Consider the following 226,843-nt stretch of genomic DNA (forward strand, 5'->3'; position numbering starts at 1 on the left):
TCGTGACCTGGATCACGCGCACCGAAGTGTTCTCGCCTGAGCTTTATTATCTGAGCCGTCTGCCCGCCGATATGGACGTGGGAGAGACGATGTCGATCATGGTGATGGCGATCATTCTTTCCTTCCTCGCGACGCTCTATCCGGCCTGGCGCGCCGCCAAGCTCGATCCTGTTGAGGCATTGCGCTACGAATGAGCGACACGGCAGACATCCCCGCGCTCAGCCTTGAGAAGGTCGTGCGCGTCTATCAGAGCGGCAGCGGAGACCTCCCGATCCTGCAAGGGGCGGATCTCACCCTTTTTCCGGGTGAGCTCGTGGCGCTCGTCGCCCCCTCGGGCGCCGGCAAGTCGACGCTTCTGCATATGGCCGGACTTCTCGAAAAGCCGGATGACGGGCAGGTCTGGGTGGCCGGGGAGGCGACGGTTGGCCTCGATGACGGCGAGCGCACGGCTTTGCGACGGCGCACCATCGGCTTTGTCTACCAGTTCCACCATCTTCTGCCGGAATTCTCCGCGCTCGAGAACTGCGTCATCCCGCAAATGATCGCGGGCCTGTCCCGTCAGGAAGCGATGGAACGGGCGCGCCAGCTGCTTGCCTATTTGCGCGTCGATCATCGCGCGGATCATCGACCTGCCGAGCTTTCCGGCGGCGAACAGCAGCGGGTGGCGATCGCCCGGGCCTTCGCCAATGCGCCGCGCCTCCTTCTCGCCGACGAACCGACCGGCAATCTCGATCCGAAGACGTCGGACCATGTCTTTGATGCCTTAACCCGGCTCGTGCGTGAGACGCGCCTCGCCGGGCTGGTTGCGACCCACAATCTCGCTCTGGCAAAGCGCATGGATCGCACCGTCACGCTGAGAGACGGCAAGATCGTGCCTTACGAGGGCGCCTGAGGCGGCCGGCCATCGCAAGGCGCATGGCTGAACGACATCGTGCCGTTTCGGCAGCACGTCTTGCCGACGACCTCAAATCCAAACGATTCTCTCCGGACATCGCCGGTTGAGCGCGCACGCCACTGGGCTTTTGCGCCCTTGGCGCGCCAGCAGCCCGCACACGCTCTCCTCGGCCGGCTTCTGTCACAATAGGCGCCGTACATCTGTGCGTTCAGTCCAAACGTGGGTCTGAGGGGCCGCGACGCCTCCGCTGACAGGCGTCTTTGCCAGAGCGCTGCCTTTTCATCTGCGGAAGTCCTGCGGCTGCGAGCCTTCCGAAAGAGCAGAAGCGCACGCCGTGAAAAGCCCAACAGGCACCGGGGTTGACAGAAATCAAAAAGCAGAACAGGATGAGAACAAAGAGGGAGTATACGATGAATATGTTCGCTTCTGAGCTTCTGTCTTTCGCTGCGACCGTGGTGCTGACGGCCTCTTTATACGTCCTGAGCCTTGGGTTGTTCGCGCCCCTTTGAGGCCTTTTCCGCGCGAATGGCGGCGCCGGTTCGTCGGCTGCGATTTCGCAGGGACGTGCGGTTGTTGGTGAGCAACCGGTGGCTGCTTGGCCGTCTCATGGTGTTGCTCTCGGGTTGGTTGCGAGGCGTCCGGGCAGGACGTGATGGCCGCGTCGAGCAGGGGCAATCAATCCGCGGTGCCGGATTTTCGCTGCGACACGGGGAGACCACCTGACGGCTCTGTGTCCGGAATGGCGTTCGGCGCCGTGAAGGTGAAGAGCAGGAATTGTGTGACCTGGCCAAGCGGGTTGAAATTGTCGTCTGAGGCAAGGACGAGCGAAGGCTGGCCGTCGATCATCGGGCCAAAGCTCGCAGCCTCGATGTTATCGAGATCGAGGCCGAAGGTTCCTTCATCGAGGACGAGCCAGGGCGTCTTTCGCACCGCGCGGACATCGCGATCCGCAATGCTTTCGAGACCAGAAATGTCGTCCGCATCGTCGAGGTCGACGACATAGAGGGCGATGTGGTTGCCGACGCCTGCCGCATAAGAGCGTTCGATGACGAGGAGACGACCGTCGGCGAGCGCGAGAGCTTCTGAAACGCCATTGTCGGCGCCGCCGAGCGGAAATGCGGGGGCGCGAAAAATGGGATCGGACTCGTAGACATACTCTGCGGCGACGTTGCCGGAGGCGAGGTCGAAGACGATGATGCGCGACGGGCTTCCGGCGTAGAGCGTCGCCTGGCTGCCGTCCTGAATGAGCGCATTTTCGGTGATCGCGTAAAGGCGTGTGTTGTCCGGGGAGAGGGTGATCGCCTCAAAGCCGAGATTGTCGCGCACGCCCTGGGTCCCATTGGGGCGGTTACCTTCGGGGCGGGTGCCATCGTGGTGGGTGCCAGTGGGATTGGGCAGATAGGCGTCAGGCAAAGAGAGCTGGCCACTCGCGCGGCCGTCGAGGTCGGAAATGAAGATCTCCGGAGTGCTGTTCTCGTCGCCTTCGCTCGACCAGTAGAAATGCGTGCCGGCGGCGGAGAGCCTCAAAGCCTCTGGATCGATTTCGCCTGCAGAGAACTGACCGCCACCCGGCGGCCTGAGAACATGCATCGACGTGATGTCTATGCCGTGGATGCCGTCGGCGTCGAGGGTCAGGTGGAGCGTGTAATATCGTGCCGGTCCGCGCTGCGCGCGGTCGTCCGAGAGTGCGTAAAACGTGTCGTTCGCTGCATCGTAGTCGAGGCCGGAGATTCCCCCGAAAGGCGTTCCTTCGACCTCGAGGTTTTTCGGCAATATCAGGGCCCCGTGGAAGACGGGTGGGGGCAGGCTGCCGGCTTCTTCGGCCTCTCCCGGGCTCGACGCCGCGATGGTTCCGAGAATGACGAGGAGGAGGGAGAGGGGGGAGACAGAGGGCACGGTAGGTCTTCGGGCGATTCGTACTTTTCTTAGGAAGCGCAACTTGGCGACGGATCCATGACGGGACCATCGCGGGTTGGCTGACGTGGCGTCGCAGCCGGGGCGGGGCGCAACGGCGGGGCTGAGAGAGATGGGTGGGGACGAGGGGCGCTCGTGCCTGTCGTTCGGTCGCCAGCGGCGATACAAGAGGCGTGAAGGAGTCCACTCTTGGCACCGCATTTTATCCATCTCAATTGTCATTCAGCCTTTTCGCTGCTGGAGGGTGCGCTCCCGGTCGCAAAGCTCATCAAGCTCGCCAAGAGCGCAGGCATGCCCGCTGTGGGCGTGACCGATTCGGCGAATCTTTTTGGCGCGCTCGAATTCTCTCAAAAAGCCTCCGGCGCCGGCATCCAGCCGCTCATCGGCTGCAAATTGCCCGTGGCTTTGTCGGAGAACGTGGAGCGCCGCGCCGAGCCGCACTTCCGGGCCGCGGGGCGTGAACATCTCTTCCTGCTCTGCGCCAACGAAACTGGCTGGCAGAACCTCGTTCACCTCGTCACCGCCTATTATCTCGGCGAAGATTCCGCCGGGCTGCCGCTGACGGCGCCACTCTTGCAGGCGTATGGCGACGGGCTTCTGGCGATGACGGGCGGCCATGATGGCGTGCTTTATCCCTCGATCTTCGCCAATCGCCCGGAGGATGCCGCCGGGCGGCTGAGGGCGCTTCAGACGATTTTTCAGGACCGGCTTTATGTGGCGATCGAGCGCCATGGAATGCAGATCGAGACGGCTGCCGAAGCGGGTGTTCTGGACCTTGCCTATGCGCGCGACGTGCCGATCGTTGCGACGAATGAACCCTTCTTCGCAAGCGAGGACGATTACGAATCGCATGATGCACTGCTGGCGGTCGCGGAAGGCCGCGTCGTCTCCGAAGACGATCGCCGGCAGCTTACCCGCCAGCACGGCTTCTTGTCGGCCGAGGCGATGGCAGAGAAATTTACCGATCTCCCCGAGGCGATAGAAAACACCGTCGAAATCGCCGTGCGCTGCCAGATGCGGCCGAAGACGCGCCGTCCGATCCTGCCGCGTTTCGTCGGCGGGGCGGCTGCCGATGCCGAGACGGCGGAGGCGCACGAGGCGGCCGAGCTGCGCGAGCAGGCCGAAGCGGGCCTGAAGGCGCGTCTCGCCAAGCATGGCTGCGCGCCGGGCCTCAGCGTGGAGGATTACGAGAAACGTTTGAGTTTCGAGCTCGGTATCATCGAGAAGATGAAGTTCCCGGGCTACTTCCTGATCGTTTCCGACTTCATCAAATGGGCGAAGGAACACGGCATTCCGGTGGGGCCAGGCCGTGGCTCGGGCGCCGGTTCGGTGGTCGCGTGGTCCTTGACGATCACCGACCTCGATCCCTTGCGTTTCAATCTCCTCTTCGAGCGCTTCCTCAATCCGGAGCGTGTATCGATGCCGGACTTCGACGTCGATTTCTGTCAGGAGCGGCGCGACGAGGTCATCACCTATGTCCAGGAGCGCTACGGCAAGGCGCAGGTGGCCCAGATCATCACCTTCGGAACGCTGCAGGCGCGCGCTGCGCTGCGCGATGTCGGCCGTGTGCTCGAAATGCCGTACGGCCAGGTCGATCGGCTCTGCAAACTGGTGCCGGCCGATCCGTCGAACCCGGTCACTCTGGCCCAGGCCGTCGCCGACGAACCGCGCTTTCAGGAAGAGATCGAGCGCGAGCCGGTGGTCGGTCGTCTGATCGACATCGCCACGCGGCTCGAAGGGCTTTATCGCCACGCCTCGACGCATGCCGCAGGTATCGTGATCGGTGACCGCCGGCTCGAGGAGCTGGTACCGCTTTACCGCGACCCGCGCTCCAACCTCCCCGTCACCCAGTTCAACATGAAATGGGTGGAACAGGCCGGTCTCGTCAAATTCGACTTCCTCGGCCTCAAGACGCTGACCGTGCTCGACAAGGCGGTGCGTCTTCTGCGCAAACGCAAGATCGATTGCGATCTCGCGGCTTTGCCCCTCGACGATCCGACGACTTTCGCCATGCTCGCCCGCGGCGAAACGGTTGGCGTGTTCCAGCTGGAAAGTCAGGGCATGCGCCGCGCGCTCGTCGGTATGCGCGCCGACCGTTTCGAGGACATCATCGCTCTCGTCGCGCTCTACCGGCCGGGACCGATGGACAACATCCCGACCTACAACCGGCGCAAGCACGGCGAGGAAGAGCCGGATTACCTCCTGCCCGAACTCGAGCCGACGCTGAAGGAGACCTACGGCGTCATCATCTACCAGGAGCAGGTGATGCAGATCGCCCAGCTCCTTTCGGGCTATTCGCTCGGTGAAGCCGATCTTCTTCGTCGTGCCATGGGCAAGAAGATCAAGGCGGAGATGGACGCCCAGCGCGAGCGCTTCGTCGAAGGCGCCAAGGCGCATGGCGTGAAGGCCGCCGATGCTGCCATGGTCTTCGACCTCGTGGCGAAATTCGCAAGCTACGGCTTCAACAAATCCCACGCCGCAGCTTATGCCCTCGTTGCCTATCAGACGGCCTATCTGAAGGCCAATCACCCTGCAGAATTTCTGGCGGCGTCGATGACGCTCGACATGGGCAACACCGACAAGCTCAACGAATTTCGGCTCGAAGCGAAGCGCCTCGACATCCAGGTGCTTCCGCCGGACATCGACCGCCCACGCACGTTCTTCGACGTGGAGGAGGGCGCCATCATCTATGCGCTGTCGGCATTGAAGGGCGTCGGCCAGCATGCGGTCGAGCATATCGTCGAAGCTCGACGCGACGGGCCCTTCGCCGATCTCGCCGACTTCGTGGCGCGCACGGATCCGAGGGTGATCGGTCGGCGCGCGATGGAATGCCTGGTCCAGGCGGGTGCATTCGATTCGCTCGGCCTCGATCGTGCGACCGTCTTTGCCAATGTCGGGCGGCTTCTGCGGTCGGGTACCGAGCATCATGCGCGCCAGGAGGCGGGCGTGGTCGATCTCTTTGCTGCGCCGAGCGATGCTCCCGAACTCAACCTTCTGCCAGCTGATCCGTGGATGCAGTCGGAAAAGCTCATGCGCGAGCTTGCCGCCGTCGGAGCCTATCTGTCCGGACATCCGCTCGACGCCTATTCCGACATCGTCAGGAAGAAGGGGGGCAGCTCATGGAAGGATTTTGCCGACAAGGTGAGGCGGCTCGGCGCGGAGGCCGGCCTCGTCGCCTCGACTGTCGTGCGCAAACAGGAAAAGCGGACGCGCTCCGGCGGACGCATCGGCATTCTGACTTTGTCTGATCCCTCGGGACAGTTCGAGGCGGTGCTGTATCAGGAGCAGCTTTTCGAATGGCGCGACAAGCTCGAGCCGGGCCGCTCTTATCTTTTCCGCCTGACCGCTGAGATGGAAGACGAGACGGACGATCTCAGGGTGCGCATCGTCGGCGTGGAGCCGCTCGAGGAGATGGCCGCGCAGCTCAGCATGGCGCTGACGGTCTATTTGAACGACAGCGATCCCGTCGAGCGTCTGGCAAGCCGGTTGAACGGGCCTGGCCAGTCACAGGTGTCACTGGTGCTGCTGCGGCGAGACGAAAATCGGGAGATCGAGATCCGATTGCCCGGGCGCTATCAGGTCACCCCGCAAGTCGCGAGCGCAATCAAGGCAGTGCCGGGCGTCGTTCACGTCGACCTTCAATGATGTGAGAGCGTGCGGGAGAGGCCGGTGCGGCCTCTCCCCACCGCACGCGGTGCGTTTTTTGGCGTGTCGTCAGCAATCGCGCGACGCTGCTGGACCCTCTTCAACTTGCGAAGCGCGTCTCGCATGCCCATTTGGGCGTTGCAAAAAAGCCGCCCGCCCCTTATAGGGCCGGCCATCACACACGCAGGGTATTTGCTTTAGAGGCATCCGGTGGCGGTCTGCCGTCCGTCCCTGCGGAGGTACAACCGGAGACGAAAAATGGCGCTTCCTGATATTTCTATGCGCCAGCTGCTCGAGGCTGGCGTTCATTTCGGTCATCAATCTCACCGCTGGAACCCGAAGATGGCTCCGTACATCTTTGGTGAGCGCAACAATATCCACATCATCGATCTCGCCCAGACGGTGCCGATGTTCTATCGTGCGCTGCAGGCTGTGAGCGATGTGGTCGCGCAGGGCGGTCGCGTGCTGTTCGTTGGCACGAAGCGGCAGGCGTCTGAGGTCGTGGCCGATTCGGCACGGCGTTGCGCCCAGTATTACGTCAACTCCCGTTGGCTCGGCGGTATGCTCACCAACTGGAAGACGATCTCCAATTCCATTCAGCGGCTGAAGACGCTGGAAGGGATGCTCGAGGAAGGCGTCCAGGGCCTCACCAAGAAAGAGCGTCTGTCGCTCACGCGCGAACGCGACAAGCTTGAGCGCGCGCTTGGCGGCATCAAAGACATGGGCGGTATTCCGGATCTCCTTTTCGTCATCGACACGAACAAGGAATCGATTGCCGTCGCTGAAGCGCGCCGCCTCAACATTCCGGTCGCTGCCGTCGTCGACAGCAACAGCGACCCCCAAGGCATTTCCTACCCGATCCCGGGCAACGACGACGCCGGTCGCGCGCTCGCACTGTATTGCGATCTCGTCACGCGGGCGGTGCTCGACGGCATTTCGCGCGGCCAGGGCGACATGGGTGTCGACATCGGTGCCTCTGAAGAGGTGAGCGAGGCCGCGCTCGAGGATGCAAGCTTCGGCGGCGAGGCGCCCGAGGCTGCCAATCCGGAAGCGAATGCGCAGGCCGACAACGCTGCGTCGTCGGACAAGGCCGGGGACGTCGAGCCGTTGTTTGCGCGTCCGGAAGGCGACGCTGACGATCTGAAGAAGATCAACGGTATCGGCCCCGTTTTGGAGCAGAAGCTGAACCAGCTCGGTGTGACCCGTTACTCCCAGATCGCCGGTCTCGATCAGGCGGACACGGAACGTCTCGACGCGGCGCTCGGATCCGCTGGCCGTGTTGAGCGCGAGAACTGGATCGCGCAGGCGACCGCGCTGGTGAAAGAACAGGAAGCCGCAGCCTAAGGCTGCGCACACGCAAGAGAGGACATGATCGATGGCTGTAACGGCCCAGATGGTCAAGGAGCTGCGCGACAAGACCGGCGCCGGCATGATGGACTGCAAGACGGCACTGCAGGAGGCGGATGGCGACATGGATGCCGCCGTCGACTGGCTGCGTGCGAAAGGTCTCGCGAAGGCTGCCAAGAAGGCGGGCCGCGTTGCCGCTGAAGGCCTCATCGGCATCGCCGAGGCGGACGGCAAGGCCGCCATCGTCGAGGTGAACTCCGAGACCGACTTCGTTGCCCGCAACGATCAATTCCAGGCGCTCGTGTTGAAGGTCGCGGAAGCGGCCCTCTCCACGGACGGCTCTGTCGCCGCGGTCAAGGCCGCCGACATGGCAGGTGCCGGCAAGAGCGTTGAAGGCGCTCTGACGGATGCCGTCGCCACGATCGGCGAGAACATGGTGCTGCGTCGCTCGGCGGTGCTTGAGGCCAATCCGGGTGTTGTTGCCACCTACGTGCACGCAGCTTCCGCGCCGGGCCTTGGCAAGATCGGTGTCCTGGTCGCGCTGCAGTCGAACGGCGACAAGGAAAAGCTTGCGGCTCTCGGCCGCCAGATCGCGATGCATATCGCGGCCGCGAGCCCGCTTTCCGTCGATGTCGATGGGCTTGATGCGGACGTGGTTGCGCGTGAACGCGCGGTCTTTGCCGAGCAGGCACGTGAATCCGGCAAGCCGGCCAACATCATCGAGAAGATGGTCGATGGCCGGATGCGCAAGTTCTACGAGGAATCGGTGCTTTTGAAGCAGGCTTTCGTCATCGACCCGGACAAGTCGGTCGAGCAGGCGATTGCCGATGCCGAGAAAGACGCTGGCGCTGCGATTGCTCTGACCAACTTCGTTTGCTTCCGCCTGGGTGAGGGCGTAGAGCGCGAAGAAGAAGACTTCGCCGCCGAAGTTGCCGCTGCTGCCGGCAGCCGCTGAATAGACCCGCGCACTCTTCGCGCGGCGCAAAGAGACAGGGGCGCGAACGTGTCGGGCCGCAAACCGAGTAAGGAATGCAGGCATTTATGAGCGAACGTCCGCGCCCCAAAAGAATTCTTCTCAAGCTTTCCGGCGAAGCCCTGATGGGCAATCAGCCCTTCGGGATCGACGACAACGTCGTCCGCGCCTTCGCAACGGAAATCGTTGCCGTCCACAACGCTGGCACTGAGCTTGCGATCGTCATCGGCGGCGGCAACATCTTCCGCGGAGTGGCGATTGCCGCACGCGGCGGAGACCGCGTCACGGGCGACCATATGGGCATGCTCGCGACGGTGATGAATGCGCTCGCCGTCGAAGCGGCAATCGAGCGCTTGGGCGTGTCGGCCCGCGCCATGTCGGCGATCGAAATGCCTTCCGTCTGCGAGACCTACGTGCATCGGCGTGCCGCGTGGCACATGGACGAGCGGCGCGTGGTCGTGCTTGCGGGCGGCACAGGCAATCCCTTCTTTACGACGGATTCCGGTGCGGCGCTGAGAGCACTTGAACTGGAGTGCGATGCGCTTCTCAAGGGAACCCAGGTCGACGGTGTCTATTCGGCTGATCCGCGTCTGGATCCGACCGCGACCCTCTACGAGACGGTCAGCTATCAAGAGGTCATCGCCAAGGATCTCCAGATCATGGACACGGCGGCTTTCTCGCTTGCTCGCGACAATAGCTTGCCGATAATTGTATTCAACATTCACCAGCCGGGGGCGCTCGCCCGCATCGTCGCTGGGGAGGCCGTCGGAACCCTCATTTCCGGCGACCGCAAAAACGAAATCCGGGGAAAACCATGAGTGAAGGCGTCGATTTCAAGGACATCAAAAGACGGATGGACGGAGCCGTCTCCGTGTTGCGCACCGAGCTTGCGGGTCTGCGCACCGGCCGGGCTTCTCCGAACCTTCTCGATCCGATCACGGTGAGTGCTTACGGCTCGCAGATGCCGATTTCGCAGGTCGGCACGGTGAGCGTCCCTGAATCGCGCATGCTTTCGGTGCAGGTCTGGGACCAATCGCTTGTCGGCGCAGTCGACAGAGCGATTCGGGATTCCAATCTCGGCCTCAACCCGATCATGGAAGGCACTCTTCTGCGAATCCCGATCCCCGAGCTCAACGCCGAGCGTCGGCAGGAGATGGTGAAGGTGGCCCACAAATATGCCGAGAACGCGCGTGTGGCCGTCCGCCATGTGCGCCGTGACGGCATGGAGGCACTGAAGAAGTCCGAAAAGGACGGAGAGATCAGCCAGGACGAGAGCCGGGGTCATTCTGACCGGATCCAGTCCCTTACGGACGAGCATATTGCCGCAATTGACGACATGCTCGGCCATAAGGAAAAGGAGATTATGCAGGTCTAAAGACGGTTGCGCCTTCGCGCTGGCCACCGGACCTCTGGTTGCGTTAGCCTCTCGCGATAGCACTCGTTCAGCCGGTAGGGGCACTGGCTTTACGTTTTCCGCTTATGATTGGCGCAACTGGAGCGCGAGCACGCAGGCGGCACAGAGGCATGGGCACACTAGCGCAGATCGATCCGGTGCCGCGCGCGCGGTCCGGCGGGGAAATTCCCGCGCACGTTGCCATCATCATGGATGGCAACGGCCGTTGGGCAAGCGCCCGTGGCCTGCCCCGAATCGAAGGTCATCGCCGCGGGGTCGAATCCGTTCGCCGGACAGTGCGCCACGCGGGCGATCGCGGTGTACGGGTCCTGACCCTCTTCACATTCTCCTCTGAAAACTGGTCGCGACCGCGCAGCGAGATCAACGACCTTTTCAATCTTCTGCGCTTCTTCATTCGTAACGATCTTGCCGAGCTGAAAAAGAACGGTGTGCGCATCCGCGTCATCGGCCGCCGTGAGGGGGTGCCGAAGGATATTGCCGCTCTCGTCGAGAAGGCCGAAACGGAGACCCGTGGCAATGAGGGTCTCGTGCTGCAGGTCGCCTTCAATTATGGCGGTCGCGACGAACTGGTGCGCGCCATGCGGCGGATCGGCGAGAAAATGGTTCGTGGCGAGATCGATCCGGCGGACTTCTCAGAACGCGTTTTTGCCGAACATCTCGATACGGCCGGCATCTCAGATCCGGATCTTCTGATCCGCACATCCGGCGAAGCGCGGATCAGCAATTTTCTTCTCTGGCAGCTCGCTTACACGGAATTCGTCTTTCTTCCTGTCTATTGGCCGGATTTCGACGAGAACGAATTCGACGCTGCAATCGCTGAGTTTCACAGTCGCGATCGCCGTTTTGGAGGGCTGACAGGTGTCTGAGGGCAGGGGCATTTTTTCATTCGACAAGAGCGATCTTCCGACGCGCGTGGTTTCCGCGGCGATCCTGCTGCCGCTCGCGATCCTGCCGACCTGGTTCGGCGGCATTGCCTTTCTTCTTCTCGTTCTCGTTCTGGCGCTCCTCGTTTTCTACGAATGGACGCGCATGAGCGAATGCGAGCAGCCTCAGGCCTGGCGGATCGGTGAGGGGCTGCTTCTGGCCTTCGCGCTGCTCGTGACCTTCGGTGGCTTGCCGGGGGGTGGGATCCTGCTTCTGTTGCTGCCGCTCGTGGCGGTCCCGCTCGTCGCTTCGGGGACGGTTCTGTTCGATCAAGGCGTGGCGAGCGGCCAAAGCGCCGACGCGCGCGACCGGCGGCCGTTTTGGCTCGCGCTTGGCGTTCTCTATGCCGGCATTCCGAGCGTGGCTCTCTTGGCTCTGCGCGCTGATGCCGAGACGGGCCGCCTCGTGCTCTTCTTCTTACTGTTCGTCGTCTGGGTCACGGATATCGCGGCTTATTTTGGTGGGCGCGCGATCGGCGGGAAGAAGCTCTGGCCGCGCGTCTCGCCGTCGAAAACCTGGTCGGGCGCTGCGACCGGCGCGGCCGGCGCGTTAGTCGTGGGAATTTTGTTCGCGGTCTTCACGGAATCTCGATGGGCGTCCGCGATCGGCGCCGCATTGATCCTGTCGGTCGCGGCGCAGCTTGGAGACCTCGGGGAATCGGCGATGAAACGTCGGTTCGGCGCCAAGGATTCCGGCCGTCTTATCCCGGGGCACGGTGGTCTGATGGACCGGATCGATGGGCTTTATGCGGCGGCCGTCGTCGCCGTCCTTCTGGCGCTCAGCGGTTTTGCCGCCCCCATCCCTGATTGGACACAGTAAAATGGCACGTACTGTCACCATTCTCGGCGCCACAGGTTCCATCGGAAAGAGCACTGTGGACCTCATGGAGCGCGATCTCGCGCGCGAGGGCGGCCCGGCGTTCAAGGTGCGTGCGGTGACCGCGGGGACGAAGGTCGACGAGCTTGCGGATGTCGCCCGTCGCGTCAAAGCCGAAAGCGCCGTCATCCGCGACAAGAGCCGTTATGGCCGCTTGAAAGAAGCGCTGGACGGGTCGGGAATCAGGGTGTCGGCCGGTGATGACGCCGTCTGCGAGGCGGCGGCCGAGCCTGCCGATCGGGTCCTGTCCGCGATTGTCGGTGCGGCTGGTGTCGCGCCCACGGCGGCGGCGATTCGCGCCGGCAACGACATTGCCCTCGCCAACAAGGAATGCCTCATCTGCGCCGGCTCGTCGTTCATGGCGCTGGCGCGCGAAAAGGGTGTGCGCATCCTGCCGGTCGATTCGGAACACAACGCCATTTTTCAGTTGCTGGTCGACGTCGATCCGGCGTCGGTCGATCGGCTCGTCCTGACCGCTTCGGGCGGGCCGTTCCGTGCCAAGAGCGCCGACGAGCTCGCCAAGGTGACCGTCGACGAAGCTCTGCATCATCCGACCTGGTCGATGGGGCCGAAAATCACCGTCGATTCGGCGACCTTGATGAACAAGGGGCTGGAATTGATCGAGGCGCGGCATCTCTTCGGCTTCCCGCCGGAGCAGCTCGGCGTGCTCATTCATCCGCAATCGAAGGTTCACGCCTTCGTCGTCTTCCGCGACGGTTCGTGGCACGGAGAGCTTGGCGCGCCCGACATGCGCCGCCCGATCGACTACTGTCTCAACTGGCCGGACAGGGCAGAGCGGGCGACAAGCCATCTCGATCTCGCCGAGGTCGGGACGCTCTCCTTTGAAAAGCCCGATTCGGAGCGCTTTCCCGCACTGAGGATCGCCCGCGAGGCCATGGTCGCAGGCCGCGGCGCGCCCACTGTGTTGAATGCGGCCAACGAAATTGCCGTTGCGGCCTTTCTCGATCGGCGCATTGGGTTCATGACGATCCCGCAGCTCGTCGAGCGCGTGCTGGAAGAGGCCGACAAGGCGGGGTTGCTACACGAGCCCGCGACGGTCGAGGCGGCACTCGTTCTCGACGGCCAGGCCCGCGATCTCGCGGCCGGGCGTCTGCTGGCGGCCTGAGCCCGCAACGAACGGCGCGTCAGACGAGGCGAATGCCGATCAACGACACGGATAAGGAGGAAGCACACACATGCTAGAAACCCTGAGTTCGGCTGGTGAGGTCGCTTTCTTCTACGTCGTGCCGGCGCTCGTCGTGCTGACGGTTGTCGTGTTCATCCATGAGCTCGGGCATTTTCTCGTCGCGCGCTGGTGCGGGGTAGAAATCTCCACATTCTCCATCGGCTTCGGGCGCGAGCTCTTCGGCTTCGATGATCGACACGGCACACGCTGGCGGGTGAGCGCGATTCCCTTGGGCGGCTATGTGAAGTTCGTCGGTGACGAGAACGACGCGAGCTTCCCGGATCCTGAGGTCTTGGCTGCGACGACGCCCGAAGAACGCGCGGGTCTCTTCCATTTCAAGCCGGTCTGGCAGCGGGCGGCCGTCGTGTTTGCCGGGCCATTTGCGAATTTCATTCTCGCCGTCGTTCTCTTCGCGGCCGTTTTCGGCACGATCGGCAAGCCGGTGACGACGCCTCTGGTGGAGATCGTCAATCCTGGCAGCGCCGCGGAAGAGGCAGGCTTTGAGCCCGGCGACACGATTGTTGCGATTGACGGAAGCCATGTTGAGACCTTCACGGACGTTCAGCGGGTTGTCGCGCTCGCCTCGGGCGAGACGCTTCATTTCACGGTCGAGCGCGATGGGCGTGAGATCGAACTGACCGCCACTCCGCAGCGTCAGGAAATTCCCGACGGGCTCGGTGGGACGCAACGCATCGGCGTTTTGGGCGTCTCCCGGGCGGCCGATGTGAAGCTGGAGCGGTTTGGCCCGATCGGGGCGATCGGCGAGGGTATGCGGGAAACCTATGTCGTCGTCGAACGCACGCTGACCTACGTGGGTCGCATCTTCAGGGGGCGTGAAAACGCCGACCAGCTGAGCGGTCCGCTGCGCGTGGCGCAGGTCTCTGGCGTGGTGGCCGAATCGGGCGGTGTCCCGGGGCTCGTTCATCTCGCCGCGATTCTCTCCGTCTCGATCGGTCTGTTGAACCTTTTCCCCGTTCCGATGCTCGATGGTGGGCATCTCGTGTTCTACCTGATCGAGGCGATACGCGGTCGGCCGCTCGGGCCACGAGCCCAGGAGATGGGTTTCCGCATCGGCTTCGCGCTCGTCATCATGCTTTTCGTCTTCGTCACCTTTAACGATATCGTAAGGATGACCGGGATTTGAGCGCCGTTGCCGAATGGCCACTTGACCATCAAAAACGGCCGTATCGCTTGGGTTGCCAGTTGCTTCGCGCCGGTATCCCTGCGATACGAACGGCACAATCCGCGGCCCTTCACGCGTATCTGGGCGGCTCCGCAGACAAGAGACCGGGCAAAACGGCACATGAAACATAGATCCTTAGCGGGCTTCATCCGCGGCGCAGTTTTCGCCGCACTGACGATCATGGCGACGGGGCTTGTCTCCGGTCCCGGCTTCGTCTCTCAGGCTGAAGCTGCTGTCGTCAGCTCTGTTGCAGTGAATGGAAATCAGCGTGTCGATGCTGACACCATTCGCGCCTACCTTCTCGTCAAGCCAGGTCGCAGCTTCTCGGCGGAAGACGTCGACGAATCGCTGAAGGCGCTGTTCGAGACGGGGCTGTTCTCCGATGTTCAGATCAATCAGCGCGGCAGCACCCTGGTGGTGAGCGTTGAAGAGAATCCGATCATCAACCGCATCAATTTCGAGGGTAACAAGAAGTTCAAGGACGACCAGCTGAAGGGCGTCGTGAGCTCCCAGCCGCGCGGCGTGTTCACGCGCGCCAAGGTGCAGAACGATGTTCAGCGCATCCTTGAGCTCTATCGCCGGTCTGGTCGTTTCCAGGGCTCCGTGACGCCGAAGGTCATCGACCTGCCGGAGAATCGCGTCAACCTCGTCTATGAGGTTTCGGAAGGCCCGAAGACGGGCGTGTCCCGCATCACCTTCATCGGCAATCAGCATTACAGCGACGGGCGTCTGCGCAACGTCGTTCAGACGCGCGAGAGTGGTCTTCTCAGCTTCCTGCGCTCTGGCGACACGTATGATCCCGATCGTCTGTCTTCGGATGAGGAGCGGCTGCGCCGCTTCTACCTCAACCGTGGCTTCGCCGATTATCAGCTCGTATCGTCCGTCGCCGATCTCGACCGCGAGCGGAATGCTTTCTTCGTGACCTTCACGATGGATGAGGGCCCCGAATACCGGTTCGGCCAGATCCAGGTCGACAGCATCATCCCGGGTATCGATCCGCAGTCTCTTATGCGTCTGGTTTCCACCGACGAGGGCGATGTCTATTCGAGCGAGAAGGTCGAGAAGTCGATGGAGGCGATCACCATCGAACTCGCCAGCTCGGGCTATGCGTTTGCCCAGGTGCGGCCGCGTGTCGATCGCGATCCGGTCAACCATACGATCGGCATCACCTATATCGTCGACGAGGGGCCCCGCGCTTATATCGAGCGCATCGAAATCTCTGGGAACGACCGCACCCGCGATTACGTCATCCGCCGCGAGTTCGATATCTCCGAGGGCGACGCCTACAACCGCGTTCTCATTGACCGGGCCGAGCGTCGCCTGCGCAACCTCAACTACTTCGACAAGGTTTCTGTCGGTGCACAGCCGGGCAGCGCGCCTGACCGGGTCATCGTGACGGTCGAGGTCCAGGAAAAGGCCACCGGCGAGCTCTCCTTCGGTGCCGGCTATTCGACGAGCGACGGCATCCTTGGCGACATTTCGCTGACCGAACGCAACTTCCTGGGTCGCGGCTATTTCGTCCGTGCGGCGGTCGGCGCTGGCGAGTCTTCCAAGACCTACGAATTCGCGTTCACCGATCCGTACTTCCTCGGACGGCGTGTCTCCGCGGGCTTCAACGTCTATCGCAAGGACTACGAGGACAACGACTACCGCTCGTACGACTACACCACGACGGGTGGCGGCATCACCTTCGGCTTCCCGATCACCGAGGACTTCACCGTCCAGCTTGGCTACAAGATCGAGCAGCAGGAGATCGACGTTCCGAACTTCGATATCGACACGGATCCGATTTCCGAGTGCACGAGTTCCTCGAAGGCCGTGTGTCTGGCCGAGGGCGACACGCTGGTGTCCTCCGCGGTGTGGAGCATGATCTACGACACGCTCGACAACCGCCTCGATCCGCGTGACGGCATGTATGGCAAGCTGACCCAGGAAATCGCCGGCGTCGGTGGCGATGTGAGCTTCGTGCGCACGACCGCTTCAGCCTCTCTCTATCGCGAGCTTCTGGTCGACCAGGAAGTCATCGGTATGCTGCGCGTTCAGGGTGGCAACATCACGGGCCTCGGCGAGGACGTGCGGTTGCTCGACGCCTTCTATAAGGGCGGCGAGACCATCCGCGGCTTCGAATCCTCCGGTATCGGTCCTCGCGATATCGCCTCTGATGATCACGATGCTCTCGGTGCGAAGTACTTCGCAGCGGCCACCGCTGAAGTCGTCTTCCCGTTCCCGGCTCTGCCGCGTGAACTTGGGCTGCGGGCGGCTCTCTTTGCCGATGCAGGCACGGCCTGGGGCACCGACATCAGCGAAGCCGACGTTCCGGGTATCGATGTCGTCGATGAAAATGGCATCCGCTCATCGGTCGGCGCCTCGCTTCTCTGGGCCTCTCCGCTTGGTCCGATCCGCGCCGACTTCGCTTATGTGCTGAGCAAGGAAGACTACGACGAGACGCAGTTCTTCCGCATCGGCGGCGGCACCAAATTCTGATCCCAAGGCCGGCCTCGTGCCGGCCTAACCTTTTTTGACCATGACAGATCGCACGCGCTTCTTTCCGCCCTTCGGGCCGCTCCGCCTCGGTGACGTGGCAGAGCTTTCCGGCGCCACGCTGTTGCGTGGCGATCCGGAGTCAGAGATCACCGGTTTTGCACCAATCGAGATGGCCGGGAGAGGGGACCTGACCTTTCTCGACAATCCGAAATATGTGCGCCATCTGGACGGGACGCATGCGACCGCCTGCCTCTGCGCGCCGCGCTATTCCAGCAAGGTGCCCGAAGGTGTCGCGGTCCTCGAAACCGGTGAGCCTTACCGCGCTTATGCGCGCATTCTGGCCGCCGCTTTTCCCGAGGCGGTCGCGCCCAAAAATTTCGCCAGCACATCCGATGAGCCGCTTATTGCCGGCACCGTTCATCCCACTGCACGTCTTGAAGAAGGCGTGCGGGTGGAAGTCGGTGCGATTGTCGGCCCCAACGTCGAAGTCGGCAGTGGCACCGTCATCGGGGCGGGTTCCGTCCTGGCTCATGATGTGGCCATCGGACGCGACTGCATCATCGGTCCGAACGCGACGGTGCAGCATGCGCTTCTCGGCAATCGCGTGCGTCTCTATCCGGGCGTCCAGGTCGGCCAGGATGGCTTCGGTTTCGCCATGGGCGCCGGTGGCCATATGAAGGTTGCGCAGATCGGGCGTGTGATCATCCAGGATGACGTCGAGATCGGCGCGGCGACCACCATAGACCGTGGCGCGAACCGCGACACGGTGATCGGCGAAGGCACCAAGATCGATAATCAGGTTCAGATCGGCCACAATGTCGAAATCGGGCGGCACTGCGTCATTGTCGCCCAGGTCGGGATTTCCGGCTCTGCCCGGATTGGAGACTTTGTTGCGATCGGCGGAAAAACCGGCATAAACGGCCATGTCACGATCGGCGATGGGGCGCAGATCGCCTCCGTGAGCGTCGTCCATGGCGACGTTCCTCCGGGCGCGCGTTTTGGGGGTGTTCCTGCGCAACCGGTCAAAGACTGGTTCCGCGAGGTGACCATTCTGCGCCGCATCGCTCGGCGTGAATTGGGGCTGGACAAAGACTAACGGTGCCGGACAGAGGGTGCCGTAATCGGAGAAGATAATGAACGAGATGCCGACGCAGTTGGAGGCGACAGACATCCACGGGATTCTGCAGGCCTTGCCGCATCGCTACCCGTTTCTCATGGTCGATCGAATTCGCGACATTCGTGGCGATGAATCGGGTGTCGGCATCAAGAACGTTACGATGAACGAGCCGCATTTCCAGGGGCATTTCCCCGGATATCCGATCATGCCGGGCGTGCTCCTGATCGAAGGCATGGCGCAGACCGCGGCAGCCCTTTGTGTTCTCTCTTCAGAGACGAAGGCGCCGAAGCGCGTCTTCTTCATGACCATCGACAAAGCGAAGTTCCGCCACCCTGTCACGCCGGGCGACACGGTCGAGTATCACGTCAACAAGCTGAAGCGCCGCGGTACGATCTGGAAATACGCGGCCGTTGCGGAAGTGGCGGGCAAGAAAGTGGCCGAGGCGCAAGTGAGCGCCATGGTCCTGGACGAGTAGCGCGTGGCTTCCATCCATCCAAGCGCGATCGTCGCCGACGGCGCGAAGCTCGCCGAAGACGTCGAAGTCGGTCCGTTCTGCGTGGTCGGGGCCGGGGTCGAACTCCGTTCCGGTGTCGCGCTGCGCTCGCATGTCGTCGTCGACGGCGCGACGACGATCGGCGAATGCACCACAATCTTTCCCTTTGCGTCGGTCGGCATGCCGCCGCAGGACAAGAAATTCCAGGGTGAAGAAAGCCGGCTAGAGATCGGTGCGCATTGCGTTATTCGCGAGCACGTGACGATCAATCCCGGGACGGAGGGTGGGGGGCTCGTCACGCGCATCGGCGATCGCTGCCTGCTTCTCGTCGGAGCGCATGTCGCCCATGATTGCATCATCGGCAACGACGTAATCCTGGTGAACAATGTGCTCCTAGGCGGGCATATCTCGATTGCTGATTTCGCCATCATTGGTGGCGGCGCCGCTCTGCACCAGTTCGTGCGTGTCGGCGAGCATGCCTTTGTCGGAGGAATGTCGGCAGTCGAGAACGACGTGATCCCCTTCGGCTCCGCCATCGGCAATCGCGCCAATCTCGGCGGGCTGAATATCGTCGGTCTGAAGCGGCGCGGCTACGAGCGTGAGGCCATTCATTCCTTGCGGCGGGCCTACCGGCTCCTGTTCGCGCAGGAAGGTACGCTGCACGAGCGCCTGCGTGATGTGGCGCAGGAATTCGCCGGCGATGCCAATGTCCAGAAGATCGTCTCGTTCATCGAAGAGGGCGGAAGCCGCGCCATCTGCACGCCGCGCGGAGGCCGCGAGGTCTGAACGTGGTGGACATGTCCAAGGGCGGCCCGCTTGGTATCCTCGCCGGCGGCGGGGGACTTCCCAACTTGGTGGCGCAGGCGGCCGCGCGCGCAGGGCGTCAGCCGCTGATCTTTGCCCTTGCCGGAGATGCTGAAGAGCGCAAGACGACCGGCTTCCCGGTTTTCCGCATCCGGTGGGGCGAGATTGGCCGGCTGGAGCGGTTGCTGAAGGAGCACGATTGCAAAGAGGTGGTGATGGTCGGTGCTGTGAAGCGGCCGGAGATCAAGGACATCCGTCCAGACTTCGGCGCTTTGCGGCTGATGCCGCGCATCATAAGTGCCATTCGCTCCGGCGATGACAGCGCGCTCAAATCTGCAGCCGGCATTTTCGAGGAGTACGGCGTAGAGCTTCTCGATCCCCTTTCAGTTGCACCTGAACTTGCCTGCCCGCCCGGACTTCTTGTCGAGGGAAGGGTGGCGCTCGATACCGATGAGCTTGCCAAGGCTGCAGAGGCCGCGCGCATGATCGGCGATCTCGATATCGGGCAGGCGGCGGTCGCATGCGGGCGCCGCGTGGTGGCGCTCGAAGGTGCGGAAGGCACCAATGGCCTCTTGTCACGCGTGCGGGAGATGCGCCTGACGAAGCGCATCCCGAGGCATGGTGGGATTCTGGTGAAATGCATGAAGCCGAGCCAGGACCCGAGACTCGATATCCCGACCATAGGCCCGGAGACAGTGGAAATGGCTCGTGAGGCGGGCCTTGACGGAATCGCATGCGAGGCGGGCCGCACCATGCTCGTTGGCCGCGATGAGACGTTCGCGGCCTTTCGTGCAGCCAGGCTCTTTCTCTACGGCATTCGCCGACGCCCATGACCGCGCGTCCGCTTCGCATCGCCCTCGTCGTCGGTGAAGCTTCGGGCGATCATCTCGGCGCCGCTCTTCTGAAAGAGATCCGCTCCCGGCATCCCGAGACGGTGTTTTTCGGGGTCGCGGGCGAGCGCATGACGGAGGCTGGCGTCGAGAGCCTGTTCCCGCTCGATGATGTGGCCGTGATGGGCTTTGCCGCGGTCGTTGCACGCCTCCCGCGCATCATCGGGCGTATCCGCGAAACCGCCGCTCATATCGTGGCGGAGCGGCCGGACGTCCTCGTCATCATCGACAGCCCCGGTTTTACGCAAAGCGTCGCAAAGCGTGTTGCGCGGCAGCTGCCCGATCTTCCGATCGTCAATTACGTATCACCCTCCGTCTGGGCCTGGCGGAAGGGGCGGGCGCGCAAGATGGCGCGTTACATCGATCACGTGATGGCCCTGCTGCCGTTCGAGCCGGAGGTCCATAAACGTTTGGGCGGGCCACCTTGCACCTATGTCGGCCACCCGTTGATCGAGAACCGTGAGAAACTTCGCCCGGCGTCTGGAGAAAGGGCCGGCCTCGATGCCGAACCGCACGTTCTCATTCTGCCGGGCAGCCGTCTCAGCGAAGTGAAGCGGCTGATGGAGCCGTTCGGTGAAACGGCGCGCCTGATCGCGCAGTCAAAGCCCGATGTGCGTTTCGTGTTACCGGCCGTCACCCATTTGCGGCCGGAGATCGAAAGGCGCGTGGCGGATTGGCCTGTGAAGGTGGACCTGGTCGTCGGCGAAGAGGCAAAGCTCGCGGCCTTCCGACAGGCGAGCGCCGCGCTCGCGGCGTCTGGAACTGTGACACTCGAGCTTGCGCTCGCCAAAGTGCCGATGGTTGTCGCCTACCGTGTGGAATGGCTGGCGCGCAGCCTCAAATGGCTTTTGAACGTGCACTCGATCGTGCTCGCCAATCTCGTGCTCGGCGACAATACGGTGCCTGAGTTCCTGGACGACGCCGGGTCTCCCGAGGTGCTCGCCCGAGAGATTCTTGCGCTGTTGGAAGAGGGGCCGGCACGCGAGGCGCAGATGTCCGGTTTCGCGCGCCTCGATGCGCTGATGGAAACGCCGGATGGCCAGACGCCGAGCGAGCGAGCGGCGGACATCGTTCTCGACTATGCGCAAAAAGGAAAGGCGGCCAGTGGCCGCCCTTCCAGCATTTCGCAGTGAGGCGAGGAGGCCTCAGGCTGTCCGGTCGGACAGATTGACGTAATCGCGCTTGGGCGAGCCCGTGTAGAGCTGACGCGGACGGCCGATGCGCTGGCTCGGATCCTCGATCATTTCCTTCCACTGGGCGATCCAGCCGACGGTGCGAGCGACGGCAAAAAGGACCGTGAACATCGTCGTCGGGAAGCCGAGCGCCTTCAGCGTGATGCCCGAATAGAAGTCGATGTTCGGGTAGAGCTTCTTTTCCAGGAAATACTCGTCGGTCAGTGCGACGCGTTCGAGCTCCATGGCCACATTCAGAAGCGGATCGTCCTTGACGCCGATTTCTTCGAGAACCTCGTGGCAGGTGCGCTGCATGATACGCGCGCGCGGGTCGTAGTTTTTGTAAACCCGGTGCCCGAAGCCCATGAGCCGGAACGGGTCGTTCTTGTCCTTCGCACGCCCCACGAACTCCGGAATCCGCTCCGGCGTGCCGATCTCCTGCAGCATGTTGAGGGCGGCCTCATTGGCGCCGCCATGCGCCGGGCCCCAAAGGCAGGCAATGCCCGCAGCGATGCAGGCGAACGGATTGGCGCCCGAGGAGCCGGCAAGGCGTACCGTCGAGGTGGATGCGTTCTGCTCGTGATCGGCGTGGAGGATGAAGATCCGGTCCATGGCGCGCGACAGGATCGGGTCGACCTCGTATTCCTGGCAGGGAACCGCGAAGCACATCCGGAGGAAGTTCGACGCGTAATCGAGGTCGTTCTTCGGATAAACGAACGGCTGGCCGATATGATATTTGTAGGCCATCGCCGCGATGGTCGGCACCTTGGCGATCATCCGCAACGACGCGACCATGCGCTGATACGGATCGGCGATATCGGTAGAGTCGTGATAGAAGGCCGACATTGCACCGACCATGGCCACCATGATCGCCATCGGATGTGCGTCGCGGCGGAAACCCTGGAAGGCGCGCGACATCTGCTCATGCACCATCGTGTGGTGCGTGACCCGGTAGTCGAAGTCCGCTTTCTGCTCCTTCGTCGGCAATTCACCGTACAGAAGCAGGTAGCAGGTTTCGAGAAAATCGCCGTGTTCGGCAAGCTGCTCGATCGGGTAGCCGCGGTAAAGAAGGGTGCCTTCGTCACCGTCGATGTAGGTGATTTCAGATTCGCAGGCGGCCGTTGAGGTAAAACCAGGATCGTAGGTGAACCGCCCAGTTTCTCGATACAACGAAGAGATGTCGACGACCGATGGCCCGATTACTCCCTCGCGAACCGGGAAGTCCCAGTTCTCATTACCGATGCTCAAGGTCGCCTTGGAGTCGCTCATACACTTCACCCCTTTGTGGATCGACACGAGACTCCAGCACGCGCAACTTGGGCTGCGCCTCCCCCCGGAAGAGTCCGCGTCGTGGATGTTTAGCTGTCCGAGTGCTATCGGCTTTTGCGCTGCACCGCAAGATGAGAGCGGGCGCTGCGCTTACGTGAAGGGCAGGGCGTTGCCTGACACGGCAGCGCCCCACCGGAAGCTTACGCAGCGCTCGCCTGATCGCCGATGCGGGCGAGCGTCTCGTCGCGTCCGAGGGCAAGCATCACGTCGAAAATCCCCGGCGAGGACGTCGAACCTGTCAGTGCGGCGCGCAGCGGCTGTGCGAGCTTGCCAAGCTTGACGCCCTCCGATTCTGCGAGAGTGCGGACCGCTTCTTCCAGGGGCTCGGTTTCCCATGCGCAATGGCCGAGGGCATCGCGCAGAAGACCGAGGCGACGGCGAGCATCGTCGTCGAGAAGGCCTTCTGCTTTGGTGTCGAGCGTCAATGGCCGCGCCGCAAACAGGAAGGCCGCGTTGTTGGCCAGTTCGACGAGCGTCTTCGCACGCTCTTTTAGACCCGGCATGAGTTGCATGAGCTGCGAACGCTGCGCCGCACTCATCTCTGCAGGAAATGCCGGCGGCGTCTCGATCTCGGGGAGGATTTTGAGCATATCGGCGACGAGCCGCTCGTCGTCCGCCTGGCGGATATAATGCCCGTTCAGATTTTGCAGTTTGACGAAGTCGAAGCGCGCCGCGCCCTTGCCGATCGCGTCGAGATCGAACCATTCCGTCGCCTGCTCGGAGGAGAAGATCTCCTCGTCGCCATGGCCCCAGCCGAGGCGTGCGAGATAGTTGCGGAGCGCCTCAGGCAGGTAGCCCATCGCCCGATACGCTTCGACGCCGAGCGCCCCATGACGTTTGGAGAGCTTGGCGCCGTCCGGACCGTGAATGAGCGGGATATGCGCCCATTGCGGCACCTGCCATCCGAGCGCTTCGTAGATGATGCCCTGTCTGGCGGCATTGGTGAGATGATCGTCGCCGCGAATGACGTGCGTGACGCCCATATCGTGATCGTCGACGACGACGGCCAGCATGTAGGTGGGCGTTCCGTCCGAGCGCAGGATGATGAAATCGTCGAGGTCGCGGTTCGGGAACGTGACGCGGCCCTGAACGTGATCCTCGATGACCGTCTCTCCGTCCTGCGGAGCCTTGATGCGGATGACCGGCTTGATGCCTTCCGGCGCTTCGGACGGATCGCGGTCGCGCCAGCGCGCGTCATAACGGGGCGGGCGACCCTCGGCGCGTGCCGTCTCGCGCATCTCCGCCAGCTCTTCCTGGGAGGCATAGCAGCGATAGGCATGGCCGCTCTCAACGAGCTGCCAGGCCACCTCTGCATGGCGGTCCATGCGGGCGAATTGTGAGATCGGTTCACCGTCCCAATCGAGGCCGAGCCAGGAGAGCCCGTCCAGGATGGCCGCAATGGCAGCATCGGTCGAGCGCTGGCGATCGGTGTCCTCGATCCTGAGCAGCATTTTACCGCCGCGGCCCCGCGCATAGAGCCAATTGAAGAGCGCCGTGCGTGCGCCGCCAATGTGTAAAAAGCCGGTTGGCGAGGGAGCAAAGCGGGTAATCGGATGAGATGACATGGTGGTTTTGGCTGGCAAAAGGGCGGGGCGATTGGTGGATGCCCGGCCCGCGTGTAAGATGGGCTCGGTCTAGCCACAGCGCCGGGTGCTTGCAAGCATGGAACCGAGCGGCGGACAGTCAAGCGCGGCGGATGGGGAGCGGCCTTCGCACGACGATCGCCGTATCGAAGGCTTCTTGCCGCCTGGCCGGCTCAGGCGCTTCGGCTACGGCGTGGCGTCTCGCACCGCGCATCTCAGAGCACAGGCTACCCGCGATTTCGAGGAGCGGCGCGGCTTTCTCTTCCTGGCTGTCGGCTTTTCTTGTGGCGCCGCCGCCTATTTCATTTTGCCGCGCGAGCCGTTGCTTTCCGCGCTTCTGCCCGCAGCCTTGGCTGCGGCGGGTGCCGCGTGCCTCGCGTGGTGGCGCGGTGGCGGCGCCTATCCGTTGGTGCTCCTCGCCTGTTTTCTGGCCGGGATGTCGGCAGGCAAGCTTCGCGTTGAAAGCCTTCGCGCGCCGGTGCTCGAACATCCGCTGAGCAGTGAAGTGACCGGCCGGGTGGTGGCTGTCGAAACCCGCGCTGAACGAACGCCGCGGGTGGTCCTCGACCAGGTGCGCATTGAGCGTCTTTCTGCCGAAGAGACGCCGCACAGGGTCCGGCTTACCTTGCGCACCGATCTGCCGCCGATTGGCGCAACCGTGAAAGGGGCGGCGCGGCTCGCACCGCTGCCGGGCCCGGCGATCCCTGGGGGCTACGATCCTGCTCGGGCGGCGTTTTTCGATGGGATCGGCGCATCCGGTTTTGTCTTCGGCACTCTGACGGTCGTCGAACCACCGAGCGGCGTCCATGTGTTCCTGGCGATTGCGGCCATCCGCCGAGCGATCGCAGAGCGGATCACCGACGCGGTGGCAGGTCCGCCCGCCGCAATCGCGGCAGCGCTTCTCGTCGGCGATCGCGGCAAGATCGCGGATGCGGACGTCGACGCTCTGCGGATCGCGGGGCTTGCGCATATTCTTGCGATTTCGGGCCTGCATATGATGCTGATCGCCGGCACGGCCTTCTGGCTCGTGCGGGCGGTGCTGGCGTTGTCGGAACATATGGCGCTCGTTCTCCCGATCCGAAAGATCGCAGCGGCCGTCGCGCTCGCCGTCGGCGCCTTCTATTTGTCGATCTCCGGCGGCAACGTGGCGACGATCCGCGCCTTCGTGATGCTTGCGGTCATGCTGACGGCCGTCTTTCTGGATCGTCCTGCTCTCTCGCTGCGCAACCTCGCGATTGCAGCTTTCGTGGTCGTCGCGCTCCAGCCTGAGAGTGTGCTCGAACCGGGCTTCCAGATGTCCTTTCTGGCCGTCGCCGCCTTGGTGGCGGCCTGGGAAGCCTGGCGCGACCGTCCGCGCCAGGATCTTGCTGAACCCGCCCGCGGGCTCTCGCGACTTCTCCGCAGGCCTGTCGTGGCGATCGGTGCGGTCGGCTTGACCACGCTCGTCGCCGGTCTCGCCACATCGCCGTTCGCGGCTTTCCATTTCGGACGGCTCGCGTCCTACTCGCTCCTCGGCAATCTCATTGCGATGCCGCTCGTCTCGCTCATCGTGATGCCGGCGGGGCTCATCAGCCTGATTGCGATGCCGTTCGGTCTGGAAACCGTGCCGTTGACCGTCATGGCCTGGGGCATCGATCTCGTCCTCGCTTCGGCGCATTTCGTGGCGTCATTGTCGGGCGCCACCGTTATCGTCCCGCCGTTTCCCGCGATCGCGCTCATTCTGATGTGCGGCGGGCTTCTGTGGCTCAGCCTCTGGCGATCGCAGCTGCGCCTCTACGGCGTCGCGCCACTCTTGCTGGGGGCGCTGCTTGCATGGCTTCTTGGCGCCAGGCCCGACCTTCTGGTGGATGAGGCGGGGAGGGCGGTTGCTGCCCGTGACGTCGCCGGACACCTCCAAATCGTTGGCGCGCGGCAAGGCTCTTTCCTTGACGATGTCTGGCGCGAGGGCGAGCCGGAGGCGGAAGCCGCGGGAACGTCAGGCTTTCGTTGCGACGCCGAAGCCTGCGTTCTGGAGATGCCCGAAGGACTGACCCTCTCGCGCGTCACCGATCCGGTGGCTTTTTCGGAAGATTGCCGCCGCGCCGAGATTATCGTCACGCAACTGCGCGCGCCGAGAGATTGCGCGGCGCGCATCGTCATCGACCGCTCCGCGCTCGCCACCCATGGAGCGCACGCGCTTTTTATGGAGAGCAAACACCCGGACGGTGTAGCTCCGCACCTTGAACTTCGCACATCACGCCCATCCATCCGGCGACCGTGGCAGGGGTCGCCGGCACTCAGATGACGTCGAGGCCAGAAAGGCTGAGAAGCGCTCAGTAGCGGCGCAAAAGCCCCACGAGGCGACCCTGGATGCGGACCCTGTCCGGACCGAAGATGCGGGTCTCGTAGGCGGGATTGGCAGCCTCGAGCGCAATCGATGCACCTTTGCGGCGCAGACGCTTCAAGGTCGCCTCTTCGTCGTCGATCAGCGCCACCACCACATCTCCGCTGTCGGCACTGTCCTGACGACGGATGACCACGGTGTCCCCGTCGAGAATGCCGGCCTCGATCATGGAATCGCCGCGCACCTCGAGCGCGAAATGCTCGCCCTTCGAAAGGAGGTCCGGCGGCACGATGATGGAATGGCTCTGGTTCTGAATGGCGGAGATCGGAACGCCGGCTGCAATCCGCCCCATGACCGGGACGCTCGCGCCTCGCTCACTCTCTTCGAACGCTTCTTCCTCAACGGGTTGTGGCGCCTTGCCGAGCCGGCCTTCGATCACGCTCGGCGTGAAGCCACGCTGCTGCGGTCGCCCGAAACTCGGATTGACCGCGTCGGGAAGGCGCAGAACTTCCAGCGCGCGTGCCCGATTCGGCAGCCGCTTGATGAAGCCACGCTCCTCCAGGGCGGTGATGAGGCGATGAATTCCGGATTTCGACTTCAGATCGAGCGCGTCCTTCATCTCGTCGAACGAGGGCGGCACGCCCGATTCCTTCAGTCTTTCATTGATGAAGAGCAGAAGCTCGAGCTGCTTCTTTGTCAGCATTGCCGTCCCCTCGCGATGCGAGTCGCGTCTCGTGTACAAATCACGAACGCACACTACCTGTTCATGGCGTGTTCCACAAGCCTTGGGGGCCGCGCGCGGGTTTACGAGAGGGCTTGCGCGAGATCGATGACGGCAACCACATCGCCCGTCCGGGCCGCCGGAGCAAAGGGAGGGCGAATGATGAGGGCGTCCGAACGGGCAAGCGTCGCAAGAAGAGACGAATCCTGCTCGTCAGCGACCGTGACGGCTGTCCGCCCCTGCCATTCGACGAAGCGCGCCCGCAGATATTGCTGGCGGTTGCCGACCTCGGGCAACGCTGCTGCAAGCGGCAACAGGCGCGTTGGCTCGTTGCCTTCGGCGCCCTGCATCGCCCCGATAAGAGGCTTCAGAAAGACGAGTGCGCAAATGAGGGCGGAGACGGGGTTTCCGGGCAGGCCGAGCACCCGGGTGCGCCCGAGCGTACCGAACATGACCGGTTTGCCCGGCCGCATGGCGACGCGCCAGAAATCGACCTTGAGACCTTGTTCGGCGAGCGCCGGTTGGACGAGATCGTGGTCGCCGACCGAGGCGCCGCCGATCACCACCAGGATATCGGCATCCGCCGCGCCTGCTGCAGCATTGGCAATCGCTTGTTTGTCGTCGACGGCGACGCCGAGATCCCGCGCGAGACCGCCGCAGGCGGAAACCATTGAGGCAATCGCCACGCCGTTCGAGGAGACGATCTGATCCGGTCCGGGTTCCTCTCCGGGTTCGACGAGTTCGTCTCCTGTCGAAAGGATGGCCACGATTGGCCTCTGGCGTACCGGAACGATTGCATGGTTCATCGCTGCGGCAAGCGCCGTTTCGCGCGTTCCGATCCGGCGTCCGGCATGAAGAAGCGTCTCGCCCTCCCGGAAGTCGAAGGCCGCGGCGCGTATGTGTCGGCCTGACGCCACCGGCTCCAGAACCTCGATGCGGTCGCCGTCGGCGCGGGCGTTTTCCTGAATGAGGATGGCATCGGCCCCGTCGGGGACAGGCGCTCCCGTGAAAATGCGAACCGTCTCGCCCGTCCCGAGCGTCCCGGCAAAATGGGAGCCCGCGCGTGCTTCGCCGATCTGGCGCAGCCATGCGCCTGAGGGCGTATCGTCAGCGCGTACGGCATAGCCATCCATCGCAGACGCACGGAACGGCGGTTGGTTACGTCTCGCTGCAAGATCGCGCGCAAGCACCCGGCCGCGTGCTTCCGTCAGGGGGACACTCTCTTCCCCGAGGCGCGTGACGCCTTTGAGCATACGGGCAACGGCATCCTCGACGGAAATCAGGCTCATGTGTCGAAACGCCAATCGCCGGAAGCGCCGCCGCTCTTCTCCTCCAGGCGAATATCGCCAATCGTCATGGCCCGGTCGACGGCCTTCGCCATGTCGTAGATGGTGAGACAGGCGACGGAAACCGCTGTGAGCGCTTCCATTTCGACCCCCGTCTTGGCATCCACACGTGCCATCGCCCGAACGCGGAGCCCGGGAAGCTTCTCGTCGGGCAGAATATCGACGGCGATCTTCGACAAAGCCAGAGGATGACAGAGCGGGATGAGATCGGAAGTGCGCTTGGCCGCCATCACGCCGGCAATACGCGCGGTCGCGATGACGTCGCCCTTCTTCATGTCCCCATCGCGAATGAGGCGCAGTGTCTCCGGCGCCATGCGAACGCTTCCGCTCGCGACGGCGATGCGCGTCGTCAGCGCCTTGTCTCCGACATCGACCATTTCCGCGCGCCCATCGTCGGAAAGATGGGTGAGGTGATCTTTCATCCGGTGGCCTGCGGAGCCGGTGAGGCGAGGAGCCGACGGGTTGCCTCGGTCACGTCCTCGGAGCGCATCAGGCTTTCGCCGACGAGGAAGGCGTGGATGCGGCAGGCTTTCAGGCGAGCGATATCCGCAGGCGAAAAAATACCGCTTTCTCCGACAATTAGCCGATCTTCCGGAATCAGTTTCGCAAGCCGTTCGGAGGTCGCCAGATCGGTGTGAAAACTGCGCAGATCCCGGTTGTTGATCCCGATCATCGGCGAAGCGAGGGTGAGCGCGCGCTCGAGCTCCGGCTCGTTATGGACTTCGACAAGCACATCCATGCCATATTCGAAGGCGCTGTCTTCGAGGGCTTTTGCTTCATCGTCGGAGACCGCAGCCATGATGATCAAGATGCAGTCGGCCCCCCAGGCGCGTGCCTCAGCCACCTGATAGGGCGTGAACATGAAGTCCTTGCGCAATGCCGGCAGGGAGACGGCCGCGCGTGCTGAGGTCAGGAATTCTGGCGCCCCCTGGAAGGACGGGGCATCGGTCAGAACGGAAAGACAGGCGGCGCCGCCGTCCTGATAGGCTTGTGCAAGCTCAGGCGGATTGAAATCCGGCCTGATCAATCCCTTTGACGGACTTGCTTTTTTGATCTCGGCAATGAGGCCGGGCCGGTCCGCCTCTGCCTTGCGACGCAGAGCTGCCAGAAAACCGCGCGGCGCTTCCTGATCGGCGAGGCGGGCTTTGAGCTCCTGAAGCGGGATGGCAGCCTCGGCGGCTTCGATCTCCTGCCGCTTGTAGGCTTCGATTTTCTTGAGGATGTCGTTCACGAGGCTGGCGCCGCTTCGTTGGAGACACGCAGGAGCGCTTCGAGCGCGGCTTTTGCCTTGCCGGAATCGATCGATTCCTCGGCCATGTCGGCGGCTTCCTCGACGAGCTCGGACTTGCCAGCGACGATCAAAGCGGCTGCGGCATTGGCAACGACCACATCGCGGTAAGGACCGAGCTCACCGTCGAGAAGATCGCGGAGGGCGGCCGCGTTTTCCTCCGCCGTGCCGCCTTTCAGATCCTCCGGCAGCGCTTCTTTGACATCGAAATCCTGCGGATGGACCTCGAAGGTGCGGACATGCCCTTCCTTGAGCTCCGCGACATAGGTGCGTCCGGTGGTCGACACCTCGTCGATGCCGCCGGCATCGCCGTAGGTGCCGTGCACCACCCATGCCGTTTCCGCACCGAGGTTTTTTAGCGCGTTGGCAATGGGTTCGACCCATTCCTTGGAGTAAACCCCGAGCATATAGCGCTTCACCTTGGCCGGATTTGCGAGTGGGCCGAGGATGTTGAAGATCGTCCGAGTGCCGATTTCGACACGAGAGGGGCCGACATGGCGCATGGCGGCATGATGGTTCGGCGCGAACATGAAGCCGATGCCGGCCTCGCGGATACAGCGTGCGATCCCCTCGGGCTTGAGATCGACATTGACGCCGAGTGCCGTGAGGCAGTCGGCGGCACCCGAGCGGGAGGAAAGGGCGCGGTTGCCATGCTTGGCGACCGGGACGCCCGCACCCGCAACGACGAGCGCTGCACCCGTCGAGATGTTGTACGTGCCGGAGGCATCGCCGCCCGTGCCGACGATATCGATGGCGCCTTCGGGAGCCTCGACCGGCGTCATGCGAGAGCGCATCGATGTGACGGCGCCGGCGATCTCCTCGATCGTTTCACCGCGCACTCTGAGGCCCATCAAGACGGCACCGATCTGCGTCGGCGTCGCTTCGCCCGACATCATCACGTCGAAGGCCTGCTGCGCTTCGGCTTCGGTCAGGCTTTCACGATTGGCCAGCTTGGCAATCAGCGGCTTGAGATCGCTCATGAGAGCACCTTGGGGCTGGCGTCTGCCGCGCCCGTCGTCTGACGGAAGCTTGCGGCGAGCTTCAGGAAATTGTCCAGGATGCGATGACCGTGTTCAGAGGCGATGCTCTCGGGGTGAAACTGCACCCCGTAGACCGGATGAGACCGGTGCTGCACGCCCATGATCACGCCATCGGCCGTATGCGCCGTCACCTCGAGGCTCTCCGGCATACTCTCCGGCAAGATGGTGAGAGAGTGATAGCGGGTCGCCTGGAACGGTCCGTTGATGCCGTGAAAGACGCCCGCGCCCTCATGTTCGATGAGGGACAGCTTGCCATGCATGAGAGACGGTGCGCGCACCACTTCGCCGCCATAGGCCTGACCAATCGCCTGATGGCCGAGGCACACGCCGAAGATCGGCATCTGGCCGTTCGCCTTTTTGATCAAGTCCAGCGAAATGCCGGCTTCGTTCGGGGTGCATGGGCCGGGGGACAGAATGATGCCTTCGGGCTTTGCCGCGAGCACATCTTCCGTCGACCATTCGTCATTGCGCAGAACCTTTGTCTCGGCGCCGAGTTCGCCAAGGTAATGCACGAGATTCCAGGTGAAAGAATCGTAGTTGTCGATGACGATGAGCATGGGCGGCCCGCGTTTGTCTGTCATCTGCACGGATTAGGCGGGGAGGGCGCGGCGGTCAAGAAACGCCGCGCCGCACGGATGCAAGTGGCCTCTCAGATGTCGGAGACGCGCTATTGTCCGCGGCCGGCCTGGTTGGCGAAGCGGCGCGCCTCTTCGGCCGCCCGAAAAAGCGCTTTCGCCTTGTTCACGCATTCCGCCTGTTCTGAATCCGGGTCGGAATCGGCGACGATCCCGGCCCCGGCCTGAACATAGATGGTGTCGTCTTTGACGACCGCGGTTCTCAAGACGATGCAGGTATCCATGTCGCCATCGGCCGTGAAATAGCCGACGCAGCCGGCGTAAGGACCGCGCTTCGATTCTTCCAATTCGTCGATGATCTGCATCGCCCGAATCTTTGGTGCTCCCGAAACGGTGCCGGCCGGAAACCCGCCCGCGAGGGCATCGATCGCGTCGCAATCCTTGCGCAGATCGCCTTCCACGTTGGAGACGATGTGCATCACCTGGCTGTAATGCTCGAGGAAAAATTTGTCGGTCACGTGCACCGAACCAATCTCGGCGACCCGTCCGACATCGTTGCGCCCGAGATCGAGGAGCATGAGATGCTCCGCGAGTTCTTTCGGGTCTGCCAGAAGCTCTTCGCCGAGGCGCTTATCCTCCGCCGAAGTGGCGCCGCGCGGCCTCGTGCCTGCGATCGGCCGGATGGTGACCTTGCCGGCGCGCGCCCGCACCAGGATCTCAGGGCTCGAGCCGACGATGGAGAAGCCGCCAAAATCGAGAAAATACAGAAACGGTGCCGGATTGACCCGCCGCAGAGCGCGGTAGAGTGAAAAGGCGGGAAGCGGGAAGGGCGTTTCGAAACGCTGCGACAGCACCACCTGAAAGATGTCTCCGGCGGCGATATATTCCTTCGCGCGGCGAACCTTCTCTTTGTAGGCTTCCGGAGTGGTGTTCGAAGTGGTGTCCGAAGCGAGCGGCACGTCGGCCGTTTCGACGCCGCGCTCCAGCGGTCGATCGAGCGCGTCGACGATTTCCGTGAGGAGATTGACGGCCGTTTCATACGCCGCCCGCGCCGCGACGCCGGGTGTCGGCCTGACGGGCGTGACGACGGTGAGCTCATCCTTGACGGCATCGAAGACGACAACGGCCTGCGGACGCATCAAGACGGCATCAGGCAGGTTGAGGCTGTCCGGCGGAACGTTCGGCAAACGCTCCATCTGACGCACCATGTCGTAGCCCAGATAGCCGAAGACACCGGCGCCCATCGAAGGCAGACCCTCCGGCACATCGACCCGGCTTTCTGCAAGGAGGGTGCGCAGAGCCTGCAGCGGCGGTTCGTCGAGCGGGATAAAATCGTCAAGATCGGGCGCGCGGGCGATTGCGGCCTGGCTTCCCTCCGCCCGGAAGATGAGATCAGGCTGAAGCCCGATCATCGAATAGCGCCCTCGCACGGCACCGCCTTCGACCGATTCCAGGAGGAAGGAATTGGCGCGCCCGGCGGCGAGCTTCAGAAAGGCGGAGACGGGTGTCTCGAGATCGGCAACGAGGCGGGTATAAAGCAGTTGCGCTTTGCCCTCGCTGTAAAGCTGCTCGAAGGCGCCGAAGGCTGGCTCGACTTGCATGTTATTGCTGGCTTTCTCCAACGATCTGCCCGTAGATCGCCTGATTGACGGAGATCGATCGCTCGTTGATCAGATGGGCATTGTAGGCCTGCAAGAGGTCGCCGGCGATGGCTTCCCCGAGGCTGTCCCGCAATTGCGTGGCGCCTGCCGCTTCCTCGAAATACGCGGGCACGGTGACGCTGTCGACGTGCAGGAGGATCCGGTTCTGCGGATCTTTTCCTTCCGCGTTGGCCACGTGATTCTGCGGTCCGGCAAAGGCTTGCGCGACGGCATTCGGGCTGAGCGGGCTGTCGGGCTGCTGCGAGGCCGTGCGCGTCACACCTTCCGCCGTCTCGACGTCTTTGCCGATTTCGGACGCGATCTCGGATAGCGGTGTCCCGCTCTTGAGACGGTCGAACAGGGCATTGGCGCGGTCGCGGATACGTGTGGCGCGCTGATCGGCCTGCCATGCGGCGACGACGTCCGGCTTGACCTCATCGAGCGCGCGGTCGCGAGCGGGTGTGGTCTCGGTCACGTCGTAGAAATAGAACGTGTTCGTGCCGACGTGGATCGGGTCGTTCTCGAGCCCGACATCGCTTTGAAAGGCGTCGGCGATCAGATCCCGGCCACCTGGGACGGAGATCTCGTTTCCGTCCGGCCCGGTCCCGTCCGCGGCAACAGCATCGATCTTCTGGTAGGGAAGGTTGAGCTTCTGCGCGACTTCCTGGAGCGTTGCGCCACCGGCGCGTTCGTCCTCGATCTGGTCGTAAAGCGCAAGAACCTCGTTGGAGCTTTGGCGCTCGGCCATCTCCTTGCGCAGTTCGGGCTCGACCGCGGAGAACGGTTGGGTGGAGCCTTCTTCGACATTCACCACCTTGATGATTGCCGGCCCGAGACGGGCGTCCAGGACCGGAACCGTTGCCCCTTCATCGGCGGCAAAGGCGGCATCGGCGACGCTCTGGTCGACGATTTCGGCCTTTGATTTCAGGCCGAGGTCAACGGCTGTGAGATTTCTCTCGCTTGCAACCTCTTCAAGCGCCTTGCCGGAGGAGATTTCGTCGGCAGCCTTCTTGGCATCTTCAGGATCGTTGAGCCGCAGCTGGAGAACGCGCCGCCGCTCGGGCGTCGAAAAGCGTTGAGACTGGCTGTCGTATTCTTTCCTGACATCTTCCTCGGAAATGGAGGCAGGATCGGCGATGGCGGAAGGCTCGAGCGCGATGATGCCGAGGGAGCGGTATTCCGGTGCCCGAAATTGCGACTGATTGTCCTCAAAGAAGGCCTGAAGGGTTGCGTCGTCCGGCTCGCCCACCGGCTCGATCGCGCTGGTATCGACGGTCACGTACGAGATTGTCCGCGCCTCGTTCTGATAGCGGTAGAAGGCATCGAGCATCGGCTTCGGCGCGCTGACGTCACCGGCTATGGCGGAGGCGATCTGCCGGCGCACCATGCGCTCGCGCATATCGGCGATATAGTCTTCTTCGCGCAGTCCCGCATTGGCGAGGAGGGTCCGGAAGCGCTGCCGGTCGAAGCGGCCACCAACCCCCTGGAACGTCGGATCGGAGGCGATCTCCTGAGCGAGCTTATCGTCGGAGACGCCGAGATTGTACTGCGAGGCCTGGTCGTCGAGGGCGGCTTCTGAGACGAGCTGCGAGAGAACCTGTTGAGGCAGGCCGATGTTGCGGGCCTGCTCCATCGTCATCACCTGGTTCATCTGCTGCGAGAACTGCTGCATGCGCTGGCGCAGCGCGCGGTCGAACTGGACCGCCGTCACCTCTTCGTCACCGACAGAGGCAAGCGTGCCCCGGCCATAGCCGCTGAACTGGTTCGCCACGCCCCAGATACCGAAGCTGACTACCAGCAGCCCCAGGAGCAGCTTGGCCATCCAGCCGCTTGTCGCTTGACGCATTCGATCGAGCATGGAACACCCTCGGCCCAACAAAAACGCCGGGCAAGAGCGCCCGGCCCGCGCATCATAGGCATCGGTCGGTGCCCTGCCAAGCACAGCGCCGCCGCCACTTCAACCCACAGGGACGACGCATCATGAAATGGGTGATCGGCAATTGGAAAATGAACGGCCTTTCGGAGAGCCTTCATGAGGCCCGTTCGATCGGAGACGGCGTCGGCGGATGGACCGGCAAAGTCGTTTCCATGGTCTGCCCGCCCACGACTTTGATTGCACGCATGGCCATGCATTGCGCTGGCACGCCTCTCGAATTCGGTGGCCAGGACTGCCATGCGAAAGCCTCAGGCGCGCATACTGGGGATATCGCCGCCGAGATGCTGCACGACGCGGGGGCGCGCGCAGTGATTCTCGGACATTCGGAACGCCGCACGGATCATGGCGAGACCAACGAACAGGTGCGCGCGAAGGTCGATGCTGCATGGCGCGCTGCCCTGACGCCGATCGTCTGCGTCGGCGAAGTCGAAGCGGAGCGGGATGCGGGCCGTGCCGAGGCCGTGGTGGAAGAACAACTCGCCGCCTCCCTGCCGGATGCTCTGCCCACCCAGGAGAATGAAGACCTGATCGTCGCCTATGAGCCGGTCTGGGCGATCGGCACCGGCCGTGTGCCGACGGAGGCCGATATCGGCGCCATGCACGGCCAGATTCGCGCGCATCTGGTGAAGCGCTACGGCGAGGCGGGCCACCGTGTTCCGATCCTGTACGGCGGCTCGATGAAGCCGGACAACGCCAAGGCGATCATGTCCATCGCCGACGTTGATGGCGGTCTTGTCGGCGGCGCGAGCCTCAAGGCTGAGAGCTTCCTGGCGATCGCCGAAGCGGCTGCGGCAGCAGAAGCGGCCTAACCGCCTTTAAGTCGACACCGGCCTCGTGTAGAAGGCCGACCAAATTCCAAAAACGGCAATTGATCTGATGACTACTGTTGTGATCGTCATCCACCTGATGGTGGTTTTGGCCATGATCGCCCTTGTACTCCTGCAGCGCTCGGAAGGCGGTGCGCTCGGCATCGGCGGGGGCGGCGGCATGATGAGCGGCCGCAGCGCCGGCAATCTTCTGACGCGCTCGACCGCAATTCTGGCTGCGGCGTTCTTCGCGACTTCGATCGGGCTGACGGTCCTGGCGAGGCTCGATACCGGGCCGAGCGACATCTTCGAACGCTTGCAGAACCGTCCTGTCGCACCCGCGACGACCACCGAGCCGAATGCGCCTGCAGCGCCTGCAGACACGTCCGGCGGTCAGCCCGTGACGCCTCCGAGCGCGCCGAGCGGAGCGCAGGACGGACCGGGTGTCCTCGACGCTCTGAAGAGCTTGTCGAACTCTCCGCAGCCGATGCAGCCATCGTCGCCCGCGACGTCCGGCCCGCAGACACCTCCGGCTGAAACGCCCTCCGAGGCTCCTGCCGAAACGGCCCCGAACGCAACGGCGCCCGAGCAGACGTCTCCTGAACAGACATCCCCTGAGCAGACGGCGCCTTCGGATGCTTCGTCGGACGCATCATCGGCGGACGACAGCGCGGATAGCCCGGCGACGGAGGCGACGCCTTCGGGCGAGGCTGCGCCCTCCGGCGCAGAAACTCCGGCGAGCGAAGACGCCCAGTCGGGCACCGACAATTCGGCTGGTTCGGAGAATCCGGCTCAGCCGCTCGGAGGCTCGGCCCAATAATGCTGTTTGTTTCCTGGGCACCCGCCGCGTCCACCGCGGCGGTGGTGCCTTTGCGTCACAGCCGTGCCCTTCTGCACGGCTGTTTCATTTTCGACTCCACGAATCGTTCCAGCTTAGGTAAGCGTTGAGGCCCATGGCGCGGTACATCTTCATCACCGGCGGCGTGGTCTCCTCCCTCGGCAAAGGTCTCGCATCCGCAGCGCTCGGCGCGCTGCTGCAGGCTCGTGGCTATAAGGTCCGCCTCCGCAAACTCGACCCGTATCTGAATGTGGATCCGGGTACGATGAGCCCCTATCAGCACGGCGAGGTCTTCGTGACCGACGACGGCGCTGAGACCGATCTCGATCTTGGCCATTACGAGCGTTTCACCGGTCGCTCGGCCAATCAGCAGGACAACATCACGACCGGGCGGATTTATCAGGAAATCATCGCCAAGGAGCGGCGCGGCGACTATCTCGGCGCCACCGTTCAGGTGATCCCGCACGTGACGGATGCCATCAAGGAATTCGTCCTCGACGGAAACGAAGATTACGATTTCGTCCTGTGCGAGATCGGCGGCACGGTCGGCGATATCGAAGGCCTGCCGTTCTTCGAGGCGATTCGGCAGCTCGGCAACGAGCTGCCGCGCGGACAGGCGATCTTCATCCATTTGACGCTGATGCCGTTCATTCCGGCGGCCGGCGAATTGAAGACGAAGCCGACGCAGCATTCCGTGAAGGAGCTGCGTTCGATCGGCATTCAGCCCGATATTCTCCTGGTGCGGTGCGATAGACCGATCCCGGCCGCAGAGCGGCGCAAGCTCGCGCTTTTCTGCAATGTGCGCGAGAGCGCGGTGATCACGGCGGAAGACGTCGGCTCGATTTACGATGTGCCGCTCGTCTACCATCGCGAAGGGCTGGACGCCGAGGTGCTGGCCGCCTTCGGCATCGACTACGCCCGCGGCATGGAGATCACGCGCTGGCAGGACATCTCCGACACCATCCACAATCCGGAAGGTGAGGTGACCATCGCCATCGTCGGCAAATACACGGGGTTGAAGGACGCCTACAAATCGCTGAGCGAGGCGTTGTCCCACGGCGGCATCGCCAACAAGGTGAAGGTCAATCTCGAATGGATCGAGAGCGAGATCTTCGAGAAGGAAGATCCCGCCCCCTGGCTCGAACGCGTCAACGGCATTCTCGTCCCCGGCGGGTTCGGTGAGCGCGGGGCGGAAGGCAAGATCGCTGCGGCGACCTTCGCCCGCACGCGCAAGGTGCCTTATTTCGGCATCTGCTTCGGCATGCAGATGGCGGTGATCGAAGCGGCCAGAAACATGGCCGGCATTGAGAACGCCAATTCGTCGGAGTTCGGGGCGACCGACGAACCGGTCGTCGGCCTGATGACGGAATGGCTGAAGGGCAATCAGCTCGAGAAGCGGGCCGAGCAGGGCGATCTCGGCGGCACGATGCGACTTGGCGCCTATCCGGCCTCTCTGTCTGAGGGAAGCCGCATCGCGTCGATCTATGGTCGCAGAAACATCTCCGAGCGCCATCGCCACCGCTACGAGGTGAACATCGAATACCGAAAGCGGCTGGAAGAGGCGGGTCTCACCTTCGCCGGAATGTCGCCCGACGGGCTGTTGCCGGAAACGGTGGAGCTCGCCGCGCATCCCTGGTTCATCGGCGTGCAGTACCATCCGGAGCTGAAATCGCGTCCGTTCGAGCCGCATCCGCTCTTTGCGTCCTTCATCGCCGCGGCCGTGGAGCAGAGCCGGCTGGTGTGATCTCGCAGGCGCGGGCCGTTCGGGTGCCGCGCTTGTCCGAGCGTTTGCCGGCGCCTATGCCTGCGGTCCTGAAATGATTGCCGAAAGACCACCATGCGCCCGATCGATCACCTCGTCTTGCCGGTTGCTGCGCTCGCTACGGCGCGAGAGCGCCTGACCGAGCTCGGCTTCCAGGTCTCGCCGGAGGCGCGGCATCCTTTCGGCACGGGCAATGCGCGTGTGTTCTTCAAGAACCGCACCTATCTGGAACCGATCGCGACGCTCGATCAGGCCGTGGTCGACAAGGGGATCGCCGAAGGGCTCGTCTTCCTCGACAGGATCGCGAAGGCGAGCGCGCGTGCCCCGGAAGGCTTCGCGATGCTGGCCTTGAAGGGCGACGACGCGGAGGAAGCTCTGGACCTCTACCGGCAGAAAGGCTTTGGCGTCGGCGATCTCTTTTCGTTCGTCGGCAAGGCGCGCAACGATGCTGGCGACGAAACCGAGTATGGGGTGCGCCTTGCTTTCGCGGCCGACCCGAAAGCGCCGGAGGCTGCGATCTTCGTCTGTCAGCCCGTCGGCATGAGTGTGAATACCGGCACGCGCTATTGCGACCATCCGAACGGAGCGGACGGTGTCGTCGCCGTCGCAGCCGTTGCAAAGAACCCGGCCGACTTCCACGTCTTCCTGTCGGCGGCGACCGGACAGCGTGAGCTGCGCGCGACGTCGTTTCTCGTCGAGGCGGAGCTTGGTTCGCAGAGGCTGCTTCTCATGACGCCGGCGGGCTTTGAAAACCGTTACGGCGTCACAGCTCCCGATCCAGGCGACGGCTTCGTCTTCGCGGCCTTCGAGGTCCTGGTCGACAATCTCGACAAGACGCGCGAGTTTGCGTTGGACGGGATGCGCACTGCAGAGCGGCTTGTCGTGCCATCTGCCCCAGGCCTCGGAACCGTCCTTGCCTTCGTGGAAAACCGATGAATGACACCGTGCAGCCTCTAGTCCCCAATGCGGTTGTTGAAGCCGGCAGCGTTAGCTTCGGCAATCACCTGCCGTTTTCGCTCATCGCGGGACCCTGTCAGATGGAGAGCCGCGATCACGCCTTCGATATGGCGGGCGCGCTCAAAGAGATGACGCAACGGCTCGGGATCGGCCTCGTCTACAAGACGAGCTTCGACAAGGCGAACCGCACGAGCCTCTCCGGGCGCCGGGGCGTCGGGCTGGAGGCGGCGTTGCCGGTTTTCGCCGACATCCGCAAGGAGCTCGACCTGCCGGTTCTGACCGACGTGCATGAGCGCGGGCAATGCGCCGAAGTCGCCGAGGTCGTCGACATTCTGCAGATCCCGGCCTTCCTGTGCCGGCAGACGGATCTCCTCATCGCCGCCGCGGAGACCGGCCGGGTGGTGAACGTCAAGAAGGGCCAGTTTCTGGCGCCCTGGGACATGAAGAACGTTGTCGCCAAGCTCATGGCGAGTGGCAATCCAAACGTCCTTCTGACCGAGCGCGGCGTTTCCTTCGGTTACAATACCCTGGTGTCCGACATGCGCGCGCTGCCGCAAATGGCGGAGACCGGAGCACCGATCATTTTCGATGCAACGCATTCGGTGCAGCAGCCGGGCGGGCAGGGCGGCTCCTCAGGGGGCGATCGCCGCTTCGTGCCGGTACTTGCGCGCGCGGCAATCGCGGTGGGCGTTGCCGGGCTCTTTGTCGAGACGCACCAGGATCCCGACAACGCGCCCTCTGATGGGCCGAACATGGTGCCGCTTTCTGACATGGAAGCGATGCTTGAACGGCTGATGGCGCTCGATGCTGTGGTGAAAGCCTCGCCGGGCGGCCGGTAAGGTCACGTCACGGCCGCGGCGAAAACGTGGCCGTGCCTTTTCCATGCCGAGATGCCGGAACGCTGGTCCGGGCCGCGCCGTATTGCCTCCAAACCTTTGACGAGATCGGGCCAAACGCTGCACGTTGCGGCTAAATGCGGCCGTTTGCCGACAGGCTTTTATTATCTTTTTTTCATTCGTGCGGATTCGCCATCTCCCTTAGCGTGGGGCCGCGAATGGTTGGGTGAGATCAACTCCAGCCAAGATCGACACGAAAATGGGTTGGTATTGATGCGCGTGCTTCTCGTTCCGGTCGCTCTCGCGATTTCCCTTGTGTCCGCGGCCTTCCTGATGGGGCGGCAGGCCGATGTGCAGACGACACCGGCAATCGATGCTCCCCGCCACGAGATTCGGATGGCCACCGGGCAAAGTCCGCATTTTTGGGTCGATTGGCCGTCTGAAGGCTGTGCGGCCTCCAAACGTGTCGTCGTCACCTATCGAGGTGAGACGTCGTTCTTCTGCGCTGACGATCTCGGACGGTCGAGCTAAAAGGTCCGCGATACGCGCACCGAAGGGCGTGAGCTGCGCGGCAGCTCTGCCGCCAGGGGGCTTTTGTTGCGCGCTCACATCGAATAGGAAAACGCCCTGAAGGGGGATCCCATATGACTGCGATCATAGACATTATCGGCCGCGAAATTCTCGACAGCCGTGGCAACCCGACCGTAGAGGTCGACGTGCTTCTCGAGGACGGTTCGACGGGACGCGCTGCGGTGCCGTCCGGAGCCTCGACCGGCGTACACGAGGCCCATGAGCTGCGCGACGGCGACAAGTCACGTTACGGCGGCAAAGGCGTTTTGAAGGCCGTCGAGGCGGTCAACAGCGAGATTTTTCAGGCGATCGGCGGCCGCGAGGCCGAGGAGCAGATCGCCATCGACCGCGCCATGATCGAGCTCGACGGCACGGAGAACAAGGGCCGGCTCGGCGCCAACGCCATTTTGGGCGTGTCGCTTGCCGTCGCCAAGGCGGCTGCGGCTGCCCGTGGCCTGCCGCTTTACCGCTATGTGGGCGGCGTCGCGGCGCGCACCTTGCCGGTGCCGATGATGAACATCGTCAATGGTGGTGCGCACGCCGACAACCCGATCGATTTCCAGGAATTCATGATCATGCCGGTCGGCGCCGACACGTTTGCCGACGCGCTGCGCATGGGCTCCGAGATCTTTCATCGCCTGAAGGCGTCCCTTCACGATGCCGGACACAACACCAATGTCGGTGATGAAGGCGGTTTCGCGCCGGGGCTCGCCTCGACCGACGAAGCGCTCGGTTTTGTCGTGAAGGCGATCGAGGCAGCCGGCTACAAGCCGGGCGAAGATGTCTACCTCGCGCTCGATCCGGCATCATCCGAGTTCTTCAAGGACGGAAAATACGTGCTGGAAGGCGAGGGACGGACGCTCTCGCCGGCCGAGATGGTCGACTATTATGCCGATCTCGTCGCTCGCTATCCGATCGTCTCGATCGAAGACGGAATGGCCGAGGACGACTGGGACGGCTGGAAGATCATGACGGACAAGCTGGGCGACAAATGCCAGCTGGTCGGTGACGACCTCTTCGTGACCAACGTCAAGCGCCTGAAGCGCGGCATCGACGATGGCATCGCCAATTCGATCCTCGTCAAAGTCAACCAGATCGGCTCGCTGACGGAGACGATGGAAACGGTCGAGATGGCGCATTTTGCCGGCTACACCGCCGTCATGTCGCACCGTTCCGGCGAGACGGAAGACGCGACGATCGCTGACCTGGCCGTCGGCACCAATTGCGGACGCATCAAGACGGGTTCGCTGGCGCGCGCCGATCGGACCTCGAAATACAATCAGCTTCTGAGGATCGAGCAGGATCTCGGCGCTTCCGCGCATTATGCCGGCCGCGCAGTTCTGAAGAAGTGATCTTCCGAAGGCCCGCTGCGTGTGACGTGGCGGGCCTTCGAAACTCAGGCCGCGAGAACCTCGAAAACGGCCGTATCGATCGTAAATGAGCCGTCGTCCTCGATGGCGAAGTGGCGGGCGACATGGCCGCTCGCCGACTTTTGCAGGAGACGAATCGCGGACGAGAATTCCGGTTCGGTTCCGATGCGCTCCACCCAAGACGCAAAGTCGAGCCGCAGTCGAGCGCCCATGCTGCGGCGAAGCGAGAAGCCCGCGCTCTGCAGTTCCCGCAGCCATTCTGAGATTGAATAGTCGCGCACATGCGACGGGTCCCGCAAAAGCTCCACCGCCTGCAAATGCGTGTCGAGGAGCGGCGTGCCCGGAGAGACGACATCCATGAAAATGGCCGTCGAGCCTTCCTTCAGTATACGACGCGCCTCCCGCAGAGCACCTGGAAGATCGGTCCAGTGATGGGCGCTGAAGCGGCTTGCGACGAAGTCCGCCTCGCCATCGGCGAAGGGCAGGGCGTGGATGTCGCAAACTTGCGTCTCGATATTGGGAAGTCCGCGATTTCGTGCCGTCTCCGCCACGGCAGAGAGCATCTCCTGGGAGAGATCGCAGGCGACGACGCGGCGCGCGAATCCCGCCATCGTGTAGCTGACATGCCCGCCGCCAGCACCAAGATCGATGGCCGTTTCCGGGTTAAGCTCGGCGATGCGTTCGGACAGATAGGCAAGATCGGAGCCACTCGCATGCACGGCGCTTGCCACATATGACGCGGCGCGAATGCCGAACTGGCGGTCGATGAGTACGTTCTGTGACATGCTCGAGGCCATGGGAGGTCCCTCTCAATCGGGCTTTTTGGGCACGCATGCGTCATATGCCGTCAGATGCGGCCGCGAATCCAGTCTCCTTGTTCCTCCTTTCTGAACGCATGATGACGGAGGAGGTCGCCACGCTCATGGCGGCTCCGGCTGAAAGGCGTTGAAGAAGGCGCCGGAAATGCGGGCGATTGTGGGGATGAAGCGAGACGAAAGGGTGCCGGGCACCCGCGCCATCGGCGTCGATGTCTTAACGTGACGGCAAGAAAGGCGCCCCGATTTGGGACACTCCAATACCGGCTGTCACACCGTTTCTTTACCCTGGGTCTCTAGTGTCCAACTCGTGGGGACGGAAGGGTTCTGCGTACGTCCCCGCCGATCACCTCCAGTCTGAGTGAGCGTTGGGGTAGAGCGGCCGATGGCAACCCGGCAGCGTAAACAGTCGAAGCTTAAGCCGCTTGCCCTTCCGTTGGGCTGCCTCCTTGTGCTCGCCTATTTTTCCTATCATGCCGTTGAAGGGCATTACGGATTGGAGGCGCTGGAGACGCTCGAAGCGCGCAAGGTCGATCTCAACAAAGAGCTCGATGAGCTGCTTGCGAAGCGCGCCAAGCTCGAGCGCCGGGTCGCTCTTCTGCGTCCAGACAGCCTCGACCGCGATATGCTCGACGAGCGCGCACGTCAGGCCCTCAATCTCGTTCATCCCACAGATATTGTGATTTACGACGCTGCCGACGGCAGCTGAGCATCGGCTTTTGTCGAGGCGCTTTTTCCTCTTCCTCCGGTCCGTGGGACGGCATGCAACCCTGCCTGTCTTGCGAAACGGGTTTCCCCGCCCATTTTCCCGTAATAGTGTGCGGCAGAAATTTCAGGAGGACTGGAATGGCGGCAGCCAAGACCCCGTCACAGACGGGGACCGGCCAGCGTAGGTCACGCTCGCGCTCGCAAAACTCTTCCGCGAAGACCCGCGGGAAGGCGAATGAGAACGGAAATCTCCCGGTAGGTGCGACGGCCGAGCGGCCGAACACCGAGACCGCTGAGAAGTCGGCGTTCGATCCGATCGTCTTTTCCAAGGACGAGGATCTGAAAGCCTATCGCGAGATGCTTCTCGTGCGGCGATTCGAGGAGAAGGCAGGCCAGCTTTACGGCATGGGCCTGATCGGCGGATTCTGCCATCTCTATATCGGCCAGGAGGCCGTCGTCGTCGGCATGCAAATGGCGTTGAAGGAGGGGGATCAGGTCACCACCACCTATCGCGACCATGGGCACATGCTTGCGACAGGTATGGACCCAAAAGGCGTCATGGCGGAGCTGACGGGTCGTCGCAGCGGCTATTCGCACGGCAAGGGCGGCTCCATGCATATGTTCTCGCGGGAGAAGAACTTCTTCGGCGGACATGGCATCGTCGGCGCCTCTGTGCCGATCGGGACAGGCCTCGCCTTCGCGAATCGCTATCGCGAGAACGATTGCGTCTCGATCACCTATTTCGGCGATGGCGCAGCCAATCAGGGACAGGTCTACGAGAGCTTCAATATGGCGAAGCTCTGGAGCCTTCCCGTCATCTACGTGATCGAGAACAATCAGTACGGCATGGGCACATCGGTGGCGCGCGCTTCGGCTACAACTGAATTGTGCAAGCGGGGCGAATCCTTCGATATCCCGGGCCACCAGGTGGACGGGATGGATGTGCGTGCCGTGAAGGCCGCCGGTGATTTTGCCGCCGAGCATGCCCGCTCCGGCAAAGGCCCGATGATCCTCGAGATGCTCACCTACCGCTATCGCGGCCATTCGATGTCGGATCCGGCCAAATATCGCTCGAAGGAGGAGGTGCAGAAGATGCGCACCGAACACGATGCGATCGAGCAGGTGAAGAAGCGGCTGATGGAAAGCCACGGCATGAGCGAAGATGACGTGAAGGCCGTCGACAAGGAAATTCGCGGCGTCGTCAACGAAGCGGCGGAATTCGCCCAGAACGATCCCGAGCCCGATCCGTCCGAATTGTGGACGGACGTGTACGTAGAAGCGTGAGGCCCTGCTGAATGCCGACCGAGATTTTGATGCCGGCCCTGTCGCCGACCATGGAGGAGGGAAAACTCTCCAAATGGACGGTGAAGGAGGGCGACGAGGTCGCCGCCGGAGATGTGATCGCCGAGATCGAAACCGATAAGGCGACGATGGAGGTGGAAGCCGTCGACGAGGGCAAGATTGCCAAAATTCTCGTCGAAGAGGGCACCGACGCCGTCAAGGTCAATACGCCGATCGCGCTGTTGCTCGGCGAGGACGAAAACGAAAGCGATCTCGAAAAAGCCCCCTCTGGAGACAAGGGAGGCAAGGCCAATGGCGGCTCCGCTCCCGCGGCACCGGAGCCGGAGGCTAAGGGGAAGGAACCTCAAAAGGAGGACGAAAAGCTCGGCCGCAAGGACGGACCCGTCTCCGTGCTCGTGGCGATGGACAAAGCCGAGCCGCCAGAAGATCCGGACGTGCCCGAAGGCACCGAGTTCGAAGAACAGACTGTGCGTGAGGCGCTGCGCGACGCCATGGCCGAGGAGATGCGCCGCGATGGCGATGTCTTCGTCATGGGCGAGGAAGTGGCCGAATATCAGGGTGCCTACAAAGTCACCCAGGGGCTCCTCGACGAGTTCGGAGCTCGCCGCGTCATCGATACGCCGATCACCGAGCATGGCTTTGCCGGCCTCGGGGTGGGCGCCGCGTTTGCCGGCCTGAAGCCGATCGTGGAATTCATGACCTTCAACTTCGCCATGCAGGCGATGGATCAGATCATCAATTCGGCCGCGAAGACGCTTTATATGGCAGGCGGTCAGATGGGCTGCCCGATGGTCTTCCGTGGTCCGAACGGTGCCGCGGCTCGCGTTGCTGCGCAGCACAGCCAGGATTACGCGGCCTGGTATTCGCAGATCCCGGGCCTCAAAGTCATCCAGCCGCATACGGCGGCCGACGCGAAGGGTCTTCTGAAGGCGGCGATCCGTGATCCAAATCCCGTGATCTTCCTGGAAAACGAGATCCTTTACGGCCAGTCGTTCCCGGTTCCGAAGCTCGATGATTTCGTCCTGCCGATCGGCAAGGCGAAAATCGCGCGCAAAGGCTCGGATGCGACGATCGTCTCCTTCGGCATCGGCATGACCCACGCCTTGAAGGCGGCGGAGCAACTGGCCGAACAGGGCATCGATTGCGAAGTGATCGACCTCAGAACGTTGCGGCCACTCGATATCGAGACGGTCATCCGTTCCGTGAAGAAGACCAATCGCTGTGTGACGGTGGAAGAAGGCTGGCCGCAGAACTCGATCGGCTCCTGGATCGCCTCGCAGCTGATGGTGAAGGCCTTCGATCATCTGGACGCGCCGGTCTTGTCGGTGACCGGCAAGGATGTGCCGATGCCGTATGCCGCCAACCTTGAGAAGCTCGCTCTGCCGAGCGCCAAGGAGGTGGTCGAAGCCGTGAAAGCGGTGAGCTATGCCGACTAGGCTGGCATTCGGAGTGTTGGGCGGGGCTCTCTTGGCTGGCCCCGCTCTGGCTGATCCTCCCCGTTTCGACGTCGAGGCTTATTGCCGAGAGGTCGCAAATTTTGGCGGTTCTTTCAGCCAAACGACACTCCAGGGTTGCTACCAGATGGAGCAGACTGCCTACGACGCGCTGAAACGCCAATGGAACGAGCTCGATGATGGTATGAGGGATTATTGCATTGACGTCGCGAAATTCGGCGGAAAGGGCTCCTATTCCACTCTCCAGGGCTGCGTTCAGATGGAACAACAGGCCGAGGGTGAGAACCAGGGCTTTAAGTTTCGGTATTGAGTGGGAAAGTCGAGATGTCGGCGTATTGTCGGGAGCTGAAAACGAGCGATGGCTAAGCCCGCGGAAAGACAGGCGACCTACGCCGATCTTCAGGCGGTCCCGTCGCATCTCGTCGCCGAGATCATCGACGGGACGCTCGTCACGCATCCAAGGCCGACACCTCGGCACGCTGCTGCGGCGAATCTTCTATCGTACGAGGTCACCGGCCCGTTCCAAAAAGGCCGGGGCGGTCCCGGCGGCTGGATCTTCCTCGTTGAACCTGAGCTGCATTTGGGGCGGGACGTTGTCGTGCCGGATATCGCCGGGTGGCGCCGCGAGCGCCTGTCGGTGCTGCCTGAGACGGCATATCTGGAGACGGCGCCGGACTGGGTTTGCGAGGTGATCTCGGCCTCGACCGAAACCTATGACCGGGTGTCGAAGCGCAGGATTTATGCCGGTGCCGGTGTCTCGCATCTCTGGCTGCTCGACCCGCGCTCCAAGGTTCTGGAGGTCTTCGCACTCGCCGGCGACAGCTGGCTGCTCGTCGGCACCTTCCGCGACGGGGACGATGTCGCTGCGCCCCCGTTTGACGTCATGACGTTTCCGCTGAGCGCGCTCTGGCCGCTCGATGTCGAGGGCGAAGTCTCGCCCAACGCGCAATAAAGAATTTCCGGAGAACCGGTTTATGTCGATCAATATCCTGATGCCCGCCCTGTCGCCCACCATGGAGAAGGGCAATCTCGCCAAATGGCACGTCAAGGAGGGCGATGCGGTCGCTCCGGGCGATGTCATTGCCGAGATCGAGACTGACAAGGCGACCATGGAAGTGGAAGCCATCGATGAGGGCACGGTCGCCAAGATCCTGGTCAGCGAGGGAACCGAGGACGTCGCGGTCAACGATGTGATCGCCATTCTCGCCGAAGAGGGCGAGGACGCAGATGCCGTGGAAGCTCCGGCAGAGGAAGCCTCGGCCTCCGCAAACGGCAAGGGGGCTGATGCTTCGCCTCCGGAACCGAAAGAGACTGAGGGCGGTGAAGCCGTCCCGCGCGAGGGGCTGCATGACGCCGACGCTGCGGACAAACCGAAGCCATCTCACGAGACGGAGAAGTCGAACGGCAAGTCGTCCGGTCGAATTTTTGCCTCGCCGCTGGCAAAGCGCCTCGCGAAGGAGAAGGGCCTGGATCTGTCGGCGCTGTCGGGTTCCGGCCCTCACGGGCGTATCGTCAAACACGACATCGAGGAAGCGGTCGAAAAGGGGGAAGGCCAGGCCGCTGCCCCGGCTGCCGCAGAAACGACACCCGCATCCGCGCCGAAGACGCCGGCACCGGCCGGTATGGGCGACGAGCAGATCCGCAAAATGTTCGCCGAGGGCAGCTACGAAGTCGTGCCGCACGATTCCATGCGGCGCACCATCGCCCGCCGCCTGGTCGAAGCGAAGACCACGATCCCGCATTTCTATCTGACAAGCGATTGCGAGATCGATGCGCTCCTGAAGCTGCGTTCCGAGATTAATGCGGCCGCACCCGTTATCGACGACAAGCCGGCCTATAAGCTGTCTGTGAACGACTTCGTCATCAAAGCGATGGCCATGGCGCTGCAGGCCGTGCCGGAGGCGAACGTCACCTGGACGCAAGAAGCAATGCTGAAGCACAAGGGATCCGATGTCGGCGTCGCCGTCTCGATCCCGGGCGGCCTGATCACGCCGGTCATCCGCGATGCGGAGAAGAAGACCCTCTCTGTCATCTCCAACGAAATGAAGGATATGGCGGGCCGCGCGCGGCAGCGGAAGTTGAAGCCTGAGGAATATCAGGGTGGAACGACTGCCGTCTCCAATCTCGGCATGTACGGGATCCGTGATTTCGCGGCCGTGATCAATCCGCCTCACGCGACCATCCTGGCCGTCGGCGCCGGCGAAAAACGCGCCGTCGTGCGCGACGACAGGGTCACGGTCGCCTCGATCATGACGGTGACATTGTCGACCGACCATCGCGCCGTGGACGGTGCGCTGGGAGCTGAGATGCTTGCCGCTTTCAAGCGTTATATCGAGAACTCCATGACGTTGCTGATCTGAGCGGCACGGAGTTGATGCGTGTCATAAGTGACCGCCCGCAATTGCGGGCGGGACTGGCGGTTGCAGGCATCCTTGCCCTGACGGCCGCCATCCTCCTCGCCATGGGGCGAATCCCGATTTGCGAATGTGGCCGTGTCGATCTCTGGTACGGCGACCCGAACGGGCCGGGGAACTCCCAGCACCTGACAGACTGGTATACGCCCTCACATATCATCCACGGCTTCTTGTTTTACGGTGCGCTGTGGCTCCTGGCCCGGAACTGGTCGGCGGTTAGACCGATCGGAGTGCGTTTGGTCCTGGCGACTCTGGTCGAAGCGGCCTGGGAGATTGTCGAAAACTCGCCCTGGATCATCGATCGCTACCGCGAGGTGACGATCGCTGCCGGCTACAATGGCGACAGCGTCCTCAATTCTCTGTCGGATATCGTGGCGATGATGGCGGGATTCTGGTTCGCCCGCATATTGCCCGTATGGACGACCGTGTTGATTGCCGTCGCCATGGAGATCCTGGTCGGATGGCTGATCCGCGACAATCTCACTTTGAATGTGTTGATGCTGTTGTGGCCGCTCGATGCGGTGCGCGAGTGGCAGGCGGGCGCGGTACCTCTTTGAAAGCTCGGCGGAAGCTATCTGGAGGGGCGGATCGAGCCGGTGATAATGGTGTCGTCGCGCTCCTCCCTTGCCGCCACAAGCGCTCCGGCATCCATCCTCTGCATCGCCAGTTCCGTCGCGAGTTGGTCGAGGCTATAGCTTGTGAGCTTGACACCGGCCACCGAGACGACGGCGATCAGCGCTGCAATCAGCGCATATTCGCTCGTGCTGTTGCCGGCGTCGTCGCGCCAAAATCGTCTTGTGGAATCGCGCATGCCCATCCCCCTGGGTTCTCCACAAGATAGAGAAGAAGCCTTGCACGATGGTAAACCGCGCGTTGCCGGAAACGATGAAAATGCGCGGAAGATTGGTGCGGCAGCTTTTGTCGCGCCCAGAACGTTGCATGCAGCAGGCTGAGATAGCGTGTTGCTGTATGAGAGGTCCCGAATGTTTCTTTCGGTTTTCGATATTTTCAAAATTGGCATTGGTCCGTCATCGTCGCACACGATGGGGCCGATGGTGGCGGCGGGACGCTTTCTCAACCTCATCCGCGACGGCGATTGGCCGCGTCCTGCCGGCGTCGAGCCAGCGCGGCTCGCCGTCAGCCTGCACGGCTCGCTCGCGTTCACAGGCAAAGGCCACGGCAGCGACCGCGCGATCCTTCTTGGCCTGATGGGCGAGAGCCCTCGAGACATCGATCCATTCCGCATCGATGAGATCATTGCAGGGGTTCACGAAACCGGGATGGTGACCCCGCCGGGGCACCCGGCCTACCAGTTCAATCCCGGAAAAGACCTCGTCTTCGACTTCGACACGCCGCTCCCTGGCCACGCGAACGGCATGCGGTTTTCGGCCTTTGCCGCCGATGGGCGCCGACTCGTACAGCAGATCTATTATTCTGTCGGTGGCGGCTTCGTTGTCACCGACGAGGAATTGGCGCGCACCTCCGCGGACGATTCGCCGGTCACCGACACGTCTCCGGTGCCCTATCCCTTCGCAAGCGCCAGGGAGATGCTGGCGATGGGCGAGAGCTCGGGGCTCAGTATCGCAGAGATGAAAGAGGCAAACGAACTCGCGCGCGGGCAGGAGAGCCGGGCTCTTGTCTCGGGCTTGGAGCGCATCTGGGACGAGATGCGCGCCTCGGTGGAGCGCGGGCTTTCGGGCGAGGGCGATTTGCCCGGTGGCCTTGGCGTCAAGCGCAGAGCGCGCGAACTCCATGATCGTCTGCAGCATGAGAGCGGTGCCAACGCGCTGCAGCCGCACCGCGTGATGGACTGGCTGAGCGTCTATGCCATGGCGGTCAACGAGGAGAACGCCGCCGGCGGCAAGATCGTCACCGCCCCGACGAACGGGGCGGCGGGGGTCGTGCCGGCGGTCGTCCACTATTACCTCGACCATTGTATCGGAGCATCGCGGGAAGGTGTGCGCACCTTCATTCTGACGGCGGCCGCGATCGGCGGCATCATCAAGCACAACGCGTCGATCTCAGGCGCTGAGGTCGGCTGTCAGGGGGAGGTGGGCTCGGCCTCGGCGATGGCCGCTGCGGGGCTTGCTGCGGCTCTCGGCGCGACGAATGCGCAGATCGAGAACGCCGCCGAGATCGCGCTTGAACATCATCTCGGCATGACCTGCGATCCGATTGCGGGGCTCGTTCAGGTCCCCTGCATCGAGCGCAATGCGCTTGGGGCAGTGAAAGCCGTCACCGCCGCGTCTCTCGCCATGCGCGGCACCGGGGACCATTTCGTCCCCCTCGATAAATGTATCGAGACGATGCGTCAGACCGGCCGCGACATGCACGAGAAGTACAAGGAAACCTCGAAGGGCGGTCTCGCGGTCAACGTCATCGAGTGCTGACGCCTCGGCTCTGTGTGCCCATGCGGGTCGTGGCTTGGTGCATCGCCCCGATCGTACGATTCTAGCCTGAAGCGACTGTTGAAGCTGGGGAGGGTGCCGGCTTTCCCCTTCACGGACGACGCCGTCGGGACTAAATCGAAGGGATGGCGCTGCATCTTCTGAAGCTCTGTGTGGGCGCGGAATTAATCGACGACCTGAAGGACTGGATCGAACGGCGACTCGCTGAGCGCGAGCGCGCTGGCGAGCCGGCCGAGCATGCTCATGTGACGCGCATGGTGCCGCGTCGCCGCGACGAACTTCTGGCCGGCGGCTCCCTCTACTGGGTCATCAAAGGCAATGTGCAGGTGCGTCAGCGCCTCTCGGATATCCGCGTCTTTCAGGACAGCGAAGGCGTTCAGCGTTGCCGTCTCGTGCTCGATCCGGAGTTGGTGCCGACGGCCTGGCAGCCCCGGCGTGCCTTCCAGGGATGGCGCTATCTGAAGCCTGAAGATGCTCCTGCCGATCTCGGCGGCGATGTCGACGGCTTCGGGGAGCTTCCCGCGGAGCTGCGTGGCGAGCTGGCGGCGCTCGGCCTGCTGTAAGCGCTTTAGACCGCGATATTGTCGATGAGACGCGTGCCCCCCAGCCAGGCGGCTGCGAGGAGGCGTGCCGGACCGTCCGAGAGCTCTGCGAGCGGCTGCAATGTCTCGCTGTGTCGGAGCGAAATATAGTCGACGCGAAAACCCGCCTCACTCAGTCGCTCTTGGACGTCATTGACAGTGCTGGCGGCCGGGGCACCTGCACGCAGAGCGTCTGCTGCCCCTTGCAGCGAGGAATAGATCAGCGGTGCCCTCCGGCGTTCTTCAGCGCTCAGATAGGCGTTGCGCGAGGACAGGGCGAGCCCGTCGGCCTCACGTGCGGTCGGCGCCGCAACGATGCGCGTGGGCAGCCTCAGATCGCTCACCAGCCGCCGGACGACGAGGAGCTGCTGATAGTCCTTTTCACCGAACACCGCCTCGTCGGGAAAGCACGAGATCAGAAGCTTTGAGACAACGGTGGCGACACCCTCGAAGAAATATGGGCGGAAATCGCTTTCCAGCCCTTCGCTCGGTCCGGCCACTTTGACCGTCGTGGCGTAGCCTGCGGGATACATTTCCTCGGCACTCGGCGCGAAAACCAACGGCACGCCGACCCTTCCAAGCGCTTCCAGGTCTGCTTCCGGGCGCCGTGGATAGCGAGAGAAATCCTCTTCGGGTCCAAACTGCGTCGGATTGACGAAGATGCTCACCACCACCCGGTCGCAGCGTTCTGCCGCAAGCTCCACGAGTTGGAGATGACCGGAATGCAAGGCGCCCATCGTGGGCACCAGCGCGATCGTTTCGTCAGCGGCACGCCAGCTGTCGATCCGGTCCCTGAGATTGGCGATACTCGTCGCGATATCGGGATGCACGTCGATCCTCGGATATGTGAAAGCTGCCGAAGCGGTAATCGGCCATGCTGACTTGCGCAAGGTGCCGCGCAGACCACATCCTGCGAAAAGGAGATGCGCAAGGCGATGACCAAGGGCAAAGACATCACGACCCCCGGACGGGATCTTCCGTCTGAGAAAAGCCGCTCGAGCCGCGGCGAAATCGACGCATTTTTGAAACAGGCGAACAGCCTTGCACCGGTGAGCGGCGATGCGCGCGGCCGCCTGGTCTTTGCGCTCGATGCCACGATGAGCCGTCAGCCCACCTGGGATCTCGCCTGCGGCCTGCAGGCCGAAATGTTCAAGGCCGCGGCCGATGTCGGCGGACTGACCGTGCAGCTTGTCTTTTTCCGCGGCTTCGGCGAATGCCGGGCCTCCCGCTGGGTTGCCGACCCCGCGGCCTTGCGGGACTTGATGGTCGGGATCGGCTGCCGTGGCGGCAAGACACAGATCAAGAAAGTGCTCGCGCACACCCGTCGCGAGACCGAGAAGAGGCCGATTGCCGCTCTCGTTTATGTGGGCGATGCGATGGAAGAGGAGGTCGATGAATTGTCGAATATCGCGGGTGAACTCGGTCTCCTCGGCGTGCGCGCGTTCATGTTTCACGAAGGGCGGGACCCACGTGCCGAAGCGGCCTTCCGCGAGATCGCGCGCCTGACGCGCGGCGCCTATCTGCCGTTCAATTCAGCCTCTGCGTCAGAGCTCAAAGATCTGCTGGGGGCGGTCGCGACTTATGCGGCAGGTGGCCTCAAAGCCCTGGAAGCATCGGGCTCGTCTGCGGCCCGTCGGCTGCTGCCATCGCTGAAGTGAGCCCACGATGATCAGAGGCCTTTTCATCCTGATCGCGGCTGTCGCCGCGATCTATCTGCTCTTTCGCGTCTTCTTGACGGCGTCTCCGGCAAGGCTTGCGGGGACGTTGCGTCTGGGGGCGGGGATCGCTCTAGGGCTCGTTGCCCTCGGCCTTTTGATTGTCGGCCAGTTCGCGTTCGCCCTGCCGGTCGCGATCTTTGCGTTCTCGCTTTTGCGCAAGAGCTGGTCGCGGCGGGGAGGGGCAGGAGGCCACCGGTCTACTGTGCGTTCCGCCGGGCTCGAAATGACACTCGATCATGCAACCGGCGAGTTGGATGGCACGGTTCTCGCCGGGCGCTTTGAGGGGCGGCTGTTGTCGGAACTTACGTTTGAGGAACTGACCGTGGTCGCCCGCGATATGAAGGGCGACCCGGAGTCACTCAGGCTTCTGGAAAGTTATCTCGACCGGGCGCATCCCCGATGGCGAGACGACATGCAGGCTGATGCCGACATGGGGGCAGGCACGACGAGCAGCGCGAGCGGAATGAGCACGCAGGAAGCCTATGATATTCTGGGGCTTCAGGCGGGCGCCGGCGAGGCGGAAATCCGCCAGGCCCATCGCCGGCTGATGAAGCAGGTCCATCCCGACCGCGGCGGCTCCGCCGCTTTGGCTGCCAGAATCAACCAAGCCAAAGAGAGGCTTTTGAGAGAACACCGCTGAACTCCGTTTACGCAACGAACACTCCAGAGGACGGGGTCAGTTCGGCAGGGCGAGACAGGAGAAGGATTTGCGCTTCAAGCTTGCGCAGGCCGCGCGGGCTTCGTTCTTTCCGGAAAAGCCGGCGAAGCGGGCGCGGTAGAGCGTCTCACCGCTCTTTTCGACCGGCTGCGTGAACGGGGTCGCCGACGCGAGCACCGTTCCGCCATTGCGCTTGGCCTTGTCCAGGAGGGTGCGTGCACCTTCTTCGCTCGGCGTTGCGCCGATCTGGATGTGCCATCCGCCAGGCGCAAGACGCGGTTCCGAATAGCCCCTGCGCGTCCGGACCGAAACGAGCGGCTCCTCGTCTGCCGCACCTTCAGCGGCATGCAAGGCGGGTTCCCCAAGAGCCGCGGCGCGACGGTCTGCCATCCGCGTGAGGGCGGCAATCGGATCTTCGCCGGCAGCGTCGGATGCATAGGCGAGGCGGGCGACCTCGGTCGCTTCCTCGATGCGTGCGGCGATCGGGTCGTAGCCGCTTGCGAGCTGCCGCGGCGCTGCGGGCCTGTTGGCAGGGGCGGAGACGGCGAGGATCGCTGCCTGCGCTGAGTCGCCGCTGCTGATGCCCGAAGCGGCCGAAGCGAAGGCCATCGTAGGTGCCAGCGTCGGACGCGCATGCGGAAGCCGCGACGGCTCCTGAACGTGGGCCACGATCATCGGCGCGGTCCTGAGGCCAGGCTTCGCATCGTCGAGGTAACGATGGATGAGGTCGACCATATGGGAGTTGCGGGAGGCGCCGCTGCGTCCGCCCATCACCACGGCGATGATATGGCGACCGTCGCGCTCAACCGACGTGACGAGGTTGAAGCCCGAGGCGCGCGTGTAACCGGTCTTGATACCGTTCATGCCGTTCACCTTGCCGAGAAGATGATTGGTGTTGCGGTATGTGCGGCCCTTCCAGGTGAAGGTGCGAGTGCCGAAATATTTGAAATAGCGGGGGAAGCGATCGTGGAGCGCGAGGCCGAGGCGGGCCATGTCATGCGCCGTGGTCATCTGCTCCGAATTGGGCAGGCCGTTTGCCGTGCGGAAGGTGGTGGAGATCATTCCGAGGCTGTGCGCTTTGGACGTCATCTTGCGGGCGAAAGCCGCCTCGGAGCCCGAAATGTTTTCAGCCACGACCACTGCGACGTCGTTCGCCGATTTCACGCAGAGAGCCTTGATGGCGTCTTCAACCCGGATCGTCTGGCCCGGGCGCAAGCCGAGCTTGGAAGGCGGACGGCTTGCGGCCTCCTTGGAGACTTTGAGCTGGCTGTCGAGACTGAGACGGCCGCTGTCGAGCTCCTCGAAGAGGAGATAGAGGGTCATCATCTTCGTCAGGGACGCAGGATAACGCAGCTCATCGGCGCGATCCTCGTAGAGGATACGCCCCGTCTTCGCATCCATCACGAGACCAGCGTATTTCTCATTGGCCGAGGCGCTGCCTGCGAAAGCAACAAGGAAAACCGCCACGGCAATGGTTACCCATGTGCCCGTGCGCAAGATTCCTTCGACCGGATTTAGACGACCCTGTCTCAATTTTGACCCCACTGACGTCAGCCGCACGGTAACCTATGACGCCGTTACCCCTTGACCCTCCGTGCTTATGCTTGCCCCAAGCTAGGAGGAGCGTCGTTACCGGACGGTAAACAAACGCCTTTTTGATTGCACTGAATTGCGTGCGAATGGCAACCGCGTGGAAGCCATTTTTATGCTGCGTTGCAACATATGACTTGCGAAATTTGTGCAACGCACATATATCTGATGACACGCATCAGCGGGGCCGGACGAAGGGCCCGTGTAGCGCCACTTACTTGGGGGTTTGTGATGACCAACGCATTTGAAGATTTGCAGAAAATGAGCACGCTCGGCATGGACAAAGCAATGCAGAGCTTCGGCCTGGTGTCGAAGCGGATGCAGGCCATTGCCGCGGAAACGGCGGACTATTCCAAGAAGTCGTTCGAGGATACGGCGGCTCACGTGGAAAGCCTGATGGGCGTCAATTCGCTCGACAAAGCGATCGAAGCCCAGACGCAATATGCGCGGTCGAGCTACGAGGGTGCTGTTGCTCAGGCGACCCGCATCGGCGAGCTCTACGTCGACCTCGCCCGCGACATGATCAAGCCGTTCGAGGACTTCGCTGCAAAGCGCGCCTGAGGGCGATCGATCAAAGTCTCATCCTTTCAGGATGTTTAGAGCCCGGCCGCTGGCCGGGCTTTTTTTTGTGTGGAATTGCGGTTCACGACTGGCCTACGGGTTTCGGTCTCCTCCAAGGCGTGGGGCCATGACGAGACCGTTGAGGTCGGTGAGCACATGGCCGACGATCCGGACGGCAATGTCACGCAGCCAGAGACAGACGCCAATACCCCAGAAAGCCCATGCGCTAGCGCGAAGGCGAGAAGCGAGATGGCGGCCGCAGCGAGCGGACTTTCACCGCCCCGTGGGATCGTGGCGACGCTGGCAAGGAGGAGGAGTGGGAGAAATTTTCCGCGATGAGAATTTGCCTTGGCGGCTGATCCGTCGGGCAAGGCTGCGATTGCGGTCGGGCCGATCGATGCGAGGGCAAAGGCCGCGTCAGAGATCCTCGACTACATCCCGTTCGAGCATCGTTTCGCCCTTCGCTCAACCGGCGTTTCAGCCATCCGCTCTTCGAGCTTTTTGAAATTCTGTGGCCGGCTGCCCCTACACAGCGCCTACGAACGGCTCTAGCATTCCACCCGAGCCTACCTAAATTACGGTTTGGCAGGAGGGATAGATAAGGGGAGACCGAGGCGTTTCATGGCCAAAGACGACCGCGACGATTCCGGCAACAAAAATGGCACCGGGACGGTTGTCGTCACAAAGACGAAGCCGAAAACCCAGCGTCCGAACCTCTACCGCGTCCTTCTCCTGAACGACGATTACACGCCGATGGAGTTCGTCGTGCACGTCTTGATGCGTTTCTTCCAGAAGAACCAGGAAGCGGCGACGCAGATCATGCTTCACGTGCACAACAACGGCGTCGGTGAGTGCGGCGTGTTCACTTACGAGGTGGCAGAGACAAAAGTGACTCAGGTGATGGACTTTGCACGCCAGCACCAGCATCCTCTGCAATGCGTAATGGAAAAGAAGTAGCGAACGGAGTCGATCGGAAGGGCTATAACGTGCCATCATTTTCCCGCTCACTGGAGCTGGCGCTGCACAGAGCGCTCGCTTCGGCAAACGAACGTAGTCAGGAATACGCAACGCTTGAGCATCTGCTCTTGGCGCTCGTCGATGACAAAGACGCCGCCGCCGTCATGCGCGCTTGCGGTGTCGATCTGGACCGGTTGAAAGCTGATCTGACGGAATACGTCGATACAGAGCTTGCCAACCTCGTGAGCCAGACGGAGGACGATTCAAAGCCGACAGCCGGCTTCCAACGCGTCATCCAGCGTGCCGTCATCCACGTTCAATCCTCCGGCCGTGAAGAAGTGACGGGGGCCAATGTGCTCGTTGCGATCTTCGCGGAGCGCGAGAGCCATGCGGCCTATTTCCTGCAAGAGCAGGATATGACGCGCTACGACGCGGTGAATTACATCTCGCACGGCATTGCGAAGCGCCCGGGCCTGTCGGAGCCGAGGCCCTCCAAGGGTGCTCCCGAGACCCCGGGCAAGGCCGCGCCGGACGAGGAGGGCGAGGCTTCCGCCGGCAATGCGCTCGACGCCTGGTGCGTCAACCTCAACGAAAAGGCCATCCGCGGGAAAATCGATCCCCTGATTGGCCGTGAAGGCGAGGTGCGGCGTACGATCCAGGTTCTGTGCCGTCGCTCGAAGAACAACCCGCTCTATGTCGGCGATCCCGGCGTCGGCAAGACGGCCATTGCCGAGGGGCTGGCCAAGCGCATTGTGGAAGGCAATGTGCCGGACGTTCTCAAGGACGCCACGATCTTTGCCCTCGACATGGGCGCTCTTCTTGCTGGCACGCGGTATCGCGGCGACTTCGAGGAGCGTCTGAAGCAGGTCATCAAGGAGATCGAGGCGTTTCCGGGCGCGGTGATGTTCATCGACGAGATCCACACTGTGATCGGTGCGGGTGCCACGTCGGGCGGCGCGATGGACGCGTCGAACCTCTTGAAGCCGGCTCTGGCTTCCGGTTCGATCCGCTGCATCGGCTCCACCACCTACAAGGAATATCGCCAGTTCTTCGAAAAGGACCGGGCGCTTGTCCGGCGCTTCCAGAAGATCGACGTGAACGAGCCTTCGATCCCGGACACCGTCGACATCCTCAAAGGCCTCAAGCCGTACTTCGAGGAGCATCACGAGGTTCGCTACACCAACGATGCCATCCGCACGGCGGTGGAGCTCTCGGCCCGCTATATCAACGACCGCAAGCTCCCCGATAAAGCGATCGATGTCATCGACGAGAGCGGTGCCTCGCAGAAGCTGATGCCTGAGAGCCGGCGGAAGAAGCTGATCGGCGTGAAGGAGATCGAATCCACGATCGCGACCATGGCACGGATTCCGCCGAAGTCGGTTTCGAAGGACGACGCGGAGGTGCTCCAGCATCTGGAGACCAACCTGAAGCGCGTCGTGTTCGGGCAGGAGCAGGCGATCGAAGCGCTTTCCTCGGCGATCAAGCTCGCACGTGCGGGCCTGCGCGAACCGGAGAAGCCGATCGGCAACTACCTCTTCTCCGGCCCGACCGGCGTCGGCAAGACGGAAGTGGCGCGTCAGCTCGCAGATCTGCTCGGTGTGCATCTCCTGCGTTTCGACATGTCGGAATATATGGAGCGGCACACCGTCTCGCGGCTGATCGGTGCGCCTCCAGGTTATGTCGGCTTCGATCAGGGCGGCATCCTGACGGATGGCATCGACCAGCACCCGCATTGCGTGCTCCTGCTCGACGAGATCGAGAAGGCGCACCCGGATATCTTCAATATCCTTCTGCAGGTGATGGATCACGGCAAGCTGACCGATCATAACGGCAAGCAGGTCGACTTCCGCAACGTCATCCTCATCATGACGACCAATGCGGGAGCCGCCGATCTCGCCAAGCCGGCGATCGGCTTTGCATCGAGCAAGCGCACCGGCGACGACGAGGAGGCGATCAACCGCCTGTTCACGCCGGAATTCCGCAACCGTCTTGACGCCACGATCGCGTTCGGCTCGCTGCCGCCGGCGGTGGTCAACATGATCGTGCAGAAGTTTATTCTGCAGCTTGAGGCACAGCTTGCCGATCGCGGCGTCACCTTCGAGCTCGACGAGGCGGCAACGACCTGGCTTGCCGAAAACGGCTACGACGAGCGTATGGGTGCTCGCCCGCTTGGCCGCCTCATCCAGGAGGTGATCAAGAAGCCTCTGGCCGAAGAGGTGCTGTTCGGACGCTTGCAGAAGGGCGGCATCGTCAAGGTGACGGTTGAGGAGAAGGAAGACGGGACCACGGGCCTGAAGCTCGAATCGATCCCGGACGAAAATGCCCGGCCGAAGCCGAAGCCCGCGTTGAAGAGCAAGAGTTCGACCAAGCGTACCAAGGCCGAAAGCAAGAAACCGCCGAAGAAGGGCGGAGGCTCGGTGCCGAGCGTGCCATTGAAAGTGGAGTAAGACCCTCAAAGAGGACGGTGGGCGGCAGGCCCATCGTCCTCTTCTCCAAAGCGGGCCGGTTCGCCTTCTGGCGCGCCGGCTTTTCCATGCAGCGCCCGGCGATCTTCCGTCTCGGGACGTTCGCGACCCTCCCGCCATCTCCCGAAGAATGCAGGAGCCAATGCGCGACGAAGATACAGGACTGCGCTGGTTCCTGCGCGGAGTGGGCGGCATCGTCTCGGTGCCAGCCTTTATTCTGATGGCGTCTTTCATCGGTTTCGGGGTCTTGTGCCGGGAATCGGGGATCACGCTCGGGCAGGCCGTCTTCATGACAGGCTTCGTCTGGGCTTTGCCGAGCCAGCTCGTGCTCGTGGGCGCCATGGCGGCTGGAACATCTGTCGTCGTTGCAGGCGTTGCCGTTGCGCTCTCCGCCATCCGTCTGATGCCGATGACGGCGGCATGGGTGCCACTTGTGCGTGGCCCGAAGACCCGCAAATGGCAGCTCATCCTCATGTCTCACTGCGTTGCCGTGACGGCCTGGGTGTGGAGCGTGATGCGCCTGCGTGACACGCCGCCGGACAAGCGTGCGGCCTATTTCGCCGGGTTTGGTGCGACCCTCATCTCCGTGAATGTCTGCATCACTGCGATCAGCTACGTGAGCGCGGCTTCTCTGCCGCCGCTGTTGGCGGCTGGCCTCTTCTTCCTCACGCCGATGTATTTTTTGACGGCTCTGACGGCCTCTGCGCGCCTTGCCGCCGAGCGTCTCGCGCTGGTCTTCGGTCTTGTGTTGGGGCCTGTCTTGCGGGCGTCAGGGATTGGCCTCGATCTCCTTTGGGCCGGAGTGATCGGCGGAACTCTGGCCTTCGGAGCCCACAAGCTTCTGCGCGCCAAGAAGACCGGCGCATGACGCAAAGCGATTTCGCCCCGTATCTCTTCATTCTGATCGCCGGCACATGTGCGACGGATATCTGGCGCTGGCTCGGTGTCCTCGTCGGCGCGCGCCTCAAGGAAGAATCGGACCTTCTCTTATGGGTGCGGGCCGTCGCGACGGCTCTTGTCGCTGGCGTTATCGGCAATCTGATCGTCTCGCCGAGCGGGGCTCTGTCTGACGTGCCGCTTTTGATCCGACTGGGGGCGGGCGCTTTCGGCTATGTGGCTTTCTGGTTCGGCCGGAAGAGCGTTCTTGTCGGAGTGCTCGCCGCAGAGGCGGCGCTGCTCGGCGCCGCCTGGGTTTTCAGCGCTCTGTGATCAAGCTCCACCAAGGGCGGCTTTGATCTTCATCGCCTGCTCCTGAAGGACGGCCTGATCGGCCATGTCGCCGCTATGCGGCTTCAACTCGACACCCTCGAAGCGCGGCAGCACGTGGAAGTGCGTGTGGAAAATCACCTGACCGCCGGCCGGCTCGGAAAACTGGCTGATCGTCAGGCCATCCGCTTCAAAGGCTTTGACCACGGCGCGGCCGAGCCTTTGCACGGTGGCCATCAGGTTCTGCAGATCGTTCAGGTCGATATCGAGAATGTTGCGCGACGGCGCTTTCGGAATGACCAGGCAGTGACCGTCGCCACGGGGCATGATGTCCATGATGGCGAGCGTGTGGTCGTTCTCGAAGAGCTTGATCGCCGGGATCTCGCCGCGGAGGATTTTGGCGAAGACATTGTCGTTGTCGTAGGGCTGGCTCATTGCGCGCTCCTTGAATATGCCGCTGGGCTCGCCTCAGGCCTCTCCCTTTCGGAACGGCGTGTGCTCGGCGAGGATGCGATTTTCCAATTCCACGTGTCGCCGCTCGCTTGCAAGGTAATCCGCCACGGCGCGACGAAATCTCGGTTCGGCGATGAGGTGAGCCGAGTAGGTGGTGACCGGCACGTAGCCTCGGGCGAGCTTGTGGGGTCCCTGAGCGCCCGCTTCGACACGCGTGAGCCCATGCGCGAGGGCATAATCGATCGCCTGATAATAGCAGAGCTCGAAGTGCAGGCAGGGATGTTCTTCGATGCATCCCCAATAGCGTCCGTAAAGCGTATCGCTGCCGATGAAGTTGAGCGCGCCCGCGACGTAGCGACCGGCGCGTCTGGCGAGGATCAAGACGATCTGGTCGGCCATGCGTTCGCCGATCAGCGAGAAGAACCTGCGATTGAGATAGGGGCGGCCCCACTTGCGGGCGCCGGTGTCCATATAAAACTCGAAGAAGGCGTCCCAATGCGCCTCGGTGAGGTCGGCGCCTGAAACCCATTCCACCTCCACGCCGTCTTCCAGGGCGTCGCGGCGTTCCTTCCGGATGCCCTTGCGCTTGCGCGAGGAGAGGTCGCCCAGAAAATCCTCGAACGTCTCATAGCCGTTGTTCGTCCAGTGAAACTGCTGATCCGTACGGACGAGGAAGCCGACATCTTCCAGTTCTGACGCCTCCGCCTCCGGCAGAAAGGTGACATGGGCCGAGGAGGCATCGTGCAGCCGGGTGACTTCGGCAATGCCGGCCGCAAGAATTTGACGCCGCGCCTCGGCTTCGGGGCCTGGCGCCACGAGAAGACGGCGGCCGGTGACCGGAGTGAAGGGGACGGACACCTGGATCTTGGGATAGTAGCGACCGCCCGCCCGCTCGAACGCATCGGCCCAGCCGTAGTCGAAGACGTATTCGCCCTGCGAGTGGCTTTTCAGATAGCACGGGACAACGCCCCAGACCTCGCTGCTCTCACCGCCTGCAACGAGGTGACGAGGCGCCCATCCGGTGCGGGCCGTGGCGCAGCCGGCCCGCTCCAGTGCCTCCAGAAAGTCCCAGGACAGGAACGGGTTCACGTCGGTGCCGGGTGGATTGGCGCAGCGATCCCACGCCAGGCGGTCGATCTCGCGCAAGCCGGAGATCACACGCAGATTGATGGAAGAGGAGCCGTTCTCCATGCGGGCAATGGTAATGCGAAAGACGCCTGCCGCAATGGCGGCGAGAGAAGAATTGGATGAAGCTTCTCAGGCCATAAAACCCTCGAACGTGATCTGATCGCTCCACCTTTCGGCTGTCTCCCGCTGCTTCCCGTTTCGAACGGTCCAGCAGATGAGCGGGTTGTCGGGCGCCGCTTCACGGAAAAGCGGTGCGAAATGAGGAAGGTCGGCGACCCGGCACGAGGCGAAATCGAGACCCAGTCGCTGGATCGCCGCGATATGGCAATGGCAGGCCGTGACATTGCCTTCGAGGGTCAGCCCGAGCGGACGGGCGCGCGTCACCCGCTGCATATCGTGGAGCAAAAAAGGATCGAACGACATGATGGCAAGCGGCCCGTCGTAATCGGCGATGGTTTTTCCGATCACTTCCGCAAATCCTGCGTCCCGCGAGGGGATGCTCTTCAGCTCGAGGACGATGGGCACGCGGCCCCCGACGTGCGAGAAAAGGTCGGAAAGCCTAGGGATGGTCTCTTTGGTACCCGAAAGCCGAAGGGGCACCAGATCCTCCGCCTTCCGGTCGCGAAACGCGCCTTCGGCTCCCGTCATGCGCGCCAGCTCGTCGTCATGAAAGACCATTGCAACGCCGTCGGCAGAGGGATGCGCATCACATTCGATTCCGTAGCCGTGCTCGATCGCGGCTTCGAAAGCCGCGAGCGAGTTTTCAGGCCGGCCCTTCGAGGCGTCGTGCAGTCCGCGATGGGCGAGGGGACGCGATGCGATGAACGAGAGGGAGCCGAAACGCGACATAGCTTTAGCCGATCGCCACGATGGCTTCGATCTCGACCGCTGCGTCGAGCGGCAGCGCGGGCACGCCGACCGCCGAACGGGAATGCATCCCGCGTTCACCGAGCACCTCGGCGAGGAGATCGGAGGCGCCGTTGATCACGAGATGCTGCTCGGCGAACGAGGGATCGCTCGCCACAAATCCAGTGATTTTCACGAGAGCGCCGAGCCTATCCCAATCGCCATCAAGGGCGGCGTTGATCTGTGCCAGAATATTGATGGCGCAGAGACGGGCTGCCTTTTGGCCATCGGCCACGGCGAGCGCGCCGCCGAGCTTGCCTGTCACGGCGAGCTGGCCCGCCTCGATCGGCAGCTGGCCGGAAATGAACAGGAGGTCGCCATGGCGGCTATAACTCTTGTAATTGGCCGCCGGTGCCGCTGCCTTCGGCAGTGTGATACCCAGGGATGCCAGCTTGTCCGTGACGCTCATCTCATATCTCCCGCGCATTGCGCGCTGCAGTCTAATCGGTTGATTTTCTGCCAGTCGCGTTCATTCTGACGGCTGAAGCGAAAGCCGTCTCGCTTTCGCCGCACTCCTGGTCTTGAAGCCGCCCATGCAGACGATCCGTCCTGTTCATCTTGCCGTCTCGATGCTCGCCGTGGGTTTTCTGACCGCGGCGACGCCTCTGCCAGCCCCTCAGCCGGTGACCGCTCCGGTGCCGCATCGCGCCGTCTACGCTATCACGTTGGCGAAGTCGACGGATGCGTCAGGCATCACCGATGCTCGCGGGCGCATGGTTTTCGAGGTCTCCGGCAACGCCTGCGAAGGCTATACGATGACGCAGCGTCTCGTCGTCAATCTGGTCGGCGGAGAGGGGGGAGATCGCCTCCTCGATTTCCGCGTGTCGACGTTCGAAGACGGGCAGGGCGGCCTCTACCGCTTTTCCTCGGACACCTATCTCAATGATCAGGTGGTCGAGCAGATCGAGGGCGTGGCGCACCGACAGAACGGCAAAGTGGTCGTCGACCTGACGACGCCAAAGGACAAGACGGTCGAGCTCGGCGCAGCCCCGCTTTTTCCGGGCCAGCATCTCAACGCGCTGCTTGCTGCCGCCCGAACCGATCAACGGTTCTTGTCTAGCGTGATCTATGAAGGTTCGGGCTCGGGTGAAACGGCGGACACGGCGACCGCAGTCATCGGTCTGCCGGACAAACTGACGGCCGATGGCACTCCTTCTGGTCTGCCGGACAGTCCGCTCGTCAAGTGCCGGCACTGGCCGGTATCGGTCGCCTACTTCAAGGATGGCGAGGAAGCGAAGCCGGAAAGCGGTGAAGAAATGCCGGCTTATCAGATGAGCTTCACGCTCTACGAGAACGGTGTCACGCGCAATCTGGTGATGGATTATGGCGACTATGTTCTCAACGGGGAGCTCCAGCGGATTGAGCCGCTCGCCAGCAAGCCCTGCAAGAGCCAGTAGCGCAGCTCGCACAAATCAGACGTTCAGAGGCGCGTGTCGCCTTCTCGCTTCTTGGGCTTTCCCGCCTCGAAGGTGAGCCCGAAATCGACACCGTGCGCGCCGAATTTTGCGCGGATCCGGTCGATCGCTTCTTCCACCTGAGCGCGGCGGCCGGCTTCCGGATCGAGAAGATCGAGCGGGTCGGCCCGCGCAGCATCCTGAAGTTCGCTGACGCCGATGCCGAGAAGCCGGTAGGAAGAGCCGCCGAGCTCTTTCAGAAGAAGTTCGCGCCCGTTGCGAAAGATCTTGTCGGCGAGCGACGTCGGATCGCTCAAGGCGCGACTGCGGGTCAGCGTGCGGAAATCCGACGTTTTGAGCTTGAGCACGACGGTCTGGCCGGCAAGCGTCTTTTCCTTGAGGCGGGCCGAAACCTTTTCGGAGAGGCGCCGCAGGACGGGCATCAATTCGCTCTCGAGAGCGAGGTCGGTTTCGAATGTGGTTTCGGCCGAAATGCTCTTCGCCTCCCGCTCGGACTTGACGGGCCGTGCGTCGTGACCCTGCGAAAGCTGGGCGAGCCGCAATCCCATGGCGCCATAGCGGCGCGCCAGAACGCTTTCCTCCATGCCTTGAATCTGGCCGATCGTGGCGATGCCGTCTTTCTCCAGCCGACGCTGCATGGCGGCCCCGACGCCCCAGATGACCGTCACTTTTTGGCGGGCGAGGAAATCCATCGTCTCGTTTCGGCCGAGAACGGAAAAGCCGCGTGGCTTGTCGAGATCGGACGCGATCTTGGCGAGGAACTTGTTGTGGCTGAGGCCGACGGAGACGCTGATGCCGATCTCTTTCTCCACCCGCTGCGCAAAGGCGGCGAGAACCGCCGCCGGCGGGGCATGATGCAGCCTTTCCGTCCCGGAGAGGTCGAGGAAGGCTTCGTCGATCGAGAGCGGTTCGACGGCCGGCGTCAATTCCAGCATCATCGCTCGAACGTCGCGGCCGACAGCGGCGTACTTTGCCATATTAGGGCGGATGACGATGGCTTCGGGGCAGAGCTGGCGCGCCTTGAACATCGGCATCGCCGAGCGCACGCCTTTGATTCGGGCGATATAGCAGCAGGTTGCGACGACGCCCCGTTTGCCCCCGCCGATGATGACGGCATGATCGGCGAGGCTGGGATCGTCGCGCTTCTCGATCGCCGCATAGAAGGCGTCGCAATCGATATGCGCGATCGCGAGTTCAAAGAGTTCGCCATGCTGGACGACCCGTGGGCTGCCACAGGCCCGGCAGCGTGACAAGGGCACGTCGTAGCGGGCGAGGCAGTCGCGGCACAGCGTCTTTGAGGAAGCCCCACGCACGGTCCCGCTCATCCCACCTGCGGCAGCTCTTTGGCCCCCAATTGGCGCGCCGCTTCGACCACTTCCTCCGGGTGCAGCTCCGCGGCTTCGGCGAAATCGAAGAGGTCCGGCTCATGTGCCAACAGAAAGGTCAAAGTGCCGGCGAGGAAACCCGGCTCGCTCGCGGCTTGTCGAAGGCCGTCGGGCCGCAGACCCGTCAGGTCGAGATAACGTCCGAGCAGATCTGGCCTGGAGGCGATATGGCCGAGGGCCATGACCGCGATTTCCTCGGCACGGTCTCTGGATATTCGGCGGGCTCTGATCATGTTGTGTTTGCCTTTCCTTAAAAGGCTTATGTCAAATTATGCGCGGTTTCGGCGGATCCTCAACCGCTTCGACCCGTCGTCCAAAGAGGCGTATTCATGCCGAAGACAGTCATGATCGTTGAAGACAATGAGCTCAATATGAAGCTCTTCAACGATCTTTTGAGGGCCAAGGGCTACGGGACGCTCCCCATGCGCAACGGGTACGAAGCGCTGGAGACACTGAAGACCGAACGGCCCGATCTCATCATCATGGACATCCAGCTTCCGGAGATTTCGGGGCTGGAGGTCACGCGCCTCATCAAACAAGACGATGAGCTGAAGCACATTCCCGTTATCGCTGTAACAGCTTTCGCCATGAAGGGCGACGAGGAGCGCATACGGCAGGGGGGATGCGAAGGCTATTTGTCGAAGCCGATCTCCGTCGCCTCCTTCATCGAGAATGTTCGCAATTACATCGGCGACGCATGAGGGTTGAAACGTGACAGCGCGTATCCTGGTCGTCGATGATGTTGCCGCGAATGTGAGGTTGCTCGAAGCGCGGCTTCAGTTGGACTATTTCGACGTCCGGACCGCGCTCTCCGGCGAGGAGGCTCTCGAGATCGCCTCGCGCGAGCGTCTCGATCTCATTCTCCTGGATGTGATGATGCCGGGGCTGACCGGTTTCGATGTCTGCAAGGCGCTCAAGAACCAGGCGGAAACGGCCGATATTCCGGTCATCATGGTGACCGCTCTCGATTCTGCGGAAGACAAGGTCAAAGGGCTCCGCTGTGGGGCCGACGATTTCCTGACCAAGCCCGTGAGCGAGATCGAACTCCTTACGCGCGTGCGCAGTCTCGTACGGCTGAAGAGCGTGACCGACGAGCTCAATCTGCGCGCCGCCGCCATGCAGTCTGTCGGAGTCGATTCGCGAGCCATCTTCACGAGCCCGCAGCTCAAAGGGTCGCGGATTCTGGTTGTCGATGACCGGGAAAGTTCCACCCGCCATCTGCGCAAGGCGCTTGGTCGCGACGTCGATGCCGATTTCGTCACCACGGCTCCGGAGGCTCTCGCCGCCGTCGAGACCTCGGTCTACGACCTTCTCATCGTTAGCCTCTCGTTGTCAGGTCAGGACGGGCTGCGCTTATGCTCGCAGATCAAATCGATCGATCATCTGCGCTACGTTCCGATCCTCATCGTGACCGATCCCGACGAAAGCGCGAAGCTGCGTCGCGCACTCGATTTCGGAATAAACGATTATATCGTCCGTCCGCTCGACGAAGCAGAACTCCGCGCGCGCGTGACGACCCAGCTGCGGCGCAAACGTTATTCGGATCGGCTGCGCTCGATGGTCACCAACGCCGTCGAGCTGGCCATCACCGATCCCCTGACCGGATTGCACAACCGCCGTTATCTCGACAGCCATCTCGTGTCGCTGCTCAGCCGTTCGGTCGAGCACGGTAAGCCGGTCTCCATCCTTCTTTTCGATATCGACTTCTTCAAAAGCATCAACGACCGTTACGGCCATGATGCCGGCGATGACGTGTTGCGGGAGTTTTCCACGCGCCTGCGGAAAGGCGTGCGGGGCATCGATCTCATCGTCCGATTCGGCGGAGAAGAGTTTCTCGTCGTCATGCCGGAGACGGCCATCGAGCAGGCTGTGCTGATTGCCGAGCGTCTGCGGGGCGATGTCGAGGCGGAGCCGTTCACCACTCGGGAAGGGCAAAAGCTCCCCGTGACGGTGAGCATCGGTTTGTCGCGCCTGGAAGGGCCCGAGGACACACCCCGGGCAAACTCATCAAACGCGCCGACAAGGCGCTCTACGAGGCGAAAGCCGCCGGCCGTAATCGCGTGGCCCAAGCCGCCTGAGCGAGGCGCCGCGAGACCCGACGTCATCGGTTGGCGACCTGTCTGTCTGACCATTTCGCTCGCAGGAGCTCTGTGCGCAGTTGTCCCCAACTTTTAGGGATGGCGTAAGCCGATATAAAATAAGTGCTTTTCTGGAGCGGGAGAGAGCCTGTTCCATTTTGGTACAATTGTGCACGTTAGAATTTACCAATTGTTTACCGCAGGCTGGATTCGCGCCGTTCCTTGCGCTCAATTGCACATTGAGCCCACCGATCGGGTTTAGGGTTTTGCGAGATACCCCATGGACTTGCTCAGGTCCGCCGCATCTCCTGGGCGCCGTGGGGTCGGCCGGTCCGGCCGCGACACGTGGCCTCCTCGATTGTCGCGACCGGCCGGCCACTTTTTTTCCCAGTCAGAGCAATCCGAACGCACAAAAAGAAAGGCGCCCCGCAGGGCGCCTTTCTTGAATCCGCTGATGCAGCGAAGCTACTTGATCTTCGCTTCCTTGAAGAGGACGTGCTTCTTGAGCTTCGGATCATATTTCCGCTTCGTCATCTTCTCGGTCATCGTGCGCGCATTCTTCTTGGTGACGTAGAAGGTGCCTGTACCTTCCTCGCTCACCAGACGAATCTTAATGGTCGCGGCCTTGGCCATCGCTTCAGTCCTTGCTCAATGGCGGGAATTTGAGGGTGACATGACCCCTCTGGCTTCGGAAGTCAAGGCGTCTCGGCGCGCGAACGCACCAGGCGTGCCGCGGCGATGATGCAATAGGCGCCGAAGGCGGCCCCGATCGCGATCGGGAAACCGGTCGTAGGCATGCGATTCATCGCGTCGCCCACCATGACCGGGCCGATCAGCATCCCGAGAGCATAGCAAAAGACGAACGCGGAATTGGCAGAGGCGAGATCACCGCCTGAGAATCGCGCCGCAAGATGCGCCAGTCCGACTGTGTAGAGACCCGCCGATGCGCCGCCCCAAAGAAACAGGACGGCGGCAAGCACAAGCCAGTTCGCCGTCGCCGCACTCGCGATCACCATGCCGAGGCAGCCGACCAGTCCGCAGACGAGCAGGATCAGGCGCTTGTCGATCTTGTCGGCGACGAGACCGAGTGGGATCTGGAAGACGACATTGCCGAGCGTCATCGCCGAGGCGAGCAGCGGAAAAATGGCCGGCGCATATCCAAGATGCTGACCCCAGAGTGGGAGGAAGGCAAAGCCGGACGATTCGGCCATGGCGAAGACCAGCACGCCGAACGTTGCGATCGGCACCGCGAAAATAAAGGAGAAGAAAGAACCTGAGGGTTTCTCGGAGAAATCGGGAGACACATCGCGCGCCATCCATGTCGGCATGACGGCAATCACGAACAGGGCCGAGCCCAGGAAGAAGGGAAGGGGGCTGGAGAGCCCCGTGATCGAGATCAGCATCGGCCCGAAGGCGAATCCGATCGACAGGCAAGTGGCGTAGATGCCCATGACGATGCCGCGTCTGTGATGCGGCGTCACGGCGTTGATCCAGAATTCCGACAGCGCAAAGCAGATCGACACGCACATGCCGTAGACGAACAAGAGCACGAACAGGATGGGCAGCGCCGTCACGTACCATGCGAAGGGAATGAGGCACGCCGCTGCCGGCAGAAGATACGAGATGGTTCTCGCGGTTCCGAAGCGGTGCGCGATCCGTGGGGCATACGGCGTCGAAAACAGAGCCGAAAGCGCAAGGGTCGCCACAAGAAAGCCGATCGTGCGCTCCGACACGCCGCGGCCGGACAAGGTCAAGGCAACGAGAGGAGACAACAGGCTGATCGCCGTGCCGACGGCAATCATGGTGGAAATTGCCGCGATCGCGCCCCTGGTCAGCCCCAGTGCAGCGAGGCGTCCACCGAGCGCGGTGCTCAAGCTCACCTCAAACTCCTAGAGAATCTCGCTCTGTCTGCGACCGTAATGCATAAAATGGAAGGGAACGCCAGCTCCTGGCTGCAGGTCGGGATCCTCGTCCAGACGCGCTGCAAGATCCGCCAGGACGCGCCGGGTGATATTTGCGAGTCCGGTTTCGTAGGCCTCTTCGAATGTCAGCCAGCGCGGTTCCAACAGCTCTTTGTCGAGGCTCTCCTGACGGCCGACGACCGAATCTTCGAACACCGCAAAGAACCGTGCGTCGAAGCGCCGTGTCCGACCCGGCGGCGTGATGGCCCGGGCGATCAGACGCATTGGAGAAAGTGAGGGAAGGGCACCGGCATTCGTGAAGGCCCGCCACGCCGGATTGGATGGCCGAGCCGCATCGGCTGCCGCTTCGGCTTTCTCGCCCACCAGATATCCGGTTTCTTCGAAGGTCTCCCGGATCGCAGCAAGCGCGAGTGCGCGCGCCTGGCGGTGTGTCGCGCATCCGGCTCGCCCCGCTTTCAGTTTGGCCGCCACCACCGGGTCGAGATCGCTCGCCATCGCTGCGGAATAATCGCTACGCTCGACGCGTCCTCCGGGAAAGACGTACTTGCCGGGCATGAAGGCGTGGTGTTCGGAGCGCTTGCCCATGAGGACGCGCCATTTTCCTCTCTCGCCGCTCAGAATGATCAAGGTGGCCGCGGGTTTCGGGCGCAGCCGAGGCGGTTTTTCCGACGCCTGTTGCGGCTGCTCGAGCTCCTGCGGAGTGCTCATTGCCAGGCCGTATCGACGTTCTTGTCGGCGGCATCGGCGTTTTCCGGATCGAAGCCGTGCATCCGAAGTGCCCATTGCAGGCCGATCACACCACCTTTGACCGGACGCAGAAGGGCAAGCGAGAGAAGCGTGGCGAGCGGCACCCACAGCGCCATGTGCACCCAGATCGGAGGTTGAAACATCAGCTCCACGGCAAGCGCCATCGCCACAATCACATGCCCCACGATGAGAATGATGAAATAGGGTGGGGCATCGTCGGCGCGATGGTGATGCAGCTCTTCGCCGCAGACCGAGCAGGCGTCGGGCACCTTCAGGAAGCCATGGAAGAGAGAACCTTTTCCGCATTGCGGACACCGGCCGGCAATCCCCCGGAGAATGGAGCCGATCACTGGGCGTGGTCGCTTCATACGCGTCCTTTCCGCTATTTGCGTTTTCGGGAAGGGGCTCCCCTTTTGGGGCTTCGGGGTCCCCGTGGCCTCGTGGTGCCAGGGCGTTTGCGCCCGGCATTGTTATGCCCCGAGGGCCTTCCGCCGGGCTTGCCGCGTGTGCCCTCGCTCAACATCTCGAGCCTCAGATCCCCGGCATAGGGGGTCGCCTCGGCAAGGCGCACTTCCACACGATCGCCGAGCTGGTATGTGGCGCCGCTATCGGCGCCGTAGAGCCTGTGCAGCGTCTCGTCGTAGATGAAGAACTCACTGCCGAGCGTGGAGATCGGCACGAATCCGTCCGCACCGCTTTCTTCCAGTTCGACGAAGAGACCGGCTCGGGTCACGCCGCGGATTCGGCCGAAGAAGCGCGCGCCCACCCGTTCTGAAAGCCAGGAGGCTACGAGACGATCGAGCGTGTCTCGCTCGGCCGTCATCGCGCGACGCTCGGCGAGCGAAATCTCCGCGGCAATTTTCTCCATCGCCGCCTCGTCCATATTGCCGAGGCCGCCTTCGCCGGCGCCGAGAGCGGAAATCAGGGCGCGATGCACCAGGAGGTCGGCATAGCGTCGGATCGGCGAGGTGAAATGCGCGTAGCGGCGCAGGTTGAGACCGAAATGGCCGATGTTCTGGGTCGAGTACTGTGCCTGGCTCTGTGAGCGCAGGACCACTTCGTTGACCAAAATCGAATGCGCCGTGTCGGCGACGTTCTTCAGGATGGTGTTGAATTCGGACGGGCGCAGATTGCCCTTTTTCGGAAGGCTCATGTCGAGCGACCCGAGAAAATCTCGCAGCCCTTCCAGCTTGTCGAAGGATGGCTCGTCGTGAATCCGGTAGACGAGCGGAGAATTGCGGCCTTCCAGCTCTTCGGCCGCTGCCACATTCGCCTGGATCATGAATTCTTCGATGAGCTTGTGTGCGTCCAGACGCGGCGGCACATAGACGCGCTGAATGGCGCCGCTCTCGTCGAGCTGGACCTTGCGTTCCGGCACATCGAGTTCGAGTGGCTCGCGCGAATCTCGCCCTGCCTTCAGCACCTCGTAGGCATCCCACAACGGCTTCAGGACGTTGTCCAAAAGCGGCTGCGTGCGCTCGTTGGGACGTCCATCGATCGCCGCCTGGCTCTCTTCGTAGGAGAGCGCCGCGGCCGAGCGCATCATGATGCGGCTGAAGCGGTGCGAGGTCTTGCGGCCGTTCTTGTCGAAGACCATACGCACGGCGAGCGCCGGCCGGTCTTCTCCTTCGCGCAGCGAGCACAAATCGTTGGAGATGCGCTCCGGCAGCATCGGCACGACCCGTCCCGGAAAATAGACGGAATTGCCGCGCTTCACGGCTTCCTTGTCCATGGCCGAGCCGGGGCGCACGTAATAGGCCACATCGGCGATCGCCACGGTGACGATATGGCCGCCCTCGTTGTCGGGATCGGGCTTCGCATACACCGCATCGTCGTGGTCGCGGGCATCGGCCGGATCGATGGTGATGAGAGGAAGATCGCGCCAGTCGTTCCGGTGCTCCATCCCGGCCGGCTTTGCGGCCTCCGCCTCGTCGATCACCCGCTGAGGGAAGACGTAGGGGATGTTGTTTTCCTCGAGCGCGATCAGGCTGATCGCCTTCTCGGAAGAGACATCGCCGATGCGCTCCGACACCCGCGCCGACGGCAGCCCGAGACGCTTCTTCGACAGCGGCTCGACGGCAACGAGCTCACCATCCACCGCGCCGGCAGCTTCGCTGGGCGGCACGATGTATTCCTTCGCGCGCCGGTTCGTGGGCACGATGCGTCCGCCGCCCTGTTCGCCGGGGTCTGCTTTGAAGATGCCGACAATCCGGTCGGGCACGCGCTCCAAAAGCTTCATGATCCGGCCGCGATATGGGCCGTCGTGTCCGCTTCGCTCGATGCGGGTCAGAACGCGGTCGCCGACACCTGCCGTGGGCTTGCCGCGTCGCTTGCCGGCCGGGGGCAACGGCAATCTCACACGTGGAGGTTTGCCTTCCGCCTCATCCCATTGCTCAGGCGTCCCGACCAGATCGCCATCGTCGTCGACGTCGATCACGCGCAAGACGGTGACGGAGGGCAGGGTGCCGGATGCCCTGATCGCCTTACGCGGCGAGGCGATCAGGCCTTCGTCCGCCATCTGCTTGAGGGTGCGCTTGAGCGCCACGCGGTCGGGGCCGGTGATCCCAAAAGCACGCGCAATCTCCCGCTTGCCCACCTTGCCCTCGGAGTCTTGGACAAAGTTCAGGATATCCTGCTCGCTTGGCAGGCGCGGACGTGTGCTTTTGGGTTTCTTCGGCAAGCTCAGCCTTCTGCCTTGGCTTTCGCCTTGGTGCTTTTGGTTTTCGATGCAGCCGGCTTTTTCGCGGCGCTTTTCTTGGCTGGCGTCTTGCGAGCGGTGGCCTTCTTCGTCTTGCCCCCCTTCGCCGCCTTGGCCTCGATCAGCTCGAGCGCTTCTTCCAGCGTGATCGTCTGCGGATCCTTGTCCTTCGGCAGTGTCGCGTTGATCTTACCGTGATTGACGTAGGGGCCATAGCGGCCCTCCATCACGGCGACCGCGCCGCCATCGGGATGCTCGCCAAGCGCCTTCAGCTCTTTGGCGCCGGAACGCCCGCGCCCTTTCTTCTCGGCGAGGAGAGAGATGGCTCGGTTTGCGCCCACGGTGAACACGTCTTCGATGCTCTCCAGATTGGCGTATTTGCCATCATGCGAGACGAACGGGCCGTAGCGCCCGAGACCCGCCGTGATCGGCTTGCCGGTTTCCGGATGGCTGCCGATCTCGCGGGGCAGCGAGAGCAGTTGAAGGGCTTTTTCGAGCGTCATCTCGTCGGCCTGCCAGCCGCGCGGCAGGCTCGAGCGCTTCGGTTTTTCTTCGCCTTTCGCGGGATCGGGACCGAGCTGAACATAGGGGCCGAATCGGCCGGAGCGCAAAATCACCGATTCTCCGGTCTCCGGATCCTCGCCGAGCTGCATGCCTTCCGCGGTCATCGCCTGTTGCGCGACCTCACCCTCCGCATCGGGCTCAGTGATCTGGCGCGTGTACCGGCACTCGGGATAGTTGGAGCAGCCGATGAAGGCGCCGAAACGCCCGAGCTTCAACGACAGCTTGCCGTCGCCGCAGCTGGGGCAGCTGCGCGGGTCGCTGCCATCCTCGCGGGGCGGGAAGACGAAGTCGCCCAGCATTTCGTTGAGTGCTTCGAGAACCTCCGAGACGCGGATGTCCTTGATGTCGTCCAGATTGCCCTGAAAGTCGCGCCAGAAGTCGCGCAGCACCGCCTGCCAGGAGAGTTCGCCGGCGGACACCTTGTCGAGCTTCTCTTCAAGATCGGCGGTGAAGTCGTACTCCACATAGCGCCGGAAAAAGCTCTCCAGGAAGGCCGTCACGAGCCGACCCTTGTCCTCGGGCATGAGGCGCCGCTTGTCCATCCGCACATAGCCGCGATCGCGCAGAACGGTCATCGTCTGCGCGTAAGTGGACGGGCGGCCGATGCCGAGCTCTTCCATCTTCTTGATGAGGGAGGCTTCCGTGTAGCGGGGAGGTGGCTCGGTAAAGTGCTGATCGGCACTGACGGATTTCGCGTCGAGACCATCGCCGGCGGTGACGGCCGGCAGACGCCCGTCCTCCTCCTCGTCGGGGTCGTCGCGACCCTCCTGGTAAAGGGTCAGAAAGCCGTCGAAGCGCACCACCGAACCCGTCGCGCGAAGGCCGAGGCGATGCTCGCCGTTCTTCGCATCGACTTCGATTGTCGTGCGCTCCATCTCCGCAGAGCTCATTTGGCTGGCGACGGTGCGCTTCCAGATGAGCTCGTAGAGCCTGGCCTGATCGCGATCGAGCTGACGTTCGACATGGGCGGGCAAGCGCGCCGGATCTGTCGGCCGGATCGCTTCGTGCGCCTCCTGCGCGTTCTTCGCCTTGACGAAATAGCGCCGCGGCTGGTCGGGCAGATAGCGCTTGCCGAAATCGCCACTGATCAGATCGCGCACGGCCGCGACCGCTTCCGGTGCCATGTCGACGCCGTCGGTTCGCATATAAGTGATGAGGCCGATCGTCTCGCCGCCGATATCCACGCCCTCATAGAGGCGCTGGGCGACCTGCATCGTGCGACTCGCATCGAAGCCGAGCTTGCGTTGCGCTTCCTGTTGCAAGGTCGAGGTGGTGAAAGGCGGCTGCGGATTGCGCGAATGCGGTTTCGATTCGACGCTTGCGACGGAAAAGTCTGCCCCTTCGAGAAGGGTCTTCAGACTTTTCGCCTGCGCCTCGTCACCAATGGAGAGCTTGGTCAGCTTCTTGCCGTCTGCAGCGACGAGACGGGCGACAAAGGTATCCTTGGCCGGTGTCGCGAGATTGGCCGCCAGCGACCAATATTCCTGCGGCCGAAACCGTTCGATTTCCGATTCGCGCTCGCATACGAGACGCAGCGCCACCGATTGCACGCGTCCGGCGGAACGCGCGCCCGGCAGCTTGCGCCATAGGACCGGCGACAGGGAAAAGCCGACGAGATAATCGAGTGCGCGGCGGGCGAGGTAAGCCTCTACCAGCGCATCGTCGATCATGCGCGGATGCGCCATCGCCTCTTCCACTGCGCGCTTCGTGATGGCGTTGAAGACGACGCGGGCCACGGGCTTGTCCTTCAAGCCTTTGCGGGAGCGCAGCACCTCGAGCACGTGCCAGGATATGGCTTCGCCTTCGCGATCGGGGTCAGTGGCGAGCAGGATGCGGTCGGCCGACTTGGCCGCTTCCGCGATGTCGCTCAAACGCTTCTTGGCCTTGTCCGCGACTTCCCACGACATGGCGAAGTCCTCGTCGGGCCGCACCGAGCCGTCCTTGGAAGGCAAATCTCTCACATGCCCATAGGAGGCGAGCACCCGATAATCGGGTCCGAGATACTTATTGATCGTCTTCGCCTTAGCGGGCGATTCGACAATCACGAGGTCCATACGGGTACTCCATTGGGCGGGGAAACAGGCGGCACGCGCACGGCCTCACTTGGATTGGGAAACAGGCGCGGTCAAGGCCACGGGACGACAAGGTGGGTCGGCGGCGCACTTTCGCCCCCTGTTCTCTTAGCTTAAAATCAACTAAAGCGTGTACATTGATTTACGAATCGTGCCGAAGATGCACCGCGCCTTGCAGACATTGAATGAACAGGAACGGCGGGATTTAGCCGAGGATATCGCTGTCGAGGCAAGCCAATGGCGCCGCCGCGCCGATGAGGCGAATCTGCCATTTCTCGCTTATCTCATCGAGATGGTCGTCCTTGAGGCCTGGCGGGAAGCCACGGAAGAAAATGTGAATGATATCAATCCTCAAAACTGAACGCAGAGGGTGGGTGGCGACCCTGCTTCAGTAGATGAGCGAGATCCGGCCACCCGGATGTCGCTCCAGGCGCCCGGCAAGCTCGAGTTCCAAGAGGACGACAGCCACGAGGCGGGCAGGCAGCCTTGTATGCGCGATCAACTCGTCGACATGCACCGGCGTCGGCCCGAGCGCCTCGAGGATGCGACTGCGATCATCATTTGCTGGTTCAATCAGAGGTTGCTTTTCGGGCTCCTCAGGCGGGAGTTCGAAACCCTCTCGCGTGGGCGGTGCGAGGACTTGCGGCAAGGCCTCGATGACGTCGGCAGCCTCCGTGATCAGATGGGCCCCCTGTTTTAGGAGGCGATTGGTGCCGGCCGCACGAGGGTCGAGGGGCGATCCGGGGACGGCCATGACCTCGCGGTTTTGTTCGAGCGCGAGGCGTGCGGTGATGAGTGAGCCCGACCTTTCTGCGGCTTCCACGACGACGGTCGCAAGGCTCATGCCTGCGATAATTCGGTTGCGCCGCGGAAAGTCGCGTGCCCGCGGCTGCCAGCTCATCGCCATTTCGCTGATTGCGGCGCCCCGCTGCGCGAGGATCTTGTCGAGAAGGGGACGATGTTCCTCCGGATAGACGACGTCGACGCCGCCGGCAAAGACGGCGACGGTCCCCGTCGCAAGAGCGGCCTGGTGCGCACTCTGATCGATGCCGCGGGCAAGGCCGGAAACGATCGAGAAACCGGCCTCTCCAAGCCCGGATGCGAGACGCTGCGCCATCCTTTGCCCGGCGAGGGAGGCATTGCGGGCGCCGACGATGGCAATGGCCGGGCGGGCCAGAACCTCGGATGCACCCCGCATGCAAAGAAGAGGCGGTGGCTGGTCGGCATGACGCAGCCACGGCGGGTAGTCCGGTTCGCCCATGCCGATGAAGCGTGCGCCGGCACGCTCTGCCGCGGCGAGCTCGCGGTCGATATCGTCCTCGCTGGCGATCCGGATGTTGCGTCTCGCGCCGCCCCGGCGGGAGAGATCAGGAAGCGCTTCGAGGGCCGCAGAGGCTGAGCCGAAATGATTGATAAGAGAACGAAATGTCTGCGGACCGACATTTTCGCTCCGGATGAGACGCAGCCAGGCCCGTCGCTGCTCTGCCGTCAGGCGAACGCCTTCCGGGGGCGGCGTGCTCACTTCTGCCCGATCTTCGATTCGGTGCCGTTGAGGAGACGCCGAAGGTTCTCCCGATGCCGGAACCACAAGATGAAAGTGACCGCGAGGAAGAGCTCGGCCAGGAGCGTCTGGCCGCTGACGAACAGGATGACAGGCGTCAATGCACTCGTCAGCAGCGCCGCAAGGGACGAATAGCGCGTGAACCAGGCGGTCCCGATCCAGATCGCCGCCGCGGCAATCAGCGTTGGCCAGGAGAGCGGCAGAAGAATGCCGAAGAAGGTGGCGACGCCTTTGCCGCCCCTGAAGCCGAGCCAGACCGGAAAGCAATGCCCGAGAAAGGCGCCGAAGGCCGCGGCCAGCGCTGGCTCAAAGCCCCATTGCCAGGCAATGAGAATGGGGATCGTACCCTTGAGCGCATCCGCCAGAAGCGTCGCGGCCGCGAGCTTCTTGTTGCCGGTCCGCAAAACGTTGGTGGCTCCGATATTGCCGGAGCCGATCTTGCGAATGTCGCCGAACCCGGCCAGCCGCGAGAGGATCAGGCCGGAGGGGATGGACCCGAAGAGGTAGCCGAGAACAAGGCCGCCGATCAGGGTTGGCAGGAGAAGTGTCCAATTGCTCGCATCGGCGGTCACAGCTTCTGCCCCCGTTTCTGTGGCCTAATTCCGTTGCCCTTCTCCATAAGGATAGACGGTTTTGCCGGCAACCAGTGTGCGAACCACCCGGCCAGTCAGTCGCGCCCCTTCGAAGCAGGTGTTCTTCGAGCGGGAATGCAGGCTTTCTTCCTTCACGACCCATGGCTTGTCGAGATCGACGATCGCGAGATCCGCCGGCGCGCCAGGGCGAAGTGTCCCAACCGGCAGACCGAGAAGGCGGGCGGGCGTCGTCGCCATCGCTTCGATGAGACGTATGAGAGGGACCTCTCCGCTATGGACGAGACGCAAGCCGACCGAGAGGAGGGTTTCCAGGCCCACAGCTCCGTCCGCTGCCTCCGCGAATGGCTGCCGCTTTCCTTCCACGTCCTGCGGATCGTGCCCGGAGACGATGACGTCGAGCGTGCCGTCGGCGAGCGCTGCCACCATCGCCTGCCGGTCATCCTCGCTTCTGAGCGGAGGCGACATTTTGAAGAACGTTCGGTACGACCCGATATCGCCCTCGTTCAAAGCGAGATGCGCGATCGCTGCTCCCGCTGTCACGCCCACACCATTCTCTTTTGCCTGGCGCAGCACGGCGATGGAGTCCGCGCAGGAGAGCTGGGCGGCGTGGTAGCGCCCGCGGGTGAGTTTCGCCAGCCGCAGGTCGCGGTCGAGCATGATCGTTTCCGCTTCCCGCGGAATCCCCGGAAGCCCGAGCCGCGTCGCAACTTCGCCGGCATTCATGACCCCCGCACGGGCGAGGTCGGCATCCTGGGTGTGATGGACGATGAGCGCGTCGAAATCGCGGGCATAGGTGAGGGCATTGCGCATCACCTGGGCGGAACGAAGGGATTTTCGCCCCTCGGAAAAGGCGACCGCGCCGGCGTCCTTGAGGAGACCGAACTCGGAGAGTTCATCTCCCTTGAGGCCCTTGCTGATCGCCGCCATCGGATGAACGTGCACGAGCGCGTTGTGCGTGGCGCGGCGCAGGACGAAATCGACGAGGGCGGGATCGTCGATCACCGGATCCGTGTCCGGCATGGTGACGATTGTGGTGACGCCGCCGGCCGCCGCCGCACGGCTTGCGGTTTCCAGCGTTTCCAGATGTTCGGCGCCGGGTTCGCCCACGAAGACCCGCATATCGACCAGGCCCGGGATGATCGTCTTGCCGGTGCAGTCGACCACCTCCCAGCCTTCGGGAACACCGTGGTTATGAGCTTCGGGACCCGCGGCGACGATGCGCCCGTCGGAGACGACGACGGCGCCTGGGCTGTCGAGACCGCGTGCGGGATCGACGATGCGGGCATTGGTGAGAAGAATTGGACGGGCCATTGGATCAGTGATTGGGCAGGTGTTGGGCGAGGGCTTCGAGGACGGCCATTCGCACGGCCACGCCCATCTCCACTTGTTCGCGGATCACGCTTTGCGGGCCATCGGCGACGAGTGGATCGATCTCAACGCCGCGATTCATCGGGCCTGGATGCATGACCAGCGCATCCGGGCGGGCGAGGGCGAGCTTTTCCTCGTCGAGCCCGTAATAGCGGAAATACTCTCGGATGCTCGGGACGTAAGCGGCGGTCATGCGCTCCCGCTGGAGGCGCAGCATCATGACGACGTCGGCGTCCTTGAGGCCGGTGCGCATGTCGTTGAAGACGTCCGCGCCGTAGCATTCGATGTTGGACGGCAACAATGTCGACGGCGCGATCAGCCGGATCCGTGCGCCCATCACCATGAGCAGCAGGATGTTGGAGCGTGCGACGCGCGAATGACGAATGTCGCCGCAGATCGCGACGGTGAGCCCGTCGAGGCGGCCTTTGTGGCGGCGGATCGTGAGAGCGTCGAGGAGAGCTTGCGTGGGATGCTCATGGGCACCGTCGCCAGCGTTGATCACCGAACATTCGACCTTCTGCGCAAGAAGCTCGACGGCGCCCGCCGCATGATGGCGGACCACCAGAATGTCCGGTCGCATGGCGTTCAGGGTCATCGCCGTGTCGATCAGGGTCTCGCCCTTCTTCACGGAGGAAGACGAGACGGCCATGTTCATGACATCGGCGCCGAGCCGTTTGCCGGCGAGCTCGAAACTCGATTGCGTTCGTGTCGACGCCTCGAAGAACAGATTGATCTGCGTGCGTCCGCGCAGGGTCTGCTTCTTCTTTTCAATCTGGCGAGAGACGGCGATTTGCTCCTCAGCGAGATCTAAAAGCGAACCGATCTCGAGCGGAGACAGCCCTTCAATACCGAGAAGGTGCTGATGGGGGAAAGAGGATACTGGGGTCATTAAAGGGGTGCCTATAGGCACAATCGTCCAAGACGGCAACATGGGAGCCGCCCGCCGCGGCGTTTTTCCCCTACGTTTGCACCCCCGACACGGGACTGTGAGCGCCGCTTAAAGCGCTGCGGAAAAAGCTTTAATATTATGCAGATTCGTGCAGGCTCACCCTATGACAGAGACAATGAATCCGGGCCGGGATGCCACGCATGCGGTGTTCAATCAGACGCCGCCGCGCATCAATCTTGACCTGTTTCAAACGGACCCGCTCCTCGATCTGATGTGCGCCGGGTTCGCCGATCCGATCCGCGAGAATCTGCAGCAGAACGGCCGCTTCTGGGGGAGCGGCGAGGCCCGCGAATTCGCTCGCCTCGCCAACAGCGATCTGCCGGAATTGAAGCGTTACGATGCCTGGGGCCGGCGCATCAACGAGGTCGAATTCCATCCGGCCTATCACGCCTTGATGCGTCGCTCGGTCGCTTCGGGCCTGCATTGCTCGGTCTGGGAGCGTGGCGGCGAGGAAGAACCCGTCCGCCACCGGGCCCGTGCCGCTCGGCTCTATATGACTGCGCAGGCCGAGTGCGGGCATATTTGTCCGATGACGATGACGAATGCGTCGATCGCCAGCTTGCGCCACAGCCCGGATCTCTTGAGCGAATGGGGACCGCGGCTCCTGTCGCGCACCTACGACCGTGCCTCGCGCAATCCTGCCGAAAAGCAGGGCGTGACGATCGGCATGGGCATGACGGAAAAGCAGGGCGGCACGGATGTGCGCCAGAACCGCACCCATGCAGAGCCGACGAACCAGGGCTTCCACCGTTTGACGGGCCACAAATGGTTCATGTCGGCCCCGATGTCGGATGCCTTCCTCGTCCTTGCACAGACCGAAAACGGTCTGAGCTGCTTCCTGATGCCGCGCTTCTTGCCGGACGGAACGGCGAACACCATCCGCTTCGAGCGCTTGAAGGACAAGCTCGGCAATCGCTCCAACGCCTCGTCGGAGGCGGAATTCGATGGCGCTCATGCCTGGATGGTGGGCGAAGAAGGCAAGGGCGTGCGAACCATCATCGAAATGGTGACCTATACGCGCCTCGATTGCGCCGTCGCCTCGACCGGGCTCATGCGCGCCGGGCTTGCCGAAGCCGTCCACCATTGTCGCCATCGCCATGTTTTTGGTTCAGAACTTCTCGATAAGCCTCTGATGCAGAGGGTCTTGTGCGATCTGACGCTGGATCTTGCCGCGGCAGTCGCTTTGTCCTTCCGTCTTGCAGAAGCTTTCGATCTTGCCGCCGACAGACCCGAGGAAGAAGCCTTCGCGCGGTTGATGACGCCGGTCGCAAAATACTGGATCTGCAAATCGGCGCAGCCCTTCCTGGCCGAGACGATGGAGTGCCTCGGCGGCAATGGCTATGTCGAGGAAAGCATCATGCCACGTCTGGTGCGCGAGGCGCCGGTCAACGCCATATGGGAAGGCTCCGGCAACGTCATGGCGCTCGACGTCTTGCGCGTACTGGGCCGCGATCCTCAGATCCTGGCGATGGTTCTTGAAAGCTTCCGCCAGGAACTCGGCCACAATGGCCGTGCGGCTGTCGATGTTCTCGCGGCGGCGGCCGAGGTCGCCATGGAGGACGAGGGAAGCGCGCGTGTGCTGACCGAGCAATTGGCGCTGACGGCGGCTGCGGCCGCTCTGCGGCGCGATTTCCCGCCCGTCTTCGCCGATGCCTTCATCGAGACGCGGCTCGGGCGGCCCTGGCGCTCGACCTATGGAATGCTGGACCGGCGCTTCAACATGCGGGCGCTCCTGGATTATGCATTTCCGGAGCCTTGATCCTCAGACGCGCTGGCGCCGCAATGTCGCCAGCCGGTCGAGTGCACCTTGCAGAATATAGGCGGCCGCCGCGGCATCGACCCGCTCGGCACGTTTGCGCCGTGACAGGTCGGCCTCGATCATCGCCCTTTCGACCGCCATCGTGGACAGGCGCTCGTCCCACAAGGTGATCGGCAAGTCCGTGAGCGTCTTCAGATTGCGGACGAAGGCACGCGTCGCCTGACAGCGCGGGCCCTCGCTGCCATCCATGTTGACGGGCAGGCCGAGGACGAGACCTCCGATTCTCTCCGTCGTGCACAGTGACAGGAGGCTCGCCGCATCCTGTCCGAACTTGACGCGCCGGATGGTCGTCACGGGGCTCGCGACGTTCTGTCCTGGATCCGAAACGGCGATCCCGATGGTCTTTGTCCCGAGGTCGAGACCCGCAAGCCGCGTTCCCATGGGGGCGGCGGTGGAAAACTCTTCGATTGTGAGGTCAGCAGCCATTCGATTCGCCTAGCACGGCCCGCGTGCATTGTCGCGGCTTCAAGAATTCGCCACATAGGGCGCCATGGGCAAGGAACTGATTCCGCCTCCAGGCGGAGGCGAGGGCGACGAGAACATCGTCCCCATCAATCTGCGTGAAGCGCTTGAAGAGCGCTATCTCGCCTATGCGCTGTCGACGATCATGAATCGGGCGCTGCCGGATGTGCGTGACGGGCTGAAGCCCGTCCATCGGCGCATCCTGCACGCCATGCGGCTGATGCGGCTTCTGCCGGGCTCGGGCTTCAAAAAGTCGGCGAAGGTCGTCGGCGAAGTGATGGGTAATTTTCACCCACACGGCGACCAGGCGATCTACGACGCCATGGTCCGCCTCGCGCAGAGCTTTGCGGTCCGCTATCCGCTCGTCGACGGGCAGGGCAATTTCGGCAATGTCGACGGCGATAATGCCGCTGCCATGCGCTACACCGAAGCGCGGCTGACCGAGGTTGCGAACCTTCTGCTTGAAGGCATCGACGAGAACGCCGTCGATTTTCGCGCCACCTATGATGGCGAGGACGAGGAGCCCGTCGTCCTTCCGGGAGCGTTTCCGAACCTTCTGGCGAACGGCGCATCCGGCATCGCCGTCGGCATGGCGACCAACATTCCTCCGCACAACGCGGCCGAATTGTGCGACGCGGCTCTCCACCTCATCAAGCACCCGAATGCGAGTGCGGAGAAGCTGCTCGAATTCGTCCCGGGTCCGGATTTCCCGACCGGTGGCGTCATCGTCTCTCCCGCCTCCGATCGGCTGGAAGCCTATTCGACCGGGCGCGGCATGATGCGCGTGCGTGCGCGCTGGGAGAAAGAAGAAGGCAGCCGCGGCGCCTGGTCCGCGATCATCACCGAAATCCCCTATCAGGTGCAGAAGGGGAGGCTGATCGAGCAGATCGCGAGCCAGATCGAGGCCCGCAAATTGCCCCTCGTCGGCGATGTTCGGGACGAGAGCGCGGAGGACGTGCGCATCGTCATCGAGCCGAAGAGCCGCACGGTCGATCCGGACCTGATGATGGAATCGCTTTTCAAGCGTGCCGATCTCGAAGTGCGCTTCTCGCTCAACATGAACGTCATCTCGCAAGGCCGCGTGCCGAAGGTGATGTCCTTGCGAGATGTCTTGAACGAATGGTTGCACCACCGGCGCGACGTGCTTCTGCGCCGCACCCGCCATCGTTTGGATAAGATCGCCCACCGTCTGGAAATTCTGGGCGGCTATCTCATTGCCTATCTCAACCTCGACGAGGTGATCCGCATCATCCGCGAAAGCGACGAGCCCAAGCCGGAGCTGATGCAGGCCTTCGATCTGACCGACGTCCAGGCGGAGGCGATCCTCAATATGCGCCTGCGCGCTTTGAGGAAGCTCGAAGAGATCGAGATCCGCAAGGAGCACGAGGCTCTGACCGCCGAGCAGACGGATCTGACGGGCCTCCTTGAATCGGAAGAGCGTCAGTGGAAATGCGTCTCTTTCGAAATCTCTTCGGTGAAGAAGAAGTTCGGTCCGGACACCGAGATCGGTCGCCGGCGCACGACGTTTGCCGATGCCCCGGAGATCGACGTCGAGGAGATTCAGCAGGCGATGATCGAGCGCGAGCCGATCACGGTCATCCTGTCTGAAAAGGGCTGGCTGCGCACCATGCGCGGCCATATGACCGATTTCTCGTCGCTGAGCTTCAAGGAAGGCGACCGTCTCAAGATCGCGTTCCCGGCGCACACGACCGACAAGATCCTGTTCTTTTCCACCGGCGGTAAGGCATTCACCCTCGAGGCCGCCCGGCTGCCCGGTGGCCGCGGCCAGGGAGAGCCGGTCCGGCTCATGGTGGAGATGGACAAGGACAGCGACGTCCTTGCCGCCTTCGTGCACGACCCGCAGGTAAAACGCCTCGTCGCATCATCCGTCGGAAATGGCTTCATTATCGCCGAAAGCGATATGGTAGCAAACACTCGTAAGGGTCGGCAGATATTGAATGTATCGGGGTCGGATGAGGCCCGGATTTGCGTTCCGGCCGCCGGCGACCATGTCGCCGTCATTGGAGAGAATCGCAAGCTTCTGATTTTCCCGAGGGAGCAGCTGCCGGAAATGACCCGCGGCAAGGGCGTCAGGCTGCAGCGCTACAAGGATGGCGGCATTTCGGACGTGCGCGTCTTCGAAGGCGAACAGGGACTCTCCTGGAGCGATTCTGCCGGCCGTACGCATGCGCGCTCTTATGGCGATCTGTCTGAGTGGCTCGGCGAACGCGCACAGGCGGGACGGATGGCACCGCAGGGTTTTCCGAAATCGAACCGCTTCAGCCCCGCGTCCTGAGGGCGATCAGTCGACAAGTTTGAGGTCGGCGATCACCGGGTAATGGTCGGAGCCGAGATAGGGGCCCCGTCTCACATCGGTTTTGCGGATGGCTTTTCCGATGAAGATATGATCGAGCGGCATGAAGGGGCCGAAGGCGCGAACCGAGTGACGGCCGCGAAAGACGGCCTTTTCGCTCGGCCAGGTCGGCATAGCGCGCGTGATACGGTGCAACGGGATCGCCGCTCCGAATCTCTGCAAGGCAAAGGACCACGGCGTTGAATTGAAGTCGCCCGCGAGGATCGTGTTGGGTCCGGCATTCTGCAGATCCTTCCTCATGGCCTCAAACTGCATCGTCTGGCCGCGCGCCGGTACCGGCCAGTCGAGATGCGTGCCCCAGACGGTGACGGGAATGCCGTCCTTCTCAAACGTGACGCTCATGAGCGAGACGTTGTTTTCCCGCGGCTCGCCGGCAGGAGGATCCCACACATAGGTCTTGGTGAACGGATGGCGGGTAAGGATCGCGACGTCGCAGAAATGCGCCGAGAAGCAATCGAGCCGATAGGGCAGAAAAGGCTTCAGCTCCGCCAAAACATGCGCCGTATTGGGCCAGGCCTCGATCAAGACGAGGACGTCCGGGCGCTCCCGCTCGACCATCCGGGCGAGCCCCGCAGCGTCGACGCGTTTGTCGAGCATGTTGAAGCTGATCACTTTCAGAGGAACGCCAGCGGTCTCGGCTGCGATGCTTCCGAAATGCGCTTCGGGCAAAATCTCCGCGATCAGGAACCAGCCTTGGGCGAGCGCGAGGAAGACACCGAGTGCAAACGCCAGCCTCAAGCGGGCAAAGAGGGCGAGTGCCGCGACAAGCGCGAACCCAGCAAAGAGAAAGGGCCGGAAGTGATTGATGCTGTCGAGCGACGGCCACCAATAGCCGCCAAAGCTGATCAGGCTCGCCAGCATCACACCGACGAGCCCCACCCACACGAGAAATCTCAGCAAAAGCGTTCCCAGCCTCGCATGGTCAGCCGTTCCTGCGGTCGGAAACGCGATTTGTACGCCATCTTTCGGGAACCCTCGACCCAATAGCCGAGATAGACATAGGGCTTTCCGAGCCGCTTGGCGCGCTCGATGTGATCGAGGATGATGAAGGTGCCGAGGGAGCGGTCTTTCGCCTCCGGGTCGAAGAACGAATAGACCATCGAGAGCCCGTCGGCGAGCACGTCGGTCAGAGCGCAGGCGATGAGTTCGCCGTCGCCCCGCCGTCCGGTGGCGCTGTCGGCGGTGCGGCGCCGGTATTCGACGAGCTTCGTCTCGACATGGCTGTCTTCGACCATGAGCGAATAATCGAGAACCGTCATCTGCAGCATGCCGCCACCGGAATGGCGCTCTTCGAGATATCGGTAGAAGAGAGAATACTGATCGGTGGTTGCGATGTTGTCGCGCCAGTCGGAGACGAGATCGCGATTGCGCTGCGTGATTCGACGCATCGAGCGCGTCGGAGAAAAAAGGTCGGCGCAGACCCGAACCGACACGCAGGCCGCGCAGCGGTCACAGGCCGGGCGATAGGCGATCGTCTGACTGCGCCGGAAGCCGCCCTGGCTCAAAATGTCGTTCAAAGGCGCCGAATGCGGTCCCGCGAGCTGGGTGAAGACTTTGCGTTCCTGCCGACCGGGAAGATAGGGGCAGGGGCCGGGGGCCGTGAGATAGAATTGCTGAGCTTCTGCAATCGGCCGCGTCATATGAACCTCACTCAGATGCCATAATACCACGGCGCGAACAGTGAAAACACAAGCCATGAAATGATGGTGAGCGGTCCGCCCGCCAAGAGGAAATCGACGAAACGATAATTTCCCGGGCCCATGACGAGGAGATTCGTCTGGTACCCGATCGGTGTCGCAAACGATGCGTTGGCGGCGAAGATCACGGCCATGACGAAGGGCAGGGCCGGAGCCCCGATGGCCGCGGCCGCTGAGACCGCGATTGGCGTGAAAAGCACGGCTGTCGCATTGTTCGACAAGACGTTGGTGAGGATCGCGATCAACGCGAAGAGCGCCGAGAGCAGCAGACGCGGCCCTCCATGTTCCGTGATCGCGACGAGGTGCTCCGCCAGGAATTGCGCGCCGCCCGTCCGCTCCAGCGCGGTCGCCAGGGCGATCGAGGCGCCAATCAACATGAAAATGCGGCTGTCGAAGGCCCGCCGCGCCTGGCGAATGTTGAGGCAGCCGAAGACGAGCATCAGGAGGGCCGCACCAAGCGCTGCGATCGCGATGGGAACGAGCCCGGTCGCGGCGAGAACGACAAGACCTGTGAAGATGAGGATCGAGCGAAGCGAATCGCGTCGGGCCGGCAGAGGTGCGAACGATTTTTCGAGGAGAAGCAGATCGCGGCTGCCCCGCAGCCGATCGAACGATGCGTCAGTCCCCGAGAGCAGCAGCACATCGCCTTCTTCCAGGCGAACTTCCGAGAACGCCTGACGGGACATGCGGCCGCGGCGTTCGACGGCGACGACATTGATGCCGCTCGTCTGCTCGATACCCGTCTCGGCCGGCGAACGGCCGATGATGCGGCCTCCGGGCGCCACGATCGCCTCGCCGACGGAATGCGTGCCGCCGCCGGCGGTATCGGCTCCGCGTTCGCCACGCGCCGGTTTGATGATGCCGTGACGGGCCAGATCCTCGCGCACACCGCTGAACACGGCGAGGTCGCCCGGCTGCAGCTCGAGATCTTCGAAAGGAGGCAGGTGGATGGCGGTGCCGCGCCGCACCAGGCGGACGGTGACGTCGCGAAGCCCTGGGAACAATCCGGCGACCGAGCGCATGCCGACGAGCGGATGCCCCTCCGGCAGAACGATTTCGGTGATGAACTGCTTGCCGCTCGCGAACTTGACCGCTTCCTGGGGACGTTTCCCGAAGAACCGGGGAATGACGAACAGGATGTAGGGAACTGCCACAGCGGCGATTGCAAGTCCGGGCGCCGTGAGATCGAAGAGCCGGAGATTGATGCCGGCTTCGTGATGCGCCACCTGCGCGACCAGAAGATTGGTCGACGAGCCGATCAATGTCGTCGAGCCGCCGATGATGGTCGCAAAATTCATCGCCATGAGAAGCTTCGCCGGTGAGATCCGCTGCTCACGGGCGAGCGACATCAGCACCGGGATCATCATCACCACGACGGGCGTGTTGTTGAGGAAGGCCGAAAGTGCGCCCGCAAAGACGATGAGGAGTATGAAGACCGCAGATGGCGGCAGGCGGGTGTTGCGCGCAAGGTGCCGGCTCGGAGCGTCGAGCGCGCCGGTCTGAAACAGACCTTGCCCCACCACGATGAGGCTGAGCACCGCCACGAGGGCGGGGTTGGCGAAGCCCTGCAGCAGATCTTCAAACGACAACGGGGAGGACAGGCCGAAGGCCCCGGGAGCAACGACGAAGACGAGCGTCAGCAGAACCAGCGAGGCGAGCGCGGTCGTCTCGACCGCCACGCGCTCGAGCGAAAAGCCAACGATGGTCAGTGCGATCACCCCGAAGGTGAGCCACATCTGCAAAGCGGAAAAAGTCATGCCCGGCTCCGTCGGCAAAGTACCGGCGGAGTCAAGACCCTACAATCCCAGATTGTCGCGGCGATCGGCGAGGGACGGACGCTTGGCGCGCCTCAAAGCCGGCCGTCATCCCTGCGGATGACCGTCGTTCCAAGAACGATGTCGTGGAGAAGCCTTTTGCGCGGAGAGAACAGGGAAACAAGCAGAACAAAGGGCGTCAGCACCGTCACCGAGAACCAGAAGAGGACAGCATGAACGAAGGCGAGGAGGCTGTACATGCGCCCGCCGTCGAACGTGCGCATCTCGATCCCCATGGCGCGCATCCCGGGCGTGGCCGATTCGGAGCTGCCCAGGGTGAACATCGTGTAGAGGATCGGGACGACGGGCCAGATCAGCCCGAAGAGAAGCCAGCCGAGGCCGAGTGTGAAGAGGCCAAGGAAGGTGATGGCGACGAACGATACGGTCATCAGCACGACCATGATGACGGCATCGACCAGAAAGGCCGAAATACGGCGCGTTCTGACATTGTCGTAGAGCTCGGGATGCTGTGTCGGATCAAGCATCCGAGTCTCGTCCAGGTCGATCACGTCGTGGATTGCAGTCATGGGCCTCTCCTTCGATCCTGAGGAAGTGGGGAGGCCCATGCTCGGCTTCAAGTTCTGCCAGGCGCAGCTTTCAGAGGCTGGCGCGTAGGATCTCTGCGGCGCGTGGCGCGAAATAAGTGAGGATGGAATCGGCACCCGCCCGCTTGAACGCGACCAGCTGCTCCATCATCGCCCGCTCGCCGTCGAGCCAGCCATTCGCGGCGGCTGCCTGGATCATCGAATACTCGCCAGACGTATTGTAGGCGACGGTCGGCATGCCGAACGTATCTTTCAGGCGTCGGATGATATCGAGATAGGGAAGCCCTGGCTTCACCATGATCATGTCGGCGCCCTCGGCGATGTCGAGTTCGGCCTCGCGCAAAGCCTCGTCCGAATTGGCGGGATCCATCTGATAGGTCTTCTTGTCGCCCGACAGCATGGTTCCGGAGCCGACGGCGTCGCGGAACGGCCCATAGAAGGCCGAGGCGTATTTCGCGGTGTACGCGACGATCTGCACATGACCGTAGCCGGCGGCGTCCAGCGTTTCGCGGATGGCGCCGACGCGCCCGTCCATCATGTCGGACGGCGCGACGATGTCGCAGCCGGCCTGCGCCTGCACCAATGCCTGACGGGCAAGCACCGACACGCTTTCGTCGTTGACGATCTGACCTTCGCGTAGAAGGCCGTCATGGCCGTGGCTCGTATAGGGATCGAGCGCGACGTCGGTCAAAAGGCCGACTTCGGGGACCGCTTTCTTGATCTCCCGGCATGCGCGGCAGATGAGGTTGGAATCGTTGAGCGCCTCGCTGCCTTGATCGTCACGCTTTTCCGGATGCGTATTCGGGAAGAGCGCGAGTACCGGAATGCCGAGATCTCTCGCACGCTCTGCGGCTTTGACTGCGAGATCGACCGAAAAGCGCTCCACGCCCGGCATCGAAGGGACGGATTCGCATGTGTTCTCGCCTTCGATGACGAAGATCGGCCAGATCAGATCGTCGAGCGAGAGACGGTTTTCGCGAATAAGACGCCGCGACCAGTCGGTGCGGCGATTGCGGCGCATGCGCCGCCGCCCGGTGATCCGGTCGACATCGGGCAGCGCGTCACTGTGAAAGGACAAGTTCATGGAAACCCCCGGTTTCGTCGCGCGGACCATAGACCCGCGTAAAGGCCGCGCCAAGGGAATGGCTCCTTTGCAAAACCGCGGCGTCATTGACGCTCGATCGGGTGCTGCATAAAGCTCCGGCATGGAATTTGACCTTTGCGGCGATCCGCTTCCGCTCATGGCGGGCGTGCAGAGCATCGAGCGCGACAAAATGGCGCTGCCTGCGGAGCTGCTCACCGAAGCGCCTCCGTCGCTTTCGCCCACGATGAAGAACGGATGCCAGATGAAATGGCCGCTGAGATGCTGAAAGCCGAAGACGACGTCCGTATCGAGAAGCGTGGCCGGCTGGGTCTCATCAGCCTCAACCGCGGCCGCGCCTTGAATGCACTCAACCTTGATATGGTCCAGGCCCTGCTGCGGGCGCTGAACGCATGGCGCGACGACGACGAGGTCGCGCATGTGGCGATCCGCTCGCTCGACGAGAAAGCCTTTTCAGCGGGCGGCGATCTGCACCGCCTTTGGGAGGCTGGATTCTGGGCGAAGGCGGAAGGTGGACCGCTTCCTCTGACCTTCTTTCAAGAGGAATACCGCCTCAACCACCTCATCAAGACCTATCCCAAACCCTACATCGCCTTGCTCGACGGCATCGTCATGGGCGGAGGTTTTGGCATTTCGGTTCATGGAAGCGTGCGTCTTGCCGGCGAACGGATCAGCTTCGCCATGCCTGAGGTCGGCATCGGTTTCTTCCCCGATGTCGGCGCGACGCATTTTCTTCCCCGGCTGCCATGTTCCATCGGGACCTTTCTCGCTTTGACTGGAAGCCGCATTGGTCGTGATGACTGCCTCTGGAGCGGTATCGCCACGCATGCCGTGCCAGGGCGAAGTTTCGACGCGCTGATCGACGAACTCGCACGCGAGGACGATCACTGGCAGGTCATCGAGAGATATGCGCAGGCCCCAGGGGAAGTCCGATCTGGCCTGGCCGGTGATGCCGAGCGGATCGACAGCGTCTTTTCAGCGACTTCGATTGCGGAGATTCGGAGCCGTCTTGCCGACCGGCCGGAATGGGAACGTGGCCAGAAGGCATTGCAGGCGATCGGCCGGATGTCGCCGACAAGCCTGGCGATCGCGCTGTGCCAGATGCGGCTCGGCCTTCAAATGGATTTTGCCGAGGCGATGCGTTTGGAATACCGCATCGTCAATCGCATCCTTGCCGGAGAGGATTTTTACGAAGGGGTGAGGGCGCAGCTGATCGACAAAGACCATGCTCCGCGCTGGCATCCTGCCGACCTTGCCGATGTGCAAGAGACCGAGATCAACGCCTATTTCGCATCGCTCGAAGAAGAGCTCGCTTTATCGGGAGATCGGGGATGAGTGACGCTGTCGATCTCCTTGACTACGACCCCAATCGCGGTCGCCTGACACGCTATTATCTGCGGGTCGTCGCGTTGCTTCTGCTTTCTGCGGGACTCGTGAGGGCGGCGCAGATCATGGGTGTCGGCTTTGATGCCGGTCACTTCCTGACCTTCGAGCGACCCTGGCAGGCCGCGATGGTCGTCCTTTGCATTCTCGACCTCCTCGCGGCCGTCGGCCTGTGGATCAGCGCCGTGTGGGGGCCGGTGATCTGGGCCGTGGCCGCGATCACCGAGATCGCAATGTACACGCTGTTCCGGGATATCTACGGACACCACCAGGAGAGAATTCTCGCGCACGCAACCTTGATGGGCCTCTACGTCGCGGTTCTCCTGGGCGACCGCCGTCGCCGTCGGGACGAGTAGCAAGGCTGTGACGCCCGCTCGTGGCGGTTGACGAGACGCGAGAGATGACGGCGTTTTGTCTCGTGTCGACAGACGAGTGGGCCCCCAAAAGGTGCCGGATGTCGGCGTTCAGAGCCTCTTGCCGTGAGGCAGCAGAAAATTTACCCTTTTTCGAGCAAGATTTCATTCATGCTGACGCTTAAATCTCCATTTAAATTGGCTCTCTATCCTGCACAAGTAACGGGGAGAAGGCTGAAGAAAAATGACGGAGAGGCGTAATGTTGCTAGCAGAGCGGACAGCGCTCGCCTACGAGAGGGGCGAGTCTGAGCCAGAGGACCTCAAGACACTCTATCTTGATGCTCTGACCTTGGTGGAGCGGCTGCATCGGCGGCTGCTTGATGTCATCAAAGATGAATTTGATCGGATGGGCCGCTCCGACGTGAACAGCGTCCAGGCGCTGCTTCTTTTCAATATTGGAGATGCGGAACTGACAGCCGGCGAGTTGCGGACACGCGGCTATTATCTCGGTTCCAACGTTTCCTATAACCTGAAGAAGCTCGTCGACGCCGGCTACATCTATCACGAGCGCTCGCGTGTCGACCGTCGGTCGGTGCGTGTCTCGCTGACGGAGAAGGGCAAGGAGGTCGCCGATGTCGTCGACCGCCTCTATGAGCGCCATATCGGTTCGATCGAAAAGGTCGGAGGCGTTTCGGAGGACGATTTCAAGCGCCTCAACAAGACCCTGCATCGGTTGGAGCGGTTCTGGACTGATCAGATTCTCTATCGTCTCTGACAGACCCACATTGACATCTTTGCAACAGGGCCCGGCATGACCGGGCCCTTTTGTTTTCGATCACGGATTGGCCATAAATCCATGAAAGGTGGGCATTTGAGCGCTTCGAATGATTCACAGTGTTGATCGCTGGGTGCGATGCATTTGTGGAGACCGGGTCCTTGATGGTAATCCCGTTCTCAAAGGGTGCGTTCGGGGGCGCATTCACCGGCATTTGTCTGACGAGAGGCACACCATTCCTATGACCGCTTTTTCGCTTCTGCGATCCTCCCTTTGCGCCGCGGCGCTTCTGTTTCCGCTGGCCGCACAGGCGCAGAACATGATGCCCGTCAATCAGTCGGAATGGAGCGAATCCTTTGATACGGGGCCCCGGACCGCTGCGCCGGTCACTTCGACCGTACCGATTCTGTCGCCTTACACGGTTCCTGCCATGGATCAGGCGATCGAATGGTACCAGGGCCTGGTCGATTCGGGCGGCTGGAATTCCGTGCCCTCCGAGCCGACGCTCAAAATCGGCATACGCCATCCGAATGTCGTGGCCCTGCGTCAGCGTCTCATCGCGTCCGGTGATTTGCGGCAGACGACAGGCTCCGATGCCTTCGATTCTTATGTGCAGTCGGCCGTCATGCGCTTTCAGGAGCGCCACGGCATTCCGGCCGACGGCGTCGTCGGTGCAGGCACCTTCAAGGCGCTCAACGTTCCGGCCGAGGTTCGCCTCAATCAATTGCGGGTCAATCGCGAGCGCATCGCCGCGATGAAGGATCCTGCCAGCCGGTATGTGATGGTCAACGTCCCGGGTGCCCAGATCGAGGTGGTCGAGGACGGACAGGTCGTCTCCAGGCACACTGCGGTGGTCGGCAAGGTCGACCGGCAGACGCCGCTTTTGTCCAGCAAGATCCATGAGATCAACTTCAACCCGTACTGGACGGTGCCGAACTCCATCATCCGCAAGGATCTGATCCCGAAGATGCAGAAGGATCCGGAGTATCTGACGCGCAACCGTATTCGTATCTTCACCCAGAAGGGCGAAGAGCTGCAGCCGAGCCAGGTGAACTGGCATTCCGACGAAGCGACCAATTACATGTTCAAGCAGGACCCAGGCGATCAGAACTCGCTCGGTTCGGTGCGCATGAACTTCTACAATCCGTATTCGGTCTTTCTGCACGACACGCCGTCGAAGGGCCTCTTCGGCTCGGACTATCGCTTCGAATCGTCGGGCTGTGTGCGTGTGATGAATGTGCGCGAGCTCGTTGCCTGGATTTTGCGGGATAACGGGTATACGCGCGCCACGGTCGATCAGACGATCCGCTCCGGCGAGCGTCTCGATGTGGATGTGGCCAACCCGCCGGCCCTCTACACGGTCTATTTCACGGCCTGGACGACAGGTGATGGCGTCGTTCATTTCCGCGACGACATCTACAATTTCGACGCTCCGGGCGAGGTAGCGCTCAATCAGCCGTCAGAACTGATCGGCTCGCCGCTGCCGCAATAAGCCTCGGCTCTATCGGATTTCCGACCCCGCGAGCCCGCCTCGCGGGGTTTTTTGTATGCTGAAACGTGGCGGTCGCGTGGGAGGTACCCTTGCGTTGCGAGGGCCGGCGTGCGTTGACCTGCCGCAGGGGTTCCCTTTACGTGTTCCTGAACGAACCAGGGACGTGATGACGGTACGAACCTCGCGGAAGCAGCCGGCTACCGCCGACAATCTCACCGCGGCGGCGGCCGTCATCTTGATGACGGACCTCGCATTGTCGCTCGGCGATGCGCTCATCAAGCTGACGAGCGGGACGATCGCCGTCTGGCAGCTCTTCCTTCTCCGCTCGCTGATGGCTTTGCCGCTGCTCGTTCCGGCGGTCCTGGCAAGCTCGGGCGCGACGCTTCGGCCACGGGCCCTGGCGTGGACGACGCTGCGCAGTCTGATGCTGGTTTTGATGTGGCTCGCCTATTATGCGGCGCTTCCCCATCTTCAGCTGTCTGTGGCCGCCGTCTCTTATTATACGCTGCCGGTCTTCATCACCTTGTTTTCCGCTCTGTTCGTCGGCGAACGTGTCGGGCCGATCGGTTGGATGGCGGTCGCATTGGGCCTTGCCGGCGTCCTCCTGATTCTGCGGCCGGACGCGGTGGCGTTCAACGCTTATGCCCTGCTGCCGCTTCTCTCGGCGGTCCTCTACGCCTTGGCGATGATTCTGACGCGTACGAAATGCCGCGACGAACATCCTCTGACATTGTCCCTCGCACTCAATCTCGCATTCGTGGTGGTGGGGCTCGGCGGTGTTGGTGTCTTCCAGGAGAGAAGTGACGAGGGAGGCTACCTCACCACCGGCTGGTTGCCGCTCGGTGCCGCCGAGATCGGTACGCTCGTCCTCCTGTCCGCGGCGATGATCATCGGCAGTCTGGGTGCAGCTTTTTCCTATCAGCGCGCGCCGTCGAACGTGATTGGCACGCTCGATTTCTCCTATGTCGGTTTCGCCGCCATTTGGGGTCTCCTGCTGTTTCAGGAGATTCCCTCGCTCATCACCCTTGGTGGCATGGCGCTCATCGTTGGGGCCGGCATTCTCGCCCTTCGACGGTGATTACTCTGATCGAGCTTTCGGAGCTCCTAGGGAGAGGGCGAAGAGCCGATCACCTTTCCATGTCGCCAGGCCCCGCCGTTGGGCAGCCGCCGGAACGCAGAGGCACTCCGGGCCTCCGCGCTTTCCGTCCCCGGGCGATTGTGTTATCGCCGCGTTGCCGGCCTGCCGCGCATTCGTGGCGCATAACGGCCGATGCCAGCCAACGGATTTTCGCCCATGCAAGATGTCGCCCGGCCTGTGAGCGCCACGCCCTCTGATTTCTTTTCTGCCTCTCTGCGCGATTCCGATCCGGATATCGCCGCAGCCGTCAAGGCCGAGCTCGGTCGCCAGCAACACGAGATCGAGCTGATTGCGTCTGAAAACATCGTCTCGCGCGCCGTCCTGGAAGCGCAGGGCTCGGTTCTGACCAACAAATACGCCGAAGGTTATCCGGGCCGTCGCTATTACGGCGGCTGCCAGCATGTCGACGTGGTCGAAAACCTGGCGATCGAGCGCGTGACGAAGCTTTTCGGGTGCAACTTCGCCAACGTGCAGCCGAATTCCGGCAGCCAGGCCAATCAGGCGGTTCTTCTCGCGCTCGCAAGCCCGGGGGATACCGTCATGGGGCTGAGCCTCGATGCCGGCGGGCATCTGACCCACGGCGCCAAGCCGAACCTTTCCGGCAAATGGTTCAACGCCGTGCAGTACGGCGTCCGCAAACAGGATGGGCGCATCGACGAAGACGTCGTGGCCGAGCTTGCGCAGGAACATCAGCCGAAGATCATCATCGCCGGCGGCTCTGCTTACAGCCGCGAGATCGATTTCAAGAAGTTCCGCGAGATCGCCGACAAGGTCGGTGCATATTTCATGGTCGACATGGCCCACTTCGCTGGCCTCGTCGCAGGCGGCGTCCATCCGAGCCCGTTCCCGCACGCGCATGTCGTGACATCGACGACGCATAAGACGCTGCGCGGCCCGCGCGGCGGTCTCGTTCTGACCAATGACGAGACGATCGCCAAGAAGATCAATTCGGCGGTTTTCCCCGGCCTGCAGGGCGGCCCACTCATGCATGTGATCGCGGCGAAGGCTGTCGCGTTCGGCGAGGCACTTCACCCGCAGTTCAAGGAATATGCGAAGCACGTCGTTGAGAACGCGAAAATGCTTGCAGAAACGCTTCAGCGCGGTGGATGCGACATTGTCTCCGGCGGCACGGATACGCACCTTCTCCTGGTCGATCTGCGCCCCAAAGGCCTGACCGGAAAGGTGGTCGAGACGGCCCTCGGTCGCGCCAATATCACCTGCAACAAGAATGGCGTTCCCTTCGATCCGGAGAAGCCGACGGTCACTTCCGGCATTCGCCTCGGTACGCCGGCCGCGACCTCGCGGGGCTTCGGCACGGCGGAATTCCAAGAGGTGGGTGAGCTGATCGTGGAAGTGCTCGACGGACTTGCCGCCAACGGCGAAGATGGCAACGAGGCTGTTGAAGCGTCCGTGCGCGAGCGCGTTGCCGCTCTGACCGATCGTTTCCCGATCTACAACGACTGAGCGAGGCGCCATGCGCTGTCCCTATTGCGGGGCCGACAATTCGCAGGTGAAGGATTCCCGCCCGACCGAGGACGGGAATGCGATCCGCCGGCGGCGTGTCTGCGGCGATTGCGGTGGCCGCTTCACGACTTTCGAGCGGGTGCAATTGCGCGAGCTCACCGTCGTGAAAAAGTCCGGTCGTCGCGTACCCTTCGATCGCGACAAGCTGATGCGGTCGGTTCAGGTTGCGGTACGAAAACGCGACGTCGACCCGGATCGCGTCGAACGCATGGTGTCGGGGATTGTCCGACAGCTCGAATCGCGCGGTGAATCGGAAATTCCTTCAAGCGACATCGGCATCCTCCTCATGGAGGGGCTGCGTCGTCTCGATGACGTGGCCTATGTGCGTTTTGCCTCGGTCTATCGCGATTTCCGCGAAGCCAAAGACTTCGAGGAACTGCTGACGGAAATCAGCGGCGGGCGCCACGACGACCTCAATCGCGACATCAAGGAGCGTCTGGAGCTTCCTGAGCGTCCGTTCGACGACGATGTCTGAGGCGCAGCCTCTGGATCTCGACAGCCGCTTTCTCGCCGCAGCCATCCGACTCGGTCGGTTGTCGCTCGGAGAGGCAGCACCAAACCCGGCCGTGGGCGCCATCGTTGTGAAGGATGGCGCCGTCGTCGGGCGAGGGCGCACCGCGATCGGTGGTCGACCGCACGCCGAGACGGCGGCTCTTGCCGAAGCCGGCGACCAGGCGCGGGGAGGGACGTTGTATGTCTCTCTGGAACCCTGCGCCCACCATGGCCGGACGCCGCCTTGCGCAGATGCGATCGTCGACGCGGGCATTGCCCGCGTGGTGATGCCGGTCCGCGATCCCGATCCGCGGGTCGACGGCAAAGGCGTCGCGAAGCTTCAAGCGGCCGGCGTCGAGGTGCGGGAAGGTCTGCTGGCTGACGCCGCCAAAGATGCGCACCAAGGATATCTGACGCGCACCACGAAAGGCCGACCTTACGTTCTCCTGAAGCTCGCCGTCTCAGCGGACGAAGGCATCGGCCTCAACGGGAGCGGACAGATCGCCATCACCGGACCTCTCGCCCGACGCCACGTGCAGGCGCTGCGGAGCCGCGTCGATGCCATTCTCGTCGGCGCTGGAACCTTGCGGGCGGACGATCCGCTTCTGACATGCCGGCTGCCTGGCCTGTTGGCGCGTTCGCCGGTTCGCGCGGTCTTGAGCGGTTCAGGCGTTTTGCCGGAGCATGCCAAAATGTTTGTCGCGGGCCCTGACACCTGGTTCTTGAGCCCGAAATCTCCATCTCTTGTCATGCAGGAGCTGATAGATGCGCGAGATGGAGCTCTGCGCTGGCTTCAGCTCCCGGCCAACGGCGATGCGCCCGCAGAAGCGCTCGCCCAGCTCGCGGCGTGCGGGGTCAACACGTTGCTTCTCGAAGGTGGGGCGCACACGGCCTCGGCGTTCCTTCAGGCGGGCCTCGTCGATGAGCTCCTGCTTTTCCGCAGCCCGATTCTGTTGGGCGAGGAGCGCATTGCCGCTTTTCCCAACGGCGCAGTTTCCGATATGATGACACCGTTTCGGGCCGTTGAGCGGCGGCGTTTCGGACCCGATGATTTCACCCGCTACAAGCGAGCAGCCTAAAATGTTCACAGGCATCATCACCGATGTCGGCGAAGTCCTGACCACATCCGACCTTGCGGCCGGACGTCGCTTCGAGATCGCCACCGCCTATGATCCTGAAACGATCGCGATCGGTGCATCGATCGCCTGCGCCGGCACCTGCCTGACAGTGATCGAGCTCGGCACGACCCAAGGCGGTGGCTGGTTCGCCGTCGAGGCCTCGACCGAGACGTTGGAGCGGACCGCCCTCGGCAGCTGGGAGACCGGAACGCGGATCAATCTCGAGCGCGCATTGCGCGCCTCCGACGAACTCGGCGGCCACATCGTGACCGGGCATATCGACGGAGTGGCCGAAATCATCGGACGCGCCGACGAGGGCGACATGGCGAAGTTCACCTTCGCCGTTCCCGACGACCTCGCCCGTTTCATCGCCGAAAAAGGCTCCGTCGCCCTGGATGGCACGTCGCTCACCGTCAACACGGTGGAAGGCGCAACGTTTACCATCATGCTCATTCCTCACACGCTCCAGGTCACCACCTGGGGCGAAAAGAAAGTCGGCGATCACGTCAACCTTGAGATCGATCTCATGGCGCGCTACCTCGCCCGTCTTCAAAGCGCATAAGGCTTCGGCAAAACTCAGATGAGTCATTTCCTTTTGATTGAGGCGCGGTTCTACCGCGACCTCTCAGACGAACTCGCTCGCGGCGCGATCGCGGAGCTGGAACGTCGTGGCGCGACGTACGATCGTATCGCCGTCCCGGGCGTCCTCGAAATCCCGGGCGCCCTTTCTATGGCCTTGATTGCGGCTGAAGAGGGAAACATAAGCTCTTATGACGGTTTCGTTCTCCTAGGCTGCGTGATCCGAGGAGAGACGTCGCACTACGATATCGTGGCCGTGGAATCGGCGCGCGCCGTGATGGATCTGGTATCTGCTTATGGCCTTGCGCTCGGAAACGGTGTCTTGACGGTCGAAAACGGCGATCAGGCATGGGCCCGCGCCGGCGTTGAAGGAAAGAACAAGGGTGCGGCTGCGGCTGCGGCGGCCTGTGACATGGCCGAGTTGCGCGAAAGGTGGGGCCTTGCCTGAGAGTGAGCCAGCCATAGCGGCCCGAGGGGCCAACCAACGCGGCGCCGCGCGACTCGCGGCCGTGCAGGCCCTCTATCAGATGGATGTCGGGCGGGTGAGCCTGCCCCGTGTCGTGGCGGAGTTCGAAGCCTTCCGCCTCGGCCAGGAGATGGAAGGCGAGACGCTGCGCAGCGCCGATGCCGCATTTTTCCGTCTGCTCGTCGCAGGCGTCGTGGAGGAGCAGGAGGTCATCGATCCCCTCATTCACGCGACGTTGCCGCCTTCCTGGCCTTTGGCGCGTCTCGATGTGACGCTTCGCTCGCTGTTGCGCTGCGGCGTGTATGAGCTGAAGTCGCGTCGCGACGTCCCGGCCCGCGTCGTCATCAGCGAATATCTCGACGTGGCCCATGCCTTCTTCGAAAAGGAAGAGCCCGGGCTTGTGAACGCGGTGCTCGACAAGGTCGCACGGGATGTCAGGCCGGACGAATTCGGCAAAGCGGGTGCCGGCTAAATCTTCATGGATGAGCTGGAACTGATTGATCGCTTTTTCCGTCCGCTCGCCGGAGAAGGTGCGCTCGGGCTTCTCGATGACGCGGGAGTCGTGAGCCCGTCTTCGGACCGGGATCTCGTCGTCACCAAAGACATGATCGCCGAGGGAGTGCATTTCCTTCCGGGCGATCCTCCGGAAACGGTGGCCCGCAAAGCATTGCGGGTCAATCTGTCGGACTTGGCGGCGAAAGGGGCAAAGCCTCGCGGCTATCTTCTCGCCCTTGCCCAGGCGCCCCATTGCGACGAGGCCTGGCTCAGAGCTTTCTGCGAGGGTCTTGCCGGCGATCAAGAACGCTATCGTATCGCGTTGATCGGTGGCGACACGATCGCATCCCCAGATCGGATCACGGTCTCGATCACGGCGATCGGCACGCTGCCGACCGGCACCATGGTGCATCGCTCCGGAGCGAAACCTGGCGACATTCTGTATCTCTCGGGGACGATCGGCGGATCGGGCGCCGGTCTGGCGGTCCTTCAGGACCGTGCAGAGGCCGAACTCGCCGCAGACGACAGGGATCGTCTCGTCCTCCGCTACCGCGAGCCAGAGCCGCGCACAGGGCTTGCAGAGGCCGTCCGGCTTCATGCGAGTGCGGCCCTCGACATCTCTGACGGGCTCGCCGGCGACGCGGACAAGCTCGCCTCGGCAAGCGGCATCCGCGCCGTGATCGAGGTGCTGAACGTTCCTCTCGACCCGGCTTTGAGCCAGCTCTTCGGCTACGGTTTCTCACTGGAGGAGGCGCTGACCGGCGGCGACGATTATGAAATCCTCGCAGCGATTCCACCGGGCGAGGAGGGGGCTTTCAAGGAGGCCGCGGCGCGCGCCGACATCCCCGTGACGGCCATCGGACATGTCGAGGCGGGCGGCGACCGGGCCGTGATTCTCAAAGATGGGAAGGAAATGGCTTTTTCCCGTCGATCCTTCGTCCACGGCAGCCATTGATGGACGATTCCCGCGACGTGACCATGCATCCACCGGTGGACGACCGAGTCGCCCGTCGCAATGTGGTGGTGCTCGCCACTGCTCAGGCGATTGCGGGCGCCGGAGCGCCGATCAACTTTTCCATCTCTTCGCTTGCGGCTCACATGCTGTTGGGGCCGGACAAGTCCTGGGCGACCTTGCCACTCAGCGCCTTCGTCGTCGGCACCGCGATCGGCACCATGCCGGCCGCGCTTCTGCAGCGGCGAATCGGGCGTCGTTTCGGGCTCATCTGCGGAATGCTGATCGGCGCGATGGGCGCACTCATGGAAGCGGTGGCCGTGACGGTCTTCTCGTTTCCAATCCTCTGCCTCGGCGCCTTCATGATGGGTTTTACGGCCGCCTTCGTGCAGCAGTTTCGTTTTGCAGCGGCCGATACGGCCAGTCCGTCCTTCCGGCCGAAGGCGATGTCATATGTGCTGATTGGCGGCGTGATGGCGGCCATTATCGGTCCTCAGACTGTCATCCACACGCGCACAGCCTTCCCGATTGAATTTGTCGGGGCTTATGTCGGCGCTGCCGGACTGATGGTGCTGGCGGCGATTGTTCTTGCGTTCTTGCATGCTCCGGCCGTGACGGCCGTCCACACCCATGCAGGACGTCCGTTGCGGAAGATTGCAGCGCAGCCGCGCTTTATCGTGGCCGTCGCCTGCGCCGTGACCGCCTATGCCCTCATGAATCTGATGATGACGGCGGCCCCGCTGGCGATGGTTGGCTGCGGCTTTCCGACCGATGCGGCCGTTCTCGGCATCCAGTGGCATGTCATCGCAATGTTCGCTCCAAGCTTCTTCACAGGGTCATTGATCCTGCGCTTTGGAGCAGAGCGTGTGGTTGCGGCCGGACTTGTGCTTCTCATCCTGTGCGGCTTCATCGCTCTTCAAGGCATAGACCTGATCAATTTCTGGGGCGCTCTCGTTGTTTTGGGCGTTGGCTGGAATTTTGGATTTCTGGGCGCGACGGCACTTGTTGCAACCACTTATGAGCCGGTTGAGAAGGAGAAGGTGCAAGGCCTCAACGACCTGCTCGTCTTTGCCACGGTGGCGCTGGCCTCGTTTTCTTCGGGTCAAATCCTGTCTATCGGCGGCTGGTCTGCAGTGGCGTTGACCGTGATACCGATCGCCGTCGTCGCTCTTCTTGGGCTTGCATTGCTTCTTTTGCGGCGTGGTCGCCAGGAGGCGTCCCGCTAAACCAAGCGGGCAGCGCGATTTTGCAGCCCTTGACGGGGCTTGTTCTTTCGTCAATACCCCGCCGCGATACAGGAAGCCGCCCCCGGCTCTGTCGGAGGGACCGGCCTCCATTCCCGGTCGGCAATCCGCCGGCCATCTTCCGGGGGAAATCAATGATTTTGCTTTATTTCGTTATAGCATGCGGTGTCTTGTCCATCGTCTATGCCATCTGGGCGATCCAGTCCGTCATGGCAGCCGATGCGGGCAATGCACGCATGCAGGAGATCGCCGGGGCGATCCGTGAGGGTGCGCTCGCATACCTCACACGCCAGTACACGACCATCGCCATCGTCGGTGTCGTCGTTTTCATCCTGGCTTGGTGGCTTCTGTCTGCAGAGGCTGCGATCGGCTTCCTGATCGGTGCGGTGCTCTCCGGAGCTGCCGGCTTCATCGGCATGCTGGTCTCGGTGCGTGCGAACGTACGGACGGCCCAGGCCGCGTCCATCTCGCTCGGCGGCGGTCTTGAGATTGCCTTCAAGTCGGGTGCCATCACGGGTCTTCTCGTGGCCGGTCTCGCGCTTCTCGGCGTCTCGGGCTACTTCACCATCCTGACCCAGTTCATCGGCTATGGCCCGACTGAACGCGTCGTGATCGATGCTCTCGTGGCCCTCGGCTTCGGCGCTTCGCTCATCTCGATCTTCGCCCGTCTCGGCGGCGGCATCTTCACCAAAGGTGCAGACGTCGGCGGCGACCTTGTCGGTAAGGTCGAGGCCGGTATTCCGGAAGACGATCCCCGCAACCCGGCCACGATCGCCGACAACGTCGGTGACAATGTCGGCGACTGCGCGGGCATGGCGGCCGACCTTTTCGAGACCTACGCGGTGACGATCGTCGCCACGATGGTTCTGGCCTCGATCTTCTTCACGGGCGAGCAGGCGACGACGCTGATGCTCTTCCCGCTGTTGATCGGTGCGACCTGCGTCATCACTTCGATCGCCGGCACCTTCTTCGTGAAGCTCGGTGCCAACAATTCCATCATGGGTGCGCTCTATAAGGGCTTCATTGCCACCGCCGGTCTGTCGGCCGTGGCTCTGGCTCTGATCGTGCTCTTCTTCACCGGCTGGGGCACCGAGTTCACGAGCCCCGTCGGCCCGTCCTTCTCGGGTGGCAGCCTGTTCTTCTGCGGCATCGTCGGTCTCGCCGTGACGGGCCTCATCATCTGGATCACCGAGTACTACACCGGCACGAACTACCGCCCGGTGCGCTCCGTCGCTGATGCCTCCGTCACCGGACATGGCACCAACGTCATTCAGGGCCTCGCGATCTCGATGGAATCGACGGCTCTGCCGGCGATCGTCATCATCGCGGGCATTCTGGCCTCTTATGGTCTTGCCGGCCTTTTCGGCATCGCCATTGCAGTGACGACGATGCTGGCGCTTGCCGGTATGGTCGTGGCGCTCGACGCCTTCGGACCTGTGACCGACAATGCCGGCGGCATTGCCGAGATGGCAGATCTGCCTGCTGAAGTGCGCAACACCACCGACGCCCTCGATGCCGTCGGCAACACGACGAAGGCGGTCACCAAGGGCTATGCGATCGGCTCGGCCGGTCTTGGCGCTCTGGTGCTCTTTGCCGCCTACACCTCGGACCTCCACTTCTTTGCCGAAGAAGCGGCGCCGGGCACCTTCTTTGACGGTGTTAGCGTCGACTTCTCGCTGTCGAACCCATACGTCGTTGTCGGCCTGCTGTTCGGCGGTCTGCTGCCTTATCTCTTCGGCGGCATCGCGATGACGGCCGTCGGTCGCGCAGGCGGCGCGGTCGTGGAGGAAGTGCGTCGGCAGTTCCGTGAGAAGCCCGGCATCATGCAGGGGACGGAACGTCCGGATTATAAGCGCGCGGTCGACATGCTGACCAAGGCTGCGATCCGCGAAATGATCGTGCCGTCGCTCCTGCCGGTCCTGTCGCCGATCGTCTGCTTCTTCGTGATCTACCTGATCGCGGGCAAGTCGAACGGTTTTGCGTCGCTCGGTGCCATGCTCCTCGGCGTGATCGTGACCGGCCTTTTCGTCGCCCTCTCCATGACGGCCGGCGGCGGTGCCTGGGACAACGCCAAGAAGTACATCGAGGATGGACATCACGGCGGCAAGGGCTCCGATGCCCACAAGGCTGCGGTGACCGGCGATACGGTGGGTGATCCTTACAAGGACACGGCCGGACCGGCGGTGAACCCGATGATCAAGATCACCAACATCGTCGCGCTTCTGCTTCTGGCCGTCCTGGCCCACTAAGCAGATCGCTCGAAACAAAAACGAGGCCCCGCGTTACGCCGCGGGGCCTTTTTTGTGTCTGCAGCCCCAGCGCTTGGGTCGTGGTCAGACGAGGCACGCTATCCCCGTATCCCCACCTAGAATCAGGCTTTCAGGGCGGGATCGTCGTTGTAGATCGCCATCGCACTTGCGGCTCGTCGCCCCTTGGCCCGGCACGCCTGTCGCATCAATGCGCATCATCACCCCCAGAGCCAACACGTTTTGGCCAACGCTCCGGGCACGGCGTGAGGGGCATCAGGTTGCGGGGGCCAAGTCGTCGTCCCGAAGGATTTTGCTCGATCCGCAGCTGCTCATTTGAAGCACAACGCCGCGCTTTCGCGCTCAGGCGTCGTCGAATCGTCGAGCCAATCATCCACCGACGTTTTGTCGAGGCTTGCGAGCTCGTTGGCATAAGCGTGGATGAGGTCGGAGAGCACGGCATATTCGGTCCGATGGACCATGTATTCCTGCTCGTTGACCTCCGATTTCCCGTTCTCTTCGTGGCGCATATAGAGCGTCGTATAATAAATAAAGACACGCGGTCTCGAGAGATTGGAGAAATCGATCGTCGATTGCGAAAACAGATTGCGCCATTGCTCCGACTTGTTTTCACCGAACACTGATTTCGCCATGTCGGTGATATCCTCTTTGATCTTCTCCTGGTCTCCGGCGCTGACCGAATCGTAAAGGCTGACGACTTGATCGATCAGCTTGTTGTAGTCCTTCGAATAGAAGGTCTGTTTAACGTAATCGTGCTTCTCAAGATGAAAGAAAGGCGTGTCGTCGACCTCGGTGATGTAATCATTGTATCTCTCATAGAGATCCTCTGGTGGACTGCTGGCCGGGTGAAAGTTTGAGCGCTTCTGCGCATGGTTCATGATGCTCGATATCGCGGTCGGGAGATTTTCCGGCTCGGAGTAGATCTCAGTGTCATTGGCCTGGGGATCGGAATTGTCATCCCCAAGAGTTGAGCCGCGTGCGGTCGCGGCCGCGGCATCATCACTGAGCCGGGTTGCCGTCCGAGAGAGGCGAGGAACGATGTGGATCCATTCGCCGACGATTTGCGGGATCTTTGCGTTGGCCATAACCTTAACCTCCATGGCAAGATATGACGGGATGTGTCTTGTCTTTATGTATTAAGAAAACACCGAAATGTGAGAAGCGCTGTATCGCGGGAAAGTCATCACATATCGGATCTAAGACAGAAATAGAGCGACAGAAATAGTATGGAAGGGTGTATTGCAGGAAAATACAAAAGGTATATTTATCGTAGGAAATATTATAGACTTAGATATCGAAATATATATATAATTATAAGGTGTATTGAGTGTTTGGCAGCTGAGGACGTAACGCAATCCTCCGAGAGCTAAGAGCGGGAGATGTCGCGGGCGCGAGCCAACTACGGACAGCCGCCCATCGGCTCGGACACTAAAAAGGCGGCCGGATAGGGCCGCCTTTTGTCGATCCTGCGTCAAGCAGCGTTCGATCAAAGCGCTTCTACGCAGGAGCTTTGATCGGCTGAAGCCGGCCGATGAATGGCCAAGCGTGTCTAGAAGGCGACCCGTCCAGCGGCCGACAGAAGCTGCGACACGAACGAGAAGTCCTTGCCCGCCGTCGGAGTGGTGCGAGAGACGAAATCGAAGACCTTGCCGTCCTTCAGACCGTAATTGGCGACGCGCGTGACCGTCTGATCCTTGTCGAAATAGACAGCCAGAACGCGCTGGTCGACGATATGCGGGTTCAAGAAGGCGACCGGGCGCGAAGCCGTCTGCGAGATGTAATAGAACACCTCGCCGCCGAAATCGGCGGTCGTGGAGGGCGTGCCGAGCACGATCAACACCTGGTCGCGGCTCGATCCTTCTGGAATCTGTTCCAGGGCGAGCTCGTTGGCGATATAGCCGCGGTGCTGGGTTTCCCCGATGCAGCCCCCCAGGGCGCCGGCTGCGGCGACCGAAACGAGAAGGGCGAGAACGTGAGTTTTTTTGGTCATTGGCGGTCCCGTTGAACTCCGCTTGCTAGCGGGGTGAATGCGGCATTGCAATGGCCTTCGCGGGGCTCTGCCGCATTGTCTTGAAGGCGTAGAAGGGCATAGATGGCACGATGGGTTGGTTTCAAAGCCGCAAACGGCAGGAGCGCGAGCGCGCAGCGGCACTTTATGGCGCGGCGGCGGCTGCTGCGCGTCATCCGCAACTCTATGAAGAATATGGTGTCGATGACACGGTCGACGGTCGCTTCGAGATGCTCTCGCTGCATCTTTTTGCCGTCGTCCATCGGCTGACGTTTGGGCCCGACCCAGATCCCGAGTTGGCGCGGCTGACCACCGAAGCCTTCGTCGTCGATATGGATGCCACGTATCGAGACATCGGTGTCAGCGATCGACGCATCCCAAAGCGGATGAAAACGCTGTTTTCCTCATACGGCGGCAGACTCGGAGCTTACGGATCGGCACTGTCTGCAGGCGGCGATGCGCTTGAAGGTGCGATTGCGCGCAATATCTTTGGAGAGGAAAGCGATTCGAATGCGTCGCGACGGCTCGCGGACTATCTGCGTGCGTTGCTCGCCTGGCTGGACAATGTTCCCAGCGCCGCCCTGAAAGAGGGACGCATCGTGTTCCCGGATCCCATCAGCCTCGCTGCGGAGAACAGTTGAAATGAACACCGCGTCTTTCGCCAAGCCGTTGCGCCTGGTCGAGATACCCGCCTCGGGACGCAGACTGCATTTGGAGGCAAACCCGGCGGAACGGGAAAAAATGGCGGACCAACTCGGCATCCCCTCCGTCGACGACCTCTCGGCCGACATCGACGTGACACCCATGGCTGGCGATCACTACCGGGTCGAGGCGAAGATCTCCGGCCATGTCACGCGGCGTTGTGTCGTGACGCTGGCCCCCGTCGAGGAAGAGGTTTCGGAAGATGTGAGCCTTGTCCTGCGGCCACCGAAACCCGGCGAATCCCGGGATGGAGGCGGAGAGGCGAGCGGCGATCGCTCCAACGATCCTTTCGACGTGGAAGTCGACGGGGCGGAAGACACCGAGCCCTATTTCGGCGACAGGGTCGACCTCGGCGCCTTGCTCGTCGAATATGTGGCGCTTGGTCTCGACCCCTATCCGAGGGTTGCGGGCGCTGAATTTAAGGAACATGTGGAGGATGATACGGTGGAGGCGTCGCCATTTGCCGTATTGGAGCGTCTGAAGCAGCAACGTAACTGACGCACCTTACCAGCCTTTTTCTCCAAACGGCTTGTCATGACCGGGCGAGTGGGTATTGTCCCGCGGCCGGCGACCCGACCAGAAGAAAGCGATGCCGTCACCTCTCACCATCTCTCTTGACGCCATGGGCGGCGATGCCGGTCCCGAAATGGTGATCCCGGGCGCAGCCGTGGCGTTGAAGCGTCGGCCGGATCTGCGTTTCATTCTTTATGGCCAATCCGAAGCGGTCGAGCCGTTGCTCGCCCGCTATCCCGATCTCGTCGCCGCCTCGCGCTTCGTGCATTGCGAGATTTCCGTGCGCATGGACGACAAGCCGAGCCAGGCACTCCGCCTCGGCCGCTGGAAGTCGTCGATGTGGCGGTGCGTCCAGGCGGTGCGGGACGGGGAGGCGGACGTTGCCGTCTCCGCCGGAAACACCGGCGCCCTCATGGCGATGTCGAAATTCTGCCTCCGCACGCTTCCCGATATCGATCGGCCGGCGATCGCGGCCATGTGGCCGACGCTGCGCGGCGAAAGCATCGTCCTCGACGTCGGCGCCACGATCGGCTCGGATGCGAAGATGCTCGTCCATTTCGCCGTCATGGGCGCAGCCATGGCCCGTGCTCTCTTCGGGCTGGAGCGGCCGACGGTCGGTCTCCTCAACATCGGCGCTGAAGAGGTGAAGGGTGTCGAGGAGGTGCGCGAGGCGGGCCACATTCTGCGCGCCATCGACCACCCCAATTTCGAATATTATGGCTTCGTCGAGGGCGACGATCTCGGCAAAGGCACCGTCGACGTCGTGGTCACGGAAGGCTTTTCAGGCAATATCGCGCTGAAGACCGCCGAGGGGACCGCACGGCAGCTCGCCGAGTATCTCCGTTCGGCGATGACGCGGACCCTGTCTGCCAAGATCGGCTATTTCTTCGCGCGCTCAGCCTTCGCCCGACTCAGGGAAAAAATGGACCCGCGCAAGGTCAACGGCGGCCTTTTCCTCGGCCTCAATGGCCTCGTCGTGAAAAGCCATGGCGGCACGGATTCGGAAGGCTTTGCCGCCGCCATCGAGCTCGGCCGTGACATGGTGCTCGGAAGTCTCACCAGCAAGATCGCCAACGATTTGGAATACACCCTCGGATCGATGCGCAAGCAGTTCGCCGAGCAAACGGCCGCGCAGGCACAGACCGCATGAAACGCTCCTTGATCGCCGGCATTGGCAGCGCCCTGCCGGAGAAAGTCCTTACCAACCGCGATCTCGAAAGCATCGTCGACACATCGGACGAATGGATCGTACAGCGCACCGGCATTTCAGAGCGCCACGTCGCTGCCGAAGGCGAAACGACCTCGGATCTTGCGCTGGCCGCGGCTGAGAAAGCGCTTGCGGACGCCGGCCTGACCTCTGCCGACATAGATCTCATCGTCCTGGCGACCGCCACGCCGGATCAGACGTTTCCGGCGACCGCCTGCACGGTGCAGGATCGGCTCGGCATGCATCACGGATACGCGTTCGATGTTCAGGCCGTGTGCTCGGGCTTTTTGTTCGCGCTCACCACCGCCGATGCGCATTTGAAGGCCGGATCGGCAAAGCGTGCGCTCGTCATCGGAGCCGAAACATTTTCGCGCATTCTCGATTGGAGCGACCGCGGCACCTGCGTCTTGTTCGGCGACGGGGCTGGTGCGGTCGTTCTGGAAGCCCACGAGGCAGGCGAGGAGACGGCTCCGCGGGGTCTTCTTACCGCGCATTTGCGTTCAGATGGGCATTTCCGTGACAAACTGTTCGTCGACGGTGGCCCGAGCTCGACGAGGACCGTCGGACACTTGCGCATGGAAGGCCGTGAGGTTTTCAAGCATGCGGTCGCGACCATCACCGATGTCATCACCGACGCATTCGAAGCGACCGGCGAATCGGCGGAAACGATCGACTGGTTCGTTCCCCATCAGGCCAACAGACGCATCATCGATGCCAGCGCCAAGCGGCTCGGCATCGCCGAAGAAAAGGTCGTGGTGACGGTTCAGCATCACGGCAACACGTCGGCGGCCTCTATCCCGCTGGCGCTTGATGTCGCAGTGCGCGACGGGCGCATCAAAAAAGGCGATCTGGTGCTGCTTGAGGCGATGGGCGGCGGCTTCACTTGGGGCTCAGCTCTGATACGCTGGTAGCGGGCGATACGCATCGGGGGGTGCGTGTTGACCTCATTTCGACAGGCGAATACGTTGCTTAAGGACGTGCAGGAGGCGTGTTGCGTGGAGGCAAATGAACTACGCCCAGAGGGGCGCACCGTCACGCGAGCCGATCTCGCAGAGGCGGTTTATCGGGAGCTTGGCCTTTCCAGAACGGAATCGGCCGCCATGGTGGAAATGGTGCTCGCGGAGATTTCAGACACGATCATATCGGGGGAAACGGTCAAGCTTTCCTCGTTCGGTTCTTTCGTCGTGCGCAGTAAGGGGCAGCGCGTCGGCCGCAATCCGAAAACGGGCAAGGAAGTGCCGATTCCGCCGCGCCGCGTGACCGTCTTCAAGCCAAGCAACATCATGAAGCAGCGCATCAACGAGTGCCTCGCCCCGGAAGAAGAGACGGGCGGCGCCGCGGTCAGCACGGGCGCCGACGCCGGCAATGCGCGGCGTCTCAAGGCTGCTGAAGCAGACGTCGCAACGACGTGAGCGTGAAATCACCGGACGCGTTCAGGACGATCAGTGAAGTTGCGGAGGACCTCGATCTTCCGCAACACGTCCTGCGTTTCTGGGAAACGCGCTTCACTCAGATCAAGCCGCTGAAGCGCGGCGGCGGCAGGCGCTATTATCGCCCTGAGGACGTCGACCTTCTCAAGGGCATTCGCCTGCTTCTTTACGGCGAAGGCTTCACCATCAAGGGCGTGCAGCGTCTTCTCAAAGAGAAGGGCGTGCGCTTCGTCATTGCCGTTGGGCAAAGCGGCAATGTGGAGACGGTGGCGCCGGCCGAGGCTGATTTTGACACCGAGCGGCCGAGCGATGAGGCCCCGGCGAGGGCAGAGCCGATTCGCGAGGAAGCTCGGGACGAGGACGACGAACTGCAACCGTCCTTGCTGCGCGACGAGGCGGAAGAGCCCGTGTCTCGCCGCGTCGACCCCCATGGTCGCGAACGTCTTCAAGCCGTGCTCAGCGATCTGCTCGAGGCGCGCCGGATTCTGCACGACGCCATCTCCGGCTGACCGGATACCCCGGCCGCGCATAGACCGCGCGACATACCGCCTTGGCGGCGTGATTTCATTTCAAAATAGTGGGGAATGGTCGGAGCGGCGGGATTCGAACCCACGACCTCTTGCGCCCCATGCAAGTGCGCTACCAGGCTGCGCTACGCTCCGACGCGCGCGGACTATAGAGAGCACATAGGCTCGGCGCAATGCTCATAAGGCGCAGTTTTCGGGGATTCTTTCGCCGTCTTCTCGCAGCTCCATATGGGCCGAGGACGAGCATCGATATGCCACGGAATCAGCAAATCTTAAGGCTTTCCCGCCTAACTCGCGCGCATAGAACGTCTCCGCGCGAGAACCCGGCTTCCATGCAGCCAGACGCCGACCGTCCACGTCTTTATCCGACCTCCGTGAGGAACTTCGTTTTCTTTCTGGCGGTGCTGGCGATGAACTATACGCTGTCGCGGCCGTCGCCCGTCGACTTTCTGTTCATGCTCTCGCTCGCATTGTCGATCATGGTGCTGCAGAAGGTCCGGCTGACCTTCTTCATATTCTTTACGCTCTTGCTCCTGTGGACGCTTTCGTTCTGGTACGCCTCGGTCCCGTTCTTCGGCGATCCTGACGTACGCCAGGAGGCCTTCAAGAAAACCTTCGTCGTGGTTCTCGGCATAACGGCCTGCTACGTCTCCATGGATTGGGGTCCGCGGCAGTTGCATACCTTCATGCGGGTCTACGTCGTCTCCTGCGTGACGGCCGCGATTCTCGGAATTGTGGGCTTTGCGCTCGGAATCGAGGCCCTGCTTTGGGACGGCCGCTCGAAAGCCTTCATCGACGACCCGAACATGTATGCGTCGTTCCTCGTGCCGGGCGTGGTGATGGCGATCTACCTGGTCCAGCAGCGGTTGTGGCCGCGGGCCGCACTTCTTCCGATCATCGGGATCCTCTGCCTCGGCGTGCTGCTGTCATTCTCCCGGGCGGCGACCGTGTCGCTCATCCTGTGCTGCTCCGGCTATATGGTCTTCATCTATCGGCAGCACCTCCTGAGGCTTTTCGCCTACGCCGCTGCCATGGCGGTCTTCGGCGGCATCATTCTCGGAACCACGATCGTCGTCTCTCCGACCTTCACGAAGAAATTCGAGCAGCGCGCCACGCTGGAGGAATCTTACGATGCAGGGCGCGAAGGCCGATACGGCCGCTATGCACGTTCGATCCCGATGATCCTCAGCAATCCCGTCGGTATCGGGATCAATCAGCAGAACCTGATCTTTCTGGAGCCCATCCATAACATCTGGCTGAGCTCTTTCATGAATTACGGCTGGCTCGCAGGCTTTTCATGGCTCGCGCTGATGTTCCTGTCGGTCCTTTTTGGCCTTGGGAACTACCGTATGACGGCGCATCCGGCAGCCGTCGCCGTTCTGGTCGCCTTCATGGCGCCGCTCATGTGCGCCTCGCTGCATGAAGGCGAGCACTGGCGCCATCTCTGGCTCCTTCTCGGCATCCTCTGGGGCTTCAATCCCGCACGCTTCCATAAGACGACGGAGGCGACCCCGAATGTTCGTGGGAGCGGTGCCGTGGAAGCGATGAAACACGCCATCGCCCGCAACAAACACCGCGCCCAGAACGGCCGCTCTATCGTCTCGTCATAGCGTATTGAAGGAACAAAGCCCCCGTACGGGGGAGGGCGTCTTCGTCTGCCCCATCCAAGGGACCGTCGGCGTTCGAATGCGTTGCGCCGCAGTCTTCCGTGCGCATCCTTCGATCGAGCGAGTTTGGTGCAAGGCAAGCCGGAGAGCGAGCCCAAAGAAAGCCTTTCGGGACTCTACGAGGTGGGTGAGCCTCATCCCCGCACAGCTCTCAATAGGCATTCTCGCCGGTGACGAGCCGAATCGGTGTCAAAAGCAGGATGTAGAGATCGAAAAGGACCGACCAGTTTTCGATATAGAACTGGTCGTGCTCGACGCGCCGCTCGAGTTTTTCCTGGGTGTCGGTTTCTCCGCGCCAGCCGTTGACCTGGGCCCAGCCGGTGATGCCCGGCTTGACGCGATGGCGGGCGAAGTAGCCGTCGACCACCTGTTCGTAAAGCTGGTTGGCCGCCTTGGCCTGCAAGGCGTGAGGGCGAGGGCCGACGAGGGAGAGATTGCCTTTCAGGACGTTGAACAATTGCGGCAGCTCATCGAGACTCGTTTTGCGGATGAAGCGGCCGACGCGCGTCACCCGCGGATCGTCCCGGCTGACGAGCTTTGCTGCGTTGAGGTCCACCTGATCGACATACATCGAGCGGAACTTGAAGACCTTGATCAGCTCGTTGTTGAAGCCGTAGCGGTCCTGACGAAAGAGAACAGGGCCCCGGCTGTCGAGTTTGATCGCGGCTGCCACCGCCAGCATCACCGGCGACAGTCCGATGAGGGCGAGACTGGCAAAGACGATGTCGAACATCCGCTTGACGACGGAATCCCAACCCGCGATTGGCCGATCGAACAGATCCAAAAACGGCACCGAGCCGATGAAGGAATAGGAACGGGGGCGGAACCGCAGGCGCGTCGTATGCGCTGCCATGCGGATGTCGACCGGTAGCACCCAGAGCTGCTTGAGCATTTCGAGAAGCCGGTTCTCGGCCGTCAGCGGCAGGGCGATGATCAAGAGGTCGATCTGCGCCTGGCGACCGAATTCCACGAGTTCGTCGATTCGCCCGAGCAGCGGGTAGCCTTCCTGAATTGCCGGCGCACGATCACCGCCGCGGTCGTCGAAAATCCCGCAAATACGGATGTCATTCTCGGGTTCGGCGTCGAGGGCGCGGATCAGAGACACCGCTTCCGGGCCGGCCCCGACGAGAACCGCGCGACGCTCCAGGAGACCGACGCGGGTCCAGACGCGCACGAGGCGTGCGAGCAGAACACGCGCCGCCGCAAGCGCCACAAAGCCCATAAAGAACCAGGCGCCGAGCCACAGACGGGAGAAATCGTCGCCGATTTTCAGAAAGAACGCGACGAGGGTGAAGCAGGCAAACACCACCGCCCAAAGCCCGGCGGCACGACCAATGTGTTTCAGCGGATGCCTGTAGGCCGGCAGCGTGTAGCCCTTGAACGTACCGATAAGCGAGATCGTGAACACCGGCAGCAGGATCAGCGGCAGGAGATAGCGCGGAGGCAATTCACCTTCGCTGGACGCGACCCAGAAATGGTAGATCAGTGTGCCGAGGCCGACGAGCGCCGTGAAGTCTGCCAGACGCAGAAGGGCGGCGAGAAAGCCCGCAGAGACGGGCCGGTATTTGAGGTTCGCGGCAACGCGGGCCGCGGCGAGATTGAGGGCCGAGCGACCTGCTCCGGGCCGCTTTGTGCCTGGCTCATTGTCCGCCGGTGCATTGCTCGATGTCACTGTGTAAAATCCCGCTTCGGCCTCGCCGGTAGCTGTCTGTCTTGCGCGATTTTATTCAATCTGTTCCGCCTGCTAGAGTTAATCAACTCGGATCAGAACAGGCGTTCTCCGACATAGACGGTATCGCCGGCACGAATCGGCTGCGTCACGGCAAGGCGGCCTTCGTAAAGGACGCCGTTCAGCTGGCGGCTCAGTCGCACCACCCGTTCGTTCGCACGGGGCGTAAAGCCTCCAGCGACCGCGACGGCATTCTCAACCGTCATGCCCGGCACATAGGGATACTGGCCAGGACTGCTCACTTCGCCCAGAATGAAGAAGGGGCGATACGAGGCGACCTCGACGGTCACGTCGGGATTACGCACGAAGCGGGTCGAAAGAGCGCTCTGGATGCGTCCCTCGAGCTCGTCGGTGCTAGCGCCGCGCGCCGCGATCTCGCCGACGAGAGGCATCGTGACGTAGCCGGCCTGATCGACCTTGTAGACGTTGGTGAGCTCGCTCTGGTCGAAGACGACGATGCGGAGTTCATCGCCGGTATCCAGTCGATAGGGCCCTTTGACTGTCGGTGAACCAGTCGCCAACGGTGCCCGCTCGCCCATGCAAGACGCGAGAAGACAAACAAGTGTGATTATAATGGCGACACGAACCGCGTTCATTGCGAGCACCCAACCTGTGACCGGCCGAAATATGCCGCGCCATAGTTAATGCCGCGCTAAAATTGCCTGAAGCTGGAGGTATGGCGGTCGTTAACCGCCTCCTAACCGTAATCGACGCATCTTGCCGTCAGCCAGCAAGGAGTCGCCACGCTATGGCCGAGCCGCGTCCTATGGAAATGGACATTTCTGCAATTGCCGCCGCGCTGTGGCGTCGCGCCTGGCTTTTTGGCCTGGTGGCGATCCTGGTGGGGGCAGGAACCTATTTCGGTCTCTCGCTCGTCGACCCGCTTTATACTGGCGACGCACGCATTTTGATCGAGGCGCGGGAATCGCCGCTGACACGGCCTCGCGACTCGGGCGCAGAAAACCTGACGGTGCAGCTGGACGAATCGGCGATTGCGAGCCAGGTCGAGGTTCTGCGTTCGCGCGACATCGCCAATACCATCATCGACAAGTTCGACCTGACGCATCGTCCGGACTTTGATCCGGCTCTCTCACCGTCTCTGATTGATACAGTCCTGATCGCCTCCGGCCTCAAAAAGGGTCCGGCGGAGAACACGATTCGGCAGCGCGTCCTGGAAACGTATTACAACCGCCTGTCCGTCTATTCTGTCGTCAAATCACGGGTGATCGCGGTCGAGTTCAATGCGCATGATCCCGAGCTCGCGGCGCAAATCGCGAATGCCGTGGCGGAAGCATTCGTGAACCTGCAAAGCGAAGCCAAGAGGCAGTCGACGTCAGCCGCGACCGCATGGCTGCAGACCGAGATCGACCGCTTGCGCGAACGGGTCGAGGAGGCGGAAGGCGCGGTCGCTGCCTACCGCTCCGAGAACAACCTGTTCGACGTCAATACGTCGAGCCAGCCGGAAACGACCCTGCAGAAGCAGGAGCTGAGCGAGCTCAATGCAGAGCTCGGTCGTGCCAAGGCCGCGCAATCGGAAGCTCAGTCGCGGGCCGAACTGCTGCGCTCGCTGCTGCGCGAGGGGAGTTCCTTCGATTCCGCCGAAGAGGTTCTGAATTCACAGCTGATCCAGCGGCTCCGCGAGCGCCAGGTCGCCTTGCGCGCCCAGATCGCAGAACTGTCGACGAGCCTTCTGCCGCAGCATCCGCGTCTGCAGGCCCTGCGCAGCCAGCTGGCAGATCTCGATGGGCAGGTTCGCACAGAAGTCCGCAAGATCCTGCAATCTCTGGAGACCGCCGCGCGCGTCGCGAGCGCCCGCGTGACTTCGCTCGAAGCGAGGCTGAATGAGGCGAAAGCCGCGGTCGCTCGCTCCAACGAGGAAAGCATCGAACTTCGCGCGCTGGAGCGCGAAGCTGCCGCGCAACGCGATCTCCTGGAGACCTTCCTGGCGCGCTACAGGGAAGCGGCCGCGCGCACCGATTCCAATTATCTGCCGGCCGACGCACGGATCATTTCACGGGCGATCCCGCCGCGGCGTCCCTCCTGGCCGAAGAAAGGGCTGCTGACGGCCGCAGCCGTCCTCGGTTCCCTGTTCCTCGCCATGGCCATCGTCATCGTGCGCGAATTCGCTTCTGGTCGTGCGTTTCGTCCACTGGATGACATCGAGGTGCCGCCGGCCGGAGAGGTTCCGGCAGAGCCTCTCCTTGTCCTGGGCGCGATTCCCCCGGGCGGAACGCCGAGCCTTGATGCGGCGAAGGAAATCCCAGGCCTGGCTGAGCTCGCCGATCTCATTGCGACGGAAGGACTGAAAACGGTCCTGTTTGCCGGAGACGGTGGCCCAACTGCTGGCGATGCGGCCTTGGGTGCATGTCGGCTTGCGGTCCGTACGGCCTCGTTGCGCATCATTCTGCTCGATATCGGGGTCGAACCGGCATCGGCGCTCGACCGCGACGGAGGCCCCGGCCTGGGCGACCTGTTGAGCGGGGATGCGCCGTTCGGCGACGCCATCCGGCTCGACGGCGACAGCCGCGTCCATTTCATCCCTCTCGGCTCGATGGCCGAGGATCCGCCCTTGCAGCGCCTCAGCCTCGTCATCGGAGCCTTGAGCAACACGTATGACCGTGTGGTTCTCCTGGCCGACCGTTTCGAGGATTGGCCGAGCGACTACGTGCGGCCGGATCTCGCTGTCCTCGTCTGTGACGAAGACATGGGCGCGGAGGCACGCCGCAGACTTCACCGGCAGGCGATGGAGGCGGGTGCGCGCAACGCCATTCTTCTGCAGCGCTCGAGTGAAGAAGGTGCAGAGCCGCAGGCGGCGGAAGAGGCGGCCTGAAAGGCCGTCGCAGCACGTACCGAAAGCAGGGGCATGAGGTGAGCCGACGTCACCAGGCGATTCACGCGGCGCTGAAAACTCTTGCCGCCAGCAAGGCGACGCGATGGTTGCCGGCGGACCCCAAGAGCAGCGGGCTCGTTCTCACTCTTCACGAAGTGAAGCCGGGACTTCCCGCTGCGTTCGCGCCCAATGCCGGGCTCGTAATCGCGCCCGATTTCCTGGATGCGCTTCTGAGGCTCCTAAAGCGGGCGGATCGGCGGATCCTGCCTCTTGGCGAAATGGTGGCCAACCAGATCGCGGGACGTGCGTCGCCGAATGATGTGGCGATCACGCTCGATGACGGCTTCCGTAACAATCTCGAAGAGGCGCTTCCTGTCTTCCAGCGGCATCAGGCGCCGTTCACCGCCTTCATCTGCGCAGGCTTTTGCGATCGTAGCGCTGCACCCTGGTGGGTCGCTCTGGAACGCATGATCGCAGTGCATTCGGAATTCGGTCTGAAAGGCGAGGGGCCGGGGCCGATGCCGACCTCAACGACAGAAGAGAAGTACGCTGCCTTTGCCGCATGGCGGCATGCGCTCCTGTTCGAGCTGGACGGCCTGCGACACCGCCAGGTCATGGCGCGCCTTTACGAAGCTCATGAGTTCGATGAACGAGCGCTGACGGAGGAATTGGTTCTGGATTGGGACGGGGTGCGGCGGCTTGCAGAAGATCCGCTCGCGACGATCGGTGCCCACACCATGACCCATCCGGCCCTTGCCAGGTTGCCTGCCGATGGCGCGCTTGCAGAAATCCGGGAAAGTGCCGACCGCATTGAACAGGAGACGGGAAGAAGGCCCGACCTTCTGGCCTATCCCTACGGATTTGCCGGTGCTGTCGGAGAGCGTGAGGCCGAGCTCGCCGCACAGACGGGAATGACGGCCGCCTTCCTGACGAGGCCCGGCACGCTTCGGCCGTCTTCCGATCCGCTCTTCCTGCCGCGGGTTTCGGTGAACGGCTATTACCAGGATGTCGATCTGCAGGAGGTTTTGCTCGCCCCGGGGCTGTGGCGGATCGCGGAGCCGCTCTTGGGGGCAAAAAATGCGCTCAGGCGCGGTCGGGACGTGCCATCCACCAGATGATAGCCCCGGCCGGGATCACCCAGGCGATCCCGGCGACCGCATAATAGGCAAGCTGCACGAGCCCGCTGGTGCCGGGAAGCTTCGCGGCTCCGATCGTCATCGCGGTGAGGCTGTAGAAGATCACCCACACGACAAGAAAAACGGTGCCGATCGGTTTGCGGTATTTCTGGCGCATAGAGGCAGCTAGCCGCAATGGACGGGGTTTTCAATCTCTTGTGCCGGGCCGCGGTGTCGCGTAGGCGAGAAGTGGCCCACAGGCATATCAGACGGGACGACGCCGATGTCCTTTGACGACAGTATTTTGCCCTTTGCGCAGAGTTCCTTTGGGCCGCGTTCCGAAAAACTTGGCTCGTCGTGGATGCGGCTGCGCGGCGTCAGGCTTTGGCTGGCGATCCTGACCTTTCTGGTCTTCGTCATGGTGCTTGTGGGGGGCATGACGCGGCTGACCGATTCCGGTCTTTCGATCACAGAATGGAAGCCGGTCGTGGGCGCCGTGCCGCCGATGTCGGACCAGGCCTGGAGCGAGGAGTTCGATCGTTACCGGGCGACCTCCCAATACGAGCTGATGAACCGGGGCATGAGTCTTGGCGAGTTCAAACGGATTTTCTGGTGGGAGTGGACGCATCGGCAGCTGGGTCGGTTCATCGGTGCGGTCTATCTCGTCGGCCTTGTCGGCCTCGCCATCGCCGGGAAACTGACGCTCCGGCTCGGCCTGTGGCTTTTCGCCGGCGGGCTCCTTCTCGGGCTTCAAGGCCTGGTCGGCTGGATCATGGTCGCGTCGGGTCTGAAACCGGGAATGATCGCAGTCGCCCCCGTCAAACTGTCGTTGCATCTGACGCTCGCGAGCCTGTTCTTTGCCTTCTTGATTGGCACGCATGCGCGCCTCGGTGGGGCCGAAGCTGTGCGGCGCGCAACCGCCGGCACTGTTGCGGCCTGGCTGATCGCTGTCGCGGCGCTCGTTCAGATCGCCCTCGGCGGCCTCGTCGCAGGCCACGATGCCGGCCTGACCTACAACACCTGGCCGCTGATGGACGGACGCTTCGTACCCGCCGGCCTTCTTGCGATGCAGCCGCTTTGGCATAATTTCACCGACAACATCACGACCGTTCAGTTTGATCACCGCATCGGTGGCTACGTGCTGGCCACACTCGTGATCGGATACGGTCTCTTGCGCCTCGCACTCCGCCGATGGTCCTCGGATCTCGCGCTGATCATGGCCGTCGTCATCGGTCAGGTGGCTCTCGGAATTCTGGCGCTCGTTCTCGTCGTTCCCTGGCCGATCGCACTCGCCCACCAGGCGATGGCGCTGATCCTGTTCGGTCTGCTCGTGCGGCATGCGGCAAGACCCGCCTCCAGCTGAACGCCTTGACCTGCCGGAACTGGTAAGCGACTGTCGTCGCTTGGAGATTTCGAATGAATGACATGACGCCGGTGACAACCGGCCATTCCGCCTGCCCGCACGACTGCCCTTCGACCTGTGCACTTGACGTGGAAATTCTGCCTGATGGGCGCGTCGGCAGGCTCAGGGGCAATTCCGAGAACGATTACACGGCTGGCGTGATCTGCGCCAAGGTTGCGCGCTATGCGGAGCGGCTGCACCACCGGGACAGACTCACCAAGGCCCTGAAGCGCAAGGGCGCCAAAGGGGATGGCACGTGGCAGGAAATCTCCGTCGAGGAAGCGCTCGACGAGATTGCCGAGGCTTTCGTCAAGGCCGAGGCGAGGCACGGGTCCGAAGCCGTCTGGCCCTATTATTATGCTGGGACGATGGGATTGGTGCAGCGCGACGGGCTCGACCGCCTTCGCCACGTCAAGCGCTATTCCGGAGAGTTCGGGTCGATCTGCACAAACATGGCTTGGACGGGCTATGTGGCCGGGACCGGAAGCCTGACCGGACCCGACCCGCGCGAGATCGCAAAAGCCGATCTCGTCGTCATCTGGGGCACCAACGCGGTCGCGACGCAGGTCAATGTGATGACCCATGCGACGACAGCACGGAAGACCCGGGGAGCGAAGCTCGTTGTCGTCGACGTCTATGAAAACGCCACGATGCGGCAGGCGGACCTTGCTCTGTGTCTGAGACCCGGCACCGACGCGGCGCTTGCCTGCGCCGTCATGCATATTCTCTTCCGTGACGGTCATGCCGACTGGGACTATCTCAATCGCTTCAGCGATCGTCCTCGGGATTTTGCCCGCCACCTTGAGGACAAGACGCCGGAATGGGCATCTGCCATCACCGGTCTCACCGTCGAGGACATCGAGACGTTCGCCGCCTGGATCGGCAAGACGCCCAAAACCTTCCTGCGCCTCGGTTACGGCTTTACGCGCAGCCGCAACGGCGCCGTCGCCATGCATGCTGCCTCCTGCATCGCCACTGTCACAGGCGCCTGGCGCCATGAGGGGGGCGGGGCCTTTCACAACAACGGCGGGATTTATCATCTCGACGAGACGATGATCGCCGGTCTCGATCGCCTGGATCCCTCCGTGCGCATGCTTGACCAGTCGCGCATCGGTCCGATCCTTTGCGGCAACGACGCCGATCTGAAGGGCGGTCCTCCCGTCGGCGCCATGCTCATTCAAAACACCAACCCGATGAACGTGGCGCCTGACCAGGAACAGGTGCGGCGAGGCTTCCTGCGCGACGATCTCTTCGTCGCCGTGCATGAGCAGTTCATGACGGACACCGCAGAAATGGCCGACATCGTCCTGCCGGCGACGATGTTTCTGGAGCACGACGACATCTACAAGGGCGGAGGTCACCAGAACATACTGTTCGGTCCGAAGCTCGTCGAACCGCCGCAGGGCTGCGTCACGAACCATCAGGTCGTGACGGGCCTCGCAAAGCGTCTTGGAGCGGAGCATCCCGGCTTCGCCATGAGCGCACGCGAGCACATCGATTGGCTGCTGAAGGCCTCGGGCTGGGGTGACCTCGCGACGCTTGAGAAGAACAAATGGATCGATTGTCAGCCGGGCTTTGAGGAGGCGCATTATCTCAAGGGCTTCGGCTTTCCCGACGGCAAGTTCCGTTTCGCGCCGGATTGGGGTCGTTTCGCTGCGCCGAACCGTCCGCAGGACGGCAAGGCGCTCGGCCCATGGGAATCTCTGCCGGAGTTTCCCGATCAGTGGGAGGCAATCGAGACGGCCGATGAGGAGTATCCGTTCCGCCTCGTCACCGCGCCGGCCCGCTCATTCTTGAATTCCACCTTCTCCGAGACGCCGTCGGGCCAGACGCGCGAGAAGCGGCCCGAGGTGATGATGCATCCACTCGACGCGGAGGCTGCCCACCTGAACGACGGAGATCTCGTGGAACTCACCAGTCGGCGCGGCGCCTGCCGGCTGCATATGCGGCTGAGCGACGGTCAGCAGCGCGGCACTCTCATTGCGGAGGGCATCTGGCCGAATTCCGCGCATCAAGGAGGGCGCGGCATCAATGCCCTGACAGGGGCCGATGCGGTTGCGCCTTATGGCGGTGCGGCCTTTCACGACAATGCGGTGCGAATTGCGCCCTGTGTTGCGGTGGCGCCGCTTGACTGAATGGGGAGTGCGGAGAATATCGCGCCTCCTTTTTCGGAGATCAAAGATGCGCGTCTCAGCGGTTCCTGCTTTCGTTTTTGCCACGCTTGCGCTGGCGGCCTGCCAGGGAGGTTCCGCGCCCACGACCCTGCCAGCCGGCATGACGCATGAAACGGTGCGCAATCGTCTCGCCGACGCGTGCGTTTACGCCGAATGGCGCAAGCGGGAAGGGGACGCGCTGAAGACCGTTACGCGGGATTGTTCGTGCCTCGCCAAGCGGCTGGAGCCGCAGATGAGCGAACCCGAAGCTGCCGCCTTCGTCGCAACTGGTCAGGTCCCGAAGACGACCCAACCCAAATACGTTCAGGCTTTCGAGACCTGCACCCGCTGAGGCGCCTGATCCTCAATCCCGTGGGGCATCGGAGGGCACGATCAAGACGCTGTCCTCCGGCGTCGGCAGCCCCTCGAGAATGACCTTCTCGGCCACGACCCGGGCTTTGCGCCCGGCAACCCAGGAAAGCGCGAGCGGATAGATCCGATGCTCGGCTGCGAGGACGCGCGCGGCCAGGGTTTCTGCGGTGTCGTCGGCAAGCACCGGCACGGCACCTTGAACGATGATCGGTCCATCGTCCATCTCTGCGCGGACGTAGTGGACCGTTGCTCCGTGCACGCGCACGCCTGTCGCCAGCGCACGTTCATGCGTTCGCAGACCTCGAAAGGACGGCAGGAGCGACGGATGGATGTTGATCACCCGATTGCGCCATCCCTCGACGAATTCATCGGACAGAAGGCGCATGAAGCCCGCCAGACAGATGAGTTCAATTCCGGCCTCGCGCAGCATCGTGTCGAGTGCGGCTTCAAACGCTTCGCGGCTTTCATAATCCCCATGCGGGAGGACCGCGGTCGCAATGCCCGCATCGGCGGCATAAGCGAGACCCGCAGCGTCCGCGCGATTGGAAAGGACCATTTCGATCGAGGCGGGAAAGTCGGGCTTTTGCGCCGCATCGACGAGGGCGCGCATATTGCTGCCGCGCCCGGAAATCAAAATCGCTGTTTTCACTGTTACTTCTCGTCCAGCGCGAGCTTGCCTTCGAACACGACGGCGGCGTCTTTCCTTGGCTCGATCTCGCCGAGACGGAAGGTCTTTTCACCTGCTTCCGTCAGATGCGCGGTGATCCGCTCAGCCGCATCGGCCTCTGCGATGACAACCATACCGACACCGCAATTGAACGTGCGCAGAAGCTCGGCCTCTTCGATCGGGCCGCTCTTGGCGAGCCAGGGGAAAACCGGCGGCAGCGGGATCTCGTCGAGATGGATGCGAACCGCCTGCCCATCGGGCAAGACTCTTGGCAGGTTCTCCGGCAATCCGCCGCCGGTGATATGCGCCAGCGCCTTGACCGCGCCCGTCTCGCGGATCGCCGAAAGGAGAGGGCGGACATAGATGCGGGTCGGCTCCAAAAGCACCTCCGCAAGGCTCCTGCCAGGCTCAAACGGTGCCGGAGCGTGCCAGACGAGGCCGCTCTTCTCGACCACCCGACGGACCAGAGAAAAGCCGTTCGAATGAACGCCGCTGGAACCGACGCCGATCACCACGTCTCCGGCCTTCACCGCGCGTGGCAGAATCGCTTCCCGTTCGACGGCCCCCACCGAGAACCCGGCGAGATCATAATCTCCGGCGGCATATAGTCCCGGCAGTTCCGCCGTTTCGCCGCCGACAAGGGCGGCACCCGCCTGTCGGCAACCTTCGGCGATGCCCGCGACCACGGATGCCGCCTCGTCGACCGAGAGAGCTCCGGATGCGAAATAATCGAGGAAGAAGAGGGGCTCTGCGCCCTGGACGATCAGATCGTTGACGCACATCGCAACGAGATCGATCCCAACCGTGTCGTGATGTCCGCTCTCGATGGCGATTTTGAGCTTCGTGCCGACGCCATCCGTCGCCGCCACCAGCACCGGATCGCGGTAACCGGTCTCCTTGAGATCGAAAAGCGCGCCGAAACCGCCAAGTCCGCCCATGACGCCGGCACGCCGGGTGCTGGCGGCAAGCGGCTTGATGCGGTCGACGAGCGCTGCGCCCGCGTCGATATCGACGCCGGCCTGGCGATAGCTGAGTGTGGTGCGGTCTTCCCCCATGGCTCGAAAGCGGGTAGAGGCGATAGCCTGAATTTGCAAGCGGCGTTGTGCCATTAGGCACTGCGTTTTGGCTCCAGGCACCGTTCTCCTTGACCCTTCCCAACTTCATCACACTCGCGCGGCTCGTCTCCGTTCCGTTGATCGTCTGGTTGATCGTGATCCAGAATTGGACGGGCGCGACCGTCGTCTTCGTTCTCGCAGGGATCAGCGACGGCATCGACGGCCTGATCGCCAAGCGCTTCGGTGCGTCGTCCGATCTCGGCGCCTATCTCGATCCGATTGCCGACAAGGCGCTCCTCGTCTCGCTGTTTCTCGTGCTCGGGTTCCAGGCCGTTCTGCCGCCATGGCTGATTATCCTCGTCGTCAGCCGGGACATTCTCATCGTCGGCGGCGTGATCCTCGCATGGATGCTCGTCAATCCGATCGCCATGCGGCCGCTCTGGGTGTCGAAATTCAACACGACCGCCCAGATCGTTCTCCTCGCGCTGGTTCTCGCCGAACATGCCGGCATCAAATCGCTTTCGATCGCAATCTGGCCGATGATCATCACAACGGCCGGCTTGACCGTCGGCTCAGCCGGTGCCTATCTCGCGGAGTGGCTGCGCCACATGGCCGGCGAGGAGCCACGGCGGGAGGAAGGCTGATGTCGGCCCAGCGTCAGGCGATCTTCTGGCTGGGAGCGCTCGCCGCTCTCATCGTTTTCCTTTGGCTTTTCAGCGGCATCCTATTGCCGTTTCTGCTCGGCATGGCACTCGCCTATTTTCTCGATCCGGTCGCGGACTGGCTCGAGCGGCTCGGCATGAACCGCCTTCTGGCGACGCTCGCGATCCTGATCTTCGCACTCTTGCTGTTCATTGTGGTGTTGGTCGCGATCATCCCGCCGCTGATCGGCCAGGCGAGCGATTTTGCCGACAGGCTGCCCAATCTCATCGAGCGCCTGCGGCATCTCGCAAGCGAGATATTTGCCTCGCCGCTCGCGAAATATCTTCCATCCGGCGGAGAGTTCAACGCCGAGCCGCTTCTGAAGAGCGCCGCCACCTGGATGGCGGGCCTGGTATCCTCGCTTCTCGCCGGCGGTCAGGCGCTGATCAGTGTCGTCAGCCTGTTTATCGTGACGCCCGTCGTTGCCTTCTACCTTCTCTACGATTGGGACCGGATGGTGAAGATGGTCGACAGCTATCTTCCGCGCGACCACGCCGATGTCATCCGAGAATTGGCGGCGGACGTCGATCAGGCGCTCTCAGGTTTTCTCCGGGGGCAGGGGCTCGTCTGCACGCTCCTGGGCGGCTTCTACGTCGTCAGTCTGACCGCGGTCGGGCTCAATTTCGGGCTTCTGATCGGCGTCGTCGCGGGCGTCATCAACTTCATTCCCTATATCGGCTCGACCGTGGGCTTCATTCTGGCTGTCGGTGTGGCACTCGTGCAGTTCTGGCCGGAATGGCCCTGGATCGTCGTGGTCGCGGGCGTGTTCGTCACAGGGCAGGTCGTTGAAGGCAACCTTCTGCAGCCGCGCATCGTCGGCCATTCCGTCGGTGTGCATCCCGTCTGGCTGATGTTTGCGATGTTCGCCTTCGGTGCGCTGTTCGGCTTCGTCGGCCTGCTTGTCGCGGTCCCCGTCACGGCCGCCATCGGCGTGCTTGTCCGCTTCGGCCTCGAGCAATACCGGGAGAGCCGGATCTATCTCGGCACTGGCGATCCGCCGCCACCACCTCCAAGCGAGCTGCAGTGAACGCCATGATCTCGCAACGTCAGATCCCGATCCCGCTCGCGCATGAAGCCGCCTACGACAGCGACAGCTATCTGGTGACGGAAGCGAACCGTGCGGCCTACGAGGTCATCATGAGCTGGCCGAACTGGTCCGCGCCAGTCGTGCTGTTGTGCGGACCTGAAGGCTCCGGCAAAACCCATCTCGCCAGCCTCTGGGCGGAAAGAGCAGGGGCCGTGATCGTCGCGGGAGCGACGCTTGAAGAGAGAGAGGTGGGCGGCCCCGGCCGGCCCGTTCTCGTGGAAGATGTCGCCGCCGACGAAGTTCCCGAGCGCGCACTTTTCCATCTGATCAACCGGGCGCGTGAAGAAGGTTTTACGATCCTCATCACGGCACGCGAACCTCTCGCGCGTTGGCAGCTGTCGCTGAAAGACCTGATCTCGCGCCTGCGGCTTGCGATCCCCATTTCCATCGACCGGCCCGATGAACCCTTGTTGCGACAGGTTCTGGTCAAACTTTTCAGCGACCGTCAGCTTTCGGTGGAGCGCAACGTCATCGACTACATGGTCGTCCGGATGGAACGCTCGCTGCGCGAGGCCCAGGCGCTCGTCGCAGCCATCGACGAAGAGGCGCTGAGCGAAGGACGGCGTATCACGCGACCTCTCGTTGCGCAGGTTCTCGCGAGCCGTGAAAACCAGGTGATCGGCTCCTGAGATGCAAGAGCTTGGTTTCCGCGAGTGTCATCCAAGTGTTACGCTCCGCTGCGATCACGCGGTTCGCAGACTGAGAGAGGATCGATGGAAGAGAGCCCGATAGCCACGGATACGGTTGATTCCGAAAATGGGACGATCGCCGTATCGACCAGCGAGCTTCTCGGCGATCCCAAGCGCTTCATCAACCGCGAGATTTCGTGGCTGGAATTCAATCGCCGCGTGCTCGAGGAATCCGAGAACCCAAATCACCCGCTCCTGGAACGGCTGCGCTTTCTGTCGATCTCAGCAAACAATCTCGACGAATTTTTCATGGTCCGCGTCGCCGGTCTGAAGGGGCAGGAGCGCGAGAAGATTGCAACCGTCAGCGCCGATGGGCTGACGCCGTCGCAGCAGCTCATGGAAATCGATCGGAAGGTCGAGGCGCTGGTCAACGATCAGCAGGCGCAATGGATCGTTTTGCGCGAGCTCCTCGACAGGGAGGGGATTTCGATCGTTCGCGGCGAAGAGGTCACCTCTGACGATGCCGAATGGCTTGCGGAATATTTCATGGAGACGGTCTTTCCGGTCCTGACGCCGCTCGCCATCGATCCCGCGCATCCGTTTCCGTTCATTCCCAATCTGGGATTCACGCTGGCGCTTTCCCTGACCGACCCGGTCCACCATCGCTTCATGCGCGCGCTGGTGCGCATGCCGCATACGCTGTCGCGCTTCATCCGCCTGCCGCGCCAGGACGAGAAGCATCCGACACGCTTCATCAGCGTGGAAGAGACCGTCGGCCTTTTCATAGACCGGTTGTTTCCTGGCTATGAGGTCGTCGGAAAGGGCGTCTACCGGGTCATTCGCGATTCCGATATCGAGATCGAGGAAGAGGCGGAGGATCTCGCCCGCCTCTTCGAGCGCGCGCTCAAGCAGCGCCGCCGCGGTTCGGTTATCCGGCTGGAGGTCGAATCCTCGATGCCGGAAGATCTGCGCGCGGTTGTCCAGCAATCGCTTTCCGTCGATAATGACGAGGTCTACGTCATTCATGGCCTGCTCGGGATCAAGGATCTCGAACAGCTCGTTGGGATCGACCGCCGCGATCTCAAATTCAAGCCTTACACGCCGCGTTTTCCTGAGCGGATCCGCGAGCATGCGGGTGATTGCTTCGCCGCGATCCAGCAGAAGGACATCGTCGTCCATCACCCATACGAATCCTTCGACGTCGTGGTGCAGTTCCTGCGCCAGGCGGCGAGCGATCCGGACGTGATGGCGATCAAGCAGACGCTCTATCGCACATCAAACGACAGCCCGATCATCAAGGCGCTGACGGAAGCTGCCGAGGCCGGTAAATCCGTGACGGCGCTCGTCGAGCTCAAGGCACGCTTCGACGAGGAAGCCAACATCCGCTGGGCGCGCGATCTGGAGCGCGCCGGTGCGCAGGTCGTCTACGGCTTCATGGAGCTCAAGACGCACGCCAAGCTCAGCCAGGTGGTGCGTCGCGAGCCGAACGGGCTCGTCAGCTATGTGCATATCGGCACAGGCAATTATCACCCGATCACGGCCAAGATTTACACCGACCTTTCCTATTTCACCGCGGATCCCGCGATCGCGCGCGACGTCGCCCGCGTCTTCAATTTCATCACCGGCTATGCTCCGCCGCAGGACGTCGTGCGCCTTGCCGTGTCGCCCTACACGCTGCGCTCCCGCATCCTGGAACATATCGACGCCGAGATCGGTCACGCGGCTGCAGGGCGTCCCGCCCGCATCTGGATGAAGATGAATTCTCTCGTCGATCCGCAGATCATCGACGCGCTTTATCGGGCGAGCGGCGCCGGGGTGAAAGTCGAGCTCGTCATCCGTGGCATTTGCTGCCTTAGACCCGGGCTTCCTGGTCTGTCGGAAAACATCCGCGTGAAATCGATCGTCGGCCGTTTCCTGGAGCATTCGCGCATTCTCTGTTTCGGCAACGGCCACGGCCTGCCGTCGGACGAGGCGCTCCTTTATATCGGCTCCGCCGACCTGATGCCCCGCAACCTCGATCGGCGCGTGGAAACGATGGTGCCGATCACCAATTCGACGGTGCATATGCAGATCCTGGACCAGATCATGGTCGCCAACCTGAAAGACAACCAGCAAAGCTGGGAAATCCTCTCTGACGGCACCTCCCGGCGCATCGAACCGGAAGAGGGAGAGGAACTCTTTAACGCCCATCGCTATTTTATGACCAATGCAAGTCTCTCCGGCCGTGGAAAATCGCTCAAATCCGACACACCCCGCACCTTCGCCGACCGGCTTGATAATTGAGCCTGACGCGCCCGGCCGCATTGCCGGCTACGGGCCTGTTGCCGTCATTGACATCGGCTCGAACTCGGTTCGTCTCGTTGTCTACGAGCGAATGGCGCGTTCACCGACGCCGCTCTTCAACGAGAAGGTTCTCGCGGGATTGGGCGAGGGCGTCGCGACCTCGCGCCGCCTCTCGGATGCGTCTGTCGACAAGGCTCTTTCCGCGCTGAGGCGCTTTGCAGCTCTCTGCCGTCAGATCGGTGTTGTGGAACTCAGCGTTCTCGCGACGGCCGCGACGCGTGAGGCAGAGAACGGCTCGAAATTCATCGCCAAGGTGCGGGATATCTGCGGCTGTGACGTCACCGTGCTCACAGGTCCCGCGGAAGCGCATTATGCGGCCCTCGGAGTGGTCGACGGCTTTGAGGTCCCAGAGGGCGTCGCGGGTGACCTCGGCGGCGGCAGCCTCGAACTCACCAATGTCCGCGGCACACGGGTCGGTGATGGCGAGACCTTTCCTCTCGGAGGTCTGCGTCTCAAGGACGATTCCGGCGGAGATCTGAAAGCAGCCCGGAAAATCGCGCGTGCGGCCTTGGAAAACTCCAAGGTCCTTCGTCATCTGGAAGGCCGCACCTTTTATGCGATCGGTGGCACCTGGCGGTCGATTGCGAAACTGCACATGCGCCAGACCGGCTATCCGCTTCACGTGATGCATGGCTACACGCTGGAGACCGAACGCAGTCGAGATTTCCTGAAGAGTCTTTATCGGCAGCCGGTCGCATCGATCGATTCCATCGACGCCGTCTCCAAGCAGCGACAACCGCTCCTGGCATATGGCGGCCTCGTCTTGTCGGAGCTGGTGCGCGCCGGCAAACCCGCCCGCATCGTGATCTCCGCTCTCGGCCTGCGCGAAGGCTTTCTCTACTCCCGCCTGCCTGCCGAAGAGCAGGAGAAGAATGCGCTCATCGCCGCCGCACGCGAACTCTGTTTTCTACGCTCCCGCTCGCCGGCGCATTCAGAAGAGCTGATCGCCTGGACGGGCGATGCGATGAAAGCGCTCGGCATCGACGAGACGAAGGAAGAGGAAAGGTTGCGGGCTGCGTCCTGTCTGCTCGCGGATATCGGCTGGCGTGCGCATCCCGATTACCGGGGCGAGCAGAGCCTGAATATCATTGCCCATGCGGGCTTCGTGGGTGTCGACCATCCCGGACGCGCTTATCTCGGCCTGTCCGTCTACTACCGCCATTCTGGCCTGTCGGACGATGAACTCGGACCAGGTCTGCGGGAGATCGTTCCGACGCGCTACAAGGAGCGGGCGAGGGCGCTCGCCGCGATCTTTCGCGTCGCCTACCTCGTTTCGGCCTCGATGCCGGGGGTGGTGCCACGCACCGCCTTGCGGCGCACGGACAACGAGCTGCAACTCGTCCTGCCGCCCGATCTCAGCGAACTTGCCGGAGGGCGTCTGGAGACGCGGTTGAAGCAGCTGGCGGCTCTCGTTGGATTGGAGAGCCGCATCGTCATAGACGGCTGAGACGTTATTCGGCCGCGGCCTGCATATCTTCGACCTGCACCGCCCGCACACGGCCATTGCCGAGCAGGAGTGCCATCTCTCCGCGCTTCAAGGCGAGGGCCTGGTCCCCGAAGAGCTGCCGTCGCCATCCTTTCATGGCGGGCACATCGGCATGATCGTCGGCTGCGATCTTCTCCAGTTCGTCGACCGTCGCAACGAGCCGCGAGGCGACGCCGTGCTCTTCTGAGACCATCTTCAAAAGCACTTTGAGAAGCTCGGCCGAAGCGCTTGCATGTTCAGGGGCCGGGCGCGGTTTCGGGATCGACGGAAGGTCTGCGTCCGGAACGGCGAGCGCCTCTTCGACCGCAGCAATCAATGCCTGAGCGGCGTGCGAGCGCTCGAAGCCGCGGGGCAGGGCGCGCAACCTTGCCATCTGTTCGGCATTGCGCGGCTGCTGCAGCGCGATCTCGTAGATCGCCTCGTCCTTCAGCACGCGCTGGCGCGGGACATCGCGGCTCTGCGCTTCCTTCTCCCGCCAGGCGGCAACCTTCTGCATGACCGCAAGCTGACGTGGTTTCCTCACCCGCATCTTGAGCCGCTTCCAGGCATTCTCGGGATGCGTCCTGTAGGTTTCGACGTCATTGAGGACGGCAAGCTCCTCGGCGACCCAGTCGCTGCGCTTCTGCTCCTCCAGATTGGCTTTTAGGAAGCGGTAGACGTCGCAAAGATGCGTCACGTCCGAAACGGCGTAATCGAGCTGCTTCTGGCTGAGCGGTCGCCGTTGCCAGTCCGTGAAACGGGAGGATTTGTCGATCCGCACGCCCGTGACGCGATAGACGAGTTGATCGTAGCTGATCTGATCGCCGTAGCCGCACACCATGGCCGCAAGCTGTGTGTCGAAGAGAGGTTGTGGGACAGCGCCGTCGAGCTTGACGAAGATCTCCACATCCTGCCGTGCGGCATGGAAGACCTTGGTGACCTTCTCGTTGCGCATCAGCTCGAAGAAGGGTGCAAGATCCAGCCCCTCAGCCAGGGGGTCGACGATGACCGCGACCTCCGGATCCGCCATCTGGATCAGGCAGAGGCGAGCCCAGAAGGTGGTCTCACGGATGAATTCCGTGTCGATCGAGACAAAAGGCGAGGCGGAAAAGCGGCGGCAGATCTCCGCAAGCTGCGCGCTGTCGGTGATGACTTGATAATCGTTTTTGGCACTCATTGCGCTGCTCTATAGCGAATCTGAAAGCAGCTGTCGCCACGCTTTCGTGGCGCACCTTAGGAGTTTTTCGCGGTTCGCAGGAGGATTTGCGTGGGCCATCCCGCCGGGTACCGCTTGTGGGACGAGCACCCCTCCTGAGGCGGCGGCTCCCTTGACACAAGCCCGTGCTTCTGTGCTTCTCCGGCCGAATTTGTCCGTTTCGGACCACTGTCTCAAAACCCGAAAGAAGCGGTATCATGCATCGCTATCGTTCCCACCATTGCGGCGCGCTTCGCGCCAGCGATGTCGGTGAAAATGTTCGTCTCTCCGGCTGGGTGCACCGCGTGCGCGACCACGGCGGCCTGCTCTTCATCGATCTGCGCGATCACTATGGTCTGACGCAGATCGTCGCCGATCCCGATTCGCCTGCCTTCACGAGCGCTGAAAAGCTGCGCGCCGAATGGTGCGTGCGCGTCGACGGCGAAGTGAAGGCGCGCGCGCCGGAAGTCGTCAATCCGAACCTGCCGACGGGCGAGATCGAAGTCTTTGCCAACGAGATCGAGATCCTTTCCGAAGCGCCGGAGCTGCCGCTGCCGGTCTTCGGTGAGCCGGAATATCCGGAGGATACGCGCCTGCGCTATCGCTTCCTCGATCTGCGCCGCGACACCTTGCACAAGAACATCATGAAGCGCTCGGCCGTCATTTCGCGTCTGCGCGAGCTTATGGGCGGGGTGGGCTTCAACGAGTTCCAGACGCCGATCCTTACGGCCTCGTCCCCTGAAGGTGCGCGGGACTTCCTGGTGCCGTCGCGCATCCATCCGGGAAAGTTCTACGCGTTGCCGCAGGCGCCGCAGCAGTTCAAGCAGCTGATCATGGTGGCGGGCTTCGACCGCTACTTCCAGATCGCCCCTTGCTTCCGCGACGAGGATCCGCGCGCCGACCGTCTGCCGGGCGAGTTCTACCAGCTCGACATCGAGATGAGCTTCGTGACGCAGGACGATGTCTTCGCGGCGATGGAGCCGGTGATGCGGGGCATCTTCGAAAGCTTCGCGGATGGCCGCGAAGTGACTCAGGTCTTTCCGCGGATCGCCTATGCCGATGCCATCCGCAAATATGGGACCGACAAGCCGGACCTCAGAAACCCGATCGAAATGCAGGCGGTGACGGAGCATTTCGCCGGCTCCGGCTTCAAGGTTTTCGCCGGCATGATCGAGCGGGATCCGAAAGTCGAAGTCTGGGCTATACCGGCTCCGGGCGGCGGCTCGCGCGCCTTCTGCGACCGCATGAATTCCTGGGCGCAGGGCGAGGGCCAGCCTGGCCTCGGCTACATCTTCTTCCGCAACGAGGCGGACAAGCTGACGGGTGCAGGCCCGGTCGCGAAGAACATCGGCGAAGAGCGTACGGAAGCAATCCGCAGTCAGCTCGGCCTCACAGAGGGCGATGCCGTCTTCTTCGTCGCGGGCAACCCGAAGATCTTTGCGGATTTCGCCGGCAAGGCGCGTGACCGTGCGGGCCGTGAGCTCAATCTCATCGACGAGAACCGTTTCGCGCTCGCCTGGATCGTCGATTTCCCGATGTACGAATGGGACGACGAGGAGAAGAAGGTCGACTTCTCGCACAACCCGTTTTCCATGCCGCAGGGTGGCCTCGAAGCGCTCGAGACCAAAGACCCGCTGACCATTCCCGCCTATCAGTATGACTGCGTCTGCAATGGCTACGAGATCGCCTCGGGCGCGATCCGCAACCACAAGGCGGAGATCATGAAGAAGGCCTTCGCGATCGCCGGTTATCCGGAAGAGGTGCTGGAGGAGAAGTTCGGCGGCATGCTGCGGGCGCTTCAGTACGGCGCACCTCCGCATGGCGGCATGGCGGCGGGCATCGACCGCATCGTCATGCTTCTCGTCGGCGCCAAGAACCTGCGCGAAGTGACGATGTTCCCGATGAACCAGCAGGCGCTGGATCTCTTGATGGGCGCGCCATCCTCCGTGACGCCGAAGCAGCTCCGCGAGCTCTCCATTCGCGTGACGGCGCCTCAGGACTGAGGCCGCACGATCGAGACCGGGAGCCGCCAATGGCGGCTCTCTCGTCTCCTCGACATTTTTCCGAGATCACGATGACCCTGTCCCGCTGACCGAAACGCCGGCGGGACAGGATGTCGTCCGGACGTCCGTCTTACTTGAGGACCGGCAGTTCAGGCGCCGTCTCACGTGTCTTCAGTGACGCGCCGACGAGCTTGAGCAAGGCTTCCGGATCGTCTTCTGCATCCACCAGAGCCGAGAGAGGCAGGGGCGCCCGCGGCGCCAGCGTCAGAACCAGCGTGTTCCCGCTTTCCAGGAAGTCCTTTAGAGGGTCCGCCAAAAACTGGCCGATCTTCGGCGGAACCGCGGTGCCAATCAGGAACGGCAGCGCACCGACGATTTGATCTTTGTACTGCTCGGCCGGTTGACCCTGCTGCTCCGCGGCCAAAGCGAACGACCGATCGATCAGCGAGTGGTCGGTGAGCGCGACGGTCATCTGCTCCAAACGCAGCTTCGACAGAAGTGTGAAGAACGCTGTGGGGTCATCGCTGTTCTCCATCTGCTGCATCATCAGATCGAGAACCCACTCCTCGGTGAGACCCGTAAGCTTCGCGCCGAATCGCAATCCCGCAGCGTCCGCAACCTCTAAAGCCGTGGTCGTCTCCAGTCTTCCATCCTCGCTGAGCTGGCTCGCTCCATTTATGTCGATGTGGAGCCCGTCATAGCCAAGGCCATCGAAGAAAAGGGCCGACTTCGGATCTCGGCGCAGAAGAGCGCCCGGCACGGAGATGTCGGAGATTGCGAGCTCGCCCCGTTCAGGCAGAAGACGGTCCGAAGGGACACTCTTCGTCTGTATGCGATCGACCGAGACGGCCAGAATCCGGCTCTGGCCGACGACCAACCCCTCCATGTCGAGACTGCCGATCTGCGGCGTCATCTGGAAGGGAAGGGCGGCAAAAGCCCGTCTCTCGTCCTCCGAGAGCGAACCGCTTTCGGCCTCTTCCAGAGCGGCAAAGGCCTCCGGACTTGGTAGCGGAAAGACGAGATCGTTGAGCGCAAAGCGGTCGAGCTTCATATAAGCGTCGGGAAAATCTGACTGCAACGCCGTTCCCCACGCCCGCTCGAAACCGTCTCGGGTGAGGCTTGAGACTCCGATCTCGGCAATCTCTGTGCGGCCCGCCTCTTCGCCAGTCTTTTCCACAATCAGCCGGTGCAACTTGAATTCGCCGAGCCGCATTGCCTCAAAGAAGGTCGTGAGGGCTTCCATCACCTGCTGGTCGTCGATGTCTCCCTCGGTTTCGCGATCCGCCTCTCGCATCGCCTGCTCGAGGGGCGCGATGTAGGGTTTGTCCGGGCGCCGCGTTTCGATGTCGGACAGGGTCATATCATCGATGGAGACCCGCACACCCTCCTCGGTCGTAATGCTGAGGCCCGCATAGGAGATCTCAGCGAAGGCATTCTGCCAGTCCTCACGCGCGTTGCCGTTTGATCCGGTGACATCGTCGGAAAGGAGACGCAGCACGCTGTTGAAATTTGTCTTCTCGACGTTCACCGAAGCGATGCGCGCCGTAGCGGGATCGTCGCCCTCCGTGCGCATCGTGATCGGACCGACCGACGAACGGGCGATAACACCGTCCTTCCAGTCTTCGAGCTCAAGCCCTTCGTAGGTGACGCTCTGCTTCCGCACTGTCGTCAGGCGCGGCAGGACCACCTGATGCAGCTCCGGAATCTCGGCGTGTTCAACCGACACTTCGGAAAGACGCTGATACAGCGTCCGCAGTGACGAGAAGGGGCGATCCTGATCAAAACTCAGATCCGCGAGGGTCGGCACGGCGATCCCGGTCACGGAAAAGACCGGGGCCTCGAAGGCCACATCTTCACCAACGACGCTTATCCCGGCCCCCTGAATGCTATCGGCAGAGAGCCCTCCTGCGGCCTCGCGGGGCTGGTCCAGCCGCAGCTCATCGAAAGTGATGTCGAGCGGCGGCTCGGTGCGAACGAAATGCACACCGGTTCCCACGACGACGTCGTCCTCGCTGGCGATGCTGCCGACACTCGCGCTCCAGCCGGGAACGCCATCGAGCTCGCTGACGAGGTCACGGAACACCTGCTCGCCGACCGGATCCGCCAAGGCTCCGGTCGGTGGCAGCACGGTCAGAGCTAAAAGAAGCGGTGTGCGAACAGAAAAGAAACAACGCATAAAACTATCTCTCAGCTCTGACAGGTCTGCAGTTAGCGGCTTTGGTTTGCGGTGACCGAGACGTTCAAGACATCCGGAAGCGTCTGCGGGGCGGAGCCTGCGATTTGAAGGATCTCGGCGCCAGACATGGGCTTATCCGGAGCGATCGTGACCGTCAGCGACTGCGGATCGCGAAGGAACGTGCTGACAGCGTCAGAGACCTTTTTCTGGAAATCGGCGTTCTGCATGGCGCTCAGCATGAAGGGGACCGCGGCCGCCAGCTGCTCGGCATATTTGTCGCCATCCATGCCCTGCTGCTTGCCGTAAAAGTCGAGAACACGCCCCGTCAGCGAATCGTCTTCGTAGCGCAGCGTGAAGTCAGACACATTCATCGTGGCAATGCCCGCCATCGGCTGGGCAGCTGTTTCGGCGCCGGGCATCGCGACGTTGCCGAGATTGCCATCGATCATCAAAGTGCCGCCGTCTTTCAGGGTGAGCGCCACCTTGTCGAGCTTCAGATCCTGGCTTTCGGGATCGCGCGAACCGGCCCATTCGATGTTGAAAGCGAGTTCGTCGTAGCCGAGATCGGAAGGCTTCATCTTCTGGTCGGCCGGAACGTAGCTCCCGGGGACCACGAGATCCTCGACGCTGCCCTGGCTCGTTTGCGGCACGCCGTCGACGATATCCTCGCTCGTCATCGTGAAGCCGGACACCGTCACGGGCTCGTTGCGGTCTTTCGGTGTGACGCTGACGTCGCTGCCGACAAGGCGATGGAAGAGCAGGCCCGGGGTTTCCTGCTCAGCTTCCGGCGTCTCGCCAAAAGTCGCTTCTTCCAGCCTGACATTGCCGATCGTGCCGGTCGCATCGCCGGAGAGAGTGCCTCCGTCGAAGACGATTTCGTCGGCGGTGTAGCCGTCGTCTTCCTCGGCCACGCCGGTCAGAGTCACCTCGTCGAATGCGATCACGGTGCCGCCATCCTTCGGCGTCAGCGTGAGGCCGTTGATGGCGACCTCATCGCCACTGCCCGATACGTCCCCCTCATGGGAGACCGTCATCTTGCCGCCTTGCGCCAGGGTCGCTTCAAACGATTTGGCGACGGCTTCCGCATCCTGAGCGAAAGCCGTGCCGGTGAGGCTTAGGAAACCGGCCGCGAGAGCCGGGATGACCAGGGGGGTATGAACGCGCATAGTTGTCCTTCGCGGTATGGAATCATGCGGCGCATCATGCTGCGCCGTTTGCCGAGGGCAAGTGCACGCTCTCACATCGGGTCGGGACAACAATACGGCAAGGTCAGCACTTCATTTTGACGTAGGAGCCCGGAGCGTCCTCGAGCGGCTGGAGCTTGCCCCCGCCGATCTCACGGGCATCCACCCGTTTGTCGTCCAGTGTCTCGATCCAGCGCTGCCAGTCCGGCCACCAGGACCCGGGCTTCTCTTCGGCCTTCTCCATCCACGTTTCGATGTCTCCATCGGCGTTTCCATCGATCCAGTATTGGTATTTGTTCTTCGCCGGCGGGTTGATGACGCCCGCGATATGGCCTGAGCCTGTAAGGACGAAGCGCACGGGTCCGCCGAAAAACTGGCTGCCGAAAAACACCGATTTTGCCGGCGCGATATGGTCCTCTTTGGTGGCGAGATTGTAGACGGGGATCGTCACGCGGCTGAGGTCGAGCGTCTTGTCGCCGATCTTCATGCGCCCCTGAGAGAGATTGTTCTCAAGATAGCAGTTGCGCAGGTAGAAGGAATGGTTCGCCGCCGGCAGGCGGGTGGAATCGGAATTCCAGTAGAGAAGGTCGAAAGGCAGCGGCTCCTTGCCGAGCATGTAGTCGCTTACGAAATACCGCCAAATCAGGTCGTTCGATCGCAAAAGATTGAAGGCCGTCGCCATCTTCGAGCCGTCGAGATAGCCCCGCTCGGCCATGTCCTCCTCGATCGTTTCGATCTGCTCCTCGTCGGCAAACAGCTTCAGATCGCCGGAATAGGTGAAGTCGACCTGGGCGGCGAACATCGTCGCACTCGCGATCCGCTGCTTGCTGCGTCCCTTTGCGAGGTATGCGAGGGCGACGGCGAGAAGCGTGCCGCCGACGCAATAGCCGATGGCGTTGACTTTGCGCTCACCGGTGGCGCGCTCGACGACGTCGAGGGCATAGAAAATTCCCTCCTTCATATAATGCTCGAAGGTCTTGTCCGCGTGCCGCCGGTCGGGATTGACCCACGAAATGACGAAGACCGTGTGCCCCTGTTCCACCGCCCAGCGGACGAAACTCTTCTCGCTGTTGAGATCGAGAATGTAGAATTTGTTGATCCATGGCGGCACGATCAGGAGCGGTCGCTTCAAGACGCTCTTCGTCGTCGCCTCGTACTGAATCACCTGGCAGAGCTCGTTCTGGGCAACAACCTTTCCAGGCGTCGTGGCGATGTTCTCGCCGATCTTGAACGCCGTGGCGTCGGTCTGGCGCACGCGCAGATCGCCTTTGCCGGCGGCGATATCCTCCGCCAGCATGTGCATGCCTCTGACCAGGTTCTCCCCGTTGCTCTCTGCGGTGGCGCGGAGCACTTCGGGGTTGGTCATGGCGAAATTCGAGGGCGACAGCGCGTTGGCGATCTGCTGCACGTAAAAGCGTGCTTTCTGACGTGTGTGCGGATCGACATCCTCTGCATCCTCCACCAGGTCCTCGGCCCAGCGCGAGGTTGCAAGATAGAGTTGTTTCAAGACGTCGAACATCGGGTTCTGCGACCAATCCGGATCGGCAAACCGCTTGTCGGCCACGGAGTCCTGCTGACCGTCTGCGCCATCGCCCATGGCTTTGCGCAGGCCGCTGTTCCAGATCGACAGATATTGTGCCCAGAGCTTGGTCTGCGCTTCGATGGTTCGCGCCGGGTCGGACATCCAGTATTGCCCGACATGGCTCATCGTCTTCATCACTTCGGCCGTGTGTTCGGCGAGCTGGTCGGCCCCCGTCTGTCCCGTTTCGCGCGGTCGCAGATAGGCCGCGAGCGCCTTCCCGCCTTCCTCGAAGGCACGCGCCATATTGCGGGCAAAGACTTCCGGATCGGCCGCGATGTAAGAGGTGGGCAGCGGCTTGTCCGGCCGTTCCTCTGTGACATCCTCCCGCTCTTTGCGTGATTTTTTCTCCGCCATCCTGACACAATTACCTTATTAGGGGTGATCCGAGCGCCTTATGCGATATAGCACAGCAGCCAGCTCCTTCGAACTCAGCAAGGCCGAGAGCGTCAATTGCGTTTCCTAGCTCAACACTGTCATCAGAATCGCTCACATCCCGTTGGCGGATTGAGAGGGCTGACCGTTGCTGCCCTCGCACTCTTCGCGCTGACGGCCTGCGAAAGCCCCGCTCTCACAGGACTTAAGGAGAGCAGCACGCCGCCGCAAAGGCCGAGCGACCCTCAAAAGGCGGCGGCATACGACCGCACGGTCGCAGAAATCCGGGCACGCGCCGCCGCCGAAGACGCGAATCCTCCAGAGTTTCCAGGCGTGTTCGACACCGCCGTGCCGCCGAGTATGCTCGTCAGGCCGACCCGGAATGTCGCCGCATTGAAGGCCGAGCTCGAACAGATTGCCGCCGCTCGCCGCGGTGCCAATGGCCGCAGGCAGCAAGAACTCGCTGCACGAGAGGCGGAGTTGCGGCGCCTCGTTCAGCAAAATCAAAAAGAGACGGCTGAGAAAATTCGCGAAAACTCTACAAACGTGCAATAACCTCACAGCAGCGAAGCTGGCATAACCAATCCAGTCTTCGCCTGCAAATGGATGAAGGACAATGGACGAATTTCACAAGATCAAACGGCTGCCACCCTATGTTTTCGAGCAGGTCAACAGGCTCAAGGCCGCCGCTCGAGCCGGTGGCGCCGATATCATCGATCTTGGCATGGGCAATCCAGATCTTCCGACGCCGGCCTTCATCATCGAGAAGCTGATTGAGACCGTTCAGAAGCCGCGGACCAATCGCTATTCGGCTTCGAAAGGCATTCCGGGACTTCGCCGCGCGCAAGCCGCCTATTACGAACGCCGCTTCGGCGTGAAGCTCGATCCGGAACGCCACGTCGTTGCGACGCTCGGCTCGAAGGAAGGCTTCGCCAATATGGCCCAGGCCATCACCGCCCCGGGCGATGTTGTTCTCGTTCCCAATCCGAGCTATCCGATTCACGCTTTCGGCTTCCTGATGGCGGGCGGCGCGATCCGGCACGTGCCGGCCGAGCCGGGACCGGAGTTTTTCCAGGCGCTGGAACGGGCTGTGCACCATTCCATCCCGAAGCCGATTGCCGTCATACTCTGCTATCCGTCCAATCCGACGGCGCATGTCGCGGATCTCGAATTCTACCGCGACGTCGTCGCCTTCGCCCGCCGCAACGACATCTTCGTTCTGTCCGATCTTGCCTATGCGGAGATTTATTTCGACGATAATCCTCCGCCGTCGGTCCTGCAGGTGCCGGGTGCGATGGACGTGACCGTCGAATTCACGTCGTTGTCCAAAACCTTCTCGATGCCCGGCTGGCGGATGGGTTTTGCCGTCGGCAACGAACGGCTGATCGCGGCGCTCGCGCGGGTCAAATCCTATCTCGACTACGGCGCGTTCACACCCATTCAGGTGGCCGCGGCGGCAGCGCTCAATGAGGAAACCAGCCCGGCCGATGAAGCGCGGGAGATCTACAAGAGCCGGCGCGATTGCCTGGTTGAATCGTTCTCGCGTGCAGGGTGGGACATTCCGGCGCCTGCGGCATCGATGTTCGTATGGGCGCCGTTGCCGGAGCGGTTCCGGGGGGTGAGCTCGCTGGAATTCTCTAAGCTCTTGATCGAGAAGGCGGATATTGCCGTCGCTCCGGGCATCGGCTTTGGGGAACATGGCGACGGGCACGTCCGGATCGCGCTCGTGGAAAACGAGCAACGCATCCGCCAGGCGGCGCGAAACCTTCGGCGTTTTCTTGCCACGGCCGATGAAACGTTGCACAACGTCGTCCCGCTCAAGGCGAACGCCTGACAATTACCAATTCTCTCCGGGAAGGCATCCATGGATCAGCCGCTCAGGCTCGGACTGGCCGGGTTGGGCACGGTCGGCACATCCGTCATTCGGCTTCTTCGAGATCATGAAGAGGCGCTGACGGATCGTGCTGGACGGCCGTTGCGGCTTGTCGCCGTCTCCGCGCGCAACCCGAACAAAGACCGGGGCATCTCGCTCGATGGGCTCAGCTGGCACAGCGATCCCGTCGCACTCGCCTCGTCGCCGGACATCGACTGCTTCATCGAGCTGATCGGTGGCGAAAACGGCGTCTGCCGCGAGGCGACACGTGCGGCCCTCGACTCCGGAAAGTCGGTGGTGACGGCAAACAAGGCGCTTCTGGCAAAGCACGGGCTTGAACTCGCGGCCGCCGCAGAAAAAGGTGGCGGCGTGCTCGCCTTTGAGGCCGCAGTCGGCGGTGGCATCCCGATCGTCAAGGCGCTGCGAGAGGCGCTGGCCGGCAATCGCATCACGCGTCTCTTCGGCATCTTGAACGGCACCTGCAATTACATCCTGACGCGCATGGAAGCCGAAGGGCTGAGCTTCGAACAGTGTCTCGCCGACGCGCAGGAGCTCGGCTATGCGGAAGCAGACCCGAGCTTCGATATCGACGGGCTCGACGCGGCCCATAAGCTCGCCATTCTCACCTCTCTGGCATTCGGGGTGGAGCTCAACAAAGACGCCATCTTCGTGGAAGGCATCGCCTCGATCACGGCCGAGGATATCGCCGCCGCAGAAGAGCTCGGCTACCGGATCAAGCTTCTCGCCGTCGCCCAGGAGACGGACAGCGGCATCGAACAGCGCGTGCATCCGACAATGCTGCCGAAGAACTCGCAGCTCGCCCGGATCTCCGACGTCACCAATGCGGTCGCCGTTGAAGGGGACTTCATCGGGCAGGTGGTCCTCTCGGGCCCCGGAGCCGGTGGCGACGCAACGGCCTCCGCCGTCGTTGGCGATATCGTCGATTGCGCTCGCGGTTTTCGTGCGCCGCCTTTCGGGCGTCCTGTCGCAAGCCTCAAGCCTTATGAGCGAGCCCGGATGCGGGCTCATGCCGGCGGCTATTATCTGCGCTTGTCGGTGCCCGACCGCGTCGGGGCCTTCGCCGCGATCGCGCGCGCCATGGCCGACGGCGGTATCTCGCTCGATTCGATCGTGCAGAGAAATCGTCCCGCGGGCGCCGCACCGCGCGGCAATCGCGATGATCTCCGTTCTATCACCATCATCACCCACGATACGACCGAGCAGGCCGTGCGTGACGCATTGGGCCGTATCGAGGGGGAGGGTGACATTGTCGGCCGGCCCCAAATGATCCGGATTGAGGCGCTGTAAGCGCCAGAATTTTGAGGGAGGGCTAAATGGCCGATATCGATTTGTCCGCAATGGACCGGGTTCTGACTCTGGAGCTGGTGCGTGTGACCGAGCGCGCCGCCGTTGCGGCCGCCATGATGCGTGGCCGTGGCGATGAAAAGGCGGCCGACCAGGCGGCTGTCGATGCGATGCGCAACGAGCTGAACCGCCTGTCGATTCGCGGCCGTGTCGTCATCGGTGAGGGCGAGCGCGACGAGGCGCCGATGCTCTTCATCGGCGAGGAGGTCGGCAACGGCGATGGCCCCGAGGTCGATATCGCGCTCGACCCGCTGGAAGGCACGACGATCTGCGCAAAAAACCTTCCCAACTCGCTCGCCGTCATTGCGATCACGCATCGCAACGGCCTTCTGAATGCGCCCGATGTCTACATGGACAAGCTCGCCATTGGCCCGGGCTACCCGGAAGATTTCATTGAGCTCGATATGCCGCCCGAGGAAATCGTGCGCCGCATCGCCAAGGAAAAGGACGTCCGTCCGCACGAGCTTACGGCATGCATTCTCGACCGGCCGCGTCATCAGAAGCTGATCGAGGCGGTGCGTGACACGGGTGTGGCCATCCGCTTGATCGGTGACGGCGATGTTGCCGGCATCATTCATACGACGGATCCAGAGACGACCGGGATCGACTTCTACATCGGCTCGGGCGGCGCCCCCGAGGGTGTTCTCGCCGCCGCCGCGTTGCGCTGCATGGGCGGACAGATCTGGGGGCGTCTCACGCTCGATACGGACGAGAAGCGCGCGCGCGCCGAACGCATGGGGATCAGCGAGCCGCGCAAGATCTACTCGACGGAAGACATGGCGTCGGGCGACGTGCTCTTTGCGGCCACGGGCGTGACAGATGGCAATCTTCTGCAGGGCGTGAGCTTCCGCCGTGGCGTGGCCATGACCCATACGATCGTCACCCGTTCGCATACGGGCACGCAGCGCTGGGTCCGCGCCAAGCACATCGTTGAGGACAAGTTCGAATTCATCGACTGATCCGTAACAGTCGCACAATCCGACTGCTCCCGGCCCGCCGCGTCGTCGCCAGAAAGGGTCGTCGCCAGAAAGGCGGGGATCGACATCGTCATCCTGTGGCGTCGCGGTGGTGGAGCGCGGGCTACTGCCGCATAATGCCGGCATGTGGGGACGACCCGAATCATCTCTCAACTTAGAGACGCCGAGCCTCTGTCTCGGCGTCGATGCGTCTCTTAAGGGCCGCGCCTGGCGCATGCGCTTGGATGCGCGCGGTGAAGCCGCGGCCACGGCTCTCGCGCAACGCACCGGTTTGTCCGAGAGCATCTGTCGCGTTCTTGCTGGACGCGGCATCTCGGACGATGGTGCGGAGGCGTTTCTGGGCCCGTCGCTGAAGACGGACATGCCAGACCCATCCTGCCTCATGGATATGGATCTGGCTGCCGGGCGTCTCGCCGATGCCATCGAGCGCCGCGAAAAGGTGGCAATCTTCGGCGATTACGACGTGGATGGTGCGACCTCTGCAGCCCTTCTTTCGGACACGCTCTCTGGGCTCGGGGTCACGACCGAGATCTACATTCCCGACCGCCTGATCGAAGGCTATGGACCGAACCCTGAGGCGATCGTCCGTCTCATCGATGCCGGTGCGGAGCTGATCGTCACCGTCGATTGCGGCGCGACGAGCTTCGAAGCTTTGGAGCGGGCACATGCGCGTGGCGTCGATGTCGTTGTCATCGACCACCATCAGATGGGGCTCGAGCGACCGAAGGCCGTCGCCCTCGTCAATCCCAACCGGCAGGACTGCCTGTCGGGCCTCGGCCATCTTGCCGCCGTCGGTCTCGTTTTCATGACGGCCGTCGCCCTCCTGCGGGAATTGCGCCGCCGTCGCTACAAGGGTGCCCTGCCGGATCTCCTATCGGGCCTCGATCTCGTCGCGCTTGGCACGATCTGTGACGTCGTTCCGCTGACGGGCCTCAACCGGGCTTTCGTGACCAAGGGTCTTGTTGCGTTACGCCATGGAGGCCGCCCGGGATTACAGGCGCTCGCCGCCGCGGCGCGCCTCAAAGGACCTGTCGAAACCAGCCATTGCGGCTTTCTCCTCGGACCGCGCATCAATGCCGGCGGACGCATCGGTGACGCCGGTCTCGGCGCGCGGCTCCTGACGACGCGGGATGCCGCCGAGGCCGAGAGCATTGCCACCACCCTCGAACGCCTGAATGCGGAACGCCAGGCGATCGAGGCGGAAGCTGTCGCTGAAGCCTGTGCGCAGGCGGATCCTGCCACTGCAAGGACCGGAGAAACGCCACCCATTCTCGTCGTCGTCGGAGAGACCTGGCATCCGGGCGTCGTCGGTCTCGTTGCCTCGCGTCTCAAGGAGCGCTTCCAGCGTCCGGCTCTCGCCATCACCTTTGACGGGCCGAGCGGAAACGGCACAGGATCGGCCCGCTCGATCGCGGGCGTCGATCTCGGCGCGGCCGTTCGCGCCGCACTTGCCGCAGGATTGCTGGAAAAAGGCGGAGGTCACAAAATGGCGGCGGGCGTGACCGTTCGCAGGGAAAAGCTCGATGAGCTGCAGCGGTTTCTGATTGCGGAGCTCGAAGCACCCGTCGAGACGGCGCTCATCGATGATTGCATGAAGATCGACGGGCTCGTCACCGCCGATGGCGCGAGCCGGGACTTTTTCGCCGAGATCGAAAAATGCGGCCCCTTTGGCGCCGGGCACCCGTCGCCGGTATTCGTATTGCCCGCCCATCGCATTGCCTATGTGGATACCGTCGGCAACGGACATATCCGTCTCGAGCTCCGCTCCAACAGCGGAGGGCGGATCAAGGCGATGGCCTTTCGCGAAGCTGAAACGCCGCTCGGCCGCGCGCTTCTGTCGTCACGCGGGGAGGCGATGCATGTCGCGGGCACGCTTTCTCTGAACCGCTGGGGCGGACAGGAGAAGGTGGAAATGAAGCTCCTCGACGCAGCTCGGGCCTAGAAGGGGGCAGGGCAATCAACCCGCCTTCGCCAGCGGGTTATCTTCCTTCGATGCCAGAACATGTCTCTGACGTCGATCTTCCGCCTGTCGCCGCGCCTTCTCGACCGCCGCTCGCGCCTGATCGTTGAGTGCGAACATCTCCAGCGTCTCCGTTTCCGCCTCGATGACCGGTGTGATCGCAAGATCGCTGTAGGATTTCGCCTCGGGGTCCCATGCGATGCGTTTCCGCATGCGGTGGATCTTCCAGGCATAGGCGCCGAAGCGCAGATATTTTGCGGCACTTTCGGCAAGATAGAGGGGATAGAAGACCGCGGCGGCTGGCCGAGGCATGTCGGCGCGCCTCTCCAGACGATCCTTGCGGCGCAAATAGCCGCATTGCTGGGGATGGACGCCTTCGAACTTCGGTGCGCCATAAACCTGCAGGACGGAATGCCAGATCTTCACCGGCTTGATGCCGTAGGCGGCGTTGCGGCGCATGATCCGCTCGATATGCGCATCCGTGTAGTACCAGTCCCAGATGTCGCGATAGGCCTGCTGCCACGCCTCGGCGCTCATTCGAGGATGCGCGATCGTCACCGATTCGAGATCGTATTTGTTGAGATCGGGATCCATCCAGGTGCCCGCCTCGACGCCGTTCTTGTGATCTTCTGAGCCCGGCAGGGGCGTCAGCATGGTGAATTCGAGCACATCGACCGGTAGCTCACGCTGCACGATCTCGATGTCGCGCTTGAGCGTCTCTGGCGTGTCACCGGGCAGACCCATAATATAGCCGGCATAGGTGATGACGCCCGCCGACTTCCACGCCTGGAACATTTTCCGATACTCGGTGATCCGGTTCTGGTTCTTCTTCATCTGAAGAAGATTTTCCGCATTCACGCTTTCCAGTCCGACGAAGACGAATTTGCAGCCGGCGCGTGCCGCCTTTTGCACGAACCCCGGGATCTTGTGCGCCAGCGTGTCGACCTGAATGAGGAAGTCGATGCCGCATCCCTCAGCGCGCAGGGCGATCAAGCGATCGAAAATCGCTTCCCAGTTCTTGTTGCGCGCAAAATTGTCGTCGGTAACGAAGAAGCGCCTGATGCCTTCGGCGTGGTTCTTCCGCACGATGGCTTCGATGTCGTCGGCGTCGCGCCAGCGGCTCTTGCGGCCTTGCACGTTGATAATGGTGCAGAACGAGCACTGAAACGGGCAGCCGCGCCCGGCATCGAAAGAGGAGACGACGCCGTCATAGCGTTTCACGAGCCGCTGCGGCAGGTAGGGCGTGGTCTGACCCTGCAGGGAGGGTAAGTCGTCCATACAATTGTAGATCGACTGTGCGGTGCCGTTATCGACGTCGCGGAGCAAGCTGTCGAAATGCTCTTCGGCCTCTCCTGCGAACAGGATGATGCCGAGATCGAGCGCCTCCTGAAGCTCCGCTGGCAAGTCCTTCAGCATCGCGAGAGAGCCGGAAACGTGAAAGCCGCCGATCGCGACCGGCACGCCTGCGGCACGAAACCGTCTGGCGAGAGCCATTGCGCGCGGAAACTGGTTGGACTGCACGCCCACCAGACAGACGAGACCCGAATGTCCGACACGCCCGATCCTCGCGGAGATTTCCTCCACGGGCACCCGGATATTCATCTCGTCATAGGCATTCACCTCAATTGCCACATCCGGGCCGAGCACTTGGCGCTCGGCGCTCGTACGCGCAATGGCATTGAGGCAGGCCATCGAATTGGACGGGATCCACGCCTTCCACCATTGAATGACATAGCCATCCTTGTCGTAGTGTGATGGCTTGATGATCTCGACATGGAATGTGCGCACGAGCCCCTCCCTCTACGCCATTCGCCAAAGATATAGCACAATATATCTTGCCGGTCGCTCGAATAAGTCGCCCGGTCAAGCAGATCGTGTTATCCGCATAGGATTTATAGTTATAATTAGTTCGCAATGAGATTATTTGCGAGGCGCAGACCGGAAAGCCACTTAAAATGCCTCGCCAAAGACCCCTGGGTTCGTTCGAATTGAAGGAGAAAGGGTATGTTGAAGGCCTTGCTGCCAATCAGTTTTCTGTTTGCGCTCGGCAGTGTCGCGCAGGCGGACTGCTTCGACGGTCTCGGCTGTACCGACACCCATCGTTTCGAGCAGGGCGCGTTGCGCACGATGCGTTGCAGCGACCTATGGTATATCCGGAACCGGATTTTCGACGAAAATGGCTATTGCTTCAGCACAGCGCGTGGACGGGCCAACTTCGACAATTCCGATTGCTGGGAGCCTGATCAAAGCCGCGTCAGAATGAGTGCGATCGAGCGCGGCAACGTCGACGCGATCATTCGTGCCGAGCGCGCCCTTGGCTGTCGGTAGAAGAAGCCGGGCGCTGACGTGGCGGGGATGGGCTCGCCAGAACGGAGCTTCACGCTTTCAGGCGTTTGGCATGCCAGGCGAGATGGTCCTCCATGAAGGTGGAGATGAAATAATAGGAATGATCGTAGCCCGGCTGCATTCGAAGGGTTAGCGGGATGCCGCCCCCGGCGCAGGCTTTCTCGAAGAGCTCGGGCCTCAGCTGCTCAGCCAGAAAATTGTCGCCCGTCCCCTGATCGACCAAGAATTCCGGAAAGCGCGCGCCGTCGGCGATGAGAGCGCAGGCGTCATACTGCCTCCAGCTCTGTTCGTCCCGTCCGAGATAGGCGGGCAACGCTTTCTGGCCCCAAGGCACGTCGATCGGTGCAACGATTGGAGCGAAGGCCGAACACGCCCGGTAGCGTTCGGGATTTTTGAGCGCCAGCGTCAAAGCACCATGCCCTCCCATCGAATGGCCGAAGATCGATTGCCGCTCGGTATCGACGGGGAAGTTCGCCGCAATCGCAGCCGGAAGCTCGTCCCGGATATAGCTTTCCATGCGGAAATGCCGGGCCCACGGGTCTTCCGTCGCGTCGAGATAAAAGCCCGCGCCCTGACCCAGGTCATAGGCGTCGTCATCGGCAACGCCCTCTCCGCGGGGAGAGGTGTCGGGACAGACGACGATCAGGCCGTGTTCCGCCGCCGCGCGGCGGTATTCGCCCTTTTCCATGACGTTGGCATGGGTGCAGGTGAGCCCTGACAGATAGGTGACGACAGGGCAGGGCGCGACCTTCGCCTGCGGCGGAACGAAGACGGCGAAGGTCATCTCGGTTCCGGTCGCTTCAGAGGCATGGCTGTAGACGCCCTGCGTACCGCCATGAGCGGCCCAAGTCGAAATGGTCTTCACGGGGATCTCCCTTGGCTGCGGCGACGGACGCCTCAATAGACGACGACGCTTCGGATCGATTCGCCCGCATGCATCAGATCGAAGCCGCGATTGATCTCTTCGAGAGACAAGAGGTGGGTGATCATCGGATCGATGTCGATCTTTCCCTCCATGTACCAGTCGACGATTTTGGGAACATCGGTCCGCCCCCTTGCGCCGCCGAATGCCGTGCCCTTCCAGGTGCGGCCCGTCACCAGTTGAAAAGGCCGCGTGGAAATCTCCGCACCCGCAGGTGCCACGCCGATGACGATCGACTGACCCCAGCCACGGTGCGCCGCTTCGAGGGCCTGGCGCATGACCGTGACATTGCCGGTGCAGTCGAAGGTGTAGTCGGCCCCGCCGATCTGGTCTGCGCCGCGCTTCGTCAGGTTCACGAGATAAGGGACGAGATCCTCGCCAATCTCCTTCGGATTGACGAAATGCGTCATGCCGAAGCGCTCACCCCATTCCTTTTTGGAATTGTTGAGGTCGACGCCGATGATCATGTCCGCCCCGACGAGCCGCAGCCCCTGGATGACGTTGAGGCCGATCCCGCCGAGGCCGAAGACGACGGCCGTGGCCCCGGGCTCGACTTTTGCGGTGTTGACGACGGCTCCGACCCCGGTCGTCACCCCGCAGCCGATGTAGCAGATCTTGTCGAAGGGAGCGTCCTCGCGGACTTTCGCGACCGCAATCTCGGGCAGCACGGTGAAATTCGCGAAGGTCGATGTGCCCATGTAATGGTGCAGCGGCTTGCCGTCGATCGAGAATCGCGAGGTGCCGTCGGGCATCAATCCCTGACCCTGCGTGGAACGGATCGCCGTGCACAGGTTGGTCTTGCGAGACAGGCAGGAGGGACATTCGCGGCATTCGGGCGTGTAGAGCGGAATGACGTGATCGCCCTTTTTGATGCTCGTGACGCCCGGCCCGACATCGACGACGACACCGGCACCCTCGTGCCCCAGAATCGACGGGAAGAGCCCTTCGGGGTCGGCGCCCGACAAAGTGAATTCGTCAGTGTGGCAGATTCCGGTCGCCTTCACCTCGACGAGCACTTCGCCCTCTCTCGGGCCCTCGAGCTGAACATTGGTGATTTCGAGGGGTTTTCCGGCCTCAAAGGCCACCGCTGCGCGCACATCCATATTGGGATCTCCTCCAAACTCTGCAGGTCCATTTGCAAGGCAATCGCTTCTCGACAAGGCCGCATCGCATGGATGACATGCATTTTCGTCGGCAAAGCCACTTTGACCCGAAGACGCGCTTGCGCTCTTTTCGCTTGTCGAGGCGCGCCTTGCTCACATAAACGGGCACCACCGCAAGAGGGGGGAAGTTTTTTCGAATGTTCCGTAAGATATTGATCGCCAATCGCGGCGAGATCGCCTGCCGCATCATTCGTTCAGCCCAAAAGATGGGAATCGCCACTGTTGCGGTCTATTCGGAAGCGGACCGAAACGCGCTGCATGTGGAGATGGCGGACGAGAAAGTCGCGATCGGCCCGGCGCCTGCCGCTGAAAGCTATCTGAAGCCCGACAAGATCATCGAGGCTTGCCGCCAGACCGGCGCCGAAGCCGTTCATCCGGGCTACGGCTTCCTCTCAGAAAACGCGAACTTCGCGAAGGCTCTGGCAGAGGCCGGAATCGTCTTCATCGGCCCGCCGATCGGCGCCATCGAGGCCATGGGCGACAAGATCACCTCCAAAAAAGTCGCCAAGGACGCGGGCGTGAGTGTGGTGCCCGGGCATATGGGCCTGATCGAAAGCGGCGATGAGGCCGTACGTATCTCTGCCGAGATCGGCCTGCCGGTCATGCTGAAGGCATCTGCCGGCGGTGGCGGCAAGGGCATGCGCGTGGCCTGGAACGAGCAGGAAGTGCGCGAAGGTTTCGATCTCGCCCGCCGTGAAGCCAAGTCCTCCTTCGGCGATGAACGAATTTTCATCGAGAAGTTCGTCGAGCAGCCGCGTCACATCGAGATCCAGGTCCTGGCCGACAAGCACGGCAACGTGATCCATCTGGGCGAGCGCGAATGCTCCATCCAAAGACGCAACCAGAAGGTGATCGAGGAGGCGCCGTCTTCTTTCCTCGACCCGGAGACGCGCGCTGCAATGGGGGCTCAGGCTTGCGCTCTCGCTGCCGCAGTCGGCTATGAGACCGCCGGCACCGTCGAGTTCATCGTCGACCGCGATCGCAATTTCTACTTCCTGGAGATGAACACCCGGCTGCAGGTGGAACATCCGGTGACAGAGCTCGTCACCGGTCTCGATCTGGTCGAATTGATGATTCGCATTGCTGATGGCGAAAAGCTCCCGCTTGCGCAGGAAGACGTCGTCCTGAAGGGTTGGGCGATCGAAGCGCGCCTCTACGCAGAGGACCCCTTCCGCGGGTTTCTCCCGTCGACAGGTCGCCTGCGCCGCTATCGGCCGCCCGAAGACGCCGCTCGGGAAGGCACCATCATCCGCAATGATACGGGAGTCGTCGAAGGTTCCGAGATCACCCTCTTTTACGATCCGATGATCGCAAAGCTCTGCACCTATGCAGAGGGCGAGGGCATGGCCGCACGCGAAAAGGCGATCGACGTCATGTCGGATGCGCTCGACGCTTTCACGATCACCGGCATTCGCAACAACATCGCTTTCTTGAGCGGTCTGATGGCGCATCCGCGCTTCCGCCGCGGCGATCTCTCCACCGCATTCATCGCAGAGGAGTACGGCAAGAGCTTCGCGGGCGCCGAGGCGACCGACGAGGATGTGCGGATTCTGGCGTCGATTGCCACCTGCGTCCAATTGATCGAGCGGGTTCGGCTGGACAATCTATCTGGTCGCCTGCGGCCCCATCCCGGCACCATTCGCCCGGATTGGGTGGTTCTGATCGATGGTGAAGCGGTCGATATCACCATCACCTCGGGGATGCCTTCGATCCCGTTCGACGTCGAAATGATCGTCGACGGCATCGAGCATCGGGTGGTGACGGCGTGGAAGCCGGGCGACCTTCTTTGGCACGGCATCGTCGACGACCAGGAGGTGTTTGCCCAGATCGAGCGTCGCGGTGCTGCCTTGCGTGTCGAGCGACGCGGTGTCGCCCGAATGACGCAGCTCATCCGTCCCTCCGTTGGCCAGATTTATCGCCATATGCCGGAAAAGGCGGTGAGCGAGCTCGACAACCGCCTGGCGTGTCCGATGCCGGGGATCGTCGTGTCGCTTCCAGTTGAGGAAGGACAAAAGGTCGAGGCCGGCGAGACTCTCGCTACCGTCGAGGCGATGAAGATGGAGAACGTGCTCCGGGCCGAGCGCGATGTCGTCATCAAGAAGATCTGCGCGGCCCCGGGCGACGTCGTGGCCTTCGATCAGGTGCTCATCGAGTTCGAGTAAGCCGCCTGAATGATCACAACCGGGAGGGGGTTTCACTCGTCAGATTGCGCGCGATAAAATTGGGTGTGACAAAAAGGGAGATTTTTCCCGATGTGGCTCCTGAAAAGCATCCTTCGACAATTCGTGCGCAATGGTCGGCTCACTCTGATCGACGCCGAAGGTCGCGAGCATCTTTTTGGCGGCAAGAAGCCCGGCCCGGTTGTGACCATGCACCTGCATGATCCGAAGCTTCATTGGCAGATGGCGATGAATCCGGAGCTCGTCGCTCCGGAAGCCTATATGGACGGGACACTGACATTCGAAAACGGCGCCACGGTCCATGACTTCTTGAGGCTCTTTTCGATCAATCAGGATTACCTCTCCGCCCATCCGGCGCAGACCGTCGTCAACACCGGCTATCGCGCTCTGAGACGCTGGCATCAGAACAACATGCCAGGCAGGTCGAAGCAGAACGCCAAGCATCATTACAACGTCAAAGAGGATGTCTACCGCCTCTTTCTCGACGATCGGATGCAGTATTCCTGCGCCTATTGGCGTGACCCGGATCACGAGACGCTGGAGGAGGCCCAGCTCGCAAAGCTGCGCCATATCGGCGCGAAACTTCGGCTCCAGCCCGGAATGAAGGTCCTGGAGATCGGCTCCGGATGGGGAGGTCTTGCGATCTTTCTGGCCGAGACGTTTGATGTCGAGGTCGTCGGTGTCAATCCGGCAACGGAACAGCTGGCGGCGGCCCGCCGATGGGTCGAAGAAAAAGGCCTGTCCGACCGGGTCGAATTCGTCGAGAAGGACTACCGTGAAATCGAAGGCGAATATGACCGCATCGTCTCGGTCGGAATGTTCGAGCATGTCGGCTATCGTTTCTACGATGCCTTCTTCCGAAAGGTTTTCAGCCTGTTGAAGCCCGACGGCTTCATGGTGCTGCACTCGATCGGCCGCATGTCACCGCCGGGAATCACAGGGCCATTCCTCAACAAGTACATTTTCCCCGGCGGCTATGTGCCGGCCATATCGGAGGTTTTTGCGGCGACGCAGCGCAACCGCCTATGGGTCTGCGATGCGGAGGTGCTCCGCCTCCACTACGCCTATACGATCAGAGAATGGTACAATCGCTTCCAGGCCAACCGCGACAAGGCGATCGAATTGATGGACGAGCGCTTCGTCCGGATGTGGGAATTCTATCTGGCAGCGGTGGAGCTCGGCTTCGTGCACGGCTCCAACATGGTCTTCCAGCTTATTCTGTCCCGCCAAAGGGATGCCGTCCCGATTGTGCGGGACTGGATCCAGGAGACCGAAGAGCACCTGCGCCAGGGTTCCCTCTTGGCCGACGCAGCGCAATGACGTCAAAGGCACGGTGATCGTGGCAGATAAGACCGTTCGAGTGGTCATAAAAGGACGTGTCCAGGGCGTATCTTACCGGGCGTGGACCAAAGGCAAGGCGCGTGACCTCGACCTTTCGGGCTGGGTGGCAAACCGGAGCGACGGGGCGGTGGAGGCTGTCTTCACCGGCCCGGTCGACAATGTGGACAAGATGCTCGCTGCGTTGCGCTCGGGACCGGCTCTGGCCTCGGTCGAGTCCGTCGAGGTGGTTGGCGGAGGGGAGCCCCAAAGCGGGCCCTTCCGCGTGGAGCATCTCGGCCGTTAACATTGATTTAAGTTTGAATTAACGTTTCAACTCTTCGTTAAGGTAGGCTTGCGCCTGCAAGGCGAACGGGTTGGGATGATGCCGTCTTCGAAAGGCTCAAGGCTGCGTTGGGCGCTTTTCTGCGGGCTCGCAATCGGTGCGGCCGCGGCATCCGGCGTGGCGTCCGGCAGACCTTTGGACGGCCGGAATACGATGCTTGCTGCGGACCATTCCAGCGACAGAGTGGCCAATGTGCGTCTGCATTTCATGCCTGAGGACGATCCTCGCGAGGGGCATGTGAAAGTGCTCCTGACACCCGAAAGCCGGTCTCTGAGCTTTTTCGAGGCTCGTCAGGCGGTTCAGCAGGCGTTTCTGGAGACGCTGAAGGAGCCGCGCTTGCCCGACAACCTGACCCGGGTCTCCGTGACGGTGCAGCTCGCCCCTGCCGGCACCGAGCCGGAACAAAGCCGCACCTACCTCTACATTCGCAAGACGGCCAAGACCTGGACGGTGATGGCCGCGCCGTAGCTCGTGCTCGGGCGCGCTCTCACGGTTCGCGGGCGAGGGGGCCGAAGACGTCTTCGAAGGCAGCGATGAGAGCCCGATCCGCATCCGCCATATTCGCGGAGATGCCGAGATCTTTGAGGCTGGTGACGCCGTAGGCCGTGATTCCGCAGGGGACAATCCCGGAGAAATGCTCAAGATTGGGCGCCACATTGAGCGATATGCCGTGAAAGGTGACCCAGCGGCGGACCCGCACGCCCAGAGCCGCAATTTTGTCTTCGGTCGGTGAACCGTCAAAGAGAGGGGGCTTGTCCGGCCTCTGCACCCAGATTCCGACCCGCCCGTCGCGGCGCTCTCCGGTCACGCCGAAACGCGCCAGAGCCGAGATCAGCCATGCCTCCAGGCAGCGCACATAGACGCGGATATCCCTTTGCCGCTTTTCCAGGTCGAGCATCAGATAGGCGACCCGCTGGCCCGGCCCATGATACGTGTATTGCCCGCCTCTGCCGGTCTTGAAGACCGGAAAACGCTCGGGCGTCAGCAGGTCCTGAGCACGAGCGCTCGTTCCGGCGGTGTAAAGCGGGGGGTGTTCGAGAAGCCACAGGCATTCTGGAGCCTCGCCGGCACGAATCGCGGCAGCGCGCTCTTCCATGAAGGTCAGCGCGGCTTCGTACGGAATCGGTCCGTTGGAAACCCGCAGCTCGACCGGCGCACCTGGATGATCGGGCCATAGACGTTCGGTTTGTCTCTCACCTCCGGCAAGAGATTGGACGCCCCGTGCAGGGGCTTCAGGCAATGAGGTCATGGCGGATCACATAACCCTCGGCGCCAGCAAAGGCGAGGGGTGGCAAAGGCCAGACCTGGCAAAGGCGACAGCGGCCGCCCCGCGCGCGTGACCCGTACCGAGCCCCGTCCGACCGCGTCATTTTGGGAAAGCGCATCTTGTGGCGAGACTGGCCTTGTTTCGGCTCCGACCATTTGCTACATGACCGCGCGCTGGCTTGACCGGCGCAGGATTTCGCGGTCGTGGCGGAACTGGTAGACGCGCAGCGTTGAGGTCGCTGTGGGGCAACCCGTGGAGGTTCGAGTCCTCTCGACCGCACCAATTTAAAAAGGTGGCTTCGGCCACCTTTTTTATTGTCTGCAACACCGGCGTTTCTGGCCGGCTCCGCTGGACCCGGTCGAGCCGCAGCCCTAAAGACGTGCGATGCAGACAGATACGCTCCCACGCGAAGACGAAGAGACGGCGCTTCCGCAAGTTCGCGACGAGGAAGGCTCGCTCAACGGTGCCTACCTGGCGGCGGTCTCGGAGGCGATCGAGACGAGCGACGCCGAGCGACTGCGCGTTCTGATCGGCGATCTCCACGAATCAGATCTCGGCGATGTTCTGCAGGCGATCAGCCGCGAAGAACGCGAGGCGCTGATCGCCCTCATGGGCGGCGATTTCGACTGGACGGCGCTGACCGAGGTCGACGAAACCGTCCGCGACGAGATTCTCGAAACGATCCCCAATACGGCCATCGCCGAGGCCGTCCGCGAACTCGATTCGGACGATGCGATCGGCATCCTCGAGGATCTCGCGGACGAGGATCGTGAGGAGATCCTGGCCGCGCTGCCGCTTGCCGAGCGAATCAAGCTGGAGCGCAGCTTCGACTATCCGGAGGAATCGGCCGGTCGTCGAATGACGACGCGGTTCATCGCGGTTCCGCCCTTCTGGACCGTGGGGCAGACGATCGATTTTCTTCGGGAAGATGATCGGCTGCCCGACGATTTCACCGAAGTCTTCGTCGTCGATCCGCGGTTCTGTTTCCTCGGCACGGTGTCGCTCGATCGTCTGCTGCGCACGAAGCGGCCGGTGCGCATCGAAGAGATCATGGGCGAAGTCACCCATTCGGTCTCCGCGACCGACGACCAGGAAGAGGTCGCTCGTCTGTTCGAGCGCTACAACCTTCTCTCCGTCGGTGTCGTCGACGAAAGCGATCGGCTCGTTGGTGTGATCACCATTGACGATATCGTCGACGTCATCGAGGAAGAGGCCGACGAAGATATCAAGCGCCTCGCTGGTGTCGGCGACGAAGAGCTGACGGACACCTTCGTGAGCGCGGTTCGCTCTCGCTTCATTTGGCTGCTGCTCAACCTCGGCACGGCGCTGCTCGCATCGGCGGTCATCGGCCTGTTCGATGGCACCATCTCGCAGATGGTGGCCCTTGCCGTGCTCATGCCGATCGTTGCCTCGATGGGCGGAAATGCCGGCACTCAGACCATGACGGTGGCCGTCCGGGCTCTGGCGACACGTGACATCGAAACCATCAATCCGATACGCTTCATCTCAAGGGAAGCCCTCGTAGGTCTCGCCAATGGTGTGCTCTTCGCGATCATCATAGGCGTCGTGGCGGGCTTATGGTTCTCCAGCACCCAGCTGGGCGGGATTATCGCCGTTGCCATGATCATCAACATGGTGGCCGCTGGGCTCGCCGGCATTCTCATTCCGCTCGCTTTGGAAAAAGCCGGTGCCGACCCCGCGATTGCCTCTTCCGTCTTCGTTACGACCGTCACCGATGTGGTGGGCTTCTTCGCATTCTTGGGCCTTGCCGCCTGGTGGTTCGCCATTTCGTGACGGCGCCGATGTCACGCAGAAAAAAGATTTCTCAGCGGCCGGGCTCCCAGGGTGCGTCATTAACGACCGATAAAGGCTAACCGTCCATGAAGGGCCGATCCTTGGGGACGGCTTACATGACGCGCGCATTTCCCGTTTCGTACCGCAGGCTGGCGCCTGTTTTTCTCGCAGGCCTCTTGCTCACCGGCTGCGGCGGAGCTGCAATCAAATATCTGCCCGATTCAGACCCGCATCCGGGCGTGGCACGCGCCCATGCCATGCCCGTCCAGGGCATCGACATCTCCAAATATCAGGGAGATATCGACTGGAACCGGGTCCGCGCCGACGGCATTCGCTTCGCCTACATCAAGGTGTCGGAGGGCGGTGACCATGTCGACGAGAATTTCTACGACAATTGGGAAGCCGCAGCCCGTGCGGGCGTCCCGCGCGGCGCCTACCATTTCATGTATTGGTGCCGAACGGCTGCCGAACAGGCGTTGTGGTATCAGCTCGCCGTGCCGCAGGATAAGACCCAGCTTCCCCCGGTTCTCGACCTGGAATGGAATCATCAATCGCAGAGCTGCCCTCACAAAATCTCCAAGGAAGAGGCGCTCGCCAAGATCGATGTGATCCTGAAGGCGATGGAAGAGCACACCGGCAAGAAGCCGATCATCTACACCGACATCAACTTCCATAAGGACATTCTGGAAGGACGCTATAAGGATTACCCGTTCTGGCTGCGCAGCGTCGCGGCCGAGGCGAAGGAGCGCTTCAAGAACCGGCCGTTCCTGTTCTGGCAGTTTACGGCCACCGGTCGCGTCGATGGAATCAAGGGCGCTGTTGACCGCAACGCGTTCAACGGGGACGAAAAGACCTGGAGACGCTGGTTGAGAAGTCAGACAGGGCTTTGATTCGATGACGATCAATATCCGCAGATTGAAAGCCTCTGACCGTTCCGCCTGGGAGCCTCTGTGGCAGGCCTATCTCGCCTTCTATGGTGTCGATCTCGCGCCGGAAGTGTGCGATGTGACGTGGCGTCGGCTGGTTCTGGAAAAGGGCGCGATGTTCGCGCTTGGCGCCTACGATGCCGACCGGCTTGTCGGTTTTGCCCATTGTCTCTTTCATCCGGCAACGTGGGCGATCGCCGATCGGCTCTATCTCGAAGACCTCTTCGTGGCATCGGACGCGCGCGGGCTCGGTGCCGGACGGGCTTTGATGGACGCCGTCTTCGCCGAAGCGGAAGCGCAGAATGCCGACAAGGTTTACTGGCAGACAGAGGCTTCGAACCGACGCGCACGTGCCCTTTATGACCAAGTTGGAACATTGACCGCCTATGTCAGATACGAACGTTGAGAAAGCTGCGGCCCCAAAGATCGAGGGCATTCTAGAAACCGCCGTCTATGTCGCGGATTTGGCGGCAGCCCATGCCTTCTACGGAGAAACGCTCGGTTTGGAGCGTATGACCGGCACGTCGCGGATGATGACCTACGCGGTGGGACCATCCGAGGTTCTCCTCGTATTTCATCGTGGCGATACGCTGGAAGACACAAAGACGGCGGGCGGAGTGATTCCGGGCCATCATTCTGAAGGCCCGGCGCATTTCGCCTTCCGCATCGCCACCGACAGCTACGGTAAGTGGAAACGCCATCTGCAGGCGAAGGACATCGCTATCCTCAGCGAAGTCAACTGGCCGCGCGGCGGGCGCAGCCTCTATTTTCGCGATCCCGACGGCAACGTCGTTGAGCTCGCCACTCGCGGACTTTGGCCGAACTTCTGAAGCTGGCGGCCAGTCGGGCTCGCCGTAGCGCTTACAGCCACCGGCCGACGCGCGCCTTGTAGGCGAGATATTCTGCGCCGAAAGCGTCTTCGAGGTGCTTCTCTTCAGGCTGTGCAGCGAGGCGATCCATCAGCACCAACGCGACCGGCGCGAGCAAAACCAGCCACCAATTGGCGAAGGCGAGTCCGAGCCCGACAACGAGCATGACGTTGCCGACGTAAAACGGATTGCGGGAATATCGAAACGGGCCCTCGGTCACGAGGGCGGAGGCCGCCCGATCGGGTCGCAGGGTCGTTCTGTGGGGCTTGAAGGTTCGATAGCCCCACAGGTCGATCGCGAGAGCGGCAAGAACGATCAAGCCTCCGAGACCACGCAGGGTGCCGTCTGAATCGGGCCAGGGCAGGGGTGCGATATAGGCGAGAAGGAGCCCGAGAAACACTGAGCCGGCCACGATGATGGGTGGCCAGGGGACCGAGCTTGGCGCGGTCTGCGGATTTGAGTCGTTTTCCACGGTGCCTCCCGTCGAAGCTGTTGTGGTCGCCAATCAGATCTGGTGGTGCCTCAACACAGTCTCTCCGACAATTAGACTTGCGTTCTTTCCCGGCGCTCAAGGCACGCGAAAAATCGGCGCATCCCTTGGTGAGGCAACCCACAGGGCGCCCGGACGCCGCACAGAAGAGTACGAGCCTCTTCAATCCTCGAGACATTTCGAAGATCGCAGCACGCCGTGATTGACGGACCACTGCGCGGCGACGCATCTTCCAGCATGCTCAAAATCTACGGCCGCCCCAATTCGATCAATGTCCAGAAAGTGGTTTTCTGCCTGGACGAGATCGGTCTCAGCTACGATCTCGTTTTGGCGGGACGTCAGCATGGACATGTCGACACCCCCGAATTCCGCAAAATGAATCCCAACGGCCTCGTGCCGGTGCTGGTCGATGATGATTTCGTCCTGTGGGAATCGAATGCGATCGTTCGCTATCTTTGCGCGCAGCACAGCGCAGGCGCCTTGTGGCCGAACGACCTCAGAGTTCGCGCCGATGCGGACCGTTGGATGGACTGGCAGACGACGACGTTCGGTCCGGCGATCGGCCCCGCATTCTACAATCTCATTCGTCAGCCCGAGGATGCACGTGATCATTCGGCGGTCTCGGCCAGCCAGAAGAAGGGTGAAGCCTGCGCTGCGATTCTCGAGAAATGGCTGGGCGACCGGCCGTTCGTCTGCGGGGAAACGTTCACCATGGGCGACATCGCCATAGGTGCGATCGTCTTGCGCTGGCTTAACCTGCCGCTCAAGCGCGCGCCGGCGCCGAATGTTGAGGCCTATTGCGCGCGGATCATGGAACGTCCCGCCGCACGGAAGGCGCTCGTTCTGCCCTTAAGCTGAACCGAGAGAAGCGCTCATTGACGGGATGGAAAGTGTAGGCCGGCCTTGTTTCTAGATATTCGCGGCCTCCTCCGTCTGGAGCGATGGCGCTTCCGCCTGCAGAATATCCTGACGAGCTTTTGGTTCATCCCGCTTGTGATCGGTGCTGCGGGATGGGTTGCGGCTCTGATTTCGCTCGGGCTCGATCAGTGGCGCGCGCTGCAGAAACTGCTCGGGAATCACTTTTTCCGCGAGATCCAGCCGGATACGGCCCGCGCGATTTTGAGCACCATCGCCGCGGCGACGATCTCGGCGACCTCGATCGTCTATTCCCTGTCTCTCCTGATCCGGAACCTGGCGGCGACGTCGCTTGGGCCACGCCTCGTTCAGGACTTGCGGCAGGATCGGCTGACACGCCTGACGCTGGGAATGCAGCTCGCGGTTTTCACGTACAGTCTGACGATCCTCTACTACGTGGGCACCTTCATCGAGACCCGCACCATCTCGATCGGCCTCGCCATTCTGCTCGTCATCGTGGCGTTGTCGTTTCTCGTCGTCTTCGTCAATCACATCACCGATCAGGTCAGCGTCGATCACATTGTGGCGCGCGTCGCCGGCAATCTGCAGGACGCTCTCCAGTCCCACCTGAAGGACGCGACATCGACCGAGGGTCTCGCCCTGCCGGCAGCGAAGCCGGCCAACGGCGCCATCATTTTTGCCGACGCCGAGGGGTATGTGTCCTCCATCAGCTACGAGGCCATCGTCGACGCTGCCGACGACAATATCCGCATGATCGAAATGCTGGTGCAGCCGGGCGACTTCGTCATTAAACGCAAGCCTCTGGCGCGCATCGATTGCGAGGAAATGCCGGACGGCTTTGCCGGCCTCGTGCGTGACGCGGTCATCCTCGGTTCGTCGCGCACCTACTTTCAGGATCTGCCCGCACGATTCAGGCTACTGGTCGAGATCGCACTGCGGGCGTTGTCGCCCGGCGTCAACGACGTCTTCACGGCGGTCGCCTGCGCCAACCATCTCGCGGCGTCACTCGCCTTGCTCGACGGACGCGACCTGACCCCGGCAATTCGTTGGAACGAGAAGCGCGACGTGATGCTGGTGCCCCAGCCGATGCATTTTGAGGAGCTCGTGGGTTCGGTCATCAATCCGCTGCGTCAGGCGGGAAAGGAGGTCTTCGTGATGAACGAAGCGCTTCTGCGCACTCTGGGAGACCTCGCCGCAGCCTCCATCCAACCCAGTCTGCGTGAGGTCTATAAGCGCCATGCGCGGCTCGTCGCCGAGAGTGCCCTTATGAACGATCTCCAGGACGAGGAGCGCTCCATCATTCAGGCGCTGCTTCAGCGCGTGGAGGAGAGGGGCGCGGAAGGCGAGAAGATCGAGCGCGAATTGAGGAGCCGTCGCGCCGCGCGGCAGAGCTGATCGCCGAGCTCCCTTGCTGGCTTGAAGCCCGGCCGAGACGCGCCAGGTTGGGCTTCGAGAGACAAAGGAGCACACTATGACACTCACCGTCACGGCGAATGGCGCCGAGATTCCGGCGCTCGGTTTTGGGACCTGGCGATTGCGGGACGATGTCTGCCGCCACATGGTGGAGGTCGCGCTCGACGCCGGATATCGACACATCGACACCGCTGAAGCCTACGACAACGAGGAAGCGGTCGGCGACGCCCTCGCAAACCATGTCACGCCGCGCGACGACATCTTCGTGACCACCAAGGTATGGCACGAGAATCTTCGCGACGGGGATTTCCAGAAATCTGTCGAGGGAAGCCTGAAGCGTCTCCAAATCGACCAGGCCGACCTCGTGCTGATCCATTGGCCGAGCCCGTCGATCCCGTTCGACGAACAGATCCAAAGCCTGTGCAAGGCGAAGAAGCAGGGGCTGACCAAACACATCGGCGTTTCGAATTTTCCGGCCACCCTCATCGAAGCCGCGATGCGCCACGCCGATGAGCCGATCGTCGCAAACCAGGTCGAGTATCACCCCTATCTCGATCAGAGCATCGTTCATGCGGCCTGCCGCAAACACGGCCTCGCGCTGACAGCTTACGCGCCGATCGCCCGCGGCGCGGTCTTGGATGAAGAGGTCGTGCGGGAGATCGCCGAAGAGAAAGAGCGGACACCCGCCCAGGTCATTCTGCGTTGGCATATCCAGCAGGAGGGGGTGGTTGCGATCCCGCGCTCCTCTAAGGCAGAAAGAGTAAACGAAAACAACGATATATTTGATTTTGCTCTGACACCCGATGAAATGGGGCGGATCTCGGCGCTGGCGCGTCCGGATGGCCGCACCATCGATCCGGATTGGGCACCTGACTGGGACGAGGCGGCCTGAGGCTTTGCTTGACGGCACCCTTCGTCTGCGCCTTCCCGTGATATGAGCCATCATCTTCGGCCAGTCCGGAGATGATTCGTCGATCGGGCAGGAGCCGATGTTTTTCATAATCTCAAAGGTTGCGGGCTTCTTTCTCGCTCCCTCGAATGCGCTCGTCATTCTGACGATCTTCGGCGTCGTGGTTCAGATGCTGTGGTCGTTTCGCGTCGGCGCTGTCGTGGCGGCGGCCGGGCTCGTCGGCATCCTGGCCTGTGGACTTGGTCCGGTGGCCAACTGGTTGATCCTGCCGCTGGAGAACCGCTTCGAGCAGCCCGCGTCGGACGAAACTGCCCCGGATGGCATCATCGTCTTAGGCGGCGCTCTCTCTGATCGGGTGAGTGGGGAGCGCGACGCCGGGCTCGAGCTGACCGAAGCGGGAGACCGCATTCTCGCTCTCCTGCGCCTTGCGCGGACTTATCCGCAGGCCCGCATCGTGTTCACAGGAGGCAGCAGTGCATTGACCGGCGGGGGCAGGAAGACGGAGGGCGAACTCGTTGGAGAAGCCATTGAGCGTTTCGGGCTCTCGCCGGAGCGCGTGACGATCGAATCCAACTCCCGCAATACGGCAGAAAACGCTCGCTTCTCGAAGGAAATTGCCAAACCGCGAGCGGATGAAACCTGGTGGCTGGTGACATCGGCCTTTCATATGCCGCGAGCTGTCGGCGTGTTTCGCGCCGCAGGCTTCCCGGTCACGGCCTATCCGGTGGACTTCCGGGCTGCGCCCGATGACTGGATGCGCCCCTTCGCCACCGTGAGCGACGGACTTCGGCGCACCGATGTTGCGTTCCGCGAATGGGTCGGGCTGCTTGCCTATTACTGGACGGGACGCATCGACACGCTCTTTCCCGGCCCGTAGCGATCGACGTTGCACCCATCCGAAAGGATCGTCTGAGAGCCTAGCTGCGTTAAGAACGTCATTGAAGGCGGAAGGTCTTGCCCTTGGACGAACTCATCGACGGAAATGTCGCCGCCTTGCTCGGCGATGCGGAGACGGGCCTGCTGGCTTTCGTCGAAATGCTCATGCGCCCTTGGATGTTGATCCAGGTCGCCATCATCGTCGCCGCAATCCTTTTGAGTGTCGTTGTCGGGCGCTTTGCTGAAGCACGCCTCGAACCGCGGGTGAGGGCGATCCGAGGACAGCCCCGTCTTCTCAGATTCCTCGCACTCCTCCTGCGGCGCACCAACTGGATTGTTCTTTCCCTCATCTTGCTGGCCGTCCTGACGGTCATGCGCACGGTGACCTGGCCGAGCCGCACCTACCTCTTGACGATTGCGGCCTCGCTCGTGGCGGCCTGGGTGCTGATCTCGGTCGTCTCGAAGCTCATTCGCAATCGAGCGCTCGGCCGTATGGTCGCCGTTCTGGCCTGGGCCTTCGTGGCGCTGCGCATCACCGGCCTCCTCGATGAGGCGACCACATTGCTCGATGCCGCTGCGCTCCAGATCGGCTCCTTCCGCCTGTCACTGCTCTTTCTGCTCCAGGCGATCTTCCTTTTGAGCGGGCTCTTATGGCTCGCCGTGACCTTCGGCAATTTCGTAGAGCAGCGGCTCGAGCGCGCCAGCGATCTGACGCCCACGATCCGCGTGCTTCTCGGAAAAGTCGTCAAATTCGCGCTCATCGTCGCGGCGGCGGCAACCGCTCTCTCGGCCGTCGGTGTGGACCTCACCGCGCTCACCGTCTTCTCCGGCGCGGTCGGCGTCGGCATCGGCTTCGGCCTCCAGAAGGTCGTGTCGAACTTTATCAGCGGCATGATCATCCTTCTCGACAAGTCGATCAAACCGGGAGACACGATTTCGCTCGGCGAGACGTTTGGCTGGATCCGCGAGCTGCGTGCCCGTTTCGTGTCCGTCGTCACCCGTGACGGCAAGGAATTCCTGATTCCGAACGAGGATTTCATCACCCAGCAGGTGGTGAACTGGTCCTTCACCGACACCTTGATTCGCCTCGACGTACATTTCGGCGTCGCATACTCGTCCGATCCGCACCAGGTGAGCCGGCTTGCGATCGACGCGGCGAAATCCGTCGAGCGGGTTCATCAGGCACCTCCGCCGGTCTGCTGGATGACGGGCTTCGGCGAATCCTCGATCGATTTCATTCTTCGCTTCTGGATCCGCGATCCCCAGAACGGTCTCACCAATGTGCGCGGCAAGGTGCTTCTCGCCTGCTGGGACGCCTTCAAGGAGGCGGGTGTCTCCATCCCATTCCCGCATCGGCAAGTCGTCTTGAGCGAGCCCGTCGAAGTGCGGGTTTCGCGGCCCCCGAGCGCAGAGGCCTCGCCGACAGACAAAGCGCGATCGAGCCGGGCGAGGGGTGGCGCACGGCCACATGCCGACCCCAAGGCACCACTCTAAACATGTTAACTTTCAGGGGCTTATGGGGAGAAAGAAGCCCAGCGTCTTATGTATGGCTGCTATGTGGATGACGCAGCCGTTAACCTCTATTAAGACTTGCTTTCTCTCGCGCTCATCGCCACATTCCCGCCGCTGATCGGCCCAAGGCCATCAGCCTCTCGGTCACCCTCGAACGCCCCTGCAGCGTAGCCTGCGCAGGGGCTGACCGGCGGGAACGAAGGATGAAGTGGACCGCCCAACTTTTCTAGCCGCGAATGCTTTTTCATCGGCGCAGGCCTCGCGTAAGCCGAGGATGCGTTAATATTTGGCGACGGCGGGCAAGGTGGATGCCGAATGCGATTGAGGCGAAAAGGTGGCAAATTTGAGCCATCTTCAGCTTGAAGTCAGCTTTGGCAAATTGTAACGGTTTTCGGTGTCGGGAGGGTCCAAGGACTCCCTCCTCACCAGGGGACAAAGGGGAATTTGATGCCCGATTTGAACGAGCCGTCCTGCTGGCGGGCGGCGGCGATTACCTTTGTGGTCTGTGCAGGACTGCTGCTGGTGATCTCGCTGGTGGTCAGTGGCGGAGCGACTACGGTGGCGGTCAGCTGACCGCATTCATCCTAGGAAATCGCGCAGTACGCGGGGCCGAAAGGTCCCGCGTTTTTTATTGCCCTTAACCGCGACGGCTCTCCCACGCCGAAGCGTTTGCATTTCTTCCTGAAGACTGCCTAGCTAAAGAGGCGGAGAAACAGGAGAAACCCATGCCGCAGCAAATCGTCAAAGGCTACCGTCAGCTCATCGACGAGGCCGAGGCGACAATCGAAACCGTGGGCGCCGATGAGGCGTTCCGGCGGCAGGACCAGACCGACGCGGTCCTCGTGGATCTGCGCGATATCCGAGAGCTGCAGCGCGAGGGAAGGATCCCAGGCGCCATCCATTGCCCGCGAGGGATGCTCGAATTCTGGATCGATCCGGCGAGCCCCTACCACAAGCCGGTCTTCGCCGAGGACCGCCCATTCATTTTCTTCTGCGCGGCAGGCTGGCGCTCGGCGCTGGCGGCTGGCCGCGCCGCCGAGATGGGCTTGACGCCCGTCGCACATATCGAGGGTGGCTTCGGGGCGTGGAATCAGGCCGGACTGCCCGTTGAATCGCCAGCTGAAGACGCAAGCCCAAGCCCAAGCCCAAAGAAGTGAACTGAAAAGGCCTCGTCCCGGCGTAACGTCCGACCCGCAATCTCCGCCGGCAAAGGATTCTGGCGTTGGCGGGAAACCGAGAGCCTCCTTCCGTGTTGGTAAGACATCAACCATCCCGGAGGAGAGAATTTGGTCGCCACAATCACTGGCATCGCCATCGCATTGCTGGGCGCTGCCCTTGCCGTCGGGGGCATCTGGCTCGCAGCCCTCGGTGGCTCCTGGTATTACATTCTTGCCGCTGCCGGCTTTCTGGCCACCGGCATCCTTTTGTTCATGCATCGCGCGGCCGCGCTTTACGTCTACGCTGCTGTCGTCCTCGGCACGCTCGTTTGGGCGATCTGGGAGGCGGGCTTCGATTGGTGGCAACTGGCTCCGCGTGGCGACATCGTCGTCCTCATCGGTATCTGGCTGCTTCTGCCTTTCGTAACGCGCTCATTGAAGCGCGATTTTTTTGATCCGCGGCCTGCGGCCTGGCGCGGGGCAGGGATCCCGCTCGGCGTCTCGCTGGTTCTCGCCGTGGGCGTCGCGATCTATGCACTCGCAACGCCTTCCGGCGATCTTCCGGGACAGCTTCCGGCGGCGCGAATGGCCGACGCGGAGACCGGGCCCTCGGGCGAGGCGGCTGAGGTGCCGGCGGCGGATTGGCCGGCCTATGGGCGTACCGAGTTCGGCCAGAAATATTCCCCACTCGACCAGATTCATGCCGGCAATGTCGACCATCTCAAGGTCGCCTGGCAGTATCATACCGGCGACACGAGGCGGCAGGGCGACCCGAAGGAAACCACCTACGAGGTCACGCCGCTCAAGATCGGCAACACGCTCTACCTCTGCACGCCGCACAATCTGGCGATCGCTCTCGACGCCTCGACTGGCGAGGAAAAATGGCGCTTCGATCCCGAAGTCGGGACCGAAGCGAGCCGGCAGCATCAGACCTGCCGCGGCGTATCCTATTACCAATCGCTCGAAGGATCTGACAGCGCCACTGCAACTGAGTGCCCGACGCGGATCTATCTGCCGACATCCGATGCCCGCCTGATCGCTCTCAATGCGGAAACGGGCGAGGTGTGTCGCAGTTTTGGCGAGAACGGCCATGTCAATCTTTGGGCGAACATGCCGAACCTCCAGGAGGGCTTCTATTATTCGACTTCCGCGCCGGTGATTGCGCGCGGTCTCGTGGTCGTGGGCGGCTCGGTCAACGACAACGTCTCGACGACAGAACCTTCGGGCGTCATCCGTGCCTACGACATCGACACGGGCGATCTCCTTTGGAACTGGGATTCCGGCCGGCCCGATGAAACGACGCCGATTGCTGACGGCGAGACCTATACGGCCAACTCGCCCAATTCCTGGACGACCATGAGTGCCGATCCGGAACTCGGTCTCCTCTACGTGCCGCTCGGCAACGCTCCGCCCGACCAATGGGGCGGCAACCGCACACCGGAAACCGAGCGTTTCTCTTCTTCGATCGTGGCGCTCGATCTGGTCACCGGCGAACTTCGCTGGGTGTTTCAAACCGTGCACCACGATCTGTGGGACATGGATGTGCCCTCACAACCGAGCCTGATCGACCTTCAGATCGATGGGAACACGGTTCCAGCCGTCGTTCAGGCGACGAAACAGGGTGACATCTATGTGCTCGACAGGCGGACGGGCGATCCCATTCTCCCCGTCACCGAAGAGCCCGCGCCGCAAGGTGCGGCCAAGGGAGATCACGCAGCCAAGACGCAGCCCACATCGGCACTTTCGCTGAAGCCGCCGCGGCTCACCGAGCACGACATGTGGGGCGCGACCATGTTCGACCAGCTCGTTTGCCGTGTCGAATTCCACCAGTACCGCTGGGAAGGCCGCTTCACACCGCCCTCGACGGAAGGCAGTCTCGTCCATCCGGGCAATTTCGGCGTCTTCAACTGGGGCGGCGTCGCCGTCGACCCGGTCCGCCAGATCGTCTTCGGCACGCCGTCCTATCTCGCTTTCGTCTCCAAGCTCATCCCTCGGGAAAATCCGGAGAAGAACTACGTTTCGGAGGGCAAACCCGGCCTCAACGAGAATTACGGGGCCCCGTTCGCGGTGAGCCTGAAGCCCTTCACCTCACCGATCGGGCTTCCTTGTCAGGCTCCGCCCTGGGGCTACGTAGCGGGCGCAGACCTCACCACGGGCAAGGTGGCCTACATGCACCGAAACGGGACGGTGCGCGATCGCTCGCCCATCCCGCTGCCGTTCAAGATGGGTGTGCCGGACCTCGGCGGACCGATCCTGACGGCCGGCAATCTCGCCTTCATGAGCGGCTCGCTCGACTATTATGTTCGCGCCTTTGATGCGACGACCGGCGAGCAACTCTGGCGAGATCGGCTGCCCGCCGGCGGCCAGGCGACCCCGATGACCTATGCCGTTGACGGGAAACAATATCTCCTGGTCGTGGCCGGCGGTCACGGATCCCTCGGCACGAAAACGGGTGACTCAATCATCGCCTACGCGCTGCCGTCGACCTGATCTCGTCCCCGGTGCAGGACGAGCTTGAGAAAAGGAGAGGGCGGTGCATGGCAGCTTCCGCCCCCTTCCTTCTTGATCGAAACGCTGCGGCCATTACCTTGCAGCCTCCGGAGCAATCCGGCAGGACCATGAAAAGAGGATCAGGCGAGGCGAAATGGCGGATAAATCTTATGACGTAGTCGTCATTGGCGCAGGACCCGGCGGCTACGTGACGGCTATCCGTTCCGCGCAGCTTGGCTTCAAGACCGCCATCGTCGAAGCGCGCCACCTCGGGGGAATTTGCCTCAATTGGGGCTGCATCCCGACGAAGGCCTTGCTGCGTTCCGCCGAGATCTTCCATTACATGCAGAAGGCCGGCGATTACGGATTGACGGCGGAAAAAGTCGGCTTCGACATGGGCGCCGTCGTCAAGCGTTCGCGCAATGTCGCCGGCCAGCTCAACCAGGGCGTCGGCTTCCTCATGAAGAAGAACAAGATCGACGTCATCTGGGGCAGGGCGAAGCTTGCGGGCAAGGGCAAGATCGAAGTGTCGCCGAGCGACGAGCCCGCGCCGAAGGGGGCGCTCGAGCCCGGTCAGTACTCCGCCAGGCACATCATCGTGGCGACGGGCGCACGCCCGCGGGTTCTTCCTGGCCTCGAGCCCGACCAGAAGCTCGTCTGGACGTATTTCGAGGCGATGGCACCGAAGAGCTTGCCGAAATCGCTTCTCGTCGTCGGTTCCGGCGCGATCGGGATCGAATTCGCTTCCTTCTACCAGACGCTCGGCTGCGACGTGACGGTGGTCGAGGTGCTGCCGCAGATCCTCCCCGTCGAGGATGCGGAAATCTCATCGCTCGCGCGGAAGCGCCTTGAAAAGCAGGGCATCAAGATCCTGACCGAAGCGAAGGTCTCGAAGCTTGAGAAAGGCTCCGACGACGTTACGGCAACGATCGAGACGAAAGACGGCAAGAGCGAAAAGAAGACCTTCGCGCGGGTCATCTCGGCGGTCGGCGTGGTCGGCAATATCGACGGTCTCGGCCTGGAAGAGCTCGGCGTGAAGACGGAGAGGGGGCTGATTGCGGCCGATCCCTATGGCCGGACGAGCGTCGAGGGGGTCTATGCGATCGGCGATGTCGCGGGTCCGCCGATGCTCGCGCACAAGGCCGAGCACGAAGGGGTCATCTGTATCGAGGCGATCAAGGGCATGGAGCCGCACCCGATGGACAAGCTCAAGATCCCGGGCTGCACCTATTGTCATCCGCAGATCGCCTCCGTCGGACTGACCGAAGCCAAAGCCAAGGAAGCCGGACGCAAGGTTCGCGTCGGGCGTTTCCCCTTCATCGGGAACGGCAAGGCCATCGCGCTCGGGGAGCCGGACGGGCTCGTCAAAACGATTTTTGACGCAGAGACAGGGGAGCTTCTGGGTGCTCATATGATCGGTGCCGAAGTGACGGAACTGATCCAGGGATTCGTTGTCGCGATGAACCTCGAAACGACGGAAGAAGAGTTGATGCACACGGTGTTCCCGCATCCGACCCTCTCGGAAATGATGCACGAGAGCGTTCTTGACGCGTATGACCGCGTTATCCACGTATGAACTCGTGCCCGACAGGGCTGAAAGCAATCTAGAGGAGACGGGGATGGAAGGTTTTGGTTGGATTATGACGATCCTTATCGGCGGTCTCGCCGGCTGGATCGCCGAAAAGGTCATGAAGGCCGATCACGGCCTGCTGACGAACATCATTTTGGGTATTCTCGGCGCCGTTATTTTGAACGCCATACTGGTCGGTCTCTTTGGTTCGACGCTGGGTGGTTTCATCGGCCAGCTGGTCGTTGCCGTGATCGGCGCCTGCCTTCTCATTTTTGGTTACCGCGCAGTTCGCGGCCGCAGATAGTCAAGAGTTTTGGTCACTCTCATCAACACAATCGAACCTTCTGAAGATGGCGCGCCCGAGACAACCGCTCGGCCGCGTCATCCAGAGAAGGCCCGCAGGCCGGATTCGCCGATCCAGCGCAAACCCGCCTGGATCCGCGTCAAGGCTCCCGTCTCCCAAGGCTACCGCGATACGGCCGGCATCGTTCGGTCGAACAAACTCGTCACGGTGTGCGAGGAGGCGGGCTGTCCCAATATCGGCGAGTGCTGGGAAAAGAAGCACGCCTCGTTCATGATCCTTGGCGAGACCTGCACGCGCGCCTGTGCGTTCTGCAATGTGCGCACCGGCATGCCGGGGCCTGTGGATCCGGACGAGCCGGAGAATCTCGCGCACGCCGTCGCCCAGATGGGCCTGCAGCATGTGGTGGTGACCTCTGTCGACCGAGACGACCTCGAGGATGGCGGCGCGGCACATTTCGCAGCTGTCATTCGCGCCATTCGCGAGGCGACGCCGGAGACGACCATCGAGGTTCTGACACCGGACTTCTTGCGCAAGAAGGGTGCGCTCGAGATCGTCGTCGAAGCGCGTCCCGACGTCTTCAACCACAATCTGGAGACGGTGCCGTCGCTTTATCTCAAGGTCCGGCCGGGTGCCCGGTATTTCCATTCGATCCGGCTTTTGCAGCGCGTGAAAGAGCTCGACCCGGAGATGTTCACCAAGTCCGGCATCATGGTCGGGCTCGGGGAAACACGCAATGAAGTGCTGCAGCTCATGGACGATCTCAGGACGGCCGAGGTCGACTTCCTGACAATGGGCCAGTACCTGCAGCCCTCGCGCAAGCATTACCCGGTGAAAGAGTTCGTCCCTCCTGAGGGCTTCAAAAGTTACGAGGCAATCGCCTATGCCAAAGGCTTTCTCATGGTGTCGGCGAGCCCATTGACGCGGTCTTCCCACCACGCCGGAGACGATTTCGCTCGCCTGCGCAAGGCCCGCGCTGCACTCGCCAGCTGATCCCATGCATCATCACGAGACTTCCCGCACCGTCAGCCACTCCGCGGAGGAGATGTTCGATCTCGTCGCGGACGTGGAGAAATACCCGCAATTCGTGCCGTTCTGCGAAAGGCTGAACGTGCGAGGAAGAAAGCAGATCGAGGGTCGTACGATCCTCGTCGCCGACATGACCGTCGGCTACAAGATGCTGCGCGAGACGTTTACCAGCAAGGTGACCCTGGACCGTGAGGCTCTGTCCATCCGGGCCGATTACCTCGATGGGCCGTTTCGGACGATGGAGAATATCTGGACCTTCGAGCGCCTCGGGGAAAACCAGGCGAAGATCCATTTCTGCATCGATTACGAGTTCAAGAGCCGGACGCTCGCCACCCTGATGGGCGCGATGTTCGACCGCGTCTTCCGGACGTTTGCCTCCTCCTTCGAGCGGCGCGCAGACGCCCTCTACGGGACAGAAGCCGCGCCTTCCCGCGCCTGAGCGGAGGCTTACTTCGCTTTCTGACCGGGCGCCGCCTGCACCGTTCCAATCAGAAAATTGAGTGCGAGGATCGCGCTTTCGCGCCGGATCCCTTCGCGACCGAGGAGAGGATCGAACCTGCTCTCACGGTGAGCGGTTGCGCCATGGCGCTGTGCCACCGCAAAATGGACAAGCCCGACAGGCTTTTCCTCGGTTCCGCCGTCGGGCCCTGCAACGCCTGTGACTGAGACCGCCATATCGGCATGCGAATGGGCGAGGGCACCTTCCGCCATCGCCCGCGCCACGGCTTCACTGACCGCCCCATCTGTGTCGATGAGCGTCTTCGGCACGCCGAGAAGCTCTGTCTTGGCCTCGTTGGAATAGGTGACGAAGCCACGCTCGAAGACGGAGGATGAGCCGGGGATATCGGTGAGCGCGGCCGCGATGCCACCGCCGGTGCAGGATTCGGCCGTTGCCAGCCGAATGCCCTTGTCCTTGCAGAGATTAAGAAGTTCGATCGCCTTGGTTTCGAGATCACGCATCGCCGTCTCCCGGCAGCGCAACGCTGACGGCGGCAAGTGCAGCGATCCCTTCGCGCCGACCGGTAAAGCCGAGCTTCTCGCTCGTCGTCGCCTTGACGTTGATACGGTGCCGGGCGATCCCGAGCATCTCGGACAGTCGTTCCGACATGGCTTCGCGATGCGGCCCGACCTTCGGTGCTTCGCAGATCAGCGTCACGTCGACATTGACGATCGCTCCCCCGCGAGCGGCCACCCGTTCGACCGCAGCCTTCAAAAAGATCTCTGAATCTGCACCCTTCCATTGCGGGTCGCTCGGCGGGAAGTGCTGTCCGATATCGCCTTCGCCGATCGCGCCATAGATGGCGTCGGTGAGAGCATGCAGCCCGACATCGGCATCCGAATGGCCCTCCAAGGCCATGTCGTGATCGATCTTCACGCCGCACAGGAAAACGTGGTCGCCTGGACAAAAGGCATGCACGTCAAAACCCTGACCTGCGCGAAATTCACGCGCCGGAGCCAGATGGGCAGCAGCTCGCGCAAAATCTTCGGAAGTAGTCAGCTTGATGTTCCTTTCATCGCCTTCGACGGAGCGCACATGGAGGCCGGCCGCCTCTGCGACCGCCGCATCATCGGTCAGGTCGTCGCGTTCTGCAGCGGCCCGGTGCGCGTCCAAAATGGGTTGGAATGGAAAAACTTGCGGCGTCTGGACGGCGCGGCAGCTCGATCGCTCGATCGTCCCCAAGACGACGTCGTTCTCGACGTGCTTCAACGAGTCAGAGAGCGCGAGCGTCGGAACCGCTCCGGTCTTGTCGTCGGTTGCCGTCGTCATCCGGGCGATCAGCTCGCGCGAGACGAAAGCGCGCGCCGCATCGTGGATGAGAACGATCTCCGGCCGCTCGTCCGAAAGCGCCTCGAGACCGAGACGCACCGAGATCTGTCGCGTCGCTCCGCCGGCGATCGGCTCTCCGATCCCGGACAAACCAGCCACCGCCTCGTCGTAAAGAGCACGGTCATCCGGATGGATGACACAGCGGATGACGTCGATCTCGGCAGCCTCCTGGAAAGCGAGTAAGGTGCGACGCAACACCGCCATCCCGCCGATTTGCGCATATTGCTTCGGCAGGCCGAGCCCGGATCTGTGACCCCGCCCGGCAGCCACGATCAGGGCTGCATATCTGGGTCGTGCGGACGAGCGTGGCGCAACATTGCCTTCTTCACCGTTCATGTGTACCGAAACCTCGCTCACGGACTTGCCGAAGCCGTAGACATGACTAGATTATCGGCAAACGTAGTTTTTGCCGGATTTTTCATCATTGCCCGACGCAGATCTCACCACCGATAGCTTGAAGATTGCCGGGCTGTCGATTCCCAATCGCGCCCTGCTGGCGCCCATGTCGGGGGTGTCCGACCTCCCGTTTCGGCGGCTCGCCGCGCGTTACGGCGCGGGGCTGGTGATTTCCGAGATGGTCGCCTGCGACGCCGTGCAGCGGCAATCGGAAGAGGCGCGGCTGCGTGCGGAAGGCGAGGGCCTTTCCCTCCATGTCGTGCAGCTCGCCGCGCGCGACGAGGAGGCCATGTCCGAGGGCGTGCGGATCGCCGAAGCGGCGGGAGCCGCAATCATCGACATCAACATGGGATGCCCCGCCAAACGCGTGACCGGCGGCTTTGCCGGGTCCCATCTCATGCGCGATCTCGACATGGCCGAGCGTCTGATCGCCTCTGCCGTGCGCGCCGCCAAAGTGCCGGTCACGCTGAAAATGCGCCTCGGCTGGGACCATACCTCGCTCAATGCGACAGAGCTGGCGCAGCGTGCGGAGAACGTGGGCGTGGCCATGGTGACCGTCCATGGACGCACACGCAGCCAGTTCTACAAGGGCAAGGCCGATTGGGATGCCATCCGGCCCGTGGCTCAAGCGGTCCGCATTCCGCTCATCGCCAATGGCGACCTCACGACGCCCGAAGATGCGCCAGACATGCTGCGGCGTTCGGGAGCAGCGGGAGTGATGATCGGCCGCGGCGCTTACGGGCGCCCGTGGATCGTCGGTCAGGTGGGCGACGTCCTTAAAGGCAAAACCCCGCGACCCGATCCGACAGGGAGAGAGCGTGCCGACCTCATTATGGAGCATTACGATATGATCCTGGCTCACTATGGGCCGGTTCCAGGCGTTCGCATCGCCCGAAAACACCTTGCCTGGTACCTCGACGATTTTGCGATGGACGCACCGGCGCAGGCTGCTCGCGGCAGGCTTCTGCGCGAAACGGAGGCACGGCGCGTAAAGGCCGAACTCGCAGCCCTCTTGCCCGATCTTCGGGCGGATGCCGCTTCCTTGCGCGAGGCCGCCTGATGAAGCCTTACGCAGAAGAGGGGGTGCCGGCGCTCGCGATCCTCAACGCGCTGCCGCATCCGATTTTCGTGGTCGATGCCGACAACACCATTTTGAACGCGAACCAGGCGGCGGAGAGTTTTTTCGGCGCAAGCTCCGCGGTCATGCATCGCGACGGCCTCGAACGCCTCGTGCCTTTCGGCAGCCCATTGTTTCCCTTGCTCGACCAGGTCCGTTCGCGCGGCGCGGCGATCGCCGAATACCGCGTCGACATGAGTTCGCCACGCATCGGCTCCGACAAGCTCGTCGATATCTACGCAACGCCGGTCTCCATGACGGATGCCTGCGTCTCGGTTCTCCTCCTGCCACGTTCCATGACGGAGAAGATCGACCGGCAGCTGACATATCGCGGGGCCGCGCGCACCGTCACCGGCCTTGCCGCCATGCTGGCGCACGAGATCAAGAATCCGCTGTCCGGCATTCGTGGCGCTGCCCAGCTCCTGGAAGCGTCCGCGAGCCCGGAAGATCGCCCATTGACCCGCCTCATCTGCGATGAGACCGACCGCATCGCAGGTCTGGTCGACCGCATGGAAACCTTCACCGACGCCCGCCCGATCGAGCGTGAACCGGTCAACATTCACCGCGTCCTGGAACGAGTGAAGACACTCGCCACATCCGGCTTCGCGCGCGGCATCCGCATCACCGAAGAATACGATCCGTCGCTGCCGCCGGTCCTGGCAAACCGCGACCAGCTTCTGCAGGTCTTCATAAATCTCGTGAAGAATGCGGCGGAAGCCCTTGCAGATCAAAAAGATTCAGAAATAACATTTCGCACGGCCTACCGGCCTGGGATTCGCTTGTCGGTTCCCGGAACGCAAAGCCGTGTCAGCCTCCCGCTGGAATTCACCGTCATGGACAACGGACCGGGCGTGCCCGACGACGTACTGCCTCATCTCTTTGATCCGTTCGTCACCTCGAAGGCGAATGGCACGGGTCTTGGATTGGCGCTCGTAGCCAAGATCATCGGCGATCACGGAGGCATCATCGAGTGCGAATCCCAGCCCCGCCGCACGCTTTTCCGCATTCTTATGCCGACGCTCGAACAGACGTCGGACGAGCTCGACCTGAAGGAGGATGGAGCCTCGTGAGTCAGAGCACGATTCTCGTCGCCGACGACGACACAGCGATCCGAACAGTCTTGAACCAGGCGCTGTCGCGCGCCGGCTACAATGTCCGTCTGACCTCGAACGCCGCCACGCTGTGGCGCTGGGTGGCGGAAGGCGAGGGCGATCTCGTCGTCACCGACATCGTCATGCCGGATGAAAACGCTTTCGAGCTCTTGCCGCGCATCAAGCGCGTGCGGCCGGAGCTGCCGATCATCGTCATGAGCGCACAAAACACCTTCATGACGGCGATCAAGGCATCTGAACGCGGCGCTTATGACTATCTGCCGAAGCCCTTCGATCTGAAGGAGCTTATCGCGACGATCGGTCGGGCACTGTCCGAACCACGTTCGAAAGTGATGGCCGAACACGACCAGCAGGATGAGGCCATCCCGCTCGTCGGTCGCTCGCCGGCGATGCAGGACATCTACCGCGTTCTTGCCCGGTTGATGCAGACGGATCTGACCGTCACGATTTTCGGCGAATCCGGCACCGGCAAGGAGCTGGTGGCGCGCGCGCTCCACGATTACGGCAAGCGCCGCAAGGGCCCCTTCGTCGCCGTCAACATGGCCGCCATCCCGCGGGAGCTCATCGAATCGGAGCTCTTCGGCCACGAACGCGGCGCCTTCACCGGCGCCCAGCACCGATCCGCCGGCCGCTTCGAACAGGCGGAGGGCGGCACGCTCTTCCTCGATGAAATCGGCGACATGCCGATGGATGCGCAGACGCGCCTGCTACGGGTTCTGCAGCAGGGCGAATATACGACCGTCGGCGGCCGTACGCCGATCCGCACCGATGTCCGGATCGTCGCGGCGACCAACAAGGACCTGAAGAACCTGATCCGCCAAGGCCTCTTCCGTGAGGATCTCTTCTTCCGCCTGAACGTCGTGCCGATCCGCCTGCCGCCATTGCGCGAGCGCACCGATGATATTCCCGATCTCGTGCGCCATTTCCTTGTCCAAGCCGAGCGCGAAGGCTTGCCCGTCAAGACGATGGAGAATGACGCGCTCGATGTGCTCAAACGCCATCGCTGGCCGGGGAATGTGCGGGAACTCGAAAACCTCATCAGGCGCCTGACCGCGCTCTATCCGCAGGAGACGATCACCTCGGACCTGATTCGTCACGAGCTCGATCCGATCGGCGACGTGGAAGAATCCGCGCGCCCAGCGGAGGAAGAGAGCCTCTCGAATTCCGTCGCGCGGCACATGACCAATCTCTTCAACGAGTTCGGCGACGCTTTGCCGCCGCCTGGGCTCTATCATCGCGTGTTGCGTGAGATCGAAGTTCCCCTGATCGGCGCAGCACTGGGCGCCACCAACGGCAACCAGATCCGCGCGGCAGAGCTCCTCGGCCTCAACCGCAACACGTTGCGTAAGAAAATTCGCGATCTGCAGATCCTGGTTGTGCGTGGTCCGAGATAAAAGGGCCGCGCGCACTGTGCGGGCGCCGTTTTTGTGACATATTAGCCACGTTCTGTGCCCACGCATGAGCGATCAATCCGATCGACCGTAGGATCCATGTCCGTCGCCACTAGCCCTGATCTGCCACCCGAACGCATCCGTCCGGGCTTTGGCGAACGCAACCGCATCGCGCGCATGGTCGGCCTGCTCGCGGTTCTGTTGGCGCTTTCAAGCGCCATCGGCACGTTTCTGATCCTCACCGGACAGACCACGATAGAGCCGACGCCCGCGGTCGTGCGCGCGGCCGGCCTTCTGAACGGCATCGTCGTTCTTTTCCTCATTGGGACGGTCGCGTTCGAGGCAACTGGGCTTTGGATTGCGCGCAGGCACGGACGCGCCGCCGCCCGGCTGCATGTGCGCATCGTAGCGCTGTTTTCGATCATCGCGGCTCTGCCGGCGATCCTGACGGCCGGAATCGCGTCGATCACGCTCAACAAGGGCCTCGACCGCTGGTTCGCCGAGCGCACCGAAGCGATCATCGAAAATTCGCGGGAGGTCGCGCAGGCCTATGTGCAGGAGCACAGCCGCATCCTGGCAATCGATCTTCTGGCGATCGCAAGCGAGTTCAACCGCGTCGCTCCGGATCTGGAGCTCAACAAAAAGGCGATTGCCGCCTACCTGTCCAATCAGGCGCAGCTGCGCGGCCTGTCCGCGATCGCGCTCATCCGGCGCGACAGATCCGTGATCGTCGAAGGCAAGACCTCGACCAACCTCAAGGTGCCGCCACCACCGCAGCAGGTGTTCGAAGATGCCGACGAAGGCCGTCCGGCGCTGATCGCACCAGGCACGACCAATCTCGTCGGCGGTGTGCTGAAGATCACCAGCCTCGACGACGTCTATCTCTACCTTGCCCGTCCATTGGACCCGAAGGTGACGCGACAAGTCCGCCTCACGGAGGAGAGTGCCGCCGAATACGGCCAATTGCAGGAGAACCGCTTCGGCGTGCAGATCGCCTTTGCCATCCTCTTCGTCGGCATGGCTCTGGTGGTGCTTTTGTCCGCCATCTGGATCGGTCTCGGCTTCGCCAACGGGCTCGTCGCGCCGATCCGACACCTGATCGGCGCCGCCAGTAAGATTTCAGGCGGCAATCTCGACGTCAGCGTGCCTGTTCAGGAGAAAGCCGGCGACCTCGGCATTCTGTCGGCAACCTTCAATCGAATGGCCGGGCAGCTGCGTTCGCAGCGCAACGCGCTCCTCTCCGCCAACAGCCAGCTCGACGAGCGGCGCCGCTTTACCGAGGCTGTGCTGTCGGGCGTCTCGGCGGGCGTTATCGGCCTCAATGCGGACCGTATCGTCACACTCGCCAATCACCCGGCACTCGAAGCGATCGGCGAAGAAGAGACCGGCATCGTCGGTCGTCACGTCAACGAGCTCCTGCCCGAATTGCAGAACGTTCTCGACGAGGTCGCCAACCGTGGTCGCGGTTCGGCACGCGATCAGATCATCATTGCGCGCGAAGGCGAGCCTCGAACGCTCAATGTGCAGGTGACGATCGAGCAGTCCGACGACAGCTCGCATGACGGGTTCGTCGTCACGCTCGATGACATCACGGACCTCGTCGCCGCGCAGCGCCGGTCGGCCTGGGCCGATGTGGCCCGCCGCATTGCCCACGAGATCAAAAACCCGCTCACGCCGATCCAGCTTTCGGCCGAACGCATCCGCCGCCGTTTCGGACCGCGCATCGACGAAGAGAAAGATCGTGTCGTCTTCGATCAGTGCACGGAGACGATCATCCGCCAGGTCGGCGATATCCGCCGCATGGTGGACGAGTTTTCCGCTTTTGCGCGTATGCCGAAGCCGGTCATGGAAGCGCGCGATCTGCGCGAACTCATCCGCGAAGCCGTCTTCCTCCAGGAAGTCGGCAACCCGAACATCAGCTTCGCACTCGATCTGCCGGAAACGCCCGTCGAGGCGCCGGTCGATCATCGCCTGGTCACGCAGGCGCTCACGAATATCGTCAAGAATGCCACCGAGGCGATCGAGGCCGTTCCCGAAGATGAAAACGTGAGCGGCGAAATCCGCGTGCGCGTGCGCGACGATGTCGATCACGCGATCGTCGATGTGATCGACAACGGCAAGGGTCTGCCCCAGGAGGGTCGCGAGAAGCTTCTCGAGCCCTACATGACAACCCGCCAGAAAGGCACCGGCCTCGGCCTTGCGATCGTGCGCAAGGTGATGGAGGAACACGGAGGCTCCATTGAACTTCTCGACGCACGAGCGGCCGGCGTGGATGCCCGCGGCGCCTGCGTTCGAATGAACTTCCCACATACCAACCATCCGGCCGCGACCGAGGCAGAGACGAAGCCTGCGGAACGCGCCGAACAGGAGAGCAAGTGATGGCTACCGACATCCTTGTCGTCGACGATGAAGCCGATATCCGCGAACTCGTCGCCGGCATCCTTGAAGACGAAGGCCACGGAACACGCACCGCCGCCAACAGCGACGCCGCCCTGGAAGCGATCGCCGAACGCAGGCCCGGCCTCATCTTTCTCGATATCTGGCTGCAGGGAAGCCGGCTCGATGGACTGGCGCTTCTCGATGCAATCCACACCGAGCACCCGGCGTTGCCGGTGGTGATCATTTCCGGTCACGGCAACATCGAGACGGCCGTCTCCGCCATCAAGCGTGGCGCCTACGACTATATCGAAAAGCCGTTCAAAGCCGACCGTCTCGTGCTTGTGGCGCAGCGCGCCCTGGAGGCGTCTCGGTTGAAAAAGGAAGTGGCCGAGCTCAAGCAGCGCTCGGGCGTCACCAACGATCTCGTCGGCTCCTCGTCCGTCATGCACCATCTGCGCCAGACGATCGAGCGTGTCGCTCCCACCAACAGCCGCGTGATGATTTTCGGAGCTTCAGGAGCAGGCAAGGAGCGCGTGGCACGTGCCATCCACGCCGCCTCCCGGCGGGCCAACGGTCCCTTCGTCGTGTTGAGCTCAGCCGCCATCACGCCCGAAAACATGGAAATCGCTCTCTTCGGCACAGAAGCCGCCGAGGGCGAACATCGCCGTGTCGGGGCGCTGGAAGAGGCGCATGGCGGCATCCTCTATCTGGAGGAGGTCGCGGACATGCCGCGCGAGACGCAGAACAAGATCCTGCGGGTTCTCGTCGAGCAGACGTTCGAGCGGGTAGGGGGCAGCAAAAAGGTCAAGGTCGACGTCCGCATTCTCTCTTCCACGGCCCGCGACCTCGAAGCGGAAATCAAGGAAGGGCGGTTTCGCGAAGACCTGTTCCATCGCCTGAGCGTCGTCCCGATCCGAGTTCCGTCATTGGCGGAGCGTCGCGAGGACGTCCCCGAACTCGTCGACTATTTCATGGCACAGATCGCCCAGACGGCCGGTTTGCCGACCCGGCGCATCGCCGATGATGCAATGGCCGTGCTTCAGGCGCACGACTGGCCGGGGAACATCCGTCAGCTGCGCAACAACGTCGAACGGCTGATGATCCTGACCCAAGGAGACGCGGAAGCGATGGTGACGGCCGCCATGCTGCCGCCGGAGATTGGCGAGATCCTGCCTGCGAGCCCCGCCGATGGATCGGCCCACATCATGTCCCTGCCTTTGCGGGAAGCCCGCGAGGTGTTCGAGCGAGAATATCTCTCCGCGCAGATCAACCGTTTCGGCGGCAATATCTCACGCACGGCCGAGTTTGTCGGCATGGAACGCTCGGCCCTGCATCGCAAGCTGAAGAGCCTCGGGGTATAGAGCCTCACGGCGGCGGGATTCTCGCAACAAAGGACATTTCATGCGCGTCATCATTTGCGGCGCTGGCCAGGTCGGATACGGCATCGCGGAGAAACTGGCGACGGAGAACAACGACGTCACGGTGATCGATCGTTCGCCGCATCTGGTGAATGCCATTCGTGACACGTTGGACGTGCGCGGCTTCGTCGGCCACGGATCTCATCCGGACGTGCTGGCGCGTGCAGGCGCCGACGAGGCCGACATGCTGATCGCCGTCACCTTGTACGACGAAGTCAACATGGTCGCCTGCCAGGTTGCCCATTCGTTGTTCAATCTGCCGACCAAGATCGCCCGCATCCGCTCCCAGACCTATCTCGCCAAGCACTGGAGCAACCTGTTCTCACGCGATCATCTGCCGATCGACGTGATCATTTCTCCGGAAGTGGAAGTGGGCGAGATGGTGCTCCGCCGCCTGGCGCAGCCGGGCGCTGTCGAGACCATCCCTTTTGCCGACGACAAGGTGACGGTCCTCGGCATCGTTTGCGACGAGAACTGCCCGGTCATCGACACGCCTCTTCGTCAGCTCACCGAGCTCTTTCCCGACCTCAATGCCATCGTCGTGGGGGTTTTCCGCAATGGGAACCTGTTCGTGCCGCGCTCGGCCGATCAGATGATGGCGGGAGACCTCGTCTACGTGATGACCGACACGGGGAGGGTGAAGCGCACTCTCACGATTTTCGGCAAGCAGGAGACGCTCGGCTCGCGCGTCGTCATCGGCGGCGGCGGCAATATCGGCCACTACGTTGCCCACCATCTGGAGAAGCGCAATCCGCGCGCCAAGATCAAGGTGATCGAGATGGACCGCGATCGCGCCGTCGAGATCGCCGAGGCGCTGGACCGCACCGTCGTGCTGCACGGTTCGGCGATGGACGACGTCATTCTGAAAGAGGCCGATATCGCTGAGGCCGACACGATGCTCGCCCTCACGAACGACGACAAGGTCAACATTCTCTCTTGCGTGATGGCGAAGAAGCTCGGCTGCCGACGCGCGATGAGCCTTCTCAACGATTCCGCTTTCCCGCCGTTGGTGCGCACGATCGGCATCGACGCTTTCGTCGATCCGCGCGCCGTCACCATCTCGCGCATCCTGCAACACGTCCGCCGCGGCCGTATCCGCAACGTCCACACGATCCAGAACGGCGCAGCCGAGGTGATCGAGGCGGAAGCTCTGGAGACGTCGCCGCTTGTCGGCCGCCCATTGCGCGAGCTCGATCTGCCGGGCGGCATCCGGATCGGTGCGATCTTGCATGGCGGCGAGGTCATCGTCCCGACGGGCGCAAGCCAGATCCGAAAGGGCGACCGCCTCGTCATCTTCGCCATTGCCAATCAGGTGCACCGTGTCGAGCAGATGGCGCGGGTGAGCCTCGAGTACTTCTGATTGCGCATAGCCGGCGCCTGCGCGTCGAAGGGCACATGCCTTGTCGTGCGGCCTTAATCTTGCTTAGTGCCGTTGCGTAAATCGCGCACGCACGAATCCTGCGTTGTGGAGGAGTTTTCCGATGTCGAGAGTGGCCTATGTCAACGGCCGGTATGTTCCGCACGCCCATGCGATGGTCCATGTCGAGGATCGCGGATACCAATTCGCCGATGGCGTCTACGAAGTCTGCGAGATCTGGCACGGCCGTCTTGTCGATATGAAAGGCCATCTCGACCGTCTGGAGCGCTCGCTGCGTGAGCTTTCGATCGCCATGCCCATGACCCGCTCGGCCCTGACGGCGGTCATGCGCGAAACCGTGCGCCGCAACCGCGTGACTGAAGGCATGGTCTATCTGCAGATCACGCGCGGCGTGGCCCCGCGCGAACACATCTTCCCGCCGGCGAGCACGCGCCCGGCCGTCGTCATCACGGCCAAGACATTTGACCGCATCAAGGCCGACAAACAGGCAGAGGAGGGGGTTGCCGTCATCACGACGCCGGACAATCGCTGGGAACGCGTCGATATCAAGACGGTCGGCCTCCTGCCGAACGCGATGGCGAAGCAGAAAGCCAAAGAAGCCGGCGCCAAAGAAGCCTGGTTCGTGGACGCGGAAGGCTACGTCACCGAGGGCTCATCGACGACGGCCTGGATCGTCACGCAGGATGGCGCGCTCGTCACCCGTCCGAACGGGACGGGAATCTTGCCTGGCGTGACGCGGCAGACGGTGGAAGAGGTTGCCCGACGCGACGGGCTGAAGCTTGAAGAAAGAAAATTCACCCCAGAAGAAGCCAAGGGTGCCCGCGAAGCGTTCATGACGGCAGCGACGACCCTCGTCATGCCCATCGTGGCGATCGACGGGCAGAGCGTGGCCAATGGTCGCCCCGGCTCCATTGCGACGGCTCTCCGACAGCGTTTTCATGAGGTGGCGCAACTGGAAGCGCACTAGACGCTACCTATATCTGGGTAGGTCTTGTTGAGGGGTGACAGGCCGAAGCGAAACAGGCAATCTGTTTCGCGCGGCGCAACAACAATAAAGGTCGACGGAGACAATGGGCGACAAAAACCAAAACTTGCAAGATACATTTCTGAACCACGTCCGTAAGGCAAAAACTCCGCTCACAGTTTTTCTCATCAACGGCGTCAAGCTGCAGGGAATTGTCACGTGGTTCGACAATTTTTGCTTGCTTCTAAGGCGTGATGGGCATTCGCAGCTTGTCTACAAGCATGCGATTTCCACGGTCATGCCCAATCAACCCGTGCAGCTGTTCGAACCTGAAGACGACAACGGATAGGCTGATTGCAACCCAAAGACCGCAACACGCTCGACCTGGAAGCCGGACCGGAAGATGCGCTCGACATGTCTCGGGCGCTCATACTTTTGCCGGAGATGCGCGGGCGTGAAGACGAGGCGACCCAGCAACGGCCACCGGAAGCGCGACGGGCGGAAGCGATCGGCCTTGCCGAAGCGATCAAGCTCGACGTTGCCGAGGCCCTTGCCGTCCCTCTGCGAAAGGCGACGCCGGCGACACTGTTCGGCCCGGGCAAGGTCGAGGAATTGTCCGTTCTCGTGCGGACGCTGGCGACGGGCCTCGTCATCATCGATCATCCGATCACACCCATCCAGCAGCGCAATCTGGAGCGGGCGTGGAACGTCAAGATCCTCGACAGAACCGGCCTCATTCTCGAAATCTTCGGTGAGCGTGCCCACACCAAGGAAGGCACGCTGCAGGTGGAATTGGCCCACCTCAATTACCAGAAGAGCCGCCTCGTTCGTTCGTGGACGCACCTTGAGCGTCAGCGCGGTGGTTTTGGCTTCCTCGGTGGGCCCGGCGAGACGCAGATCGAGGCCGACCGGCGCCAGATCCAGGACCGCATTCGACGTATCGAGAAACAGCTGGAGAGCGTCCGCAATACGCGCAGCGTTCACCGTGCCAAGCGCCAGCGCGTGCCTTATCCGGTCGCGGCGCTTGTCGGCTACACCAATGCTGGCAAGTCGACGCTCTTCAATCATCTGACGGGGGCTGAGGTCCACGCCGAGGACCAGCTTTTCGCCACGCTCGATCCGACGATGCGACGGGTCGGCCTGCCACATGGCGAAACGCTGATCATCTCCGACACGGTCGGCTTCATCTCACATCTGCCGACCTCGCTCGTGGAGGCGTTCCGCGCAACGCTCGAAGAGGTTCTCGACGCCGACCTTATCGTTCATGTGCGCGATATCGCATCACCGGATGCTCAGGCGGAGGCGGAAGACGTCAACGAGGTGCTGTCCGAGCTTGGGATCGAAGCGGGGTCCGACCCGCGTCTCGTGGAAGTCTGGAACAAGATCGATCTTCTCGACGCCGATGTCGCCGATGCGCTCAGACGCAAGGCGGCCGGAGCGACGGACAAGGTCGTTGTTTCAGCGTTGACGGGCGAGGGGTTGTCCGATCTCCTCCATGTGCTGGAAGAGCGCCTGTTCAAGGAACGCGCCGTCGTTGAGGTGGTGTTCCAGGCCGCCCGATCGGGCGAAGCCGCCTGGCTCTATGACAACGGCGAAGTTCTTTCACGTTCCGACGACCCCAAGACAGGCGAAACGCGCCTCGTTGTGCGTCTGCCGAGCGGGCGTCTCCAGAAGCTTCAGGAACGTGCGCGAGGCGACGGCGTGACGCTCAACGTGCCGAAGGAAGCACAGACCGCTTAATCGGATCCGGGCGAACCTTCGCGCAATTTCACGGCCTGCCACAGCGCTTCCATCTCATCGAGCGCGGCGTCTTTCATGGATCGGCCGTCCTTCGACAGCCCGTGTTCGACAGCTTCGAAACGGCAGCGGAATTTTTCGTTCGTGCGCCGCAACGCGGTGTCGGGGTCGATCCCGCTCTTGCGAGCGACGTTAACCATAGCGAACAAGGCGTCGCCGATTTCGCCGGTCAGCCGCTCGCGATCGTCAGCGGCGATTTCCGCCTCGACCTCTGCGATCTCTTCCTTGAGCTTGTCGAGAGCGCCCGAAACGTCCGGCCAGTCAAAACCGACTTTCGCGGCTTTCTCCTGCATCTTGAGGGCCTGGAGAAGACCGGGAAAGCTGCGCGGCACATCCGCCAAGAGCCCGGGATCGGCAGGAAGACCCTGGCGGAGCCGCTTTTCCCGACGTCTGGCTTTTTCCTCGGCCTTGATCTCGTCCCAGCGGACTTTCACCGCAGCCGGATCGGCCGCCGTGCCATCGCCGAAGACATGCGGGTGGCGTCGCACCATCTTGTCCACGATCGCATCGGCAACGTCGTCGAAGGCGAAGACACCGGCTTCCTCGGCCATGCGGGCGTGAAAAACGACCTGCAGGAGGAGATCGCCGAGCTCCTCGCGCAGATCTTCGAGATCGGCACGCTCGATCGCATCGGCAACTTCATAGGCTTCCTCGATCGTGTAGGGCGCGATGGAGGAGAAATCCTGCTTCACATCCCACGGGCAGCCGCGTTCCGGATCACGCAGGTCGGCCATAACGGAGATGAGACGATCGATGGGGCGCTGTTCTGACATGAGAACGCCTTAGCGCTCGCCAGGCTGCGCGCCAAGGGGAAGAGCAGTCTGAACGCGCCTCAGCGCAATAACGTGATTCGCATAAGATGCATTATGGAACCTATATGATGGGCTGATTATCGGCAAATCCGCCCATGGCGCCAACACGGCATTGACGGCCGCGTGCGTCATCAGCCTGCAAGCGCTGCCAGAACGGCCGAAGAAACAATCCGAGCGTTCTCCCTCAGCCAAGATAGATCCGGCTCGACGGATAACGGATGCGTGGCGGCACCTTCGTCGCGAGAAAGAAGCCCAGGGTGAGCGGCCCGACCCGTCCGATAAACATGACGAGGATGATGACGAGCCGCCCGAGCGCGTCGAGCTCGGCCGTGGCGCCCCGCGACAAGCCGACGGTCCCGAAGGCCGACGTCACCTCGAATGCGAGATCGAGGAAGTCGCCGTCGTGCGACAGCGAAATCGTGAAGATCGCGCCCATCACCACCATGACGCTCACGATGCTGAGCGCCAGCACCTTCATGACCTCCTCACGCCCGAGACTGCGTCCGAAGGCATGCAGGTTTGGCCGCTGCCGGAAAAACGCGACCGTGGCGAGCAGAAGCACGACGAAGGTCGTGACCTTGATGCCGCCCGCTGTCGACGTGCTGCCGCCGCCGATGAACATCAAGGACATGAACATCAGCGCCGTCGCATCGTGGATGCCCGACATGTCGATCGTGTTGAAGCCGGCGGTGCGCGTCGTCAGCCCCTGAAACCAGCTCGCCGTCAGCTTCTCGATGATCGAGTGGTACTGACCTAGGGTCGCAGGATTGGTCCATTCGAGCGCGGCAAAGCCCACAACCGACCAGACGATCAGCGCGAGCGTAACGACCAGCATCAGCTTCGTATGCAGCGTGAAGCGTCGCCACTGGCGCTTCTTCATGATGTCGGAGGTAACGATGAAGCCGATCCCGCCGATGACGAAGAGCGCCGGGATGACGAGGTTGATGATCGGATCGAAGACGTAACCGCTCAGGTTGTCGGCAAAGAGCGAGAACCCAGCATTGTTGAAGGCGGAGATCGAATGGAAGATCGCCTGCCACAAACCCTCCCACGGCCCGAAATCGGGCACGAAGACGAATGCCAGAAGGACGACGCCGGCGACCTCGCAGACGACCACCACGCGCAGGATTTGGCGCACCAGGCGCAGAAGATCCGCAAAAGACGTCTGGTTGAGCTCTTCGCGCAGGAAGACGCGCTGGGAGACACCGACGGGCAGCCCGAGCATGGTCAGGACGAGGACGGCAAAGGTCATGAGACCAAGCCCGCCGAGCTGGATCAGGACGAGGATGACGAACTGGCCGAAAAAGGTAAAATGGCTGCCGGTGTCGACCACGGAGAGACCTGTCACGGTGACAGCGGAGGTCGCGGTGAAGAGCGCCTCAGACCAGGTGGGAGGCAGCCCCCTCGCCGCCCATGGCAGCTTCAGAGCGACCGCGCCGACGATCACAAGGCCCGCATAGAGAAGAGAGAGTACCGCTGGCGGCGGAAGATCGACCGTGCGACGCCAGAAACGCGGGAAAAAGAAACGCTGCAAAAGCGGAAAGCCCATCACGCAAATCGAAGGCTGTCGCCGAGTGATCTGAGATTTTCTCGCCGTCCGAGGAGAAGCAGCTTGTCATCGGTTTCAAGGAGCGTGTCGGCGCCGCTGCAGGGAATATAGTCGCTCTCGCGCATCAAACCGAGGCACCGAACCTCGAACTTCTCGCCAAGCTTCAGCTCGCCGATCGATGTCTGATCGAGCTCCTCCGGCACGCGCAGATCGATGATGTGGAAGCCGTTCCCGAGGCTCACGTAATCGCGCACCAGCGGATTGTAGAGCATCTGGGCGATGTGCTGACCGACCTCGCGTTCCGCCTGAATGACCCGGTCGACACCCAGTTTCGTCAGAATGCGATGATGCGTCCGGCTCGTCGCCTTGACCCAGACGGTCGGCACGCCGAGCAGCTTCACATTCATCGTGCACAGGACATTCGCCTCGAGATCCTCTCCAATCGCCACAACGGCGACATCACACGCTCCGACGCCGGCCTCGCGCAAAGCGTCCTCGTCGCTGCCGTCGGCGATGATCGCTTCGGCGATATCGTCGGCAAGGCGTGCGACGTTGCGCTCGTCGATATCGATACCGAGCACATGGTTGCCGAAGCGGGCGAGTTCAGATGCGACGGTGCTGCCGAATGTGCCGAGGCCGATGACGGCAAAACTCCGGTCTTTGCGCCAGGTCATGACAGCCCCTTATGCGTGTTGTTTTGCTCGAACTTATCGCAGCGAGCCACGCGATCCAGCCGTTCCTTCGCCGGCCCCGGGCAACGCCTCCGTGCACATGAATGCACGAAACGTGGTTCAGCTCGCATAGCCTGACGGAAGGTCGGCCCAAGGCAAATCCACACTCAATCCGTCAAAGGCAGGCGCGACGCCTTCGGGCAGCTCTTCACGCAACGCGTTGTAGTCGAGGTCGACATGCATGTGTGTGAGGAGCGCGCGTCGTGGGCGCAGCGTCTCGATGCAATGGAGAGCCTCCGCGACGGAGAAATGCGACGGATGCGGTTTGTAGCGCAGCGCATCCACGATCCACAGGTCGGAACCTTCGATCGCGGCCATGGCTTCAGGCGTCAGCCGGTTCACATCGGGAGAGTAAGCGAAGTCGCCGATACGGTAACCGAGGGATGGAATGGAGCCGTGCTGCTGCCGGAAAGGCAGCGCTTGGATCGGCCCGCCGGGCCCGTCGACCGTCACGGGCGTCCCGGCCTCGATCACGTGCGCGTTGACGATCGGCGGATAGTCGCTGCCTTCGGGCGTCTTCAGGCAATAGCCGAAGCCTTCTTCGAGACGATCCATCGTCGGCCGATCGGCGTAAATGTCGACGCGCGCCTTCATCATCATCACGAAACCACGGAGATCGTCGATCCCGTGGATGTGGTCGGCGTGAGGATGCGTGTAGAGCACGCCGTCAATCCGCTTGAGGTCGGCGGACAGCGCCTGTTCGCGGAGATCCGGCGACGTGTCGATCAAGACCTGCGTTCTGTCTCCCGAGGCGGCGATGCGCTCCACGAGAACCGAACAACGACGGCGACGATTCTTCGGCTCGCTCGGATCACACGCCCCCCAATCGCCGCCAATGCGCGGAACGCCGGGCGATGAGCCACAGCCCAGAATGGTGATACGCAGAACGTCCGTCACTGTCAGGGCCGCGGAACTTTGCCGAAAAGACGGAAGAAGTTGTCACTCGTGAGGTCGCCGATCTCCTCGACCGACACGCCGCGACATTCCGCCAGCACCGAGGCTGTGTGGGCGACGAAGGACGGCTCGTTGCGTTTGCCGCGATAAGGCATCGGCGCGAGATAGGGGGAATCGGTTTCGACAAGCAGGCGGTCGGCAGGCAAATCGCGTGCGATTTCACGAAGTTCCGTCGACTTCTTGAAAGTCAGAATACCCGAGAAAGAGACATAAAGACCGAGCTCGATGCCCGTTTCCGCCAAAGCCCGCCCCGATGAAAAACAATGGAGGAGGGCCGGAAAAGCCCCCTTCCCCATCTCGTCCTTCAAAATCGCCGCCATGTCGTCGTCGGCATCACGCGCATGGATGATGAGCGGCAGGCCCGTTTCACGCGCCGCACCGATGTGTCGGCGAAGGCCTGCGGCCTGACCCTCACGCGAGGCGTTGTCGTAGAAATAGTCGAGCCCGGCCTCGCCGATGCCAACGACTTTCGGGTGCTTCGCCAAAGCGACGAGATCCTCAGTCGTCACGTCCGGCTCTTCGTCGGCGTTGTGCGGATGCGTGCCGACCGAGCAATAGATGTCGTCATAGGTTTCGGCGATGCCTCGGATCTTGTCGAACTCCGAGACCCGCGTCGAGATCGTCACCATACGGACGATGCCGGCCGCCCTCGCCCGTTCCACGACCGCGTCGCGCTCCGGCTCGAAATCGGGAAAATCCAAATGGCAGTGGCTGTCGACAAGCATCAGGCAGCCCCCGCCGGAGCCTCGCTCTCGACATAGCGCGGGAAGACTCCCGAGGGCGGAGGCAGCGCCGTTCCCGGGACGAGACGCCCCGATTTGCCGAGGAATTCGAATGTGCGGTTTTCTTCCGCCACGCCCAGAAGGTCGAGCAACTTGCTGGCCGAGTCCGGCATGACCGGCTGGATCAGAATTCCGACCTGACGGACCACTTCCGCGGTGACATAGAGGACAGTCGCCATGCGTTCGGGATCGCTCTTGCGCAGCGCCCACGGCTCCTGGCCGGCAAAATAGCGGTTCGCATCGCCGACGACCTGCCAAATGGCGGTGAGCGCCTGATGGATCGCCTGCTCGTTCATGGCCTCGCGGCAGCGCTCCAGGAGCGCGTCGGCGGCCTGCAGCATCTCGTTGTCGGCCTCTGAGAACGCACCGGGCTCAGGGACGCTGGCGCCGCAATGCTTGCCGACCATCGAAAGCGAGCGCTGGGCGAGATTGCCGAGATCATTGGCGAGATCGGCATTGATGCGGCCCGCGATCGCGTCATGGCTGTAGGAGCCGTCCTGGCCGAAGGAGACTTCGCGCAGGAAGAAGTAGCGGACGGCATCGAGGCCATAATGTTCGACGATGGCGAAGGGATCGACGACGTTGCCGACCGACTTCGACATCTTCTCTCCCTTGTTGAACAGGAAGCCATGCGCAAAGACGCGCTTGGGAAGCGGCACGCCGGCCGACATCAGGAAGGCCGGCCAATAGACGGCGTGAAAACGCACGATATCCTTGCCGATCAGATGAATGTTGGCCGGCCAGTAGCGCCAGCGCGGAGCCTCCTCGTCCGGAAAACCAGCCGCGGTGATGTAGTTCGTCAGGGCGTCCACCCAGACATACATCACATGGCGCGGATCGCCCGGCACCTTCACCCCCCAATCGAAGGTCGTGCGGGAAATGGAAAGATCCTTCAAGCCCGACTTCACGAAGCTGATGACTTCGTTGCGCCGCTCCTGTGGACCGATGAAATCCGGATGCGCTTCGTAATGGGCGAGAAGCTTCTCCTGATAGGCGGAAAGACGGAAGAAGTAGCTTTCCTCCTCCACCCATTCGACGGGCGAGCCGAGGGGCTCGCGCCGAACCCCATCTTCGCCGAGGGTGGTTTCCTTTTCGTCGAAGAAGGCTTCCTGCCGGACGGAGTACCAGCCCGAATATTTGTCGAGATAAATGTCTCCCGCCGCCTTCATCCGCTCCCATATCGCCTCGCAGGAGCGGTGATGGCGCTCCTCGGTGGTGCGGATGAAATCGTCGTGCGACGTGTTGAGGACGCTCATCATGTCGCGAAAACGCTGCGAATTGCGGTCGGCGAGCTCGGCCGGGGTAATCCCCCCCTTCGCCGCCGTCTGCTGCATCTTCAGCCCGTGCTCGTCGGTGCCGGTCAGGAAGAAGACATCCTTGCCGTCGAGGCGCTGAAAACGCGCCAGCGTATCGGTCGCGAGCGCCGTATAGGCGTGGCCGATATGCGGCACACCGTTGGGGTAGAAGATGGGCGTGGTGATGTAAAAAGTCGGCTTACCGGTCATGGGTGGTGCCCGCGGTCACATGAAAATAGGGCGGTGGGGATGGCGCACGGCGTCGGCGACCGCCTCGAAGACGTTGAGCACGAACTGCCTGCGGTCGAGATTGAAGGTTTCCACCTCCGCCGAGCGTCGGTGGATCTTTTCCCATAGCTCCGCCCACCTGGCAAGCGGGAGCTCGGGCGGCGAAACGCCCTTTTCGGGCTCCGGCAACTGCCGGATGCGTCGGTCGAGATAGCCACCGACGAGATCGAAGAATTCCGCCCACGCTGCGCCACGGGCCGCGGCCGCCTGATTGGCGACAGCGCTCAGAACCGCATGATCGTCACTCGCGAACGCGCGGTTGATGGCCCGGTAGAGGCTCAATCCATCGCCGCGTGCCAGTTCGATCGCCCGCCGCGCACTTCCCGAGGCGAGCGACAGGATCGTTTGAAGATCCTTCTCCGGCGGCTGTGGCACGTCGAGCGCTTCAAACACATGAGCGATCGCCTCGGGGCTGAGAAGACCGAAATGGAAGCTGCGGCAGCGGGAGCGAATCGTCGGCAAAAGCTGGCCCGGCCGCGCCGTCACCAGCACGAAAATCGTTCGCACAGGTGGTTCTTCGAGCGCCTTGAGGAGAGCATTCGCGGCGCTTCGGTTCATTTCCTCGGCACCGTCCACGATGACGATGCGCCACAGGCCTTCACCCGCCGTGGTGCCGACGAAAGGTACGATCCGCCTTATCGTTTCGACCGAAATGACGGTGCGAAAGGTCTTGCGCTTCTCATCCCAGGGGCGCTGCAGATGGAGGACGTTGGGATGCGCCCCCTCCCCGACCCGCCTCTGGATCGGATGGTCTGGAGCAACCCCGAGCGAGACGGCCTTCTGGACGCTGTTCGCGGAGGGATCGGGCTCGGCCAAGAGAAACTTCGCAAGTCGGAACGCGAGCGTCGCCTTGCCGACGCCGACGGGCCCCGACAGAAGCAGCCCGTGCGGCAGGCGGTTGCCCCGATAGGCCGTCAGAATCTGTTCCTCTGCGTGCTCCTGTCCGAAAAGATGCGGATTTTCCTGCGGCAGCGGCACGCCTTCGAGCGCGCTGAGGCTTGGCACCTCCTCGGCCGGCTTGCGTGCCATGTCAGCTGGCTCCGGCGCGACGGGGGAGACGCGCGGCGACCGTCGCCTCGATCTGAGCTGCGATCGCATCCATGCTCAGCCCGGCGTCGATGACGACACAACGTTGAGGTTCGGCCTTGGCGATATCGAGAAATGCCTGCCGTCGCGCTTCGTGAAGCTCGAGTTCATCACCCTCGAACCGGTCGGCCGCACTGCGACCGGCGGCGCGCGCCAGGCCCACCGACGGATCGATGTCGAGAATGAGCGTCAGATCGGGATGAGTGCCGCCGAGCGCCGTCTCTTCCAGCCGCAGGATCGTGTCCTGCGCGACACCAGCGACGCCCTGATAGGCGCGGGTGGAATCGGCGAACCGGTCGCAGATGACGACTTGGCCGTGCTCGAGCGCCGGACGAATGAGATGCAAGACATGCTCACGCCGCGCGACGGCGAAAAACAGCGCCTCCGCTTCGCTGCCGAAAGGCCGGATAAGGCCAGAAAGCAGCATCTCGCGAATTGCCTCGCCATGCGCTGTCCCTCCCGGTTCCCGGGTCAGAACGACATCCCAGCCCTTGCGACGCAGGAAGGCGTTGAGACGGCGTGCCTGGGTGGACTTGCCTGAGCCTTCACCGCCTTCCAGCGTGATGAAGAAGCCTTGCTGCGGATCTACAGCCATCCGAGAAGAAGCTCGCCAAGAGCATCGAAGGCCCGCTGATGCAGCGTGCCGCGGCCGACCGCCTCCGCCGTATAAAGCGGGGTCTCCTGGATCAGGCGATCACCCTGCCACACCTTCAGGCTGCCGACCCGCATATCGGCCTGGACGGGCGCTTCGAGCGGACCTTGATAGACGACACGCGCCTTCAAAGGTTCATCTGAGGCGCGTGCGACCAGGATCCGCACAGGGCCTTTGGCCTTGAGCTCGACATGGCCTTTTACGCCACCGAAGACGCTCGCCTCGGCAACCGTCTCGCCGGCCTGAAACGCCGTCACCTGGCGGAATGAGCGGAAGCCCCATTCCAGCAGCTTGCGCGCCTCGCTCGCGCGCTCACGCGAGGTCTTCAGCCCGTTGACGACGACGATGAGACGCTGGGTATTGGCGACGGCCGACCCGACGAGGCCGTAGCCCGATTCCTGTGTGTGCCCGGTCTTGAGCCCGTCGGCTCCAATCCCTTCGCGCAGAAGCGGGTTGCGGTTGCGCTGGGTGATGTTGTTCCAGGTGAATTCCGGCTCGGCGAAAATTTTGTAGAGCTCGGGATATTCCGCGATGATCTGGCGGGCGAGGATCGCGAGATCGCGCGCCGTCACCCGCATGTCCGGGTCCGGCAGTCCGGTCGCATCACGAAACGTCGAGTTCTTCATGCCGATCTCGAGCGCCCGCTTGTTCAGGATGTCCGAAAAAGCGATCTCCGAGCCGGCGATGCCTTCCGCGACCGCCATCGCCGCATCGTTGCCCGACTGAATGATGATGCCGCGCAGAAGATCTTCCAGCCGCACCCGCGAGCCGAGCTTCGCGAACATCGTCGACCCACCGGAGGATGCGCCGCCTTTGCGCCAGGCATGCTCGGAGATGACGAATTCGTCGTCGAGAGAAAGACGGCCTTCCTTGATCTCGTGGAAGATGTACTCGACCGTCATCAGCTTCGCCATGGAAGCCGGCGCCATCGGCTCATCCGCGTTCTTGTCGAGGAGAACCGTGCCGCTGTCGTAATCCATCAGGATGGCGAACGGCGCCTGGGTATCGAAGGTCTGCGCCGAGCCAAGCTGCGGCGTCAGCGCCAGCAGACTGCCCAGGAATAAGGCGAGCAGACGGATGCGGCGAACCTGAAAGGTGATGCTCTTCATACTCGCTTACGTCGTTTTAGCCCCTCCACGCCATAAAGCGCGCTTAAAGCGGGGAATCAACGGGTCGCAAGCCCGGAAGCGTCGGCTGTCCTGGTAAAACGCGCGGTCTCGGCGCCTGAGAGAACCTGGTCGAAAGCCGAAAAGGCCTCATTCACACGCTGATCGGCCGCCTCGGTGGGCCAGAACGAATTGCGCATTTCAGCCTCGGCCGGACGCGCATGCGGCAGCTCGAAACTCGCCTCCTGAGGCAAGGACGTATCGGCTTCCGCCATCTTGGTGGCTGCGGTGAGAGCCGAATAGGGATCGAACGGCGTGCCGGCGGCGACGTCTTTCATATCCACGGCAACGCCCACATCCGCGGTCTCGTCTTCGGCCGGGCTCGTCGTTGGCGCTTCGGCCGCGTAGGCCACCATGATATTCGCGGCCGCGTCGGCCGGATCAGGCCCGGACGGAACGTCCGGCCCCACGTAAGAGGCTAGCAGGAACTTCGAATCGTCCTCTTTCAGAGGCGCCGCATCGACATATTCCACTTTCACGTTCGCGGTGCCGATATGTTTGAAGCCGAGCATTTCAGCGGCGTGTTTCGAAACGTCGATCACACGGTCGGACGAGAATGGTCCGCGATCATTGACCCGCACGAGCAGCGAACGATCGTTGTCGAGATTGGTGACGCGGACATAGCTCGGCAGCGGCAAGGTCGGATGCGCCGCGGAGAGCGCGTTCATATCGAAGACTTCACCATTGGCCGTCATCCGGCCGTTGAAGGCGTCACCGTACCAGGATGCCTTGCCGACGCGCTCATACTCTTCGTCGTGCTTGGGCTTATAGAGGCGCCCAGCGACTTCGTAGACTTTTCCGAGATGACGTCGGGCATTGGCCCGCAGCGAATTGTCAGTTGATTCGCCATCGGTCTCGCTGCCTTGAACCTGCGCCGTCTTGGTGGCGCTGTCGGCGAGACCTGCCCCGTCCTGGGTGGAGGACACACATCCTGCAAGGACGGCGCAGGATGCTGCGAAGGCAAAATGGATGACGAAATGCGGCCGGCGGGTTTTTGCCTGCACCCTGTTCTTCCCCGATATTCCGAAGCCCGGCGCAACTCACCGGCACGTTCGGACGCCTCGTTCCTCCGCCTGCGGCCTTATACGCGGCCGTCTCGGCGAAGCACTTAACCCCTTACCTCGGGGAGGTCCTGGCGAGCAATTGTGACGAAGCTGGGGCAAATCTTCGACCCCTGATTTGCGCCGTGCGACACCTTACCGGATGTTCTTGCGAAAACTCCCCAAAATCTGCTGGTCCGGAGCCTGTCAGGGCAATTGTGCATTTCGGGAGATTTCCAGCGATTGTGGCTTCGGCGCCACACGGTTTCGCCATCTTTGCCGCAGCCTATGACCCCCCTTCGGGGGCTGGCCTTTTTCGTAAGGTTCTGCCATGTCTCGCACGATGGATGGGTGGCCGAGCGGTTGAAGGCACCGGTCTTGAAAACCGGCGTGCGCGAGAGCGTACCGTGGGTTCGAATCCCACCCCATCCGCCATAAACCGTTGATGCATCACCGAATTTTATCGGCGCGCCGCGCCGAATGCGGCCGCGAACAGAGCGCGCACAACGGGATAAAACGGGCCGTTCCGGGATGTTTGGTGACAGAGATCCCCGGAAAATCCCCGGAATCGGTTCGCCGCATGTTCTGCGCTAGAGTTTCCTGATCCCTATGTCGATTTTGCTTGCAACAAGTGTAACCATCGGCTATATTAAGACCATCGCAGAGCCAAGGTGGCTCGCCAAAATGGAGACCGCGATGACCCTTCGATACAACACCCCAACCGTTTCCGCCGAATGGTCGCAGAGCCGCGAGACGCACGAAGCCGTTGCGATGGCGATCCATGCGATCGCCGATGCCAGCCGTTCACCCGAAAAGATCTGGGAGGCGCCCACGTCGGCCGAATGGGATCAGGTGACGATGGCCGTCGCGAACTACATCGCCAACGACGTGTTCCCGGCCGAGCCCGACGGCCGCTATCCGTGGGGGATGGAGACCGTCACCATCCCGGCGGCGGAGGCCTCTGGTCAAATCGCCGTCCTCGATGATTGCACACGAGATGCCAACATTATCGGTTATGCCAAAAACGAGGCGGAAGCGGCCGACGTTTTCATGGCATACATGCAGGAGCGGATGGCGCCCGACGACTTCGCCACGCTGCATCGCCCGACTTACACTCACCGCCATGAGACCAGCGTCGTATCGCCGGCGTTCGAGCCTCTGTTTTAAGGGCGGCGAAAATGACCTGCGACGAATTCCGCCATGCTAGGGAGACGTTGCAGCTCAGCGTCTCCGAAATGGCGCAGATGCTCGGCGTGAGCGACATCCAGGTGCGGCGCATGCAGACCACACCAGATAAGGCCTCGGCGCGTCCCGTCTCGGAAACGACGGAACGGCTCGTGCGCGCCTATCTGGACGGCTACCGCCCGGCGGACTGGCCAACGGTCAAAGCCTGATCGGCGCTGACGCCGGTCAGTCCTCGCCGCATGTTCTGCGTCCGGTTTTCATTTTTCCCTTGTCGATTTCGCTTGCAATATACGGGCATATCCCGTATATGATGACCATCGAAACGGGGCGGCGCCCCACTCCACGGGAGACAAAAATGGCCACAATCACGATCACCACCCCAAGAGGCGCAATCGTCGAGCTCGACAGCGGCGAGACCGGCGGATTGATCTCCGCCAGGCTGAACGGCAAGCCGCACACGAGCATGGGCGTCGAGCTCGGTCACGACCCGGAAATCGGTCACCACCTCAAACTCGCGGGAAAACTGCGGGCCCAGGTGCGGAGCGAAGATGTCGAAAAGCTGCGCGCGTTTTTCCGCAACGAAAAACAGCGGCACGCGGAGTGGGTCGCCAATTACAAGCTGTCCGCGACGGAACGAAGCGACGCGCTGACCGAGCGGATGGACGATCCCTTCAGCGACCTGTGAGCCTGGGAGAGCCGACATGCAACTCTTGACGAAATCATCCACCCCCAATCAGTTTTACGTCGTGGACGACAGCGGCCAATGGTCGACGTTTCCGGCAGCCGCCGGAGCCTGGCGGCAGCGCCGCAATATGCCGAGCCCGGCCCCGTGTGCGCAGCCGACATTCGAGCGGGCACCGTCTTACATGGCGCGCGGGCCTTTGCTCGCCTGGGTCGGAGTGCCGGACGACATACGGCCGACGCTGGAATTTGGCGCCCGGCCATGACGGGCGACGATCTCCGCACCGCGCGCGCCACGCTCGGCGCGGCCTGGGGGCTCGATCGACCCCTCCACATGTCGGAGCTCGGCCGCGCCTTGCGCCTGCAGGGCCGCGACCCTGGCGAAACCATCCGCGATTGGGAGCGGCGCGGCGGCCCGACCGGCCCCGCCTCCGTCGCGATCGAAATGATGCTCGGCGGAGCGCTGCCCCCCGATCCTCTCGACACCATCTTGAGATGAGATGACCGCTCTTGCACATCTGACTTGGCAGACGGGCCATGTGCGCCTGTCACCACGCGATGAGGTCTCGGATGGGGCGATCGCGAGGCTGCGTGCCGCATGGGACAACCCGGCCGAGGAGATCGACGGCACCGGCTGGCGCATCGTGCCGCGGCCGACACCCGGCAGGGGCGTGTATCTGTGGGATCAGATCCACGAGGGACATCATATCGCCACGGCGGCGCTCTGCACGCGCGAGACCATGGCCGCGGAGCTGTGGCGACATCTCGCCGCGACGCTGCCTGCCCCGGCACAAAATCCGGCGCCGGAGCGTCCAGCCCACGTGCCGTGGCTCGTCGCGATCCTGATCGCCGATCCGACCGTTCTGGCCGACCCCGCAATCTTCGCCGACGTGCTGGCGGAAGCCGCCGATCTCGAGCGGATCGTCGCATGGGCGTTGATCGAAGCTGAGCGCTGACGCCGGTCAGCCCTCGCCGCCCTCCTCAGCCTTCGCCTTCTCCACAGCCTCCACCCAGGCTTGACGCGCGTCGGGGCTCATCACCTCCCAGGCGAGGATCGCCGAGACGACGTGGAACGGCACCCCGCTTTCCCAATGCCCGCGCAGCTGACGCGACACAGTGATCTCCGGTCGCCCTAGAAGCTTTGCCAGCGTGCGCTGCGTCAGGCCGGCGGCGCGGGCACGCTGCTGCCATGGGTGATTCTCCATATCGAAGGCGTTTAGCGGTTCACCATTCATCGCGAAATTCCCTTGCGGTCGATTATACGTCACATATATTTATATGGTACGTATATTTCAGGCAAGGGGAGGCCGCAATGGCACTCACAGGCGAACAGTGGACGCAGACGACGGTTGGTTGGGCATGCGAGCCGGGTTTCGATCCCGCCGTCGTCCAGCAAGCACTGAACATCGTCGATCCGTGGATCGAGCTCGATTTTCAGCAGGTGCCTTACGGGGCGCAGGAGATGACTTTCGCGTGGGGTGAGATCGACGGGCCCGGCGGCACCATCGGCCGATGCACGTGGCATTACCGGCCGGAGGATCACAGCATCATCGACGCGCGCATCGTGCTCGACACGGAAGACGCCGACGACATGAACATCGTCGCCGTCACCTTGCACGAAGAGCTGCACGGCGTCGGGCTCGGACATGACGGAGACTGGTGGTCGGTGATGTACCCCGAGAACCACGGCACGCTGCAGCTGCACAACAACAACATCGCCGACCTGCAGGGCCTCTACGGCCCCGACAGCGGCAACAATTTCCTGAACGGCTCCAATTTCGACGACACGATCCTCGGCGGCGCCGGCAACGACACCATCCTCGGCAATGCCGGACATGACGCCATCCAGGGCGGCACGGGCAACGACCGCATCAATGGTGGCGATCACAATGATCAGCTCTGGGGGCAGAATGGAGCGGATTCGCTCGTCGGCGGGAACGGCAACGATGTGCTCGGCGGCGGTGCCGGCAACGACACGCTCGACGGCGGCGCCGGCGACGACGTGCTCTATTTCGGCGACGGCACCGACACCGGCTATGCCGGGGCGGGCGACGACACCATCTATGGCAACGGCACCGGCGAAAAGGTGATCTTTGCCGGCGACGGAAACGACGTCATCAACGTCCAGAACGGCCATGCCGACACCGTGTTCGGCGGCGGCGGCTATGACGTCGTCGAAGCGCAAGACCCCAACGACGTCATCTATCTCGGCGATCAGAGCCTTGATATGCTGGCGTGACGGCTGCTACCGCCCGTCGATCTCCAGCTTCCGCAGGCGCACATCATTGCTGTCGATGCGCGTCTGATTGCGGTCGATGGCCGCATCCTGCTGCGTGTCGCGGCGCGCCTGTTCCGCCCAGTCGCGCGCCGCGATCGATCCCGTGTAGCGATCGGCCGTTCGCTCGTCGATGCGATCGGCGAGCGCGTTGACTGTGTTAGCGAGCATCAGCGCTTTGTCGCGTACGTCCATGAATTGCGAGCCGAACCAGATCGCCACGGGCATGCATAGCAGCATCGAAAGCCGCGCCAAGAGACGCAGCACGATATTGTCGGCGAGATCGGCCGCGGTTGTCTTGGCGCCCTCATAGACCGTCTGTGGGCTCATGCCCTCCGCTCTCCCCTGATCACGTCCCAATCCTCGCCCGACGCCACCTGACAGGCGAGGCCGTCCGGGCGGATGACGATCACCGTCCAGGTGCCCGTGTCCGGATTGACCAGCGTCACCATGCGCCGCGGGCCGATCGTGCCGCGCACGAGCGGCGTTTCGCCATAGCGCATGGCGAGATCGAGCATCATGGCGCCCGCCTCGTTGCAGTTCGGCCGCACGGCCGGCATGCCTTCCGGGTTTGGCGCCTCGGCCGCCGGCGCCTGGCGCGCCAGCATGACGCCGCCAAAGAGCACGATAGAGGCGGCGAGCGCCGCGGTGATCAGGCTCAGCCGCATGATGTGCATGATGCTCATGGTCGCCGTCACTCGGCGTTCTTGGGCGCGATATAGGTGCCGATCCAGGCCGACAGCGCGGTCACGACGACCGTCAGCGTCTGCTGCACGTCGGGATCCCCGAAAGCGGCGGGCAGCAGCCCGAACTTGACGCCGAGGCCGATCAGCATCGGTGTCAGCACCGTGCCGAAAATGCCGCCCCCGGCCGCGCCATGGGCCTTCGAGGTCTGCCGCACCGGCGAGGGCTTGGGATAAATGATGTCTTTTGCAGCGCTCATATCGGTCTCCTGCACAGGTTCGGCCGCCATGAGAGGCGGTAGGGCTTCGAGTTGTCGGTGGAGTTCGGCGCGGGTCTTCGGGCCGGCGATATCGTCGGCGACGAGGCCGGCAGCCTGCTGGAAGCGCTTGATCGCGCCCTTCGTCAGCTCATAGCCGAGGATGACGAGCGCAAAGCGCACATAGAGGTCGATGCGATCCTGATAGCCGTTGAGCCCGCCGTTGATGCGCCGGGTGATCATCTCGATGTCGCCGCGGTCGGCATAGGCGCTGAGGCCGCGGCTCTGCCAGTACCAGACGGCGCCGAGAAGCGCCCAGGGAAAGTCGGACGCTTTGTCCGGCTCAACCTCGAAATCGGGACAGCCCGGAAAACCGTTCGCACGCAGCCACGCGGTTTGTCTGCGATGATTGTAGCGGCCGGTCGTCTGGATGAGCCCGTGCCCCTTGAAACGGACGCCGTCGCCCTTTTCCGTGTTGCCGAGATCCTCGCGGCCTTCATAGGCGGCGCCGCTTGCATATTCCGTCGTCGTGCGAAACCGCGCGCTCTCATAAGCGATCTGCGCAAGAAATTGCGCCAGCCGATGTGACCGAGCGAGATCGAAGCGCGCGAGAATATCCCCGCTTGCCGCCACCTTTCGCAGGATCGCGGCAGATGCACGACGGCCGACGACCGCCCGAAGCTGTGCTTCAGTCAGCATGACAATGTTCCTTGTGATGTTGAGGTCGCCCGCCCCGGCCGCGCACAGTGCATTGGCGTCCGGACCGCCCCACCGAGGCGGGCTGGGTCTGCGTCTATTCCGGGCCGTCGCCCGGCAGATCCGTCGTCGGCAATCCGCCGCCACCCGCGCCGCCAGTTGCGCCAGTGGCCGCATCTCCTGGCGCCGTGCCGGTCGCACCGGATGCGCCCGTCGGGCTCGCCTCCTCCGGCCGGCCATCCTTGCCGGCGCCGCCCTGCGGTTGTTTGAGCTCGAGCCGCGTCGTCGAGCCGCCGCCGCGGTCGGCGCGGTGCGAAACGCCGACGATGCGATAAGTGCCGTCGACACCTTCGCGCGCGCCGGTCAGAACGAAGAGCCCTTCGGCCTGTGCCGCCGGCTCCAGGTCGATCTCGACGAAGCCGGAGCCCGCCTCGCGCTGCGTCTCCGCCTTGCGCCCCTCGCCGATCGCCTTCGCCTGATCGCGATCCGCCGCCGGCGTGCGCACGACGTTGGCCGCATCGGCGCCGTCGATGCCGTCGAACTCGACTTCCTCGTCCTGAAATTTTGCCGCCTTGCGGTCGAAATAACGGACGCGCCCGCGCTGGAATTTGCGCCGGCCGGTGACTGGCTCGATGTCCCAGTTGATGACATTGCCCGGCTCGACACCGCCGACCGTCCCGGTGATCGTCGGCAGGCCCTTGTCGGCGCCGCGCTGTGCCAGGACGGCCTTTGTGCCGCGCAGTTTGAACGTGCCGTAGAGCTCGCGCGCCAGGCGCTGACCGAGATGGATGAGGCTTTCGCCATCGGCGGCCCAGTAATCGCGCGCGAGGCCGGCAAAGGCCGGGTCGACCTCGATCGTGAACCCGGCGGCCTCCGCCGCGCTCTCCAGGAACTCTTTCAGGCTTGCGTCATCCTTGTGGAGGCGCAGCGGCTCCTTGGCCTTGCCCGCCGTGTCGAAGCCCTTGGCGCTGACGGTCAGGAGACGGCCGCCGCCGCGCGAGCCCGACGAGCGCACGCGCTCGACCACGCCGGTGAAGACGCTGACGCCCTGCAGCCAGACGACAACCGAGGCACCGCCTTTCGGCAGGCGGATCTGCCCCGCCCGGTCGTCGAGCGTCAGCCGGCAGGAATCGGACGCGGCGCCGTCCTTGTCGTCGACGGCGATGTCGATCAGATAGGGCGACATCGGCGCGGTCATGTCCTGGCCGTCGACAACGACGCGCCAGGAGACCGACCAGACGGCATCGGTCATGGCGTCACCCGAACAAGGTCACGACCTTGCGCTCCACCGCCACGTCGCGGCGCGGCAGCTCCGGCAAGATCACTTTGCTTCCGAGCGGCAGGACAGCGCCGGCATCGGCCAGGCCCGGATTGAGCGTCAAGGTCGTCTCCACCAGCGCCCGCCCCGGCACGCCGTATCGCCGCCAGAGCAGCAGGTCGACGCTGATCCCCTCGCCGCGGATGGTGATCGTCTCCGCCATGGTCAAATCGCCCCGAAGAGTGACAAGAGCCCGAAAATCACCTGCCGGCCCGCCGCCGCATCCGGCTGCACCTTTTTCAGCGTGATCGTGTGGCGCACGCGAAAGCCGACGCCGGTCGCGACGAGATCCTCGTGCTTTTCGGCAATGCGGGTGATGGCGAATGTGCCGAGCCGGGAGCCGTCGCCGCGCATCAGCGGCACGCGCGTTCCGTCGCGGCGCATCTGATGGGCGATTTCGAGCTCGTCGAGCCCGCCAATCTTCGTCGGCAAAAGCTGCCCCGACAGAATGAACTCGTCTTTGCCCTCGCCCATGAATTCCGACGGTTCCAGCCCGCCGATGACGGGTTTTGTGGCGAGGTCGGCCGAGGCGTCGCGATCGACCGTGTCGACATTGAGCGCGACGTCGAGCGTCAGCGTTCCGATCATATAGAGCATGCGTCCCCCGTTCAGCCGACGGAATATTCGCGGTCGACCTGCAGCCCGGCGAGATCGTCGTCGAGAGCGCGCTGCATGTTGCGCTCGACCCTGCGGCTGACCCGCTCGACGGCCGCATTCATTTGCCCGCCGAGCGCCGCGATGCGGGTTTCGAGCGCCTGCAGCTTCGCGAGCGCGGCGGAGATATCGGCATCGACCGGCACGGTGCGCCGCGCCTCGAGCATCGACGCGCGTTCTTCCACCGAGCCGACCTTCTCCTGAAAGGCCGTGTCGTCCGCGTCGATCGGCACGACGTTCTGACCCGGCCGCCGCCCGCCCATTTCCGGCGAGCCTTCGAACCCCGTCCCCGCCGGCCCATTGCTGCCGAGACGCCGTTCGGCGTCGCCCAGAACGTTGAAGCCCTTCATGTAATCGGCAGAGCCCGAATCGGCGTTGTCCTGCCAGTTGCGATTCATCGCCTCGCGGAACGACGCCGCCGCCTGACGGCCGGCCTCGGTGCCGTATCGGCGATAAATCTCCGAGCCGAGACTGAACGCCGTCGCGCCAACGGCCACCGGCGGCAGCATGCGGCCGAAGAGCCCGGCGCGCGACCCGACGGTCGCAGCCGTGCCGGCAGCCCCGGCAGCCCCCGCACGGACTGCGGCCCCACCGGCAGCCCCCGCCGCGGCGCCGCCGCGCGCCGCCCTGAGGATGCGCAACAATCCCTTGCCGAGCCCGAAAACGGTGCTGGCGCCGGAGAGAAACAGCACGGCCTTGGCGAGCTTGGTGATTGCGCCTGCGGCGAGCGAGAAGCCGACGGAGGCGAGCGCCAGCTGGAACCCGTAGCCCGCCAGCGTGCCGAGCGTGTCGCCGATCGTCCCAGGTTCGAGATGCAGAAAGCTTTCGATGCTGCCGATTGTGTCGGCGATCGCGGATCCGAACGAGCGGAGATCGGCGCCCATCTTGCGGAAGCGCTCGAAGCCGGCCGCCATCGTGTCGACATCGGCGGAGAACGTGTCGATGCGGCCGAAGACGCCATCCCAAAGACGATTGAACTGTTCCCCGAGCGACCCGCCTTCCAGGCCGAGCCCGGTCAGAAAGCCCTGTGCCGCGGTTTTAATTTTGTCGAAGACGGTGACGCGGCGATCGAGCGTTGAAAGCGTTCCGACAAGCTTGTCGCTGAACTCCGCGATCGGGGGCAGAAGCTTGGCGCCAAACATGCTCGCAATGTTCGAAACGTTATTTTGTAATACCTTGAGCTTGTTGCGCGTCGTGTTCGCGAATATTTCAAATGTCTTGTCGACCGAACCCGCGTATGATGACGTGTCGAGAAGCTGGTTTAGCCGCTGATTGATCTTATCGATATTGTTGGCGATGGCCGACGCATCGTCCTGATATTCCAGACCAAAGAAGTCGATCAAAAATCCAGAACGCGTTTTCGTCGGCATTTTTTTGATGACGCCGAAGAACTCCTGAAGTGCATCGATCGGGCGATTGTAGAACTTGTCCTGCAGCTTGGCCGAGTACCCGACCCCCGCATACTGATCGAGCGCCTTTTTGGCCTTTTTGTTCTTGGTCAGGCCCGCGAGCTTGGCGAGCATGGCGTTCATACCCGTGCCCGCTTTCGCGCTCTCGATGCCGATTTCGTTCAGCGTCGCCCCGAACGCGGACATCGCCTGCGCCGAGATACCGTACGTCTTCGCCGCCGCAGCAGTGCGCAACAAAAAGTCGATGACGTTCTGTTCCGACGTGCCTGCCGAATCCGCCGTAAAGTTGATTGCATCGGCAACGCCCGACAGCTCATCCATCGTCAGGCCAAAAGCGTTTTTCAGCTTCGACAAAGCCTCGGCCGTCGTCGACGCTTGCATGTCGAAGGCGATCGCGGACTTCGCGCCGAGCAGGGCGAACCGCTCGAGATCCTGCGTGGCGATGCCGAACTGTGCGGCCTGTGCAATCAGGCCTGCGATCTCGGTTTTCGCGAGTGGCATCGTGTTCGACAGAGACGTGATCCGCTTCTCCGTCATTTTCAGCTGCGCTTCGGTCAGCGTCGACTTCTTGGCGAGGTCGGCCATGGCCTCCTGGAAGTCCATGGCGGCACCGACCGTGCCGGAAATACCCTGCGTGACCCCGAGATAGGCGCCACCCAGCGCCACCATCGACCGGATGCCACCAAAGAGCGGCGTTGCCGTCGCGCGCTGCGTTGCCGAGAAAAGCCCCGCCTCGTGGCGGAGCCCACGCAAAGCACCCCGGATGCCACGCGCGGGCCCCCGAACGCGATCCGTCAGCGACAGAATCAGGCGTGATGTCAGCGTCGCCATCGGCGTCTCGTCAGGTCAGCGTCGGGATGAGTGGGATCGGGCGATTTCGGCGTTGAGGTCGCGCACGGCGGAAAGCCATGCGTCGGCCTCGCCGGCCCGCCAGGAGAGGACGACCGTCAATCGTTCGTTGGTTTCGCGGGCGAGGAAGATTGCGAGTTGGCGCCATCGGCCTTGCCATCTCCCTCGTCGTCGTTTCCCAGGAGCGGCGCCAGCTTGATATTGAGCGCCGTGTAATCGCGCATCGTGATCTGCGACATTTCGTCGATCTCGATGCCGGCCATGCGAGCCATCAAAAATCGCGTGAAAATGCTGGACCCGACCTCCCCGATGGCCTCGCCCTCGATGAGGTCGCCGAGCGTCGGCTCGATAAACGTCAACTTCTTCGTTTCGACGCCGCGCACCTTGATTGGCTTGCTGAGATCATACGTGATAACCTGTGTCACTTCTTCGGCCATTACAGACTCCTGGAGTAATCGACATGTTGTCTGAGACGTTTGTCTTTGTTGCTGCCGGCCTCGCGGTCGGCGGCGGCGCGCTGGGCGCCCGGTTCGCCGGGGCAGCATGGTGGCAGGGCGCGCTGATCGGCGCGGCCGGGTTCGTCGCATCGTCCCTTGCGGGCATGGCGCTTGGCGGGGCTGGGCTTTTCTGGCCGTTCATCGCGACGCTTGCCGGCATGGCCGCCGCGGGCGCCGCCATGAAGCTCCAATCACGGCAGATCGCGGAGACGGCGGCAGCAGCCCTTGTCTGCTCCCTTGTCGGGGGCGCCGTTTATGCGGCGGCAGATGAGGCGGGGCTTGCGCCTTCCGGCCGCCTCACATGCGACGGTCTCGTCGCGGAAATCGTGACGATCGACCAGGGCCCGCTCGCCCCGAAGCTCTTGGACGTGGTGGAAACCGAGACTGTCCGGCAGACGGACGACCGCCTCGAATGCAAAGGCCTCGGCCTGTTCTCAGACCGAAGCCGGGAAGCGGTGCGCTACCGAACCTATGAAGAGTTCGGCAAGCGCTGGATCGAATTCGAGCCTGCCGGCTAAACCCCGAGCGCCCGCCGTTCGGCCGCGAAATGGTCGATGCCGTCGCTGCGGCAGACCCGCTCCCAATTGTCCCAATACCAGTGCTCCTTGCCGTTCAAGACGAACTCGTAATGGGTGACTTCGGCGAAGGAATAATTGCAGCCCTGGAACTCGGTCGGCGAGCTTTCGTCCGGCTCCCAGGTGCGGATGGCGCCTTCGATCACCGCACGGCCGCCCACCTTGGCGCCGGTGCGACGGTCGTGATAGGAGCCGGCGAAGACCCAGCGATCGACCTGGCCGAAGCCGGCGAAGGCGTCGATGTCGACACCCTTGACCCCGAAAGCGGGCTCGATTTTTTCGACGCGCGGCATCAGAAACCCGACGGTGCCGACGCCGCCGCCGGCGGTGTGTTCCACCTCCACGAAGCGGATCGGCGGCAGGGTGATCTTGTCGATCGTCCAGACGCGGGATGTGTCGGTCTGTTCGGCACGCCGCACATCGACGGCCGTCAAGAGATAAAGCGGCTGCATGTTTCATGCTCCTTGTGGGTGGGCGGGCGCCGGCAGAGCCGCCCGCGAAATCGGTCTTTCGTCCGGCACCCGGCGGGTGACGGCGTGGGTTGGCGGGCGGCGCGGCGTCACCCGCCGTCAGGGGCCCGCGCCGCAGGCGTGGGACAGATTACGCCGCGGCCTGCAGCCGGGCGATGATCTCGTTGACCAGGCCCTCGACCGCCGGGCGGTAGCGCCGGATCTCATGCGTCGCGAGCTTGAACACCGGCGCCGGCTCGATGCCGATATCGAGCTTGAGATGACCGAGGCGGATCTGTTCCGGCGAGTTCTGGTCCGCAAGAAACATCTCCGCCGCCGGCGTGTAACCGAGGATGTTGCCGGCCGCCTGTTCATCGCGCAACATGAAGGCGATGGAGTTGATCCAGGCCTCCGCCAGATCGGCGGTGATTTTGCGGCCCAGAAACTGCTTGGTGATCTGCATCAGCTTGACGACGAGGTAATCCGTGCCCCGCACCTGGTGCATCTGTTCCCACAGCTCGCCGGTCTGCGCATTGTCGGTGCCGATGAAGACATAGCCGCCATCGGCGACCGCACCGTCGACGCCCGCTTCGCCCTCCGCGACGATGGAGACGTTGCTCTCCAGCATCTGCTGGCCCTCGGTCGAGCCGTCCAGCAGCGAGAACGGAATCTTGCGGCTGAGCCCGGCGAGGCCATAGATCGGGCGATTGGCGAACGGGTTGAACGGCTTGCCCTCGTTCTCATTGTCGACGCGCATCATCAGGCCCGCGACGCGCGGCGCCATCGGCCGCGTCACCAGCGTCTCGCCCTCATAGACGCGCGCGGCGACGCCGATCGGCATCAGCCGCTCGGAGCTCATCGTCTCGCGCGCATCGATCGCATTGGCCGCCGACGTGTCGTCGACATCGACCGGCGCCACGGCGAGGATCTTGCCGAGATTGGCCTCGAGCGCGGCCACGACCGGGTTGGTGGTTTCGAGGTCCGCCCGCCATGCGGTGCGCCCGGCGAGAACGATCCGCGGCGTCGCGTTGACCGCGGAGGGAATGTCCGTGATCGAGTTGACGATATCGGCGATCGCCGCGGCCGTCGCCGCCGTGTCGGCCCCTTCGGCGACGCGCACGATGGTGACGTCCGCGCCGCGGTTGAGGCTGTTGAGCTGATCGTTGATGCCCTGCACATAGGATTTCAGGAGGCCGGTGCCGAGATCGGCCACGGCCGCGGTGTCGCCCGTCGAGATGCGGACGGCCGTATCGGCCGGATAGCTCGTCGCATCCGCATCTTCAGACGTCTCGATGATGAGCGCCTTGGAGAAATCGGCGCCGAGCACCGGCACCGGCTCGTCGAGCGGGCGCGAAAATTGCATGCCGAACACAGGTGCCGTCATGTCTCAACTCCTTTGAGAGGCCCTCACCTGCGAGGGCGGGATTTCAGGGACAAAAAAGCCGCCTGACACGGCGGCGGAAAATGATGCGAGAGCGGCGCCCCGGCTGCGCACAGTGCTCGGGCGTCCGGATCGCCCGCCGGGGCGGGTCACGGCAGGCTGGTGAAGAGCTCTTATTGGCGCTCGAAATTGACCCAGGCTTGGTCCGTAGAGGTCCCGGGCTGCTCGTCCAGCACGGTCCAGTCAACCGCGTCGTCAGAACCTTCCCAGGCGACGAGGTTGGCATCGTGGCCTGCGTAGACTTGGAAGCGCGCGGACATAGCGATGGCTGCCTCTGGCAATGTGATTCGGAGCCACTGCCCCACATTCGCTCCGCCGGTTGTCGTTGCTCCCCAATAGGTTGCGGCGCTGTTGTCGACGGCGCGAGAGGCCTGCTCGCCACTACGCGCCGTACTGGCGCTCGCCGTGCCCGTCAGCTTTGTTCCCCCGAGCCCTGTCTCTGGGTAGATCTCGAACTCGCGAACGCGCCACCAATACGGAGCGCTGAACCCGAGGCACCGTATGCGATAATGGAGATAAGCGGGCGCCAAAGGGCCCCGCCGCCGCGCGCCAAACCCGACGAGATTGTTCACCCGCAGCATCAGGTCGCCTCATACGCGGCGCGGATCTGCGCCAGGCTGGTGATGGAGCCGTCTTCGATGCCCGCCACCACGCCGGCCTCAGCGTCAAAACAGGCCTGCACATGGCCGCGCACCGTCTGTGCCATGGCGATGATCGTCGGCGCATCGAGAGTGACGAAGCACCCGTCGCCGCACTTCCATCGGACGGTGTAGTCCTCGTCCAGCGTCGCAGCGAGAGCTGCTGCCGTGTACTTGCCTTGGCTTGCGGTGTCGGTCCGCAACTCGATCTCGTTGAAGATCATGCCACCTTCTTCGGTTTCCCACCGGAGCCGCGCGGCTTCGACCTTCAGCTCGTCTTTCGTCAGCGCCCGCTTCCCCCGCGCCTTGACGACGCGATCCTCTTCAACCGTGACGGTTTCCTCGGTCGCGACCTCACTGTCAGGGTCGACGGGGGCATCTTCACGCACAACGAGCATCCAGCGGTTGCCCTTGCCGTTCGGAGCCGTGGCCGTTTCGCCTTCGACCCAGCCGCAACACTCGACAGCCTGTCCCAGCGTCAGGCGGATGACGTCGAGAACGTCACCAGACGCGCTGACGAGGGCGAGCTCCATGCGGTCCATGTCAGGCCTCCTTGTCGCTCAGGCTGCTGGCACGGTAGCGGATATTCACGCCGATCAGGTGCGCATCGCCGGAATGCGTGTCCGCCCCATCTGTCGCCCGCCGCTGCACGGAGAAAGCCAGGAAACGTTTTGTGCCGGCGGCGGGCGTTCCGAGAGCAACCTGAGACCACGCGCCGTAGTTGATGTAGAGCACGCCGTTATCCAGCGCAGCATCAACGGAGTCGACGGTGACGTTGAATGCGTTACCCCAACGGCCCTCATCGACAATCGGCGTGGAAAATGTGCTGAACCGCCAAACGACAGAGCCGCTCGAAGGTGACGCCCACACGAACTGCACCGCAAAGTCGCCGCCGTCCCACGACGGCGGCATGGGAAAGTTTCCGTGCAGCGTCTCGATAACGCTGCTGTCGAACGACGCGACCGGGATGCGCGGATAATTGTCGTTGACATAGGACAGATCCTGACGCTCGGGCGCCACCGCGCCGTCCGTCATAAATCCGATCGGCGCAAAGATCGTCTGTTCACTCTCACCGCTCGGATTGGCGCCGCTGTCGATCGCCCGTCGCAAAAGTGCGTTCATCGTGCTCATGAGAGGCCTCCCGTCATGGCCTGGAGTGTGGACCCCTCAACCCCGCGCGCGAAACGCGCGAACTGGGCGACGTGCCCGGCCCAATGCGAGGCGGTGATGGCCGAATCCAGTTGCCCGCGCCACTCTGTCGTCAAACCCGCCGGAAAGCTGGTCGCGGTATGGCTCGTAAAAGTCGCTCCGTTGAGAGAGGCTTTGACGGCCGTGCCGTCCCAGGTGATCGCAAGTTCGAAATCTGTGTTGACCGCGAGGGCGCCGAGATTGGCGTTGAGCTTTGACGCTCCGCCGGCCTTGACTGCGAAATGGACGACGTCGCTTTGCCACAGGATAGCCAGATAATTATCGGCCGTGCCGTCGCTGATCGACCACAACCCATGCACGGCCACGCTCGACGAGCCACTCCGCCCGCGGATGTAGATCGTGCCCTCCGCCTCATCGAACGTCGCCTCCAGCGGCACGGACCATGTGTCGTCCGCATCGTCGAAGAGCCAGCCGATCAGCTCGCCTGTGGTCGCATCGTAATCGACCGGGATCACGCCTGCCGGCACGCTTTGCGCATTGCCGGCAGGATCGGTGCGGCTCGTCGTCGTCGCCCGTGAATAGCCCGTTGGCGTGACGCCCTCGATTGGCACGAGATCGGACACGGCCGGAATGCCGGCGAGAACCACCGGATCGAGCGCGCCGAGCTGCGCCTTGGTGTAATAGCGGTCGTCGTGATTGTGCGTGGCCGACGGCCCCGAATACAAGAACTCCCAATCCGCGCCACCCGGCTCCTGCGTCGTTTCCACCAGCGCCCGCCAGACGGAATTGTCGTGCGCGCGATAGGCGTTGGCCGGCGTCGTCTCGCCGCTGACCCAGGCCACCGGGCCGAGAGACACGATCGCCGCCGCGATCGCCTGATCCAGGATCGCCGCGATCGCGGCATCGACGGCCGCCTCCGCTGCCGCCGCGGCGCTTTCGCCGATCGCCGTCGCCTCGGCCTGGATGTTTTCGATCTCGGTCCGCGCCGCCTCGATTTCGGGCGTCAGCGACTGCGAGATGATCTCGCTGCCGGTATTGACCAGCTGGTCGATCGCCGCCTGATAATCGGCCTCGCGCGCCAAAAGCGCTTTGATGTTTGTCGCGGCCTCGAAAAAGATCGCGTTGAAGAGCGCCCGGCTCGCGCGCGTTCCCGGCGCGAGATACCAGTCGTCAGCGAGGGTCGGCGCGGTCAACGACATCCTCCCCATGCTCGGCGACGATCGCGGTCAAAACCTTGCCGGTCATCTGGTGCACCGGCAGCGCCGTCAGCTTCACCCCGCGCCAGGTCACGGGCCGGGTGAACTTCACGTCGTAGGTTTTCGTCGGCTTGTAGGTCGCCATCTCGCTTCCCCCTTACAGCGCGAACAGAGTGATGTTTTCCACGAATGGCACGACGACGATGTTCGACGTCGTGAATCCGGGACAGGCCCGCACGATCTGCGTCCCGGCCGGCACGGTATAGGTCGACATCGCCGCCACATGGCCTGGCCGGTTGGGGTCGTCGTCATAGGTGAGCGTCGTGACATCTGGTGTCACCAGCGCCGGCCCGTCGCCGACCATGATGCGCGGCGACAGCGTGTGCAGCGCATCGTCGTAATCGTCGTAATAGGTCAGCGTCTGGATGGTGTCGGTCGTGAGACCGAGGTCGATCGGCTCCGAAATGGCGCGCATCGTGTTGCCGACGCGGGCCGTGCGATAGGTCGCCACCTCGTCGAGCTCGATCATCGGCGCGAGATCCGGCGTTGCCAGCATCGTGCATCTGAGCTGCACCAGAGACGGCAGCCCGGCGAGAGGCGAAGAGAGAGGATCGCCGTCGTCGATCGCCTCGATCTTGTACCAGGGCAGATCCGACCCGCCGAAGACGGGGCGATATTCCCATTCGAGGGCGGTCCCGTCCGGCTGCCAGCCGGCATAGAGCAGCCGGAATTCCGTCATGCCGTTTTCCAGCGTCATCGGTTGGAATTCGACGACGGTCCGGACGTTCTGGAATTGCGCCGCATAGACCCAGAACACAAAATCGAATTGCGTGTCGCCCTGCGCCCAGGCGCCATCCGTCGCCAGGAACGACGTGCCGCCCGAGAATTTGTTGCCGGTCGTACCCTGCAGCTGGTGATTGCCGTCGGTGACGACATACCAGGCATAGCGAGAGCCGGGCGTCAGATAGGTCGGGTCGATGACGAATTTCTTCCGGCCCGTCCCGCCGGCGCCGAGATCGGCGGCCGTGCGCGTCACATTGGCGAGCACCTTGTCGTAAAGCGGCGCGCCGGTCGCATCCGTTTCGCAAACGAACAAATGCACATCGCCGTCATTGGCGATTTTCGTGAATTGCAGCTCGATCGCCGTCGCGATCGTCGCCTGCGACACGAGAAACGTCTGGCCGTAGATCGAGCCGTTGACACCGATTTCCTCGGTGACCTCGTCCCAATAGGTGCGCGTCACCCGCTTTTTCTTGACGGTCCGAACCGCGAAATACTGATGGTTCTGATCGGTGGGCGCTCCCGGCGTCGTGCCGAGATTGGCGACGACCTGGAGCGTCTCGCCGCCCTTGGTAAATGTCGCACCGGCTTCCTTGCCCGACAGCACGCCCCATCCGGCCGCATTTTCGCAGACATTGACCGTGGCGCCGTAGCTCGTGACCGACCGCGAGACGGTGCGCTTGACCAATGTCGTCACGGTGTGGACGAGCTGCGAGATGTCGCGGGTGGCGCCCGTCCCCTCATTGGAGATGCGCACCACCTCGTCCCAGGTCGGCATCATCCGCCGGCCCGAAAACTTGATCAGCGGATCGTCTTCGTTGATCAGCTCGAGGCGGGCTTCGCGCTGGCTCGCATAGGGAAACTGAATGCCCTCGTCGACGCGGGCTAGCCACGCCGCATTTTCGGTGTCCCAATTGTCGTAGAGAAGACACCAATCGAACCAGTCGGCGCGCGCCCCTTCCGGCACGTTGGCGGCCCGGCGCAGCGCGGCGATGTCGCGCCGCATCTGCGTGATGATCACCGGCCGCGGCACGGGCATCGAATGCACAAAATCGGCGAGTGCGGCGAGATCGGTGCTCAGCGTGTCGGCGATCTGAAACAGCGTGCCGACCTTGACCTCCAGGGCGACGATGCGCCCCTCGTGCTCGTAGAGCGACTTCACCCGCGCCGATTCCTGCGGCACGATCTCCTGCACGCCCGATGCCGTCACCCGCACCATGGCGACGGCGCAATCCGTTTCCGCCACCACCGGTTTGAGCGCCGGTGCCGGCGTCGCATTGCCCTGCTGCACGATGACGGCAAACTGCCGCGCCTCGGCGACCGGCGTCGACCGCGACACAGGCACCGACAATTCCGGATCTTCCGACGTTTCAAAGGTCCGCTGGTCCGGCAGCTGCACGACCGAGCCGCGCAGGATCAGGGCGAGCCATCTTTCGTCGGACGCAACGAGCGGCAGATAGGTCTGGAGATTGACGTCGATCGGCGCCTCGGCCTCATAGACCGTGTCGCCATCGAAATAGCGCCCGGTCGACACCGTCACCTCCTGCGCCGATTTGATCGACACCGTGACGCCGGCCCAATGCGCCGGATAGGCGACAGCATCGCCCACGATCTTGTCGAGCGCTTGCTGCGGGTAAAGAGACATGTTGTTGAGATCGAGAGGCTCAAGAATTTCGGCCTCGTCGGTCAGGACTCTTTTGCTCATTCAGAGCCTCGTGCGGTCTCGGTATTGATCAAAATAAATGGGATCATCGAGATCCCATCCGTCGTCGAGCGTGATCGGCCGCCGCCAGCCGAAATTCGCGGAATAGGCGGTCGCCGCACTTTTCGACACGACGAGCGCACGGTTGACGCGGTCGAGCGGCGTGCGGTCGACGGTGCGCGTCGCCCCGCGGCCGAGCGAGGTCCGCCCCGTCACGAAAGCGGCGGCGGGCTTTGCGAGCGGCACCTTGATCAGGTAGTGCGTCGTGAACGGCTTGTGGCCGATCGGCTGCAGACCGAGCGGCGAGCGCCCGATCACGAACCGCGCCGGATGCGTGACCTTGTGGACGATCTCCGCATCGACATAGGCGAGGAAAGCCGGCGCTGCGGCTTTCGTGCCGACGATGGCGGCAAGGCGGAAGGCCTCGTCGATCATCGCGCGCTTGCGCGCCTCCGGCCAGTCGTCGAACCAGAGATCGACGGACCGATGACCGGCGAGAAACGGCAGAAACGCCGTCGGCGTCGTCGCCGGGTCCATGATCTCCCGGATCGGCACCGGCAACGCGTCCGTCATCGCCTCCGCGAGCGCCTTCTCGAACGCCCCCGCATTCGGCGGCAGCAGCGCCGCAGCGCTCATGCCCGCACCTCTGGCGTCACGGTGATCGCCGTGCACACCGGCACGGTGTACGGATCGGGATCGATCGCGACCGGCGCGTCGTCGCGCACCTTGATGACATTGGCGCCATAGGCAGCGCCGGCGAGATAGCCCGCCGGGATCTCCGCCCCGATCAGCGTGCGGCTGTCGGCAGCCGCTCGCACACGCGCCGTGCTTTCGGCCGCGATCACCGAGGCATCCGGGCCCGGCGGCACGTCGATCGTCAGCGCGACGGTATATTCGGCGCGCGCCGCGCGAATGACGGAAAGCGCGATCGCTTCCGGATAGGCCGTGTCGGCGAGCACCGCCGCCCGCACCTGCGCCAGCTCCGCATCGGTCGGGTCGCGCCCGGCCGGGCCGGTGATGACGACATCCGTGTCGCCGCGCCGGCCATGCACCGCACGGCCATTGACGACCGCATCGCCCATGCCGATCGGGTCGCCCGCCTCATCAAAGCCGGACGGCCAGGCCGACCACGCCTCATAGAGGCAGCGCCCGCGCGATCCCGCCGAGGGTCGGTCGAAGGACAGGAGGTAGCGCCGCAGCAGCGCCGCGTCGCTCTCCAGGATTTCCGGCAGCTCCGCCGTCGCCTCGCGCACGACGAGGCGTTCGACATTGGCCGAGGCGGCGACATTGTCGAGATCGAAACCGCTTGCAAGCGGCGCCAGCACGGCCCGCACCGCATCGTTGACGCGGGCGCGGTCGAGCAGCCGGAGATAGGCCCAGGCCTCGCCGGCAATGACGGCCGGATCGGTTTCGAGCCCGCCGACATCCCATGCCGGCAGCGTCGGATCGGCGAGCCGCTGCGCATCCCAGGCCGCCACGAACCGCGCCAGAAACCCGGTCTGCAGCGCCTCGTAATCCAGCGCCTCGATCGCCGCCGGCGCCGGCACGCGCGACAGGTCGATGACCGTCGGCTGATAGCTCATGCCATCACCTCCACGCCGCCGGCCCGAAAGATCAGCGGAAAGCTCACCACGCGTTCGACGGTGAAATCGCCGAGATGCCCGCGCGGCCGATAATCCACCTCGAAGATCATGCCGGCGCGGCCGGCGCGGATTTGCTCGACGGAGCCGCTCAGGCTGATCTTGCGCACCCGAAAGCGCGGCTCCCACAGATCGATTGCCGTGCCGATCAACTGCCGGAACGCTTCAAAGAGCGCCGGCGTCATCGCCCGGCCGAGAAGCTCCGCGACACCGCCACCGAACTCCCGCCGCATGATCCGCGATCCGAGCCGCGTCGACAGCGTCACCTCGACGCCCTGATAGGCGGAGGTGAGATTGTCGATCACCTGTCCCGTGCGGCGATCGATGCCGGCCATGCCGCGATCAGACCGCCGCTTTGAGCGCGGCGAGAATGTCGGCCTTCAGCGCGTCGTGGTCGAGATCAATGCCCCGCCGTTTCGCCTCGGCCTTCAGCTCGTCTTTGGTCATCGCCTCGAGCGCTTCGAGATCGGGCACGGCCGCGATCCGGCCGAGCGCCCGATCGTAGAGCGCCTCGGCCTCGGTGAGCCGCACCCGGCGCGTCGCCGGCACGCGCGCACCGTTCACCCACTCGACGCCATCGGCGACGATGTATTCCGTCTTGACCATGTCCAGAGACCCTTAGCTGTCGTCGCGATGCGACGGAGAGCCAGAAACGATGACGGCGCCGCAGGCCGTCGGATCGCCGACCCGCGCCACGGCCTTGCCGTCGAGTGTGTAGGACGGCGAGCCGTCAGCGATCGGATTGCCGCCATGGATCGGGCACGCATAAATGTCGCCGACCCGGGCGATCGCTTCGCCATCTGCCGTGCCCGTCGGAGATCCGGAGACGATCGACCCGCCATGTGAGCCGGCATCGCCGATCCGCGCCACCTGAGGCATTACGGATTGACCGCGTAATCGTCGGTGACGATCGTCACGCGCGTCGACGCGGTCAGCCGGATTTCGCTGGCGTCGACCGTCAAAACGCCATCCTTCATCGAAACCGTGATCCCGAACGCCTTCAGAATGTTCGCCGCCAGATCTGCGGAGGGCGGAGGATTCTGGTCCGAAAACCCGCCACGCAACAGCACGCCCTGTCGCGGATCGCCAGTCGGGTTGATCACGCCGACGATCTGCCCTTTCGACAAGGGCATCCAGGAGGCGCTTTGCCCGCCGCTTTCCGGGTGAGGATACCAGGGCGACAAGAACGGCTTGCCGTCCGATCCCGTGCCGAGATTGAGGCGATACCCCTTGACCGCGTCGACCTCTTCGACCGGCCCGACCTTCAGTGCATTGCCGAAACTGGTCTTGAGGATTTCCAGGTCGATGATCGTCTGTGCGAGCTGAGACGTCATGTGACCATCACATCGCCATGACCGGGAATCTCTGCCGTGCCTTCGGTCATCGCCGGCGTTGCCCGCTCTGCGTCGCCGCCGAGCGGCCCGAGCCCAAGCGCCAGCAATTCGCGCGAGGTCAGGCCGAGCCGCCGCTGCGCCGCTTTCCACGGCGCATCCGTGCCGGTCAGCTGCTGCTGCATCAGCGCGGATCGCGCCACGATGCTCGCATCGTCCGAGACATCTGCCGCCGCGAAGAAATCCACGAACGGCACCGGCACGCCGTCGCCGCGCTGCGGATCGTCGACCAGCTCGACCATCAGCGTCATCTGATGCGCGGCAAGCCGCGTGCCTTTGTCGGCCTCCGCTCCGCCGGCGCGTTTCAGCTCGCTCTGCCGGACCTGCAACGCAAAGCCGCGAAAAATCTCCGCCCATGCATTGTCCGGGTCCGACAGAACGTCGACGATCTGCCGCCCGACCATATCCATCAGAAATTCGAGGTTGGCATCGGTCGCTGGAATGCCGATTTCGACCAGCGTGGAGGCGCCAGTGCCTTCGTCGACCTGCGTCATTCCCGCCGTGACACCCCATTCGAGCACGATGTCGACGACACCATTGAGGTGCACCATACGCGGGGCCGCATCGTCCACCTTGGCGCTCTCCGTGTAAACGGAGAGATAGGGCCCATCGGATTCCAGGTGCAGCGTCCCGTCCGCGGCGATGTCGATCCCGCCGACGAAACTGTCTCGCACATTCTCCCCGACGAGCGTCCGGCCCTTGAGCGCCTCGACGAGCGCGATGCGGGCGGCGATCCGAACGAGGCTCATCAGGCCTCGCCCAATTGCAGCACGAGCCGAGCCGGCCCGCGATCGTCGACCGCGAGGACCGACCACCACGGCTTGCCGGGGCGGGAAATCGCCCGCACCTTGTCTCCGGTCCGCACGACGAGGTCGGGATAGACCGCGCGGTCGATATGCACCTCCGCCGTGCCGGCCACGATCCGCGACCGCCACGAGCTGCCCTGCCCCGCACTCATCCCCTTGCCGGCCCCGGCCCGCAACGGCGCCGAAATCTCCCGCACCTCCCGCGTCTCGTCCGGCATTTCGTCGCCGCGCAGAGGATACACCTTCAGCGGCTCCGCCCACCGCGCATCGACGCCCGCGACGAGCGCGTCGCGGACCTCCGAAATATTGCGCGCGATGGGCATGGGTCAGGCTTTCTTGAGGCGGGCGAGAATGTCCGCCTTGAGCATGTCGTCGTCGAGCTCCACACCCCGCCGCTTGGCCTCGGCGATCAGCTCGGCCTTTGTCATGTCGTCGAGATCCGCCGACGCCTCAGACGCAACCGAACCGGCGGCTGGCACGTCGACGTTGACGACTTCATGCGTTCCGGCCGCGACGGCGGCCATTGCGGGACCGTAGCGCATGCCCTCGGTCCCGCCATCCTTGTTGCGCATCAGCATCCGGTCAGCCTCCTCAGTTGCTCGTGGTCAGCTTGACCAGCAGCTTCGGCCGCTTGACCAGCGGCAGCGGATTGGACTGCGAGTGCAGCTTGACCCAGCGCTGGAACTCGGGGTCGACGGCCTGGCGCGCATAGATCTGCTCACCGAGCGAATTGACCGTGTCGATGAAGTCTGCCGGCGCGAAGTAGGTCCGGAACACATCCATGGTGCCCAGCGGAAAGGCGATCGCCTCGCCAGCCGGAATGAAGCGCCGGGTCGCATAGGTTCCATCTTCCTGCAAGTACTGCGCGGAGCCCCGATATTCCTCAATCGTCAGTCCGTGGAACGGGAAGCCGCGGCGCACGTCCTGGCGCAGCGGGTTGTTCGTGCCGTCGTAGTATTTGTAGATTTCCTCGACCTTAGAATGGCCGATGAACTTCTCGAACCATTCGGGCGAGGCCAGAACATGCACGCTGCTCATGACCTCGCCTTCGAGGTTATCTTCCATATAGGAGACGACCTCTCGCGCCTTGGCTTTGACGTCCGTCGTCGCCGTGCCGAGGACAAAGTCGACGCTTTTCTGCGTCACGCCAAACTCGGTAAACAGATTGAGCAGCGAAGAGCCGTCGCTATCGAGGATGTTTCCCCGAAGAGCACCCATACGCATATGCTCAAGCGTGATCGCATGCTTGCGGCGCATTGTGATCTGCTTACGGTTGACAAGCGTCTGCACCGCTTCGAGCACACCATCGGAGCCGACGCGCGCCAGAATGTTCTGGACATCGTCGGCGCGAACCAGGTCGTCATGCGGAATGTGGAACGTCCCGAACGACCGTGCATTTCGCTTTTCCGGCATGCCGAGAGATGACGGCGCACCGCGCTCCCGCGTCGGCAGCAGGTTCAACGTGCCGTTGGCATATTCGACTGCGACGCTGGTCGTGGCGATTGGCTCTTTGGGAAACAGGTTGAGCTCCCGCAGCCGGCCATAATCGTTCGGGACGATATTGATGGCCTCGGTCAACGTCGCCGCGGAAAACGCCTCGTCTGCAAAGATGTCAGCGATAATAGTCATAGGTCAGGCTCCTTCGCGCACGAGGATCGGTGGATTGAGTGCGCCGAGAGCAGCATGAATGGCCGCGCGTTCGGCGGAGGTGTCGACATCGGCGCCGTATTTCAGGCCTTGATGGACGACCTTGGCAAAGCGCACCACGGCGACACCAGGTGCATCCGCGCTCGTCGCATCGACGGCATTCATCAAAATGCCCGCCGCGTCCTCGCTGCCATCCGAAGCCGCGACAGTAACAGGCGCGTACTTTCCGGATGCGGTGATCTTGCCGATGACCGTCCCGCTTTCGACGACGCCGGAGCCAGAGGCGATGATGACCTCTTCGACCGAATAGTCGTGCTTGTATTCCTTCAGCCAGTCGCTCGCATAGCGACCCTCATTGATGACGCTTGGCATCTCAGTTGGCCTCCTTGCCGATCAGCTTGCGCATATTGGCGACCATCGCGGCGCGACTTGCGCCGGCCTGCGCCCCGCCCCCCTTGCCGCCGCCATTCAGTCCGGCGCCGTTGAGGCGATGACTGCCGGGATCGGCCGGCGCCTTTGCCGACGCGGCGAGCACCTTTTTCGCGGCTTCGACCGCAACGCCGGCATCGGCCAGCGCCTTGGCCTGCTCTTCGCGGCCATCCGCTTCCTCGAGCGCCATGATCGCGTCGCGGCGCTCGCGGTCTTCCTTTTCTTCCTTGAGCGCCTTCAACTCGGCTTGCAGCGACGCCGTCTCGTCGGCGTCCTTCGACGCCTTCATTTCAGCCTTCAGGCTCTCCAATTCGGCGGCCAACGCGTCCGCCCGTTCCTTGTCAGTCATCGAAGTCTCCTTGTCTGGACGGTCTGCAGCGGCGGACTTGGCCGCCATTTTGGCGTCAGGCAGACGCCAATTCTTTTTGCTCGCCAGCGCCACCAGGCGCCGGGGCGCATGCGCGAAAAGGCCCTTGTCGGCATAGGGAAAGGCCGGCGCGACGGCCGTGATTTCGACGGCATCGCCCGCGACGCGATCGGCAAAGCCGGCCTCGACCGCCTCCTCCGCCGAGAAATAGGTTTCTGCCTTCATCCAGGCGCGCACCTCGGCGTCGCTCTTGCCCGTCCGCTCGGCATAGGCGGCGGCATACGCGTCCGTGCTGATGCGCTGGTATTTCTCGGCGGATTTGATGCCGTCGCTGTTGGCCGAGATCAGCGTGATCGCCGGCTCATGCACCATGTAAACCGAGCCCGGCGACATCGCCAGCTCGTCGCCCGCACAGCCGATGATGGTCGCCGCCGACATGCACACGCCGGCGACGACGACATCGGTCTTGCCGGACCGGAGACGGATCGCATTGGCGATCCCCTCGGCCTGATCCGTGTAGCCGCCCGGGCTGTTGAGATGGATCGTGAGATCCGCGCCCGACCCCGCCTCCGCCAGCGCCATCAGCACTTCGGAATGGGTGAAATAATCGTCGAAAAAGTCGAAGCCGACCGCACCGACCAGATAAAGGTCGGCGCCATCCAGGATGACAGCCATGATCGAAAATCCTCAGTAAGGGCGCATCACGCCGCGCATGGCGTAGCGCCGCCGTTTCGGCGCCCGGCCTTCCTTGATGGCGCAGGCCCGATCGGCCGCGTCGATCTCACGATCGAGCATCGCCGCATCGGCCTTGAAATAGCCCATCTCGTCCTCGCCAAAGCGCGCCCGCGCCACGCTGTCCCCGGTCGCGATCGCCGTGCGCACTTCCCGCAGCGCCGCGGCCCTGCCGCACGGATCGTCGGCAAGCGTCGGAATCGCCATTATGCGTCCTCGTTCGCCGGCGTTCGGTCGCCCTCGACCGCCCCGCCCTGCGGCCCGCCAGAGCCGCCCTGTTTCCGCCCAAACGGATGCGGCACGCCTGCCGCCTCGAAGGCTTTGATCTCGCGGCCGATCTGCGCGATCTGCTCATCGCCATTGCGGCCAGCGAGAGCGCATTCGTCGCCGAACGTGGAGATGCCAAGTTCCAGCCGCTTCTCGGCGGCGTTGGCGGCTTTCCAATCGTCTGCCACCGGGGCGGCGGGGCCTTGGAACTCCGCCTGGAACACAGCTTCGCGGTGACGCAGAAATACCTGATAGCCGCCTTTGAATGGCGTCCGTCCTTCGCGAATGCGCTCTTCGAGGAAGCGCTCGTAAATCCGCTGCATGAATGGCACGGCGATGCGGGCGCGGCGCCTCAGGACAATCGGCCAGGTGCTCGCATTGCCCATTCGCGCACTCGTGTAGGTTGCGTTCGAGTGGTCCATCGAGAAGCTTTCGAAAGTCAGGCCGAAAGTCCGCGCCATTTCCCGTCGAAGATCCTGCGAGTACGGCAGATATTGCGAGCCCGGCGTTTGAGCCGTGTGCATCGAAAACGTTTCGCCCGGGCCGAGTTTGTTGATGCGGGCGGCATCGTTCATCGAGAGCCCATGCTCTTTCAGCGCCGAGATGCGATGTTCCCAGACCTCCATCAGATCGGCTTGCACCGAGCCGACCAGCGACGCCCAATCCTCTGCATTGTAATTCGCCGGCGGCGTCGCCGTCTCAGACAGCGACAGAATGGCCTCGAACGCCTCAGCCGAGGCTTCCGGCGAGTTGAGCGTCGCCGCGAAGGCTGTCTGCAAGAGCGCAGTCGCGCCTGTCGAATCTGCAAGCTGATCGTATTGCGCGATGACCTTGAAAGCCGGCGCCATCGGCGAAATGCCGCGCGGCGCGTTCAGGTTCTCGCCGCGATCCATGACATGGATGACGTCCGCCGCATCGACGTCCTTGTCGACCTCGATCCCGTCACGCAGCTCGCGGAAGCGATACGCACGCGCGCGGCCGAGATCGTCTTTGAGAATGCCTTGCTCGAGCCCCTCGAAAAGGCTCGATCGGCGAGGGCAACGATGCGGCGCGACCAAAGAAACTTTCAGTCCGCTTGTGACACCGTATCGCTGCCGCATGGCCGGCGGCAGCTCGTCGAGAACACCGAAACCTTCGCCGTAGGCCATGTAGGACCGGATGATGGCGTCGACCATTTCCGCAATCGTAGCCGAGCCGGCGAGGTCGCACTCGCTGGGATTCCACGACCACTCCCGCCAGTCGTCTTCGACCTGCCGGCGCCATGCGGTCGCTTCCTCTTCGGAGTAGCCGAGCTTCTCAAGCTTGGCCCGACAGGACAGCTTGAGCTCTTCTCCGACCGTATCGCAAATGATCTGCCGCGCGGCACCCGCAATCCAGCCGGAATTGTGCATGAAGTCGAGCGCCAGAGCCGACGCCCGCTCCGCCGCTTCGAGCACATCGAGCTTCGCGTCGCGCGTCACCGCCCGGCGCATATGCAGGACGCCGGCACGATCGCCGCGGAGATAGCGCGCGCTCGGCCGCATCGACGCGCGCCCGCCGGCACTCGCAGCCGCGGCAACCGTCTGACCGGCAGCCGCGCCGCCCGCCGCAGCGGGCGCCGGCAACGCCACTGCCGCAGCTGACGCCGAGGCAGAGCGAGGCGCAGACGTGCCAGCAGAGCGCCCCGCCTTCACGCGGACGCGCTTCTTCTCGACAGCTTCCATCATGCTCCTACTGGTAAGCCTTCCACCCCGGCCGCCGCCGCCTCTCCGGGCGCGAGGGCTTCTGCGGCGCACCCTCCGGCGCCGGCTTCACCGTTTCCGATGGCACGGACGCGGTATCAGCGGGCTCCGCCGCGCTTTCCGCGGCATCCTTGGCAGCCGCAGAAAGCTTCTCCGGTTCCGTTGCAAAGAGGTCGATCGCATGATCTGGATGCAGCCGCGCCCGAAGCGCCGCCCATTCTGCCGGCCGCATGCGCGACAGACCGAGATGCTCGGCGATCGCCATGGCGTAGACGCGACAATCAAGAAAGTGATTGTCGCGTCGAATGCGCTTCCACTCTTCTCCTGTCAGGCGCCCGCGAACGATCCGGCCATGGTCGAAGAATTCCGCAGTCAGCTGCTTGAAATACTCTTCCCCGAGGAACATGCCGAAGTGGCAGTATCCCGGCGGGTCCGCCACTTCGCCCGCGGCAAGGCCAGTCTTGTGCAGGTTGGCGTAAAACTCTGATTTGAGCGTCCATGTGCCGACCGGCCACAATTCTGCGCTGCCAAAACGGCGCCGCTTGCCCTTGCGGGTGACGCCGACCTTCTTCGGCACACTGATTGCCGGGACGCCGCGGCCGCCCTGCCCCTTGATCGCGTAGCAGCGAGGCCGGCGTCGGCACCACTCAAGCACCTGATTCGCACGGTTGCCGTCACTGCCATCGACGGTGAGAGCGTCCAGGCTCCGCGGGTTTCCGAACGCATCCTCAAACTCACGACGATAAAACGCGTCGAGAAGCTTCCAGGCCCCTTCGTTCGGATTGTCCGTGGCACCCTGAAAGAATTCAGCTGTGACCGACCACGTCTGCCGATCCTCCGCGAACGCCACGGCTTCCGCCCATATGCCGTTGTGCTGGACGTCCGCACCGCCCGTGAAGATCAAGCCAGGCTCTGGAACCACATTCTGCGGATAGTCTTCGCGGCGCTCCATGAGCCGCTTATGCTCGGGCGCATTGCCCTTCATCACATAGGCCAGCGCGCGAAAGAGATTGACGTAGTTCTTCCGCTCGGCTTCGCCTTTCTTTTCGGCCTGCAGCGACTCCTCGGCCATCGCTTCGTAAGACATCATCAACGACATGAAGCCGTCGACGTGAAACCCGGGATGCCGATCCGGGCCGGTGATCGCCGGCACGTAGCGGCCTTGCCTCACGGCCGGCACGCGCTCCATTTCCGAGATCCAGTGCCCGCATCCTTGGCACACCTGCACGCTCTTGTGCGGGTGCTTTCTGTCGATCTCAAAGGTTTCTTCGCACTGCCAAAACGAATGTCCGCATTCGGGACAGGCGACGTGAAAATAGCGCTGATCTGAGTGCTTGAACGAGCGGTCGATCCGGCAGTGTCCAGGCGCTTCGCCGAGCTCATCTTCAGTATCAATTTCCGGCGTCGACAGCTCGAATATCTTGTAAGTTCGCTGGCGCCGAAACGCCGTGAAACGACCGAAAAACAGCGCCTCGGGATCATCACCATTCGGCGTTTCGGTCCATTTTGAGACCTCATCTTTGATCCCGTAACGGCATGTCTTTGCCGACAGGTCCAAGACGGAGTTGGCGTTTGCCATAATCAATAGACCACCGGCGAAACGCTTTTCAGAGGCTGTCGACCCTTCGCCAGATCGGCTTCGCACCGGCTCAATGATTCGCTTGCCGGTCTTTGCCTGCCATGCATCGATGAGCGGCTGCAACTTTTGGCCGTTCATCTCTCGCAGCAGATCGAGCGATGGGACCGCGTAGAGGATGTTATCCGGGCTCGTTTCAGCGAGATACAGCGACCAGGCCAAGGCAAGAATCGACACGCCGGTCTGCTGCGCCTTGCGCACGGACACCAGGTTGCATGGGTGCTCAAGGCTGAGACAGTCCGCGATCTCGCCGAGATACGGCGCATCCGCCTCGGCCCAGAAATCTCCCTTCTTGGGACCGTCGATAAGAACGATGTTTTTCGGCAGCCACGCTCGAAACGGCATCGGCGGTTTCGGTCGAATCGCCTCCGCCAGCGTCCGCGCCGTGAAGGCCATCGCTCCAACATGCGCGTTCATCCACTGGCCTCGCCTTTAACCACGTCGTCCTCGGCCGGTGCCTTTGTTCCGATTGCGGCGAGCCGCGCGGCGATATCCTCGTTGAGGTCGAAGGCGATTGCTCTGAGCTTCACGCGCGCGCCGTGCACGCCTTCTTTCGAGACTGCGACGGCAAGATCGTCGGCCTGATTCTGCAGCCTGTTGACTGCCGCCTGGATCTCGCGGCCGATCGCTTCGAGCGCATCGCGCAGTTTGTCAGCGCGCACGAGCTGCTTGAGCTCTTCGAGATGCTCGATCCGGCCGCGTTCGAGCTTCAGCCATTCGTTCAGGCGTCGCGCCTCTTCGAACGAATCGCTTGGCGATCGCGCTTCTGACGATCCTGGATCCGCATTTGCAGACTGAGAGACCGCCGCAACCGCGCTTCGCTTGGCGGGGTTCGTGTAGTGGCCGCGGTGATGTTCGAAATGCGCCAGGCTGACCCTGGCGATGCGCCCGCGCCCGTCACGCTCGACAGGCACGCCGTGCTCGTCGACGAGCTTCTTGACGATCTTCGAGATCGCCTGTTTCGAGACCCCTTCTCGCTCTGCGATCTGCCCGATCGACAACATCACCCGCGGTGCGTCGTCCGTCGGCATCGCACCTCCTGCGGTGTCAACCGGCGACAGCCGGTGTCAACCCTGTCAACTCAATCTCGCGCCCTGTAAAACTAGCCGAAACTCGGGAGGTCTTTGCCCCGCCGGCTGGCGCGGTCGGAAAACGGTCCCTGAACCGGGGGGCTGATTTGGCGCTTGTGTCAGACAAGCATCACCTGCGAATAAGCCGCCGCAGGCCTCAGCTCAGCACCCCGCCCGATGCGCGTTTCAGCTCGTGGCTGATGCGCTTTTCCAAGGTCGGCAGCCCGACGCGTTCCCACGCCGCGGCCGACGCACCCGACACCATCTCGCTCGGGAACACAACGTCGGAGAACTCGACCTCCATCGACCGCCCCCATTTGCGTGATCCAAGATCCGGCATGAAAACGTGACCGCCGCCATTGAACGCAACGCGCTTGGGGAACCGCCCCGCCTTCATGAAGGTATGTTCGAAGACCTGCCGCTTCCCGAACGGCGCAGCAGAGACACCCTTGCGCGTCTCGCGTGGCTTGAAGAACTTGAGCGGGATCGGCCCGCCTTTGGCGTCGATCGCATAGACGAGCCGGCCGCCCGCCGCACGCTTCGTGCCCTTGATGAGCCGCCCGCGCACATATCGAGCGGGCAGCCCCGTCTGACCGGCGAGCGCGCGCCCCGCCGCCGTCCGACCCGCATTGCCGGCGCGATTGACCGCCCGCATCTGCACGCCGGCGAGCTTCTCGCTGCCGAGCATCGCCGCCGCCTCTTCGAAGCGGCGCGCATTGCGTGCATCGACCCAGCGCAGCGACAATTCGGCCAAGCGCAGACCTCCAAACCAAAAAGCCCGCGGCGGTTTCCCGCGCGGGCTCTTGAACACAATTCGACGCTTCGGACGGTTGTCAAGTTTGACCGCAAAGTCAAGCCCCGCGTCGCCGCACCATCGCCCAGGCGCCGCCGCCGCCCCGGCGCCCGGCCTCACGCGACGCGGCGCATGGGCCCGGCTTTCGGCCGCGTCTTCGGCCGCAAGGCCACGCGTCGCGCGGCTTTCTCCGCGCCCGGCACGCCATCGCCGCCCGCCTCGAGCCTGAGATCAGGGATCACCCGCACCGGCACATTTTCGCGGTGGATATCTTCGCCCGTCACCCATGGCCCCGTCACCCATGGCAGAGCCGGCGGCAGCTCGTCGCTCAGCCGATGCGCAGCGAGCTGGCCACCATCCCCCGCCACCAGCGCGTCGCGCACGGTCTCCAGCGCCACGACCCACAACAGCCATTCCAGCCGCTCCGCCAGCGCATGTTCCACCCGCGGCCGCCAGCTGTATTTGTGATAGGCCCCTTTGGGCGCCCGCTTCGTCTTCGGGTCGCACGCGACCTGCTCTTCGCGCTCATAGATGCGTCCGAACGCGCCCGCCACCTGCCGCTTGACGAAGAGCGGCGCGCTGCGCCCCCGCCACCCATCCGGCCGATAGACCACCCGCTCCGGCACGTCGGTGAGCCAGTCCGGCCGCGTGCCGAGCGCCGCCTTGACGCGCACGAGCTCCACGAGGTTGAACCGCCCCACCGGCAGCGTCGCGGCGTCGCCGTCT

The 226,843-nt window shown here is 62.8% G+C and carries 221 protein-coding genes, 3 tRNA genes and 1 pseudogene (2 of these 225 cut by a window edge); 124 read left to right on the plus strand and 101 right to left on the minus strand.

All coding sequences use genetic code 11. The features are described from left to right. Both L0F51_RS02850 and L0F51_RS02855 read left to right on the plus strand, forming a co-directional pair. Positions 1-194, plus strand: partial view of a lipoprotein-releasing ABC transporter permease subunit gene (locus L0F51_RS02850; RefSeq protein ID WP_234629317.1) — the end only. The gene continues 1,036 nt to the left of window position 1, outside the view; only the last 194 of its 1,230 coding nucleotides appear in the window; the start codon falls outside the window, past its left edge; its stop codon occupies positions 192-194. Next, on the plus strand, positions 191-892 hold the full coding sequence (locus L0F51_RS02855) for an ABC transporter ATP-binding protein (RefSeq protein WP_234627852.1): 702 nt from the start codon (positions 191-193) through the stop codon (positions 890-892). Before L0F51_RS02850 ends, L0F51_RS02855 begins: the two co-directional genes overlap by 4 nt. Positions 893-1,570: 678 nt before the next feature. Here the strand turns inward: L0F51_RS02855 and L0F51_RS02860 are convergent. Continuing rightward, positions 1,571-2,791: an esterase-like activity of phytase family protein gene (locus L0F51_RS02860; RefSeq protein WP_234627853.1), complete on the minus strand. Its 1,221-nt coding sequence runs from the start codon at positions 2,789-2,791 to the stop codon at positions 1,571-1,573. Positions 2,792-2,998: 207 nt separating this feature from the next. On the opposite strand from L0F51_RS02860, the gene dnaE reads away from it, so the two are divergent. From dnaE to lpxB, 15 genes are all read left to right on the plus strand, one after another. Then, the gene (dnaE, locus tag L0F51_RS02865; protein ID WP_234627854.1) at positions 2,999-6,454 is read left to right on the plus strand and encodes a DNA polymerase III subunit alpha; all 3,456 of its coding nucleotides are present in this window, start codon (positions 2,999-3,001) and stop codon (positions 6,452-6,454) included. Positions 6,455-6,712: 258 nt separating this feature from the next. Beyond that, on the plus strand, positions 6,713-7,798 hold the full coding sequence (locus L0F51_RS02870) for a 30S ribosomal protein S2 (protein ID WP_234627855.1): 1,086 nt from the start codon (positions 6,713-6,715) through the stop codon (positions 7,796-7,798). A gap of 31 nt (positions 7,799-7,829) precedes the next feature. Further along, a complete protein-coding gene (tsf, locus tag L0F51_RS02875; RefSeq protein WP_092812584.1) occupies positions 7,830-8,756 on the plus strand; it encodes a translation elongation factor Ts in 927 nt (308 codons plus the stop codon). 86 nt (positions 8,757-8,842) lie between these two features. Continuing rightward, positions 8,843-9,592: a UMP kinase gene (gene pyrH / locus L0F51_RS02880; protein ID WP_092812801.1), complete on the plus strand. Its 750-nt coding sequence runs from the start codon at positions 8,843-8,845 to the stop codon at positions 9,590-9,592. Then, positions 9,589-10,149, plus strand: coding sequence for a ribosome recycling factor (frr, locus tag L0F51_RS02885; RefSeq protein WP_092812581.1), 561 nt, complete (start codon positions 9,589-9,591; stop codon positions 10,147-10,149). Before pyrH ends, frr begins: the two co-directional genes overlap by 4 nt. 149 nt (positions 10,150-10,298) lie before the next feature. Beyond that, positions 10,299-11,054: an isoprenyl transferase gene (locus tag L0F51_RS02890; protein ID WP_092812578.1), complete on the plus strand. Its 756-nt coding sequence runs from the start codon at positions 10,299-10,301 to the stop codon at positions 11,052-11,054. Then, complete coding sequence (locus tag L0F51_RS02895) at positions 11,047-11,931, plus strand: phosphatidate cytidylyltransferase (RefSeq protein WP_234627856.1); 885 nt, start codon at positions 11,047-11,049, stop codon at positions 11,929-11,931. Before L0F51_RS02890 ends, L0F51_RS02895 begins: the two co-directional genes overlap by 8 nt. Position 11,932: 1 nt before the next feature. After that, a complete protein-coding gene (gene dxr, locus L0F51_RS02900; protein WP_234627857.1) occupies positions 11,933-13,114 on the plus strand; it encodes a 1-deoxy-D-xylulose-5-phosphate reductoisomerase in 1,182 nt (393 codons plus the stop codon). Between the two features lie 70 nt (positions 13,115-13,184). Further along, entirely contained in the window at positions 13,185-14,318 is a 1,134-nt protein-coding gene (rseP, locus tag L0F51_RS02905) for an RIP metalloprotease RseP (protein WP_234627858.1), read from the plus strand. Between the two features lie 159 nt (positions 14,319-14,477). Beyond that, entirely contained in the window at positions 14,478-16,841 is a 2,364-nt protein-coding gene (gene bamA / locus L0F51_RS02910; protein WP_234627859.1) for an outer membrane protein assembly factor BamA, read from the plus strand. A 40-nt stretch (positions 16,842-16,881) separates the two neighbouring features. Further along, positions 16,882-17,937 (plus strand): UDP-3-O-(3-hydroxymyristoyl)glucosamine N-acyltransferase, encoded by a 1,056-nt coding sequence (lpxD, locus tag L0F51_RS02915; RefSeq protein WP_234627860.1) that lies wholly within the window; start codon positions 16,882-16,884, stop codon positions 17,935-17,937. A 37-nt stretch (positions 17,938-17,974) separates the two neighbouring features. Continuing rightward, positions 17,975-18,433: a 3-hydroxyacyl-ACP dehydratase FabZ gene (gene fabZ / locus L0F51_RS02920; protein ID WP_128293959.1), complete on the plus strand. Its 459-nt coding sequence runs from the start codon at positions 17,975-17,977 to the stop codon at positions 18,431-18,433. Positions 18,434-18,436: 3 nt separating this feature from the next. Further along, complete coding sequence (gene lpxA, locus L0F51_RS02925) at positions 18,437-19,237, plus strand: acyl-ACP--UDP-N-acetylglucosamine O-acyltransferase (RefSeq protein WP_234627861.1); 801 nt, start codon at positions 18,437-18,439, stop codon at positions 19,235-19,237. 11 nt (positions 19,238-19,248) lie between these two features. Further along, the gene (locus L0F51_RS02930; RefSeq protein ID WP_234629318.1) at positions 19,249-20,088 is read left to right on the plus strand and encodes an LpxI family protein; all 840 of its coding nucleotides are present in this window, start codon (positions 19,249-19,251) and stop codon (positions 20,086-20,088) included. Beyond that, positions 20,085-21,278 carry a lipid-A-disaccharide synthase gene (lpxB, locus tag L0F51_RS02935; RefSeq protein WP_234627862.1) on the plus strand — a complete coding sequence of 398 codons (1,194 nt, stop codon included), beginning with the start codon at positions 20,085-20,087 and terminating at the stop codon, positions 21,276-21,278. The genes L0F51_RS02930 and lpxB overlap by 4 nt, the downstream gene beginning before the upstream one ends. 12 nt (positions 21,279-21,290) lie before the next feature. Here lpxB and gltA read toward each other — a convergent pair whose 3' ends face one another. Next, entirely contained in the window at positions 21,291-22,586 is a 1,296-nt protein-coding gene (gene gltA / locus L0F51_RS02940; protein WP_234627863.1) for a citrate synthase, read from the minus strand. 200 nt (positions 22,587-22,786) lie between these two features. Then, complete coding sequence (gene gltX, locus L0F51_RS02945; protein WP_234627864.1) at positions 22,787-24,211, minus strand: glutamate--tRNA ligase; 1,425 nt, start codon at positions 24,209-24,211, stop codon at positions 22,787-22,789. 97 nt (positions 24,212-24,308) lie between these two features. Between gltX and L0F51_RS02950 the strand changes: the two genes are divergently transcribed. Continuing rightward, positions 24,309-26,513 (plus strand): ComEC/Rec2 family competence protein, encoded by a 2,205-nt coding sequence (locus L0F51_RS02950; protein ID WP_234627865.1) that lies wholly within the window; start codon positions 24,309-24,311, stop codon positions 26,511-26,513. Positions 26,514-26,541: 28 nt separating this feature from the next. On the opposite strand, the gene lexA is transcribed toward L0F51_RS02950, so the two are convergent. The 8 genes from lexA to L0F51_RS02990 all read right to left on the minus strand — a co-directional run bounded on the left by lexA (position 26,542) and on the right by L0F51_RS02990 (position 35,020). Continuing rightward, entirely contained in the window at positions 26,542-27,255 is a 714-nt protein-coding gene (lexA, locus tag L0F51_RS02955; RefSeq protein ID WP_234627866.1) for a transcriptional repressor LexA, read from the minus strand. A gap of 101 nt (positions 27,256-27,356) precedes the next feature. Further along, on the minus strand, positions 27,357-28,562 hold the full coding sequence (gene glp, locus L0F51_RS02960) for a gephyrin-like molybdotransferase Glp (protein WP_234627867.1): 1,206 nt from the start codon (positions 28,560-28,562) through the stop codon (positions 27,357-27,359). Beyond that, positions 28,559-29,041, minus strand: a complete 483-nt coding sequence (gene moaC, locus L0F51_RS02965) for a cyclic pyranopterin monophosphate synthase MoaC (RefSeq protein WP_234627868.1) — start codon at positions 29,039-29,041, stop codon at positions 28,559-28,561. The genes glp and moaC overlap by 4 nt, the downstream gene beginning before the upstream one ends. Continuing rightward, positions 29,038-29,850 (minus strand): indole-3-glycerol phosphate synthase TrpC, encoded by an 813-nt coding sequence (gene trpC, locus L0F51_RS02970; protein WP_234627869.1) that lies wholly within the window; start codon positions 29,848-29,850, stop codon positions 29,038-29,040. Before trpC ends, moaC begins: the two co-directional genes overlap by 4 nt. Continuing rightward, positions 29,847-30,887: an anthranilate phosphoribosyltransferase gene (trpD, locus tag L0F51_RS02975; protein ID WP_234627870.1), complete on the minus strand. Its 1,041-nt coding sequence runs from the start codon at positions 30,885-30,887 to the stop codon at positions 29,847-29,849. Before trpD ends, trpC begins: the two co-directional genes overlap by 4 nt. Next, the gene (locus tag L0F51_RS02980) at positions 30,884-31,504 is read right to left on the minus strand and encodes an aminodeoxychorismate/anthranilate synthase component II (RefSeq protein ID WP_234629319.1); all 621 of its coding nucleotides are present in this window, start codon (positions 31,502-31,504) and stop codon (positions 30,884-30,886) included. Before L0F51_RS02980 ends, trpD begins: the two co-directional genes overlap by 4 nt. A gap of 110 nt (positions 31,505-31,614) precedes the next feature. Next, a complete protein-coding gene (gene trpE, locus L0F51_RS02985; protein ID WP_234627871.1) occupies positions 31,615-33,123 on the minus strand; it encodes an anthranilate synthase component I in 1,509 nt (502 codons plus the stop codon). 1 nt (position 33,124) lies between these two features. Beyond that, entirely contained in the window at positions 33,125-35,020 is a 1,896-nt protein-coding gene (locus L0F51_RS02990; protein WP_370642297.1) for a SurA N-terminal domain-containing protein, read from the minus strand. 122 nt (positions 35,021-35,142) lie between these two features. Here L0F51_RS02990 and tpiA point away from each other — a divergent pair, with 122 nt between their 5' ends. The 7 genes from tpiA (at position 35,143) to eno (ending at position 42,219) form a co-directional block, all read left to right on the plus strand. Beyond that, positions 35,143-35,907: a triose-phosphate isomerase gene (tpiA, locus tag L0F51_RS02995; protein WP_234627873.1), complete on the plus strand. Its 765-nt coding sequence runs from the start codon at positions 35,143-35,145 to the stop codon at positions 35,905-35,907. 67 nt (positions 35,908-35,974) lie between these two features. Further along, positions 35,975-36,724 carry a preprotein translocase subunit SecG gene (gene secG / locus L0F51_RS03000; protein WP_234627874.1) on the plus strand — a complete coding sequence of 250 codons (750 nt, stop codon included), beginning with the start codon at positions 35,975-35,977 and terminating at the stop codon, positions 36,722-36,724. A gap of 133 nt (positions 36,725-36,857) precedes the next feature. Further along, complete coding sequence (locus L0F51_RS03005; protein WP_234627875.1) at positions 36,858-38,486, plus strand: CTP synthase; 1,629 nt, start codon at positions 36,858-36,860, stop codon at positions 38,484-38,486. Between the two features lie 93 nt (positions 38,487-38,579). Beyond that, positions 38,580-39,440: a VOC family protein gene (locus L0F51_RS03010; protein WP_234627876.1), complete on the plus strand. Its 861-nt coding sequence runs from the start codon at positions 38,580-38,582 to the stop codon at positions 39,438-39,440. Next, the gene (kdsA, locus tag L0F51_RS03015) at positions 39,437-40,300 is read left to right on the plus strand and encodes a 3-deoxy-8-phosphooctulonate synthase (RefSeq protein ID WP_234627877.1); all 864 of its coding nucleotides are present in this window, start codon (positions 39,437-39,439) and stop codon (positions 40,298-40,300) included. Before L0F51_RS03010 ends, kdsA begins: the two co-directional genes overlap by 4 nt. A 51-nt stretch (positions 40,301-40,351) precedes the next feature. Continuing rightward, positions 40,352-40,828 carry a hypothetical protein gene (locus L0F51_RS03020; protein ID WP_234627878.1) on the plus strand — a complete coding sequence of 159 codons (477 nt, stop codon included), beginning with the start codon at positions 40,352-40,354 and terminating at the stop codon, positions 40,826-40,828. A 113-nt stretch (positions 40,829-40,941) separates the two neighbouring features. After that, the gene (gene eno, locus L0F51_RS03025) at positions 40,942-42,219 is read left to right on the plus strand and encodes a phosphopyruvate hydratase (protein WP_234627879.1); all 1,278 of its coding nucleotides are present in this window, start codon (positions 40,942-40,944) and stop codon (positions 42,217-42,219) included. A gap of 44 nt (positions 42,220-42,263) precedes the next feature. Here the strand turns inward: eno and L0F51_RS03030 are convergent, their stop codons facing one another. Further along, entirely contained in the window at positions 42,264-43,034 is a 771-nt protein-coding gene (locus L0F51_RS03030) for a class I SAM-dependent methyltransferase (protein ID WP_234627880.1), read from the minus strand. A gap of 403 nt (positions 43,035-43,437) precedes the next feature. Here L0F51_RS03030 and L0F51_RS03035 point away from each other — a divergent pair, with 403 nt between their 5' ends. The 6 genes from L0F51_RS03035 to L0F51_RS03060 all read left to right on the plus strand — a co-directional run bounded on the left by L0F51_RS03035 (position 43,438) and on the right by L0F51_RS03060 (position 49,487). Then, on the plus strand, positions 43,438-43,761 hold the full coding sequence (locus L0F51_RS03035; protein WP_234627881.1) for a septum formation initiator family protein: 324 nt from the start codon (positions 43,438-43,440) through the stop codon (positions 43,759-43,761). 137 nt (positions 43,762-43,898) lie between these two features. After that, positions 43,899-45,044 (plus strand): pyruvate dehydrogenase (acetyl-transferring) E1 component subunit alpha, encoded by a 1,146-nt coding sequence (gene pdhA / locus L0F51_RS03040; RefSeq protein ID WP_255701267.1) that lies wholly within the window; start codon positions 43,899-43,901, stop codon positions 45,042-45,044. Positions 45,045-45,094: 50 nt separating this feature from the next. After that, positions 45,095-46,498: a pyruvate dehydrogenase complex E1 component subunit beta gene (locus L0F51_RS03045; protein ID WP_370642364.1), complete on the plus strand. Its 1,404-nt coding sequence runs from the start codon at positions 45,095-45,097 to the stop codon at positions 46,496-46,498. Positions 46,499-46,874: 376 nt separating this feature from the next. Then, positions 46,875-47,468, plus strand: coding sequence for a Uma2 family endonuclease (locus L0F51_RS03050; RefSeq protein ID WP_234627883.1), 594 nt, complete (start codon positions 46,875-46,877; stop codon positions 47,466-47,468). 22 nt (positions 47,469-47,490) lie between these two features. Next, entirely contained in the window at positions 47,491-48,876 is a 1,386-nt protein-coding gene (locus L0F51_RS03055; protein WP_234627884.1) for a pyruvate dehydrogenase complex dihydrolipoamide acetyltransferase, read from the plus strand. A gap of 14 nt (positions 48,877-48,890) precedes the next feature. After that, positions 48,891-49,487, plus strand: coding sequence for a DUF2585 domain-containing protein (locus L0F51_RS03060; protein WP_234627885.1), 597 nt, complete (start codon positions 48,891-48,893; stop codon positions 49,485-49,487). A 14-nt stretch (positions 49,488-49,501) separates the two neighbouring features. Here the strand turns inward: L0F51_RS03060 and L0F51_RS03065 are convergent, their stop codons facing one another. Continuing rightward, positions 49,502-49,741 carry a Flp family type IVb pilin gene (locus tag L0F51_RS03065; RefSeq protein ID WP_234627886.1) on the minus strand — a complete coding sequence of 80 codons (240 nt, stop codon included), beginning with the start codon at positions 49,739-49,741 and terminating at the stop codon, positions 49,502-49,504. 172 nt (positions 49,742-49,913) lie between these two features. On the opposite strand from L0F51_RS03065, the gene L0F51_RS03070 reads away from it, so the two are divergent. After that, positions 49,914-51,320 (plus strand): L-serine ammonia-lyase, encoded by a 1,407-nt coding sequence (locus L0F51_RS03070; protein WP_234627887.1) that lies wholly within the window; start codon positions 49,914-49,916, stop codon positions 51,318-51,320. A gap of 143 nt (positions 51,321-51,463) precedes the next feature. Further along, the gene (locus tag L0F51_RS03075; RefSeq protein WP_234627888.1) at positions 51,464-51,901 is read left to right on the plus strand and encodes a DUF1489 family protein; all 438 of its coding nucleotides are present in this window, start codon (positions 51,464-51,466) and stop codon (positions 51,899-51,901) included. 5 nt (positions 51,902-51,906) lie between these two features. Here L0F51_RS03075 and panC read toward each other — a convergent pair whose 3' ends face one another. Next, entirely contained in the window at positions 51,907-52,749 is an 843-nt protein-coding gene (panC, locus tag L0F51_RS03080; RefSeq protein ID WP_234627889.1) for a pantoate--beta-alanine ligase, read from the minus strand. 105 nt (positions 52,750-52,854) lie between these two features. On the opposite strand from panC, the gene L0F51_RS03085 reads away from it, so the two are divergent. Beyond that, complete coding sequence (locus L0F51_RS03085; RefSeq protein ID WP_234627890.1) at positions 52,855-53,577, plus strand: VWA domain-containing protein; 723 nt, start codon at positions 52,855-52,857, stop codon at positions 53,575-53,577. Between the two features lie 7 nt (positions 53,578-53,584). After that, positions 53,585-54,277 carry a DnaJ domain-containing protein gene (locus L0F51_RS03090; RefSeq protein WP_234627891.1) on the plus strand — a complete coding sequence of 231 codons (693 nt, stop codon included), beginning with the start codon at positions 53,585-53,587 and terminating at the stop codon, positions 54,275-54,277. A 36-nt stretch (positions 54,278-54,313) separates the two neighbouring features. Here L0F51_RS03090 and L0F51_RS03095 read toward each other — a convergent pair whose 3' ends face one another. Further along, a complete protein-coding gene (locus L0F51_RS03095) occupies positions 54,314-55,792 on the minus strand; it encodes a D-alanyl-D-alanine carboxypeptidase (protein WP_234627892.1) in 1,479 nt (492 codons plus the stop codon). A gap of 324 nt (positions 55,793-56,116) precedes the next feature. Between L0F51_RS03095 and L0F51_RS03100 the strand changes: the two genes are divergently transcribed. From L0F51_RS03100 to L0F51_RS03125, 6 genes are all read left to right on the plus strand, one after another. Continuing rightward, complete coding sequence (locus L0F51_RS03100; RefSeq protein WP_092812491.1) at positions 56,117-56,446, plus strand: phasin family protein; 330 nt, start codon at positions 56,117-56,119, stop codon at positions 56,444-56,446. A 348-nt stretch (positions 56,447-56,794) separates the two neighbouring features. Continuing rightward, positions 56,795-56,998: a hypothetical protein gene (locus L0F51_RS03105; protein ID WP_234627893.1), complete on the plus strand. Its 204-nt coding sequence runs from the start codon at positions 56,795-56,797 to the stop codon at positions 56,996-56,998. A 69-nt stretch (positions 56,999-57,067) separates the two neighbouring features. Beyond that, positions 57,068-57,403, plus strand: coding sequence for an ATP-dependent Clp protease adapter ClpS (gene clpS / locus L0F51_RS03110; RefSeq protein ID WP_092812489.1), 336 nt, complete (start codon positions 57,068-57,070; stop codon positions 57,401-57,403). A gap of 29 nt (positions 57,404-57,432) precedes the next feature. Beyond that, positions 57,433-59,850 carry an ATP-dependent Clp protease ATP-binding subunit ClpA gene (gene clpA, locus L0F51_RS03115; protein WP_234627894.1) on the plus strand — a complete coding sequence of 806 codons (2,418 nt, stop codon included), beginning with the start codon at positions 57,433-57,435 and terminating at the stop codon, positions 59,848-59,850. A gap of 160 nt (positions 59,851-60,010) precedes the next feature. Next, complete coding sequence (locus L0F51_RS03120) at positions 60,011-60,736, plus strand: AzlC family ABC transporter permease (RefSeq protein WP_234627895.1); 726 nt, start codon at positions 60,011-60,013, stop codon at positions 60,734-60,736. After that, on the plus strand, positions 60,733-61,077 hold the full coding sequence (locus L0F51_RS03125) for an AzlD domain-containing protein (RefSeq protein ID WP_234627896.1): 345 nt from the start codon (positions 60,733-60,735) through the stop codon (positions 61,075-61,077). Before L0F51_RS03120 ends, L0F51_RS03125 begins: the two co-directional genes overlap by 4 nt. On the opposite strand, the gene L0F51_RS03130 is transcribed toward L0F51_RS03125, so the two are convergent. The 4 genes from L0F51_RS03130 to L0F51_RS03145 all read right to left on the minus strand — a co-directional run bounded on the left by L0F51_RS03130 (position 61,078) and on the right by L0F51_RS03145 (position 63,970). Next, positions 61,078-61,509, minus strand: coding sequence for an HIT family protein (locus L0F51_RS03130; protein ID WP_234627897.1), 432 nt, complete (start codon positions 61,507-61,509; stop codon positions 61,078-61,080). It lies immediately after the preceding gene. A 33-nt stretch (positions 61,510-61,542) separates the two neighbouring features. Beyond that, positions 61,543-62,718, minus strand: a complete 1,176-nt coding sequence (locus L0F51_RS03135; RefSeq protein WP_234627898.1) for a GNAT family N-acetyltransferase — start codon at positions 62,716-62,718, stop codon at positions 61,543-61,545. Positions 62,719-62,784: 66 nt separating this feature from the next. After that, on the minus strand, positions 62,785-63,504 hold the full coding sequence (locus tag L0F51_RS03140; protein WP_234627899.1) for a glycerophosphodiester phosphodiesterase family protein: 720 nt from the start codon (positions 63,502-63,504) through the stop codon (positions 62,785-62,787). Between the two features lie 4 nt (positions 63,505-63,508). Continuing rightward, complete coding sequence (locus L0F51_RS03145) at positions 63,509-63,970, minus strand: RidA family protein (RefSeq protein WP_234627900.1); 462 nt, start codon at positions 63,968-63,970, stop codon at positions 63,509-63,511. A gap of 124 nt (positions 63,971-64,094) precedes the next feature. Between L0F51_RS03145 and L0F51_RS03150 the strand changes: the two genes are divergently transcribed. Continuing rightward, positions 64,095-64,958: a cell envelope integrity EipB family protein gene (locus L0F51_RS03150; protein WP_128293997.1), complete on the plus strand. Its 864-nt coding sequence runs from the start codon at positions 64,095-64,097 to the stop codon at positions 64,956-64,958. Positions 64,959-64,981: 23 nt separating this feature from the next. Here the strand turns inward: L0F51_RS03150 and L0F51_RS03155 are convergent, their stop codons facing one another. Both L0F51_RS03155 and L0F51_RS03160 read right to left on the minus strand, forming a co-directional pair. Further along, on the minus strand, positions 64,982-66,301 hold the full coding sequence (locus L0F51_RS03155; RefSeq protein ID WP_234627901.1) for a DNA polymerase IV: 1,320 nt from the start codon (positions 66,299-66,301) through the stop codon (positions 64,982-64,984). Next, positions 66,298-66,594: a DUF3572 domain-containing protein gene (locus L0F51_RS03160; RefSeq protein WP_255701269.1), complete on the minus strand. Its 297-nt coding sequence runs from the start codon at positions 66,592-66,594 to the stop codon at positions 66,298-66,300. The genes L0F51_RS03155 and L0F51_RS03160 overlap by 4 nt, the downstream gene beginning before the upstream one ends. A 96-nt stretch (positions 66,595-66,690) precedes the next feature. On the opposite strand from L0F51_RS03160, the gene L0F51_RS03165 reads away from it, so the two are divergent. Together L0F51_RS03165 and L0F51_RS03170 are read left to right on the plus strand one after the other, a co-directional pair. Then, on the plus strand, positions 66,691-67,062 hold the full coding sequence (locus L0F51_RS03165) for a response regulator (protein ID WP_092812467.1): 372 nt from the start codon (positions 66,691-66,693) through the stop codon (positions 67,060-67,062). A 10-nt stretch (positions 67,063-67,072) separates the two neighbouring features. Next, positions 67,073-68,439 (plus strand): annotated as a pseudogene (locus tag L0F51_RS03170) (PleD family two-component system response regulator). A 465-nt stretch (positions 68,440-68,904) separates the two neighbouring features. Here the strand turns inward: L0F51_RS03170 and rpmG are convergent. The 6 genes from rpmG to topA all read right to left on the minus strand — a co-directional run bounded on the left by rpmG (position 68,905) and on the right by topA (position 76,424). Further along, a complete protein-coding gene (gene rpmG / locus L0F51_RS03175; RefSeq protein ID WP_128294001.1) occupies positions 68,905-69,072 on the minus strand; it encodes a 50S ribosomal protein L33 in 168 nt (55 codons plus the stop codon). A 62-nt stretch (positions 69,073-69,134) separates the two neighbouring features. Further along, positions 69,135-70,319, minus strand: a complete 1,185-nt coding sequence (locus L0F51_RS03180; RefSeq protein ID WP_234627903.1) for an MFS transporter — start codon at positions 70,317-70,319, stop codon at positions 69,135-69,137. 9 nt (positions 70,320-70,328) lie between these two features. Then, positions 70,329-71,069, minus strand: coding sequence for an NUDIX domain-containing protein (locus tag L0F51_RS03185; RefSeq protein WP_234627904.1), 741 nt, complete (start codon positions 71,067-71,069; stop codon positions 70,329-70,331). Further along, positions 71,066-71,476, minus strand: coding sequence for a DUF983 domain-containing protein (locus tag L0F51_RS03190; RefSeq protein WP_234627905.1), 411 nt, complete (start codon positions 71,474-71,476; stop codon positions 71,066-71,068). The genes L0F51_RS03185 and L0F51_RS03190 overlap by 4 nt, the downstream gene beginning before the upstream one ends. A 14-nt stretch (positions 71,477-71,490) precedes the next feature. After that, positions 71,491-73,836, minus strand: coding sequence for a ribonuclease R (rnr, locus tag L0F51_RS03195; protein WP_370642365.1), 2,346 nt, complete (start codon positions 73,834-73,836; stop codon positions 71,491-71,493). Continuing rightward, a complete protein-coding gene (topA, locus tag L0F51_RS03200) occupies positions 73,791-76,424 on the minus strand; it encodes a type I DNA topoisomerase (protein WP_234627907.1) in 2,634 nt (877 codons plus the stop codon). The genes rnr and topA overlap by 46 nt, the downstream gene beginning before the upstream one ends. Before the next feature lie 148 nt (positions 76,425-76,572). On the opposite strand from topA, the gene L0F51_RS03205 reads away from it, so the two are divergent. After that, on the plus strand, positions 76,573-76,803 hold the full coding sequence (locus L0F51_RS03205; protein WP_234627908.1) for a hypothetical protein: 231 nt from the start codon (positions 76,573-76,575) through the stop codon (positions 76,801-76,803). Positions 76,804-76,830: 27 nt separating this feature from the next. On the opposite strand, the gene dprA is transcribed toward L0F51_RS03205, so the two are convergent. The 4 genes from dprA to L0F51_RS03225 are packed head-to-tail and all read right to left on the minus strand — an operon-like array spanning position 76,831 to position 80,853. Beyond that, positions 76,831-77,964: a DNA-processing protein DprA gene (gene dprA, locus L0F51_RS03210; RefSeq protein WP_234627909.1), complete on the minus strand. Its 1,134-nt coding sequence runs from the start codon at positions 77,962-77,964 to the stop codon at positions 76,831-76,833. After that, positions 77,961-78,575, minus strand: a complete 615-nt coding sequence (gene plsY / locus L0F51_RS03215) for a glycerol-3-phosphate 1-O-acyltransferase PlsY (RefSeq protein ID WP_234627910.1) — start codon at positions 78,573-78,575, stop codon at positions 77,961-77,963. Before plsY ends, dprA begins: the two co-directional genes overlap by 4 nt. 24 nt (positions 78,576-78,599) lie before the next feature. Next, complete coding sequence (locus tag L0F51_RS03220; RefSeq protein WP_128294009.1) at positions 78,600-79,907, minus strand: dihydroorotase; 1,308 nt, start codon at positions 79,905-79,907, stop codon at positions 78,600-78,602. A gap of 4 nt (positions 79,908-79,911) precedes the next feature. Continuing rightward, the gene (locus tag L0F51_RS03225; RefSeq protein WP_234627911.1) at positions 79,912-80,853 is read right to left on the minus strand and encodes an aspartate carbamoyltransferase catalytic subunit; all 942 of its coding nucleotides are present in this window, start codon (positions 80,851-80,853) and stop codon (positions 79,912-79,914) included. A gap of 163 nt (positions 80,854-81,016) precedes the next feature. On the opposite strand from L0F51_RS03225, the gene L0F51_RS03230 reads away from it, so the two are divergent. Continuing rightward, on the plus strand, positions 81,017-82,672 hold the full coding sequence (locus L0F51_RS03230) for an isovaleryl-CoA dehydrogenase (RefSeq protein ID WP_234627912.1): 1,656 nt from the start codon (positions 81,017-81,019) through the stop codon (positions 82,670-82,672). A gap of 3 nt (positions 82,673-82,675) precedes the next feature. Here the strand turns inward: L0F51_RS03230 and ruvX are convergent, their stop codons facing one another. Then, positions 82,676-83,158 carry a Holliday junction resolvase RuvX gene (gene ruvX / locus L0F51_RS03235; protein ID WP_234627913.1) on the minus strand — a complete coding sequence of 161 codons (483 nt, stop codon included), beginning with the start codon at positions 83,156-83,158 and terminating at the stop codon, positions 82,676-82,678. 64 nt (positions 83,159-83,222) lie between these two features. Between ruvX and parC the strand changes: the two genes are divergently transcribed. Continuing rightward, complete coding sequence (gene parC / locus L0F51_RS03240) at positions 83,223-85,490, plus strand: DNA topoisomerase IV subunit A (protein WP_234627914.1); 2,268 nt, start codon at positions 83,223-83,225, stop codon at positions 85,488-85,490. A gap of 6 nt (positions 85,491-85,496) precedes the next feature. Here the strand turns inward: parC and L0F51_RS03245 are convergent, their stop codons facing one another. The 5 genes from L0F51_RS03245 to hemB all read right to left on the minus strand — a co-directional run bounded on the left by L0F51_RS03245 (position 85,497) and on the right by hemB (position 90,708). Next, positions 85,497-86,468: an endonuclease/exonuclease/phosphatase family protein gene (locus tag L0F51_RS03245; protein WP_234627915.1), complete on the minus strand. Its 972-nt coding sequence runs from the start codon at positions 86,466-86,468 to the stop codon at positions 85,497-85,499. Continuing rightward, a complete protein-coding gene (locus L0F51_RS03250; protein ID WP_092812433.1) occupies positions 86,462-87,208 on the minus strand; it encodes an arginyltransferase in 747 nt (248 codons plus the stop codon). Before L0F51_RS03250 ends, L0F51_RS03245 begins: the two co-directional genes overlap by 7 nt. An 11-nt stretch (positions 87,209-87,219) precedes the next feature. Then, positions 87,220-89,022 (minus strand): SLC13 family permease, encoded by a 1,803-nt coding sequence (locus L0F51_RS03255; protein WP_234627916.1) that lies wholly within the window; start codon positions 89,020-89,022, stop codon positions 87,220-87,222. Between the two features lie 92 nt (positions 89,023-89,114). Next, entirely contained in the window at positions 89,115-89,606 is a 492-nt protein-coding gene (locus L0F51_RS03260; protein WP_234627917.1) for an RDD family protein, read from the minus strand. A 70-nt stretch (positions 89,607-89,676) separates the two neighbouring features. Continuing rightward, positions 89,677-90,708, minus strand: coding sequence for a porphobilinogen synthase (hemB, locus tag L0F51_RS03265; protein ID WP_234627918.1), 1,032 nt, complete (start codon positions 90,706-90,708; stop codon positions 89,677-89,679). 255 nt (positions 90,709-90,963) lie between these two features. Between hemB and L0F51_RS03270 the strand changes: the two genes are divergently transcribed. The 14 genes from L0F51_RS03270 (at position 90,964) to L0F51_RS03335 (ending at position 104,987) form a co-directional block, all read left to right on the plus strand. Then, a complete protein-coding gene (locus L0F51_RS03270) occupies positions 90,964-92,061 on the plus strand; it encodes an enoyl-CoA hydratase/isomerase family protein (protein WP_234627919.1) in 1,098 nt (365 codons plus the stop codon). After that, the gene (locus tag L0F51_RS03275) at positions 92,058-92,465 is read left to right on the plus strand and encodes a DUF6163 family protein (RefSeq protein ID WP_234627920.1); all 408 of its coding nucleotides are present in this window, start codon (positions 92,058-92,060) and stop codon (positions 92,463-92,465) included. Before L0F51_RS03270 ends, L0F51_RS03275 begins: the two co-directional genes overlap by 4 nt. A 257-nt stretch (positions 92,466-92,722) precedes the next feature. Next, positions 92,723-93,238, plus strand: a complete 516-nt coding sequence (ldtR, locus tag L0F51_RS03280; RefSeq protein ID WP_128294017.1) for a transcriptional regulator LdtR — start codon at positions 92,723-92,725, stop codon at positions 93,236-93,238. Positions 93,239-93,479: 241 nt separating this feature from the next. Beyond that, on the plus strand, positions 93,480-94,730 hold the full coding sequence (locus L0F51_RS03285) for a murein L,D-transpeptidase (protein WP_234627921.1): 1,251 nt from the start codon (positions 93,480-93,482) through the stop codon (positions 94,728-94,730). A gap of 166 nt (positions 94,731-94,896) precedes the next feature. After that, entirely contained in the window at positions 94,897-95,808 is a 912-nt protein-coding gene (locus tag L0F51_RS03290) for a DMT family transporter (protein ID WP_234627922.1), read from the plus strand. 216 nt (positions 95,809-96,024) lie between these two features. Next, complete coding sequence (gene glyA / locus L0F51_RS03295) at positions 96,025-97,332, plus strand: serine hydroxymethyltransferase (protein ID WP_234627923.1); 1,308 nt, start codon at positions 96,025-96,027, stop codon at positions 97,330-97,332. A 10-nt stretch (positions 97,333-97,342) separates the two neighbouring features. Beyond that, entirely contained in the window at positions 97,343-97,867 is a 525-nt protein-coding gene (gene nrdR / locus L0F51_RS03300) for a transcriptional regulator NrdR (protein ID WP_128294021.1), read from the plus strand. Beyond that, positions 97,860-98,963, plus strand: coding sequence for a bifunctional diaminohydroxyphosphoribosylaminopyrimidine deaminase/5-amino-6-(5-phosphoribosylamino)uracil reductase RibD (gene ribD, locus L0F51_RS03305; RefSeq protein ID WP_234627924.1), 1,104 nt, complete (start codon positions 97,860-97,862; stop codon positions 98,961-98,963). Before nrdR ends, ribD begins: the two co-directional genes overlap by 8 nt. Before the next feature lies 1 nt (position 98,964). Then, a complete protein-coding gene (locus L0F51_RS03310; protein WP_234627925.1) occupies positions 98,965-99,564 on the plus strand; it encodes a riboflavin synthase in 600 nt (199 codons plus the stop codon). Between the two features lie 18 nt (positions 99,565-99,582). Beyond that, positions 99,583-100,029: a 6,7-dimethyl-8-ribityllumazine synthase gene (ribH, locus tag L0F51_RS03315; protein WP_234627926.1), complete on the plus strand. Its 447-nt coding sequence runs from the start codon at positions 99,583-99,585 to the stop codon at positions 100,027-100,029. Then, a complete protein-coding gene (gene nusB, locus L0F51_RS03320) occupies positions 99,989-100,519 on the plus strand; it encodes a transcription antitermination factor NusB (protein ID WP_370642298.1) in 531 nt (176 codons plus the stop codon). The genes ribH and nusB overlap by 41 nt, the downstream gene beginning before the upstream one ends. Before the next feature lie 6 nt (positions 100,520-100,525). Then, complete coding sequence (thiL, locus tag L0F51_RS03325) at positions 100,526-101,497, plus strand: thiamine-phosphate kinase (protein WP_234627927.1); 972 nt, start codon at positions 100,526-100,528, stop codon at positions 101,495-101,497. A 23-nt stretch (positions 101,498-101,520) separates the two neighbouring features. Continuing rightward, entirely contained in the window at positions 101,521-102,720 is a 1,200-nt protein-coding gene (locus L0F51_RS03330) for an MFS transporter (RefSeq protein WP_234629321.1), read from the plus strand. Positions 102,721-102,872: 152 nt separating this feature from the next. Further along, positions 102,873-104,987: a sodium-translocating pyrophosphatase gene (locus L0F51_RS03335; RefSeq protein WP_234627928.1), complete on the plus strand. Its 2,115-nt coding sequence runs from the start codon at positions 102,873-102,875 to the stop codon at positions 104,985-104,987. 329 nt (positions 104,988-105,316) lie between these two features. Here L0F51_RS03335 and L0F51_RS03340 read toward each other — a convergent pair whose 3' ends face one another. Together L0F51_RS03340 and L0F51_RS03345 are read right to left on the minus strand one after the other, a co-directional pair. After that, positions 105,317-106,090 carry a hypothetical protein gene (locus L0F51_RS03340; protein WP_234627929.1) on the minus strand — a complete coding sequence of 258 codons (774 nt, stop codon included), beginning with the start codon at positions 106,088-106,090 and terminating at the stop codon, positions 105,317-105,319. Positions 106,091-106,554: 464 nt separating this feature from the next. Further along, entirely contained in the window at positions 106,555-106,995 is a 441-nt protein-coding gene (locus L0F51_RS03345) for an outer membrane protein assembly factor BamE (RefSeq protein ID WP_128294025.1), read from the minus strand. A gap of 110 nt (positions 106,996-107,105) precedes the next feature. On the opposite strand from L0F51_RS03345, the gene L0F51_RS03350 reads away from it, so the two are divergent. The 6 genes from L0F51_RS03350 (at position 107,106) to L0F51_RS03375 (ending at position 111,374) form a co-directional block, all read left to right on the plus strand. Next, positions 107,106-107,654: a ubiquinol-cytochrome C chaperone family protein gene (locus L0F51_RS03350; protein ID WP_234627930.1), complete on the plus strand. Its 549-nt coding sequence runs from the start codon at positions 107,106-107,108 to the stop codon at positions 107,652-107,654. Between the two features lies 1 nt (position 107,655). Next, positions 107,656-108,213, plus strand: coding sequence for a DUF177 domain-containing protein (locus tag L0F51_RS03355; RefSeq protein WP_234627931.1), 558 nt, complete (start codon positions 107,656-107,658; stop codon positions 108,211-108,213). Between the two features lie 91 nt (positions 108,214-108,304). Then, positions 108,305-109,378, plus strand: coding sequence for a phosphate acyltransferase PlsX (gene plsX, locus L0F51_RS03360; protein ID WP_234627932.1), 1,074 nt, complete (start codon positions 108,305-108,307; stop codon positions 109,376-109,378). Further along, positions 109,375-110,346 carry a beta-ketoacyl-ACP synthase III gene (locus L0F51_RS03365; protein WP_234627933.1) on the plus strand — a complete coding sequence of 324 codons (972 nt, stop codon included), beginning with the start codon at positions 109,375-109,377 and terminating at the stop codon, positions 110,344-110,346. Before plsX ends, L0F51_RS03365 begins: the two co-directional genes overlap by 4 nt. 84 nt (positions 110,347-110,430) lie before the next feature. Then, a complete protein-coding gene (locus L0F51_RS03370; RefSeq protein WP_234627934.1) occupies positions 110,431-110,847 on the plus strand; it encodes an integration host factor subunit alpha in 417 nt (138 codons plus the stop codon). Then, positions 110,844-111,374 carry a MerR family transcriptional regulator gene (locus L0F51_RS03375; protein WP_234627935.1) on the plus strand — a complete coding sequence of 177 codons (531 nt, stop codon included), beginning with the start codon at positions 110,844-110,846 and terminating at the stop codon, positions 111,372-111,374. The genes L0F51_RS03370 and L0F51_RS03375 overlap by 4 nt, the downstream gene beginning before the upstream one ends. A 76-nt stretch (positions 111,375-111,450) precedes the next feature. Here L0F51_RS03375 and L0F51_RS03380 read toward each other — a convergent pair. After that, positions 111,451-111,527 (minus strand) — tRNA-Pro (locus tag L0F51_RS03380). Between the two features lie 197 nt (positions 111,528-111,724). Between L0F51_RS03380 and L0F51_RS03385 the strand changes: the two genes are divergently transcribed. After that, positions 111,725-113,002, plus strand: a complete 1,278-nt coding sequence (locus L0F51_RS03385) for an O-antigen ligase (protein ID WP_234627936.1) — start codon at positions 111,725-111,727, stop codon at positions 113,000-113,002. A 208-nt stretch (positions 113,003-113,210) separates the two neighbouring features. Here L0F51_RS03385 and L0F51_RS03390 read toward each other — a convergent pair whose 3' ends face one another. After that, on the minus strand, positions 113,211-114,731 hold the full coding sequence (locus L0F51_RS03390; RefSeq protein WP_234627937.1) for an undecaprenyl-phosphate glucose phosphotransferase: 1,521 nt from the start codon (positions 114,729-114,731) through the stop codon (positions 113,211-113,213). Between the two features lie 92 nt (positions 114,732-114,823). Continuing rightward, the gene (locus L0F51_RS03395) at positions 114,824-115,384 is read right to left on the minus strand and encodes a polysaccharide biosynthesis/export family protein (protein WP_370642299.1); all 561 of its coding nucleotides are present in this window, start codon (positions 115,382-115,384) and stop codon (positions 114,824-114,826) included. Between the two features lie 152 nt (positions 115,385-115,536). Here L0F51_RS03395 and L0F51_RS03400 point away from each other — a divergent pair, with 152 nt between their 5' ends. Both L0F51_RS03400 and L0F51_RS03405 read left to right on the plus strand, forming a co-directional pair. Further along, on the plus strand, positions 115,537-117,618 hold the full coding sequence (locus L0F51_RS03400; protein WP_234627939.1) for an exopolysaccharide transport family protein: 2,082 nt from the start codon (positions 115,537-115,539) through the stop codon (positions 117,616-117,618). A 38-nt stretch (positions 117,619-117,656) separates the two neighbouring features. Beyond that, complete coding sequence (locus L0F51_RS03405; protein WP_234627940.1) at positions 117,657-118,736, plus strand: polysaccharide deacetylase family protein; 1,080 nt, start codon at positions 117,657-117,659, stop codon at positions 118,734-118,736. On the opposite strand, the gene L0F51_RS03410 is transcribed toward L0F51_RS03405, so the two are convergent. After that, positions 118,702-118,911: a DUF2842 domain-containing protein gene (locus L0F51_RS03410; RefSeq protein WP_128294036.1), complete on the minus strand. Its 210-nt coding sequence runs from the start codon at positions 118,909-118,911 to the stop codon at positions 118,702-118,704. The two genes, L0F51_RS03405 and L0F51_RS03410, sit on opposite strands and share 35 nt — an antisense overlap. Positions 118,912-119,016: 105 nt before the next feature. Between L0F51_RS03410 and L0F51_RS03415 the strand changes: the two genes are divergently transcribed. Genes L0F51_RS03415 through L0F51_RS03425 form a run of 3 tightly spaced genes read left to right on the plus strand, consistent with a single transcriptional unit; the run spans position 119,017 to position 122,640 of the window. Continuing rightward, complete coding sequence (locus L0F51_RS03415; RefSeq protein ID WP_234627941.1) at positions 119,017-120,096, plus strand: COX15/CtaA family protein; 1,080 nt, start codon at positions 119,017-119,019, stop codon at positions 120,094-120,096. A 53-nt stretch (positions 120,097-120,149) separates the two neighbouring features. Further along, entirely contained in the window at positions 120,150-122,270 is a 2,121-nt protein-coding gene (locus L0F51_RS03420; RefSeq protein WP_234627942.1) for a molybdopterin oxidoreductase family protein, read from the plus strand. Between the two features lie 46 nt (positions 122,271-122,316). Continuing rightward, the gene (locus tag L0F51_RS03425; RefSeq protein WP_234627943.1) at positions 122,317-122,640 is read left to right on the plus strand and encodes a hypothetical protein; all 324 of its coding nucleotides are present in this window, start codon (positions 122,317-122,319) and stop codon (positions 122,638-122,640) included. Between the two features lie 12 nt (positions 122,641-122,652). Here the strand turns inward: L0F51_RS03425 and purN are convergent, their stop codons facing one another. Both purN and purM read right to left on the minus strand, forming a co-directional pair. Beyond that, positions 122,653-123,309: a phosphoribosylglycinamide formyltransferase gene (gene purN, locus L0F51_RS03430; RefSeq protein ID WP_370642300.1), complete on the minus strand. Its 657-nt coding sequence runs from the start codon at positions 123,307-123,309 to the stop codon at positions 122,653-122,655. A 2-nt stretch (positions 123,310-123,311) separates the two neighbouring features. Beyond that, a complete protein-coding gene (purM, locus tag L0F51_RS03435; protein WP_234627944.1) occupies positions 123,312-124,382 on the minus strand; it encodes a phosphoribosylformylglycinamidine cyclo-ligase in 1,071 nt (356 codons plus the stop codon). An 89-nt stretch (positions 124,383-124,471) separates the two neighbouring features. On the opposite strand from purM, the gene L0F51_RS03440 reads away from it, so the two are divergent. From L0F51_RS03440 to L0F51_RS03460, 5 genes are all read left to right on the plus strand, one after another. Next, positions 124,472-125,026 (plus strand): CDP-alcohol phosphatidyltransferase family protein, encoded by a 555-nt coding sequence (locus L0F51_RS03440; protein ID WP_234627945.1) that lies wholly within the window; start codon positions 124,472-124,474, stop codon positions 125,024-125,026. Continuing rightward, the gene (locus L0F51_RS03445; RefSeq protein ID WP_234627946.1) at positions 125,026-126,111 is read left to right on the plus strand and encodes an AI-2E family transporter; all 1,086 of its coding nucleotides are present in this window, start codon (positions 125,026-125,028) and stop codon (positions 126,109-126,111) included. Before L0F51_RS03440 ends, L0F51_RS03445 begins: the two co-directional genes overlap by 1 nt. Before the next feature lie 5 nt (positions 126,112-126,116). Continuing rightward, positions 126,117-126,800: a DnaA ATPase domain-containing protein gene (locus L0F51_RS03450; RefSeq protein WP_234629323.1), complete on the plus strand. Its 684-nt coding sequence runs from the start codon at positions 126,117-126,119 to the stop codon at positions 126,798-126,800. Positions 126,801-126,884: 84 nt separating this feature from the next. Next, positions 126,885-129,083, plus strand: coding sequence for an RNA degradosome polyphosphate kinase (locus L0F51_RS03455; RefSeq protein ID WP_234627947.1), 2,199 nt, complete (start codon positions 126,885-126,887; stop codon positions 129,081-129,083). Next, a complete protein-coding gene (locus L0F51_RS03460; protein ID WP_370642301.1) occupies positions 129,007-130,590 on the plus strand; it encodes an exopolyphosphatase in 1,584 nt (527 codons plus the stop codon). Before L0F51_RS03455 ends, L0F51_RS03460 begins: the two co-directional genes overlap by 77 nt. A 4-nt stretch (positions 130,591-130,594) precedes the next feature. Here the strand turns inward: L0F51_RS03460 and rnd are convergent, their stop codons facing one another. After that, complete coding sequence (rnd, locus tag L0F51_RS03465) at positions 130,595-131,785, minus strand: ribonuclease D (RefSeq protein ID WP_128294043.1); 1,191 nt, start codon at positions 131,783-131,785, stop codon at positions 130,595-130,597. Between the two features lie 236 nt (positions 131,786-132,021). On the opposite strand from rnd, the gene aspS reads away from it, so the two are divergent. Continuing rightward, the gene (gene aspS / locus L0F51_RS03470) at positions 132,022-133,806 is read left to right on the plus strand and encodes an aspartate--tRNA ligase (protein ID WP_234627948.1); all 1,785 of its coding nucleotides are present in this window, start codon (positions 132,022-132,024) and stop codon (positions 133,804-133,806) included. Between the two features lie 130 nt (positions 133,807-133,936). Here aspS and L0F51_RS03475 read toward each other — a convergent pair whose 3' ends face one another. From L0F51_RS03475 to L0F51_RS03485, 3 genes are all read right to left on the minus strand, one after another. Continuing rightward, the gene (locus L0F51_RS03475) at positions 133,937-135,913 is read right to left on the minus strand and encodes a hypothetical protein (protein WP_234627949.1); all 1,977 of its coding nucleotides are present in this window, start codon (positions 135,911-135,913) and stop codon (positions 133,937-133,939) included. Positions 135,914-136,014: 101 nt separating this feature from the next. Continuing rightward, the gene (locus tag L0F51_RS03480; RefSeq protein WP_234627950.1) at positions 136,015-137,148 is read right to left on the minus strand and encodes a hypothetical protein; all 1,134 of its coding nucleotides are present in this window, start codon (positions 137,146-137,148) and stop codon (positions 136,015-136,017) included. 103 nt (positions 137,149-137,251) lie between these two features. Then, the gene (locus L0F51_RS03485; RefSeq protein WP_234627951.1) at positions 137,252-139,102 is read right to left on the minus strand and encodes an alpha/beta hydrolase; all 1,851 of its coding nucleotides are present in this window, start codon (positions 139,100-139,102) and stop codon (positions 137,252-137,254) included. 96 nt (positions 139,103-139,198) lie between these two features. On the opposite strand from L0F51_RS03485, the gene L0F51_RS03490 reads away from it, so the two are divergent. The 5 genes from L0F51_RS03490 to recJ all read left to right on the plus strand — a co-directional run bounded on the left by L0F51_RS03490 (position 139,199) and on the right by recJ (position 145,277). Continuing rightward, entirely contained in the window at positions 139,199-139,675 is a 477-nt protein-coding gene (locus tag L0F51_RS03490; protein WP_234627952.1) for a hypothetical protein, read from the plus strand. 61 nt (positions 139,676-139,736) lie between these two features. Next, positions 139,737-140,954, plus strand: a complete 1,218-nt coding sequence (locus L0F51_RS03495) for an LL-diaminopimelate aminotransferase (protein ID WP_234627953.1) — start codon at positions 139,737-139,739, stop codon at positions 140,952-140,954. Between the two features lie 30 nt (positions 140,955-140,984). Next, positions 140,985-142,301 carry a homoserine dehydrogenase gene (locus L0F51_RS03500; protein WP_234627954.1) on the plus strand — a complete coding sequence of 439 codons (1,317 nt, stop codon included), beginning with the start codon at positions 140,985-140,987 and terminating at the stop codon, positions 142,299-142,301. A gap of 26 nt (positions 142,302-142,327) precedes the next feature. Beyond that, positions 142,328-143,317 carry a class II fructose-bisphosphatase gene (gene glpX, locus L0F51_RS03505; protein ID WP_234627955.1) on the plus strand — a complete coding sequence of 330 codons (990 nt, stop codon included), beginning with the start codon at positions 142,328-142,330 and terminating at the stop codon, positions 143,315-143,317. A gap of 232 nt (positions 143,318-143,549) precedes the next feature. After that, entirely contained in the window at positions 143,550-145,277 is a 1,728-nt protein-coding gene (gene recJ / locus L0F51_RS03510) for a single-stranded-DNA-specific exonuclease RecJ (RefSeq protein ID WP_234627956.1), read from the plus strand. A gap of 15 nt (positions 145,278-145,292) precedes the next feature. Here recJ and L0F51_RS03515 read toward each other — a convergent pair whose 3' ends face one another. Then, positions 145,293-147,083 (minus strand): radical SAM protein, encoded by a 1,791-nt coding sequence (locus L0F51_RS03515; protein WP_234627957.1) that lies wholly within the window; start codon positions 147,081-147,083, stop codon positions 145,293-145,295. Positions 147,084-147,299: 216 nt separating this feature from the next. Here L0F51_RS03515 and L0F51_RS03520 point away from each other — a divergent pair, with 216 nt between their 5' ends. After that, a complete protein-coding gene (locus L0F51_RS03520; protein ID WP_234627958.1) occupies positions 147,300-147,623 on the plus strand; it encodes a YARHG domain-containing protein in 324 nt (107 codons plus the stop codon). Between the two features lie 49 nt (positions 147,624-147,672). Here L0F51_RS03520 and fghA read toward each other — a convergent pair whose 3' ends face one another. Next, positions 147,673-148,506: an S-formylglutathione hydrolase gene (gene fghA / locus L0F51_RS03525; protein WP_234627959.1), complete on the minus strand. Its 834-nt coding sequence runs from the start codon at positions 148,504-148,506 to the stop codon at positions 147,673-147,675. Positions 148,507-148,538: 32 nt separating this feature from the next. Beyond that, a complete protein-coding gene (locus tag L0F51_RS03530) occupies positions 148,539-149,666 on the minus strand; it encodes an S-(hydroxymethyl)glutathione dehydrogenase/class III alcohol dehydrogenase (RefSeq protein ID WP_234627960.1) in 1,128 nt (375 codons plus the stop codon). Between the two features lie 197 nt (positions 149,667-149,863). Here L0F51_RS03530 and L0F51_RS03535 point away from each other — a divergent pair, with 197 nt between their 5' ends. The 4 genes from L0F51_RS03535 (at position 149,864) to L0F51_RS03550 (ending at position 154,037) form a co-directional block, all read left to right on the plus strand. Continuing rightward, positions 149,864-151,888 (plus strand): acetyl/propionyl/methylcrotonyl-CoA carboxylase subunit alpha, encoded by a 2,025-nt coding sequence (locus L0F51_RS03535; protein ID WP_234627961.1) that lies wholly within the window; start codon positions 149,864-149,866, stop codon positions 151,886-151,888. A 90-nt stretch (positions 151,889-151,978) separates the two neighbouring features. Continuing rightward, a complete protein-coding gene (locus L0F51_RS03540) occupies positions 151,979-153,226 on the plus strand; it encodes a cyclopropane-fatty-acyl-phospholipid synthase family protein (protein WP_234627962.1) in 1,248 nt (415 codons plus the stop codon). 40 nt (positions 153,227-153,266) lie between these two features. Next, positions 153,267-153,530, plus strand: coding sequence for an acylphosphatase (locus tag L0F51_RS03545; RefSeq protein WP_234627963.1), 264 nt, complete (start codon positions 153,267-153,269; stop codon positions 153,528-153,530). A gap of 192 nt (positions 153,531-153,722) precedes the next feature. Further along, a complete protein-coding gene (locus tag L0F51_RS03550) occupies positions 153,723-154,037 on the plus strand; it encodes a hypothetical protein (RefSeq protein WP_234627964.1) in 315 nt (104 codons plus the stop codon). Between the two features lie 19 nt (positions 154,038-154,056). Here L0F51_RS03550 and lipB read toward each other — a convergent pair whose 3' ends face one another. Further along, a complete protein-coding gene (gene lipB / locus L0F51_RS03555) occupies positions 154,057-154,818 on the minus strand; it encodes a lipoyl(octanoyl) transferase LipB (RefSeq protein WP_234627965.1) in 762 nt (253 codons plus the stop codon). Between the two features lie 215 nt (positions 154,819-155,033). Between lipB and L0F51_RS03560 the strand changes: the two genes are divergently transcribed. From L0F51_RS03560 to L0F51_RS03580, 5 genes are all read left to right on the plus strand, one after another. Then, positions 155,034-155,118 (plus strand) — tRNA-Leu (locus L0F51_RS03560). Between the two features lie 102 nt (positions 155,119-155,220). After that, positions 155,221-156,630, plus strand: coding sequence for a magnesium transporter (mgtE, locus tag L0F51_RS03565; protein ID WP_234627966.1), 1,410 nt, complete (start codon positions 155,221-155,223; stop codon positions 156,628-156,630). 116 nt (positions 156,631-156,746) lie between these two features. Beyond that, complete coding sequence (locus tag L0F51_RS03570; RefSeq protein ID WP_234627967.1) at positions 156,747-157,520, plus strand: glycoside hydrolase family 25 protein; 774 nt, start codon at positions 156,747-156,749, stop codon at positions 157,518-157,520. Positions 157,521-157,524: 4 nt separating this feature from the next. Further along, on the plus strand, positions 157,525-157,962 hold the full coding sequence (locus L0F51_RS03575) for a GNAT family N-acetyltransferase (RefSeq protein WP_234627968.1): 438 nt from the start codon (positions 157,525-157,527) through the stop codon (positions 157,960-157,962). Next, on the plus strand, positions 157,943-158,386 hold the full coding sequence (locus L0F51_RS03580) for a VOC family protein (RefSeq protein ID WP_234627969.1): 444 nt from the start codon (positions 157,943-157,945) through the stop codon (positions 158,384-158,386). The genes L0F51_RS03575 and L0F51_RS03580 overlap by 20 nt, the downstream gene beginning before the upstream one ends. Before the next feature lie 31 nt (positions 158,387-158,417). On the opposite strand, the gene L0F51_RS03585 is transcribed toward L0F51_RS03580, so the two are convergent. Beyond that, the gene (locus L0F51_RS03585) at positions 158,418-158,897 is read right to left on the minus strand and encodes an isoprenylcysteine carboxylmethyltransferase family protein (RefSeq protein WP_234627970.1); all 480 of its coding nucleotides are present in this window, start codon (positions 158,895-158,897) and stop codon (positions 158,418-158,420) included. A 255-nt stretch (positions 158,898-159,152) separates the two neighbouring features. Between L0F51_RS03585 and L0F51_RS03590 the strand changes: the two genes are divergently transcribed. The 12 genes from L0F51_RS03590 (at position 159,153) to L0F51_RS03640 (ending at position 171,488) form a co-directional block, all read left to right on the plus strand. Next, the gene (locus tag L0F51_RS03590) at positions 159,153-159,773 is read left to right on the plus strand and encodes a glutathione S-transferase family protein (protein ID WP_234627971.1); all 621 of its coding nucleotides are present in this window, start codon (positions 159,153-159,155) and stop codon (positions 159,771-159,773) included. Between the two features lie 45 nt (positions 159,774-159,818). Beyond that, the gene (locus L0F51_RS03595; protein ID WP_234627972.1) at positions 159,819-161,186 is read left to right on the plus strand and encodes a DUF2254 domain-containing protein; all 1,368 of its coding nucleotides are present in this window, start codon (positions 159,819-159,821) and stop codon (positions 161,184-161,186) included. A 76-nt stretch (positions 161,187-161,262) separates the two neighbouring features. Then, entirely contained in the window at positions 161,263-162,096 is an 834-nt protein-coding gene (locus L0F51_RS03600; protein WP_234627973.1) for an aldo/keto reductase, read from the plus strand. A 97-nt stretch (positions 162,097-162,193) separates the two neighbouring features. After that, positions 162,194-162,991 carry a YdcF family protein gene (locus tag L0F51_RS03605; RefSeq protein ID WP_234627974.1) on the plus strand — a complete coding sequence of 266 codons (798 nt, stop codon included), beginning with the start codon at positions 162,194-162,196 and terminating at the stop codon, positions 162,989-162,991. A 158-nt stretch (positions 162,992-163,149) separates the two neighbouring features. Further along, entirely contained in the window at positions 163,150-164,484 is a 1,335-nt protein-coding gene (locus L0F51_RS03610) for a mechanosensitive ion channel family protein (protein WP_370642366.1), read from the plus strand. Positions 164,485-164,949: 465 nt separating this feature from the next. Next, entirely contained in the window at positions 164,950-165,075 is a 126-nt protein-coding gene (locus tag L0F51_RS19895) for a hypothetical protein (protein WP_255701274.1), read from the plus strand. A 152-nt stretch (positions 165,076-165,227) separates the two neighbouring features. Beyond that, on the plus strand, positions 165,228-165,659 hold the full coding sequence (locus L0F51_RS03615) for a rhodanese-like domain-containing protein (protein ID WP_234627976.1): 432 nt from the start codon (positions 165,228-165,230) through the stop codon (positions 165,657-165,659). Between the two features lie 129 nt (positions 165,660-165,788). After that, positions 165,789-168,149, plus strand: a complete 2,361-nt coding sequence (locus L0F51_RS03620) for a glucose/quinate/shikimate family membrane-bound PQQ-dependent dehydrogenase (protein WP_234627977.1) — start codon at positions 165,789-165,791, stop codon at positions 168,147-168,149. 154 nt (positions 168,150-168,303) lie between these two features. Beyond that, the gene (gene lpdA / locus L0F51_RS03625) at positions 168,304-169,725 is read left to right on the plus strand and encodes a dihydrolipoyl dehydrogenase (RefSeq protein ID WP_234627978.1); all 1,422 of its coding nucleotides are present in this window, start codon (positions 168,304-168,306) and stop codon (positions 169,723-169,725) included. A 43-nt stretch (positions 169,726-169,768) separates the two neighbouring features. Beyond that, entirely contained in the window at positions 169,769-170,023 is a 255-nt protein-coding gene (locus L0F51_RS03630) for a GlsB/YeaQ/YmgE family stress response membrane protein (RefSeq protein WP_234627979.1), read from the plus strand. Positions 170,024-170,032: 9 nt separating this feature from the next. Beyond that, complete coding sequence (gene lipA / locus L0F51_RS03635) at positions 170,033-171,013, plus strand: lipoyl synthase (protein ID WP_234627980.1); 981 nt, start codon at positions 170,033-170,035, stop codon at positions 171,011-171,013. A 4-nt stretch (positions 171,014-171,017) separates the two neighbouring features. Beyond that, on the plus strand, positions 171,018-171,488 hold the full coding sequence (locus tag L0F51_RS03640) for a type II toxin-antitoxin system RatA family toxin (RefSeq protein WP_234627981.1): 471 nt from the start codon (positions 171,018-171,020) through the stop codon (positions 171,486-171,488). 8 nt (positions 171,489-171,496) lie between these two features. Here the strand turns inward: L0F51_RS03640 and L0F51_RS03645 are convergent, their stop codons facing one another. Both L0F51_RS03645 and L0F51_RS03650 read right to left on the minus strand, forming a co-directional pair. Next, entirely contained in the window at positions 171,497-172,009 is a 513-nt protein-coding gene (locus L0F51_RS03645) for a CinA family protein (RefSeq protein ID WP_234627982.1), read from the minus strand. Then, the gene (locus tag L0F51_RS03650) at positions 172,002-173,213 is read right to left on the minus strand and encodes a bifunctional 2-C-methyl-D-erythritol 4-phosphate cytidylyltransferase/2-C-methyl-D-erythritol 2,4-cyclodiphosphate synthase (RefSeq protein WP_234627983.1); all 1,212 of its coding nucleotides are present in this window, start codon (positions 173,211-173,213) and stop codon (positions 172,002-172,004) included. Before L0F51_RS03650 ends, L0F51_RS03645 begins: the two co-directional genes overlap by 8 nt. A gap of 88 nt (positions 173,214-173,301) precedes the next feature. Here L0F51_RS03650 and dusB point away from each other — a divergent pair, with 88 nt between their 5' ends. From dusB to hflX, 9 genes are all read left to right on the plus strand, one after another. Next, a complete protein-coding gene (gene dusB / locus L0F51_RS03655; RefSeq protein ID WP_255701275.1) occupies positions 173,302-174,333 on the plus strand; it encodes a tRNA dihydrouridine synthase DusB in 1,032 nt (343 codons plus the stop codon). Continuing rightward, a complete protein-coding gene (locus L0F51_RS03660; protein ID WP_234627984.1) occupies positions 174,333-175,460 on the plus strand; it encodes a nitrogen regulation protein NR(II) in 1,128 nt (375 codons plus the stop codon). Before dusB ends, L0F51_RS03660 begins: the two co-directional genes overlap by 1 nt. After that, positions 175,457-176,896: a nitrogen regulation protein NR(I) gene (gene ntrC, locus L0F51_RS03665; RefSeq protein WP_234627985.1), complete on the plus strand. Its 1,440-nt coding sequence runs from the start codon at positions 175,457-175,459 to the stop codon at positions 176,894-176,896. Before L0F51_RS03660 ends, ntrC begins: the two co-directional genes overlap by 4 nt. Before the next feature lie 96 nt (positions 176,897-176,992). After that, positions 176,993-179,272 carry a PAS domain-containing sensor histidine kinase gene (locus tag L0F51_RS03670; protein ID WP_234627986.1) on the plus strand — a complete coding sequence of 760 codons (2,280 nt, stop codon included), beginning with the start codon at positions 176,993-176,995 and terminating at the stop codon, positions 179,270-179,272. Next, positions 179,272-180,633 carry a sigma-54 dependent transcriptional regulator gene (locus L0F51_RS03675; protein WP_234627987.1) on the plus strand — a complete coding sequence of 454 codons (1,362 nt, stop codon included), beginning with the start codon at positions 179,272-179,274 and terminating at the stop codon, positions 180,631-180,633. The genes L0F51_RS03670 and L0F51_RS03675 overlap by 1 nt, the downstream gene beginning before the upstream one ends. A 40-nt stretch (positions 180,634-180,673) precedes the next feature. After that, positions 180,674-182,050 (plus strand): Trk system potassium transporter TrkA, encoded by a 1,377-nt coding sequence (trkA, locus tag L0F51_RS03680; RefSeq protein ID WP_092812276.1) that lies wholly within the window; start codon positions 180,674-180,676, stop codon positions 182,048-182,050. Positions 182,051-182,171: 121 nt separating this feature from the next. After that, a complete protein-coding gene (locus tag L0F51_RS03685) occupies positions 182,172-183,035 on the plus strand; it encodes a D-amino-acid transaminase (protein WP_234627988.1) in 864 nt (287 codons plus the stop codon). A 103-nt stretch (positions 183,036-183,138) separates the two neighbouring features. Further along, positions 183,139-183,381: an RNA chaperone Hfq gene (hfq, locus tag L0F51_RS03690; RefSeq protein ID WP_092812272.1), complete on the plus strand. Its 243-nt coding sequence runs from the start codon at positions 183,139-183,141 to the stop codon at positions 183,379-183,381. 65 nt (positions 183,382-183,446) lie between these two features. Further along, on the plus strand, positions 183,447-184,772 hold the full coding sequence (gene hflX / locus L0F51_RS03695) for a GTPase HflX (protein WP_370642367.1): 1,326 nt from the start codon (positions 183,447-183,449) through the stop codon (positions 184,770-184,772). On the opposite strand, the gene mazG is transcribed toward hflX, so the two are convergent. The 10 genes from mazG to L0F51_RS20055 form a co-directional block, all read right to left on the minus strand. Further along, positions 184,769-185,602, minus strand: a complete 834-nt coding sequence (gene mazG / locus L0F51_RS03700) for a nucleoside triphosphate pyrophosphohydrolase (protein WP_234627989.1) — start codon at positions 185,600-185,602, stop codon at positions 184,769-184,771. The two genes, hflX and mazG, sit on opposite strands and share 4 nt — an antisense overlap. Before the next feature lie 223 nt (positions 185,603-185,825). Beyond that, on the minus strand, positions 185,826-187,190 hold the full coding sequence (locus L0F51_RS03705; protein ID WP_234627990.1) for a TrkH family potassium uptake protein: 1,365 nt from the start codon (positions 187,188-187,190) through the stop codon (positions 185,826-185,828). After that, complete coding sequence (locus L0F51_RS03710) at positions 187,190-187,864, minus strand: TrkA family potassium uptake protein (protein WP_234627991.1); 675 nt, start codon at positions 187,862-187,864, stop codon at positions 187,190-187,192. The genes L0F51_RS03705 and L0F51_RS03710 overlap by 1 nt, the downstream gene beginning before the upstream one ends. Before the next feature lie 117 nt (positions 187,865-187,981). Beyond that, positions 187,982-188,818, minus strand: coding sequence for an MBL fold metallo-hydrolase (locus L0F51_RS03715; protein WP_234627992.1), 837 nt, complete (start codon positions 188,816-188,818; stop codon positions 187,982-187,984). A gap of 2 nt (positions 188,819-188,820) precedes the next feature. Beyond that, the gene (locus L0F51_RS03720) at positions 188,821-189,600 is read right to left on the minus strand and encodes a TatD family hydrolase (RefSeq protein WP_234627993.1); all 780 of its coding nucleotides are present in this window, start codon (positions 189,598-189,600) and stop codon (positions 188,821-188,823) included. Continuing rightward, positions 189,600-191,162 (minus strand): methionine--tRNA ligase, encoded by a 1,563-nt coding sequence (gene metG / locus L0F51_RS03725; protein ID WP_234627994.1) that lies wholly within the window; start codon positions 191,160-191,162, stop codon positions 189,600-189,602. The genes L0F51_RS03720 and metG overlap by 1 nt, the downstream gene beginning before the upstream one ends. A 15-nt stretch (positions 191,163-191,177) precedes the next feature. Then, a complete protein-coding gene (locus L0F51_RS03730) occupies positions 191,178-192,269 on the minus strand; it encodes a DNA polymerase III subunit delta' (protein ID WP_234627995.1) in 1,092 nt (363 codons plus the stop codon). 1 nt (position 192,270) lies between these two features. Beyond that, the gene (tmk, locus tag L0F51_RS03735; RefSeq protein ID WP_234627996.1) at positions 192,271-192,921 is read right to left on the minus strand and encodes a dTMP kinase; all 651 of its coding nucleotides are present in this window, start codon (positions 192,919-192,921) and stop codon (positions 192,271-192,273) included. Next, positions 192,912-194,087: a D-alanyl-D-alanine carboxypeptidase family protein gene (locus tag L0F51_RS03740; RefSeq protein ID WP_234627997.1), complete on the minus strand. Its 1,176-nt coding sequence runs from the start codon at positions 194,085-194,087 to the stop codon at positions 192,912-192,914. Before L0F51_RS03740 ends, tmk begins: the two co-directional genes overlap by 10 nt. Positions 194,088-194,143: 56 nt before the next feature. Continuing rightward, a complete protein-coding gene (locus L0F51_RS20055) occupies positions 194,144-195,148 on the minus strand; it encodes a septal ring lytic transglycosylase RlpA family protein (RefSeq protein ID WP_370642302.1) in 1,005 nt (334 codons plus the stop codon). Between the two features lie 381 nt (positions 195,149-195,529). Here L0F51_RS20055 and L0F51_RS03750 point away from each other — a divergent pair. From L0F51_RS03750 to L0F51_RS03780, 7 genes are all read left to right on the plus strand, one after another. Next, a tRNA-Ser gene (locus L0F51_RS03750) sits at positions 195,530-195,619 on the plus strand. Between the two features lie 174 nt (positions 195,620-195,793). Next, positions 195,794-196,351, plus strand: a complete 558-nt coding sequence (locus L0F51_RS03755; protein ID WP_234627998.1) for a hypothetical protein — start codon at positions 195,794-195,796, stop codon at positions 196,349-196,351. An 11-nt stretch (positions 196,352-196,362) separates the two neighbouring features. Then, on the plus strand, positions 196,363-196,578 hold the full coding sequence (locus tag L0F51_RS03760) for a hypothetical protein (protein ID WP_234627999.1): 216 nt from the start codon (positions 196,363-196,365) through the stop codon (positions 196,576-196,578). 98 nt (positions 196,579-196,676) lie between these two features. Further along, entirely contained in the window at positions 196,677-197,054 is a 378-nt protein-coding gene (locus L0F51_RS03765; protein WP_234628000.1) for a hypothetical protein, read from the plus strand. A 16-nt stretch (positions 197,055-197,070) separates the two neighbouring features. Then, positions 197,071-197,316, plus strand: coding sequence for a hypothetical protein (locus L0F51_RS03770; protein WP_234628001.1), 246 nt, complete (start codon positions 197,071-197,073; stop codon positions 197,314-197,316). Next, a complete protein-coding gene (locus L0F51_RS03775; RefSeq protein WP_234628002.1) occupies positions 197,313-197,549 on the plus strand; it encodes a hypothetical protein in 237 nt (78 codons plus the stop codon). Before L0F51_RS03770 ends, L0F51_RS03775 begins: the two co-directional genes overlap by 4 nt. 1 nt (position 197,550) lies before the next feature. After that, positions 197,551-198,006, plus strand: coding sequence for a hypothetical protein (locus L0F51_RS03780; RefSeq protein ID WP_234628003.1), 456 nt, complete (start codon positions 197,551-197,553; stop codon positions 198,004-198,006). A 6-nt stretch (positions 198,007-198,012) separates the two neighbouring features. Here the strand turns inward: L0F51_RS03780 and L0F51_RS03785 are convergent, their stop codons facing one another. Then, positions 198,013-198,285 carry a helix-turn-helix domain-containing protein gene (locus tag L0F51_RS03785; protein ID WP_234628004.1) on the minus strand — a complete coding sequence of 91 codons (273 nt, stop codon included), beginning with the start codon at positions 198,283-198,285 and terminating at the stop codon, positions 198,013-198,015. A gap of 77 nt (positions 198,286-198,362) precedes the next feature. On the opposite strand from L0F51_RS03785, the gene L0F51_RS03790 reads away from it, so the two are divergent. After that, a complete protein-coding gene (locus tag L0F51_RS03790) occupies positions 198,363-199,289 on the plus strand; it encodes a calcium-binding protein (RefSeq protein ID WP_234628005.1) in 927 nt (308 codons plus the stop codon). Positions 199,290-199,295: 6 nt separating this feature from the next. On the opposite strand, the gene L0F51_RS03795 is transcribed toward L0F51_RS03790, so the two are convergent. From L0F51_RS03795 to L0F51_RS03830, 8 genes are all read right to left on the minus strand, one after another. Beyond that, positions 199,296-199,655 (minus strand): hypothetical protein, encoded by a 360-nt coding sequence (locus L0F51_RS03795; protein WP_234628006.1) that lies wholly within the window; start codon positions 199,653-199,655, stop codon positions 199,296-199,298. Then, positions 199,652-200,023, minus strand: a complete 372-nt coding sequence (locus L0F51_RS03800) for a hypothetical protein (RefSeq protein WP_234628007.1) — start codon at positions 200,021-200,023, stop codon at positions 199,652-199,654. Before L0F51_RS03800 ends, L0F51_RS03795 begins: the two co-directional genes overlap by 4 nt. Beyond that, positions 200,020-200,964 (minus strand): peptidoglycan-binding protein, encoded by a 945-nt coding sequence (locus L0F51_RS03805; RefSeq protein WP_234628008.1) that lies wholly within the window; start codon positions 200,962-200,964, stop codon positions 200,020-200,022. The genes L0F51_RS03800 and L0F51_RS03805 overlap by 4 nt, the downstream gene beginning before the upstream one ends. Positions 200,965-201,058: 94 nt before the next feature. Further along, positions 201,059-202,213, minus strand: a complete 1,155-nt coding sequence (locus L0F51_RS03810) for a phage late control D family protein (protein WP_234628009.1) — start codon at positions 202,211-202,213, stop codon at positions 201,059-201,061. A gap of 4 nt (positions 202,214-202,217) precedes the next feature. Continuing rightward, on the minus strand, positions 202,218-202,442 hold the full coding sequence (locus tag L0F51_RS03815; RefSeq protein WP_234628010.1) for a tail protein X: 225 nt from the start codon (positions 202,440-202,442) through the stop codon (positions 202,218-202,220). A 2-nt stretch (positions 202,443-202,444) separates the two neighbouring features. Then, positions 202,445-202,876 carry a phage tail protein gene (locus tag L0F51_RS03820; protein ID WP_234628011.1) on the minus strand — a complete coding sequence of 144 codons (432 nt, stop codon included), beginning with the start codon at positions 202,874-202,876 and terminating at the stop codon, positions 202,445-202,447. A gap of 11 nt (positions 202,877-202,887) precedes the next feature. Beyond that, positions 202,888-205,173, minus strand: coding sequence for a phage tail tape measure protein (locus tag L0F51_RS03825; RefSeq protein ID WP_234628012.1), 2,286 nt, complete (start codon positions 205,171-205,173; stop codon positions 202,888-202,890). Positions 205,174-205,289: 116 nt separating this feature from the next. Beyond that, a complete protein-coding gene (locus tag L0F51_RS03830; RefSeq protein ID WP_234628013.1) occupies positions 205,290-205,628 on the minus strand; it encodes a phage tail assembly protein in 339 nt (112 codons plus the stop codon). A gap of 23 nt (positions 205,629-205,651) precedes the next feature. Between L0F51_RS03830 and L0F51_RS03835 the strand changes: the two genes are divergently transcribed. Further along, positions 205,652-206,206, plus strand: a complete 555-nt coding sequence (locus tag L0F51_RS03835) for a hypothetical protein (RefSeq protein ID WP_234628014.1) — start codon at positions 205,652-205,654, stop codon at positions 206,204-206,206. On the opposite strand, the gene L0F51_RS03840 is transcribed toward L0F51_RS03835, so the two are convergent. The 26 genes from L0F51_RS03840 to L0F51_RS03965 all read right to left on the minus strand — a co-directional run. After that, a complete protein-coding gene (locus L0F51_RS03840) occupies positions 206,203-206,715 on the minus strand; it encodes a phage major tail tube protein (RefSeq protein ID WP_234628015.1) in 513 nt (170 codons plus the stop codon). The genes L0F51_RS03835 and L0F51_RS03840 overlap by 4 nt on opposite strands. Positions 206,716-206,863: 148 nt before the next feature. Continuing rightward, a complete protein-coding gene (locus tag L0F51_RS03845) occupies positions 206,864-208,096 on the minus strand; it encodes a phage tail protein (RefSeq protein ID WP_234628016.1) in 1,233 nt (410 codons plus the stop codon). Positions 208,097-208,266: 170 nt separating this feature from the next. Next, a complete protein-coding gene (locus tag L0F51_RS03850) occupies positions 208,267-208,734 on the minus strand; it encodes a hypothetical protein (protein WP_234628017.1) in 468 nt (155 codons plus the stop codon). Beyond that, positions 208,734-209,333: a DUF4376 domain-containing protein gene (locus L0F51_RS03855; RefSeq protein ID WP_234628018.1), complete on the minus strand. Its 600-nt coding sequence runs from the start codon at positions 209,331-209,333 to the stop codon at positions 208,734-208,736. Before L0F51_RS03855 ends, L0F51_RS03850 begins: the two co-directional genes overlap by 1 nt. A 1-nt stretch (position 209,334) precedes the next feature. After that, positions 209,335-209,922 (minus strand): hypothetical protein, encoded by a 588-nt coding sequence (locus L0F51_RS03860; protein WP_234628019.1) that lies wholly within the window; start codon positions 209,920-209,922, stop codon positions 209,335-209,337. Further along, positions 209,919-211,133 (minus strand): hypothetical protein, encoded by a 1,215-nt coding sequence (locus tag L0F51_RS03865; protein ID WP_234628020.1) that lies wholly within the window; start codon positions 211,131-211,133, stop codon positions 209,919-209,921. Before L0F51_RS03865 ends, L0F51_RS03860 begins: the two co-directional genes overlap by 4 nt. Next, positions 211,111-211,281: a hypothetical protein gene (locus tag L0F51_RS03870; RefSeq protein WP_234628021.1), complete on the minus strand. Its 171-nt coding sequence runs from the start codon at positions 211,279-211,281 to the stop codon at positions 211,111-211,113. Before L0F51_RS03870 ends, L0F51_RS03865 begins: the two co-directional genes overlap by 23 nt. Before the next feature lie 12 nt (positions 211,282-211,293). Beyond that, complete coding sequence (locus L0F51_RS03875) at positions 211,294-213,621, minus strand: hypothetical protein (RefSeq protein WP_234628022.1); 2,328 nt, start codon at positions 213,619-213,621, stop codon at positions 211,294-211,296. Beyond that, entirely contained in the window at positions 213,622-214,254 is a 633-nt protein-coding gene (locus tag L0F51_RS03880) for a phage tail protein I (RefSeq protein ID WP_234628023.1), read from the minus strand. Next, the gene (locus tag L0F51_RS03885; protein ID WP_234628024.1) at positions 214,251-215,201 is read right to left on the minus strand and encodes a baseplate assembly protein; all 951 of its coding nucleotides are present in this window, start codon (positions 215,199-215,201) and stop codon (positions 214,251-214,253) included. Before L0F51_RS03885 ends, L0F51_RS03880 begins: the two co-directional genes overlap by 4 nt. Then, a complete protein-coding gene (locus L0F51_RS03890) occupies positions 215,198-215,593 on the minus strand; it encodes a GPW/gp25 family protein (protein ID WP_234628025.1) in 396 nt (131 codons plus the stop codon). Before L0F51_RS03890 ends, L0F51_RS03885 begins: the two co-directional genes overlap by 4 nt. 7 nt (positions 215,594-215,600) lie before the next feature. Then, the gene (locus tag L0F51_RS03895; RefSeq protein WP_234628026.1) at positions 215,601-215,864 is read right to left on the minus strand and encodes a hypothetical protein; all 264 of its coding nucleotides are present in this window, start codon (positions 215,862-215,864) and stop codon (positions 215,601-215,603) included. 12 nt (positions 215,865-215,876) lie between these two features. Next, entirely contained in the window at positions 215,877-216,128 is a 252-nt protein-coding gene (locus tag L0F51_RS03900; protein ID WP_234628027.1) for a PAAR domain-containing protein, read from the minus strand. Positions 216,129-216,136: 8 nt separating this feature from the next. After that, positions 216,137-216,592, minus strand: a complete 456-nt coding sequence (locus L0F51_RS03905) for a baseplate assembly protein (RefSeq protein ID WP_234628028.1) — start codon at positions 216,590-216,592, stop codon at positions 216,137-216,139. After that, complete coding sequence (locus tag L0F51_RS03910; protein ID WP_234628029.1) at positions 216,589-217,398, minus strand: hypothetical protein; 810 nt, start codon at positions 217,396-217,398, stop codon at positions 216,589-216,591. Before L0F51_RS03910 ends, L0F51_RS03905 begins: the two co-directional genes overlap by 4 nt. Beyond that, positions 217,398-217,778 carry a hypothetical protein gene (locus L0F51_RS03915; RefSeq protein ID WP_234628030.1) on the minus strand — a complete coding sequence of 127 codons (381 nt, stop codon included), beginning with the start codon at positions 217,776-217,778 and terminating at the stop codon, positions 217,398-217,400. The genes L0F51_RS03910 and L0F51_RS03915 overlap by 1 nt, the downstream gene beginning before the upstream one ends. A 3-nt stretch (positions 217,779-217,781) precedes the next feature. After that, positions 217,782-218,033 (minus strand): hypothetical protein, encoded by a 252-nt coding sequence (locus tag L0F51_RS03920; RefSeq protein ID WP_234628031.1) that lies wholly within the window; start codon positions 218,031-218,033, stop codon positions 217,782-217,784. A 13-nt stretch (positions 218,034-218,046) separates the two neighbouring features. Next, positions 218,047-219,084, minus strand: a complete 1,038-nt coding sequence (locus L0F51_RS03925) for a major capsid protein (protein WP_234628032.1) — start codon at positions 219,082-219,084, stop codon at positions 218,047-218,049. A gap of 3 nt (positions 219,085-219,087) precedes the next feature. Next, complete coding sequence (locus L0F51_RS03930) at positions 219,088-219,474, minus strand: head decoration protein (RefSeq protein WP_234628033.1); 387 nt, start codon at positions 219,472-219,474, stop codon at positions 219,088-219,090. 1 nt (position 219,475) lies between these two features. Next, positions 219,476-220,573: an ATP-dependent Clp protease proteolytic subunit gene (locus tag L0F51_RS03935; protein ID WP_234628034.1), complete on the minus strand. Its 1,098-nt coding sequence runs from the start codon at positions 220,571-220,573 to the stop codon at positions 219,476-219,478. A 12-nt stretch (positions 220,574-220,585) separates the two neighbouring features. Further along, the gene (locus L0F51_RS03940; RefSeq protein WP_234628035.1) at positions 220,586-220,837 is read right to left on the minus strand and encodes a hypothetical protein; all 252 of its coding nucleotides are present in this window, start codon (positions 220,835-220,837) and stop codon (positions 220,586-220,588) included. Then, entirely contained in the window at positions 220,837-222,603 is a 1,767-nt protein-coding gene (locus L0F51_RS03945) for a phage portal protein (RefSeq protein ID WP_234628036.1), read from the minus strand. Before L0F51_RS03945 ends, L0F51_RS03940 begins: the two co-directional genes overlap by 1 nt. Positions 222,604-222,607: 4 nt before the next feature. After that, positions 222,608-224,671, minus strand: coding sequence for a terminase gpA endonuclease subunit (locus L0F51_RS03950; RefSeq protein WP_234628037.1), 2,064 nt, complete (start codon positions 224,669-224,671; stop codon positions 222,608-222,610). Continuing rightward, the gene (locus L0F51_RS03955; protein ID WP_234628038.1) at positions 224,668-225,285 is read right to left on the minus strand and encodes a hypothetical protein; all 618 of its coding nucleotides are present in this window, start codon (positions 225,283-225,285) and stop codon (positions 224,668-224,670) included. The genes L0F51_RS03950 and L0F51_RS03955 overlap by 4 nt, the downstream gene beginning before the upstream one ends. Positions 225,286-225,481: 196 nt before the next feature. Beyond that, complete coding sequence (locus L0F51_RS03960) at positions 225,482-226,078, minus strand: phage tail protein (RefSeq protein WP_234628039.1); 597 nt, start codon at positions 226,076-226,078, stop codon at positions 225,482-225,484. Between the two features lie 155 nt (positions 226,079-226,233). Next, positions 226,234-226,843: the 3' portion of a hypothetical protein gene (locus tag L0F51_RS03965; RefSeq protein ID WP_234628040.1), read on the minus strand. 374 nt of this gene lie beyond the right edge of the window; only the last 610 of its 984 coding nucleotides appear in the window; its start codon lies beyond the right edge, outside the window — the gene reads right to left on this strand; its stop codon occupies positions 226,234-226,236.

Source organism: Afifella sp. H1R, from assembly GCF_021462425.1.
GTDB classification, from domain to species: Bacteria; Pseudomonadota; Alphaproteobacteria; order Rhizobiales; family Afifellaceae; genus Afifella; species Afifella aestuarii.

Coding starts and splice junctions, on each gene's coding strand:
- L0F51_RS03395 (WP_370642299.1), bottom strand. CDS start 115,384: ATGAACGCGGTTCGTGTCGCCATTATAATCACACTTGTTTGTCTTCTC.
- L0F51_RS03770 (WP_234628001.1), top strand. CDS start 197,071: ATGCAACTCTTGACGAAATCATCCACCCCCAATCAGTTTTACGTCGTG.
- dxr (WP_234627857.1), top strand. CDS start 11,933: ATGGCACGTACTGTCACCATTCTCGGCGCCACAGGTTCCATCGGAAAG.
- L0F51_RS03720 (WP_234627993.1), bottom strand. CDS start 189,600: ATGCTTGTCGACAGCCACTGCCATTTGGATTTTCCCGATTTCGAGCCG.
- L0F51_RS03050 (WP_234627883.1), top strand. CDS start 46,875: ATGGCTAAGCCCGCGGAAAGACAGGCGACCTACGCCGATCTTCAGGCG.
- L0F51_RS03165 (WP_092812467.1), top strand. CDS start 66,691: ATGCCGAAGACAGTCATGATCGTTGAAGACAATGAGCTCAATATGAAG.
- L0F51_RS03795 (WP_234628006.1), bottom strand. CDS start 199,655: ATGAGCCCACAGACGGTCTATGAGGGCGCCAAGACAACCGCGGCCGAT.
- ldtR (WP_128294017.1), top strand. CDS start 92,723: ATGTTGCTAGCAGAGCGGACAGCGCTCGCCTACGAGAGGGGCGAGTCT.
- L0F51_RS03955 (WP_234628038.1), bottom strand. CDS start 225,285: ATGCCGACGGACGACGCACCGCGGGTGATGTTGTCGATCGGGCAGATC.
- L0F51_RS03350 (WP_234627930.1), top strand. CDS start 107,106: ATGGGTTGGTTTCAAAGCCGCAAACGGCAGGAGCGCGAGCGCGCAGCG.
- L0F51_RS03070 (WP_234627887.1), top strand. CDS start 49,914: ATGTTTCTTTCGGTTTTCGATATTTTCAAAATTGGCATTGGTCCGTCA.
- L0F51_RS03830 (WP_234628013.1), bottom strand. CDS start 205,628: ATGGCCGAAGAAGTGACACAGGTTATCACGTATGATCTCAGCAAGCCA.
- L0F51_RS03285 (WP_234627921.1), top strand. CDS start 93,480: ATGACCGCTTTTTCGCTTCTGCGATCCTCCCTTTGCGCCGCGGCGCTT.
- L0F51_RS03005 (WP_234627875.1), top strand. CDS start 36,858: ATGGCGCGGTACATCTTCATCACCGGCGGCGTGGTCTCCTCCCTCGGC.
- L0F51_RS03790 (WP_234628005.1), top strand. CDS start 198,363: ATGGCACTCACAGGCGAACAGTGGACGCAGACGACGGTTGGTTGGGCA.
- L0F51_RS03915 (WP_234628030.1), bottom strand. CDS start 217,778: ATGCCCATCGCGCGCAATATTTCGGAGGTCCGCGACGCGCTCGTCGCG.
- L0F51_RS02930 (WP_234629318.1), top strand. CDS start 19,249: ATGTCCAAGGGCGGCCCGCTTGGTATCCTCGCCGGCGGCGGGGGACTT.
- L0F51_RS03945 (WP_234628036.1), bottom strand. CDS start 222,603: ATGATGGAAGCTGTCGAGAAGAAGCGCGTCCGCGTGAAGGCGGGGCGC.
- L0F51_RS03895 (WP_234628026.1), bottom strand. CDS start 215,864: ATGGTCAAGACGGAATACATCGTCGCCGATGGCGTCGAGTGGGTGAAC.
- L0F51_RS03835 (WP_234628014.1), top strand. CDS start 205,652: ATGTTGTCTGAGACGTTTGTCTTTGTTGCTGCCGGCCTCGCGGTCGGC.
- L0F51_RS03090 (WP_234627891.1), top strand. CDS start 53,585: ATGATCAGAGGCCTTTTCATCCTGATCGCGGCTGTCGCCGCGATCTAT.
- L0F51_RS03345 (WP_128294025.1), bottom strand. CDS start 106,995: ATGACCAAAAAAACTCACGTTCTCGCCCTTCTCGTTTCGGTCGCCGCA.
- secG (WP_234627874.1), top strand. CDS start 35,975: ATGACTACTGTTGTGATCGTCATCCACCTGATGGTGGTTTTGGCCATG.
- L0F51_RS03365 (WP_234627933.1), top strand. CDS start 109,375: ATGAAACGCTCCTTGATCGCCGGCATTGGCAGCGCCCTGCCGGAGAAA.
- ribD (WP_234627924.1), top strand. CDS start 97,860: ATGTCTGAGGCGCAGCCTCTGGATCTCGACAGCCGCTTTCTCGCCGCA.
- hflX (WP_370642367.1), top strand. CDS start 183,447: ATGTCTCGGGCGCTCATACTTTTGCCGGAGATGCGCGGGCGTGAAGAC.
- rseP (WP_234627858.1), top strand. CDS start 13,185: ATGCTAGAAACCCTGAGTTCGGCTGGTGAGGTCGCTTTCTTCTACGTC.
- gltX (WP_234627864.1), bottom strand. CDS start 24,211: ATGTCATCTCATCCGATTACCCGCTTTGCTCCCTCGCCAACCGGCTTT.
- L0F51_RS03255 (WP_234627916.1), bottom strand. CDS start 89,022: ATGACTTTTTCCGCTTTGCAGATGTGGCTCACCTTCGGGGTGATCGCA.
- metG (WP_234627994.1), bottom strand. CDS start 191,162: ATGACCGGTAAGCCGACTTTTTACATCACCACGCCCATCTTCTACCCC.
- pdhA (WP_255701267.1), top strand. CDS start 43,899: ATGGCGGCAGCCAAGACCCCGTCACAGACGGGGACCGGCCAGCGTAGG.
- L0F51_RS03840 (WP_234628015.1), bottom strand. CDS start 206,715: ATGCAGCCGCTTTATCTCTTGACGGCCGTCGATGTGCGGCGTGCCGAA.
- L0F51_RS03730 (WP_234627995.1), bottom strand. CDS start 192,269: ATGGCACGCAAGCCGGCCGAGGAGGTGCCAAGCCTCAGCGCGCTCGAA.
- L0F51_RS03400 (WP_234627939.1), top strand. CDS start 115,537: ATGGCCGAGCCGCGTCCTATGGAAATGGACATTTCTGCAATTGCCGCC.
- L0F51_RS03810 (WP_234628009.1), bottom strand. CDS start 202,213: ATGACCGATGCCGTCTGGTCGGTCTCCTGGCGCGTCGTTGTCGACGGC.
- trpD (WP_234627870.1), bottom strand. CDS start 30,887: ATGAGCGATCTCAAGCCGCTGATTGCCAAGCTGGCCAATCGTGAAAGC.
- L0F51_RS03150 (WP_128293997.1), top strand. CDS start 64,095: ATGCAGACGATCCGTCCTGTTCATCTTGCCGTCTCGATGCTCGCCGTG.
- L0F51_RS03445 (WP_234627946.1), top strand. CDS start 125,026: ATGTCGGCCCAGCGTCAGGCGATCTTCTGGCTGGGAGCGCTCGCCGCT.
- L0F51_RS03230 (WP_234627912.1), top strand. CDS start 81,017: ATGACAGAGACAATGAATCCGGGCCGGGATGCCACGCATGCGGTGTTC.
- L0F51_RS03135 (WP_234627898.1), bottom strand. CDS start 62,718: ATGGAGAACGGCTCCTCTTCCATCAATCTGCGTGTGATCTCCGGCTTG.
- L0F51_RS03610 (WP_370642366.1), top strand. CDS start 163,150: ATGCTCATGCGCCCTTGGATGTTGATCCAGGTCGCCATCATCGTCGCC.
- L0F51_RS19895 (WP_255701274.1), top strand. CDS start 164,950: ATGCCCGATTTGAACGAGCCGTCCTGCTGGCGGGCGGCGGCGATTACC.
- lexA (WP_234627866.1), bottom strand. CDS start 27,255: ATGCTGACAAAGAAGCAGCTCGAGCTTCTGCTCTTCATCAATGAAAGA.
- L0F51_RS03935 (WP_234628034.1), bottom strand. CDS start 220,573: ATGGCTGTCATCCTGGATGGCGCCGACCTTTATCTGGTCGGTGCGGTC.
- L0F51_RS03890 (WP_234628025.1), bottom strand. CDS start 215,593: ATGGCCGGCATCGATCGCCGCACGGGACAGGTGATCGACAATCTCACC.
- L0F51_RS03920 (WP_234628031.1), bottom strand. CDS start 218,033: ATGCTGATGCGCAACAAGGATGGCGGGACCGAGGGCATGCGCTACGGT.
- L0F51_RS03710 (WP_234627991.1), bottom strand. CDS start 187,864: ATGACCTGGCGCAAAGACCGGAGTTTTGCCGTCATCGGCCTCGGCACA.
- pyrH (WP_092812801.1), top strand. CDS start 8,843: ATGAGCGAACGTCCGCGCCCCAAAAGAATTCTTCTCAAGCTTTCCGGC.
- L0F51_RS03780 (WP_234628003.1), top strand. CDS start 197,551: ATGACCGCTCTTGCACATCTGACTTGGCAGACGGGCCATGTGCGCCTG.
- L0F51_RS03120 (WP_234627895.1), top strand. CDS start 60,011: ATGCGCGACGAAGATACAGGACTGCGCTGGTTCCTGCGCGGAGTGGGC.
- L0F51_RS03670 (WP_234627986.1), top strand. CDS start 176,993: ATGTCCGTCGCCACTAGCCCTGATCTGCCACCCGAACGCATCCGTCCG.
- L0F51_RS03125 (WP_234627896.1), top strand. CDS start 60,733: ATGACGCAAAGCGATTTCGCCCCGTATCTCTTCATTCTGATCGCCGGC.
- rpmG (WP_128294001.1), bottom strand. CDS start 69,072: ATGGCCAAGGCCGCGACCATTAAGATTCGTCTGGTGAGCGAGGAAGGT.
- L0F51_RS03155 (WP_234627901.1), bottom strand. CDS start 66,301: ATGAGCGGGACCGTGCGTGGGGCTTCCTCAAAGACGCTGTGCCGCGAC.
- L0F51_RS03260 (WP_234627917.1), bottom strand. CDS start 89,606: ATGACTGCAATCCACGACGTGATCGACCTGGACGAGACTCGGATGCTT.
- L0F51_RS03450 (WP_234629323.1), top strand. CDS start 126,117: ATGATCTCGCAACGTCAGATCCCGATCCCGCTCGCGCATGAAGCCGCC.
- L0F51_RS03875 (WP_234628022.1), bottom strand. CDS start 213,621: ATGAGCAAAAGAGTCCTGACCGACGAGGCCGAAATTCTTGAGCCTCTC.
- L0F51_RS03140 (WP_234627899.1), bottom strand. CDS start 63,504: ATGTCGCGTTTCGGCTCCCTCTCGTTCATCGCATCGCGTCCCCTCGCC.
- gltA (WP_234627863.1), bottom strand. CDS start 22,586: ATGAGCGACTCCAAGGCGACCTTGAGCATCGGTAATGAGAACTGGGAC.
- L0F51_RS03530 (WP_234627960.1), bottom strand. CDS start 149,666: ATGGATGTGCGCGCAGCGGTGGCCTTTGAGGCCGGAAAACCCCTCGAA.
- L0F51_RS03855 (WP_234628018.1), bottom strand. CDS start 209,333: ATGGACCGCATGGAGCTCGCCCTCGTCAGCGCGTCTGGTGACGTTCTC.
- recJ (WP_234627956.1), top strand. CDS start 143,550: ATGCGCTTGGATGCGCGCGGTGAAGCCGCGGCCACGGCTCTCGCGCAA.
- L0F51_RS03815 (WP_234628010.1), bottom strand. CDS start 202,442: ATGGCGGAGACGATCACCATCCGCGGCGAGGGGATCAGCGTCGACCTG.
- tpiA (WP_234627873.1), top strand. CDS start 35,143: ATGAAATGGGTGATCGGCAATTGGAAAATGAACGGCCTTTCGGAGAGC.
- ribH (WP_234627926.1), top strand. CDS start 99,583: ATGAGTCATTTCCTTTTGATTGAGGCGCGGTTCTACCGCGACCTCTCA.
- fabZ (WP_128293959.1), top strand. CDS start 17,975: ATGAACGAGATGCCGACGCAGTTGGAGGCGACAGACATCCACGGGATT.
- L0F51_RS03675 (WP_234627987.1), top strand. CDS start 179,272: ATGGCTACCGACATCCTTGTCGTCGACGATGAAGCCGATATCCGCGAA.
- L0F51_RS03185 (WP_234627904.1), bottom strand. CDS start 71,069: ATGAGCACTCCGCAGGAGCTCGAGCAGCCGCAACAGGCGTCGGAAAAA.
- L0F51_RS03540 (WP_234627962.1), top strand. CDS start 151,979: ATGTGGCTCCTGAAAAGCATCCTTCGACAATTCGTGCGCAATGGTCGG.
- L0F51_RS03220 (WP_128294009.1), bottom strand. CDS start 79,907: ATGGCCCGTCCAATTCTTCTCACCAATGCCCGCATCGTCGATCCCGCA.
- lpxB (WP_234627862.1), top strand. CDS start 20,085: ATGACCGCGCGTCCGCTTCGCATCGCCCTCGTCGTCGGTGAAGCTTCG.
- rnd (WP_128294043.1), bottom strand. CDS start 131,785: ATGAGTGCCAAAAACGATTATCAAGTCATCACCGACAGCGCGCAGCTT.
- L0F51_RS03600 (WP_234627973.1), top strand. CDS start 161,263: ATGACACTCACCGTCACGGCGAATGGCGCCGAGATTCCGGCGCTCGGT.
- L0F51_RS03885 (WP_234628024.1), bottom strand. CDS start 215,201: ATGAGCTATCAGCCGACGGTCATCGACCTGTCGCGCGTGCCGGCGCCG.
- L0F51_RS03570 (WP_234627967.1), top strand. CDS start 156,747: ATGACGCGCGCATTTCCCGTTTCGTACCGCAGGCTGGCGCCTGTTTTT.
- L0F51_RS03410 (WP_128294036.1), bottom strand. CDS start 118,911: ATGCGCCAGAAATACCGCAAACCGATCGGCACCGTTTTTCTTGTCGTG.
- bamA (WP_234627859.1), top strand. CDS start 14,478: ATGAAACATAGATCCTTAGCGGGCTTCATCCGCGGCGCAGTTTTCGCC.
- purM (WP_234627944.1), bottom strand. CDS start 124,382: ATGGGGGAAGACCGCACCACACTCAGCTATCGCCAGGCCGGCGTCGAT.
- L0F51_RS03035 (WP_234627881.1), top strand. CDS start 43,438: ATGGCAACCCGGCAGCGTAAACAGTCGAAGCTTAAGCCGCTTGCCCTT.
- L0F51_RS03060 (WP_234627885.1), top strand. CDS start 48,891: ATGCGTGTCATAAGTGACCGCCCGCAATTGCGGGCGGGACTGGCGGTT.
- L0F51_RS03765 (WP_234628000.1), top strand. CDS start 196,677: ATGATGACCATCGAAACGGGGCGGCGCCCCACTCCACGGGAGACAAAA.
- L0F51_RS03330 (WP_234629321.1), top strand. CDS start 101,521: ATGCATCCACCGGTGGACGACCGAGTCGCCCGTCGCAATGTGGTGGTG.
- L0F51_RS03630 (WP_234627979.1), top strand. CDS start 169,769: ATGGAAGGTTTTGGTTGGATTATGACGATCCTTATCGGCGGTCTCGCC.
- L0F51_RS03535 (WP_234627961.1), top strand. CDS start 149,864: ATGTTCCGTAAGATATTGATCGCCAATCGCGGCGAGATCGCCTGCCGC.
- L0F51_RS03740 (WP_234627997.1), bottom strand. CDS start 194,087: ATGAAGAGCATCACCTTTCAGGTTCGCCGCATCCGTCTGCTCGCCTTA.
- nrdR (WP_128294021.1), top strand. CDS start 97,343: ATGCGCTGTCCCTATTGCGGGGCCGACAATTCGCAGGTGAAGGATTCC.
- L0F51_RS03760 (WP_234627999.1), top strand. CDS start 196,363: ATGACCTGCGACGAATTCCGCCATGCTAGGGAGACGTTGCAGCTCAGC.
- L0F51_RS03145 (WP_234627900.1), bottom strand. CDS start 63,970: ATGAGCGTCACGGACAAGCTGGCATCCCTGGGTATCACACTGCCGAAG.
- thiL (WP_234627927.1), top strand. CDS start 100,526: ATGGATGAGCTGGAACTGATTGATCGCTTTTTCCGTCCGCTCGCCGGA.
- L0F51_RS03820 (WP_234628011.1), bottom strand. CDS start 202,876: ATGCTCTATATGATCGGAACGCTGACGCTCGACGTCGCGCTCAATGTC.
- L0F51_RS03870 (WP_234628021.1), bottom strand. CDS start 211,281: ATGGCGACCTACAAGCCGACGAAAACCTACGACGTGAAGTTCACCCGG.
- L0F51_RS03575 (WP_234627968.1), top strand. CDS start 157,525: ATGACGATCAATATCCGCAGATTGAAAGCCTCTGACCGTTCCGCCTGG.
- L0F51_RS03190 (WP_234627905.1), bottom strand. CDS start 71,476: ATGAAGCGACCACGCCCAGTGATCGGCTCCATTCTCCGGGGGATTGCC.
- L0F51_RS02990 (WP_370642297.1), bottom strand. CDS start 35,020: ATGCTCGATCGAATGCGTCAAGCGACAAGCGGCTGGATGGCCAAGCTG.
- L0F51_RS03640 (WP_234627981.1), top strand. CDS start 171,018: ATGCATCATCACGAGACTTCCCGCACCGTCAGCCACTCCGCGGAGGAG.
- frr (WP_092812581.1), top strand. CDS start 9,589: ATGAGTGAAGGCGTCGATTTCAAGGACATCAAAAGACGGATGGACGGA.
- trkA (WP_092812276.1), top strand. CDS start 180,674: ATGCGCGTCATCATTTGCGGCGCTGGCCAGGTCGGATACGGCATCGCG.
- L0F51_RS03930 (WP_234628033.1), bottom strand. CDS start 219,474: ATGCCAAGCGTCATCAATGAGGGTCGCTATGCGAGCGACTGGCTGAAG.
- L0F51_RS03705 (WP_234627990.1), bottom strand. CDS start 187,190: ATGGGCTTTCCGCTTTTGCAGCGTTTCTTTTTCCCGCGTTTCTGGCGT.
- L0F51_RS03055 (WP_234627884.1), top strand. CDS start 47,491: ATGTCGATCAATATCCTGATGCCCGCCCTGTCGCCCACCATGGAGAAG.
- L0F51_RS03250 (WP_092812433.1), bottom strand. CDS start 87,208: ATGACGCGGCCGATTGCAGAAGCTCAGCAATTCTATCTCACGGCCCCC.
- kdsA (WP_234627877.1), top strand. CDS start 39,437: ATGAATGACACCGTGCAGCCTCTAGTCCCCAATGCGGTTGTTGAAGCC.
- L0F51_RS03590 (WP_234627971.1), top strand. CDS start 159,153: ATGCTCAAAATCTACGGCCGCCCCAATTCGATCAATGTCCAGAAAGTG.
- L0F51_RS03340 (WP_234627929.1), bottom strand. CDS start 106,090: ATGGCCAACGCAAAGATCCCGCAAATCGTCGGCGAATGGATCCACATC.
- L0F51_RS03290 (WP_234627922.1), top strand. CDS start 94,897: ATGACGGTACGAACCTCGCGGAAGCAGCCGGCTACCGCCGACAATCTC.
- L0F51_RS03910 (WP_234628029.1), bottom strand. CDS start 217,398: ATGAGCCTCGTTCGGATCGCCGCCCGCATCGCGCTCGTCGAGGCGCTC.
- L0F51_RS03030 (WP_234627880.1), bottom strand. CDS start 43,034: ATGGCCTCGAGCATGTCACAGAACGTACTCATCGACCGCCAGTTCGGC.
- L0F51_RS03805 (WP_234628008.1), bottom strand. CDS start 200,964: ATGCTGACTGAAGCACAGCTTCGGGCGGTCGTCGGCCGTCGTGCATCT.
- L0F51_RS03275 (WP_234627920.1), top strand. CDS start 92,058: ATGAGTGACGCTGTCGATCTCCTTGACTACGACCCCAATCGCGGTCGC.
- ruvX (WP_234627913.1), bottom strand. CDS start 83,158: ATGGCTGCTGACCTCACAATCGAAGAGTTTTCCACCGCCGCCCCCATG.
- L0F51_RS03850 (WP_234628017.1), bottom strand. CDS start 208,734: ATGCTGCGGGTGAACAATCTCGTCGGGTTTGGCGCGCGGCGGCGGGGC.
- L0F51_RS03520 (WP_234627958.1), top strand. CDS start 147,300: ATGTTGAAGGCCTTGCTGCCAATCAGTTTTCTGTTTGCGCTCGGCAGT.
- hemB (WP_234627918.1), bottom strand. CDS start 90,708: ATGAACTTGTCCTTTCACAGTGACGCGCTGCCCGATGTCGACCGGATC.
- L0F51_RS03225 (WP_234627911.1), bottom strand. CDS start 80,853: ATGACCCCAGTATCCTCTTTCCCCCATCAGCACCTTCTCGGTATTGAA.
- L0F51_RS03010 (WP_234627876.1), top strand. CDS start 38,580: ATGCGCCCGATCGATCACCTCGTCTTGCCGGTTGCTGCGCTCGCTACG.
- L0F51_RS03455 (WP_234627947.1), top strand. CDS start 126,885: ATGGAAGAGAGCCCGATAGCCACGGATACGGTTGATTCCGAAAATGGG.
- L0F51_RS03270 (WP_234627919.1), top strand. CDS start 90,964: ATGCCAGATGAAATGGCCGCTGAGATGCTGAAAGCCGAAGACGACGTC.
- L0F51_RS03880 (WP_234628023.1), bottom strand. CDS start 214,254: ATGAGCGCTGCGGCGCTGCTGCCGCCGAATGCGGGGGCGTTCGAGAAG.
- L0F51_RS03075 (WP_234627888.1), top strand. CDS start 51,464: ATGGCGCTGCATCTTCTGAAGCTCTGTGTGGGCGCGGAATTAATCGAC.
- L0F51_RS03425 (WP_234627943.1), top strand. CDS start 122,317: ATGCGCGTCTCAGCGGTTCCTGCTTTCGTTTTTGCCACGCTTGCGCTG.
- L0F51_RS03335 (WP_234627928.1), top strand. CDS start 102,873: ATGATTTTGCTTTATTTCGTTATAGCATGCGGTGTCTTGTCCATCGTC.
- lipB (WP_234627965.1), bottom strand. CDS start 154,818: ATGACCTCATTGCCTGAAGCCCCTGCACGGGGCGTCCAATCTCTTGCC.
- topA (WP_234627907.1), bottom strand. CDS start 76,424: ATGGACCTCGTGATTGTCGAATCGCCCGCTAAGGCGAAGACGATCAAT.
- L0F51_RS03130 (WP_234627897.1), bottom strand. CDS start 61,509: ATGAGCCAGCCCTACGACAACGACAATGTCTTCGCCAAAATCCTCCGC.
- L0F51_RS02870 (WP_234627855.1), top strand. CDS start 6,713: ATGGCGCTTCCTGATATTTCTATGCGCCAGCTGCTCGAGGCTGGCGTT.
- hfq (WP_092812272.1), top strand. CDS start 183,139: ATGGGCGACAAAAACCAAAACTTGCAAGATACATTTCTGAACCACGTC.
- L0F51_RS03660 (WP_234627984.1), top strand. CDS start 174,333: ATGAAGCCTTACGCAGAAGAGGGGGTGCCGGCGCTCGCGATCCTCAAC.
- lpdA (WP_234627978.1), top strand. CDS start 168,304: ATGGCGGATAAATCTTATGACGTAGTCGTCATTGGCGCAGGACCCGGC.
- L0F51_RS03065 (WP_234627886.1), bottom strand. CDS start 49,741: ATGCGCGATTCCACAAGACGATTTTGGCGCGACGACGCCGGCAACAGC.
- plsX (WP_234627932.1), top strand. CDS start 108,305: ATGCCGTCACCTCTCACCATCTCTCTTGACGCCATGGGCGGCGATGCC.
- tsf (WP_092812584.1), top strand. CDS start 7,830: ATGGCTGTAACGGCCCAGATGGTCAAGGAGCTGCGCGACAAGACCGGC.
- L0F51_RS03550 (WP_234627964.1), top strand. CDS start 153,723: ATGCTTGCTGCGGACCATTCCAGCGACAGAGTGGCCAATGTGCGTCTG.
- L0F51_RS03905 (WP_234628028.1), bottom strand. CDS start 216,592: ATGACGTCTCAGCTCGCACAGACGATCATCGACCTGGAAATCCTCAAG.
- L0F51_RS02980 (WP_234629319.1), bottom strand. CDS start 31,504: ATGCTCATCGTCATCGACAACTACGATTCTTTCACCTGGAATCTCGTG.
- L0F51_RS02950 (WP_234627865.1), top strand. CDS start 24,309: ATGGAACCGAGCGGCGGACAGTCAAGCGCGGCGGATGGGGAGCGGCCT.
- L0F51_RS03645 (WP_234627982.1), bottom strand. CDS start 172,009: ATGCGTGATCTCGAAACCAAGGCGATCGAACTTCTTAATCTCTGCAAG.
- glpX (WP_234627955.1), top strand. CDS start 142,328: ATGGCCGATATCGATTTGTCCGCAATGGACCGGGTTCTGACTCTGGAG.
- aspS (WP_234627948.1), top strand. CDS start 132,022: ATGCATCGCTATCGTTCCCACCATTGCGGCGCGCTTCGCGCCAGCGAT.
- L0F51_RS03755 (WP_234627998.1), top strand. CDS start 195,794: ATGTCGATTTTGCTTGCAACAAGTGTAACCATCGGCTATATTAAGACC.
- L0F51_RS03615 (WP_234627976.1), top strand. CDS start 165,228: ATGCCGCAGCAAATCGTCAAAGGCTACCGTCAGCTCATCGACGAGGCC.
- trpE (WP_234627871.1), bottom strand. CDS start 33,123: ATGCAAGTCGAGCCAGCCTTCGGCGCCTTCGAGCAGCTTTACAGCGAG.
- L0F51_RS03020 (WP_234627878.1), top strand. CDS start 40,352: ATGCCGGAACGCTGGTCCGGGCCGCGCCGTATTGCCTCCAAACCTTTG.
- L0F51_RS03355 (WP_234627931.1), top strand. CDS start 107,656: ATGAACACCGCGTCTTTCGCCAAGCCGTTGCGCCTGGTCGAGATACCC.
- L0F51_RS03825 (WP_234628012.1), bottom strand. CDS start 205,173: ATGGCGACGCTGACATCACGCCTGATTCTGTCGCTGACGGATCGCGTT.
- L0F51_RS02890 (WP_092812578.1), top strand. CDS start 10,299: ATGGGCACACTAGCGCAGATCGATCCGGTGCCGCGCGCGCGGTCCGGC.
- L0F51_RS03685 (WP_234627988.1), top strand. CDS start 182,172: ATGTCGAGAGTGGCCTATGTCAACGGCCGGTATGTTCCGCACGCCCAT.
- mgtE (WP_234627966.1), top strand. CDS start 155,221: ATGCAGACAGATACGCTCCCACGCGAAGACGAAGAGACGGCGCTTCCG.
- eno (WP_234627879.1), top strand. CDS start 40,942: ATGACTGCGATCATAGACATTATCGGCCGCGAAATTCTCGACAGCCGT.
- mazG (WP_234627989.1), bottom strand. CDS start 185,602: ATGTCAGAACAGCGCCCCATCGATCGTCTCATCTCCGTTATGGCCGAC.
- L0F51_RS03415 (WP_234627941.1), top strand. CDS start 119,017: ATGTCCTTTGACGACAGTATTTTGCCCTTTGCGCAGAGTTCCTTTGGG.
- L0F51_RS02855 (WP_234627852.1), top strand. CDS start 191: ATGAGCGACACGGCAGACATCCCCGCGCTCAGCCTTGAGAAGGTCGTG.
- L0F51_RS03385 (WP_234627936.1), top strand. CDS start 111,725: ATGCAGCCAGACGCCGACCGTCCACGTCTTTATCCGACCTCCGTGAGG.
- L0F51_RS03495 (WP_234627953.1), top strand. CDS start 139,737: ATGGACGAATTTCACAAGATCAAACGGCTGCCACCCTATGTTTTCGAG.
- glp (WP_234627867.1), bottom strand. CDS start 28,562: ATGAGCCTGATTTCCGTCGAGGATGCCGTTGCCCGTATGCTCAAAGGC.
- L0F51_RS03605 (WP_234627974.1), top strand. CDS start 162,194: ATGTTTTTCATAATCTCAAAGGTTGCGGGCTTCTTTCTCGCTCCCTCG.
- L0F51_RS03045 (WP_370642364.1), top strand. CDS start 45,095: ATGGAGGAGGGAAAACTCTCCAAATGGACGGTGAAGGAGGGCGACGAG.
- L0F51_RS03420 (WP_234627942.1), top strand. CDS start 120,150: ATGAATGACATGACGCCGGTGACAACCGGCCATTCCGCCTGCCCGCAC.
- L0F51_RS03925 (WP_234628032.1), bottom strand. CDS start 219,084: ATGACTATTATCGCTGACATCTTTGCAGACGAGGCGTTTTCCGCGGCG.
- L0F51_RS03650 (WP_234627983.1), bottom strand. CDS start 173,213: ATGAACGGTGAAGAAGGCAATGTTGCGCCACGCTCGTCCGCACGACCC.
- L0F51_RS03100 (WP_092812491.1), top strand. CDS start 56,117: ATGACCAACGCATTTGAAGATTTGCAGAAAATGAGCACGCTCGGCATG.
- L0F51_RS03160 (WP_255701269.1), bottom strand. CDS start 66,594: ATGATCAGAGCCCGCCGAATATCCAGAGACCGTGCCGAGGAAATCGCG.
- L0F51_RS03845 (WP_234628016.1), bottom strand. CDS start 208,096: ATGACGGCACCTGTGTTCGGCATGCAATTTTCGCGCCCGCTCGACGAG.
- L0F51_RS03860 (WP_234628019.1), bottom strand. CDS start 209,922: ATGAGCACGATGAACGCACTTTTGCGACGGGCGATCGACAGCGGCGCC.
- L0F51_RS03310 (WP_234627925.1), top strand. CDS start 98,965: ATGTTCACAGGCATCATCACCGATGTCGGCGAAGTCCTGACCACATCC.
- L0F51_RS03085 (WP_234627890.1), top strand. CDS start 52,855: ATGACCAAGGGCAAAGACATCACGACCCCCGGACGGGATCTTCCGTCT.
- L0F51_RS03940 (WP_234628035.1), bottom strand. CDS start 220,837: ATGGCGATTCCGACGCTTGCCGACGATCCGTGCGGCAGGGCCGCGGCG.
- L0F51_RS03460 (WP_370642301.1), top strand. CDS start 129,007: ATGCAAGTCTCTCCGGCCGTGGAAAATCGCTCAAATCCGACACACCCC.
- L0F51_RS03485 (WP_234627951.1), bottom strand. CDS start 139,102: ATGGCGGAGAAAAAATCACGCAAAGAGCGGGAGGATGTCACAGAGGAA.
- parC (WP_234627914.1), top strand. CDS start 83,223: ATGGGCAAGGAACTGATTCCGCCTCCAGGCGGAGGCGAGGGCGACGAG.
- L0F51_RS03480 (WP_234627950.1), bottom strand. CDS start 137,148: ATGCGCGTTCATACCCCCCTGGTCATCCCGGCTCTCGCGGCCGGTTTC.
- clpS (WP_092812489.1), top strand. CDS start 57,068: ATGGCCAAAGACGACCGCGACGATTCCGGCAACAAAAATGGCACCGGG.
- glyA (WP_234627923.1), top strand. CDS start 96,025: ATGCAAGATGTCGCCCGGCCTGTGAGCGCCACGCCCTCTGATTTCTTT.
- lpxD (WP_234627860.1), top strand. CDS start 16,882: ATGACAGATCGCACGCGCTTCTTTCCGCCCTTCGGGCCGCTCCGCCTC.
- L0F51_RS03950 (WP_234628037.1), bottom strand. CDS start 224,671: ATGAACGCGCATGTTGGAGCGATGGCCTTCACGGCGCGGACGCTGGCG.
- moaC (WP_234627868.1), bottom strand. CDS start 29,041: ATGAAAGATCACCTCACCCATCTTTCCGACGATGGGCGCGCGGAAATG.
- tmk (WP_234627996.1), bottom strand. CDS start 192,921: ATGGCTGTAGATCCGCAGCAAGGCTTCTTCATCACGCTGGAAGGCGGT.
- L0F51_RS03785 (WP_234628004.1), bottom strand. CDS start 198,285: ATGAATGGTGAACCGCTAAACGCCTTCGATATGGAGAATCACCCATGG.
- L0F51_RS03580 (WP_234627969.1), top strand. CDS start 157,943: ATGTCAGATACGAACGTTGAGAAAGCTGCGGCCCCAAAGATCGAGGGC.
- L0F51_RS03500 (WP_234627954.1), top strand. CDS start 140,985: ATGGATCAGCCGCTCAGGCTCGGACTGGCCGGGTTGGGCACGGTCGGC.
- L0F51_RS03775 (WP_234628002.1), top strand. CDS start 197,313: ATGACGGGCGACGATCTCCGCACCGCGCGCGCCACGCTCGGCGCGGCC.